Source organism: Nitrospirota bacterium, assembly GCA_030684575.1.
Taxonomy (GTDB): Bacteria; Nitrospirota; Nitrospiria; order Nitrospirales; family Nitrospiraceae; genus Palsa-1315.
This window is the reverse complement of the sequence record JAUXVD010000014.1, coordinates 1-230,686: the sequence shown is the minus strand read 5'-3', so window position 1 is coordinate 230,686 and position 230,686 is coordinate 1. Positions and strand designations below refer to the sequence as shown.

Annotated in this window: 217 protein-coding genes and 2 tRNA genes (1 of these 219 cut by a window edge); 52 read left to right on the top strand and 167 right to left on the bottom strand. The window is 57.5% G+C overall.

Annotated features, from left to right (window positions below; translation table 11 throughout):
• Positions 1-28: the beginning of a type II toxin-antitoxin system HicB family antitoxin gene (locus tag Q8N00_11010; GenBank protein ID MDP2383323.1), read on the bottom strand. It extends 179 nt beyond the left edge of the window; the window shows 28 of its 207 coding nt (coding positions 1-28); it begins with the start codon at positions 26-28; its stop codon lies off the left edge, out of view.
• Between the two features lie 376 nt (positions 29-404).
• Here Q8N00_11010 and Q8N00_11005 point away from each other — a divergent pair, with 376 nt between their 5' ends.
• Positions 405-716 carry a hypothetical protein gene (locus tag Q8N00_11005; protein MDP2383322.1) on the top strand — a complete coding sequence of 104 codons (312 nt, stop codon included), beginning with the start codon at positions 405-407 and terminating at the stop codon, positions 714-716.
• A gap of 142 nt (positions 717-858) precedes the next feature.
• Here Q8N00_11005 and Q8N00_11000 read toward each other — a convergent pair whose 3' ends face one another.
• From Q8N00_11000 to Q8N00_10975, 6 genes are all read right to left on the bottom strand, one after another.
• The gene (locus Q8N00_11000) at positions 859-1,518 is read right to left on the bottom strand and encodes a hypothetical protein (GenBank protein MDP2383321.1); all 660 of its coding nucleotides are present in this window, start codon (positions 1,516-1,518) and stop codon (positions 859-861) included.
• A gap of 75 nt (positions 1,519-1,593) precedes the next feature.
• The gene (locus Q8N00_10995) at positions 1,594-2,490 is read right to left on the bottom strand and encodes a hypothetical protein (GenBank protein MDP2383320.1); all 897 of its coding nucleotides are present in this window, start codon (positions 2,488-2,490) and stop codon (positions 1,594-1,596) included.
• 103 nt (positions 2,491-2,593) lie between these two features.
• Positions 2,594-3,442, bottom strand: a complete 849-nt coding sequence (locus Q8N00_10990; GenBank protein ID MDP2383319.1) for a GIY-YIG nuclease family protein — start codon at positions 3,440-3,442, stop codon at positions 2,594-2,596.
• Between the two features lie 478 nt (positions 3,443-3,920).
• Positions 3,921-4,748: a hypothetical protein gene (locus Q8N00_10985; GenBank protein ID MDP2383318.1), complete on the bottom strand. Its 828-nt coding sequence runs from the start codon at positions 4,746-4,748 to the stop codon at positions 3,921-3,923.
• A 501-nt stretch (positions 4,749-5,249) separates the two neighbouring features.
• Complete coding sequence (locus Q8N00_10980; protein ID MDP2383317.1) at positions 5,250-5,399, bottom strand: hypothetical protein; 150 nt, start codon at positions 5,397-5,399, stop codon at positions 5,250-5,252.
• A gap of 356 nt (positions 5,400-5,755) precedes the next feature.
• Positions 5,756-5,923, bottom strand: a complete 168-nt coding sequence (locus Q8N00_10975; GenBank protein MDP2383316.1) for a hypothetical protein — start codon at positions 5,921-5,923, stop codon at positions 5,756-5,758.
• Positions 5,924-6,180: 257 nt separating this feature from the next.
• Here Q8N00_10975 and Q8N00_10970 point away from each other — a divergent pair, with 257 nt between their 5' ends.
• The 5 genes from Q8N00_10970 to Q8N00_10950 all read left to right on the top strand — a co-directional run bounded on the left by Q8N00_10970 (position 6,181) and on the right by Q8N00_10950 (position 11,596).
• The gene (locus Q8N00_10970) at positions 6,181-6,921 is read left to right on the top strand and encodes an OmpA family protein (GenBank protein ID MDP2383315.1); all 741 of its coding nucleotides are present in this window, start codon (positions 6,181-6,183) and stop codon (positions 6,919-6,921) included.
• A 100-nt stretch (positions 6,922-7,021) separates the two neighbouring features.
• Positions 7,022-9,136 (top strand): marine proteobacterial sortase target protein, encoded by a 2,115-nt coding sequence (locus Q8N00_10965; protein ID MDP2383314.1) that lies wholly within the window; start codon positions 7,022-7,024, stop codon positions 9,134-9,136.
• Complete coding sequence (locus Q8N00_10960; GenBank protein MDP2383313.1) at positions 9,133-9,720, top strand: class GN sortase; 588 nt, start codon at positions 9,133-9,135, stop codon at positions 9,718-9,720. The genes Q8N00_10965 and Q8N00_10960 overlap by 4 nt, the downstream gene beginning before the upstream one ends.
• Before the next feature lie 139 nt (positions 9,721-9,859).
• The gene (locus Q8N00_10955) at positions 9,860-10,213 is read left to right on the top strand and encodes a hypothetical protein (GenBank protein MDP2383312.1); all 354 of its coding nucleotides are present in this window, start codon (positions 9,860-9,862) and stop codon (positions 10,211-10,213) included.
• Between the two features lie 75 nt (positions 10,214-10,288).
• Positions 10,289-11,596 (top strand): hypothetical protein, encoded by a 1,308-nt coding sequence (locus Q8N00_10950; protein MDP2383311.1) that lies wholly within the window; start codon positions 10,289-10,291, stop codon positions 11,594-11,596.
• A 375-nt stretch (positions 11,597-11,971) separates the two neighbouring features.
• On the opposite strand, the gene Q8N00_10945 is transcribed toward Q8N00_10950, so the two are convergent.
• Positions 11,972-12,047 (bottom strand) — tRNA-Thr (locus Q8N00_10945).
• Positions 12,048-12,150: 103 nt separating this feature from the next.
• Complete coding sequence (locus tag Q8N00_10940; GenBank protein ID MDP2383310.1) at positions 12,151-14,016, bottom strand: hypothetical protein; 1,866 nt, start codon at positions 14,014-14,016, stop codon at positions 12,151-12,153.
• Positions 14,017-14,345: 329 nt separating this feature from the next.
• Between Q8N00_10940 and ubiA the strand changes: the two genes are divergently transcribed.
• Entirely contained in the window at positions 14,346-15,248 is a 903-nt protein-coding gene (gene ubiA / locus Q8N00_10935; protein ID MDP2383309.1) for a 4-hydroxybenzoate octaprenyltransferase, read from the top strand.
• Between the two features lie 2 nt (positions 15,249-15,250).
• Here ubiA and Q8N00_10930 read toward each other — a convergent pair whose 3' ends face one another.
• From Q8N00_10930 to ispH, 26 genes are all read right to left on the bottom strand, one after another.
• Entirely contained in the window at positions 15,251-16,267 is a 1,017-nt protein-coding gene (locus Q8N00_10930) for a c-type cytochrome (GenBank protein ID MDP2383308.1), read from the bottom strand.
• The gene (locus tag Q8N00_10925; protein ID MDP2383307.1) at positions 16,264-17,130 is read right to left on the bottom strand and encodes an ethylbenzene dehydrogenase-related protein; all 867 of its coding nucleotides are present in this window, start codon (positions 17,128-17,130) and stop codon (positions 16,264-16,266) included. The genes Q8N00_10930 and Q8N00_10925 overlap by 4 nt, the downstream gene beginning before the upstream one ends.
• Before the next feature lie 128 nt (positions 17,131-17,258).
• Complete coding sequence (locus Q8N00_10920) at positions 17,259-17,978, bottom strand: cytochrome c (protein MDP2383306.1); 720 nt, start codon at positions 17,976-17,978, stop codon at positions 17,259-17,261.
• 10 nt (positions 17,979-17,988) lie between these two features.
• Positions 17,989-18,612, bottom strand: a complete 624-nt coding sequence (locus tag Q8N00_10915; GenBank protein ID MDP2383305.1) for a cytochrome c — start codon at positions 18,610-18,612, stop codon at positions 17,989-17,991.
• Between the two features lie 31 nt (positions 18,613-18,643).
• Entirely contained in the window at positions 18,644-20,422 is a 1,779-nt protein-coding gene (locus tag Q8N00_10910; protein MDP2383304.1) for a cytochrome ubiquinol oxidase subunit I, read from the bottom strand.
• A 25-nt stretch (positions 20,423-20,447) separates the two neighbouring features.
• Positions 20,448-21,455, bottom strand: coding sequence for a hypothetical protein (locus Q8N00_10905; GenBank protein ID MDP2383303.1), 1,008 nt, complete (start codon positions 21,453-21,455; stop codon positions 20,448-20,450).
• 30 nt (positions 21,456-21,485) lie between these two features.
• Positions 21,486-22,598: a cytochrome bc complex cytochrome b subunit gene (locus Q8N00_10900; protein ID MDP2383302.1), complete on the bottom strand. Its 1,113-nt coding sequence runs from the start codon at positions 22,596-22,598 to the stop codon at positions 21,486-21,488.
• The gene (locus Q8N00_10895) at positions 22,599-23,531 is read right to left on the bottom strand and encodes a ubiquinol-cytochrome c reductase iron-sulfur subunit (protein MDP2383301.1); all 933 of its coding nucleotides are present in this window, start codon (positions 23,529-23,531) and stop codon (positions 22,599-22,601) included.
• A gap of 1 nt (position 23,532) precedes the next feature.
• The gene (locus tag Q8N00_10890; GenBank protein MDP2383300.1) at positions 23,533-24,339 is read right to left on the bottom strand and encodes a cytochrome c; all 807 of its coding nucleotides are present in this window, start codon (positions 24,337-24,339) and stop codon (positions 23,533-23,535) included.
• Positions 24,340-24,378: 39 nt separating this feature from the next.
• The gene (locus Q8N00_10885; protein ID MDP2383299.1) at positions 24,379-26,082 is read right to left on the bottom strand and encodes a cytochrome ubiquinol oxidase subunit I; all 1,704 of its coding nucleotides are present in this window, start codon (positions 26,080-26,082) and stop codon (positions 24,379-24,381) included.
• A gap of 38 nt (positions 26,083-26,120) precedes the next feature.
• Positions 26,121-26,699, bottom strand: coding sequence for a c-type cytochrome (locus Q8N00_10880; protein ID MDP2383298.1), 579 nt, complete (start codon positions 26,697-26,699; stop codon positions 26,121-26,123).
• A gap of 202 nt (positions 26,700-26,901) precedes the next feature.
• A complete protein-coding gene (locus Q8N00_10875) occupies positions 26,902-27,261 on the bottom strand; it encodes a hypothetical protein (GenBank protein ID MDP2383297.1) in 360 nt (119 codons plus the stop codon).
• A 432-nt stretch (positions 27,262-27,693) separates the two neighbouring features.
• Positions 27,694-28,086, bottom strand: coding sequence for a hypothetical protein (locus Q8N00_10870; protein MDP2383296.1), 393 nt, complete (start codon positions 28,084-28,086; stop codon positions 27,694-27,696).
• A 55-nt stretch (positions 28,087-28,141) separates the two neighbouring features.
• Positions 28,142-29,158, bottom strand: a complete 1,017-nt coding sequence (gene hpnH / locus Q8N00_10865) for an adenosyl-hopene transferase HpnH (protein MDP2383295.1) — start codon at positions 29,156-29,158, stop codon at positions 28,142-28,144.
• A gap of 115 nt (positions 29,159-29,273) precedes the next feature.
• A tRNA-Cys gene (locus tag Q8N00_10860) sits at positions 29,274-29,349 on the bottom strand.
• 81 nt (positions 29,350-29,430) lie between these two features.
• The gene (gene ispG, locus Q8N00_10855) at positions 29,431-30,612 is read right to left on the bottom strand and encodes a flavodoxin-dependent (E)-4-hydroxy-3-methylbut-2-enyl-diphosphate synthase (GenBank protein ID MDP2383294.1); all 1,182 of its coding nucleotides are present in this window, start codon (positions 30,610-30,612) and stop codon (positions 29,431-29,433) included.
• Between the two features lie 24 nt (positions 30,613-30,636).
• The gene (gene dxs / locus Q8N00_10850) at positions 30,637-32,586 is read right to left on the bottom strand and encodes a 1-deoxy-D-xylulose-5-phosphate synthase (protein MDP2383293.1); all 1,950 of its coding nucleotides are present in this window, start codon (positions 32,584-32,586) and stop codon (positions 30,637-30,639) included.
• A gap of 431 nt (positions 32,587-33,017) precedes the next feature.
• Positions 33,018-34,220 (bottom strand): BamA/TamA family outer membrane protein, encoded by a 1,203-nt coding sequence (locus Q8N00_10845; GenBank protein ID MDP2383292.1) that lies wholly within the window; start codon positions 34,218-34,220, stop codon positions 33,018-33,020.
• Positions 34,221-34,238: 18 nt separating this feature from the next.
• Positions 34,239-34,889 carry an ABC transporter substrate-binding protein gene (locus Q8N00_10840; GenBank protein MDP2383291.1) on the bottom strand — a complete coding sequence of 217 codons (651 nt, stop codon included), beginning with the start codon at positions 34,887-34,889 and terminating at the stop codon, positions 34,239-34,241.
• A 44-nt stretch (positions 34,890-34,933) separates the two neighbouring features.
• On the bottom strand, positions 34,934-35,377 hold the full coding sequence (gene mlaD, locus Q8N00_10835) for an outer membrane lipid asymmetry maintenance protein MlaD (GenBank protein ID MDP2383290.1): 444 nt from the start codon (positions 35,375-35,377) through the stop codon (positions 34,934-34,936).
• 17 nt (positions 35,378-35,394) lie between these two features.
• Positions 35,395-36,150, bottom strand: coding sequence for an ATP-binding cassette domain-containing protein (locus Q8N00_10830; protein ID MDP2383289.1), 756 nt, complete (start codon positions 36,148-36,150; stop codon positions 35,395-35,397).
• A 5-nt stretch (positions 36,151-36,155) separates the two neighbouring features.
• On the bottom strand, positions 36,156-36,926 hold the full coding sequence (locus tag Q8N00_10825) for an MlaE family lipid ABC transporter permease subunit (protein ID MDP2383288.1): 771 nt from the start codon (positions 36,924-36,926) through the stop codon (positions 36,156-36,158).
• 3 nt (positions 36,927-36,929) lie between these two features.
• Positions 36,930-37,703: a hypothetical protein gene (locus Q8N00_10820; protein ID MDP2383287.1), complete on the bottom strand. Its 774-nt coding sequence runs from the start codon at positions 37,701-37,703 to the stop codon at positions 36,930-36,932.
• 53 nt (positions 37,704-37,756) lie between these two features.
• Positions 37,757-39,937: a squalene--hopene cyclase gene (gene shc, locus Q8N00_10815; GenBank protein ID MDP2383286.1), complete on the bottom strand. Its 2,181-nt coding sequence runs from the start codon at positions 39,935-39,937 to the stop codon at positions 37,757-37,759.
• A 195-nt stretch (positions 39,938-40,132) separates the two neighbouring features.
• Entirely contained in the window at positions 40,133-43,819 is a 3,687-nt protein-coding gene (gene smc / locus Q8N00_10810; protein MDP2383285.1) for a chromosome segregation protein SMC, read from the bottom strand.
• Positions 43,820-43,992: 173 nt separating this feature from the next.
• Positions 43,993-44,946: a 4-hydroxy-3-methylbut-2-enyl diphosphate reductase gene (ispH, locus tag Q8N00_10805; protein ID MDP2383284.1), complete on the bottom strand. Its 954-nt coding sequence runs from the start codon at positions 44,944-44,946 to the stop codon at positions 43,993-43,995.
• A 174-nt stretch (positions 44,947-45,120) separates the two neighbouring features.
• On the opposite strand from ispH, the gene Q8N00_10800 reads away from it, so the two are divergent.
• Together Q8N00_10800 and Q8N00_10795 are read left to right on the top strand one after the other, a co-directional pair.
• Positions 45,121-45,819, top strand: a complete 699-nt coding sequence (locus tag Q8N00_10800; protein ID MDP2383283.1) for a response regulator transcription factor — start codon at positions 45,121-45,123, stop codon at positions 45,817-45,819.
• A gap of 6 nt (positions 45,820-45,825) precedes the next feature.
• Positions 45,826-47,661, top strand: a complete 1,836-nt coding sequence (locus tag Q8N00_10795) for an ATP-binding protein (GenBank protein ID MDP2383282.1) — start codon at positions 45,826-45,828, stop codon at positions 47,659-47,661.
• On the opposite strand, the gene Q8N00_10790 is transcribed toward Q8N00_10795, so the two are convergent.
• The 3 genes from Q8N00_10790 to Q8N00_10780 form a co-directional block, all read right to left on the bottom strand.
• Entirely contained in the window at positions 47,658-48,650 is a 993-nt protein-coding gene (locus tag Q8N00_10790) for an inorganic phosphate transporter (protein MDP2383281.1), read from the bottom strand. The two genes, Q8N00_10795 and Q8N00_10790, sit on opposite strands and share 4 nt — an antisense overlap.
• 116 nt (positions 48,651-48,766) lie before the next feature.
• On the bottom strand, positions 48,767-49,387 hold the full coding sequence (locus tag Q8N00_10785) for a DUF47 family protein (protein MDP2383280.1): 621 nt from the start codon (positions 49,385-49,387) through the stop codon (positions 48,767-48,769).
• A 78-nt stretch (positions 49,388-49,465) separates the two neighbouring features.
• Positions 49,466-50,458 carry a beta-ketoacyl-ACP synthase III gene (locus tag Q8N00_10780; GenBank protein ID MDP2383279.1) on the bottom strand — a complete coding sequence of 331 codons (993 nt, stop codon included), beginning with the start codon at positions 50,456-50,458 and terminating at the stop codon, positions 49,466-49,468.
• 194 nt (positions 50,459-50,652) lie between these two features.
• Between Q8N00_10780 and bamD the strand changes: the two genes are divergently transcribed.
• Positions 50,653-51,531, top strand: a complete 879-nt coding sequence (gene bamD, locus Q8N00_10775) for an outer membrane protein assembly factor BamD (protein MDP2383278.1) — start codon at positions 50,653-50,655, stop codon at positions 51,529-51,531.
• Between the two features lie 104 nt (positions 51,532-51,635).
• On the opposite strand, the gene Q8N00_10770 is transcribed toward bamD, so the two are convergent.
• The 6 genes from Q8N00_10770 to Q8N00_10745 all read right to left on the bottom strand — a co-directional run bounded on the left by Q8N00_10770 (position 51,636) and on the right by Q8N00_10745 (position 57,558).
• Positions 51,636-52,838, bottom strand: coding sequence for a geranylgeranyl reductase family protein (locus tag Q8N00_10770; protein MDP2383277.1), 1,203 nt, complete (start codon positions 52,836-52,838; stop codon positions 51,636-51,638).
• 140 nt (positions 52,839-52,978) lie between these two features.
• Entirely contained in the window at positions 52,979-53,725 is a 747-nt protein-coding gene (locus tag Q8N00_10765) for a cytochrome c biogenesis CcdA family protein (GenBank protein MDP2383276.1), read from the bottom strand.
• 206 nt (positions 53,726-53,931) lie between these two features.
• Entirely contained in the window at positions 53,932-54,471 is a 540-nt protein-coding gene (locus Q8N00_10760; protein ID MDP2383275.1) for a TlpA family protein disulfide reductase, read from the bottom strand.
• A complete protein-coding gene (locus Q8N00_10755) occupies positions 54,468-55,115 on the bottom strand; it encodes a TlpA disulfide reductase family protein (protein MDP2383274.1) in 648 nt (215 codons plus the stop codon). Before Q8N00_10755 ends, Q8N00_10760 begins: the two co-directional genes overlap by 4 nt.
• Positions 55,102-56,019, bottom strand: coding sequence for a c-type cytochrome biogenesis protein CcsB (gene ccsB / locus Q8N00_10750; GenBank protein MDP2383273.1), 918 nt, complete (start codon positions 56,017-56,019; stop codon positions 55,102-55,104). The genes Q8N00_10755 and ccsB overlap by 14 nt, the downstream gene beginning before the upstream one ends.
• 96 nt (positions 56,020-56,115) lie before the next feature.
• Complete coding sequence (locus Q8N00_10745) at positions 56,116-57,558, bottom strand: cytochrome c biogenesis protein ResB (GenBank protein ID MDP2383272.1); 1,443 nt, start codon at positions 57,556-57,558, stop codon at positions 56,116-56,118.
• Positions 57,559-57,874: 316 nt separating this feature from the next.
• On the opposite strand from Q8N00_10745, the gene metK reads away from it, so the two are divergent.
• Positions 57,875-59,023, top strand: a complete 1,149-nt coding sequence (gene metK / locus Q8N00_10740) for a methionine adenosyltransferase (GenBank protein ID MDP2383271.1) — start codon at positions 57,875-57,877, stop codon at positions 59,021-59,023.
• Positions 59,024-59,122: 99 nt separating this feature from the next.
• Positions 59,123-60,379 (top strand): adenosylhomocysteinase, encoded by a 1,257-nt coding sequence (gene ahcY / locus Q8N00_10735; protein MDP2383270.1) that lies wholly within the window; start codon positions 59,123-59,125, stop codon positions 60,377-60,379.
• 771 nt (positions 60,380-61,150) lie between these two features.
• Here ahcY and Q8N00_10730 read toward each other — a convergent pair.
• The gene (locus Q8N00_10730) at positions 61,151-61,483 is read right to left on the bottom strand and encodes a hypothetical protein (protein ID MDP2383269.1); all 333 of its coding nucleotides are present in this window, start codon (positions 61,481-61,483) and stop codon (positions 61,151-61,153) included.
• 679 nt (positions 61,484-62,162) lie between these two features.
• Here Q8N00_10730 and Q8N00_10725 point away from each other — a divergent pair.
• From Q8N00_10725 to Q8N00_10715, 3 genes are all read left to right on the top strand, one after another.
• Positions 62,163-63,209, top strand: a complete 1,047-nt coding sequence (locus tag Q8N00_10725; GenBank protein MDP2383268.1) for a hypothetical protein — start codon at positions 62,163-62,165, stop codon at positions 63,207-63,209.
• Positions 63,210-63,841: 632 nt separating this feature from the next.
• Positions 63,842-64,408, top strand: coding sequence for a hypothetical protein (locus Q8N00_10720; protein ID MDP2383267.1), 567 nt, complete (start codon positions 63,842-63,844; stop codon positions 64,406-64,408).
• Between the two features lie 261 nt (positions 64,409-64,669).
• Positions 64,670-65,122, top strand: a complete 453-nt coding sequence (locus Q8N00_10715) for a hypothetical protein (protein ID MDP2383266.1) — start codon at positions 64,670-64,672, stop codon at positions 65,120-65,122.
• 135 nt (positions 65,123-65,257) lie between these two features.
• Here Q8N00_10715 and Q8N00_10710 read toward each other — a convergent pair whose 3' ends face one another.
• From Q8N00_10710 to Q8N00_10700, 3 genes are all read right to left on the bottom strand, one after another.
• Positions 65,258-66,046: a response regulator gene (locus Q8N00_10710; GenBank protein ID MDP2383265.1), complete on the bottom strand. Its 789-nt coding sequence runs from the start codon at positions 66,044-66,046 to the stop codon at positions 65,258-65,260.
• A 171-nt stretch (positions 66,047-66,217) separates the two neighbouring features.
• On the bottom strand, positions 66,218-66,877 hold the full coding sequence (locus tag Q8N00_10705; GenBank protein ID MDP2383264.1) for a response regulator transcription factor: 660 nt from the start codon (positions 66,875-66,877) through the stop codon (positions 66,218-66,220).
• Positions 66,858-70,193, bottom strand: coding sequence for a PAS domain S-box protein (locus Q8N00_10700; GenBank protein MDP2383263.1), 3,336 nt, complete (start codon positions 70,191-70,193; stop codon positions 66,858-66,860). The genes Q8N00_10705 and Q8N00_10700 overlap by 20 nt, the downstream gene beginning before the upstream one ends.
• A 517-nt stretch (positions 70,194-70,710) precedes the next feature.
• Between Q8N00_10700 and Q8N00_10695 the strand changes: the two genes are divergently transcribed.
• Both Q8N00_10695 and Q8N00_10690 read left to right on the top strand, forming a co-directional pair.
• A complete protein-coding gene (locus tag Q8N00_10695; protein ID MDP2383262.1) occupies positions 70,711-71,868 on the top strand; it encodes a hypothetical protein in 1,158 nt (385 codons plus the stop codon).
• A complete protein-coding gene (locus tag Q8N00_10690; protein ID MDP2383261.1) occupies positions 71,865-72,542 on the top strand; it encodes an OmpA family protein in 678 nt (225 codons plus the stop codon). Before Q8N00_10695 ends, Q8N00_10690 begins: the two co-directional genes overlap by 4 nt.
• 180 nt (positions 72,543-72,722) lie before the next feature.
• Here Q8N00_10690 and Q8N00_10685 read toward each other — a convergent pair whose 3' ends face one another.
• Both Q8N00_10685 and Q8N00_10680 read right to left on the bottom strand, forming a co-directional pair.
• Positions 72,723-73,661 (bottom strand): DMT family transporter, encoded by a 939-nt coding sequence (locus tag Q8N00_10685; GenBank protein ID MDP2383260.1) that lies wholly within the window; start codon positions 73,659-73,661, stop codon positions 72,723-72,725.
• Between the two features lie 3 nt (positions 73,662-73,664).
• Complete coding sequence (locus Q8N00_10680; protein MDP2383259.1) at positions 73,665-73,988, bottom strand: PilZ domain-containing protein; 324 nt, start codon at positions 73,986-73,988, stop codon at positions 73,665-73,667.
• A 231-nt stretch (positions 73,989-74,219) separates the two neighbouring features.
• On the opposite strand from Q8N00_10680, the gene Q8N00_10675 reads away from it, so the two are divergent.
• On the top strand, positions 74,220-75,188 hold the full coding sequence (locus Q8N00_10675; GenBank protein ID MDP2383258.1) for a VIT1/CCC1 transporter family protein: 969 nt from the start codon (positions 74,220-74,222) through the stop codon (positions 75,186-75,188).
• Positions 75,189-75,332: 144 nt separating this feature from the next.
• Here the strand turns inward: Q8N00_10675 and Q8N00_10670 are convergent, their stop codons facing one another.
• The 11 genes from Q8N00_10670 to Q8N00_10620 all read right to left on the bottom strand — a co-directional run bounded on the left by Q8N00_10670 (position 75,333) and on the right by Q8N00_10620 (position 93,049).
• The gene (locus tag Q8N00_10670) at positions 75,333-76,967 is read right to left on the bottom strand and encodes a radical SAM protein (protein ID MDP2383257.1); all 1,635 of its coding nucleotides are present in this window, start codon (positions 76,965-76,967) and stop codon (positions 75,333-75,335) included.
• Positions 76,968-77,137: 170 nt separating this feature from the next.
• The gene (gene sucD / locus Q8N00_10665; GenBank protein MDP2383256.1) at positions 77,138-78,010 is read right to left on the bottom strand and encodes a succinate--CoA ligase subunit alpha; all 873 of its coding nucleotides are present in this window, start codon (positions 78,008-78,010) and stop codon (positions 77,138-77,140) included.
• Between the two features lie 159 nt (positions 78,011-78,169).
• Entirely contained in the window at positions 78,170-79,348 is a 1,179-nt protein-coding gene (gene sucC / locus Q8N00_10660) for an ADP-forming succinate--CoA ligase subunit beta (GenBank protein MDP2383255.1), read from the bottom strand.
• A gap of 80 nt (positions 79,349-79,428) precedes the next feature.
• A complete protein-coding gene (locus tag Q8N00_10655) occupies positions 79,429-81,009 on the bottom strand; it encodes an FAD-binding protein (GenBank protein MDP2383254.1) in 1,581 nt (526 codons plus the stop codon).
• Between the two features lie 86 nt (positions 81,010-81,095).
• Positions 81,096-81,806, bottom strand: coding sequence for a 2Fe-2S iron-sulfur cluster-binding protein (locus tag Q8N00_10650; protein ID MDP2383253.1), 711 nt, complete (start codon positions 81,804-81,806; stop codon positions 81,096-81,098).
• Between the two features lie 94 nt (positions 81,807-81,900).
• Positions 81,901-84,132, bottom strand: coding sequence for an NADP-dependent isocitrate dehydrogenase (locus tag Q8N00_10645; GenBank protein MDP2383252.1), 2,232 nt, complete (start codon positions 84,130-84,132; stop codon positions 81,901-81,903).
• A gap of 23 nt (positions 84,133-84,155) precedes the next feature.
• Positions 84,156-86,402 carry an aconitate hydratase gene (locus tag Q8N00_10640; GenBank protein ID MDP2383251.1) on the bottom strand — a complete coding sequence of 749 codons (2,247 nt, stop codon included), beginning with the start codon at positions 86,400-86,402 and terminating at the stop codon, positions 84,156-84,158.
• Positions 86,403-86,488: 86 nt separating this feature from the next.
• Positions 86,489-88,309: a citrate/2-methylcitrate synthase gene (locus Q8N00_10635; protein ID MDP2383250.1), complete on the bottom strand. Its 1,821-nt coding sequence runs from the start codon at positions 88,307-88,309 to the stop codon at positions 86,489-86,491.
• Between the two features lie 43 nt (positions 88,310-88,352).
• Positions 88,353-89,552 carry an ATP citrate lyase citrate-binding domain-containing protein gene (locus tag Q8N00_10630; GenBank protein MDP2383249.1) on the bottom strand — a complete coding sequence of 400 codons (1,200 nt, stop codon included), beginning with the start codon at positions 89,550-89,552 and terminating at the stop codon, positions 88,353-88,355.
• A 386-nt stretch (positions 89,553-89,938) separates the two neighbouring features.
• Positions 89,939-90,844 (bottom strand): N-acetylmuramoyl-L-alanine amidase, encoded by a 906-nt coding sequence (locus Q8N00_10625; protein ID MDP2383248.1) that lies wholly within the window; start codon positions 90,842-90,844, stop codon positions 89,939-89,941.
• Positions 90,845-91,081: 237 nt separating this feature from the next.
• Positions 91,082-93,049, bottom strand: a complete 1,968-nt coding sequence (locus Q8N00_10620; GenBank protein ID MDP2383247.1) for a S8 family serine peptidase — start codon at positions 93,047-93,049, stop codon at positions 91,082-91,084.
• Positions 93,050-93,113: 64 nt separating this feature from the next.
• On the opposite strand from Q8N00_10620, the gene Q8N00_10615 reads away from it, so the two are divergent.
• Positions 93,114-93,617: a hypothetical protein gene (locus tag Q8N00_10615; protein ID MDP2383246.1), complete on the top strand. Its 504-nt coding sequence runs from the start codon at positions 93,114-93,116 to the stop codon at positions 93,615-93,617.
• A 164-nt stretch (positions 93,618-93,781) separates the two neighbouring features.
• Here the strand turns inward: Q8N00_10615 and Q8N00_10610 are convergent, their stop codons facing one another.
• The 30 genes from Q8N00_10610 to Q8N00_10465 all read right to left on the bottom strand — a co-directional run bounded on the left by Q8N00_10610 (position 93,782) and on the right by Q8N00_10465 (position 130,556).
• The gene (locus Q8N00_10610; GenBank protein ID MDP2383245.1) at positions 93,782-95,026 is read right to left on the bottom strand and encodes a DUF4157 domain-containing protein; all 1,245 of its coding nucleotides are present in this window, start codon (positions 95,024-95,026) and stop codon (positions 93,782-93,784) included.
• Between the two features lie 45 nt (positions 95,027-95,071).
• Positions 95,072-96,334 (bottom strand): DUF4157 domain-containing protein, encoded by a 1,263-nt coding sequence (locus Q8N00_10605; protein ID MDP2383244.1) that lies wholly within the window; start codon positions 96,332-96,334, stop codon positions 95,072-95,074.
• A gap of 70 nt (positions 96,335-96,404) precedes the next feature.
• Complete coding sequence (locus Q8N00_10600; GenBank protein ID MDP2383243.1) at positions 96,405-97,364, bottom strand: hypothetical protein; 960 nt, start codon at positions 97,362-97,364, stop codon at positions 96,405-96,407.
• 148 nt (positions 97,365-97,512) lie between these two features.
• Positions 97,513-98,697: a DUF4157 domain-containing protein gene (locus Q8N00_10595; protein ID MDP2383242.1), complete on the bottom strand. Its 1,185-nt coding sequence runs from the start codon at positions 98,695-98,697 to the stop codon at positions 97,513-97,515.
• A gap of 328 nt (positions 98,698-99,025) precedes the next feature.
• Entirely contained in the window at positions 99,026-100,633 is a 1,608-nt protein-coding gene (locus Q8N00_10590; protein ID MDP2383241.1) for a DUF4157 domain-containing protein, read from the bottom strand.
• A gap of 136 nt (positions 100,634-100,769) precedes the next feature.
• The gene (locus tag Q8N00_10585) at positions 100,770-102,815 is read right to left on the bottom strand and encodes an ATP-binding protein (GenBank protein ID MDP2383240.1); all 2,046 of its coding nucleotides are present in this window, start codon (positions 102,813-102,815) and stop codon (positions 100,770-100,772) included.
• A complete protein-coding gene (locus Q8N00_10580; protein ID MDP2383239.1) occupies positions 102,787-104,256 on the bottom strand; it encodes a hypothetical protein in 1,470 nt (489 codons plus the stop codon). Before Q8N00_10580 ends, Q8N00_10585 begins: the two co-directional genes overlap by 29 nt.
• A gap of 7 nt (positions 104,257-104,263) precedes the next feature.
• A complete protein-coding gene (locus tag Q8N00_10575; protein ID MDP2383238.1) occupies positions 104,264-108,094 on the bottom strand; it encodes a hypothetical protein in 3,831 nt (1,276 codons plus the stop codon).
• A gap of 4 nt (positions 108,095-108,098) precedes the next feature.
• Entirely contained in the window at positions 108,099-109,655 is a 1,557-nt protein-coding gene (locus tag Q8N00_10570) for a hypothetical protein (GenBank protein MDP2383237.1), read from the bottom strand.
• A complete protein-coding gene (locus Q8N00_10565) occupies positions 109,648-110,529 on the bottom strand; it encodes a hypothetical protein (GenBank protein MDP2383236.1) in 882 nt (293 codons plus the stop codon). Before Q8N00_10565 ends, Q8N00_10570 begins: the two co-directional genes overlap by 8 nt.
• Positions 110,526-110,876, bottom strand: coding sequence for a hypothetical protein (locus tag Q8N00_10560; protein ID MDP2383235.1), 351 nt, complete (start codon positions 110,874-110,876; stop codon positions 110,526-110,528). Before Q8N00_10560 ends, Q8N00_10565 begins: the two co-directional genes overlap by 4 nt.
• A gap of 9 nt (positions 110,877-110,885) precedes the next feature.
• Entirely contained in the window at positions 110,886-111,191 is a 306-nt protein-coding gene (locus Q8N00_10555; protein MDP2383234.1) for a hypothetical protein, read from the bottom strand.
• A gap of 40 nt (positions 111,192-111,231) precedes the next feature.
• Positions 111,232-113,751, bottom strand: a complete 2,520-nt coding sequence (locus Q8N00_10550; GenBank protein MDP2383233.1) for a phage tail protein — start codon at positions 113,749-113,751, stop codon at positions 111,232-111,234.
• 36 nt (positions 113,752-113,787) lie between these two features.
• Positions 113,788-116,073, bottom strand: a complete 2,286-nt coding sequence (locus tag Q8N00_10545; protein MDP2383232.1) for a putative baseplate assembly protein — start codon at positions 116,071-116,073, stop codon at positions 113,788-113,790.
• Positions 116,074-116,076: 3 nt separating this feature from the next.
• The gene (locus tag Q8N00_10540) at positions 116,077-116,475 is read right to left on the bottom strand and encodes a GPW/gp25 family protein (GenBank protein ID MDP2383231.1); all 399 of its coding nucleotides are present in this window, start codon (positions 116,473-116,475) and stop codon (positions 116,077-116,079) included.
• Positions 116,475-117,980: a hypothetical protein gene (locus Q8N00_10535; protein MDP2383230.1), complete on the bottom strand. Its 1,506-nt coding sequence runs from the start codon at positions 117,978-117,980 to the stop codon at positions 116,475-116,477. Before Q8N00_10535 ends, Q8N00_10540 begins: the two co-directional genes overlap by 1 nt.
• Positions 117,974-118,663: a phage baseplate assembly protein V gene (locus Q8N00_10530; GenBank protein MDP2383229.1), complete on the bottom strand. Its 690-nt coding sequence runs from the start codon at positions 118,661-118,663 to the stop codon at positions 117,974-117,976. The genes Q8N00_10535 and Q8N00_10530 overlap by 7 nt, the downstream gene beginning before the upstream one ends.
• On the bottom strand, positions 118,660-119,748 hold the full coding sequence (locus tag Q8N00_10525; protein MDP2383228.1) for a contractile injection system protein, VgrG/Pvc8 family: 1,089 nt from the start codon (positions 119,746-119,748) through the stop codon (positions 118,660-118,662). The genes Q8N00_10530 and Q8N00_10525 overlap by 4 nt, the downstream gene beginning before the upstream one ends.
• A 70-nt stretch (positions 119,749-119,818) precedes the next feature.
• A complete protein-coding gene (locus Q8N00_10520) occupies positions 119,819-119,977 on the bottom strand; it encodes a hypothetical protein (protein ID MDP2383227.1) in 159 nt (52 codons plus the stop codon).
• Between the two features lie 3 nt (positions 119,978-119,980).
• Complete coding sequence (locus Q8N00_10515; protein MDP2383226.1) at positions 119,981-121,024, bottom strand: hypothetical protein; 1,044 nt, start codon at positions 121,022-121,024, stop codon at positions 119,981-119,983.
• An 18-nt stretch (positions 121,025-121,042) separates the two neighbouring features.
• Positions 121,043-121,522, bottom strand: coding sequence for a phage tail protein (locus tag Q8N00_10510; GenBank protein MDP2383225.1), 480 nt, complete (start codon positions 121,520-121,522; stop codon positions 121,043-121,045).
• 36 nt (positions 121,523-121,558) lie between these two features.
• Positions 121,559-123,130 (bottom strand): phage tail sheath protein, encoded by a 1,572-nt coding sequence (locus Q8N00_10505; protein MDP2383224.1) that lies wholly within the window; start codon positions 123,128-123,130, stop codon positions 121,559-121,561.
• Positions 123,131-123,189: 59 nt separating this feature from the next.
• Complete coding sequence (locus Q8N00_10500) at positions 123,190-123,639, bottom strand: phage tail protein (protein MDP2383223.1); 450 nt, start codon at positions 123,637-123,639, stop codon at positions 123,190-123,192.
• 21 nt (positions 123,640-123,660) lie between these two features.
• Positions 123,661-125,379, bottom strand: a complete 1,719-nt coding sequence (locus Q8N00_10495; protein ID MDP2383222.1) for a phage tail sheath subtilisin-like domain-containing protein — start codon at positions 125,377-125,379, stop codon at positions 123,661-123,663.
• Positions 125,380-125,416: 37 nt separating this feature from the next.
• A complete protein-coding gene (locus tag Q8N00_10490; protein MDP2383221.1) occupies positions 125,417-126,166 on the bottom strand; it encodes a hypothetical protein in 750 nt (249 codons plus the stop codon).
• Positions 126,166-126,747, bottom strand: a complete 582-nt coding sequence (locus Q8N00_10485; GenBank protein ID MDP2383220.1) for a DUF4255 domain-containing protein — start codon at positions 126,745-126,747, stop codon at positions 126,166-126,168. Before Q8N00_10485 ends, Q8N00_10490 begins: the two co-directional genes overlap by 1 nt.
• A complete protein-coding gene (locus tag Q8N00_10480; GenBank protein MDP2383219.1) occupies positions 126,740-127,018 on the bottom strand; it encodes a hypothetical protein in 279 nt (92 codons plus the stop codon). The genes Q8N00_10485 and Q8N00_10480 overlap by 8 nt, the downstream gene beginning before the upstream one ends.
• Positions 127,019-127,340: 322 nt before the next feature.
• Entirely contained in the window at positions 127,341-128,423 is a 1,083-nt protein-coding gene (locus Q8N00_10475; GenBank protein MDP2383218.1) for a sigma-54 dependent transcriptional regulator, read from the bottom strand.
• Positions 128,424-129,118: 695 nt separating this feature from the next.
• Complete coding sequence (mutM, locus tag Q8N00_10470) at positions 129,119-129,979, bottom strand: bifunctional DNA-formamidopyrimidine glycosylase/DNA-(apurinic or apyrimidinic site) lyase (GenBank protein MDP2383217.1); 861 nt, start codon at positions 129,977-129,979, stop codon at positions 129,119-129,121.
• A gap of 121 nt (positions 129,980-130,100) precedes the next feature.
• Complete coding sequence (locus tag Q8N00_10465) at positions 130,101-130,556, bottom strand: dual specificity protein phosphatase (GenBank protein ID MDP2383216.1); 456 nt, start codon at positions 130,554-130,556, stop codon at positions 130,101-130,103.
• A 132-nt stretch (positions 130,557-130,688) separates the two neighbouring features.
• Between Q8N00_10465 and Q8N00_10460 the strand changes: the two genes are divergently transcribed.
• Complete coding sequence (locus tag Q8N00_10460) at positions 130,689-131,048, top strand: hypothetical protein (protein MDP2383215.1); 360 nt, start codon at positions 130,689-130,691, stop codon at positions 131,046-131,048.
• Between the two features lie 38 nt (positions 131,049-131,086).
• Positions 131,087-131,281 carry a hypothetical protein gene (locus Q8N00_10455; GenBank protein ID MDP2383214.1) on the top strand — a complete coding sequence of 65 codons (195 nt, stop codon included), beginning with the start codon at positions 131,087-131,089 and terminating at the stop codon, positions 131,279-131,281.
• Between the two features lie 6 nt (positions 131,282-131,287).
• Here the strand turns inward: Q8N00_10455 and Q8N00_10450 are convergent, their stop codons facing one another.
• A complete protein-coding gene (locus tag Q8N00_10450) occupies positions 131,288-132,499 on the bottom strand; it encodes a small ribosomal subunit Rsm22 family protein (GenBank protein ID MDP2383213.1) in 1,212 nt (403 codons plus the stop codon).
• 32 nt (positions 132,500-132,531) lie between these two features.
• Here Q8N00_10450 and Q8N00_10445 point away from each other — a divergent pair, with 32 nt between their 5' ends.
• Positions 132,532-132,780 carry a hypothetical protein gene (locus Q8N00_10445; protein MDP2383212.1) on the top strand — a complete coding sequence of 83 codons (249 nt, stop codon included), beginning with the start codon at positions 132,532-132,534 and terminating at the stop codon, positions 132,778-132,780.
• A 120-nt stretch (positions 132,781-132,900) separates the two neighbouring features.
• On the opposite strand, the gene Q8N00_10440 is transcribed toward Q8N00_10445, so the two are convergent.
• From Q8N00_10440 to Q8N00_10420, 5 genes are all read right to left on the bottom strand, one after another.
• Positions 132,901-134,106: a transketolase C-terminal domain-containing protein gene (locus Q8N00_10440; protein MDP2383211.1), complete on the bottom strand. Its 1,206-nt coding sequence runs from the start codon at positions 134,104-134,106 to the stop codon at positions 132,901-132,903.
• A gap of 145 nt (positions 134,107-134,251) precedes the next feature.
• Positions 134,252-135,016, bottom strand: coding sequence for a carbon monoxide dehydrogenase beta subunit family protein (locus Q8N00_10435; GenBank protein ID MDP2383210.1), 765 nt, complete (start codon positions 135,014-135,016; stop codon positions 134,252-134,254).
• 12 nt (positions 135,017-135,028) lie between these two features.
• A complete protein-coding gene (locus tag Q8N00_10430; GenBank protein MDP2383209.1) occupies positions 135,029-135,361 on the bottom strand; it encodes a hypothetical protein in 333 nt (110 codons plus the stop codon).
• Between the two features lie 26 nt (positions 135,362-135,387).
• Complete coding sequence (locus Q8N00_10425; GenBank protein ID MDP2383208.1) at positions 135,388-136,101, bottom strand: 2-oxoacid:acceptor oxidoreductase family protein; 714 nt, start codon at positions 136,099-136,101, stop codon at positions 135,388-135,390.
• A 23-nt stretch (positions 136,102-136,124) separates the two neighbouring features.
• Positions 136,125-137,027 (bottom strand): thiamine pyrophosphate-dependent enzyme, encoded by a 903-nt coding sequence (locus Q8N00_10420; GenBank protein MDP2383207.1) that lies wholly within the window; start codon positions 137,025-137,027, stop codon positions 136,125-136,127.
• Positions 137,028-137,439: 412 nt separating this feature from the next.
• On the opposite strand from Q8N00_10420, the gene Q8N00_10415 reads away from it, so the two are divergent.
• From Q8N00_10415 to Q8N00_10390, 6 genes are all read left to right on the top strand, one after another.
• A complete protein-coding gene (locus Q8N00_10415; GenBank protein MDP2383206.1) occupies positions 137,440-137,688 on the top strand; it encodes a methylenetetrahydrofolate reductase C-terminal domain-containing protein in 249 nt (82 codons plus the stop codon).
• Between the two features lie 13 nt (positions 137,689-137,701).
• A complete protein-coding gene (gene queF / locus Q8N00_10410) occupies positions 137,702-138,118 on the top strand; it encodes a preQ(1) synthase (protein ID MDP2383205.1) in 417 nt (138 codons plus the stop codon).
• A gap of 258 nt (positions 138,119-138,376) precedes the next feature.
• On the top strand, positions 138,377-141,865 hold the full coding sequence (locus tag Q8N00_10405) for a PAS domain S-box protein (protein MDP2383204.1): 3,489 nt from the start codon (positions 138,377-138,379) through the stop codon (positions 141,863-141,865).
• Positions 141,855-143,078, top strand: a complete 1,224-nt coding sequence (locus tag Q8N00_10400; protein MDP2383203.1) for an ATP-binding protein — start codon at positions 141,855-141,857, stop codon at positions 143,076-143,078. Before Q8N00_10405 ends, Q8N00_10400 begins: the two co-directional genes overlap by 11 nt.
• Before the next feature lie 135 nt (positions 143,079-143,213).
• Complete coding sequence (locus Q8N00_10395) at positions 143,214-144,026, top strand: symmetrical bis(5'-nucleosyl)-tetraphosphatase (GenBank protein ID MDP2383202.1); 813 nt, start codon at positions 143,214-143,216, stop codon at positions 144,024-144,026.
• Positions 144,023-144,529: a DUF309 domain-containing protein gene (locus tag Q8N00_10390; protein MDP2383201.1), complete on the top strand. Its 507-nt coding sequence runs from the start codon at positions 144,023-144,025 to the stop codon at positions 144,527-144,529. The genes Q8N00_10395 and Q8N00_10390 overlap by 4 nt, the downstream gene beginning before the upstream one ends.
• Positions 144,530-144,795: 266 nt before the next feature.
• On the opposite strand, the gene Q8N00_10385 is transcribed toward Q8N00_10390, so the two are convergent.
• The 4 genes from Q8N00_10385 to folD form a co-directional block, all read right to left on the bottom strand.
• Positions 144,796-145,572: a sterol desaturase family protein gene (locus Q8N00_10385; GenBank protein ID MDP2383200.1), complete on the bottom strand. Its 777-nt coding sequence runs from the start codon at positions 145,570-145,572 to the stop codon at positions 144,796-144,798.
• 120 nt (positions 145,573-145,692) lie between these two features.
• On the bottom strand, positions 145,693-146,481 hold the full coding sequence (gene panB / locus Q8N00_10380; GenBank protein ID MDP2383199.1) for a 3-methyl-2-oxobutanoate hydroxymethyltransferase: 789 nt from the start codon (positions 146,479-146,481) through the stop codon (positions 145,693-145,695).
• The gene (locus tag Q8N00_10375) at positions 146,481-147,371 is read right to left on the bottom strand and encodes a methylenetetrahydrofolate reductase (GenBank protein ID MDP2383198.1); all 891 of its coding nucleotides are present in this window, start codon (positions 147,369-147,371) and stop codon (positions 146,481-146,483) included. The genes panB and Q8N00_10375 overlap by 1 nt, the downstream gene beginning before the upstream one ends.
• Positions 147,372-147,487: 116 nt before the next feature.
• Entirely contained in the window at positions 147,488-148,348 is an 861-nt protein-coding gene (gene folD, locus Q8N00_10370) for a bifunctional methylenetetrahydrofolate dehydrogenase/methenyltetrahydrofolate cyclohydrolase FolD (GenBank protein ID MDP2383197.1), read from the bottom strand.
• Between the two features lie 234 nt (positions 148,349-148,582).
• On the opposite strand from folD, the gene Q8N00_10365 reads away from it, so the two are divergent.
• The 3 genes from Q8N00_10365 to Q8N00_10355 are packed head-to-tail and all read left to right on the top strand — an operon-like array spanning position 148,583 to position 150,648.
• Positions 148,583-149,593 (top strand): hypothetical protein, encoded by a 1,011-nt coding sequence (locus tag Q8N00_10365; protein ID MDP2383196.1) that lies wholly within the window; start codon positions 148,583-148,585, stop codon positions 149,591-149,593.
• Positions 149,590-150,288 (top strand): hypothetical protein, encoded by a 699-nt coding sequence (locus Q8N00_10360; GenBank protein MDP2383195.1) that lies wholly within the window; start codon positions 149,590-149,592, stop codon positions 150,286-150,288. The genes Q8N00_10365 and Q8N00_10360 overlap by 4 nt, the downstream gene beginning before the upstream one ends.
• A 36-nt stretch (positions 150,289-150,324) precedes the next feature.
• Complete coding sequence (locus Q8N00_10355; GenBank protein MDP2383194.1) at positions 150,325-150,648, top strand: PilZ domain-containing protein; 324 nt, start codon at positions 150,325-150,327, stop codon at positions 150,646-150,648.
• A 47-nt stretch (positions 150,649-150,695) separates the two neighbouring features.
• On the opposite strand, the gene Q8N00_10350 is transcribed toward Q8N00_10355, so the two are convergent.
• The 22 genes from Q8N00_10350 to Q8N00_10245 all read right to left on the bottom strand — a co-directional run bounded on the left by Q8N00_10350 (position 150,696) and on the right by Q8N00_10245 (position 169,277).
• Entirely contained in the window at positions 150,696-151,316 is a 621-nt protein-coding gene (locus Q8N00_10350) for a peptidylprolyl isomerase (protein MDP2383193.1), read from the bottom strand.
• 20 nt (positions 151,317-151,336) lie between these two features.
• Positions 151,337-151,804 carry a peptidylprolyl isomerase gene (locus Q8N00_10345; protein MDP2383192.1) on the bottom strand — a complete coding sequence of 156 codons (468 nt, stop codon included), beginning with the start codon at positions 151,802-151,804 and terminating at the stop codon, positions 151,337-151,339.
• A 213-nt stretch (positions 151,805-152,017) separates the two neighbouring features.
• Positions 152,018-152,725 (bottom strand): ribonuclease III, encoded by a 708-nt coding sequence (rnc, locus tag Q8N00_10340; protein ID MDP2383191.1) that lies wholly within the window; start codon positions 152,723-152,725, stop codon positions 152,018-152,020.
• 31 nt (positions 152,726-152,756) lie between these two features.
• Positions 152,757-154,007 (bottom strand): beta-ketoacyl-ACP synthase II, encoded by a 1,251-nt coding sequence (fabF, locus tag Q8N00_10335; GenBank protein ID MDP2383190.1) that lies wholly within the window; start codon positions 154,005-154,007, stop codon positions 152,757-152,759.
• 15 nt (positions 154,008-154,022) lie between these two features.
• Entirely contained in the window at positions 154,023-154,256 is a 234-nt protein-coding gene (acpP, locus tag Q8N00_10330; GenBank protein MDP2383189.1) for an acyl carrier protein, read from the bottom strand.
• Positions 154,257-154,345: 89 nt separating this feature from the next.
• Positions 154,346-155,089, bottom strand: coding sequence for a 3-oxoacyl-[acyl-carrier-protein] reductase (gene fabG, locus Q8N00_10325; protein ID MDP2383188.1), 744 nt, complete (start codon positions 155,087-155,089; stop codon positions 154,346-154,348).
• 21 nt (positions 155,090-155,110) lie between these two features.
• Positions 155,111-156,070 (bottom strand): ACP S-malonyltransferase, encoded by a 960-nt coding sequence (fabD, locus tag Q8N00_10320; GenBank protein MDP2383187.1) that lies wholly within the window; start codon positions 156,068-156,070, stop codon positions 155,111-155,113.
• Between the two features lie 211 nt (positions 156,071-156,281).
• A complete protein-coding gene (locus Q8N00_10315) occupies positions 156,282-157,256 on the bottom strand; it encodes a beta-ketoacyl-ACP synthase III (GenBank protein MDP2383186.1) in 975 nt (324 codons plus the stop codon).
• Positions 157,253-158,278, bottom strand: coding sequence for a phosphate acyltransferase PlsX (gene plsX / locus Q8N00_10310; protein MDP2383185.1), 1,026 nt, complete (start codon positions 158,276-158,278; stop codon positions 157,253-157,255). Before plsX ends, Q8N00_10315 begins: the two co-directional genes overlap by 4 nt.
• Positions 158,279-158,559: 281 nt before the next feature.
• The gene (gene rpmF, locus Q8N00_10305) at positions 158,560-158,745 is read right to left on the bottom strand and encodes a 50S ribosomal protein L32 (GenBank protein MDP2383184.1); all 186 of its coding nucleotides are present in this window, start codon (positions 158,743-158,745) and stop codon (positions 158,560-158,562) included.
• A gap of 37 nt (positions 158,746-158,782) precedes the next feature.
• Positions 158,783-159,373, bottom strand: a complete 591-nt coding sequence (locus Q8N00_10300; protein MDP2383183.1) for a DUF177 domain-containing protein — start codon at positions 159,371-159,373, stop codon at positions 158,783-158,785.
• Between the two features lie 44 nt (positions 159,374-159,417).
• Complete coding sequence (gene rpsR, locus Q8N00_10295) at positions 159,418-159,681, bottom strand: 30S ribosomal protein S18 (protein ID MDP2383182.1); 264 nt, start codon at positions 159,679-159,681, stop codon at positions 159,418-159,420.
• Between the two features lie 17 nt (positions 159,682-159,698).
• Positions 159,699-160,097 carry a single-stranded DNA-binding protein gene (locus Q8N00_10290; protein MDP2383181.1) on the bottom strand — a complete coding sequence of 133 codons (399 nt, stop codon included), beginning with the start codon at positions 160,095-160,097 and terminating at the stop codon, positions 159,699-159,701.
• A complete protein-coding gene (gene rpsF / locus Q8N00_10285) occupies positions 160,084-160,431 on the bottom strand; it encodes a 30S ribosomal protein S6 (protein ID MDP2383180.1) in 348 nt (115 codons plus the stop codon). Before rpsF ends, Q8N00_10290 begins: the two co-directional genes overlap by 14 nt.
• 197 nt (positions 160,432-160,628) lie before the next feature.
• On the bottom strand, positions 160,629-161,225 hold the full coding sequence (gene pth, locus Q8N00_10280) for an aminoacyl-tRNA hydrolase (GenBank protein ID MDP2383179.1): 597 nt from the start codon (positions 161,223-161,225) through the stop codon (positions 160,629-160,631).
• Positions 161,226-161,227: 2 nt separating this feature from the next.
• Positions 161,228-161,998: a 50S ribosomal protein L25 gene (locus tag Q8N00_10275; protein MDP2383178.1), complete on the bottom strand. Its 771-nt coding sequence runs from the start codon at positions 161,996-161,998 to the stop codon at positions 161,228-161,230.
• Positions 161,999-162,049: 51 nt separating this feature from the next.
• The gene (locus tag Q8N00_10270; protein MDP2383177.1) at positions 162,050-162,991 is read right to left on the bottom strand and encodes a ribose-phosphate pyrophosphokinase; all 942 of its coding nucleotides are present in this window, start codon (positions 162,989-162,991) and stop codon (positions 162,050-162,052) included.
• A 184-nt stretch (positions 162,992-163,175) separates the two neighbouring features.
• Entirely contained in the window at positions 163,176-164,105 is a 930-nt protein-coding gene (ispE, locus tag Q8N00_10265; GenBank protein ID MDP2383176.1) for a 4-(cytidine 5'-diphospho)-2-C-methyl-D-erythritol kinase, read from the bottom strand.
• Complete coding sequence (locus Q8N00_10260) at positions 164,092-165,474, bottom strand: sigma-54 dependent transcriptional regulator (GenBank protein ID MDP2383175.1); 1,383 nt, start codon at positions 165,472-165,474, stop codon at positions 164,092-164,094. The genes ispE and Q8N00_10260 overlap by 14 nt, the downstream gene beginning before the upstream one ends.
• On the bottom strand, positions 165,459-167,156 hold the full coding sequence (locus Q8N00_10255; protein ID MDP2383174.1) for an ATP-binding protein: 1,698 nt from the start codon (positions 167,154-167,156) through the stop codon (positions 165,459-165,461). The genes Q8N00_10260 and Q8N00_10255 overlap by 16 nt, the downstream gene beginning before the upstream one ends.
• Before the next feature lie 202 nt (positions 167,157-167,358).
• Positions 167,359-168,576, bottom strand: a complete 1,218-nt coding sequence (locus Q8N00_10250) for a type II secretion system F family protein (GenBank protein MDP2383173.1) — start codon at positions 168,574-168,576, stop codon at positions 167,359-167,361.
• A gap of 158 nt (positions 168,577-168,734) precedes the next feature.
• Entirely contained in the window at positions 168,735-169,277 is a 543-nt protein-coding gene (locus tag Q8N00_10245; GenBank protein MDP2383172.1) for a CDP-alcohol phosphatidyltransferase family protein, read from the bottom strand.
• Between the two features lie 147 nt (positions 169,278-169,424).
• Here Q8N00_10245 and Q8N00_10240 point away from each other — a divergent pair, with 147 nt between their 5' ends.
• Positions 169,425-169,742: a hypothetical protein gene (locus tag Q8N00_10240; protein MDP2383171.1), complete on the top strand. Its 318-nt coding sequence runs from the start codon at positions 169,425-169,427 to the stop codon at positions 169,740-169,742.
• A gap of 7 nt (positions 169,743-169,749) precedes the next feature.
• Here Q8N00_10240 and Q8N00_10235 read toward each other — a convergent pair whose 3' ends face one another.
• The 21 genes from Q8N00_10235 to rsmH all read right to left on the bottom strand — a co-directional run bounded on the left by Q8N00_10235 (position 169,750) and on the right by rsmH (position 191,868).
• The gene (locus Q8N00_10235) at positions 169,750-170,874 is read right to left on the bottom strand and encodes a serine hydrolase (protein MDP2383170.1); all 1,125 of its coding nucleotides are present in this window, start codon (positions 170,872-170,874) and stop codon (positions 169,750-169,752) included.
• 102 nt (positions 170,875-170,976) lie between these two features.
• On the bottom strand, positions 170,977-171,507 hold the full coding sequence (locus Q8N00_10230; GenBank protein ID MDP2383169.1) for a DivIVA domain-containing protein: 531 nt from the start codon (positions 171,505-171,507) through the stop codon (positions 170,977-170,979).
• Position 171,508: 1 nt separating this feature from the next.
• Positions 171,509-171,805, bottom strand: a complete 297-nt coding sequence (locus Q8N00_10225; protein MDP2383168.1) for a YggT family protein — start codon at positions 171,803-171,805, stop codon at positions 171,509-171,511.
• Positions 171,805-172,623, bottom strand: coding sequence for a pyrroline-5-carboxylate reductase (proC, locus tag Q8N00_10220; protein ID MDP2383167.1), 819 nt, complete (start codon positions 172,621-172,623; stop codon positions 171,805-171,807). The genes Q8N00_10225 and proC overlap by 1 nt, the downstream gene beginning before the upstream one ends.
• Entirely contained in the window at positions 172,616-173,326 is a 711-nt protein-coding gene (locus tag Q8N00_10215) for a YggS family pyridoxal phosphate-dependent enzyme (GenBank protein ID MDP2383166.1), read from the bottom strand. The genes proC and Q8N00_10215 overlap by 8 nt, the downstream gene beginning before the upstream one ends.
• A 100-nt stretch (positions 173,327-173,426) precedes the next feature.
• Positions 173,427-174,161, bottom strand: coding sequence for a peptidoglycan editing factor PgeF (gene pgeF / locus Q8N00_10210; GenBank protein MDP2383165.1), 735 nt, complete (start codon positions 174,159-174,161; stop codon positions 173,427-173,429).
• Between the two features lie 44 nt (positions 174,162-174,205).
• Positions 174,206-175,399 (bottom strand): cell division protein FtsZ, encoded by a 1,194-nt coding sequence (gene ftsZ, locus Q8N00_10205; protein ID MDP2383164.1) that lies wholly within the window; start codon positions 175,397-175,399, stop codon positions 174,206-174,208.
• A 57-nt stretch (positions 175,400-175,456) separates the two neighbouring features.
• Entirely contained in the window at positions 175,457-176,701 is a 1,245-nt protein-coding gene (gene ftsA / locus Q8N00_10200) for a cell division protein FtsA (GenBank protein ID MDP2383163.1), read from the bottom strand.
• Entirely contained in the window at positions 176,698-177,555 is an 858-nt protein-coding gene (locus Q8N00_10195; protein MDP2383162.1) for an FtsQ-type POTRA domain-containing protein, read from the bottom strand. Before Q8N00_10195 ends, ftsA begins: the two co-directional genes overlap by 4 nt.
• An 8-nt stretch (positions 177,556-177,563) precedes the next feature.
• A complete protein-coding gene (locus Q8N00_10190; GenBank protein ID MDP2383161.1) occupies positions 177,564-178,574 on the bottom strand; it encodes a D-alanine--D-alanine ligase in 1,011 nt (336 codons plus the stop codon).
• 4 nt (positions 178,575-178,578) lie between these two features.
• Positions 178,579-179,529, bottom strand: coding sequence for a UDP-N-acetylmuramate dehydrogenase (murB, locus tag Q8N00_10185; protein ID MDP2383160.1), 951 nt, complete (start codon positions 179,527-179,529; stop codon positions 178,579-178,581).
• A gap of 4 nt (positions 179,530-179,533) precedes the next feature.
• Positions 179,534-180,925 (bottom strand): UDP-N-acetylmuramate--L-alanine ligase, encoded by a 1,392-nt coding sequence (murC, locus tag Q8N00_10180; protein ID MDP2383159.1) that lies wholly within the window; start codon positions 180,923-180,925, stop codon positions 179,534-179,536.
• 67 nt (positions 180,926-180,992) lie between these two features.
• Positions 180,993-182,111: an undecaprenyldiphospho-muramoylpentapeptide beta-N-acetylglucosaminyltransferase gene (murG, locus tag Q8N00_10175; protein MDP2383158.1), complete on the bottom strand. Its 1,119-nt coding sequence runs from the start codon at positions 182,109-182,111 to the stop codon at positions 180,993-180,995.
• A complete protein-coding gene (gene ftsW / locus Q8N00_10170; GenBank protein ID MDP2383157.1) occupies positions 182,108-183,295 on the bottom strand; it encodes a putative lipid II flippase FtsW in 1,188 nt (395 codons plus the stop codon). The genes murG and ftsW overlap by 4 nt, the downstream gene beginning before the upstream one ends.
• 32 nt (positions 183,296-183,327) lie before the next feature.
• Positions 183,328-184,737, bottom strand: coding sequence for a UDP-N-acetylmuramoyl-L-alanine--D-glutamate ligase (gene murD, locus Q8N00_10165; protein ID MDP2383156.1), 1,410 nt, complete (start codon positions 184,735-184,737; stop codon positions 183,328-183,330).
• 4 nt (positions 184,738-184,741) lie between these two features.
• Positions 184,742-185,818 carry a phospho-N-acetylmuramoyl-pentapeptide-transferase gene (mraY, locus tag Q8N00_10160; protein MDP2383155.1) on the bottom strand — a complete coding sequence of 359 codons (1,077 nt, stop codon included), beginning with the start codon at positions 185,816-185,818 and terminating at the stop codon, positions 184,742-184,744.
• 65 nt (positions 185,819-185,883) lie between these two features.
• Positions 185,884-187,383, bottom strand: coding sequence for a UDP-N-acetylmuramoyl-tripeptide--D-alanyl-D-alanine ligase (gene murF, locus Q8N00_10155; protein MDP2383154.1), 1,500 nt, complete (start codon positions 187,381-187,383; stop codon positions 185,884-185,886).
• Positions 187,380-188,897, bottom strand: coding sequence for a UDP-N-acetylmuramoyl-L-alanyl-D-glutamate--2,6-diaminopimelate ligase (locus Q8N00_10150; protein MDP2383153.1), 1,518 nt, complete (start codon positions 188,895-188,897; stop codon positions 187,380-187,382). The genes murF and Q8N00_10150 overlap by 4 nt, the downstream gene beginning before the upstream one ends.
• Before the next feature lie 6 nt (positions 188,898-188,903).
• Complete coding sequence (locus Q8N00_10145) at positions 188,904-190,622, bottom strand: penicillin-binding protein 2 (GenBank protein ID MDP2383152.1); 1,719 nt, start codon at positions 190,620-190,622, stop codon at positions 188,904-188,906.
• Positions 190,619-190,954, bottom strand: a complete 336-nt coding sequence (ftsL, locus tag Q8N00_10140; GenBank protein ID MDP2383151.1) for a cell division protein FtsL — start codon at positions 190,952-190,954, stop codon at positions 190,619-190,621. Before ftsL ends, Q8N00_10145 begins: the two co-directional genes overlap by 4 nt.
• Positions 190,951-191,868, bottom strand: coding sequence for a 16S rRNA (cytosine(1402)-N(4))-methyltransferase RsmH (gene rsmH, locus Q8N00_10135; GenBank protein ID MDP2383150.1), 918 nt, complete (start codon positions 191,866-191,868; stop codon positions 190,951-190,953). Before rsmH ends, ftsL begins: the two co-directional genes overlap by 4 nt.
• Positions 191,869-192,357: 489 nt before the next feature.
• Between rsmH and Q8N00_10130 the strand changes: the two genes are divergently transcribed.
• Positions 192,358-193,395, top strand: coding sequence for a hypothetical protein (locus tag Q8N00_10130; protein ID MDP2383149.1), 1,038 nt, complete (start codon positions 192,358-192,360; stop codon positions 193,393-193,395).
• Between the two features lie 33 nt (positions 193,396-193,428).
• Here Q8N00_10130 and Q8N00_10125 read toward each other — a convergent pair whose 3' ends face one another.
• The 3 genes from Q8N00_10125 to Q8N00_10115 form a co-directional block, all read right to left on the bottom strand.
• Positions 193,429-194,454 (bottom strand): hypothetical protein, encoded by a 1,026-nt coding sequence (locus Q8N00_10125; protein ID MDP2383148.1) that lies wholly within the window; start codon positions 194,452-194,454, stop codon positions 193,429-193,431.
• A 148-nt stretch (positions 194,455-194,602) separates the two neighbouring features.
• Entirely contained in the window at positions 194,603-195,100 is a 498-nt protein-coding gene (locus tag Q8N00_10120) for a YajQ family cyclic di-GMP-binding protein (protein MDP2383147.1), read from the bottom strand.
• Positions 195,101-195,338: 238 nt separating this feature from the next.
• Positions 195,339-197,348: a carbon starvation CstA family protein gene (locus Q8N00_10115; protein MDP2383146.1), complete on the bottom strand. Its 2,010-nt coding sequence runs from the start codon at positions 197,346-197,348 to the stop codon at positions 195,339-195,341.
• 669 nt (positions 197,349-198,017) lie between these two features.
• Between Q8N00_10115 and Q8N00_10110 the strand changes: the two genes are divergently transcribed.
• Together Q8N00_10110 and Q8N00_10105 are read left to right on the top strand one after the other, a co-directional pair.
• Positions 198,018-198,461, top strand: coding sequence for a hypothetical protein (locus tag Q8N00_10110; protein MDP2383145.1), 444 nt, complete (start codon positions 198,018-198,020; stop codon positions 198,459-198,461).
• Between the two features lie 258 nt (positions 198,462-198,719).
• On the top strand, positions 198,720-199,214 hold the full coding sequence (locus tag Q8N00_10105) for a hypothetical protein (GenBank protein MDP2383144.1): 495 nt from the start codon (positions 198,720-198,722) through the stop codon (positions 199,212-199,214).
• Between the two features lie 93 nt (positions 199,215-199,307).
• Here Q8N00_10105 and Q8N00_10100 read toward each other — a convergent pair whose 3' ends face one another.
• The 6 genes from Q8N00_10100 to Q8N00_10075 all read right to left on the bottom strand — a co-directional run bounded on the left by Q8N00_10100 (position 199,308) and on the right by Q8N00_10075 (position 204,964).
• Positions 199,308-200,327, bottom strand: a complete 1,020-nt coding sequence (locus tag Q8N00_10100) for a lysylphosphatidylglycerol synthase transmembrane domain-containing protein (GenBank protein MDP2383143.1) — start codon at positions 200,325-200,327, stop codon at positions 199,308-199,310.
• 183 nt (positions 200,328-200,510) lie between these two features.
• Positions 200,511-201,938, bottom strand: a complete 1,428-nt coding sequence (locus Q8N00_10095) for a CDP-alcohol phosphatidyltransferase family protein (protein MDP2383142.1) — start codon at positions 201,936-201,938, stop codon at positions 200,511-200,513.
• A gap of 74 nt (positions 201,939-202,012) precedes the next feature.
• A complete protein-coding gene (locus tag Q8N00_10090) occupies positions 202,013-202,732 on the bottom strand; it encodes a phosphocholine cytidylyltransferase family protein (GenBank protein ID MDP2383141.1) in 720 nt (239 codons plus the stop codon).
• A complete protein-coding gene (locus tag Q8N00_10085; protein ID MDP2383140.1) occupies positions 202,729-203,811 on the bottom strand; it encodes an alanine--glyoxylate aminotransferase family protein in 1,083 nt (360 codons plus the stop codon). The genes Q8N00_10090 and Q8N00_10085 overlap by 4 nt, the downstream gene beginning before the upstream one ends.
• An 80-nt stretch (positions 203,812-203,891) precedes the next feature.
• Positions 203,892-204,470, bottom strand: a complete 579-nt coding sequence (locus tag Q8N00_10080) for a thiamine pyrophosphate-dependent enzyme (protein ID MDP2383139.1) — start codon at positions 204,468-204,470, stop codon at positions 203,892-203,894.
• On the bottom strand, positions 204,467-204,964 hold the full coding sequence (locus tag Q8N00_10075) for a thiamine pyrophosphate-binding protein (GenBank protein MDP2383138.1): 498 nt from the start codon (positions 204,962-204,964) through the stop codon (positions 204,467-204,469). Before Q8N00_10075 ends, Q8N00_10080 begins: the two co-directional genes overlap by 4 nt.
• A gap of 120 nt (positions 204,965-205,084) precedes the next feature.
• Here Q8N00_10075 and Q8N00_10070 point away from each other — a divergent pair, with 120 nt between their 5' ends.
• The 9 genes from Q8N00_10070 (at position 205,085) to Q8N00_10030 (ending at position 213,489) form a co-directional block, all read left to right on the top strand.
• On the top strand, positions 205,085-205,618 hold the full coding sequence (locus tag Q8N00_10070) for a hypothetical protein (GenBank protein ID MDP2383137.1): 534 nt from the start codon (positions 205,085-205,087) through the stop codon (positions 205,616-205,618).
• A 70-nt stretch (positions 205,619-205,688) separates the two neighbouring features.
• Positions 205,689-206,192 (top strand): hypothetical protein, encoded by a 504-nt coding sequence (locus Q8N00_10065; protein MDP2383136.1) that lies wholly within the window; start codon positions 205,689-205,691, stop codon positions 206,190-206,192.
• Between the two features lie 322 nt (positions 206,193-206,514).
• The gene (locus tag Q8N00_10060; protein ID MDP2383135.1) at positions 206,515-206,931 is read left to right on the top strand and encodes a PilZ domain-containing protein; all 417 of its coding nucleotides are present in this window, start codon (positions 206,515-206,517) and stop codon (positions 206,929-206,931) included.
• A 29-nt stretch (positions 206,932-206,960) separates the two neighbouring features.
• Positions 206,961-207,356, top strand: a complete 396-nt coding sequence (locus tag Q8N00_10055; GenBank protein ID MDP2383134.1) for a PilZ domain-containing protein — start codon at positions 206,961-206,963, stop codon at positions 207,354-207,356.
• Positions 207,357-207,385: 29 nt separating this feature from the next.
• A complete protein-coding gene (locus Q8N00_10050; protein ID MDP2383133.1) occupies positions 207,386-207,772 on the top strand; it encodes a PilZ domain-containing protein in 387 nt (128 codons plus the stop codon).
• 28 nt (positions 207,773-207,800) lie between these two features.
• Positions 207,801-208,259, top strand: a complete 459-nt coding sequence (locus Q8N00_10045) for a PilZ domain-containing protein (protein MDP2383132.1) — start codon at positions 207,801-207,803, stop codon at positions 208,257-208,259.
• A 124-nt stretch (positions 208,260-208,383) separates the two neighbouring features.
• Positions 208,384-209,031 (top strand): TetR/AcrR family transcriptional regulator, encoded by a 648-nt coding sequence (locus tag Q8N00_10040; GenBank protein MDP2383131.1) that lies wholly within the window; start codon positions 208,384-208,386, stop codon positions 209,029-209,031.
• Positions 209,028-210,215, top strand: a complete 1,188-nt coding sequence (locus Q8N00_10035) for an efflux RND transporter periplasmic adaptor subunit (GenBank protein ID MDP2383130.1) — start codon at positions 209,028-209,030, stop codon at positions 210,213-210,215. Before Q8N00_10040 ends, Q8N00_10035 begins: the two co-directional genes overlap by 4 nt.
• A 79-nt stretch (positions 210,216-210,294) precedes the next feature.
• A complete protein-coding gene (locus Q8N00_10030; GenBank protein ID MDP2383129.1) occupies positions 210,295-213,489 on the top strand; it encodes an efflux RND transporter permease subunit in 3,195 nt (1,064 codons plus the stop codon).
• Positions 213,490-213,606: 117 nt separating this feature from the next.
• Here Q8N00_10030 and Q8N00_10025 read toward each other — a convergent pair whose 3' ends face one another.
• Together Q8N00_10025 and Q8N00_10020 are read right to left on the bottom strand one after the other, a co-directional pair.
• A complete protein-coding gene (locus Q8N00_10025) occupies positions 213,607-213,939 on the bottom strand; it encodes an SCP2 sterol-binding domain-containing protein (GenBank protein MDP2383128.1) in 333 nt (110 codons plus the stop codon).
• 69 nt (positions 213,940-214,008) lie between these two features.
• Positions 214,009-214,449: an S-adenosylmethionine decarboxylase gene (locus Q8N00_10020; GenBank protein ID MDP2383127.1), complete on the bottom strand. Its 441-nt coding sequence runs from the start codon at positions 214,447-214,449 to the stop codon at positions 214,009-214,011.
• 177 nt (positions 214,450-214,626) lie between these two features.
• On the opposite strand from Q8N00_10020, the gene Q8N00_10015 reads away from it, so the two are divergent.
• Entirely contained in the window at positions 214,627-214,806 is a 180-nt protein-coding gene (locus tag Q8N00_10015) for a hypothetical protein (GenBank protein ID MDP2383126.1), read from the top strand.
• Positions 214,807-214,903: 97 nt separating this feature from the next.
• Here the strand turns inward: Q8N00_10015 and Q8N00_10010 are convergent, their stop codons facing one another.
• From Q8N00_10010 to Q8N00_09975, 8 genes are all read right to left on the bottom strand, one after another.
• Positions 214,904-215,227, bottom strand: coding sequence for a PilZ domain-containing protein (locus tag Q8N00_10010; GenBank protein MDP2383125.1), 324 nt, complete (start codon positions 215,225-215,227; stop codon positions 214,904-214,906).
• A 275-nt stretch (positions 215,228-215,502) separates the two neighbouring features.
• On the bottom strand, positions 215,503-215,865 hold the full coding sequence (locus tag Q8N00_10005) for a DUF1499 domain-containing protein (GenBank protein MDP2383124.1): 363 nt from the start codon (positions 215,863-215,865) through the stop codon (positions 215,503-215,505).
• 109 nt (positions 215,866-215,974) lie between these two features.
• A complete protein-coding gene (locus Q8N00_10000) occupies positions 215,975-217,084 on the bottom strand; it encodes a DUF2914 domain-containing protein (protein ID MDP2383123.1) in 1,110 nt (369 codons plus the stop codon).
• A 305-nt stretch (positions 217,085-217,389) separates the two neighbouring features.
• The gene (locus tag Q8N00_09995; GenBank protein ID MDP2383122.1) at positions 217,390-218,451 is read right to left on the bottom strand and encodes a hypothetical protein; all 1,062 of its coding nucleotides are present in this window, start codon (positions 218,449-218,451) and stop codon (positions 217,390-217,392) included.
• Positions 218,452-218,478: 27 nt separating this feature from the next.
• Positions 218,479-219,135, bottom strand: a complete 657-nt coding sequence (locus Q8N00_09990; protein ID MDP2383121.1) for a hypothetical protein — start codon at positions 219,133-219,135, stop codon at positions 218,479-218,481.
• Between the two features lie 255 nt (positions 219,136-219,390).
• Positions 219,391-220,005, bottom strand: coding sequence for a hypothetical protein (locus tag Q8N00_09985; protein MDP2383120.1), 615 nt, complete (start codon positions 220,003-220,005; stop codon positions 219,391-219,393).
• A gap of 39 nt (positions 220,006-220,044) precedes the next feature.
• Complete coding sequence (locus tag Q8N00_09980) at positions 220,045-220,413, bottom strand: hypothetical protein (GenBank protein ID MDP2383119.1); 369 nt, start codon at positions 220,411-220,413, stop codon at positions 220,045-220,047.
• Positions 220,414-220,646: 233 nt separating this feature from the next.
• Positions 220,647-220,955 (bottom strand): hypothetical protein, encoded by a 309-nt coding sequence (locus Q8N00_09975; GenBank protein ID MDP2383118.1) that lies wholly within the window; start codon positions 220,953-220,955, stop codon positions 220,647-220,649.
• A 790-nt stretch (positions 220,956-221,745) separates the two neighbouring features.
• Here Q8N00_09975 and Q8N00_09970 point away from each other — a divergent pair.
• The 7 genes from Q8N00_09970 to Q8N00_09940 all read left to right on the top strand — a co-directional run bounded on the left by Q8N00_09970 (position 221,746) and on the right by Q8N00_09940 (position 228,070).
• Positions 221,746-222,636 (top strand): polyprenyl synthetase family protein, encoded by an 891-nt coding sequence (locus Q8N00_09970; GenBank protein MDP2383117.1) that lies wholly within the window; start codon positions 221,746-221,748, stop codon positions 222,634-222,636.
• A gap of 97 nt (positions 222,637-222,733) precedes the next feature.
• Entirely contained in the window at positions 222,734-223,717 is a 984-nt protein-coding gene (locus Q8N00_09965) for an NAD-dependent epimerase/dehydratase family protein (GenBank protein MDP2383116.1), read from the top strand.
• 138 nt (positions 223,718-223,855) lie between these two features.
• Positions 223,856-224,665 carry a carotenoid biosynthesis protein gene (locus tag Q8N00_09960; protein MDP2383115.1) on the top strand — a complete coding sequence of 270 codons (810 nt, stop codon included), beginning with the start codon at positions 223,856-223,858 and terminating at the stop codon, positions 224,663-224,665.
• A gap of 48 nt (positions 224,666-224,713) precedes the next feature.
• Positions 224,714-225,334 (top strand): c-type cytochrome, encoded by a 621-nt coding sequence (locus Q8N00_09955; protein MDP2383114.1) that lies wholly within the window; start codon positions 224,714-224,716, stop codon positions 225,332-225,334.
• A 33-nt stretch (positions 225,335-225,367) separates the two neighbouring features.
• Positions 225,368-225,703, top strand: coding sequence for a DUF5666 domain-containing protein (locus tag Q8N00_09950; protein ID MDP2383113.1), 336 nt, complete (start codon positions 225,368-225,370; stop codon positions 225,701-225,703).
• A gap of 8 nt (positions 225,704-225,711) precedes the next feature.
• A complete protein-coding gene (locus tag Q8N00_09945; GenBank protein ID MDP2383112.1) occupies positions 225,712-226,173 on the top strand; it encodes a phage holin family protein in 462 nt (153 codons plus the stop codon).
• Positions 226,174-226,249: 76 nt separating this feature from the next.
• On the top strand, positions 226,250-228,070 hold the full coding sequence (locus Q8N00_09940) for an ATP-binding protein (protein ID MDP2383111.1): 1,821 nt from the start codon (positions 226,250-226,252) through the stop codon (positions 228,068-228,070).
• On the opposite strand, the gene Q8N00_09935 is transcribed toward Q8N00_09940, so the two are convergent.
• The 4 genes from Q8N00_09935 to Q8N00_09920 form a co-directional block, all read right to left on the bottom strand.
• Positions 228,067-228,255 (bottom strand): hypothetical protein, encoded by a 189-nt coding sequence (locus Q8N00_09935; GenBank protein ID MDP2383110.1) that lies wholly within the window; start codon positions 228,253-228,255, stop codon positions 228,067-228,069. The two genes, Q8N00_09940 and Q8N00_09935, sit on opposite strands and share 4 nt — an antisense overlap.
• Before the next feature lie 253 nt (positions 228,256-228,508).
• Positions 228,509-229,120, bottom strand: a complete 612-nt coding sequence (locus Q8N00_09930; protein ID MDP2383109.1) for a hypothetical protein — start codon at positions 229,118-229,120, stop codon at positions 228,509-228,511.
• A gap of 31 nt (positions 229,121-229,151) precedes the next feature.
• Positions 229,152-229,952 carry a transposase gene (locus Q8N00_09925; GenBank protein ID MDP2383108.1) on the bottom strand — a complete coding sequence of 267 codons (801 nt, stop codon included), beginning with the start codon at positions 229,950-229,952 and terminating at the stop codon, positions 229,152-229,154.
• Positions 229,953-230,100: 148 nt separating this feature from the next.
• Entirely contained in the window at positions 230,101-230,409 is a 309-nt protein-coding gene (locus tag Q8N00_09920) for a helix-turn-helix domain-containing protein (GenBank protein ID MDP2383107.1), read from the bottom strand.
• Positions 230,410-230,686 lie beyond the last annotated feature (277 nt).

Below are 230,686 nucleotides of genomic sequence, written 5' to 3'. Positions count from 1 at the left end.
CGCGCGTAATGGTAATCGTAAACTTCATGGCGTCTCCTCTTCCTGTTCTCTCTCCCTCAACACAAGAACCCCTACAACAACCGGCATCTATTCATCGCGGCCAGGCTTCTTGCGTCTCGCTTGCCCCGCTCATCGCGCCAGTCCCCCATCATTCGCCAGCGCCACAAGCGGTCGAAGATAAGTCTACTGAAACATTCAAGGTTTATCCACCATTCGATCCGTCATCGCGCTTGAATGAGATCAAACTTAAGGGGTCTGACCCAGTTACCCCCGACGAATCAAGAAAAGACTTTCGACCCCTTTTCGTGTTTAATACGTAGACTGTACGTCACGCTAGCAGGCTCAGCTAGCCGGCCTCGATGAGATGAGGCAGAAAACCACCATCCACATATCAAGGAGGTGTCATGAAGGTGAAGAAAGCAGCGAAGAAAATCGGCAAGAAGGTGGTCCGGAAAGCCTCCAGCGTCAAACGGAACGTCAAAAAGAAGGGCGCTGCCGTGGCATCGAAGACGAGCAGCCTCGCCAAAGCGTCAAGTACGAGGGCACGTAAAGGAGCCGACGTCGTCAAGCGGAAAGCCACGAGCGCTCAGAGCGCCGCAAAGGCCAAAGCGCGCAAGACCGGTAGAGCGATCGGGAAACTGATCGGGAAAATGATCGGAACGACCGAAAACATGATCGACCAAACGGTTGCGGCTGCTAAAAACAAATTCCGTTGAGTGACCTGTGCTCGCTCGACGGCCGCAATCAAAAGCTCCTGATGCCCTTGCTTTGATGGCTATTGAATGGGGAAAGCGAGCAGGAATGGACGCGCGCAGTGAGGGACGCATCCCGACCATCCTGAAAAAGCGCCACCGGCGTTCAGTCTTCCACACCGATCACGAGGAGAACCGTATAGTCTTGCTTCTTGCAGTCCTCGACTGGAGGCATCGCCCCTCCTGGAGCAACGGGAAACGCAAACTTCTGTACCTTTTCCGGCGAACAGGATCCATCACCCGCCGCCGGTCTATAGCGCGCTGAGCGGCAGGCCAGGTGCGTCACATCATAGAGCGTCGCGCCGTTATCGAGCTCCCAGCGGCTATCACCATTCTTGTCGGCGGGATACACGGTCAGCACAGCCGTCACCGCGCGGTTACCCGTGACCAAGTATTTGCGAGGAGGGACCGGGAAGTCCGGCGACTCCATGATCAAGCCATGTTCCTCAAGCCACCAGTCTGCCTCGTCGAATCTCCAGCCAGCTAGGGCGACTCCACCCGCATCCTTCAACCGACCATAGTTGTTCAGATTCACGCCGCGAGGGCCGGGGTCCAGACGCCACAGACCCCACAATTGCGCGCCGCTCCCGGAGGTCGCACCTGGATCACCCAACGCCGCGATGAACTGCGTCGGCATGCGCTGGAACCTCGCCTGACCTCCGCCTGCGACGTGAAGCAGCTGACCCACGGCGACCATCGTCACAACCAACGCCGCCGCAAATCCTAGGCGGCTAATCAGATGCGGTGTTCTCCACGTTGGCTTCAACGATGCACCTCGCGGTGAATGGGTTCACGGAAGGAATTTAAGAGGTCAGACCCCTTTATCTCTGCTTCTTTGCTCTTATCGTGTGTCCGAACCAAACGCCTGGCTAGGGTTTGATCGATGCAGCTGATTATCTTGTAACGAGAACTGTTCACATCGGCCCAATACTGTTACATCGAGAGGACACCGTGCTCGAGGGTTGTGAAGAACAGAGAAATCACCACCGAGTTGTTCAGGGTGATTTGCACAGTCTACTCCTGAGTGCAATACGGCGGAACAGAACGAAGACTCTTCGTCGAGAAAGGTTCGCGTTGAGACTGGGGAGCCGTTAGATTTTGAGACCTCTGGCCGATATGCATAGAAAGAATCTTTCTGCTCAAAGGTCTTCACGTCGATCGAAATAGTAAGCGGGCCAAAGGGGAGAAAAGCTTGGATAAAATACGGTATCGAGTTTCCATAGGGAGCGTGCCGAATCCCTCGAGAGTTAATAGCGAGAACATAGTGGTCTTCAGCGGAGACGATTCCTTTGGCCAATGCAGCAGTATATTTTTTTCGCTTTTCAGAGAGCGCATTCGTGAAACGCAAGAGAATCTGTTCGGTTGGAACATTGGTCGCCTCGCCAAAAACAAGCTGTGGAACTTGGTCAGGCCCATTGCCGGAATCAGGCGCAACTGCCTCAAACCAGACACGCTCACGCCCGAGATAGGAATAGAACTCCGGACCCTCATCTCCGTGACGGTGGAGTTCGAACCCATGCTCAAGTAAGGCAACAGCGAGATACATCTCCCAGAATCTCTGGAGAAAATGGTTGCGTGCATCTTCACGAAAATGGATATCGGCGAGTGGATAATACCGCCCCCAGAGATCTTCGACAAAGCGTTTGTGGTCGGCACCACGAGGATGATCTCGTGTATTCAGATACCCCAGATCGTGACACGGCCCATCCATGAAAAATGGCACGGGTGGTAATGGCATATCCAAGTACCTACGGAGGGTTTAGGTGCAATGCATGACGACTCGCAGGAGCAAGGATTGAGAGAGTAAAGGCGCCTGACACATTTATTCCTTCTAGGTGTGCTTAGGCCTGTTCGTCGAGTTGTTTGAGTGATTTTCCATCCTTGGTTTTCCAGGCGGTAAGTCCGTTGGCATTCCCACCGTGAATAACTACCGCTGCAGCAGATGGACTAGAAAACTCCGCATCCTTGGTCAACACCAAGAAGCCGTCTTTCTCAATGAGCGTACCATCGGCGATGAGTTGTTTGCGCTGGGCTATGACATAGGGATAACTCTCGGCAGATGGGCGTTCCTCTAAAACAGCCGTGGAGCCGTGGAATATGACGAAGCCGTTCGCGGTTCGTTGACCTCGCGCCTCGGCCCCTTTAATCCGACAAAAGAGCACACCCCCTGGTTGAGGTCTCGCAGCGGGTTGAGCAATCGGGGCAAGAATGTCGGAGCCGAGGACGGGAAGAAGCTGTCGAATTCGCGACAGAAAGACTTCCATGTCTTCACGGTCAGATTCAGGAAGCTTCGAGCCCCCAGCCTGATTCTGCTCTAGCGTAAACCTACCGACCTCAGTGGCCTCTGTTAGGAGGCGGCTCTCAAGATATCTCACATGTGCCTTTGTCAGGTTCTCGTCCTTACTCACAAAAACGATTGCCGAGACCCAGAACTCCTTAGTCTTGTGCTGCTTGAGTCGTTCACGAATAATCTCCGCCTCCCCAATATAAGCACGGGCCGCATTGGTAAGAGGGTCGCTGCCAATGAGGATATAGACGCCGGCCTTTTCGAGTTCCTCGCGAGCTAGAAGCTCGTCTAGTTCTGTGCGGGGCGCGGCGACAGCCTTGCCAGTCCAGTTAGAGATTTCGGCAGTGCGCAGGCTCTTCGCATCTCCGCGTGGAAGGAAGAGTTTGATCGTGGCCGAGGTCATGTGTGCACCATATGCATAACTAATAAGTCTGCCGCAGCCCGCCATTACAGCATGGCAGGATCTCGTGGGCGAGTTTACTGCAACCGCCTGCTCTTATCCACATAGGGGAGTCGCCAGACTGTCCTTCACTGCGCGCGTCGAACGAAATCTGGTTCATCTGGTCTATCTCGTCTATCTGGTTTGTCTGGTTGATCGGACAGGGGGAGGTCTGCCTGGTCTATCCTGTCTGTCTCGTTTACCTGGCTGGTCGGACCGAAACCCTCATCAGAAGAACCAGATAGACCAGAAAGACCATCTAACCAGACAGACGAGCCCACGCGCGTTCCGCGAGCAGGAGGACGACCAGGCTGCCCCCCTGCCTGTCTGAGGCCGCGCGTTGCGCGAGCACAGGAGATCAACGGGCCACCCTTCCCATCCGTTTTGTGTGCGCGATCTGCGAGCAAGAAGGGCGGCCTGGTTGCTACCTATCGTCGCCAATTCAGACCGCGGTGATGTAGTTGTTGAGCAGCCGACAACCAGCGAAGATCGTTGCCTCTTCATTCCGAATCCAGCGACTGATGACACCCAGGTAGGTGAGTGTGTCCGCGACCGCCTTGATGTCTCGGATTCCGGTGTCGGATTGGGCCTTGATGGGATTCACGGGCTTCCCGCACTCGATCAGGTAGCACAACAGCCGCCGCTCGGGGCCCTCGCCGATTTCCGCCGCCAGACGCTGCACGAATGGCTCCCACTGACACCGACCCACCGCGACGGCATCGCTCCCATAGTGGAGAAGCAGCTTCGTCAGGTAGGGGTGGTTCCCCGTCCAGGCGGCCAGGTGAGGACTCGTGTCTTTGCCGATCAGTCGTCGCGTCTCCCCATCGAGCAGGACTGACAGGGGAAACAGGCGAAAATTCAGGCCGCCCTCTGTCCCGGAATGGCCCAGCAGCGTCCGTAGTCGGCGGCCACCGGTTACGACGAGGCCGGCTGTTCCCTCCGCCGACAGGCGCGCGAGTAACGGTGCAATCGCCTGGCCGTCGGCATCGTCCAGATTGTCCAGGACCACGATCGATCCGGGCAGCACATCGAACCGGAGTGACGGATATATGCCACAATCCACCTCGACCACTGTGCGGTCCGACAGTCCCTTCAAGGCGGTGCGAACCAGCGAGGTCTTCCCCAGCTTCGGCCCGCCGATCACCGCCAGCGATTCGCCCCTCGCGATGCGCCCACGCAGGTTCCTGACAAGCCCTTGCCGACCAATGAATGCGTCTCCCGTGGCGGGGCAAGGAGTGAACGGCAGGATGGACATGGCCCACTGTACCACGTCTGGTTAATCCCCTACTGCGCGCGTCCACTCGTGCTCGCTGTTCCTTGCTCAGCAAGTAAGGGCGTGAGGAGCTTTTGACTGCGGCCGTCGAGCGAGGCCCTATTCATAACCAGTAACCTTCCCGTATCACCAGGGGAGTCGCCAGACTGTCCTTCACTGCGCGCGTCGAACGAAATCTGGTTCATCTGGTCTATCTCGTCTATCTGGTTTGTCTGGTTGATCGGACAGGGGGAGGTCTGCCTGGTCTATCTTGTCTGTCTCGTTTACTGGCTGGTCGGACCGAAACCCTCATCAGAAGAACCAGATAGACCAGAAAGACCATCTAACCAGACAGACGAACCCACGCGCGTTCCGCGAGCAAGAAGGATGGTCTGGCGGATCCCCCTTCCCCTCTGCTCCGAGCGCAAAAGATCAGCAAGGGTCTTAATCAGGCCAGTTTATCGTGGGAAGTCTGCGAACAAGAAGAATAGTCTGATGGAGGAGTGAATCCGGTTCAACCTATTGATGTTGATCGACCCATTTCTTGGCTTTCCCAAGCGCAATCACATTCGCCTTACTTTCCGTACTGCTGACCTCATGCGACTCACCCTGGAGAGTTTTCATCGGCGCCCGGCCGCCCATTGAAAGCCATGCGAGCGCCTTTGGCATCCATCGGTCATCTCCGAGAGATTGGGAACAGGCTTTAATCTGATGATTTTTGTACGTCACCCACTCAGCCAATTTTCTCTCCCTTTCATCTCATGCGCTCGTCACTTCAAGGATAGCAGATACGGCCCATTCATTCTCTAAAACCTTATCGCCTTTCCACCTCCAAGGGCCTGGCAGAGAGCGGAGCAACTTCACCGGAGGAGCGGGGCCCCATCCCCCTTCTTTCACTCTGCCTCGGATGGAAGGGTTGGGCACGGAGACTTTCGACATAGCGCCAGATGCCAGTCAGTTGGCACACCAGGTGCCGTGGCGCCGCTCTGCTAGTCCGGTCAGGCGCACGGCCAATAGTACAACGATCATGTCGCGTCTCGATCCATCGCATCATGGCGAAGCCGGAGCTGCCCACCCTTCATCAGCCGAGGCGGATCTTCCACCTGGCTGAGTCCGATAGGGTCGCTCCGGGAGGTGAGGACGCGACCGCTCTCTGCCAGGCCCCCTCTTTTCTTGAGGGGCCATCCCCGCATGCAATGAAGGGCTTCCTTTCCCCGCATCGACCGTAACTCTCCCATTCCTTCTCAACCCCTGAATTTCCCTCACTTCTCGTCAGCCATTTCCTCTTTCCAACGTCGGCATTCCGGTTGCTCAAGCATCTGGCCAACGGGCGAGTCGATCGCGGATGAGAAAGGAGGTGGATTCAGCGCGATGCGACATCCCGAAAGACTCAAAGCCCGATAACCATTGACCCATGACCCAGAACCGTTACCCAAGAAGGAGTGCCATCATGCAAAAGCCCTCGTCCGTTTCGTCAGGCAACATCTCCCCCGCCATCGTGGGACCGAGCAGGGACACGAAGGAGGTCTATCTCCTCAGCGGGCTGGTCTTCAGCCTGGCTATCGTCATCGCCGCCTTCTGGTTCTACTCCCAAGACCTGGCCGTCTCATCGGCCACTAGCTCCAACGACCAGCTGACCGACAGTCAGGTCACGACCCTGCTCCAGAACCAGACTCCCCCCAACCCCCTCAGCGAGCCCCTCACCAAGTTGGCCGCCACCGGAACCGGTGACACCGTCCATACGGATCTCTACTTTGAAGTCGGACGGAAGGGCCTGACGGACGAGGCCAAGTCGATCCTCGCGGCGCAGGCCGACATCCTCAAAAAGAACGGGGACTGGGGCCTGCTGATCCAGGGCTATACGGACCAACAGGGGTCGGCCAGCTACAACAAGAAGCTGGGTCTGAAGCGGGCGGAGACGGTGAAAGCGGAACTCGTGAACGCCGGCGTTGCCGAGAACCAGATCAAGACGGTCAGCCTGGGTGAAGAAGGCGTGCTCTGCCTCGATACCAGCGATGTCTGCCGGAATATGAATCGGCGGGTGCATTTGGAGATGCGGAAGATCGGACAGGCACACATGATCGTGCCGACCGTTGCCACGCAGGCCCAGGAGAGCCTCCTCCCCTCCACTGACGAACCCAGCGGAACTGACCCTTCCATCCCCCTCATCGACTACACCTCCGGCAGCTAACCGGAGCAGCCTGTGCCCCTGGCGGAGACGATAGGCTCCGCCAGGGCCGGTTGATCGACGAGTAGCACCACCATTCCTGACGAATCACGAGGCACCAATCATGACCTGGATCGCGAGTGACAAACCCCGCACCATCAACCACCTGCCGACTCTCTGGATCACGCTGTTCTTCACCCTCTTCTCCTGGGCCGGCGGGCTCCCGATCCTGCATGCCTGTGGAGAGGAACCGGCTCCCCTTGAAGGGACCGTCGGCCTGAGCGATGTGACGCAGGGCCGGCTGCTCTTTCGCACCGGTCAAGCCGGGCGCTTTATCCCGGCGCCCACCCTGAAGACCGACGTGCAGATCACCGTGACCGGCGTGATCGCGCGAGCCATCGTCACACAGGAGTTTACGAACCCCGGCAAGGATTGGGCAGAAGGCATCTATGTGTTTCCGCTTCCCGACAGCGCCGCCGTCGATCACCTCCGCATGAAGATCGGCGAACGCATCATCGAAGGCCAGATCAAGGAACGGGGCGAGGCGAAGAAGGTCTATGAGCAGGCCAAACAGGATGGGAAACGGGCGAGCCTGGTGGAGCAGGAACGGCCGAATATGTTTACGACATCCATCGCGAACATCGCGCCGCGCGACCGCATCACGATTGAAATCGAATATCAGGAAACGGTTCGATTCGACCAGGGCACCTTTTCGCTCCGCTTCCCCATGGTCGTTGGACCCCGCTACATCCCCGGCACAGCAGTCCTTGTCGAGAACCAACCGCAGGCCGGTCAGGGCATGGCGCTGGATACGGATCGCGTGCCGGACGCCTCGCGCGTGACGCCGCCGGCCGAACATCTGGACTATGGCTCGATCAACCCCGTCGGTCTCTCGGTGGATCTGGCGCCAGGGTTTCCGCTCGGCAAACTGGAATCGGCATCTCATTCGATTCTTGTCATTCCCGAATCCGACGGACGGCGGCACATCACATTGCGCGAGGATACCGTCCCGACCGACCGGGACTTTCAACTGACCTGGCAACCGGCCCCCGGACAGAGCCCCACCGCAACCCTCTTTACCCAGCAACAGCAAGGAGCCACCTATGCCTTCATGATGGTGATGCCACCGGCCAGGGTGGAAAAAGAAACGGTTGGTCTGCCGCGTGAAACGATCTTCATCATCGACACGTCCGGCTCGATGTCCGGCACCTCGATCGAACAGGCCCGCGCCGCATTGTTGATGGCGCTCCCCCGGCTGACGTCACGCGATACGTTCAATGTGATCGAATTCAACAGCATCGTCCATGCCCTCTTCCCCGCGCCGCAACCGGTGACGACTACGACGATGCGGAAGGCCATGAGGTTCGTCGACCGCCTCGCAGCCAACGGCGGAACGGAAATGCTGCCGGCGCTGACGCAGGCGCTGAAGGCTCCGGCCGACGAGAACCGAATCCAGCAAGTGATCTTTCTCACCGACGGACAGGTGGGCAACGACACCGAGCTCTTCGAGTTGATCCGGCAACGGCTGGGTCCACGCCGACTCTTTACGGTCGGCATCGGCTCGGCACCCAACAGCCACTTCATGCGGAAGGCCTCCGAGTTCGGCAGGGGAACCTTCACCCACATCGGCAATGTGAACGAGGTGAAGGACAAGATGGATGCGCTCTTCCGCAAACTGGAACATCCGGTCCTGACGGAGATTCGTCTAGCAGGCACCGGCCTGGATCACGCCGAACTCTTTCCCTCCCGCATTCCGGACCTCTACGACGGTGAGCCGATCGTGGTGGCGATCAAGACCTCGTCGTTGCCTGACGAGGTGACGATCCAGGGGAAGGAGGGAGCGACGCCCTGGAAGGCAACGCTCACGCTGACACAGAGCCAATCGCGCGACGGATTGTCGGTCTATTGGGCGAGGCAGAAGATCGCCGCGCTGATGGATCACGAACGCTCCGGCCAGGCTGATGCAACCCTGCGCCAGGCGGTGCTCGATGTCGCGCTGCCCCATCATCTTGTGAGCAAGTACAGCAGCTTGATCGCGGTCGATGTCACGCCGGTTCGTCCCCTCGACAAGAGCCTGATCGGCCATGCGATGAAGACCAATCTGCCGGACGGACAGGATTCCCAGGCGATGCTCGGTCTGCCGAAGACCGGGACGAATGGACAGATCCAATTGCTGTTCGGGCTGTTGCTGCTGGCGGCAGCGGGCCTGCTCTGGAAAAGACAGAAAGTGGTCGCATGACCCTGCCGCATATCAAGACCAGGGTGGTGACAGGGCTGGTCCTCACCCTGGTCCTGCTCGGCCTCTGGCAATGTGGAAGCGGCGCCTGGATCTATGTGAAGGCCGAACTGGCCCAAGCCCTGCTCCAACGGGCTTGGGCCGACACGCGGGCAGGCCAAGGACAGATGAAGCCCTGGCCCTGGGCCGATACCTGGCCAGTGGCCAGGCTCACGGTTCCCTCGAAGGATATCGATCTCATTGTGTTGAACGGCGCCTATGGCCGGACATTGGCCTTCGGACCAGGCCATCTGGAATCGAGCGCCGCTCCCGGCTCGATTGGGACCACGATCCTCACCGGACACCGCGATACCCATTTCAGGTTTCTCGAGAGGCTTCAACCAGGCGAGACCATCCGGCTTCAACAGTCCTCAGGTCGGTGGCTGCAATTCACGGTACGGAATCGCCAGGTCGTCGACTCTCGAAGCGCCTGGATTCGTTCCGATGATGATGAACGACAGGTAGTCCTGATAACCTGCTATCCGTTCGATGCCATCGTGCCAGGGGGACCGCTGCGCTATGTGGTATCGGCCATAGAGGAGCCGTGACGCTCCGACGAGACGACGGTGATATCGGTCGATCCATGAAGGATGACCGGAAGGCTGCCGCAGCAAGGACAGGCTCCTCTGCTCAACCCCCGCGACAGGCACATGTGGACATCACTCGTTCTTCTGCTATACTTGCCCCATGTCTTTTCTGTTCACACGGCATATGAAAGTCATCGGGTGGCTCACGCTCCTACTCTGTTTCTGGAGCACGGGAGACCTGGTCGTCGACCTGGTGTTTGAAGAGCCGGACGTGACAGCCGATGCCTCTGTGCCGTCCGAAGAACCTGGCAATGCTGCCGAGCATCTGCTCATGCCCTCGCAGCGAGCGGTCCACTCGGTCGCGGACGTCTTCGTCGCGGCTCCGGCAGTCGCCATTGCGCTTCTCTCTACGAGCTTCACATTGCCGGATCACGCATCGTTACGAGTCTCTTTGTCTGATCATCAACCGCCTCCCACTGGTTCCCTGTCCCCGTTGCTCTCCCTTCGCATCTAGACCCATCCAGCATCTCCAAGTCAGACCGTCGTTCGATCGATCGACGGGTATGTCCTATGTCCACGGAGGTCTGTGATGCAGTACGGCTCTATCTGTTCATGTGCTTCGGCTACATTCGTTCGTCTGATCCTGACGACCTGTCTCGTTCTTGCGCTGAACGACCAGGCTGCCCCCCCATCCGCTCTGGGGGCAACCGGCATCGCCGACAACGAAACCGTCTTGATCGAAGGGGTTCAGATCGATGGACTGGTCCATACGACGCGGGACACCATCATCCGGTTGTTGCCTCGATCCCTTCCTGCCGAGTTCACCAAGGCCGAGGTCGAAGAGTTCGAGCGGCGGGTGCGGAACCTGAGCCTCTTCGATCGCGTCCAGGTGACGCGGGCCGACAAGAAGATGACGGTCGAGGTGCAGGAAAAAATCACCCTGGCGCCGATCCTCAACTTTACGAGCGGCAGCAGCGTGAAGGATCTGAACGCCACCATGGGGCTGGTGGAATACAATCTGTTCGGCACCGGCACACAGCTCGGGGGCCAGTTCAGCTACAGCCAGCGAGGGCCCAACGTCGACCTCTGGCTCTCGCAACATGCCTTCGAACCGGATCGGTGGGCTAAAGAGATCAAAGGAAACTACAACGTGAATGGCATCCGGTTCGCCGACTCAGCCTCCACGTGGAATCGTAATCGCATCGGGAGCGAGTTGGAACTGAAAGGGCCGTACCGATATGGCTCACCCTTGCGATATGAGGTGGTCGTGAAGTTTTACCGCGAACAGATCGACGACGAGAAAGGCGTGCAACGTCCGCCTGACGGCTATTACGTCGGCCTGATTCCTGAACTGACCTGGGACAAGTACCATTGGCACGATCTGGTGCCGAGCGGGTACCGAATCGCGCTGGAACTCCGCCCCGGCTTCTTCTTCGGCGCGAATCAACAGCGCCATGAATTCAAGTTGCGCTACCTCCAGGGCATCCCGCTCGCGCCAACCACTGTGCTGATGATCAACAGCGTGGCGGAAGCGGTCAATAACTCAGGCAACGCGAATCACAGTCTCCTCATCGGGAGTATCACCGGCATACGAGGGCTGTCCGACAATCTCTATCGCAACCGCGCGCAGGCCTATACCAACCTGGAATTCCGGCATGCGATTCAAGTTGCGCCTCGCTGGGCGGTGCAAGGGGTGCTCTTCTCCGACTTTGGCACGTTCCAGTCCTTCACCGAAGATGGAAGACTTCGAGACTGGCGGGGAGCTGTGAACGTGGGGACCGGCCTGCGTCTTGTGCCCACGTTTCTCTCCAATACGATACTGCGAATCGACCTGGCCCATCTGTTTTCGCCGAGCCCGAACTCCCTCGTTCAATTCGGTATCACCCAGTACTTCTAAACCGCGAGCAGGGAGATCAGACAGGGTGATGCGCACGTGCGGGAGAGAGACAACCATCGGAACGAAGGAGTCCAGGCTCGGTCATGGCAGTCGATACCGTGACCCGGCCTGGTTGATGGGAAGGGCCTGGCTGCGGTGCGGCATTCGGCTACACCAAAATAAGTCTGACGCATCCAGACAAGCATGAACGGGCTGAAAAACCCATCATCCCGCAGCCCTTTTGGACTCAAGAGACTTTCAGTGGTTAGTATTGTCGGAAGCCTGTGACTCCCGGCGAACTGAGGTGGAGGTGTTGGAAGCAGGGCGGTCGGTTCGCACACATTCTGCACAGCTGCAGGCTAGCTCTCGCGAGGTTTCTCTCAGCCACTGAGAATATGGAGCCGGCGATCCGGATTGAACGGACGACCTGCTGTTTACGAAACAGCTGCTCTACCAACTGAGCTACGCCGGCCCTCGCGAGAGAACCCACAACTTACACGGGTTTTTTCTCAGCCTCAAGAGGTTTTTCGTTCAACGCCACAGGATTATCAAGAATTCCGACCTTCTCAAGGCCGTTATTTAAACCGGGCCAGAGGCTGCAGCCTGACCATGGCCCCCTGGCCCGGCCCTGGAAGACAGAGGGGCTCCTGCTCCTTGACGTACTGCTCTTGAGATATCTTGAGGACCTGCCCCTTGGTATAGGCGCAGAGCTCACCAGCCAAGATCGTCCCGTCCTTATCGAGATCTGCGGCCCCGCCCAGGCCCTTGAGCCATTGATAGGCAAAAAGCCCATGCTGGCCCGGGTCATAACTATGGGATGCTTGAAGTCCCCGGTTGCCGATCATCCACATAATCTTGTCTTTGACCGCCCCCTCCTGCCCCCACAGAGGAACGGCCAGGGCTGCCGACTCCGCGCCGGACGCCGACTCAAGCGAGAGGTCGAGCATCACGATAGCCTGCTGAATGGGCAACCTCTCCAACGATTCCTGCAGCCGGCGCAGCGAGTAGAGGCGTGTCCCGGTTGTCGCCATACTGTCGAACAACAGCATCGACACGGCGCCGGTAATCGGATCGACCACGCCCCGTCCCGTGACCGAGATATAGACCACGGTGGTGGGGTCGGCCAGTCTCGGCAGCCATTCCTCCAGGGCCTCGGCCAGGTCGCTCTTGAGGGCATGGCCATCGAGCAGCGTACGCATACGCGCGTGAGGAATCCCACCGATCGATCGCAAGTAGATGGCGGTCTGCTCCGCATCCCGCGTCGCATACTTGACCCGGGCGATACCGCTCTCACGAAACTGCCCCACGCCGACGACGATCCCGATAGCCTTCGGTTGCTTGAGCAGACCTGTTTTTGTCGGCAGCTGATCGACGTCGACCGGCAGAGACTGGGCCCCCGGCGCAGAGGCAGGCTTCATCGCCACGAGAAACTTTTTGGCAGAGGGCAGCTGGACCGTTGGAGATCCGGCACGCAACATCAACGTGAGCTCCGCCTGCACAGCAGCTGGAACCTCGCCGACTTTGCCGTCCAACGTCAGGCGTTTGACTTCGCCTGGCTGCAGATCGCCGACGGAGACCAGACCGGGAATCTGCTCGACTAAGGGCGGCGTCGCGGTCATCGACAGTTCCATGGCCCGTGCCATCCCCGGCCCTTCGTTTTTCACTTCGACCTCGATCGCGATGGCTTCACCGGCATGCAGCACCTGATTGCGATTTTCATCGCGAACAATCGCACGGAAAATGATCGTGGCCGGCTCATCGACTTGCTGTGGCGCCGGAACCGCTGCTGACGATTGCGGCGCGACGGGCTGCTTTACCGCAGAGGATACTCCCCCGGTTGCAATCGGAGAGGGGGGCGGAACGGTCGCCACCGGCGCCTTGGCGCCACCAGCCTTTCTAGTTTCGGCAGCGACGATGATCTTCGTCGATGTCCCGAGATGCTTGGCCATCCCGTCTGTGACGAGGCTCACGGCCTCCTGGGCAATCTTCTCAAGTCCCGTCACGTCACAGGAGGAGGCGCTGACTTCGACTTCTCCGCGGCCGATGCTTTGGATTTTCTTGCTATAGAGGAGCGTACCATCTGCCGCCGTATAGGAAAAATCCAACCCCACTGAAACCATCGCCGGATAATTCTTATTGGCCTTTCGCACGATCGCCAGATCGACATGGGCCAGGCCCAACGACGCATCGACATACCCATCCACGATCGCGGGGGATGCGGTCTCTCCCGTCAGGACCTTTTCAAAGACGCGGCCCGTTTTTCGTGTGAGCTGTTCCTGCAAGGGACCGCCCAGCGACAAGGATTGCTGCTGGCCACAAGCATCCTGATAGGTAAGCTGCGACGCAGCGATACTGGGAGCAGAACGAAGTTGGACGGTCAAGGGGAGATAATAGCCGATCGTATCGCCGTTTCGGCTGGAGAAGAGCCCGCAGCTCGTCAACGCCCCAACACAGAACCCTGCAACAACCCATGAGGCTGTGCGAAATAGAAAGGAGGAATGCGCGGAATCAATGACATGCACCATCATTCTTATACAGAAAAGCATCCAACCAGCACAACCAGCGACTGGCTCGCCGAAGCCTGTCCGTAACCTGGCGAGAGTCTTTCAATCTCATCATCTCTCATCAAGGGAGTGGCCAAGGTTGCCCTTGTCTGCGCGCATCGAACGAGCACCGTTTCATCGTGCGCGTTCTGCGAGCAAGAAGGGCACCTGGCCGCTCCCTCCCCCCCTCGTTGACAGCCCCACCACCCTCGGCTAAGTTCTCCCGCATGACCGAATCTTCTTCATCGGCACCGGAATCGTCCGTTGTCACGCCACGGCTCTCCTGGTCGGCCATCACCAGACTCATTCGCCTCCAGAACCAGACCGGGACCTGGCTGCTCATGTTCCCCACGCTCTGGTCGCTGGTCTTGGCGGCTCGCGGCCTGCCTCCGCTCCGGTTACTCGCGATTTTTGTCGCCGGCTCCTTCGTGATGCGCAGTGCCGGCGTGGTGCTGAACGATCTGGCCGATCGGTCCTTCGACCGGCACGTGGCGCGCACGTCGATACGGCCCCTCGCGTCCGGTGAACTAAGCATCGCCCATGCCCTGCTGGTCCTCCTCTTCTTTCTCTCCTTGGCCTGCCTACTGGTGTTACTACTCGACCCGTTCACGATCCTCTTAAGCCCGATTGCCGTCCTTTTAGCCGCCCTCTATCCCTTGGCGAAACGTGTCATTCACGTACCGCAAGCCATGCTGGGGATCGCCTTCGGCTGGGGCACCGTCATGGCCTGGGCCGCCTCGCGAGGAACGATCGAAGGGCCTGCCTGGTGCCTCTTCGCGGCGACGGTCTGCTGGGCGATCGGGTACGACACGATCTACGCCTTACAAGATGTCGTGGACGACCGCCGAATCGGGGTGAAATCCTCGGCGTTGTTGTTCGGTTCGTCCACGTGGATCGCCGTCGGCACGGCCTTCGGCGCGATGCTGCTGCTATTGGGACTCGCAGGCTGGCTGACCCACATCGGCTGGGTCTACTATGCCCTGCTCATGGCGATGGGAATGTGGTGTGGGAGACAAGCCCTGAAGCTCAGAGGGGCCATACCGGCCCCTACTGCCTTCCACATGTTTCAACAACATGTGTGGGTAGGAGCCGCCATTTTGACTGGACTGCTCGCAGGATTTCTACTCTAAGCTCAGCCTGCCGGCTTTTCGATCGGAGCATCCGGCTTCGGCGCACGCAAGGTCCCGAGGTACAGAGTCACGGCTTTGGCATCGGCATCGCTCAACCCGAGTGCCGGCATCCTGGTTTCGGCTTTCATGGCCTGCGGGTTCTTGACCCAGCGATAAATCCAGGTTCCATTCAATCTGAATCCTGCACGGTCGAGCGCCGGCCCCACCTTGCCACCCTCTTCACCGAGACTATGGCAACCGTTGCAGCCATACTTATTGGAATAGAGCCGCTTGCCCAGCTCTATCAATTCGGCAACCTGCTCGGGCTTCGTCGTGAGATCGGGGCGGGCGATATTCAGACCTTTGCCTGGTCGCGTGGAGAAGTTATTCAACGCAGCCTGGGCTGCGTCGAGTTCTTTCTTGGCCTGCACCATGGCAGCCAATTCCTTGGCATAGGAGGATTCGTCGGCATCGACGTCCTTCTTCAATTCTGCGCTCTTCTTTTCCGCCTCATCGCTCGCCTTCTTCTCCGCGGCTTCATAGGCCTGCTTGGTCTGATCGGCCTTGCCTTGCGCCGTTTGGAGCAGCGCCGTTAACTCGTTCTTCCGTTCCTCGACTTTAAACTCCAGCTTCATGCCGTGGAGGCCTCGGACATAACCCACGATGGCCCAGATTTCATCCTCGGAGAGGGTGTACTTGAAGGTCGGCATGGTCGGCACGGCGAAATCGTCGTCGCCGATCTTGTCGCCGCCGGGACTCGTATCTTTCATGTCGCGTGAGACAGTATTGAAAATGTCTTCGTCTTTGAAGGTCCCCATCTCCGACTTGTTCGACAAGTCTTTCGGTTTCGGATCCGGCATCGAAGACCAATTGAAACCCTCGTTCTGGCGGCCGTTCTCTCCGTGACAATGCATGCAGTAGTGGCTGTAGAGTTCCTTGCCCTTCTGCTGCTGCTCGTTGGCACAGCCCCCGACCACCATGGCCCAGACGCCAACCAGTCCCCCCACCATTCCTAATACTTGTAGGCGAGCCGCCTTCATGCTGATTGCCCTTTCTTTAGCTTGCGGATCAGTACGAACTGAAATCCGAGAGCCAAGCCCACGGCGAGGAGCGCATAGTAATAACCGGAGTAATCCGGGGGTGCTTCTGCACGGAAATACCACCAGGAGGAGACCGCCTTCTGCGATCCCTTTTCTTTCAGTTCGCCGCTTGCGTCCTTCTTGCCGTCCCACACGGCGAAGGCGATATTGACGAATCCACCTTGGGCAATTTGCGTATCCTCGTCCGCATGTTCGGTGGAGAGAGGGCGCGTAAAGACGACCTTCCATGTGCCATTGGCATAGGCGCCTTTGGCCTTCACGTCCTGATGCGACTGGACTTTCAGCGTGCCAAAACCCTTGGCATTCATGTCCAGCGCTTTGCCGTCTTTGTTCTTCCAGAACCAGATATTGACCGGGCCGCCCTCTACCTGCGCCATCGGCTGGCCATGCGCAAAGTGAGCTTTCTTGTCGCCCACCATGAATTGAATCGCCGCGGCATCGTCCGGATCTTCCGTCGGGTCCGTATACTCCAAGAGAATGGCGACGTTTGTTCCGTCATGTAAGGCGCGCACGTTCAGGTCTCTGACCGTCGCTTCCAAAATACGATTCGGCCAATGAACTTGCGGCGACATCGGGAATCGAGCCAGCGTGGCGCTGCTCCATACCGCCGCATTCGGGTCATCGACCGGCAGAGCGCCCTTCACCAACGGGGCACTGACCGACACGCTTTGCAAGGTTGATTCAGCCTGAACGGTGGCCGCGGACTTTTCCTCGGCAGAACCAGGCTGCACAGCCAGCAATTCCATGGCGAGCCATGCACCGACAGCAACCGTCGGAACGATGTAGTTCAGTCTCTGTGTCATAAGTTCCGTCCTCTCTCTACTCACGTCTCAGAGGGTGCGGCGGTGGGCCTTCCACTGCGCGCATGCACCGGTCACCTTCTCAACGTGCGCGGTGTGCGAGCACAGAAGGCAGGCACGCCTACTCCCGTCTACTCCCAGGTCCTCGGCGCTTGATGCGCGCCATCGTACTCGCCCATGATAATTTTCCAGATCCATTCGTCAGGAAGCTCGACTTCCCAGCGAGGCATCGCGGATTTCCAGGGCATACCTTCGATCGGGAGGCCGACGCCGCCCTTCTTGATACGCCAGAACAGATAACTTTCTTGAAGCATGGCGATGGTCGTCGGATCGGAGAAGTTGGCAGGGGGAGGATTGAATCCTCTGGCTGCCGGCCCCTTCCCGTCGAAATTGCCTCCATGGCAGGGAGAACAGAACGCGGCATAGAAGCCCTTCCCCTGCTGGATCGTGTCGGGTGTCTTGGGAACGGGATTCGACAAGCCGGTGTATTCCCCTGGCGGAGCCGGGTGAATCGTTCGATTTTCCGATGGCGGCGCGTCGCTGGTTGCGGTGCTGCTATAGGTTTGCCAGCCGACCATCAAGGGAAACAGCAGCAGGACGCCGTACCGCAATACTTGCAGCCCGCCGATATTCTCTCCCGTCAAGAACCGTTGAATCGGGTTCCAGAACGCATCCTTCGACTCTCCGCTCAACGTGGCGAAAATCACAATGCCCGATGTCGTCAACATCAGATACAGAAAGATGAGGCTGGCCGGCAGCGGCGCCGATCCTGGGATATTGGGCACCACAAACTTCAAGATCGCATAGACGATCCCAATCAATATGACCGGCTTGAGCAACGAGCCCCCCATACGTTCCTCCTCAGTGCGCTTGCGCCACGGCCACTGGACCGGATTGAGCGACCTTCACCGGAGCGGCAGGCGCCTGTCCCGGCACTTCGAGTTCAGCAACAGTGACAGAAATTGGTTCTCCGCTCATCTGCTGCAGGAATGCGATGACCGAGAGAATTTCATTCTTCGACAGCCCGATCGGATTCTTGTTGATATAGGGCATCCGTGCCGGATACTCCTTCGGTTGTCCTTCATGACGATAGTCGAGATAAATATAGGCCTGCGGCTGCGTCAAACTTTCAAACAGAAACTCACGGCTCAACTTGGCCCCGATTCCCTTGAGGTCCGGGCATCGGGCGGACTCGCTCGGGCCGATGGTATGGCAGAGCGCGCATTGGCCCTTGCTGAAGAAAATCTTCTGCCCGATGGTCGCCATATCGGTTGGCGTCTTAACCGTGGCAATGTCGAATTTCTCTTCAACCGGCGGCAACGAGGCCATCTGCGGCACCGATAACGCGGTGAGCGTAAAGAGCCCAAGCACGATCGCAACAAATCCGATGACCCGCACGAATTGGGCACGGACCAGGAGGAGGATTAGGGCCCCGCTTCCGACGACCGCCAGCCCGATCAACTGCAATTTAACAACTTCGCTCATAAGACTCCTCTTGCGAAATCGATCGCCTTACTTAACTGTGCGATGCCTTTGCCTTATCGCTCATCGTGGCTACCCAGAAGATGAACGCGACAATCATACAGAACAAGAAGGTGTTCAAGGCCATAATCCCGGCTGCATAACCCAACGCCGGTGAAAATGCATATTGTGAGGAATCGCGAAGCACTCCATACACATGCCAATGAACGCGCGATGACGACCGAGCGTATCCCATTAATGTCATCAGGAGGATGACCATGATTGCATTGAGGACCAGTGCGTACCCGGCCCGCGGAGGCATCTTGCCCCAGACCATTTCCGTCGTGGTCTTCGCGCTCTTCAGCAGCAGCGCAGTTAATGGCGTGATCGTCAACATGACGAAGAGCACGATCATGACCTGTGACGTTGAAAAGTAATTGATCCGAATGATGGCCGGCACAAAGTAGCCCCAGACGCCCAAGACGACGACCGCGATACCGGCAAGGACCAGCAACGCACTCATCAGCGCTTTTGCGGCCTTTGCCCATCCGGCGGTCTCTTCCTTGCCTGCGCGCCAGTACATGATGAAGCTCATGAATGTGACGAGAATCATGAGATTCGAGACTGTCATCTTCGCCGACATGACGCCGAACACGCCAAGCAGCGGATGGTGAGTTCCACCCATCTTTCTCGCTTCTTCCAAACTCGCCACGAGTGAGTGGGGCGTCATCCAGACGCCGAGGCAGAGCAACAGGATAATCAGCATCGACAACATGGACTTCCGGTACTTCAACTCCGAACCTGGAATCCGATAGGTGATTCCCAGCCAGAAATAATAGTTCGACCCGAGAAACAGTACGCCGATGAGCATGGCTTGCAGGATGAACAGCCAGGAGAGAAAGCCGCCCATCAACGTGATGCCCATCTGCTGGTTGTACTGATAGATTTCGCGCATGAGCCAGTAGCCGGCAAAGGGAAGCGGCAAGAGGCCGAACACCCCGATGAAGTTTCCGACGTAGCCCATCCAATCATAGTGATCACGCTCTTCCGAGTTTCTGGCAGACAGATAACGAATCCCGGCGTAGGCGCCGCAGATGTAACCTCCGAGGACCACGTTCGCGATCAACCGGTGAATGTTCACCGGCCACCAGGTTGGATTCCAGGTCGCAGCCCAGGCCCTGGCGATATCGGAGCCTTCCGCGAGCACGACCGGACTGGCCTGGAAGGTCGCCCAGGAGTTCGGCACAATCATGATGAAGAACGCGAAGAAGTTCAGCATGAAGCCCAGGAAAATATGGAACGTCTTCTTGTGGCCATCCTGCATCGCATCCCAGCCATACCAATAGAGATACAGCGTCATGGTCTCAACCAGAAAGAGGAGACAATAGACGATGAATGACGGGAAGAAAATATCCGTCAGATAGTTCATCAACTTGGGATAGAACGAGATCAGCAGGAACAAGAGAATTCCGCCGAAGAGCGCCGTCGTGGCATAGGCGGATGTCAGGAGCTTGGTGAACTCTTTCGCAAGTTTGTCATAGCGCTTTTCGCCCGTCTTCCAGGCCACGACTTCGCAGAGCCAGGCGAAGATCGGGACACCCAAAACGAACCCTGCGAGCAGCAAATGGAGCTGCGCGACAACCCAGACGAGATTGCGGCTGCCGATATAGGGAATGTCGCGATACTCGGTCGCGGCGGCCGGTGCGACATCTGCACCAAAGGCCAGCGCGGGAAGGCTGAGCAGGCCCACGGCCCACAACAGCGCTGAGAACATCCCCCCATGACCGCGACCGGCCTGGAGAAGTCTCTGAATCCATCCACCCTGTTGTTGCATGCCCCTCACCTCATCATCTCCCACGTTACGGTTTCTTGGCGGCAGGCGGAGCCGGTGCGGTTGCCGCCGGCGCTTTCACTGCATCTTTGCCTGCCTTGCCCTTACTCTTGCCTTTTTCCAGTTCGGCTTCCGCCTGCTGTTTTTCCAGCAGCTCAACCTGTGCTGTCAGCTGCGCCACCATCTTCTCATTTTTGTTCAGCGTCTCAAGCGGTTTAACTACAGGGACGGCTTTGACTTCAGGCTTCTTACAACAGTCGTGCGGGTGCGGCGTAAACACCGGGAGGGAAGACCAAAAGAGGAGCGACAAGATCACGGCCCCACCGGTCAAGGCTGTCAACATCAATCCTTGATCGGCCGGCACCCGCATCAGGTCCCAGCGAGTAATCAACCCTTGATAGTTTTCCGACGCATGCTCAGCCGACGCCACCGTGCTGCGGATCATCCGCCCCACGAACGAGACGCCGGTGATCAGCAACAACAGAAGCACCCCTGTAGCCACCCCGCCCCACAGAACCAGCTCTATGCTGATCTTCTCTGCAACGGGAACGCCCTTCAGCGCCTCCATCTCAAACATGGAATGGACGAACGCAATCGAGACATCCGTCGTGGCACTCATTGCCACCCAGAGGATCGGCAGAAAGATGCCTCCGACCAATGCGCATTTCCACCAGAGCGTCAGCCCCAATCCCTCTGGCGGTTCACGCCGCAGGCGTTCGAGAAAAAATGTCCGCCCCACAACTCCGAGCGCCCAGATATCGATCGGGATCGACAGCAAAAACAGCAACGCGATGCCGACACCTTCACCAAAATGGGATTCCAATCCTAGCGTAATCGTCGGAACCGCAAAGACGGTGACCGGGCTCGCCAGCAGCATCAGGAATGCGAGGCCTATTCTCGTTTCAAAATGCACCATCCCCAGCGCGAGAAAGAGCAGGACGAAGGCAAGCTTGATCGGCAAGCCGGTCCAAAAGGCAGGCCAAAGAATACCGAGCCCGAGCTTCGTAGGAGACATTGATTCGCGTTCGTCGCTCATAACAAACAGAGTCCGTTCTGCGAGAGGCCGCTAGTCCAAAAACTCTCGGTTGATAATGGCAGAGATCGTGAAGATCAAGATCGCAGCCATGACCACCACCCATCCGATCAGGGCGATGGGGCGCTTGAAAATATTCCGTTCAGGATCACGGTCGAAGAATGGCAAGGCGGCCAGCAGCGCCATAAACGCGCCGGGCAATACCATCGCGCCAAACAATTGTCCAATCTCTCCGGAGAACATCTTGAGTCGCAGCAACTGGAACAGGAACAGGAAGTACCATTCCGGCTCCGGATGATAATCGCCAGGATCAGGCGTCGCCTCTTCCAACAAGACCACTGGCTCCCAGAAGGCCAAGGCGCAGATACAGGCAAAGACCGCCGCCATGCCGACGATATCTTTCCAAATTTGTCGCGGAAAAAAGTAGTCGGTCTTCGCCTTCAGTTCTTCCGGAGTGCCCCGGAATGGACCAGCCGGTCCGGCCGACCTAAAGAGGAACAAATGCAACCCGGCCAGTCCCATCAGGGCTGCGGGGAGCACCATCACGTGGATGACGAAGAACCGGCTCAGCGTCATTTGGCCGGGAGTCGCGCCCCCCTTGAGGAATCGAGCCATGAAGTCGCCGAGCAGCGGCGTCTTATCCAGAATTTCTACACCGACCGTCGTGGCCCAGTAGGCTCGCTGATCCCACGGCAGCAAATAACCCGTGAAACCGAATCCCATGACGATACCGAAGAGCGCGAGCCCGACTAACCAAACCAGTTCACGTGGCTTCTTATAGGCGCCCCAGAGAAAGACTTGAGAGATATGCGCAAAGACGCAGACCACCATGGCCGTGGAGCCCCAGAAATGGTAGCTCAACAGGAACCAGCCGTAGTCGACATCATGCAGGATGTATTGAGTGCTGGCGTAGGCATGGTCGGCGGTGGGCACGTAGTAGAACATCAACAGCACGCCCGTGACCGCTTGCATGATGAAGATAAATAACAATACCGATCCGAAGACATAAGCCCAGCGAGAACCGCCAGGGACCGGCTCATTGAGCATCTTGGCGGCAAGCAGCTTCAGGCCGACTCGTTCATCGACAAAGTCGATGACTTTTTCAAGGATCGTGGTTGGCGCGCTAGGAAAAGGGGTGTGGCTCATCTAGACAATCCGCGTTTGGGACTTCGTCCCGGCTTTGAATTCCATATCGATAATTTGCACCTCACCGCTCGCGGACACCTGAATGGGCAACGGATCGAGGGGACGCGGGGCAGGGCCATCCAACACCGTACCGGCCGCATCGTAGATGCTCAAATGGCAGGGACACAAGAACACCTGTCCCAGCACTTTATGCTGACGCCATTTAAATCCACACCCAAGATGAGGACACTTACCAGAAAAGGCGACGTAGGGCACGTCCTTCTTATTGGTCCAGATCGTTTTCCCGGCGCCATCCCGGAAGTCCATATCTTTTCCCTGGTATATCTTTTCGAGGACTGCGGGCGTCGCCTTCAAGATCCACACATTTTTCTCGATCTCGGCTTCAGGCAGATAGGCCTCTTTGACCTTGCGCTTGAACTTGAACTGCGTCCCCGCATCGTCCGCCTTGATCTTCCCGATGTTACCGATCTTGAGCCATCCGTTGTCGAACGGGGCATACATCGGCTTCATCAAATACTTCAAGACGGGGAAAGCCAGCGGCAATCCAATAAACAATCCGACCACGTGGGTCAGATTTGCGAAGAAGGTCCGTCGCTTGACGCTCTTCTCCAAATCAGGAAACGGCACCAGAACTTCGCCCGGCGACACGTGAAGATGGTCTTCAATGTGCGGGATCTCCACCTCATGCAATGTGACGTACTCATCACGCTTGAACGGCGGCAACGCACTCACGTCAGACGCAGACGACCGTAGCTGCACCACCCCGTCCGTAACGGTCTGCACCAGGCCCATCGCGACTTGCCGCTCACCTGCACCGTTCAACGACACCACGAGATGGCTGATCTCACGGGTCAGCGGATCCATGATGATCTTCGTCACTTCACCGACTTCTTGATCCGCACAGCGGACTTTGGATTTCAGTTTAGGCTGCATGCTACTTCTTCTTAATCGGCTTTGGCGTATTCACTGCTGTATTCTTGAATGTACCGAGCCAGGCGGCGAGCGCTACGACGTCCTTCTCCTCCATCAGATCCTTGTACTTGTCCGGCATCTTACCCTTCTCGTACTCCTTCTCGAATCCTTCGGCCATGAAGCTCTTGGGATCGAGGATCTTCTGCTTGATCTCGTCGACCGAGAGATAGGTGGCGATGTTATCCAGTTCAGGACCGCGCTTCTTACCGCCTTCGCCATTCAGCTTGTGGCAGTTATAACATTCTTGTAATTGCCACTGCTCCTCACCCAGCTTCATGAAATCTCCGGTTGCCGCACCGGATGCTGTCGGGACTGATCCTGAAGCCCCTGCCGACTGGCCCGTTGCCGCCTGGTCTCCGCCTACTGCCTTGAGACGCACGGTTAAAGCTTTTACTTGCTCATCGAGCGCCTTCGCCCGCGCGATCAACTCTTCGGCTTTCCCCTGTTGAGTCGCCGCATACTTAGGCCCCAAGATCTTGGCGATCTTGCCCTTCTCATCTTCCGGATCGTACTGCGGCCACATCGAGGCGCCGGAGATATACACCGTGCAGAGCACGACATAGAACACCACCAATACGATGACGGACTTCAGTCCGCTCATCGGGGTGAGTGCCGGCGCATCCAGGATCATGAATACGACTGCCCCCAGCATCGCGTAGGCGAAGAACATCATCTGGAAGATGACGGGAAACTCGAACATTCGAGTCGCACCGACCAGTACGCCACCCACCACCAAACCGATCATCAGCTTCTTAATCACATTCCCCATACAGATCCTCTTTCCTTCAGTAAGCGTTCCGCACCCTGGCTACTTACTCCCGGCAGGGACTGGACTGCTCTCAGGTGCATGCCCCTTCGAATCGGAAGGCCGAAGGGTTACGATAATCGCGAAACTGACGACGGCGTAAAAGACGACTGTAATCCCGGTGATCCACCAGGCGGAATAGGACAATGTCGGCGTGAAGGATTCCGCGGTGAAGTCCGGCAACAGATTGTAGGTGTGGTAGTACTTCCGCAACAACGAGCGGACCGCACCCATCAGACCCATCGTCCAAATTGCGCTGAAGGCCAGGAATATCAGCACGAACTGGGAGGCGAAATCGATCTTGCCCCAGACGATCGTGCCCTGACTGATGGCCCGGTTATAAATGACGTAATTGACGACCGTCACGAAGACCAGCGTAAATGCGGCAGAATTCTTCGCAGGCATCAACGCCAGGAAGTTCCAATCTGACGGCAACTCCAACTCCGCCACCAGCTTGGCCCCTGTCGGCACAAAGCCATGGGGCGTCAGCCAGATGGCATCGCCGACGACGACCATCAAGAATCCGACCTTGATCACGGTCCGTGCAGATACCGTCAGCGGGATGAACCGGCCTACGGTGAACGGGGCCAACAACATCGGCAGCAGGAACGCCAGCGAGGTCGGGTCAGGAACCGGATAATCCGTCATCACCTTGGTCATCACGATAGGCAGCAAGACCATCACGACAGGAGCCAGGATCGTCATCCGAACCTTTTCGACCCCCTCGATCCGCTTCATGCTGAGCCAAATATAGTAATTACTGGCCAGGAAGATGAGGCCGATCATCGCGCCCTGCATTTCGAAAAACATCGAGAGCTGGTCGGCCATCATATATGGACAGATCGACGCATCGTAATCGCAGAGCTCGTAGGCCAACAGATAGCCCATGAACGGCAGGAACAACAACGCGCCCACACCGATCAGGTTGCCGACAAACCCCATCCAATCGTAGTAGGCTCGCTCTTCGTCCTTCTTCGCCCCCATGAACATGTAGGCGGCAATCAGCCCGGCGACGAACCCGCCGAACGTCACATTCCCGACGAGGCGATGGAGATTGAGCGGCATCCAGCTATAGTTGAAGATTTTGTCCCACAAACTCGCGGTCGCGAGAAACTCTTGCGGCGAAATCCCCTCGGCCTTCACCGGCGTATTCATAAACGAAGTCGGGCCGTCGATGACGAAGAGCGTGATCGTGCCGATCAGATTCAGAAGCACCCCGAGGGCGATATGCCGGGCCTTCTTCTCACCCTTCCAGGAATCCCAGGTGTAGAAATACATGTACAGCAAGATGGTCTCGCTGATGAAGAGCAAGGGATAGATCACCGCGAACAGCAGATAGAAGTGGTTGATGAGCCACGTCGTAAACTGCGGATAGGTCGCGAGTAGCACGAATATAAAGAGCCCCCCCGTGAGGGCGGTCATGCTGTAGAGAATGACTGTGACCTTCGTCACCTCTTTTGCCAAACGATCGTACCGGGGATCCTGCTTCCGGTACCCCAACCATTCCGAGATCACGACAAAGATCGGGGCACCGAGAATGAATCCCGCAAACAGGATGTGAAGCTGGGCGACGATCCATACCGCGGTCCGATTCCCCGTATAAGGGAACTCCACGGGAGGCGCGCCAGGAGCTTGGGCATACGCCACGCCTCCGAACAACGCCAGAAGCGCGAATGCCGCCATGAGACTGCGCTGCCACGTTTTCATGATGTTTCGCCGCCCCTCCTCACTAGATTGATATCAGCCTACTTACCTGCCGGTGCCGGAGCAGCGGGAGCTGCTACCGGAGCTGCAGCTGGTGCCGCCGCGGGAGCCGCGGCCGGAGCTGCAGGAGCAGCCGACATGCCTGCCGCATCGACCCAAGACTTCTTCTCGTTATCCCAGCCCTTGCCAGCCAACCCGAAGTTCCGTTCATACAAGACGAGCTTCCAGCGATCTTCGTCTGACAGCTTGCTCTTCCAGGCCTTCATCTTCGTATTGGGCACCCCTTCTGAAATTCTCCAGAACCACACGGAATCCGAATAGAGGCTCATCCGATCGCCCTTACGAAAGTCACGCGCACCAGCCTTGACCGGCTTGCCGTCCTTGCCATGGCAGCTCGCGCAATTCACATCGGGATTCGTGTCGCCGATGAAAAGCTTCCGGCCCTCTTCCAGTTTGGCGGCATCAGTCCACCAACCGGCAGGCATATGCTTGTCTGCATACTCGGCAGGCGCTGGAGGCGGCGGAACGACCGGCCCTTCACTCTCTCCACCACCGCACGCCGCCATAAAGAGCCCCGCGCCCAACACCACCGCCAACTGCGCAAATTTCATCTGTTTCATATCTATCCCCTACTCCTTTTTTCGCGACCATATCGGTAACGTTTCACTTTCGCACCAAGACGAAAAAAAACGCTTTCACCGGGAGGATAATCTCCCCTGCAAAAGCGCTGATCCCAACGAGTCCTCTACCGCCACTCGTACCCCCTATCAACATCCATCCACTCATCCAGCGAGACGCATATCCGTCCCATGGACCGCTTCGCTATTTCTTTCGCTTACCCTGAGACGTCCCTCGCTTCTGTTCCCGCTTCCGCCATGCGCGAATCATCTTCAATCCCACGAACCCGCCGGCAGCTGCAGCAACGGCGCCCAATCCTCCGTACACCCACATTGGAACGCGTTCTCTATCGTGTATACAGCCCGTCCCAAAGTTAACCTGGACTTTTCGCTCTGCCTCCAGATCCTTCGGATCAAACGAAATCTTCTGCTCCTGCTGCTCCCCCCTGGCTTCAACCAGCAACGGATCGCCAAGGTTATCGTTATGGAGATGAAACGCCGCCTTGTAGTACCCATCTCCGTCGGTCTTCACGATCTGGCCGTAGGAGATTCTCGTATCCTTCACGAGCACGTCTATATTTGCGCTGCCCCTCCCATCCGTCCCGCATACAAAGCCTTCGACCGTAAATCGGTGATCGGCTTCATGCGTGGCAGAAACAACCGATGGGAGACCGCCTACTATGGCTATGGCCAGGATCCACTCCCGCCACCGAGATTCATTCTGTGCGATCTGTCTACGCCTCATGAGCTCTGGACTGACGCCTTTTTCGGTCGCCGGACTCTTGCGTCCAGCCCACACAGCAGAAAGTCTGATCTGCAATGAGCCAGGCCATTTTGAGGCCGACCCTTTTAACATAGCCCCTAGTTTTTGTCAACGAATTGACCGCCCAATTCAACAAGCCAGCAAGCCCTATTCCCTGCGCCAGGAGCGGACTATTCAAGATATGTCTGTATAGAAGAACGAGCGGGAAAAAGATAGAGCTGGAATAACAGGGGGCTAGAGAATTCCGCGCGCTTGCGCGTCCGCGGCAACACGTTCCACTTCGGATCGTCGTTCAGAATCCTTCTTCGCAATCCAGGTTTCCCAGGACTTCCCCGTGGCCGTATCCTCACCGGTGAAGGCAATGGAGGCGATCTGATCGTAACGGATGCGCCGAGCAGGAGAGCTATCAGAAGGAAACACTTCAAGATAGGAATCGGAACCACTGACCTGGCGATTGAACAAATACCCGCCGAGCGACTCCCCCGACTTCAATACGACGGTCACATCGCCACGATAGTCGAATGCCAGCTCCACGGCTTCCGCCAGCTCAGCAAAAGAAGAAGGCTGAAACACACGGCCCTCCAGCGAGCCAACGACATCATCGCTATGATTCTTGGTATCGGTCATGACGAGGGTCCTGCCGCACCGTACGGGGCACACAAGAGCATGCAATGCGTCGTGTTCATCGCGAGGTAGGGAGCATCGTTAACTTCACAGTCCGGCCAAACCCGGACAACGTACCGAAAGTATCTTCGACTGCCGAGGCTTCATAGCCGCAATGCACCATACAATCGGCGCATTTCTCATTCCGCCCCGTCCCGTAGTGATCCCATTCCGTGCTGTCCATCAGCTCACGGAACGTCTTCGCATAACCTTCCTGAAGCAAGTAGCAGGGCTTCTGCCACCCGAATACGTTGTAGGTCGGATTGCCCCAGGGCGTGCATTCATACTCCCGGCGCCCCATCAAGAAATCGAGGAACAGAGGTGACTGATTAAACTGCCACCCCTTCTTCGGACTCCCCAAAATACGGGAGAATAATTCTCGTGTGCGTTCTCGCTTCAAAAAATGCTGTTGGTCTGGCGCCTTATTGTAGCTGTACCCCGGCGAGATCATCATGCCTTCGACGCCGAGCTCCATCATCGCATCGAAAAATTTGCGCACGCGTTCAGGGTTGGCATCGTCGAAGAGCGTCGTATTGGTGGTCACCCGATGGCCCCGCTTCAACGCCGCCTTGATGGCCTTCACCGCGACGTCATAGACGCCGTCCCGACACACCGCCAGATCGTGCTCATCTTTCAGTCCGTCCATATGGACGCTGAACGTGAGAAACTTCGACGGCTCATACTCATCGAGTTTCCGCTCCATCAGAATCGCATTGGTGCAGAGGTACACGTACCGTTTCTGTGCGACCAGTCCGCGAACAATCGACGCCATCTCAGGATGGATCATCGGCTCTCCCCCTGGAATGCTGACGATCGGGGCTCCGCATTCTTCCGCCGCAGCCCAGCATTGCTCCGGAGTCAGCCGCTTATCCAGCACATGGTCCGGGTACTGAATCTTGCCGCAGCCGGCACAGGCCAAATTACACCGGAATAAAGGCTCCAGCATCAACACAAGCGGATACCGCTTCACCCTGGTAACTTTCTGGGTGAGCACGTACTTCGTGACTGTAAACATCTGGGAAAGTGGAACGGCCATTCCTCTCTCTCCTTCTACTTTATGCTGTCTGTGTAGTGAGCAACTGCGAACCGCAGCTGGACTTGCGAGCAAGAAACGGCATAGATCCTAACACTCTCATCCCCTGTCGTCAATTTGGAGGCGCCGGGCGGGTTCGAACCGCCGAATCGCAGTTTTGCAGACTGCTCCCTTAACCACTTGGGTACGGCGCCCCGCGCGCATTATAGCGGGCCCTCTTCCTCTATCTCAACTTGCCATGTCAGAAATACGGCGCAGGCGTGAAGAATAGATGCTCAACGGTTGGGCAACACAGGGATTTCTTTTCCAAGCGTGGTGGGCTCATCCGACTGTGAACTCATCGATTCCCATCCTTCGTTCGAAGGGACCACGACCGTCCCATTCCCTTCAGCTTCCTTTTCCTTGGCCATCAACTCGACCTCTTGGATCAGCGTGTCCATCAACTCTTCGATGGGCACCTTGCGAACGAGTTTGCCCTTTTTGAAGAGGATCCCCTTGCCTTCACCGCCGGCAATCCCGATATCCGCTTCCTTCCCCTCGCCAATCCCGTTCACGACACAGCCAAGGACCGACACATTCAACGGAGTCGTGATATGACCGAGCTTCTTTTCCAATTCGTTGGCCAGCTTCACCACATCGATCTCAACTCGGCCACAGGTTGGGCAGGCGATGACATTGATCCCTCGGTGGCGAAGTTCGAGCGACTTCAAGATCTCGAACCCTACTTTGACTTCTTCAACCGGATCAGCCGCCAGCGACACGCGCAGCGTGTCGCCGATCCCCTGGGAGAGCAAGTATCCAAGCCCCATGGTCGACTTAACGGCACCGGTCATCAACGTGCCCGCCTCGGTAATCCCGATGTGCAAGGGATAGTCGGACTGGTGGGCAAATAACCAATAGGCATCAATGGCATGGTGCACATCGGATGCCTTCAACGACACTTTCATATTCGTAAAGCCAACATCTTCCAACGCATGGACGGCGTTGAGCGCCGATTCAGCCAAGGCTTCGGGTGATGGCCAGCCATACTTGTCCAACAACGGCCGCTCGAGCGACCCGCCGTTCACGCCGATGCGCAAGGGAATGCCCCGCTCGTTCACCGCCTTAATAACTTCTTCGACTTTCCACCAGGCTCCGATGTTGCCGGGGTTGATCCTGACGCAGTCGACGACCTCGGCAGCTTTCAATGCCAGCCGATGGTCGAAATGGATATCCGCGACCAGCGGTACGGTCATCGCCGCTTTGATCTTGGGCAGTACTGCCGCCGCTTCGTCGTCTGGCACGGCCACACGGATCACTTCACAACCGGCAGCTTCCAGCTGGCGGATCTGCTCGATCGTTGCGACGACATCTCTCGTGTCGGTCGAGCACATCGACTGCACGGACACGGGCGCATCTCCGCCGATCTTGAGCTTGCCAACCGTGATCTGCCTGGTTTTTCGTCTAGTAATATGCATCGTGTTCTTCTTGCCGTTTTCCTCTTAGCTCCCCTGCTCGTCTCCATGCGGCAACCGATCTGCCAATGTAGCGAGCGGGCGTTGCTCTCGCGCAGGAGCCGGCGCCTGACCGATCAACTCCTTCACGCTCTGATAGATACCTTCCGCCGTAAGCCCGTACCGTTCTCGCAAGAAATCCTGTGGTCCTTGCTCGATATACCAATCGGGCAGCCCAATCACCTTCGTTCTCACATCCGTCACGCCGCCGTCCGACAGGGCTTCGAGTACTGCTGAACCGAACCCGCCCATTTTACTGCCTTCTTCAACGGTCACGACATAACGAACTTTTTTCGCGACCCCGACGATCAAGTCCTGATCCAACGGCTTCACAAAACGCCCATTCACGACCGCTGTTGAAATGCCTTCGGCTTCTAGCCGTTTTGCAGCCGTCACCGCATGCAAGACCGACACACCGATCGCGACGATCGCGACATCTGTGCCTTCCTGCAAGAGCTCACCCTTCCCCATTGGCAAGGCCTTCGGTTCCTGATCCATCGTCACGCCCAGGGTCAGCCCTCGAGGATACCGCACTGAGGCAGGCCCATCATGTTCGACGCAGGTTTTCATCATATGCTGCAACTCATTTTCATCCTTCGGCGCCATGACCACCATATTCGGCATGTGGCGCAGGAACGCATAATCGAACGCCCCATGGTGCGTCGTCCCGTCTTCCGCCACTAACCCGCCGCGATCGATGCAAAAAGTCACCGGAAGATTTTGGGTCGCAACGTCGTGCACCACCTGGTCGTACGCCCGCTGCAAGAAGGTGGAATACATGGCCACCACCGGGCGGAGGCCCTGCGTCGCAAGACCAGCCGCAAACGTCACCGCATGTTGTTCGGCAATACCTACATCATAGATCCGGTCCGGAAACTCCTTCTCGAAAATATTCAGGCCGGTCCCTTCACACATCGCAGCCGTAATTGCGACGATGCGCTTATCATGACGGGCCAACTTCACCAATGATTCGATGGCGATTTGCGTATAGGACGGTCGAGCCGCCTTCTTAGCCGGTGCCCCGGTTTCCCGTACAAAAGGCGGACAGGCATGGAACCACACCGGATTATTCACGGCAGGCTCGTAGCCCAATCCTTTTTTCGTGATGACATGGAGCAACACCGGGCCCCTCATCTTCAACACGTTCTCCAAGGTCGGCAGCAGATGCTCAAAGTTATGGCCGTCGATCGGTCCGGCATACCTAAACCCAAGCTCTTCAAAAAGCAGTCCGGGGAGGATCGCACCCTTGGCCAATTCTTCTGCCCGGCGAGCCCACTTCTGCATATCCTGCCCAATATGGGGAATCTTCCCCAACAGTTGCCCCGTTTCCTCGCGCATCTTGGTATAAAACTCTCCGGTAAAGGTCCGGTTCAAATATGAGGAAATGGCGCCGACATTCTTCGAAATGGACATTTGATTGTCGTTCAGAATAACCAGGAAGTCTTTCCCCAACCCTCCAGCATGATGCAGCCCTTCCAGCGTCATCCCGGCGGTCATGGCGCCATCCCCGACGACACAGACGACCTTATGATGCTGCGCTAATTGCTCACGGGCCGCGACCAGCCCAAAAGCGGCGGACACGCCGGTACCAGCATGGCCTGCATTGAACGTATCGTAGACACTCTCCTCGCGCTTGGTGAAACCACTCATTCCCCCGTACTGACGGAGCGTGTGAAACTGTTCCCGGCGCCCGGTGAGGAGCTTATGCGCATAGGCTTGATTGCTGGTATCCCAAACGATTTTATCTTGTGGCGTATCGAGCAGATAGTGTAACGCGACCGTCAGTTCAATCACTCCGAGGTTCGAAGCCAGATGCCCTCCGACATTAGAGACCACGCCGATAATCTGTTCCCGCAGCTCCTGGCACAAAACAGGAAACTGCGCCGGTGAGAGCCGTTTTAGATCAGCCGGGCTGTGAATGGTCTTCAAGATCGACATAGCAGATGCTCCTTTGCATGAATGCATGGGTCTGTAACAACGAGCTGGGTTCAGGTACGTACTGGCGAAGCAACGAAGTAACGTAGCAGCTTATAGGTTAACGGCTCAGATTTTCACATGGAACCCCCATGTTGTCAAGTGGTTAGCCAGATGCCCCCGCACTTCTCCTCTCACTCATGACTCGAATCGATGGGTGAAGACCGTCGAGAGCGAACAGTCTTCCACCCCACCAGTGATGAGGTCCACATGCTCGACGCTTGAGACCGGCCAAAGCAGCTGTGGGTGCAGTTGATCGGTACATCCAAGAGCCACTTCTGTCGCGCCTCAATGATGGACCTTACGCCCCGCTCCATGAGTCGCTGAAGGGTCTTCGTTGAACTCCTCCGCAACGGACACCAGTTCCGACTAGATAGACGCAACGGCCGTCAAGGCTAGTAGGGAAAATCCAATCCCGCATAGATCGCGCCGCCTTCCCGGCTATAGCCGTAGTCGACACGTCCGACGACATTGGGTCGCACGATGCCGCGGAATCCGACACCGGGAGTCATACGATAACTCTTAAAGCTGACGTCCTTATAGTCGTTGAAGACCTGTCCGGTATCCAGGAACGGCGCGACTTCGAAATCCGCGATGACGCCTGCAACTCTCGTCCTCGCCAAATGGATCCGCTCCTCGACGCTGAGCGACACAAGGTGCTTGTCGATGAACCGATCGCCGCCGAACCCCCGGAGGTTGTTTTGTCCACCCAAGGAGCTTTGCTCGAAGAACGGAACCTGTGTCCCGATTGTCGCCTGAAGATCCGCCCGCACGACGAGGATCGCGCGCTTCGACTCGCTCGGGAAGAGCTTCTTAACCTCGACTTCGTAGCGAGAGTAGACGGGATGATCTCCGTTGCGAATATTCTGATTCACTTCGGCGTAAGCCGTTACGGCCATTCCATCGGTCGGCGAGACGAGGTTGTTGCGCGTATCATAATAAAACGTCGCCCGGTGGCCGAGAATGATCGACTCCCCCCGCACACCATCCACCGTCGAAAATCGGTCACCGGTAAAGGGAAGATCGGTGGCCCCCTTCTGCAGACGCACGTCGCGGAAACGCTGCCCGACGGAAATCTGGGTCACTTCGTTGGCATAGACCCCGAATCGCCAATTCGCTCTCCCCTCACGCGCCGTATAGTTCGTCTGTTGCGGTTCAGAGGTCGCTTCTCCTAATCCGAAAAACCGAGAGGTGGCATTTTTGAAAAACGAAGCACCGAAATTCAGGGAGTAGCGCCCCTGGCTGAAGGCTGGATCGGCATAACTGAAGACCAGCTTCCGTTCGATCCGCTCCGTAAATGAACCGGTGAAACGAATCTCACGCCCCCCCGGTTCATACCGGAACAGATTGAGCGCCCCGCGCGTCCCCACGATGGAGTTGCGAACGATCATCGGCGCGACGATATATTTCAGCTCCCCATCGGGATCTGTAATCAAAATCGGCGTGATTAGTCCAACATCGCTCCCATCGTTCTTGCTGGTCGACACGGACGGAACCGGGAAGTATTGAACGTCAGCTCGTGCGTCCTCAGGCAACGAGACGACATTCGCCGCAAGAAACAGGAGGGCAACGGCGATACAGCCGCGCAAGCTTGTCATGGAGTTTCCTGGAGATCTCTACGGGGCTTTGATCTTGTCGGATTTCTTGCGAAGCTGATCCACGAGATCGGCGTAGCCTGAGGAGCGGAGAATCTTTGTGAACTGTCCACGGTAATTACTCACCAAACTTACGCCGTCCACCACCACATCGTACACTCGCCACTCCACACCCTTGTTGAGCAGGCGGTAGTCGAGAGGGATTTCGGTCTTACCTGTGAGGACCTTCGTCCTCACTTCGGCAAAGTCCTTTTCCGTCCGTTCATTGATGTACTGCACTCCCTCACCGGAATAGGTCTCGACCTTGTCCGAATAGGAATTAGTCAAGAGTGTCTGAAACAGCGAGACGAATTCTTGTTTGTCCTTTTCAGACAGCGTATTCCACGGAGCACCGAGCGCCCGCCTCGACATTTCTGGATAGTCGAACCGGTCCCCGACAGCCCGTTCCAACCGCTGCCGTCGCTCTTCCGATTTCCCCGGCTGTTTGAGGTCCTTGTCCTGAATGATTCTCAGCACCTCGTCGATAGTGCCTTTCATGGCCTCCGTCGCGCCACCAGCCACCGCCGGCTGAATGGCAACCGCACCAAGCAGTAGCAGGCAGCCAATTCCGCTCACCACCATCCCCCAACCCGTTTTCAAGTCTTGTGCGACGGTAGATCCCTTGATCTCCATGTAGCCCCCCCTTCTATACACCGGTATTGTCTCCACCCGGATCTTCAGTTCACTTTGCCATGCACGTACTGACTCACTAACTCCTCAAGATCGAGACCCGATTCGGTATCGCGGATCGTATCTCCCGCCTTCAGTGGATCGCCACCCCCCCCAGGGGACAGTGCCAAAAATTTCTCTCCAATGATGCCCCGAGTCTTGATGGACGCAATCGTGTCGGTGTAGAGCTTGACGGTATTATTGACTGCCAGCTTCACCATCGCGCGATCCTCTTTGAGCACAATCCCGCGAACCCGACCGACTTCGACGCCAGCGATTTCGACCGTCGAGCCGGGCTTAAGCCCCGAGGCCGTATTGAACTGCGCGTCGACTTCATAGACGTCGCCGCTGACCAGTTCGAGCTTCCCGAGCTTGACTGCCAGATACCCGAGACACAAGATGCCGACGAGTACGAACATACCGACCACCATCTCTAGTTTGGCTTTTTCCATCCTTAGTACTCCCCCTCTCACCCAACGGGCGATCCCGGCAACGCCACAGTCCCACCGACTGAAATAAACTCATGGATCTCAGGGTCGGTGGTTCGCTGAAACTCGGCAGACTGAGCCATCAATACAATCTTTCCGTCCCGAAGCATCGCCACCCAGTCTGAAATCGCGAAGATTTCAGGAATTTCATGACTGACCATCACTGCCGTAAAACCGAACCGCCGCTGCATGCTTACAATCAAATCGTGAATCGACTTCGCCAGCAGAGGGTCCAACCCTGTCGTCGGCTCATCAAAAAGGATAATCTCCGGCTCCATGACCAACGCCCGCGCCAATCCAGCCCGTTTTCGCATACCCCCGCTCAACTCGGCAGGAAACTTGTGCCCCATCCCCGCCAGCCCGACTTCCCCGAGCTTTTCCTCAACCCGTTTGATCACCGCCGAGCCCTTCATGCGCAATTTTTCGCGCAACGGGAACGCCACGTTCTCGAAGACCGACAGGGAATCGAACAACGCGGCGCCCTGAAAAAGCATCGCAAATCGTTTCCGCACGTCATTCAAGCGTGTGCCGGACAGCCGGGAGATCTCTACATCGTCCACCCATACCTCGCCGCGATCCGGCTGCAGGAGCCCGATCATGTGCTTGAGCAGCACACTCTTTCCCGATCCGCTGCCACCGATGATAGTCGTCAGCTTACCGACGGGGATCGCAAGATCAACGCCTCCTAAGACGCGCTGATCTCCAAATTGCTTTTCGACGCCGATTAGCCTGATCATGGGTGTTAGAGCAAAACCGACGTGAGAAAATAGTCCCACACGAGGATAAGCACCGACGACAAGACCACCGCCTCAGTCGTCGCGCGTCCAAGCCCTTCGGCGCTGTGTCTCGTATAGAATCCTTTATAACAACAGATCCAACTGACGATCAGCCCGAAGCTGATCGACTTGAGAATGCCGCCGTAGATATCTTTCCATTCCACCGCTGATTCAATCGAGTTCCAGTAGGCGCCTTCACTCACACCCAACAGGTCCACGCCGACGAGGGAACCGCCATAGATACCGACCACATCAAAGATCGCCACCAGCAACGGGACTCCGATCACGCCCGCCACCAGTTTCGGTGCGATCAGATATTGCATCGGATTAATCGCCATCGTATCGAGCGCATCGATCTGCTCCGTGATCCGCATGATGCCGATCTCAGCGGTCATGGCTGAACCGGCCCGCGCAGTCACCATCAACGCCGCCAACACTGGTCCCAACTCCCGGATCATGCTCAACGCCACCGCAGAACCCAGCAACCCCTCGGAGCCGAACTTCCGCAAGCTGTAATAGCCTTGCAGCGCCAGCACCATCCCCGTAAACCCTGCCGTCAGCACGACGACAAACACGGATTTATACCCGATGAAGTGGAGCTGTTTCATGATTTGATGAAATCGAAACGGAGGCCGCACCAGCCAGGCACAGGCCGACAGCACAAACAACAACATGCGGCCCATCTCCTGGATACGGAGGATGGCCCGCGCACCCAGCTGTTCAATCACATTCGTCATTAGTTACCCAGGCAAGCGAAGAGATTCGATGTCTGAATTTGCATAATGTTGAAACCATTCGGTCAATCGACCCGCAGCCACTCGACTCTGTTTTCGCAGCCGATTCAGCCCTACGAAGCCGGTGGGGTGGCGGATGAGCGCCCACAAGCCTTTCATCCAGCCAGTGGGCCTGAGAAAGAGGTTGAAGTCAAGAGGGAGATCTTCATCCACGAGATCGGAAACTGTCCGCACGATCGCCATCGGCACACCGCGTTCGCGAGCCACCGATGCCAGCGCGGCACTTTCCATATCGAGCCCCGTCGCGTCAGTCAAATGACGCAGCCGGCGCTTGCCCTCGGCCTGCCATACCACGGTCGGTCCTGACACGATGGGTCCCACTCGCACGACCATCCCGGCATCCTGTGCCACGGCAAGAAGATCTGAGCGCACAGCCTCGTCGCACAATATCGAATCATGCCCTGTCGCCTCCGCTCCGTCATTCAGCACAGACGACACAGCGGTCCCAACGATGAGGTCTCCCACTTCAGCCGGTATAAGGGCGCAGGCAAAACCCGTAGATATGACCAAGGACATCGGCTGCGCCTTCAATACCTTTCCAGCAACCGCGCGGGCCGCAACAGGACCGACGCCGGTTTGAATGAGCCAGTAGGCACGCTGCCCATGGTGCCCAATCTGGCAACGAACTCCGGCAATGGTCGTCACACGATCCGTGATAATTGCACGCTGAACGGCCTGGAGTTCCCAGCGAGTCGCGACAAAGATGGCGATGGGATGCATCGAAGATCCTACAGCAGGCTGTCCCTCGCCAGCGGGAGAGGCTGAAGGAGCGATCACCGGTCGACTCGATGACACCCGGATGCCAAGACCTGCTCACGGACTTCATCGGCCCGCATGTGTCCGCGCGTCCGTAAGTTTCGATACATGGCCAAGGCCCACAGCGGGAAATATTGGCAGTACCAATGGTAGCGGAGATAAAACACCCGGGGGAAACCGGTGCCTGTATGGCGAACCTCTTCCCACGAACCATCCTTCAGTTGATGGCGGAGCAGATACTGGATGCCTCGAGCGACGCTGAAGGCGTCGGTCATCCCGGCCGACATCAGGCCCATGATGGCCCAAGCCGTTTGAGACGGGGTACTGTCTCCCTTCCCGCTCCACGCAGGGTCGTCGTCGTACGAATGACAGGACTCGCCCCAGCCGCCATCGGGATTCTGTTTCGACTCAAGCCAGGCGACCGCACGCTGAATATAGGGCTCCGAAAGATCCACCCCGATCGCTCGCAGGCCTGCCAGAACGGACCAGGTACCATAGATGTAATTGACGCCCCACCGGCCGTACCAACTGCCATCGGCTTCCTGCTCTCGCTTCAGAAACCGGAGCGCCGGCCCCACAGCTGGGTGTCTCTGATCGTAGCCCAGCGCTGCAAGCATCTCGAGACAACGTCCAGTCAGGTCTGACGTACTGGGATCGAGCAAAGCATGGTGATCGGCAAAGGGGATATAGTTGAACACGATGCGATTATTATCCTTGTCGTACGCGCCCCAGCCTCCATCGGACCCTTGCATAGCGAGCACCCAATTCGTTCCCCGTTGAATCGACTCTTGCAGTTCAGAAGCCTGAGCCATTCGAACTTTCGACAACGCCATCAACACGACGGCCGAGTCATCCACATCAGGATAGAGCTCGTTCTCAAACTGGAAGTACCAGCCTCCGGGTTCTGCATTGGGGGCCGAGAACTTCCAATCTCCAACCGTTTTTGTCTGACGGGAAGCCAAGTAGGAAGCCGCCTTTTGGAGAGAGGGGTGGTCCTGCGGCATCCCGGTTTCAATGAACGCATTCATGAGTAATGCCGTGTCCCAGATGGGAGAGTGACAGGGCTGGAGATGGAGAGCCTCGACGCGCTGATCGCCGATCGACACGATGCTGTAGACTTCCAGCGATTCGATTTCCTGAAATGCCTTCCGGACCAAGGGATCGTCGACCTGGTAGCCGAGGCAGCGAAGGGCCACGATCGAGTTCGCCATGGCCGGATAGATTGCCCCCAACCCACCACTGCCCTTGATATGGTCCAACATCCAGGTGGCTGCCTTATGCAAGGCCTTCTCGCGCAACCAACTCAGCGGCATCCGGTCGTAGAGTTTGAGCACCCCGTCCAATTGGACGAAGAAATTATGCGGGGTAAGCCACCGTTGATCCTTATTGAACGGTGGCACGTCGCGATAGCGAATCTCCGCCCTGGGGAAGACGTAGAGTTCGTCGATTCCCTGCTCTTTGGGAATACGGCAGACAGGCTGATTCGCAAACACCACCAACAGAGGAATCAGGACGGCACGCGACCAATAAGAAATCGCATAGATACTGAAGTAGAACCGCTTCGGCAGGAGCATGATCTCCGGCGGCATACTCGGAAGGCCTTCCCAATCGTACTGTTCAAACAGGGCCAAGGTGATTTTCGTGAAGACATTCGCACAGACCACGCCACCCTTGGCATGAATACAGTCACGGGCACGGAGCATGTAGGGCTCGTCGGCTGACATACCGCTCAACTTCAAGGCGAAATAGGCTTTGACCGAGGCGCTGATCTCCGAAGGGCCACCATGAAAAATCGGCCAGCCGCCATCGGGCAATTGCATGGCGCGGAGGTAGCGCACCGCCTTGCGCTCGCGTTCCGGATCGACCCGATCCAAAAATCTCCGCAGCAACAGATATTCGGAGGTCAGAGTCGTATCGGCTTCAAGTTCCGCAACCCAATAGCCTTCGGAGGCATCTTGTTTGGATAAGAACCAGGCTTGGCTGCGCCGAACCGCGTCGTCGATCGCATCCACGGGACTCACGGAATGGCTAGGTGGGCGGCGCATCGCAGGATCGATTGGCGTGGACATCAGGGGCTTGTCCGACACCAGACGTAGCGATGGAGCCTTGGACAATTCGGTCGCCAACCCCAACTTCTCCGGCACGGAGACGAAGAGACTGTCCGATAGACGACCCAGAAACGCTCGAATCAGATTCATTATATTGTTCTGTGGAAAGCTGCGGGTGGATGGGACAATACGAATGACTCGCTTCGTCCCGTATGAGCTCGAACTACGAGCCGTATGCCCGTAATACTACCCGTTGTGGGTATATAACAGACACCCTACCCCGAGTCAAGAAACAGAGAGGCAGAAGTCCTCTGAAGTATGCATGTTTTAGCTACGTTACGCGACTTAGACCGGTTGCAAATTCGCCAGTCTCACCGACACGATTTTTGAAATACCCGGTTCTTCCATCGTGACGCCAAACAAGGAATCTGCAATGGCCATCGTCCGCTTGTTATGCGTGATGACCATGAACTGAGCACTCGCGGAGAGTTCCCGCAAGACGCTGGTAAAGCGCCCGATATTCTCTTCGTCCAGCGGTGCGTCGATTTCGTCGAGGATACAGAACGGCGTCGGCCTGATCAGAAAGCTCGCGAAAAGCAGGGCCATCGCCGTTAAGGTTTTCTCGCCACCCGAGAGCATGGTCATACTCTTCAGGCGTTTCCCAGGCGGTTGCACCACGATGTCGACGCCGGGATCCTGTTGTCCAGAGCTCTCTGTCGTCTCATCCGCCGGGACCTCGACCAATTGCAGCTCAGCACGGCCCCCAGGAAAGAACTTCACGAATACCTCGCTGAATTTCTGCTGGAGCTCGGCAAAGGTGCTGGCAAACATATCCTTCGTGGTGAGGTTGACCCGCTGAATGATTTCCTTGAGCGAGCTGATAGAGGTGGAGAGATCCTGTTCCTGCGTCGTGAGAAATTGATACCGCTGATCCAATTCTTGATGCTCCTGAATCGCGGCCAAATTGATCGGTCCCAGGCGATCGAGCTTCTCGCGAAGTTTCTGCAGTTGCTCCCTCATCGCCATCTCATTCACGGCTGAACGGTCTTCTGAAATCGGCGCCTCGCCTAGTGACAGTTGTTCGGCCGTCATTTCCCCAACCCGCGCATCGAGCAGCGTCGTGAGATCGACCTGGTATGTGCCGGAGAGCGTGGACTCGACCGTCCCCAATTGCATTCGGACTTCTGCTTTCTTGACCTCCACCGCCAAGCGGGACTCACGAAGCGACGACACCGCACGGCGAACGTCCTCCAACCCGGCATCGAGCTGTTGGGCCGCCGCCATATCCTGCGCCTGAGATTCTTGCAATTCGACCAACTGTGTCTTCACCTGGTCAGCCGATTCGCCGAACTCGCGACAACGCGTTTCCTGATGTTCCCGCTCAGCCCGGCTCTGCTCAATCGAAGCCGTCAGCCCTTCGACCTGGCGCGTCACGATCTCAATCCGTGCGATCGCGGCCTGTTGCTCCTGCTCAACCCGGAGAAGGTCGCGGCGATGATGCTCGCGAGTCGTCCTGAGATTCTGCGCAACCAACTGCGCCTCGGTGAATCGCTCCTGAAGCCCCTGCTTGTCCTGATCGATCTGTCCCACCCGTTCACGCGCGCGAGTGAGCTCGCCTTCCTGGCCGGCCTTCTCCGCCATCCACTGCGCGAGCTGTGCTTCGGAGGAACGCATGTCATGCATGAGCCGCTCCACCTCCGCCAAACCGCGCTGGGCATCACTCATTAACGTGTCGATTCGTTGGGAGAGATTCCCCAGCACGTGCTGAAGCCCTGCTTCATCTTTTTGCAACGAGAGCCCGCGCATTTCTGCGTCGCGGAGCGACTCGACGAGTTGTCGGCCCTGCTCACGCAACTCCTGCCCTTGCGCCAGCAATCGCTCCCGCCGCTGCTTGCCCTCGTCAACAGACCCCGTCAGCGATAGGCGCTGGGCATCCAGCTGCAAGACCTCTCGTCGCCGTTGCAGCACACCTCCCGTCGCACTGACCTGTCCACCGGTGATCGTCCCGGCCGCATCCAGGATTTCGCCTGCACGGGTGACGAGAACCGGTCCATCGGGAGCCCCTATGGATAACTGAGACCACAAGGTCGTTGCATCCTGAAGGCTGTCGATAAATACGATCCGGTCGAAAAGATAGTTGCGCGCCGCTTCCCGTTCGCCCTGGACAGGGATTAAATCGACCGCACGGCCCACCACACCAGGCTGACCCTGTACCGCAGGCCACCACTGCTGAGAGGCAGCATCCCGAGCTGTCCAACGAGGATGCTGAGGAATAAACGTACCCCGCCCAAGATCTTTTCCCTTGAGAAACTCAATCGCGTCACAAGCGGCGGCGGGACTATCGACGAACCAGCCTCTGACCCGCTCACTCAAAATCGCTTCCACGGCCCGATCCCATCCAGCCGGCACAGCCAACCATTCGGCAATGGCATCGCGGACTCCGCTACAAGCTTTGAGCGCCGTCGATTCTTCATCGCCACGCCGCCCATAACCCATATCTTCCTGCAGCACACCTTCCAACGCCCGGAGATGGGAATCCACCGCCGCCAACTCTTCCGACTGACGAAGAACCAACTGATCGACCTCGACCAATTCTGCCGATACCCGCTCGCTTTCCTCTTCAACGCCCTGCTTCTGCCGTCGCAGATCGGCCACCAGCTGCTCTGCCTCCTGGCAGGCCTGCTTGAGTGCCTCACGCTTGTCCGTTGTCGTGACATGCTGCAGCTGAAAGTCTTCCCGCTCGCGGGCTAGACGGCCCTCACGATCCGTCGCCTCTTGAATACGAGTAGCCAATTGAACCAATGTCTGCTCGGTATTGGCGACCAATACCGCCAGATTCAGGACGTCCCGGCGCCCTCGCTCTTCCTCTGCCATGGCCGCAGTGCGCTGATGAACCAGCCCTTTCATCTCCTGCTCAAGTGTCGCGAAGGCCTGCTCACGCTCCGCACATTCACGCTCGAGCGCGACCAGCATACCCTCCAGAGCCGTAATTTCCGCCGTGCCCTGCGCTTGCTCCTGGCTGAGGCGCTCGAGCTCCTGCCCGCCCTGGCTCTGCTGCTGCACGTAGAGCTCACCGCGATTACGCTCGACTTCTGCGGCCGTCAAGGCCTGCGCCTGTTGCTGCTCAACTTTCGACAGTTCCTCGCGCCGCTGCCCGATCGCCTCGCTCGCCGTGGCCATCGCGAATTTGACCTGCTCAAGTTCTGCGCTCAAGCGTGCCAAGCCGGCGGCCTGTTCGGACTCGCGATCCCCCAGCTGTTGCAGCTCCTCCTCGACTTCCGCGATCGTCGTTCGAAGCATGCGATACTCATTCGTGAGCAGCTGAATCTCCAGCGATTTGGACTCCTGGTGCAATGCCTGATAGGACCGTGCCTGCCTGGCTTGACGCTCAAGCGAATTCAACTGTTTCTTCACCTCGGCAATAATGTCCCGCACGCGCAAGAGATTCTGCTGTGTCGCATCCAACTTGCGTAACGCTTCGGCCTTCTGCTTTTTATAACGAACGATCCCGGCCGTTTCTTCGATCAACTCGCGCCGATCTTGCGGCGAGGCGTTGAGAATTTGATCGATTTGCCCCTGAGCGATCACCGTGTGCCCCTTGGTTCCGGCCCTGGTATCCAGCAGGATGCTCCGGACATCCTTCAACCGGCAGACGGTCTTATTGATGAGGTATTCACTATCGCCATTGCGGTAGAGGCGGCGGGTGATCATGAGCTCTTGATATTCGGACAGCTGACTGGAAAGCCCGGACAGGGGATCCACATTGATCCGATCAAGGCCACTGATTACGAGCGATACTTCGGCCAGGCCAAGAGGCTTGCGCATCTCGGTCCCGTTAAAAATCACATCTTCCATCTTCTCGCTGCGCAGCGCCTTGGTGCTCTGTTCCCCGAGTACCCAGAGAATCGCATCGACGACATTACTCTTTCCGCTTCCGTTGGGTCCCACAATAGCCGTGACGCCATCGGGAAATTCGATCCGGGCCTCCGCGAACGACTTAAACCCCGCCATTTCAAGGGATTTCAAATACATCGGCGACTCCTTCGGTAGCGTGTATCAAGAAAAATCACAGGGAAAGAATGCCCGGATTTGTAACATAGGCCAACGGAAAAAATCAAAGAAAAACACTGCCGGTGGTAGGACCGGATAGAGGAACCTACAATACTTAGGGAGTGGGGCAATGGGGCTGCGGAACGATTACCCGCCTACGCCTCGACAGATCTGTTGGAAGACTCGATGGTAATCAGTTCCTTAGGGAGGAGAAACTCAACGTCCTCTTCGATCACCGTCAGGTCTTCGACCTCGGCAGGCCCAAAGGTCTTGAGGTAGGTCACGACCTCTTCAACCAGAACCTCCGGAGCCGAGGCGCCGGCCGTAATCCCGATCGCTTTCACATTGGCAAGCCATTCAGGGTTGATGTCGGAGGCGGCGTCGATCAGGTAGGACGCAATCCCGCACCGCTCCCCCAGCTCTCGCAACCGGTTGGAGTTCGAACTATTGGGGGAACCGATGACCAGGATGACATCCACCAACAAGGATAGCTCCTTCACCGCATTCTGCCGATTCTGTGTCGCATAACAGATGTCTTCTTGGTGAGGTCCCTTGATATGCGGGAACCGTTCATGAAGCGCCCCGACGATATCCCGACATTCATCGACACTCAACGTCGTTTGGGTAACGTACGAAAGATCATGCGTTTGATCGACCTGCAGCTTCTTGACATCCTCTACCGACGAAACCAGGTGGAACTTGTCCGGAATCTGCCCGAGCGTCCCGATCACTTCGGGATGGCCGGCATGGCCGATCAGAATGAGATCGTACCCCTGCGTATAGTCGCGATTAACCTCGTTATGCACTTTGATGACCAACGGACAGGTGGCATCGATCACATGCAGTCCCCGCCGGTTCGCTTCATCCCAGACCGACTTGGCAACCCCGTGGGCACTGAAGATCACCACCGAACCTTCCGGCACTTCTCCCAATTCCTCCACAAACACGGCGCCCTTGTCGCGAAGCGAGTTCACGACATGCCTACTATGGACGATTTCGTGCCGCACGTAGATCGGCGCCCCATACTTCTTGAGCGAGAGATCGACAATATCGATCGCCCGATCGACTCCGGCGCAAAACCCTCGTGGATTCGTGAGATAGATCTTCATGACGGCTACCTTTCCTTCATACGTACATGACCACATACGTGCCCATATACTTGCAGACGACTGCCGTCCACCTTACGTCAGCACAGCAGGTTCCGTCAACCCAAATGGGCCCGCGTGCTCTTCGCCGCCGTCTTGACACGATGCCTTCTCCCTCGTAGGCTCACGCGACTCACTATGTCCAACCCAACCAGCAAAAAAGTTCTCATCGTTGAAGACGAGCACGACATTCTCCAACTGGTCAAACTCTATTTGGAGAAAGAGGGCTTTCGAACGGTCGCGGCCAAAACCGGCACCGAAGGTCTTCAGTACGCGAAACAAGAGAAGCCAGACTTGGTCGTCCTCGACTTGATGCTGCCTGAGATCGACGGCCTCGAGGTCTGCAAACGACTGCGGTCGGCTCCGGAAACGGCCATGATCCCCATCATTATGTTGACCGCCAAAGCCGAAGAATCGGACACCATCGTAGGACTGGAACTGGGGGCCGACGACTACGTAACCAAACCCTTCAGCCCGAAGACGCTCGTCGCCCGGATCAAAGCCCTCCTCCGCCGACTCGACCGGAAACCGGGCGAGAGTCCGGCCAGGTACCAATATGGCGATCTGGTGATGGACCTTGCACGACACGAAGTCACCGTGAACAAGACAGAAGTCCCGCTCACGGCCAAAGAATTCGGCCTGCTCGAACATCTCCTGCGCAATCCCGGCAGAGTCCTGACCCGAGACATCCTGCTCAATACCGTCTGGGGCTACGATTACTACGGCACGACACGAACCGTCGACGTCCACATTCGACGGCTCAAGCAGAAACTCCCCTCGCTCAACGAGGCAATTATATCGGTCAAGTCTCTGGGCTATAAACTAAGGGAGCAGTGATGCGTCATGACATTCTCGATCCGCTGGAAAGTCACGATCGGCACGCTCTTGGTCCTCGCCTGTGGACTGCTCATCGCCAGAACCTTGGCGATTCGATCCCTTGAACAAGAAGAAATCGCGCGATCGGGCCAGATACTGGAGACGCGAACCGGCCTCGTCGCCTATGGTCTGCAACCGTTTCTGACACAATCAGGGGCGCTGTCGTCGACTCCTCAATTACAAGCAGCCGTTCTGGATCTCGGCGCACGGGCCTTCGCCCGCGTAACCGTCGTCGCGCTGGATGGCCTGGTGCTGGCCGACAGCGCCGTCTCGGACCGTAACCTCTCGACGGTGGAAAACCATCTCGCACGTCCTGAAATTCAGCAAGCTGTTGCCACAGGACGGGGAACGGATCTGCGCACGAGTCACACCACCGGTGAACGCACCCTGTACCTGGCCGTCAGCATCGGCGGCACAAACCGGACGAGATCCTCCGGCTTCTTACGGCTGGGGTTACCCATGGCCACGTTCGATCATGAGGTGGCCAAGTTACACCGGAACTTGGCCCTTGCCTTTGGCATTGCCTTCTTAATTGCCGTCGCGCTGAGTGTGGGGCTCGCGCGCAGCATCACACAACCCCTGTCCGATATTGCCATCGCCGCGCGGCAACTTGCCCATGGTGACCACAACGTTCGCATCAGGACAGGATCACGGGATGAAGTCGGCCTCCTCGCTGACACGCTCAATCAGATGACGGACCAACTGCGGAGCAAGATCGACGAGCTTTCCGAAGACCGGGCCCAACTCTTGGCCATGCTGACCTCGATGGTCGAGGGCGTCATGGTCCTGGACTGCCGAGGCCACGTCCTCCAAGTCAATCCGGCGCTAGAGCGAATGTTCGAGGTCAGTCGAATGGATGCACGGGGGCGCCATTGCTCTGAGGTCTTCCGCCATCCGCAGCTGAACACACTCGTCTCAACAGTGTTGGCGACACGCACGAATGAGGAAGATGAGATTCTGCTGCACCCGAACGGACGCTGTCTCCATATCGAGGCCTCGGTCACGTCCTGCGATCGCGAGAACGAAGCCTGCGCCGTGCTGGTTTTTCACGACATTACCGAGTTGCGCCGCCTGGAGAATATCCGGAAAGATTTCGTCGCAAACGTGTCCCACGAGCTGAGGACCCCGCTCACGTCGATCAAGGGTTATATCGAGGCCTTACTCGACGGGGCCAAAGACGACCCCGATACCAGCACGAAATTTCTCGAGATTATTCTCAAGCAAAGCGACCGGCTGAACCTGATCCTGGAAGACCTCCTCCAGCTCTCGAAGATCGAGTCGGGACAGATTCTGTTCAAGCGGGAGCCCCTGCAAGTCCAGCGGGTCATTGAACGGACATTGGCCATGATCAAGCCCTTAGCGGACAAGAAAGGGCACCGACTCCTCTCCTTCGTCGCCCAGGATCTACCAGCTGTACTCGGCGATGAAGACCGGTTGATGCAAGTCCTGTCGAACTTGCTCGATAACGCGGTCAAGTATACCCCCGAGAACGGGACCATTACCCTGGCGGCGCACCCGGTTGCTGACGATCTCGAACGGCCCATGATTGTCACTGCCCTGGAGTTGAGCGTGACCGATACCGGACTCGGCATTCCTGAACAGGATCGCCCCCGCGTCTTCGAACGATTCTATCGAGTGGACAAAGCACGCTCGCGCGAGATGGGAGGCACAGGCCTTGGCCTGGCAATCGTGAAACATATCGTCGAGGGGTTGGGAGGGCGGGTATGGGTCGAAGCTAATGCTCTGACCGGCAGCCGGTTTGTCGTCCGGCTACCGATCCCACACATCGATCAGCCGGTTTAGTGAAGCTTGACCATGAGAACATAGATGAGCGAGGCGAGAAGCGCGGCGCCAGGTAGCGTGAACACCCAGGCGTAGAGAATTCTCGTCGTGACGCCCCAACGCACCGCCGAAAGTCGCTTAATCGCGCCGACCCCCATGACCGACGTCGTGATGGTCTGCGTAGTGCTCACCGGCAGACCGATATGCGCGGTCACGAGCAACACCGCCGCCGCACCAGTCTCAGCCGCAAATCCATGCACCGGTTCCAGCTTCACGATCCCCATTCCCAACGTACGGACGATCTGCCAGCCGCCCACCGCCGTCCCCAATCCCATCGCCACCGCGCAGGCGACGATCACCCAACCCGGCACCTCGCCCGAAGGGATCTGCCCGGCAGAGAGCAAGGCCAAGGTAATGATCCCCATGGCCTTCTGCGCATCATTGGCCCCGTGACTGAACGCCATGAAGCAGGCGGAGACGAGCTGCAGCCGTTTGAATAGTCGCGTGGCCACACTTCGTGTCACACGAAAGCAGGCCCAGCTGATGAGTACCATCAACGTAAACCCAATCGCAAAACCAAAAAACGGCGCCAGCACCATGGCTTCCATCACCGGACGAAGCCCGGACCACTTCACCATGGCCCACCCACCATGGGTCACCGCCGCCCCGACCAGTCCGCCGATCAAGGCGTGAGACGAACTCGTCGGCAATCCCAACAGCAGCGTGAAGAGATTCCACAAGATTGCACCGGCCAATGCCGCCGCCACCATTTCTTGAGTGACCATGGTCGGGTTCACAATCCCCGACCCCACCATCTTAGCGACCGCCGTGGACATGAACGCCCCGGCGACATTGAGCACGCCGGCGGCCATAACTGCCACGAGCGGACTCACGACTCGCGTCGAGACGACCGTCGCAATGGCATTGGCACTGTCATGCCACCCGTTCGAAAAATCGAACAGGAGCGCCAGCAACACGACAAGAAGCAACATTCCAGTCAATTCAGGCATGCGCCCTCCGGGCAGGCACGAGGCACAAGGCGATGAACTACAGGCAAGAGGTCCCTATTCATATCTTCACAACCTATGGCCTATAGCCACGAGCCTCACGCCCCTTGCAAGTCATTTCAATGATGTTTGAGCGCGATCCGCTCAAGAATATTCGCGACGTCTTCGCAGCGATCGGTTCCCGCCTCGAAGCTCTCGTAAATCTCTTTCCACTTGAGTACCGCGATCGGATCGGTTTCTTTTTCAAAGAGGGCGGATATCGCATCGCGGGAAACTCGGTCGGCCTCGTTTTCCAGGCTGTTCACCCGCACGCTGCATTCTTTCAGCTCCGGATGCGCAAGCCCCAGGCGATCCACACCACTCCCCACGGCCACGGAAGCCTGATACAAAATATCGGCCAACTTGACCGCCATCGGAGTCGGCTTTGCGACCTTGTATAACACGAAGCGATCGGCGATGGCCTCCGTCACATCCAGGATATCGTCGAGCGCGCTCGCGAGATCATGAATGTCTTCCCGATCGATCGGCGTAATAAAGGTCTTGTTCAATCGAAACGCAATATCGTGCGTAATGCCATCGCCGACATGTTCAACGTCTTTAATCCCCTTGGCTTGTTCGATGGGAGACCGAAAATCTTCCATCATGACCTTGAGAAGGCGGCTTCCCTCAATCATATTATGTGCGGCCTTCTTGAACAGCTCGAAGAACGCTTCTTCTCGAGGGATCAATCCAAATAACATCGCGACGCTCCTCAGTTCAGATACAATCGGCGCTTCTCGCGGCACAGGCAGCGCCGACACGCCAGACATCGACAGCCCTTACCAGCGCACCAACCCGGCCGCCCACGTTACCCCACCCCCAAAACTTCCCAGCAAGACAAGGTCGTGGGGCACAATCTTTCCCGAGCGGACGGCGTAGTCGAGCGCGATCGGCACTGACGCCGACGACGTATTACCATACCGCCCGATCACGGAACAAACCCGTTCCGGCGAAACCCCCAGCCGCTTCGTCAGCTGGCTGATAATTCGACCGTTGGCTTGGTGCAAGACCAGCTGCGCAAGATCGTGAATATCGACACCGCATTCCTTCACAATCTCAAGGATGGCCTGCTCCAATCGTTTGACGGCCAAACGAAAGAGCGGCGCACCCTGCATCCGCAACGTATGACCCTTCGCCTCAACCGTATCCGATGTCGTCGGCAGACGCGATCCCCCTGCGGGAATCGATATCAAACCATGCTGGGCACCGTCCGCATGGAGGCGGATCCCCATGAGCCCACGGCCAGGCTGCCCCGTCTCCGGTTCGCCCTGCAGCACCACCGCACCGGCTCCATCGCCGAATAACAGCACCGTATCGCCGTCAGCGGGGTCCAGGGAACGAGACTTCACCTCGGCGGCGACCACCAAACAGGTCTTGATTTGACCGCTCCGAATCATCGCATCGGCCATCGAGAGGCCATAGAGAAAACCTGAACAGGAAGCCGCCACATCGAATGCCGGTATCGCGGGACAACCCAGCATCCGCTGAACATGACACGCCGTAGAGGGAAAGACCGAGTCGGGAGAGGTTGTCGACAGCACAATTGCCCCTACGTCAGAAGCCGGGAGTCCTGCGGCCTCAAGCGCCTGCCTGGCGGCTTCCACGGCAAGATCAGAAGAGGCTTGGGATGCCGCGGCCCAGCGACGTTCCAGAATCCCTGTCAGGCGAGAAACCGCGTCAGGCTCAATACCCAACGAGGCCCCCACCTCGCGATTCGTTACCACCCGTTCAGGGAGGTACGAGCCCGTCCCAATAATCCTTGTCCGTATCATATATATTTGTCTACTGTGCGGGTCACTGCAAGAATGGCGGGATTGATTATAGGTCTCGGTGCCACGGGGGTCAACTCGCATGCTCGAATCGTTGCATTCAACCTGCGCTCCTGCTACATTTTGACGCAGTGATGATACGCGTATTTTCCAGCTTCTCAGGTGCTCCACGGCTGGCAACGGCTCTCGGCCTTTGCATGGCCGTCTTCTGCGTCATCACGGCCTGCTCCAGTACACCCAAACCCCAAGACACGGCTAAGAAAGCCCTGAGCGGGACCGACGAGCAAATCTTCCTGGGCGATACAATCGAGAAGAACTACGACCCCAACGTCATTATGAAGCGAGGCGAAGCGTTCTTCGAGAAAGAGGAATACACGGAAGCCATCGTAGAATATAACCACTTCCTCGATCTCCATCGCACCCATACCCTCGCCTCCTATGCCGCCTTCCGGATCGGAGAAAGCCAGATGAAGCGGGCCAAGGGGATCGATCGCGACCCGGACCCTGTCCAGAAAGCCATCGAAGCCTTTGAGCGGCTGCGGAAAGACTTTCAAGGCAGCCGGTACGACGGACAAGCGCTCCAGAAGATCCAGGAATGCCACGATCTCCTCGCGCAGATGCATCTCTTCGTAGGGCAATTCTATTATCGACGGGGTTCCTATCTGGCCGCCGCACATCGCTTCGAACAAATCATGAAGCTCTACCCCGACAAGTCGGTCGCACCCGACGCCTTGTATTTCTTGGCGCTCAGCTACCATGACTTGGGCGCAGACGATTGGGCCAGTGAACAACTGACCCTCTTGGCAGAAAAATACCCGGGCAATGTGCACGCAGGCGAGGGCAAGAGCTTGCTCGCGAAAATTGGCAGCGGGAAACCTGCTCCACTTTTGGCAAAACAGACCGAGCCCCCGCCAACCGCGGCTAGTTCGACGGCCGCTTCTCCATCGGAGAGCCAGCTCAGTCTCGCAACCGGACTCCTCCCCTCAGTCCCGACCGGATCCTTCCGCCTGCCTTCCGCCTCAGCCTTGGGGTTAGGTCAATCGTTTGTGACCTGCCGCCTCGGCGCTTGGTGCTAATTCCCCGCAGCATTGAAGTAATCACCGTTCCGCTATCAGCAGACGTCTACCTCTCTTGATTGTCGGGTGTGATCCAGACATGAATGCGGTGAGCGACGATGAGCTCAACGGAACGAAACGGCTTCGAGGAGCAAGTCCTTGAGGGATAGTTTGATCAGGCTCTTCGCCTTGGCATAAAACGTTCGGTAGGTTTCACGCCCGCGGAGGACGTCATAATAGAGCATGACGATATGTTGATAGCGTGGCAGGTGGTGGTGGCAGAAACGCGGATACGAATAGACCATGCTCGCCACGCGAGCCGCCACCAGGAACTCCTCGTAAATCTCCCGCCTGACGGCATCTTCATACTCGGCCAGCGAATATCGCGGATCCTTGACCTGATTCAGAATCGATTCTGCGGCCAACTGCCCAGACCGCACGGCATAATAGATCCCTTCGCCGAATAAGGGATCGACCAGATGCCCGGCATCTCCCACCAGCAAGGCGCGGCCGCGCACTAATCCAACTGACTCTCGATCGGCTTCGCCATACTCACTGAAGACCGGAAGTGGATGACCGGTCGGATGCGGGACCTTCCATGCCGCCAATCCCTGCTCATGTTGTACGAACTGATCGAACACCTTCTTCGGACTCGCGAGCCCTCCGCGAAGATCCCCCACGCCGATGGAAAGCCGTTCCTGCTTCGGGAAAATCCAGGCATATCCTGCGGGCGTCGCACCGATATCGATCAGCGCACGTCCGGTGCCTGGATACTGGGGTGCCGTCCCGATCGGGACTTCACTCTCCAAAGCCGCCATCCGACGGCTCCGGCGGCCCGGGAATAACTGCTGCGCCACCAGGCTATTCGCCCCATCCGCCCCGATCAAAACCTGCGCCGCATATCGGCCACGATCCGTTGTCACTTCAATCCCGTCAGGAAGCTGCCGACAAGACGTCACCAGCTCGTCTTCGTGCACCTCGGTGCCCGCTCGCCTCGCCTTCTCCACAAGGAGATGGTCGAACCGATCACGCATGACCATGTAGGCGATCGGGCTGGAGGAATCGAGAAAGAAAGGGTCCGTGCCGCGGTAAGAAAATTGTATGCCGTAGATCGTCTGCTCAACGACCGACTTGTACTCGTCGTCCAAGATACCGTCTATCCTGGCCGATAAGCCGCCGCCGCAGACCTTGTATCGTGGATGCGTTGCCTTATCGAGCCCGAGGACGGACAGCCCCGCTCGACTCAACTGATAGGCAGCGGTGGCGCCGGCCGGCCCCATACCGACAACCAAGGCATCGTAGACTTTAACGTTGGGCAGCGTTGGCATTGAAAGAAGACCGTCTAACCCCTGCCTGTTGAGGCCTCAGTTCTGCGTACTGCGATTTGGATTGAGATGACCGGGAGTCGACGCGGTACGAGGAGCTCCGCTGACGCAGGATTCCCTACCTTAGCAATCTGGCATTCTGATCACTGCCCGAGGTACCACCCAATCCCCTGCCGTTCTAAAAATCCGGTAATCATCGTGAGGGTATTGGCATAAATCATGACGCCCACGATGATCAGCAAGACCCCACTCACGGTCGAAACTCCCCACAAATAGAGGCGCGCCTGCTTGAAGTAGGTCAGGAACCGATCCACTCCCAGGGCCGTCAGAAATAGCGGCAATCCCAATCCCATCGAATAACTCGTCAACAACAACACCCCGTTCAACAGCGAATCGGTGGTGCTGGCATACAGCAAGATGGTCCCGAGCACCGGCCCGACGCAAGGCGTCCAACCGGCGGCAAATGCGATACCGATCAAAAACGATCCCACATACCCGACCGGTCGACTTCTGAATTGGAAGCGATGTTCCATCTTCAGAAAACTGATATTCAAGATCCCCAATAAGTAGAGACCGAAGATGATGATCAGGATCCCGCCGATCCGTCTGATGTGATCTTGGTAGGTAATCAGGGCCTGCCCGATAAAGCTGGCAGAGGCACCAAAGGACACGAAGACGGTGGTAAATCCGGCGATAAACAACAGGGCATTGACGACGATGGACTTCTTAAACTTCGATCGCACCGTCGAATCGGTGAGTTGTTCGATGGAGAGCCCGGTAATGTAGGAAATGTACGAGGGAACCAGTGGAAGCACGCAGGGCGACACAAACGATAGCAAGCCGGCCGAAAATGCCGCCACCAGAGAAATATTCGTGATCGATTGCGACAAGGTCTGACAGGCTCCTAGCAGACTACAAAAATGTTCTGTGAGTGCGCCAAAAATTTACTGATCTGCCCATTTGAAACAACAGGCGAAATCCACGCAGGATGCTCAAACAGTCCGTTCAGCAAGGCCGCAGCGAGCGAAGAGGCGAGGCGTACCCTTGTGGCACGTTGAGCCTCTGAACGATGCTGACGGACTGTTTGAGCATCCTGCTACGACTTCATCAACATCTGCACCAGCTGATGTGCCTCAGTCGCTCCCCAGTCGCGCGCGCCGAAAATTTGGTGCCGGACAATTCCTTGACGGTCGACCATAAAAGTCATAGGAAGACTCCTGGCCCCATAGGTCAATCCTACACGATAATCGGCATCGTGGAGGATGGGGAACGTCAGGTGGTTCTCTTGCTGAAACGGCCTGGTGACCGACGCGCCTTGCGCATCGGTAGACACCGCGAGAATTTCAAAATCATTCCTTGAAAATGTCCGGTAGAGCTCCTCCATCGCCGGCATCTCTACCCGGCAAGGGCCGCACCAGGTCGCCCAAAAATTCAACAACACCACTTTGCCACGCAGGTCAGACAGCGAAACCATCTGGCCGTTCAAATCTCGAAGACGAAAGTTCGGGGCAGGCTCACCCAGTTTCACGACGTTGCGTTCAGCAACCGGCAGAATATCAGGCGCTGCCGCCCCGCCGATCCCGCCCAGCGTGACCATCAGCATGGCCAGGATTCCAACAATGGCCAGCCTCATCATCCCTTCCTCGCTCCACCGTCCAATGACTGAGTATCAGCGGCTTTGGGAGTCACATTGAGCAACTTGGTCAACACTTGCAGGCTCTCGAGTCTTGTCCAATCCCGCGGCCCGATCACAATCTCTCGAATGACGCCCTGCTGGTCGATGATAAACGTTTCAGGGACACCCATGCGTTTATAGGGCTTATCGGTCTTTCCCCAGGAATCGATCAAGACAGGGAAGGTCAGATTCATGCCCTTGATGAACGGAGGGATGTCTTTGGTCGTCGTCACGCGATCGATGCTGACCGCCAGAACCACCAGGCCGTCCTTCTCGAAGTTCTTGTGGAGCACTTCCATCGAAGGCATTTCTTCACGGCAGGGTTTGCACCAGGTCGCCCAAAAATTCAGAAATACCACCTTGCCTCGAAAGTCCGAGAGCCGCTGGGGCTTGTCGTTCAGATCGGTCAGGGCAAAATCAGGCGCCGCCTTCCCCACCGTCAGCAGCTCATACTGGGCGCTCTGCATCCAGACAATACCGAACACCACCGCGAGAATGGCTGCACCGACCAGCACGATTCCCATGCGCGACGAGCGGGGCTCGCGAGAAACGCCAGGGTTGCTCGTCTCGCCTGTCCCGCTGTGCTCGGGCTTATGCATAGGCATGGAGGCCTGACAGCAAGAAGTTCACGCCCCAGAAACAAAAGACGACCATCAAGAAGCCGAAGATCGCATACACGGCGGCACGGTGCCCCTCCCACCCGCGCGTCATCCTGGCATGGATGTAAGCTCCATAGATCAGCCAGACGATCAGCGACCAGGTCTCTTTCGGATCCCAGCTCCAATACCCGCCCCACGCATAGTTGGCCCACATCGCCCCGAGAATAATGCCGAAGGCCAGCAAGGGGAAGCCCACCGTAATGGCTTTGTAGCCTAACTCATCGATGGTCTCGAGATCCGGAAAGGCGGCGTAGAAGCGGGAAGTGCTCCCCCGTCGTTCCGCCCGCTCCTTAAAGAGGTACATCACGCCCAGGCCCCCGGCCATTGCAAAGGCCGCATAGCTGGTCAACGTGATCGACACATGGATGTAAATCCAATAGCTATTCAGCGCCGGCACGAGAGGTTCTGCCGTCTGGTATCGATAGGGCAACAGCGAAGCCGCACCCATGGCAATAAACCCGATCCCCACCACAAAGGCGCCAATGGCTTTGATCTTGTAGCGCAGCTCCAAGAGCACATAGCCCAGAATAATTGCCCAGGACACATAGGCCATGGCCTCGAACTGATTGGACCAGGGCGCAAAGGTCCCTGAGGTCTGCATCCGTTCGAAGGCCCGCGTGAACAGGGCGCCGGTATTCACGATCCAACCGAACACCGTAATCAACGTGGCGATCTGGCCCAACTGCGTGGCCCAGGCTCCGTCTCGTTCATCGAAGTTATCCGCTGAATGACCGGCAGGAGCCAGGGCCATCGCCGGACGTCGCGCAAATAGATAGGCAATGTAGAGGGTCAGCGCGGCAAGATAGAGCCAAAACGTCATGTCGAATAGGAACAGGGATCGGACCATCATGTCCTCCGCGATCGATTCAGGCCAACGTACCAATCGTCATCATACTCAATACAGCGGCAGTTTGACTACTCAACCAGCCCCTCATCGCTTCACGGCTCATACCGGAGAGGCCGAGAAGGTGCGGAGTTTGTCCGTCAACTTTCGAAACTCCCGCTGAAAGTCGATCTGGCTCTTGTGTGTCGTGCCGCCGACATACACCGTCACCCCCTCCGGAGCCGGAACGATCTTCATCCAGATCCGGCGGTGGAAGATAAAGGACGAGAGGGTAATCCCCACCACAATCATGGTCGAGCCGGTCCAGACGATATTGATCCCGGGATTCTTAGCGATCTGAAGACCGGTAAACTTCTTCGGCTTGTACGCCACCAATTCGAACTGGTATTTCGACTCTTTAATATCGAAGAGGTCCGGGAACTGATAGAACACCCAGGGCGTCGACTGGACCGAGCTCCGCTCATTCACCGCCAATCTGATTGCAGGATTCGCATGTTCCACGGTCTTGGAAAATACCTTCTTCTCCGTCGAGTTGAAGGCAAAGTCCGCCACGAAATCGGTGATCGATAACTTCAGGTCGAGATCGGCAACCGCCTGCTCCTTGTGCCACTCAAGATCGACGGTCTTGAGGACCTTGTCCGTCGCTTTATCCTTAATGTTGACCCGCGCCACTTCGACCTGATCCCAGGAATCCCCGTAACTGGACTGATAGAACCAAATGCCTTTGTAGACGAGGGGATCGTTGACCGAGATGGTCTTGGTGACAGCCGACTTGCCCCCGTCGATGACCGTCAGGGTACTGTTGTAGGACTTCACGGACCCGTTCTCATGATAGTCGATCCAGAATTTATCGACCTTGATGTCGAAGTTCCCCCGCGGGATATGATAGGTCTGCCCTTCGAGACAGACCCCGAATTCCTGAAAGCCGTAATAGGTGCCGATCAGGCCGCCGACGATGATCACGGTCGCACTCAAATGCGCCATATGCGCGCCGACGCGTCCCAGGACCCCCTTCGTCGCATAGATCGTCACTTCCCCCGGGTCATTTTTCGCCAGGACCTTGTAGCCCTTTTCGATAAAATGTTGGGCCAACTGCTGGGACACGACTTCCTTGCTGCTTGCGATCGAGACCTCGGCCTGCTGCTTCATCCCCTTCACAAAGTCCAGCGAGACGCTGACCCGGTCTTGTTTCATCGACCGCCAGACACCGGGGAACCGTTTATAGAAACAGGTGAGCGAGTTGACACAAAGGAGTCCGAGGAGACTGGTAAACCACCAGGTGTGATAGACGTCGATGAACCCCAGCCGGAGAAACCACCGATAGGTATTCTCTCCGTACTCTTGAATATAGGATTCTGGCCGTTCGTTCTGTTGGATGACCGTCCCGATCGTCGCAGTGATGGCAATGAAGAGAAAGAGAAACATCGCCAGCTTGATCGAGGCGAAGAACTCGACGAGTTCGCGGGAGAACTCCTCCCATCCCAGCCTGGGAGCGGGGGATCGGGGACTCTGCTGTTCGGGAATCGCGTCCGACTGACCATTCATCGTATTGATAATCCTTTTCTCATCACGAGGCACAGCCTATCACCGCTCGTTGAATCCGAGGCCTTACACAGACGAACGATCGTGGCCAGTGGAGAGTAGGCCAATCCCAGACGCGCCCTTAGTGGTGGCGTAAAGAAAAGAGGCGAGAAATGCAGGACGCGGTGATCTTACAAGTGCCTGAAAAGGGGTGTCAAGCAAGCGCGCGATGCCGCTCCTGACGTTCCAGGACGTGAAAGAAATAGACAAAGGAGGCGCGCTCATACTAGTATTCCATGGCAATACGTGAGGTTATCGCCAACCGACCATTGAGGAGCCAATGAGAACTAACTACCTGTTCACATCAGAGTCTGTGACAGAAGGACATCCCGATAAGATCGCCGACCAGATCTCCGACGGAATCCTGGATGCGATCATCGCAAAAGATAAGTTTGCCAGAGTCGCCTGCGAGACAATACTGACCACCGGCATTGCCTTCGTGGCCGGTGAAATCTCCACCAAGGCCTATGTCGAGATTCCCGATATCATTCGCGAAGTCATCAAAGACGTCGGCTACTGCGACGCCTCCTGGGGATTCGACTACCACACCTGTTCCGTTCTCACCGCCATTCACCAGCAATCGGGCGACATCTCCATGGGCGTGGATTCCGGCGGCGCCGGCGACCAGGGACTGATGTTCGGCTTTGCCAGCGACGAGACCTCCGAACTCATGCCCATGCCGATCGTCCTCGCCCATCGGCTCACCAAGCGGCTGGCCGAAGTCCGGAAGAAGAACATCCTCCCCTGGGTCCGCCCCGACGGCAAATCCCAAGTGACCGTGGAGTACAAGAACGGCAAACCGGTGCGGATCGACACCATCGTCGTATCGACCCAGCATAGCCCCGACGTGACCAACAAGCAGATCGAGCGCGACATCATGGAGAAAGTCATCCGGCCCATGATGCCGAAAGGGCTCTATGACCCGACTAGCGTGAAACACCACATCAATCCTACCGGCCGCTTCGTGGTCGGCGGTCCGATGGGCGACACAGGGCTGACGGGCCGCAAGATCATCGTCGACACCTACGGCGGTCACGGTAGCCATGGAGGCGGCTGCTTCTCCGGCAAGGATCCCACGAAGGTAGACCGATCGGCCTCATATATGGCCCGCTACATCGCGAAAAACATCGTCGCCGCCGGGCTGGCGAGAAAATGCGAAGTGCAGCTCGCCTATGCCATCGGCGTCGCCGACCCCGTCTCAGTGCTGGTCGACACGATGGACACGGAAAAGGTGGCGGTCGAGAATCTGGACAAGCTTGTGCGGAAGCACTTCCCCTTGACCCCGCGCGGCATCATCGACCATCTCAAGCTCCGCCGACCGATCTTCCGAAAGACGGCATCATACGGGCACTTCGGTCGGAGCGAACCGGAGTTCACCTGGGAAAAGACCGACAAGGCCAAACTCTTGCGCAAAGACGCAGGCCTGTAATTTAGACCGGACCGATGACAGGGGGGGCCGGATTGAAAAATCCGGCCCCCCTTTTTCTGAACACCATTGACGATTGACGCTTTTCAGAAGGAGGCATCTGTGGAATACGACGTGAAGGATATGAAGTTAGCAGACCAGGGTAAACTCAAGATCGAATGGGCCGAAGCCACCATGCCGGTCCTCCGCCTCATCAAGCAACGCTTTCTTCGACAGCAGCCCTTCAAGGGCCTGCGCATGACCGCGTGCCTCCACGTGACGACCGAAACCGCCAATTTAATGAAAACACTCAAGGCCGGGGGAGCCGATGTGCGGCTTTGCGCCTCCAATCCGCTGAGTACGCAGGATGAAGTTGCGGCGGCGCTCGTCAAACATGACGGCATCCCGACATTCGCCATTAAGGGCGAAGACAACCAGACCTACTATAAGCACATCCAATCGGCGATCGCCCACAAGCCGCAAATCACGATGGACGACGGAGCCGATGTCGTCTCGCTCATCCATTCCAAGCGGAAGGATTTGCTCAAGTACGTGATCGGCGGCACGGAAGAGACCACCACCGGCGTCATTCGACTCCGCAGCATGGCCGCGAAGAAAGTGCTGAAGTTCCCCGTCATCTCGGTGAACGACGCCGACACGAAGCACCTGTTCGACAACCGCTACGGGACCGGCCAGAGCACGATCGACGGGATCATCCGCGCCACGAACCGCCTGATCTGCGGCACCACGTTCGTCGTCGCCGGCTACGGCTGGTGCGGGAGAGGGATCGCCATGCGCGCCAAGGGCATGGGCGCCGATGTCGTGGTCACCGAGATCGATCCGGTCAAGGCGATTGAAGCGGTCATGGACGGGTTCCGTGTCATGCCGATGGAGAAGGCTGCGCTGATCGGAGATTTCTTCGTCACGGTCACAGGCAATCTGAAAGTCATTCGCCGCGAGCACTTCGCCGCCATGAAGGAAGGGGCCATCGTCTGCAACTCAGGCCACTTCAACGTCGAGCTGGATATTCCGGCCTTGGAAAAATTGAGCAAGAGAAAACGCCTCATCAGACCTGGCGTCGAACAATTCACGCTGAAGACGGGCCACCGGGTCAGCCTGCTCGGCGAGGGACGGCTCGTGAACCTGGCGACGGCCGAGGGCCATCCTTCCAGCGTCATGGACATGAGCTTCGCCAACCAGGCGCTCGGAGCGGAATACCTGGTGAAGAACTACAAGAAGCTGGAGAAGAAGGTTTATCCTGTTCCGCCGGTGATCGATAAAGAAATCGCCAGGCTCAAACTCGCCGGCATGGGGATGAAAATCGATACGCTGACGAAGGAGCAGATGAAGTATCTGGCCAGTTGGGAGATGGGGACATAGGAACGGAGCAGCGCGCAGTGGTCCCCCTGCTCGCAGAACGCGCACGATAAAACTGTGCTCGTTCGATGCGCGCAATAGGAACCACCTTCGCACCACTCCTACCAGAATAAGGAGAGGGATTAATGAAAAGGCCACCGGAAACGGTGGCCTTTTTGTTTATGGTTAAGAAAGCGGCCCTTTATGCTTCAAAGGCACCAAATCGTGATACCCCCCACTGGTCAGTCACATCCACCGATGCTCGCCATCCATAGTATCTCGCGCACCACTGGTACCTGAGTACGGGCCAAAGAAGGATTGCGGGCTTTATGCTATCCATGCGACCCACGAGCCCGTTTGCTGGAGCTCAATTTTCCAGATGAGGAGAAAGGGAAGTGGCAGAAAACAAGCCGCGCGCGACGGTTAGCGAAGTCTCCCAAACCCAGCAAGGGCCACTACCGCACCACTAAGAACCGTGAGCAGCACTAGAGTGCGGCTTGAGAGAGAGCCTGTTGCGGTAACCAGTTGAGTCCCTGGGTACGCTAGTACGGCGACTCCGAGGATACCCGCCAGCAGAGCTCATGCGATTCGGATAACAGGGGCCATGCGTCAACCTCTCACAAGCATTCATCAATGATTGGATGAATGAGATGATAATACTTAAGATTTTAATGCCGGTCCAGCGATTTAAAACTGGAGTGTAGTCCGCTGATTAAGTGTCCCACCAAGGACTTACCTGAAGACTCTCAGCAAGAGGAATAAGCGGCAAAAAATGAAGTTTCATGATCGCACAGCTCATTGTGGATCATGGTGTTTTGGCACCAAATTGGCACCGCTCCCCCCCTCAAAAAGTTGGAGCCAGAGCAGAAGTTCGCCAGGGGCTCTCACTCCAATTTCAGCGGGTCCGTCTCCGTTGACACGAACGCCGATCAGCAATCCTGTAAACTGGTTGCGGTCAAGTTTTATCTCTTCAGTTTTCCGACCATTTTTCTCCAGCCGGTACACGGTAAGCACTTTGTCCGTTATCGACACTTCCTTGTTGCCTCCTGAAACATTGCCAAACGCAAAACTCGTTTCCGAAGAAGGACGAAGTTTATACGGGAAATTTCCGAACAGGATTTTTAACAAGGAAAATTTATTCTGTTGGACGGTCTCGCTTTCTTTTCAATACAGAAGCGTGTAATGGCGTCGCATTCTTAGCCGATTAATTGACTCCGTCAAACCCGACGTAGGTGGTCTTCGTTATGAAAAGTTTAAGGTCATCAGCCTTATGTTTGTCAATTCTGCTGAGTCTGTTTCGTTCGAGAGCCCATGTTCGCCTGCGACTTTAGACTGCTCATCGGTCAGTCAGAAAGGTCATCCTGGATTTTCAGTGGACCGGTAGGGGGATACGCGAGAGGACCTCCGCAAGTTGGGGATCTCGACTGGTGAGTGACCAAGTCGGGGAATGCAGAGTTCTGAACCAGCGCAGGTACCTGCTTGGAGCGGGATGTCGGTTGGTCTTTCTGCTGTACCTCATTTGATACTCTAGGTGGCTCTTTTTAGATACTTTCCTCTTTTGAAAATCGAGAGTAGTCCTTTCAAATGCTTGTTTATGTTAGCCTGAAAAAACTAGTACTTCCCATTTTAGTCGGCACATTTATTGCTGATTGATTTTGCGATTGGAAAAGATAATAACCATGAGTCGTTGGAAGTTGGCGATTGAAACGAGTCTCTTTCACGCATTTTGAATACCGGGCGTATGCGGGTTCGAGGTTGTGCCTAAATGTAGGGCAGATATGATGCAGATTCTGGGGCGAGGGTTTAAATGGACAAGTGGAGGATAGTTCTCAACTGTCTAGCTTGTATTTCAGTTCTTTTCATTTTCGGTGTTTCCGCCCAGCTCGCCCCCCTATGGGCGCGTGATGATTATGGCGCGCGCGCACGGGAGGAGTCCAGCCGCCTAGCACGGGATAATGCCAGTCGACAGGAAGATCGTGCGCGTGAGTCCGCACGACAGGCCGCGCAGCAGGAGGCTTCACGCCGGGCACGCAACGACGCCGCGCGCCAGTTTGATAGAAAACAGGAAACGCCCAAGGTCGATTTTAATCGCATTCTTAATCCTAGAGAAAATACGTCACGGCGGGATGCGATTCGGTCAGGGGACCGCGTCAACCAGCAGCGGACAGAGGCCAGTCGCGTGGAGGCCATTCACTCGGCGGACCGCGTCAACCAGCAGCGGACAGAGGCCAGTCGGATCGAGGCCAACCGGGCGGCCGATCGTGTTACCCAGCAGCGCCTGAACGCGAATGTCACGTTAGACCGCGTCACCCAACAGCAGCTCGAGGTCAACAGGGCGGAGACGAACCGGGCCGTCGCCCTGGCCGTCCAGCGTTTTTTGCAGGCCACTGGGGCAGCACCCACGGGCCTGGGCGAGACGATGATTAAAGAAGGTCAGAGATCTGGCTTGAACGTGGACCTTGCAGCACAGCAACACAAGGAGAAGACGGCTTTCCGATTAGGTTCAGGCAAAAATGTTGAATCTGCGCATATGGTAAACAGTTCATCTGTCAGCGAACTGTCAAATTATGTCCGTGATCACGCATTAACTGTTCTTCTACCGCGTGCGCAACATAGGGCCTTTGACGACTACTGGAAGAAATGGGCTCGTGCCAGAATCAAAAAAGCACACCCTGGCGAGGATGTGACCATCACAGTAGCTGAATGGGAATTAGTTCTAATCGACGCAGCGGATTCGGTACCCGCGCTCAAGGGACGTACTGCGGGTGCCATGAGCTTTATGATCCGCACTGAGCTCTACCAGACACTTGGATTAGAACCAAATCAACGCATCAGGTTGCCATATGCAGAATGATATTGGGAATGTGATCATCCTAGCCAATATTTTTCCGCAGAGGATCGCTCGAAAAGCTGAAGCCTTGTTGGTTAGTTCCCAACCAAAATAATTCGATTGGCTACTGACCGGCCTGAAGGTTTATCCTGGTCGTTAGTGTTCAATTCTACAGGGATTGGAAAGAAAAAGGTGTCAGACACCCAGCTCCTGCCGAAGTCTGACGACTCGCCGATGGCGACGGGCGAGCTCCCTCTTGGTTCCCACGCTCCGTTTTGCTCCGAGCCATAAGCTATCTGGCATGCGCTCTTCCCAGACAAGAAAATTTGGACATTCGAAATTTCCTGTTGCCATAGGGGGGGCTGGCGGAACGGAGGTCACCGGAGGCGCGGGGACCCGCCGAGGATCGGCCAGGCTCAGAAATGAACAAATTCCGTGTGCCGTTGCGATGAGGAATCTGGTTGGACGAGCAGCTCTAGAATGTTGATCAGCTCGGGATGTCACGGCTCGCAATCTTCTACCCCTCAGCTCTTGCAGCCTACTTGCGTACTCCTGTGTTGACCTCGCTCAAAACGATAGGGTCTAACGCCTTCCTTCCACCCCTCATATGCAGGCTTCTTTTTACTTCAGAGGTACTTGGGCGTATTCTATCAGTCATGAAACGGTGGGTTCTGCTTCTCATCGCTGTGCCCCTTGGGTTGGGAGGGGTGGTGTATCTCGTCGGATTGAATTCTTCGATTCATGTCACCGACATGTGGAGTAGCGACCAGCCAGCGAAAAGCACGCAGCGTTATGCCGAAAAGATCCCGGAGGGGGATGCAGTCCCTAGAGAGGTACTGAGGCTGCGGCACCAGCATCAACTGAGAGCCCTCACCGAACAGGAAGAGGGAATAAAAATAGAAGATGTGCCGAATGGTGTATATGGGTTCTCCCTGTGCAACGTCGTCACGTTACGCGCAACGCGAGGCGATACGTTCGCGCTGGAGATTCAGAAGCACAATGGGATCATTTTCTATGTTGGGTATGCCGCGGACGAGGAGATAGACCGTTATCTGACTCGTGAAAAAAACTTTCATATCCTTACGTCTCCTCACCCAAGGAAAGGGGCGTCGTCCCTGTTCGAGATCCCTGTCGAGTTTGTCTCGAAATGCGAGGAGCGCTCCAAGGGAGATGGGCATCTTTTTGATTTATTTGTCACTGCGATCCCCGAGTTGCAAACCTAAATAGGAATTGAGGCTCTTCGTGCACAGAAGAAGCCGGAGACCTTCTGAGTTTCCTCATGCAGTAGGTAGCAGGGCCTGGTGGAAACCGAGTCACCGGAGGAGTGGAGCCACATCGAGGCTTGGCCAGGGATGTATGTACGGAGCGCCCCCACCTGCGTTCCCATACAGATACGCACTTGACTGAATAGTCCTCTTTGCTTATCGTTGCTCGGGCATCTCTCACGTCTATGCTCCACACGAGTTAATCGCGGAGATTTCACGATGAGTGACCAGGGAAACCAAATCGAGCAGGATTATCTGAACTACAAGGTGCTCCTCGATTTATGGTCGAAGGAAAATCCGATCAAGACGACCAAGCTGCAGATGCTGCTGGCGGTGAACGGTCTGCTGGCCTCTGCGGTCAACATCAGCGGCGGCGTGAGCGGGTCGAAGTGGTATGTCTACTTGGCGGCGGCGGTCTTCTGTCTGATCTGGATGTTCTCGATCGGGAGAACGGTCTTGTTCCAAGACATCTGGCAGCATAAGCTGCAAGAACTCCAATCGCGATACCCCAACGACTCCAGATTTTCGATCCTGCAGACCACGCCCTATCGGGAACGTGTCTCACCTATTTCAAGAGCCTTTGGCGCAGTTCCGTCGAAGTGGTATCTGCTCTTCTCACCCTTTGTGTTCGCCATCGTGTGGCTCACAGTCCTGGTCATCTCATTGCGTTAAGCCGAGGTTTTGACGGTCCGATCTGGTCCGAGCTCTCGGCGATACGCTCCGAATCCCACGCCCGTCTCCATCCAGTAGAACTCGTAAAGTTTCTTGATACTCTTGTGATGAGGATTCGTTGTGTGGGGTGAACGTCTATACGGGAGGGTCGGTCGTCCTGATATCCGAGTGAGACATCTCGCCAACCTGCCGGGCGACTGCCTCCAGAAGCTGTTGCAGCTCAAACGGCTTGTTCAGTGTTTCGTGGGCACCCAACATCTTGGCGACGGCACAGTAATCCAAATATTTGCTTCCGCCGGATATCGCGATGATTCGGACCTTCGGGAAGTTCCGATGCAGCTCCCCGATCATCTCCAGACCATCCATGTCTGACATCAGGATATCGGTGATCACCACATCAATGGGCTGTGCACAGACCTGCCGCAGCCCTTCATTCCCGGTCAATGCCTCCCAGACCTGGTAGCCTGCCCCTTCGAGCGTCTTGCGAAGGAGTTGCAGGATCGGCACCTCATCATCGACAACAAGGACTGAAGCTATTGGGCAGCCACTTAGAGCGGCAAAGTCAGGCGATGGTGACAGCTGGCGAAGAGCCTGGTCCAGATCTGCCGGCATGAACGGCTTCTGAAGTACCACGCTGGCGCCCAACTCACGGGCGGCACGATGCTGCTCGCCTGTTTCATCCCCTGTTAACCCGATGACAACCGCTTCAGAATCGGCGTCCCGCAGCTTCCGGAGCAGATCAATCCCAGCAGCTTCTGAAAGGTCGAGGCTCAGCATGGTAATGTCGGGATGCGTTGACTCGAAGAGCATCCAGCCCGTCTGCTCCTCGGTTGCGAGGGTGACCGTATGCCCCAACAGGCGTAATGCGGCATCGAGCTGCTCAAGGAGTCTCCCTTCTTCCGCAATCAGAAGAATCGTCGCCATCAGCTTATGACGACTCTCTGGTTAATGTCGCCACACATGGCGCTTGCTGCCAATACCACAAATCAGATCTCCACTTCCCAGCACTATGGACCAGAAGTGGGAAACGGGGTATCGGCGGAAGGCGATGGGAGCGTAGGTTTTTCGGCGGTACTCAGCTACCGCCGAATGGAGCTAGTTGGGATGCTGCTTGATGAACATGGCGGCGGCTTGCGTGCGGCTGGTGACTTGAAGCTTCTCAAAGATATTGGACAGATAACTTTTGATCGTCTTGTCGCTCAGACCGAGAGTGACGGCAATTTCCTTGTTGGTCTTTCCATCGGCCACCAAGGGCAAGATCCGTTGCTCTTGGGGAGACAACATGACATTTTGGCTATTGGCGTCCATCGTCGAAAGGGATCGCATACGAACGAGGACAGACTCCGTCACGGCGGGATCGAGAATGGACTGCCCGCCGGCTATGGCGTGAATGGCCTGAACCAAGGCTGTCCCCCCGATCGTTTTCAAGAGATACCCTTTCGCACCGGCAAACGTAGTCGACAATACCGCATGCTCATCCGCAAACGACGTGAGAAAGACGACATGTGTGCCGGGACATGTCCCCATAATCTCCCGGCACGCATCAATGCCACTGCCGTCAGGCAAGCGGAGATCTAACAGCACGATGTCGGGTCGAAGACGGATCGCCTCGGTGACGGCGGACGCGACGGTATTCGCCTCACCCACCACTTGAACCGTCCCGGCTCTTCGGAACAACGTCTCCAGGCCCATACGAACCACCTCGTGGTCGTCCACGAGGAGCAACCGAACCGGCTTAACTGCTTGCGCGAGCATGCTGATCCTCCAGCGAGAGTTCGACGAGAATCTGAACCCCCGATCCAGGTTTTGAGATGATCTGAAAGTTCGCGCCAAGCTTGTGCGCTCGCGCAGTCATATTCTGTAACCCGTGCCCCTGTCCGAGAGCGTCCGTGAAATTGAACCCGACCCCCTCGTCGGTGACCTCAAGGCAGATGCGCCCATTTTTCATCTGCAGGGAGACATGACCGCTTCGGCTCTTTGAATGGCGAAGGCTGTTGCTCATCGCCTCTTGCACGATGTGAAGAATATGAAACGCGCCCAACGGAGTCAACCGCCTGGCGGCTTCCACCGCGAGATCGAGAGAAAAATGAATCCCCTGCACGCTCTCCATGGTCACGGCCAGCTCGGTCAGCTTCGCACAGAACTGCTGCCCGCTGATTTCGTCATGCTTGTCCCATACGATATACATCCGCACGTCTGAAATGACTCTGTTTAAGCAGACGACTGCATGCTCCAGCTTCTTGTCGGCCGTCTGACGATCTTCTTGAACGAGATAGCGACATTCCTCAAGGCTCATCCCAATCGCATAGATGGTTTGAATGATGTTGTCGTGGAGGTCCTGGGAAAGCTGCTCCCGCTCTTCCAGCACTTTGCGAAGCTGTTCCTCGCTCTTTCGCAATGCCTCTTCCGCCTGTTTTCGATCGGTGATGTCTTGAGTCGTACCGATCGAGCGAGTTGGGCGGCCACCCGGCGAGTAAAACGTCTCGCATTGCTCGTGAATGAACTTGACCCGCCCGTCGGACATGAGCAGCCGGTGCTCGATATTATAACAAGTCCTATCGGCGACCGATTCAGTATAGGACTCGTTGACAAATTGGCGGTCATCAGGGTGCACCAGCTCAAGGAATGCCGCATAGGAAGCTCCAAAATGCGAGGAATCGATCTCGAAGATACGGTAAATTTCATCGGACCACGTGAGTATATTCTCGACCAAGTCCAGATCCCAGCTTCCAATATGCGCGATGCGCTGCGCTGCATTTAGTCGAGCTTCGTTCTGCTGAAGTGCTTCCTCCGCCTGCTTGCGATCAGTGATGTCCTCCGAGATGCCCAATAGATATTGTGGCGTGCCATCGGTGCCGCAGATTGGAATCTTCTTCGTGTGGAGAAACCGCAATCCATTTCCTCTGGTCTGAATGGGCTCTTCCGGAATATCCAGCAGACAACCGCTGCGCAGGACTTCCCGATCCTTGGTTATGAAAAAGTCGGCTTCCTCTTTTGGAAAGATGTCGTAGTCGTTCTTGCCCAAGAGTTCATCCCGGCGATATCCCAACAACTCCTCCCCTGCCTTATTGAAGCGAAAAAAACGAAGATCCTTCGCCTCCTTCACGAAAATCATGCTGGGGAGATTTTCAAGCACGGAGTCGATAAAGATCTTCGAGCGGCGCAAGTCCTCCTCGATCAATTTTTGATCCGTGATATCGGTCAGAATACAGTGCGCCCTCACAAAGTTCCCCTTCAGGTCGCGCTGGACACGGCCGTTCAGGATGACGGCGATTTCCTTCCCGTCCTTTCTCCTGAGCCTGAGATGCTTGGTCTCGCCGCCGTTCCGTATGAAGCGACTGAGTTCATCAGGAAAGAACTGCCGCGTGTCAGAGGGCCAAAAGTCGTCGAACGGCTTGCCCAGAAGCTCATCAGGGGAGTATCCGAGTAATGTGCACAGTCCCTTGTTGGCATCGAGGTACCTCCCCTCGATGTCCAGCGATTGATACGCGATCGGCACCTCCTCGAACAGGCTCCGGAAGCGCGCTTCGCTTTCCCGCAATGCCTCCTCCGCCCGCTTGCGCTCGGTGATATCCAACATGATGCCTCGCAGAATCGCCGGGCCCTGCTCGTCGGTCTCTACCGTCACAATGTCCTGGAGCCACACGGTTCGTCCATCGGCGGCAATCATCCGATATTCGAACGAGTATTTGCGTGTGTCCCGCAAAGATGCGAGGCAATACTCAATGACCCCGTCTCGATCGTCCGGGTGTATGTGGGTTTGCCAAAAGTCCGGCTCGTCGAGCCACCGCTGCACGGGATAGCCGAGCACCAATTCGGCCTGGTGGTTGACGAACGAAAACCGCCAAGTCCGCGCGTTGCACTCCCATACGATCCCCGGGATCGCTTCGATCAAGTCGCGCTGCCATGCTCGGGCGTGGCAAAGGGCGTCGTTCGCCACCACGAGTTCTTTCGTTCGCTGAGCCACCCGCTGTTCCAACTCATCGTTCGCCGGCCACAGCGCCTGTTCCATCTGTTTGCGCTCAGTAATGTCGCGACCCGCCACGAGGCGGACATCCCGCCCCTTATACCGGTAGGGTTTGACGACGACTTCTCCATAGAATATTGAGCCGTCTTTACGCCGTCCCACGGATTCGTAGGGACCTTGCCCTCCCTGCCTCATATTGGCGATGACCATCTCGCGGGATTCATCGGCTACAAGGTCCAGCACATGTTTGCCAATGAGTTCTCCCGGGCCATACCCGAACATCCGTTCCAAACCTGAACTCGCTTCGATCATGATCCCTTGATCGTGGATGGCGATGCCATCGAACGTGGCGTCAGTGAGGAGCCGGTAACGCTCCTCGCTCTCGCGCAACGCCTCTTCGATCCGTTTGCGCTCGGTGATGTCGCGAGCGGTCGCATACAACATCGGCGGCTCCTGTTTCGGAGCCGGGCTCACCCATGTCAGCCATCGATAAGACCCATCATGGCATCGATATCGATTTTCGAAGTTGATGGCCGGTTCCCCGCGCGAAAGCTTCTCCAGGACGTCTTTCGTACGCGGACGGTCATCGGGATGAATAAACTCCATAAAGGGTTTCGAGCACAGTTCTTCCCGGCTGAACCCCAGCGCTCGCTCCCATGCCGGATTAAGCCGTTTGAAATAGCCGTCGGCTCCTGCGATACAGAGAAGGTCCATGGATAGGTCAAAAAACTTGTCCCGTTCTTGATTCGATTCACGAGACTCTCGTTTAGCATGGGCGGCACGCTCGCCCGCCCAGCCGGCCATCAACCCAAGCGCGAGGCTCGCGACCACAATCGGCCACCATCTAATCACAACTTCCCACCCGACCTTCCCAACCAGAGTGAAGTTCATGATATTCAACGCACTCCCGAGCAGTCCGGCAACAAGGCCAACACGAGCCCCCAGCAGCCATCCGGCCACTGCCACCGGTATCACGGTGAATGCGGCCACGACGTCGCCCGCTATCTGGTACAGGGACGCAAATGCCAGCTCATAGGCCGCCGCCGCTCCGAGGACAATGGCGAGGGACATCCCTCGACGCTGGTTGATCGATCGCTGTGTCATGGAAAGAAGAGCATGCCTAGCCATGGCCGGTAGCCTCGCAAAAAAAAGGAGACGTCTGTCTCGAAAAGATGAGGAGAAACAATGAGCAAGCCGGACGCAGCTTTCCCATAGCGGATAAGATCATTCCTCTGCGCAGGCTCGGAGCATTGCGGATCGCAAGCTCCTGAATAGAGAGTGGGAGTACGTTAATACAGGTATTTTGTCAAGGTGCCCACGACCTCCATCTATGACAAACAGCCTGCCGGCCTTTCTGTTCTCAGAGGGGACAAATGTGCCGACAGCACCGGCATTCTTTGCCCGGCAAGCGATATTCAGATTCCACGCAGCAGACAAATCGTGGGACTTCTGAATGATTCTGGTTCTGTGATGGGCGGCACGAAAATTGAGAAGGCTATGTCTGACGTTGAAGCACAAAGGCGCCCATCGTGCATGAACTGAGGATGCAATGATCGATACGTCCAGTCTGTGGGAATTCTTGAGCCGTGATGCTTCCTTCTTCGGAGGACCCCAAAGCCCGATGTTGAGCTGGCTTGGGTCGTTCGGGATCGTGCTCTTCTTCCTCTGGCAGGTCATGCGGCTACGCAGGGAAATATCCGGCGCCCAGCGTCCGTTTGATCGACTACGGCCGATGCTGACCACCCTGGCGAATGAGCGTGGAGACTTGGATCGTGAGCGCTTCACGAGTCGTGCGCTGGTGGGACTTACGGCCCCAGCCGGGCAACCCACATCAGCGCCCAAACGGATTGACTGCGACGATCTGAGCACCCTCGAAACGGCCATGCAGCAAGAGCCCATGTTTCGGCAACCCTGGGGTCAATTCCGCAAGACCCTGATCCTGGAGCATGTCCCCTGGTTCGTGGAACCGCGCATTTTCAGCACCCGCCGCGCGGAAGATATCTTCACGCAGGACACGCTACTGAGCCATCGCGTCAATCTGGCCTTCTACAGCCAACTGCCGTCTCTGGTGACGGGGATCGGCTTGCTGCTGACATTCCTCGCCTTATTTATCGGTCTCAGCAAACTTCACGCGGAGGGACAGGAGATCGTCGGCATTCAAGGGCTCATCAATGGATTGGCCGGAAAATTCCTCACGTCTATCGTCGGACTCATCGCCGCCAATCTATTCACGCTCATCGAAAAACCGATGGTTTTCCGTCTGATGAACGAACACCATTCGTTCCTGGGCCTCATCGACAAACTCTTTCCCCGAAAAACCATGGAGCAGATGCTCGAACAACTCACGCCGGCGCATCAAGTGCAGGGAAAAGGCCTGCAGGCTGCCGGTGGAGAACCGAGGGAACGGATGGGAGGAATGGGCACAGACAGCCTGACGGCTCCTCTTGCCGAGCTCACATCGGCGGTTCGATCCTTCACAAAATTGAAACAGGATGAGCAGGCAACCGGACGCCGCATGACGACCGAGCTCCCGCGCGTGATCCGTGAAGAATTCACCGCGCCGATGAACAAGCTGAACGATTCTATCCATGAACTCACGACGCTGCTCAAGACGATGCACAACCAGCAGACGCAGGCGACCGCGAGGCTCGACGATCTCATGAACCACCTGACGGACCGGCTCAATCAGCAGCGAACCGCGTCTGGCAGCGGGCGCTCTGAGAGCAGCCGGTTCTGGCCGAAGCGATCGCTCGTATCCACGCAAGGGCCTGCCGAATGACCCGCGCAACCCCACAGGGAGCCGGCGTCTCCCACACCACCATCGGCATCACCGATCTCATGACCTCACTCGCGGTCGTGTTCATCTTGCTCTTCGCCGCGCAGATCACCAAAACTTCCTCTGCCGCGCAGTCTGAGCTGCAAGAAAATAAACAGGATGTGCAGACCGCTCTCCGTGACCATATTCAGCAATTGGGGCTCTCGCTCGATGCGGACCCCCGCGACCCACTCGCGCTCCTGATCGTAGTCCCGGAAAACCGGCTGACGTTTGAGTTCGGAAAGAGCACGTTGTCCTCGACCTCGGATCAGTTTCTCGCGGATGCCCTCCCCTTCTACGTGGGGGCCTTATGCGGTCCGCTGCACGACAAAATCGACTCGCTCGCCATCGAAGGCCATACCGATGATCACGGCAGCGATGCTTTTAATTTGAAATTGAGCCAGGAGCGTTCGCTGGCAGTCATGGTGAAGGGGATGGAGATCGTGCAGGCTAACGTGCCATCAGCCTATCAATGTTTTCAAGAAATCACGTCGGCGACCGGCCGTGGCAGACAAGATCTGATCTATGATGCGCCGGCGATCGTCAATCGAGAGAAAAGCCGCCGGGTGATTTTCAAGATTCGACTCCGCTCGGCCGAACAGCTGCACCAGCTAGAGCCTTCAACCAAACATCTATAATCGCCACCACACCAACGATCCCCTAGTTCTAGTTATCCATTCCGAGATAGTACAGCAGGCATCAGGTAGCCGACAGGGATAGGATCTCTATAGGCTGGAGAGGGAGGGAACCACGCATCAAGGTGGGACAACCTCAGCCGTCGCACCCGCCACCCCGGCGCGGAAGAACGGCGGAGCTGGCTAGCTGGGCTTCAATTGCAGTTGATCGGCTCTGCGAACCACTTCAGCGCCGAGAAGAATAATCGGACCACCCACCATGGTGACGAACTGGATCGGCTCCCCCAAGTAGAAGTGGGCAAAGATAATCCCACCCACAGGGGTGATGTTCTGGTATACCGCGACCGTGGCGGGACAGATGCGTTGGAGCGCCCGATAGCGCAGGAGAAAGACGGAGGCCGTCGCGACTCCAATGTAGAGCACGGAGGAAACAATCGGCATCGAGAAATCGTCGAGCGTTGTCCGTGACCAGACCGAGGCTACCAGCAAGAGCGCACAGGCGCTGCTGCCAAACATGACCGTATTGGCGGTCATGGCCCCGTACCGCTTTACGATATTGGCGCTCCAAACCAGGTGCGCGGCCATCATGATGGTGAACAGGAGGATCAGCAGGTCGCCGAATCCAAAATCTGTTTGAAAATGTGCCAGCTTCTCTGACATGGCTATCCCACCCCCCAACAGAGAAATCGCAATGCCGATCATCTTGAGGGAGTTGCTCTGGCTCTTTCCCATCAGCACGCTGAGAAGTGCTGTGAGTGGTGCGAGCAGACTGTAGATCACAATATAATGGGTGACGCTGGTGAGCCGAAGGCCCCAGGCCGCGATCACATACGAACCCACACCGAGCCCTCCCAACAGGGTCAGCCTGAGCAGATCCTCGGCTGTCAGGGCGCTCAGCCCTCTGCGGTCCTGGGCAAAGGTCACCGCAAGCAGAAAGATGAATCCGCTCATCACTCTGATGAACGCCATCCCGAGTGGATCAACCGCGCTGTGCAGGAAGACAGCCTTCGTCACGGACGGCACGGTGCTGAGCAGCAGGATTGCGCTGAGGAGATAGAAGTATGGCTCGGCGGCATGCGGTTCCCCTGACGAACCGCTCGACTTTTCGGAAGGCGTGGCCATGAATTAGAACCCGGTGAGATTGAGTAGATTCAATTGTTCGATGAATTGCGAAAGGTGGCCCTGATGCTCAGGAGAAATCCTCGTGATGCGTGCGCCGAATTGAGGGGCCGCTGCATGGGTAATCTCGACCGTGCAGTGGATCGAGGCTGCCTTGGTCAGCTGGAACTCAAGTTCAAGCCTATCTCCAATTGCGCCAGCAAGGTCCGTGCGAATTTGAAATCCCTTTTCCGTAAGGTCGAGCACTTCGCACGGAACAACCTCAGCCCCTCGACTGATCTGGCCATTCCGTTCGATCGCGACTCTGAAGAATTCCCGCTTCTGCGTCATATCGTCAGCACCCTTTCATACGTCCGGCTCATAATCTATCCGTGCACGACCGAGTAGAACGAAGAAGAACGAGTTCTTCCGAAGTATAGCAGGCCCTCGATAGCCCACAGAACATCGGATCTAAGCCACCGCCTGGCGGCTGGAGTTTGTGGGCGAGAACCCGCTGGGTCTCTGTTATAATCCTCCCGACCAGCAGCCGATCTTTCAACGAATTCAAGCCGTTGGAATGGCATGATGCCGACCCCTCATCGATACGACCCCACGCTCGCACGACTGCTCATCCTTGATGAGCTCTTCGACCTTTCGCTCTACAAAGCACTGCGGGATATTTCGGCAGATGTGGATGCCAAAAATACACTGGGTGAATTAGTGCTGATCGAAACAAGGCACCTGGCCTTCTGGCAGAAATTCTTCGACATGCAGTTGGAACGTCTCAACCTGGGGCGTCGGCTGAAGCTGTGGTGCTTTATATGGCTCTGCCGCCTGTTCGGCTCCACCGCGGTCCATCTCGTCTTGGAAGCCATCGAAGTCTACGGGGTCAGAAAGTATCTCGCCCTCTGGAACTCCTACCAAGGCCAACCCCTGGGCGAAGCCCTCAAAGGGATTCTGCAAGACGAGTTCAAACATGAGGATGTGCTCGTCACGAAACTGACCGAGCGAAAAATCAATCCCGAAAAGATCCGAAATATCTTCCTGGGCCTCAATGACGGCTTAGTGGAAATCCTCGGTGCAGTCAGCGGATTTTTCGGCGCCTTTGGTGACGCCGCGACCGTCTTGATCGCCGCCTCGACCACGGCGGTGGCCGGTGCATTGTCGATGGCAGCCGGGGCGTTTCTGGCGCTGAATTCAGAAAAAGAAGTGCGCGCCATGGAGGCGGCGAAGAAGAGATTCCTTGGAGAGGAGACCGGCTCAGCAGAGATGCAAGAACAGCCGTTAACGTCAGCGTTATTTGTCGGTAGCGCCTATGTCATCGGCGCATTGGTGCCGGTGCTCCCGGTGCTCTTTGGTGCAAAGGACGCACTGGTGTCCGTCCTGACGGCTGGCACCATGGTCATCCTCGTGTCTTCAGTTCTTGCGTTCTTGTCAGGGATGGAGATGAAACGCCGGATCCTGCTGAACCTCGTGATCATCACTCTCGCGGTGAGCGTGAGCTATGCAATTGGGTTGGCGGCGAAACAGATCTGGGGGATTGCGGTGTAGCAGGAGAACGGACTTGCAGGATGCTCAACACGTTCGTCCAGCAAGGCCGCAGGAGAAGCAAGAACCGGAGGCGTACCCTCAGGGGTACGTTGAGGATTCTTGCGAACCGAGAACGATGCTGGCGGACGGGTTCAGCATCCTGCCTTAGCGACTGTGGACCATGGGTAACTCGCGCGACCCTTCCGCTTCCTGCTGAATGCGTAACCGTTCCAGCCGCGATTCTTCCATCACATGCTGAAGCACTTCGTCCGTCATCTGCGTCATCTGTGCCGCCGCATCCTTCATCTCGCCATGCTCGACCGCCCGCGAAAGCACCTCCGCCTTCGTGGCGCCCTTCTTCTGGCCCAGGAACGGCTTGATGATCAGGTAGCCCACGTCACGCGCCGGCATGAAACGCAAAAATCGTCGTAGCAACCGGAACGTTTGCAGCGGATAGTGCAGGAGCTTATAGATAAACAGCCGCTTGAGCCCCTGACGGCGAACCTCGTTGATCACTTCGCCTGGCAAGCAGGTTGGATCGATCTCCGAGCACTTGAAATACTTGTACCAATCGGTGGTTTCGCTGACCAAGCCGCGCTTCACATATTCCTGCCACAGCGGAGTTCCGCGATAGACACAGAGCCGATTGAAGCCGAAGGTGTCGAGCGGCAGCTTAGAAGCCAGATCGAACGTGGCGTTCATATCTTCGACCGTTTCATCGGGGTTACCCACGGTGAAAAATCCATGTACGATCTCGATGCCGGCCTGCTTGGCATTCCTGACTGCAGTGGCCACTTCCTCCAACGTCTGTTCTTTCTTCAGACGGTCGAGGATCTTCTGGCTCCCGCTTTCAATCCCGAACATCACCGTCCGGCAATGGGCCTTGGCCATGGCGGGGAACAAATGCTGCGCGACGGAGTCCACCCGCCCTTCGATGCCCCACTGAATCGTGAGCTTCTCGTCCATCACACCCTGGCAAATCGCCTCGATGCGCTTGGGCTGCAGAAGAAAATGGTCGTCGACGAAATAGACCGACCCATAGCCACATTCTTCGAGGTACTTGAGTTCGCGCACCACATGCGCGGCTGTCCTCGCACGCCATTTACCTTCGTTGAAAATTGGAATATCGCAGAATACGCAGGGCCATGGGCAGCCACGTGACGTCTGCATCGTGGTGAACCGCTCCATCGACAGCACCGCCGGCACATCGAGCGGCATCGATTCCACAAAATCGAGCGGAAGGCCTTCGCGGTCAGGGAAAGGCCATTGATCGAGATGGCGCTCCATCGGTCGTCCTGGGTTCTGCACCACCTGGCCATCCTTGGCCCAGGTCAACCCGGCGACCGAAGCGGGATCGTCGAACTTTTCAAGGAGGTCGAGGAGCAATTGCTCGCCGTCTCCTCGACAGACAAAGTCCACTTCAGGGCACTGCAATTTGACCAATGCGGCATTCAAGCTCGCAAAGACGCCACCGAATGCCAGCTTGACCTTCTGGTTGGTGGCACGAATCTGACGGGCTAAAATCTTCGCGTAGGGATAGCTGGTGGTACTGAGGAAACTGAGGCCGACCAGATCGGGCTGCTGCCGGTTGATCTCTTCGAGGATGACCTCGTTCGGCGTATCGGGATTCGCCTGATCGAACATCACACATTCGTGGCCGGCCTGTTTGAGCACCGACGAAAGCGACATGATGCCGATGGGCGGAAAACCCATGACTCTGATACGACCGTTTTTTGCTCTGGTTTTTGCCGGGAGGGCGTAGAACTGGGGATCGCGCACATGGATCAGAAATACACGCATGCGATCAGCGTAACACGAATAGCGGGACAGAAGAAGGGAAATAACGAGGCTCCGATGAATTGAGAGCAAAGAGCAGGTGAGGGATCAACATGCGAAGTGGGGATGCGGTGATCATTCACCCATCCCCACATTCACTGAATGTCTTACAGACGACGAGAAGAGGTATCGGCTTACCGCCCGAGCGCCAACTTGATCGCATGGCCGATTTCAGCCGGGTTCTTTACCACCCGGACGCCGGCCGCTTCGAGTGTCTTCATCTTTTCAGCTGCCGTACCCTTGCCGCCGGACACGATGGCGCCGGCATGGCCCATACGGCGGCCTGGAGGCGCCGTGATTCCGGCAATGAAGCTCACGACCGGCTTCTTCACATTCTTCTTGATGAACTCAGCGGCTTTCTCTTCTGCATCGCCACCGATTTCACCGATCATGACGATCCCTTGAGTCTCGGGATCTTTCTCGAACAGGGCCAATACATCGACGAAGCCTGTCCCATTCACCGGGTCTCCGCCGATGCCGACGCAGGTCGTTTCACCAAGTCCAAGCGTCGAGAGTTGATGGACCGCTTCATAGGTGAGGGTCCCGCTGCGGGAGACGACACCGACGATCCCCTTCTTATGGATGAAGCCGGGCATGATACCGATCTTCGCTTCATCGACCGTTATCACGCCTGGGCAGTTCGGTCCGATTAAACGAACATCGCGGCCATACAGCGCGCGCTTCACTTTGACCATGTCGTTCACCGGGATGCCTTCGGTAATACAGATGATCAACTTCACGCCGGCATCGGCCGCTTCCAGAATCGCATCGGCGCAAAACGGCGGAGGCACGAAGATCAGCGAGGTGTCGCACTGGGATTTCTTCACGGCATCGCGCACCGTATTGAATACGGGAATGCCCTCGACCTCTTGCCCGGCCTTGCCCGGCGTCACGCCCGCAACGACCTGCGTCCCGTAGGCCTTGCACTGCGTCGCATGGAACGAGCCTTCCTTGCCCGTGATCCCCTGCACCACCACCCGCGTATGCTTATTAACGAGAATGCTCACGATATCCTCATTTCTTTCTTTTTCCACTTCCCCCTAGACCGGGAAACGGTTTTTAGGAGGCGCAGGATTGAGCCCCCACTGCGCGCGTCCAACGAGGCCCTTCTGAGGGCGCGCGTTGCGCGAGCACAGGGGATCAACCCTGTGCCTCCACTCTTCCTCTTACGCCGCTTTACCCGTCAACTTCACAATTTTTTGCGCCGCTTCCCACAGATCGTCGGCCACTTCCAACTTGAGACCGGACTCGGCCAGCAACTTACGGCCTTCTTCCGCGTTCGTGCCTTGGAGCCGGACGACTAATGGCACCGTAATCTTCACTTCTTTCGCCGCTTCGATCACTCCGTTAGCGATCCGTTCGCAACGAACGATTCCGCCGAAAATGTTGATGAAGATGCCCTTGACGTTCGGATCCTTGAGCAGGATCCGGAATCCAGCCGCCACGGTTTCCTTGGTCGCGCCACCGCCGACATCGAGAAAGTTCGCAGGCTCGCTGCCTGCCAGCTTGATCACGTCCATCGTGGCCATGGCCAAACCCGCGCCATTCACCATGCAACCGATGTTGCCGTCCAGCTTCACGTAGTTCAGATTATTTTCTCCCGCTTCAACTTCAAGCGGATCTTCTTCATGGAGGTCGCGCATCTGCTGCACATCGGCATGCCGGAATAACGCACTATCGTCGAACGACACCTTGCCGTCCAGCGCAATGAGTTTCTTGTCGCTGGTGATGACCAACGGATTGATCTCCACCATCGCCGCATTCTTCTCCATGAACATGCGATAGAGATTCCCGAGCATTTGCACGAAGGGATTCACCACGGCTGGCTCCATGGCAGGAAGCCCGAGCGCAAACGCGATGTTTCGCCCGTTGTAGCCTTGAAACCCGACGGCCGGGTCGATCGCTTCGCGGATAATCTTCTCCGGCGTATGGGCGGCGACCTCTTCGATCTCCATCCCGCCTTCTGTACTCGCGATAAACACAGGCCATCCACTATCCCGATCGACGACGATGCTCACATACAATTCCTTGGCAATCGCCGCGCCCTCTTCGATCAGCAATCGCCGCACTTCCCGCCCCTTGGGACCGGTTTGGTGGGTGACGAGCGTCTTACCGATGAGTTCCTTGACCAGGCCTGGAACAGCCGCCTTATCCTTGGTAATCTTCACGCCGCCGGCTTTACCGCGTCCGCCTGCATGGATTTGTGCCTTGACGACAAACACCGGGGTATTGAGCTCTGCCACCCATGCGGCGCCCGCTTCGGGCGAGGTGATCTCTTTCCCGCGCGGAACCGTGATCCCGAATTGCCCGAACAATTGCTTAGCCTGGAACTCATGAACGTCCATATCGCTCCCTTCAGTCGTAGGCGAGGGGCACGGGGCGAGACTTCCTCTCACCCTTTGCCTCTGGCCTCAAGCCGCTAGCCTTATTCTTTTCTTGTGTATGCCGGCAGGATCATGGGCGAGACGACTCCGCTCGCATTGCCATGCTTTTTCGCTTCGGCGCGGAATGCTTTCAGATGCTCGACCGTCAATTTCCCCTGTGGCACGGCAGCCGCACGCGCCGCGGCCGTCAATCCCGACCGTTTACCAAAGACCATCAGGTCGAGCAGGGAATTTCCCATCAATCGATTGCGCCCATGCAATCCACCGGACGCTTCTCCCGCCACAAAGAGATTCTTCACGTCGGTCTCTGAATTCGTGTCGATCTTCACCCCACCGTTCTGATAATGCAACGTGGGATAGATCAGCACGGGATCTTTGCTGATGTCGATACCGAATCGCTCGAACTGCAGCATCATCGCAGGGAAATGCTTCTCCATCGTACCGGGGCCGCTTGCGGCATCGAGCAGCGGGGTGTCGAGCCAGACACCGACTCGCCCGGACATGGTTCGAATGCCCCGTCCCTCTTCGCATTCCCGAATAATCGACGCCGAGACGACATCACGGGTATCCAGTTCGTTGACGAACCGTTCGCCCTTCGCATTGACCAACTGTCCACCTTCTGACCGGATGCCTTCTGTCACCAAGGCCCCGATGAGCTGTTCGGGATAGACGGCGCCTGAAGGGTGATACTGGAACGTATCCACATGCATGAGTTTCGCGCCAAGCCGATAGGATAAGCAGAGTCCGTCACCTGTCGCACCGTAATGATTGCTGGTCGGGAACCCCTGAATATGGAGCCGGCCGATCCCGCCCGTCGCCAGAATGACAGACTTGGCTGCGACGACGACGTGGCGCTGGTTGTCGAGGTCTTTGAAAATGGCGCCGGTGCAATGACCATTGGCATCACTCGTCAGCTCGACCGCAGCGCAGAACTCGAGTAGCTGAATCTTCTGATTCAGGACCTCGTCCTTGAGCACCCGCATAATTTCAAGGCCGGTGTAGTCGGAGCAGGTCAGGAGGCGAGGCTTTGAGCTCCCGCCGCCTTTTTTGACATGGAGATTCCCGTCTCCGTCACGATCGAACAACACACCCAGGCTCAAGAGCCATTTCGCAATCGACGGACCTTCTTCGACCATCACCTTGAGCAGCTGATGGTCGTTCTGCATGTGGCCGCCCTTCAGCGTATCCACGAAATGCGTGACGGGCGAATCTTCAGGTGCCACCGAAATCTGCATACCCCCTTGGGCCATGACGCTGTTGGAGTCGCCGAGACGAAGCTTCGTCGCCAGCATGACCTTGGCACCGGCTCCATGGGCATGAAGCGCTGCAGCACAACCAGCCCCACCACCGCCCACCACCAACACATCGGTCGTGTAGTGAGGCGTCAAATCGAATCCGTCGGCAATAGAACTATCGCCCTCCAGCAAGGTCGCCAGCTCGATCGCCGTCTTGTCCCCCACATTGGGACCGAAACGGATCGGCCGAAACGCACTTGCCCGAAAATCCGGATGATACTGATGAATCAGTTGGTCGCGATCGACCGGTGAGAGCTTCGGAAAGGTCTGCTTGCGTCGAGCATCCCGCGTCTGGTGTACGATCTGTTGAAGAGCATGAATGTCCATGAATGTGCTTTCAGCGTTCAGCGATCAGCGTTCAGCTTTTGCCTCATCTCCAGAAGCTGAGAGCTGACGGCTGATGACTTGTTAGGCTACTTGACCGTCGCGCAGTGATCGGCCAGTTCTTTCTCAGTCATCTTGAGAATCTTGGCCCATTCATCCGTAAAACGACCGTCCTGAATTTCCTTGATCCGCGTATCCAGGCCCACAGGTTTCTCGGTGAAATGAGCCCCCTGCGCCCGACTCACATACAGGGCCACCAGATTGGGAGCGATGTCCGCGATACAGACCGGCGTGCACATGCCGCACATCACGCAATCCATGAACATCTCGGAGACGCTTTTGAAATCGCCGAAGACCGCTTTCCAGACTCCCTCCCGCACGTCGATCTTCTGTGGGCAGGCTTCAGTGCAGGCGTTGCAGTTCCGGCAGAGCGGCGCTTCGGGATAGAGATTGAAGAGGTCTTGTTTCGGATCTTTGAGGGCCTGAATGTCGTAGGTCGCCTTGCGGGCGGGAAACGGCGGCATCATCGTGATCGACATGCCGTCTTGCACCGCCATTTGGCAGGCCAGGCAGGTGCGCACTTTCGGATCGTCCTTGGTCCGATAGTAGGCTGCACAGGCGCCGCAGAAGCCGCCGAGACAGCCGGCCCCTCGGACGACTTCCTGCCCGGAGTACCAGAGGGCCTTGATGATCGTGATCCCCTCCGGCACTTCGTACTTCTTGCCGGCGATTTCGACCGTGACCATCTTGTGCCGGATGACTTCCGGCTGATCGATAACGTTGCTGTCTTCTTGTACCATGCTCTCCAACATCTGCTATCAGCTCTCAGCCATCAGCGTTCAGCCTTCGGATTCCCGTCGACTGATCGCTGACAGCTGACCGCTGACGGCTTTTCTATGCAATCGCATCCACGATAGCATTCAACGTCGCACTCGGGCGCATCGCCTTTGTCGCCTTCGCGTCGTTAGGATGATAGTACCCACCGACATCGACCGGCTTGCCTTGTGCCGCGAGCAACTCACCGGAAATCTTGGCTTCGTTGTCCGCCATTTCCTTCGCAATCTTCACGAAACGCGCTTGCAGATTCTTGTCCTGCGTCTGTTGGGCCAAGGCCTGTGCCCAATACAACGCGAGATAGAAATGGCTGCCGCGGTTGTCAATCTCGCCGACCTTGCGGGCCGGAGATTTGTTGCTCTCCAGGAACTTGGCGTTGGCTTGATCCAGCGTGTCCGCCAACATTTTCGCGGCTGGATTGTTCGCCACTTTAGCCAAATGCTCTAATGACGCGGCCAGCGCCAAGAATTCACCGAGCGAATCCCAGCGCAAATACCCCTCTTCCTGAAACTGCTGTACATGCTTCGGCGCGGATCCGCCGGCGCCGGTTTCGAACAGGCCGCCGCCGTTGAGCAGCGGAACGATCGACAACATTTTGGCGCTGGTTCCGATTTCGAGAATCGGGAACAGGTCCGTCAGATAGTCTCGCAAAACGTTCCCCGTCACGGAAATCGTGTCCTTGCCTTCTCTGATCCGCTCCAACGACAGGCGCGTCGCATCGGCCGGCGTCATGATCCGGATGTCGAGTCCTTTGGTATCGTGATCCTTCAAGTAGGTTTCGACCTTCGCAATCAATTGCGCGTCATGCGCCCGGTCCTTGTTCAACCAGAAGATCGCCGGAGCTCCGGTGGCCTTCGCACGAGTCACCGCCAGCTTGACCCAATCGCGAATCGGCGCATCCTTCACCTGGCACATGCGCCAGATATCGCCCTCTTCCACTTTATGTTCCAGCAACGTCTTTCCTGAGGCATCGACCACGCGGATCGTCCCGTTGCCCGATACCTTGAATGTCTTATCGTGCGAACCGTATTCTTCGGCCGCCTGTGCCATAAGACCGACGTTGGGTACACTGCCCATCGTCTTCGGGTCGAGGGCTCCATGCTTCTTACAGGACTCGATCACTTCATGATAGACCGGCGCATAGCTGGCATCCGGGATCACACATTTGGCATCCGCCGCCTTCCCGTCCGGGCCCCACATCTTACCGCTATCGCGAATGACCGGCGGCATAGAGGCGTCGATGATGATGTCGCTGGGCACATGCAGGTTGGTGATGCCCTTGTCGGAATTCACCATCGCCATGGGAGGCCGCTTCTGGTAGACCGCTTGGATGTCGGCTTCGATCGCTTTGCGCTGATCGTCCGGCAAGGCCTTGATCTTGGCATAGAGGTCGCCGAGACCATTGTCTGGATCCACCCCCAGCTTCTTGAGCGTCTCGCCGTGCTTTTCGAATACGTCTTTGTAGAATACCGTCACCGCATGGCCGAAGATCTTGGGGTCCGAGATCTTCATCATGGTGGCCTTCATGTGGAGCGAAAACAAGACGCCCCGCTTCTTGGCGTCTTCGATCTGTTCCTCGAGGAACTGACGCAATGCCTTGACGCTCATGAACGTGGCATCGATGACTTCTCCGGCCTGCAACGCCACCTTCGGCTTGAGTACGGTCGTCTTGCCATCCTGTCCGACGAACTCAATCTTCACGTCCGTTGCGGCTGCCACCGTCATCGACTTTTCGTTGGAACGGAAATCCCCGCCCTTCATATGGGACACGTGGGTCTTTGAATCCGCGCTCCAGGATCCCATCTTATGCGGATGCTTCCTGGTATGGGCCTTCACGGAAAGCGGCGCACGGCGATCGGAATTGCCTTCGCGCAACACCGGGTTGACGGCACTGCCCTTCACTTTGTCGTAGCGCGCCTTGACGTCTTTCTCTTTGTCGTCTTTCGGAACTTCCGGATACTCGGGCAGTTTATACCCCTGGCCCTGCAACTCCTTGATGGTCTCTTGTAACTGGGGAAGCGAGGCGCTGATGTTCGGCAGCTTGATGATATTGGCCTCCGGGGTCTTGGCCAACGCTCCCAACTCCGCCAGGTCGTCCGACTGCTTCTGCTCAGGCGTCAAATAATCTGGAAACAAGGCAATGATACGCCCGGCCAAAGAGATGTCCCGCAGCTCGACCGACACGCCGGCTGCCTTGCTGAAGGCATTGATGATCGGCAAGAACGAATAGGTCGCCAACATCGGCGCTTCGTCCGTCTTCGTGTAAATGATCTTAGATGCCTTGGTCGTCATGATTATTCCTCTGTTGCTCGTTGTCAGTTCAGCGCGTTTAACGCGGAACCAGTTTTGAACCACGCAATCTGCTGATCGGTAATGCTGTGGTTCGCCTGGATGGTGAGCGAAGTGCCATCCGTCTTATGTATCGTCACCTGCACCGGTTTGCCGGGAGCCAGGCTGCTAAGCCCCGTCACGCTGATGCGGTCCTGTTGCTCAATCTTCTCGTAATCCTTCGGGTCAGCGAAGGTCAACGCCAAGATCCCCTGTTTCTTCAAATTCGTCTCATGAATGCGCGCGAAGCTCTTGGTAATCACGACGCGCACATTGAGGAAGCGCGGCGACATAGCCGCATGTTCCCGGCTACTGCCCTCGCCGTAATTCTCGTCGCCGACCACGATCGAGCCGATGCCTTTCGCCTTATATCGTCGAGCGATCTGCGCCATGGTCAAGCCGGTCTCCCCGGTCAACACATCCGTGCCTTTGCCAGGCTCTGGGAAGAACGCATTGTTGGCGCCCAGGAACATGTTGTCGCTGATTTTATCGAGATGGCCGCGGAACTTGAGCCACGGTCCGGCCGGAGAAATGTGATCGGTCGTGGTCTTTCCCTTCGTCTTGATCAACAGGGGGAGCTTCTCGAAATCTTTGCCGTCCCAACGCGGAAACGGCTGCAATAGTTGGAGTCGCTCGCTGGTCGGAGGAACGTCGACGGTCAAACCGTCGCCGTTTGCGGCCGGTGCCACAAAGCCCTCTTCAGTTTTCGCAAAGCCCTTGGCTGGAAGTTCTTCGCCTTGCGGCGGCTCGAACTTGAACGCCTTCCCATCCGCTCCCTTGAGCGTCTGATTGACCGGATCAAAGTTTAAGTCGCCAGAAATGGCATAGGCGGTCACAATTTCAGGGCTCGCGAGGAACGACAGGGTCTCACTGATGCCGTCGTTGCGGCCGGGGAAATTCCGATTGAAGGAACTGACAATTGAATCCGCTTTCCCCTTCACGCCGTCGGCCCGCTTCCATTGCCCGATACAGGGCCCACAAGAGTTGGACAAGACCGTGCCGCCCAATTGCTCAAATGTATCCAAAAACCCGTCGCGCTTCATCGTGTGATAAATGCGCTCGGAGCCAGGCGACACGAGGAACGAGGCCTTGGCCTTGAGCCCCGCCTTCAATCCTTGCCGGGCGATGTGGGCTGAACGGCTAATGTCTTCATAGGATGAATTGGTGCAGCTTCCGATGAGCGCCGCCTTGAGTTCAACCGGGTAGCCCTTCTCCTTGGCTTCCGCCGCCATCTTCGAAATAGGCCGCGCGAGATCCGGCGTATGGGGTCCGACGACATGGGGCTCGAGCGTCGACAGATCGACTTCGACGATCTGATCGTAGTATTTCTCAGGCGTCTGATAGACTTCTGGATCCGCCACCAACAAGGCCTTGTTCGCCATCGCAAGATTGGCCAGATCGGCACGATCGGTGATGTTCAGGTAGGCGACCATTTTCTGATCGAAGGGGAACACCGAAGTCGTGGCGCCCAGTTCTGCGCCCATATTACAGATCGTGCCTTTACCGGTTGCGCTGATGGTTTCTGCACCGGGGCCGAAGTACTCGACGATCTTGTTCGTGCCGCCCTTCACCGTGAGCAGGCCGCAAAGATACAGGATCACGTCCTTGGCTGAGGTCCAGCCGCTCAACTTGCCGGTCAGACGGATGCCGATCAGTTTCGGATGGAGGACTTCCCATGGCAAACCGGCCATGACTTCACCGGCGTCCGCACCGCCGACACCGATCGCCAACCCGCCGAGCCCGCCGCCGTTAGGCGTGTGGGAGTCGGTACCGATAATCAAGCTTCCGGGAAATGCATAGTTCTCCAGCACCACCTGGTGAATGATCCCGGCGCCAGGCTTCCAAAAACCAATGCCGTATTTCTTCGCAGCCGAAGCGAGGAAATTATAGACTTCCTTGTTCTCGTCCACCGCACGAAGCAGGTCCTTCTCTGAGCCCATTTCGGCACGAATCAAGTGGTCGCAATGAATGGTGCTCGGCACCGCCGCCTGCTTCTTGTTGGCCTGCATGAACTGCAAAATAGCCATCTGGGCCGTTGCGTCTTGCATCGCCACGCGATCGGGTCGCAAGGCCAACATCGCCTTGCCGCGCTCCCACGTCTGCGTATCGAAATTGTCCGCGTGCGCAACCAGCACCTTCTCCGACAGGGTCAGGCCACGACCGAACTTCTTCCGGGCCTTGGCGAACACGTCCGGCATCTTCGTATAGAGGTTTTTCGCAAGATCCATCGACATGATTTATCTCCTTACTTACGGGCCAGAGACACGAGGCTAGAGGCGGGAGGGAGTCAGCCCCTTGCCGCACGCCTCGCACCACTTGCCTACTTTAATGGCGGCACTTCTCGGCGCTTGGGAGCCGCGTAATTGACCAAATAATCGAACAGCCGGATCAAGCGGCTGTCCTGACGCTTCTGATCCACCCAATGCCCGATCAACCCGATCGTGCGCGAAAGGATGAAGAAACCGTTCAAGCTGTCGACCGGGAAGCCGATATCCACGAGCACCGCCGCCATCGTGCCGTCCACGTTGAGGATCAGGTTGTCCTTCTTCACCGAGGTGATCTTCTCCACTTCGAGCGCAAAATCCAGGCAGGGGGTCTTCATGTTCAAACTCTTGACGTACCCGACCAGTTCCTTCACCCGCTTGTCCGGATTCCGCAGACTCTTGACGCGATGGCCGATCCCCGGCACAGGACCATGGTTCTTCTTCATATAGACCAGGAACTCATCCACCGTCATCTTGTTGTCGACGGCATGCTTGAAATAGCGTCCGGCATCGGTCACGGCGCCACCGAAACGGGGCCCGATCATGATCAGTCCTGCTGCGACCGACTGGGACAGGCCTATCCCGGCGCAGGCTGCGATAATCGTCCCCAAGGCCCCGCTGACGCAGGGACCATGATCAGCCGACAGCATCATGATGCGCTTGATGATTTCAGCTTCTTGCTTGGAGATCAAACGCTTATCCCACAGCAGTCCCACGACGTGGGGGATTTCGTAGCCTTTATTGATGAGCTCGGAGGCCGGATACCCGTCATAGCAGGGTTCGTCGCCGCGGTCATCACTGATCGTAGTACGAATCAGCGGGGCCACCATGACTTCATCGGCCTTCATGGCCGCTTCAATCGTCTTCGGCAACTTCGGCAATGACGCAGGCTCGACCGGCTCTTTCACCTGACCGGACTTCAACATCTCCTGATAGGCTTCCTTGATCGCCGGGCCCAAGGCCCCGAATGTCGCCGGGACAATCGCACCGGAATTTTTCAGGGCATCGGATTTGGCACGGGCCGACCCTTCGCCCTTCAAACCTTCTTTCGCGCCGGCGTGACCGAACTTCATCCCCTTCGGGAGACTTTCCTGGCAGAATCCTGAGACCACGGCCATCAACTTGACGCGACGCTTCTTGGCACCGTACCACTCGGCGGCCCGCTCTTCGAGATCGCCACCCATTTCGCCGACGATGATGACCGCCTTCGTCTGGGGATCGTTCTCGAACATTTCGAGATAACTCACATAGTCGGTTCCCGGATAGGCATCGCCGCCGATGCCGATGGCTGTCGTGATACCGTCGGCAAACTGCGAGCAGATCCAGATAATTTCGTTGGACAGACCGCCCGACTTGGTGATGACACCAAAAGAGCCTTCACGGTAGAGCTTCGACAGCACCAGGTTGTCGAACGCGCCGCCGATCACGCCGAGGCGGCAGGAACCGGCCGATACAATACCGATCGACGAAGGGCCATTGAACACCTTCCCGAGCTTGGTCGCATGACGGCCCAGGATCTTGGCATCCTTTTCAGGCACACCCTCGGTGATCATGGAGACCACCTTGATGTGTGAGTCGTCCAAGGCTTCCATCCCGCCCTTCAGCGCACGATCCGCACCGATGTACACAAGACTGGTGTTGATCTGGGAATGGTTCTTGGTGGCTTCCGCGACAGTCTTATAGATGGGGACGGCCACCAGGCCGCTGCCGTAGGGAATCTCGTGCGTCTTGCCGGCATCAGGCGGATAGACGAAGGCCAGGACGTTCAGCGAACGTTTGATCAGGTAGCAAAACTCGGCCATTCGGCGCGCGGCGTTGACGCCTGCAACCCCGCCCTGAATGACCACATAGGTATCTTTATTTGCCAGGATGCTCATCGGGATCTCCCCTTATATATTCAGTTGGCCATGGACGGCATGGCTATTTCGTCTGGAGCGCCTTGTCAACGATGTCGGTGAGCGGCGTATGGCGGTCGAAGACGTTGATGTCGAACCCTTCGTCCTTGAGCGCGCGCATCGCGTCGAGACCTTCCTTCTCTCGCGGGCCTCCGCGACGCACCCAGATCTTCACGCCCTTGAGCTTCCCCTCGGACTTCGCCTTGCGGAATCCGTTGATGATGCCGCCGAATGTCTTCACCACGTCGGTGAAATTGGCAATTGCCCCGCCGACGATGATGTTCTTGATCCCGGGCAATGAGCAAACCTTGTCGGTCAACACTTCAACCGCCCAATCTGGTGGATCACCCGAATACTCAGCGTAGTTTGCAAGCTTACCGCCACGAGCCACCACCGCGTCAGAATAGTAGACGCTCGCGCCGCCGCCTGCCGGGAGCATCGCCGTATCTCCGCCTGGAATCTCGATAAATTTGACCGACCCCTTGATCTTAGAGTCGACCGCCATGACTTCCATTTCGTGCTTGGAATAGGCACGGCCAAATTCTGCGGCAAAGGCGAAGTTCCAATCTGGGTGCCGGAACTTAGCATCGCCGTCGAGAAGCGTGACCGCATCCAAGGCGATCAATTCACTATCTTGTTCGCGCAACACAACGGGGTTCACTTCCAAATACTGCGCATCTTCACTGTCGAAACAGGCAAACATTTTACCGGCAAAATCGGCCATCTTTTTCACGAGCGGACCGGTAAAGCCCGCATCCTTCGCCACCTTCTCAAGCGCCGCCGCCGTGGGCTGCTGCCCGACTTCCAAGGCTAACTGCTTCACGCGATCCCAATTCGACTCGACTTCGATACCGCCGCAATTCGCGACCAGAATGTCCGTCCCTTCACGGGTAGACTTCACCGCACAATAATATTCTTCTTTGTGCGGAATCATTTCAGACACGATCACTTGCGAGACGGTGATGCTGCCGACGTGGCGGCCGAGCATCTCCTTCGCGGCCGCTTCCGCCGCCTTGAAATCCAGATCGACCTTCACCAATCCAAGCTTGAACCGGGAGCCGAGCGCTTCATGCGCCTTGACCACCAACTTGGATTTCTTCAGCCATTCATTGGCTTGACCGAGCTTTGTCAATTCGTCAACCGAAGTGACGACGACATAGTTGGGGACCGTGATACCCCACTTCTTCATCAGCCCCATCCCGGGACCTTCGAGCACCTTTGCCATGACGTCACTCCTTCAGAATGGTGAGAAACAATTGTAAAGGAGGAGGATTCTAACGAAATCAGCTGGATGACTCAATACACCAGAGGAACTAAGCAACTTTGTTCAAAAGGCCTAGCAAAGATATCGGATGAGAGGTGCGCCCGCCTAACCATATGAAAAGTAAGCGCACAGTCGCGAAAACACTGCCTTCACATTAAGTTGACTGTACGACAAGCTTCTTCAAGAGAATCATAAGATTTTGAGCCACGTCATAATAAATACCTCCTTGAAAGCAAAACAGCAGCGTGATTGTCGCTGACATGTATCTTCCGTGCAAGAACGCCGCGACTCCCTTTCATGGAAAAACTCGATCACACTGCTCTTCTGGGAGCCAGCGTCATGAAACCTCAGACCTCTGACAGGAACTTATTGTGCACCCATCCTTCAATATCTCCATTCTCCACTAATTCCACCTTGCTCCAGCGGTCACGTTTCTCCAGGAGCGCCACAGTAGCTCCTCTCTTTAGGGGTTCGGCAACGAACGGAAATTCCACGCCAGGACCACTTCGAATATTCAGTGCGGAGGCCGTCACTTCATAGCGCTCCCGTTCCTCTGCTATACGACCCAGCACCGCGGCGCGGACATGGCCCAACGGAAAGGCCGGGCCGGGATCCCGCTTTCGGTCGGAAGCGATATCTTCATGCCCCACCACGCCCTTCAGGTCATAGTGCCGAACAAGAAGCTGTGCGAGTGCTAACGCCCGCTGGATCTGAATCTCCGTGTAGGCATGCCACCAGCGTGGCTCCTCATCGAACTTGTGCTTGGCATAGAGGACTTCATCTTCCGCATACAGCGCACCGAACCACGCCTGATACTTGTCTCCGACCTTCTTCAGTGGACCCGCATTGTCCATCTCTATCCCGATAGAACAACTATTCAGACCACTCAACCCGTCCCAATAACTGATTCCGGCGTGCCACGTCTTGATGTTGAACGGCGCAAGCTGGCAGATCGACCCATCTCTGGCCAGAACGAGGTGCGCCGACGCCTTCGCCTCCGGATTCGTCAGCCAGTCGATCGAGCTCTGAGCGCTCTTGCCGGCCGTATAATGGAACACGAGGTAGCGCGGAGAAATGTCGCCACCTTTGTTTGGAGTCTCGACGAAGGACACATCCGCTCCCACAAGCCGATTATTTTCGATGGCAAGGCCCGGCATCTCTACGCGAGCAGCCGCTCGTGTTCTGGCTGCTCGCGACGTAGTTTGTTTTTTTCTCGAAACGCTACGTCTTCTCAAAGGTCTTGTGCGTGCCATGACAAACTCCTTCTATCCATGAGAGAGCTGATGTTCTCTCATGCCATACTGAAAAGTTATTACGAGGCACTGCCAGCAACGATCCAACAGATTAACGAGGCATCCCACTCGATATTGCCTGTAGGTGACTCCTCTCTCCCACATCACAGGATCAACCCTGGTGAGCATCGTCCATGCTCCAGGCCCTACTCCCCGCCCGAAGCAATCGCTTACAACAAACCGATCGGACTCCAAGAGCTACAGGCTGAGCAAGACCGAGAACTGAAGAATCCGTCCCTCATCAGCTCGCGCCTTATCCGCCACAGTCAGCCGCCATCTACCTTGAGGTTTCTTCCCGGCAAGAGCCGCTAAGGCCGGGGTATTTGCGATGTCATAGGTCGTCTTGAGGTTGTCCGACCCGCCCCCTTGGCGATTATGCAACAGAATCGCGCCGACACGAGTGGATGAAGGCGGCGCGAGCTTGATGACGAGATCACCGACATAGGTATGCTCGATGTCGATACTGACTGTCACCGCCGACATCACCGCCGTCTCCCCGATCGTGACCGAAATAGTCGAGGTTTTAAGATCGCGAATCGGCACGAGCCTGGTAGCCGTATGCATCGATGTCGGAATCGCGACTACTGGTGCAGCCAGTTCAACCGCTCGCTTCGCGTTCACCTTGCCGTAGCCGTAAAATGGGCTATGGCCCTGCGCATTATAATTCCCCCCGGCTGCATCGATAGGATCGCAAGACCGCTTGAGGATGTCTTTGACCTCGTCCCACCGCAGCGAAGGGTTTCTTGAGAGGACCAAGGCTGCCACCCCGGCAACGCCCGGGCAGGCGCTCGAGGTCCCGCCGAAATCATTCACATAATTCCCCACCGCATCGCCACGGCTGACCTGCCCGGGGTTATAGCCGGCTGTGCCTGAGCGATCCGTCGTCCAAATTCCAGGAACAGGAAGCACCGTGTCATTACTCGGGAAAGTGCACCACACCGCATTACCGAAATCGCTGTACGCACTCCTTTTGTTTTTGGCATGACAGGCGGCAACGGCAATCACTTTTTCATAGCTCGCATATCCATCATTATCGACACTTTCATTCCCGTTTCCTGCCGCAAAGGTAATGACACAGCCTTTCCCATTCCGGCCATTGGCAATCGCCCAATCAATGGCCACACGGGTTGAGTCCGGGAGTGGCACCATTTGCCGGTGAGCAGGATCGTTGGGATCCCACCAATCTCCGTCCTCTGGCCCCCAGCTGCATGAAATGACATCGGCTCCGTGGGACGCCGCCCAGACGAACGCGTCAGCCTCAGCTTGAGATCCAAGCGGCGATGCGTAGCGAATCGGCATCAACTGAGCATCGGGAGCGACCCCGGAGGCGCCGTGGTGACCATTGGCGCAGGCCACACCGGAGCAGGCCGTCCCATGGTTGTCCCGACTCCCGGGACGGGGGTCATCGGTCCTGCGAGTCACGTCTCTCGGCGCTACGATCTTTCCCGAGCCGGCCAACTCTTCGTGATCGATATCGCACCCGTCGTCAATGACGGCGATCCTGATTCCCTCGCCTCGACTGAGGGCCCACGCCGCCTCGACATTGGCATGCGCGTCGTAGACCGTCCCTCCGATCGTAGTTTTCTTGAGATGCCATTGCTGAGGGAATACCTGCCGCCAACCCGTTTTCCTGACCAACTCCGGGTGACAGAGATCCACATGCTTATGACGAAGCAACCGGTCTGTGATGTCGAACACCGTTCGCCCCGTCCCCTCTACCGCCTGAACGAAAAAGCCGTTGCGGACATACTCAATAGGCCGTTTCATCTCAAGCCGGTACTCTTTGAGCGTTCTCCGGCAGGCCGACTCTGCCATGTCGGCATCGAACTGGACGAACACGTTCTCCGTGTAGAGCACCGGCCTCTTTGAGCGGGGGTCTATCAATACACGCCCGGCAAATTGTACATCTCGTTGATTGTTGAGCAACGTACGCACAACACCTTTTGCACGAGCCGTTCGACAGTTCGTACCATATCGAAACACCTCAACCCCCGCATCGTGAAAGCGCGCCACCTGCTCTAACTCCGCCAGCACTTCTCGTCCCTTCTTGCTTTCAAGTGACGCATCGAGGGATCTCCGGCTCCGCGTTCGTACGGCAACATAGGCTTCTCCCAGCTCCAGCTTATACTGCTGCCCCTGACTGCCCCCATAGCGATATGCCAACATCGTCGCCCCTCCCTTCCTAAAATCCGGCATGGAAAATGACCGGCCTCACGCCTAGAATAGTCCGATGGAACTGCCCACTCCTCTCACATCCTTCCCCGACATCCTCCTGGTTATGACGGAACGCGCGTCACTGCGGTATGCCAAACAACCATTGCTCTATGCCGTCCATGGGCCCTTACCGGCCTACTTGAAAGCAGCGACCGAACTCGTCCTTGAGGACAACTCGGTGACGATATGCCGGGGAACTCCCCCTTCATCAACAGACCTTCCTGCCTCCCTCACCATCACGCCAGTGTATCGACTCGATCCCCACGGGCCCCTTGCCGTTCCGACCGGACATATCTACATCCGCTTCACGCCGGGCATCGACATCGAGGAACGCCGTAACAGTTTGGCCGACTGTGGCTATGCAATCTTGCAGGTTCCAAATTACGCGCCTCACACGGCATGGATCCGGTCGACCGACGGCAATATTGCAACCAGCCTACAGAATATCGAGCGCCTCCACGATCTACCAGATCTGGTCCAGGCTGAGCCCCAACTGCTGATGCAGCAGAAGACCAGGTAATCACCCGCACCGATATGTTCGTCTCAGCCAAGCGCCTGGTGAAGCCCGACTGATATGGGACACTTGAACCTGGCAGCATTCACTGTGGGCCAGAACATAGCCGAACCTGAGCCGACTGCGGTCATAACCCTACCGCATGGCCGCACGACCTCCGCCCTGCCATATCATGGGGTTGGGCAGGCTGGCCCGGCCCCTGTTCCACCAAAAAGATCGCCGACGAAACTCGCGTAACATTCCGCATGCCGGAAGTTAGCAACGTGATCCACGTTGGCCCACAAAATATGAGCCACCTCGTGAATCAACATGATCGTGCGTTCGCCAGGATCTCGCCCCCAAAACGCAGCACAGAGGAAAATGGCATTGACGCCAGGGCATGCGCTCGCTTCACCGACTGCACAACTTGTTCGGCACCCCCCATACCTGACCGTTCCACCGATACAGCGATAGGCAATCGCGTGATTGGCCATATAGTTCGCAATACGCTCGTATCGCGCACTGAGCGAGCTCATCTCTGCATCCAACGCCTCCTCTTGCGTGTTATGCACACGCCCAGTCAACCGGTTTTGAAACCCGCCCCGTCTGGCCGGTGACTGTCCGAAACGTGCCAGGTAGGCCTGCGTCGTCCGTCCACCTGGTCCACGAGTCCCCAGGTGTGCCACCGCCACTTCCGTCGTCAGTGACGAAGCCGTTAAATAGGCTTTCGAAGCCGCCATCGCTTCCAGCCATTCAAGTTGACCGATGGGGTTCGCCGTCGCTCCGTCAGTGCCTGCGACACAATTCGTCGACCCTGGATCGACCGTTCGTTGAAGCCGCGCAGATCCGCGCAAGCCGACGCCGGCCTGCTGCACCACATGGGTCAATTCATGCCCCAATAACCGTCTCCCCTCTGTCGCATCAGGCGCATACTGCCCATCTCGAAAGACGATGTGCGTTCCAACCGTGTAGGCCAGCGACTGAACATCAGTCGCCGACCGGCTAGCCTGCGCATCGGCATGGACCCGCACATGCCCCAAACCACGGCCAAACCGCGGCTCGAAAAATGATCGCGCTCCTGCATCCAACGCATAGCCCGGAGAATCCAGCACCGCTGACACCGAAGCCGGCACCGCTTCACCCAATACAATGCTAGGCTTTCTGGCAATCGAGACCTCCACCTCTTCCTCACAGGCCGCGCATTGCCGTTGCACCGTCGGCGCCGGCATCCGCATCACCTGCTCGGCGACCTGCTCAGCTTCGACTTCAGCGGGATCGTTCGGTTGACTGATGGCCAACTTAGGCTGCAAGAAAATCGGGAGACCGGCAGATGTGCGGAGTCGTTTCGGAATGGTGCAGGAGCAATCCGGCGAAGCAGATTCGACAGCCTGGCGGTGAGGCTTTCGCTTATTGAGAGTGGCAACGGTGGTCAACATCGAAACACCTCAGTTCGTGAGAACGGAAGGAATTCTTGACCCTCCTCACTCCTCGGCCTTGGGCGTATGCAGGCCAAGCCACGTCCACGTGAATGCTCCCATATAATCCCCGCATGAGGGGTCACAGTCGGGAAGCTCCGCGCTTAACGCTCGACCCGGCTTATACCCGTGCCATCCCAATACGGCCCAACTGATTGCACCAGCCTCATGCGTCTTTCCGAGCACACTCTTCCAAACCTTGGCTTTCTTCCATACGGAAATGTAGGTCTTCATCGCCTCTTCCGAATAATGGTCCTCGGCATACCGATCCATGCCGAGGACCTTGCTCCAGTCGTAACACAACCGCATGGCCGTCCCATACAACACATAGTTGACCGTGTCGGGATAATGACAGTGGCCTGAAACGGCGACAGAAGAGCCGCAGGCCTCGGTCGCACACCCTTTGTAGTACCCAATCCAGTCTTTGTACCCATCGCTATTGAGTTCCTGGATGTCCCACGCCAACCCAGCAGTCGGAAGAGAAATGAGCGTCAGACATGCAGCGCCGCGAGTAGGAGCGCTGGCAGCTGCAAATTTCGACCGAACATCACCCACCGTCTTGGCTAACGCCTTTGAAATTTCCGGCCCACAGGTCCCTCGAGGAATTTGGCCGGCAGCCTGTTCTTCATCTAGTCGTCCGTCCTCCCATACTTCTTTTCTTGCGAGCCGCCAGGAATCTGCGCCCACCTGCTGCACCACATGCGTGAGCTCATGCCCCAACAACCGTTTTCCATCCGGTGAATGGGGCGCATAGCGACCGGCATCGAACACCACGTGGGAACCGACCGTATAGGCCAACGCATTCACAGCCTGCGCCGACTGCTGGGCCGCCCGATCCGTATGGACACGGACATGACTGAGATCCTGCCCGAAGCGCGGCTCAAAGAAGGCGCGAGTCGATGCCGCCAGCGGCTGCCCCGGCGAGCGGATCACTGAGCCGACTGATGCCGGCGCATCACCGCCGATTGCACCCTGTGCCTTCCGCGACACGCTTACCGGCTTTTCCTGTTCGCAAGCCGGACATGGCTGCCCCCCGGACGCATAAGCCGCACATTGCCGTTGGACCACCGGCTCTGGCATCCGCATCACCTGATCAGCTACCCGGTCAGCCTCTACTTCAGCCGGATCACTCGGCTGACTGATCGCTAGCTTGGGGTGCAGAAAGAGGGGAAGGCTCGAACCTTTTGCCTGCTGCTTCGCGTGGGCAAGAGAACGAGCAGATGAGAGACCTGGTTGAAACCGTTTATTATGAATGCCGCCTACATACATGCGAATCTGATTCCCTGCCTCTCACATAATCGCTTCCCGCTTGTCAGCATGGCTCGGCCCGCTTCAGAGTTCATTCCAGGCGGTCTCCTTCGATCTCACGCGGCAGTGATCGGATCGGTGGACTTCCGGGATTGAAGTAGCTCCATAAGCGAATCGCATCAAGCTGGAGCATAAATCGCACATCCTGGCGCTCAGGAAACAAATCCGGCAGAGGCGGGCTCTGTGCGCCTATCCACATGCTTTCACCGGTGCCGGCATTCCGCTCGAATAGCGGATAGGGAGAGACCCCCTGACGAAACCCGCCCGACAGCATCAGACCATCATCGAACAGTCCGAGATTCACCTGGAGCGACGACAGACCAATAGGAGAAGTTGCTGTCGTATCAAGGTCACCTGACGTATCGAAGGACAAGGTGGAAACGCGCGTGTCGAATACTCCTTCATTGAACAAATCCATCAGCGCCGATGCGTCAAGGCCCAAATCGAATTCAAATCGGGTTTGTTCATCGTCCATGATTCGGTAGGTAAAGGTCTTCACGGGAAACTGGGGAATAATCCCCGGCAGCATGGCCAAGTTGAAGTCATCAAAATGACGCCTCATCGCCGGATTGGCCAGAGCCATTCCCCACAGAAACGCGTAGTTGGTCCCGACAAACAAGGGAACCCCGATACTGAGTTCCGTCGGCTGACTCAAAAAATCATCGGCCAGACGTGATGTGAGCGCGGAAAAGGCCGGATTATTTTCCCCTAAATTTTCAGCAACGGTGCCTAGACCATCCGCCAGTGGGTCTGGCTCTTCCTCACTTGATTGGCGCTGAATAACTCCCTGGGCCACTGGAGAAGCGCCGGGGGAGGGCAACAGCCCTCTCCCCGCACCCTGTCGCTGCACTCTCGGCTCCGGCATCCGCATGACTTGCTCGGCCACCTGGTCGGCTTCCTCTTCATATAAATCGCCCGGCTTACTGATGGCCAGCTTGGGTTGGAGAAAAAGCGGGAGTCCGAAGCCGGGCATGGAAGACCCAGGTGCCATTGCCCGATGCACCTTCGGCAGTTGAGCCATCCGCCGAGATGTAGCATCCGACACCTTGGCTGTGGAGACAACTGTTAGCATGGCGCCTTCCGGAGAAATATTTACGCTCTGTCTAGGCCAACGGACTATGGGATGTCATCCCCATCACTCATGGCTTCTTCTTTGGTGCAGGCAACGTCTCACCGCAATCTTTAATGATCTCGGCGGAATCGTGCAACCCGATCTGCCGCAAACTATGCTCCGAGACGATGGCGCGCGCGAACTCGCAGTTGTTCTTGAAACTGGGCGACCGTATAGCGGGAACCGGCGTATGCCAATCGTCGTGGTCCCGAATCAAGGACTTCTTGGCCAGGCACGCAAACACCGTAAACAGACCATCGAACTCAAATCCGACGATCTGTTTTAGATGTTTTTTTACTGCTGATTCATTTGCGAATATTTTCTTTTTGGTCGCCAACTGATTGATCGCATCCCGGTATTTGCCGAGAGACAGATCAAAGGCCAGGTTGAAATCGTTGCAATGCTCCTGTTCGCCCTCCTGGATCTTCTGTGCGCCGCCGGTTGAGATGACCCAACGCAAGGGATATTTTCCTGGAGGACAGTCGCCTTCATCCCCCAGCACCGTGGCCTCACCCTCGTCGAACACACCGGCTTGCGTAAAGATCGAGGAGATCTTCGGCAGCGTAGCGGTCGTGGGCTGCACTTGAACCCCCTTGCCCTTCCGAACCAGGTCCAAAACCGGGAAGGTCGCGGCCGAGACCGTCAGAGCGGTTAAGCCGAATTCCGCCGTGGTGCCGCCGTTCTTCAGAAAATCGGCTCGACTGAACCCGGTGGGGGCACAGTTGGATGTAACCGGAGTCGAGCCGGCGGCGCTCGCCTCGTCCGCCTTGTCTGCCCGTGGCGCGTCTTGAGGTTGCGGCGCAGGCGGATCAGGGTCAAGCGGGTGTTCCTGACGAGCCAGCTGAGGCTGCTGCTGCAACACATGCGTCAGTTCATGCGCGAGCAGACGCTGACCGTCCGGCGTACCAGGAGCGTAGCGTCCATCACCGAAGACCACGTGGGAACCGACCGTATAAGCCAGGGCATTCACGTCTTTCGTAGATCGCTGGGCCACCCCATCTGTATGGACGCGGACCTGACTGAGATCCTGCCCAAAGCGCGGCTCAAAAAAATCGCGAGCGGACAAACCCAGCGGGTGGCCTGGCGAACGGAGGACCGAGTGGACCGACGATGGGGCCTCGCCAGCTGTGACATCCTGCGCCTTCCGCGACACCGTCACTGCTTCCTCTTCCTCGCAGGCCGCGCATTGCCGTTGGACGGATGGCTCAGACATGCGCATCACCTGCTCAGCGACGCGGTCAGCTTCTTCTTCCGCCGGATCACTCGGCAGGCTAATCGCCAACTTAGGCTGAAGAAAGAACGGAAGACGGGGAAAAGAGCCTCTCGTACCTCGTATGGATTTAGAGAAAGGAATGAGCTTAGAGACAGCCGCCGTCACAGCCGTTCTCGATTTTTCCCGATCAGTTTCAGCACAGCATTTTGCAGACATTGCGGGCTTCTTCGAAAGGGGACGTAAATCCTCGGATTTTCTATTCTCTTACAGCCTTCTAACTTGGCGGCTGCCCCAAACTCGCGCCGGTCAGTTCTTGCCGCATCGCATCTCAGTCTGGGGCGATGGTGTGCGGGACTAGAGCCCGACCTCTAGGGACGACTCCTGCCAGAGTGAGATTGAGTCTGCCGCGCATCATGGCGTCGAAGCAGATCTCATAGAGGTCACCATCAGGCTGATGGAGGCCGATTTCACGACCAACCGCTTGGTTGTACAAATCTTGATCTAAACTATTGTGTTCGATTATGCCCAAAGAAACCTGAGAAAACACTTCGTGTAGAACCTCGTAGAATGTCCCCAGAGCCCAGGTATCGACCTCTGGAACACCTCGCGTCAGGCAAGCGGCAATATAACAATGACCCCATGCGTCATACATCGCTTCGGCCCATTCACCTCGATCGCGGCCCTCATTCACATTCCAGCGCTCCGTTTCCTCGTCATATTCGATCCGGGCAAGAACGTCATCGGCAAAGCGACTCGCATGCCCCAACGCTTCCGCCGTACAGAAGCCACCAACCAGCACGGACGCACCGGGAGACACGAGTTCTGGTAAGCGTCGCTGACCTGCTGGCGTGGGAGTGGGAGGGGGAGTGGGAGTGGGAGTGGGAACTGGATTTGACTCACGATCTTGGCGCGTCACCCCACCATGCACTTCCCTCAACTGAATATCCTCCACACGTCGCGTCTCAGCGCACCGCAGAAGCGTGAACGCGATGACGACATTACCGGTTGCAACTCTTGTCGCACGGTGAATGTCCTGCAACACCTGCCTTGTCAATTCCCTCACCCGTCCACCATCATCACTTCTAAATACCATGGCGCGACCAATCAGACGCTCCGTAGACCTGTAGAAGTTGGCGAAATCAGGGTCATAGAGTACCTGTACCGTCCGCTCTGCATCTGCCACCAGCGGTGTCGCACACTCTCGCTGAAGAATCAGACTCGCAGGAGTCCGTGTAATTTGCGCAACAAGATTGCCGTCTCTCTCTCCCGCTCTCTCCAGCGAAGATGCTTTGAGAAAGACATGACCTTTCCGAGGAAGACGATTCTGCTGCACCACATGGGTCAACTCATGCGCCAGCAACCTCCTCCCCTGATCGCTTTGTGGAGCATACTGGCCGCTGTTGAATACCACGTTGCTGCCTACCGTATAGGCAAGCGCATTGACGGACCGGGCCGAGTCTGCAGCCTGCGCGTTGGCATGTATACGCACTGCGCTGAAGTCACGCCCAAAACGGGACTCGAAGAAGTTACGGTTGTCGCTATCAAGCGGCCGGCCACCCTGGCGCATCGTTGCAGCGACAAGATCGGCGCCAAATGTTTCGGTGAATGAATCCTTTCCCTTGCGTCGCCACTCGTGACCTTCATGCCCCGTGTACTGCCGTTGAATGACTACAGGAATGCCCCGTACAGGATCAACGCCCGATCGCAGGAATGCCGGCGCCGGCATCTGCATGACTTGCTCGGCAACCCGATCGGCCTCTACTTCTGCCGGATCGTTCGGCTGGCTGATGGCGAGCTTGGGTTGGAAAAATAGCGGAAAACCGACGGCGGACGTATTCACCGCGAGATCTTCCGCGTACGATGCGGGCGGCGATACCACCCGCTGCTTGGGTGTAGCCTCCGGTACGTGCGCTGTCGCCACGGCTGCTGTCAGCATGATCCTCCCTGTCGTCTACGCCAGGAACGCCATTGAAACAATCGTTCTTGTCACCCCGACACACAACCCGAACATCGCCGTAGTTCGTTTCAAATCACACTCGCCAAAAGGATGAATACCCTGTGTGGAGGACGTCCTACGTCGCCCTCAATAAATCTGCAGGCACTTGTCGTCCCAGCTTTCGATACTCGGCGACGAGGCCCACCAACAGATCCGCATAGTTGATGGGCCGCTGCACTTCTTGCGCGAGTACCGCTGCGGTCAGCACCACATTTCGAATGTGCCCCCCTGCCAGATCTGCCGTGGCCGCCAATCGATTGAGCTCCTGCGTGGTGAGCCGATGTCCGGTCCCCAAATGTGCCAACCACAAATCCCGCCGCTCTTCCGGCCCCGGCGCAGGGAACTCGATGATCATGTCGAGCCGCCGGGAAAAGGCGCCGTCGAAACGGCTACGGCTATTGCTCGTCAGCAAGACGATCCCGTCGTAGGACTCGATCCGTTGCAACACATAGTTCGTTTGCGCATTGGCGAAACGGTCGTTGGAATCTTTCACCTCGGTGCGTTTACCAAAGAGCGAATCGGCCTCGTCGAACAACAACACCACGTCCGACCGCTCGGCTTGGGCAAAGAGTTGCGCAAGATTCTTCTCGGTCTCGCCGATATACTTGCTCGTCACCGACGCCAGATCGACACGGTACAACGGCAATCCCAACAGGGTCGCCAACCAGCCCGCAGCCAAGGTCTTCCCGGTTCCGGACGGACCGACAAACAGCGCACGGACGCCAGGACGATACCGCGTTGTCACGGCCACCCCCAACGGGGAGGCCAATCCCTCACGCACCCGACAGCGAACCGCCAGCACGTCGAGCTCCCGCCGCAGGGACGCCTGAACCACTAACGCTTCATGAGGAATCGGATCGCGCAATGGCTGTGCCAAGGTATCCAAGCCCGTTCCCACCCCGGTCACCGAGACGGACACCACATCGGCCACATCAGGCGAAACTCGCCCTTCCAACGAAGCCTGACGACGCGCCATCGCGCCCAGCATCTGTATACGCGCACTGCTATGACGATGAGACTGTGCTAACGCGCCCGCCGAAGCACCCTCACCGATTGCGTGATGCCATAAGCCTTCACGTTCCTGCGCCGTCGGAATGGGCACCGTCCAACAAGGCACCGCCCGACCAGCACGCTCGACGTTGCCTTCCGATCCCGTCACCGCCAAGACCGGACCTGCATAACCTGGGATGTCCGGCAGTCCCTTCCGTTCCCCCGGAGCCACCTCCACTACGAACACCGGAATCAGCCCCCGCAGCAGCAGCCAAGGCCCGAGCCCGGATATTTTCTCCGTCTCGATAAACACCGGACGGCAATGCATGGCGGCGGCCATGACCGCCGCAGCGGATTTTGCCTCAGCCAGGAATCCACTCCGGATCAGCAAGCTCTGATGCGTCGCCGCCGTCACACTCCGGGCATACCGCACCGCCGACTCGTGAACCGAGGGAGGCAATGACACCACCGATTCGACGCCAATCCCAATCGTCATCCCAGCCCACAACCCGTCATGACCACGCAACGCCAAGCCAACCGTCTGGGACACGGATACCGCCCGCTCCGGTAACGGTCCGTCTTCTCCACCTAACAGAAGGAGGCCGCTCCGGATCGCCGATCCAGTCAGCAACACATCAAGGACACGTCCTCCCGGCTCGACAAGATCGGCATAGGCGGCCGCCAGCAACCCCAAGGTCGGACGAGCGCCACCGACGGGAGCTTGCAGAAACGCCAGGGCGCGTCCCACCATCAGATCCTCATCGACCGCCGCAGCCAACACCACAGTCAGCACTTCCACGACAGTACAGGACAAGGCCGCCGCCAAGTGCACCACCGCGCGATCCTCTCGGGCCGGTGCTTGCAAAGCCGCCATCACAGCCTGCAGCCATCTGCTCTTCTCGGAGGGCACCTGTTTGAGAAAATCCGCCACATACAGCCATTCCGAACTCTCTCGATTCAAAGCCGGATTGGTCGCAGCTAACGCCGCCACGGCAGAGAGTGCGAACGTCCGCAAGCGCAGCGTCGGCAGAGGATCGGTGCTCCGCTCGTGCTCTTCATAAGCCGGAGCGCCAGGAGATGGCTCCTTCGCCATACTCGGTTCTTCAATGCCCAGCGATTCTACCGGTCCCATGCGGTCTCCCTTCAGGGTCATAGTGGAATCGGATCACCTGTCCCAACCAGGGCACCCATCCCGGATCGATATCGAGCCCCGCTCGACGGATACGCAGATCGATATCACTCAATGGCATCCATACTTCTACATGGGTCTGGCTACAGGACACCCATCCCGGGCGATGAACTAGATTGGCCAAGCCCAGGTGAGCCTGGAGCCGACACCAGCTCCGCATGGCCTGTCGCCATTTGGCCACAATGGCTTCGACTTCCTTCGCGACACACTCACTGTGCTCTTGCTGGACCTGCTCTGAGTTACCTCTCTCACTGGCAGACAGCCACAGATAGACAGGATCGTCCTCCGGAATCGACAGCCGCTCCGCAATCGAACGCAACACTCGCCACGGCACATGAGAGTCAATCCATTCCGGATGGTCCTGAATCGCACGGCTCAGTCCCGTTCGCGCCAGCAGCGGAATCAAGAACAAGAACCCAGCATAGGGCGTGTACAGAGCCACATCAGCCTGCTGACGGGGCACCTCTCGAACCGTCAGTTCAACGACCGGAGCAACGAGTCCAGCATCCCCCTGGAATCGTTCCAGGAAATGACCGTCCGGATGGTGCCGTGCGATAGGGGTATCGATCGACGCAGCGATGGTCCGCAAGAAGGCCTTCGCCTCGTTACGCGCTCCCGAGATCCTTGCGCCATCAGGTCTCCAGCTCTGAACAGCCAACGCCACCAACCAAAGGGATCGTGCATCCGATGGCCCCCATCGCGCGATCCATTGAAACAGCACAGGGTGCCATGCACGGGGAATGGCCAAGAAGGCGGTCGCAATGCTTGGAACCGGTGTCGAGTCCGCCCCATAATCCGAGTCTCGCCATCCGCATCGTTGCAGCAACACAACCCCATCCTGCTCTCGTACTGCCTGCAAGATCACATCGAGACTGTGCGTGACAATGAGCTGCTGAAACGCCTGCCCTAATGTCTGAGAACCGATGCCGAGATTGAGCAGATCTCCAAGGAGCAGACGTCCGGCTTGCAGGGTCGTCAACTCGGGTTGCCATTCCGGCACAGCAAGTCGCCAATACCACGCTCGCCGAACCGTACCGGCATCGCCCTGCGATAAATGTCGAATGAGAGTGACGACGGCATCGAGCCAATCGTGAAAGTAGACGGCTGGCGCATCCGACGCACGAGGATCGTCGCCATGGACCGCATGACGTGCGAGGTCAGCTACTTGCGCGTCAAGTTGACGCGCAACCCTCGCCGCGCTTTTGTCCGAACGAAGGACTCCCAATGAGATAGATCGAATCAGCACCAGTCGTTCATCGACTGTTCCGCGTAACGATGCGGTGCGCAAGGCATCTTCGAGGAGCAATGCTCCCCGGCGAATCAGCGATTCCGAACCTCCCCGAAGCCGCGCGGTCCTGATGCGGCGGGCGGCATCAACCGGCATGAGCACCTCACCGAGCACGAACGGTTGCGACGGCCACCTGAGTAAAATGCGCCACAGCCTGCGCTGATAGCGTGACCGCCGGGAGAGCCGTCTGTATGACATGCGCGACGGCTTGCCGAGCGCCGACATCTTCGACCAGCCCCTGTGCCACAATCTGCGTCCCGGCATACAACGACACATGCATGCCGACTCGTACTGCCCCCGGACTAATCACTAACGGAATCCTGCTCCCGGGCTTCACGGTCGTCGGTTTCTCCACATGCCCCGCAATAATTTGATTCACCGGCGCGTGGCTGGCCAGCAAGAGACACATTCGAACCAGATCGTGCATCAGTCCAACCGCCTGCGTATTTCTGGCATCGATCCGCCCATAGAGCCAATCGACCAACGTTTGCATAGATCGCCGTGCCAAGGGTTCAACCTCAGCCCATCGGGGCAATGTCGACAGATTGCGCAAGTTCGCGGGGCCATCGAACTGACTGAGCCGTTCCGCCCATTCCAACCGCAAGACGGGACGCACTTCACCAAATTGAGCATAGAGGCAGGCCGCCACATTCGACATGTCGGCCAGTTCTCGTGAGGCCTGGGTTGTCAGCTCGGCCTTTCCATGACGCCCTTCGAGCACATCCCCCAACGACAGCAGTTCATGTGCATGGCTGAGCATTTGAGTCCAACTGGTATTCGCGAGCTGACTCGCATCGAATCCTGAAAGATCGAGACGCCGCTCCATCACCACCGATCGTTGAGCCGCGTAGACCCCGTTGACCATGAGCCCCAGCCGATCGGCGATACCCGAGGACACCGCAGTGGGTGAGCGCTCAGCGAGATCGACTGCGCCACGCCCCTGCAAACTGGCCTTCGCCTCCACAATCGTCCGCTGGAGCACATCCACGCGATCCAGCTTCTCCAATAATCCAGGGAACCGTGGGAACCACTTGACCGGCGCATGGCGAAACAAAGCCACCATCGTGCGCAACTCTTGCGGCACGTCTTCATGCCCAGCCAAACAATTCGGCACGGGAGACTCCGCCAACCCGGGATCGAGCGACCGCATCGGCACATCCGTGAACATTGTCGCTTGACGAGGACGGACGAAGGCATACCACGAGACCTCCTCGCGAAGGATTCGGTCTCGCCGGTCATTGATCCCGTTCACACGCGCCGATTCTTCAGCCAATAGGGCGCGCGCCACACCGACATCATGCCGCGCCTCGGCCAGCTCCTGGCCCACCACATGCAGCCGTTGATCGAGTCGGAACGCCAGACCTTGCAACGCCGTCAGCGCGGCTTGGCATTGGCCAATCGCCTGACGGTAGCCGGCGATCCGGCCTTCGACGATCCGCAACGTGGCCACGGTATAATCGACGGCGCGAACGCCCGCGGAGAAAAAGGCGCCTTCATCCCCGTCCGTCGGATCGGGATCGTGCGCCCCTTGCAGAATCTGCGCGGCGAGGTTGCCGTCGCGAATCTCTTTGACCGTCTTCTCGACCGGCACACGTTGCCCATTTCTCGTTTCCAAGAACCCGGGGACCCGGACATCTTCAAGGTTCAAATCGATGTGAGCCAAACTGGACACCAGATCGAACTTCGACGCCACGCTGAAGTTCTTAGCTTCAGGAGCCGGCGGTTCCTTCAACCGTTCAGCCACGGATACCGTTCGGAAGTCGAGCGGCTTCCCGACAATCGGAGCCTGATTCACTACATCTTGGATATTGGCTACTTTCTCGGTCAGCGCCGATTTCACAAAGGTGCCGCTGGACTCCGCCTTCACCACCTCGGCCACCGACGGCGTCTGCGCCAACTCTATCGCCCCCACCCCACCAATCAAGCCGGGGAATTGAAGACCACGATCCAATGTGATCCCTGCCCCTGCCGACAGGCCCGAACGGACAGTCCCTCCGGACAGGGCTGCAGATAAGCCGGATCCGCTTCGGACGACGCTTGCCGCCTTCAGGCTCATCGCTGTCCGAATCCCGGCCGGCGTGGCACGGAGCGCACCGGCCGTTTTCGTATCGATCGCGCGCGAAGGCCCCGTTCCGGCTGTCGGAACCGTACCGCCGCTTTGCTTGAGAAAGTTCGCCAAGTCCTCACGTGTCGCCAACGCGCTCTCACCTTGGGCAATCGACGCGAGAGCCGGTGACGTCACGAGGCGGCTGGCCGCATCGCTCCCCAACATGATTTGCCGCATGCGATAGATATTGGTCTGGACCTGCAAGAACCCGAAATCGACCGTATCGTTGGCACGACGAATTTTCTCTTCAAGAAATTCGACGAACGGCGACAACCCACGCTTTGGCAATTCGGCTACTTCCGCATCGCTTAATGGCGTAGACGTATCCAGCGCGGTTCGTAATGTTTCAAACGCCGTGACGAGATAGGTCGGCAGTCCGGTTGCCGTGCGCGTCACAGTCGTTCCATAGGCGTCTTCCGGCGCTGCCAAGGGCCCCTCGGTTCCAAGCAACGAATCCACAGCCACCACTTCTTCCTCTAGGGCCTCCGGATCCGGATCCACATACACGAGGGGCGTTCCCACGATCGACCGATTGAGCGCGCTGGCCATCTCCCGCAGATCGGCACGCCGACGCAGCCATTTCCCGCGTACCTCGACAAACTGGGCGATGGTCGACTGAAACTCCGGATCGACTTGCGCCATCAGCAATAGGTCCGGCTCGAACGATGACTGGGGAACTGGGACCAATACGCGCACCCGTTCCGGGCGAGTCATATCCAACGGTGCCAGCGACGCACAGGCCGTCATCATGACGTCTAACTGCTCAATCGGAATCGGGGCAAGGTCCACCATGAAACCTTCGGGGAAGAACCGATTCGTCCACGACCGGCCGATCGCTCCCGCATTTCCCGCAGTCAATGCATCTTTCGGTAAGAGTCCGGCTGGCGGAAGAAATCGGCAAGCCTGCGCGATTGCGTCAATCGACATCGATTCCGCCTGCATCTCGGCGACCTGTTCGGCAAACTGCTGTAACCGAGCCTGCCAGACAAACGGGGTGCCAGACTGTGCCAGTAAGCCCTGATGCCACGGGCGCTTGCCTCCCATCCGCACCACTGCGGCACTGTCCAAAAACGACACCGCCCCGCCTTGCCCGCCAATCATCGCCACAGGCAAACCCACCAGGCTCCAGGGGGAATCTACAGAAGAATTACGTTGTTCCCAGTCGAAGAGGGCATAGGCCAGCCGATTTCGCCATTGGGCATCAACCGCCGGACGTGACAACCATGAGTCTTGCCACAGGACACAACACAAGCGGCAGCCATCCACGACTTGCCAATCTTCGAACGCAAAACTTTGAGGGTCCTGCTCGCAAGGATCTGTCGGATCCGCATCGGCCACTTGCTCAACGACAATGGGCTGGAGCACCAATATGCCCACAACCGGCTCTCCGGACGCCAAGAGACTGCCAAGCCTCTCGCCAACCGGCGCATCGCCGCTGGTCAAGCCTGGGACGATCACGGGAATATCCGCAACGCGAATCCGTTGCGGCCTGGCCACAACCACGTCCTCACCGGTAGAGGTCACCCCATAGCCTGGCAAGAGAACCACAATCTCTCCACCTTCACTCCGCTCCAGCACGACGTCCAAGCCCTGAACCGTCCCGCTCGAGAGCATCGCCCCGGTTGCCGCCAGATGTCCGACCCGGCCGGTTTGTTCCACGGTCAGAATCGTGTCGCTGAGGCTTCTCCCCGTATAGAGGTTCGCACGCCGGTTCCAGAGGGGAGCGACGGTCCGATCGAGTGGCGGACTGATCCCCAGTACCGACTCGCCAGGGAATGGCCGCTGAATCGGGCGAACAGGTTGTCGGGATCCTAGAGGCTCAGACATACCATCACCCCTTTCTTCGCGAACGTGCTCGACCATCAGTTTTTTTGGCCGACGTATCGTTCGCCGGCTTGACTACTGGAGCGATGGGTTTAGCTTCAGACCTTGCGGATCGCCCTCCCCCAGCCGGTGCTGTCATCGCCTCCTCCCTGACTCCGAGACTCCGAAGGCGCTCCACGACTCCTGTCAAAGAGACCGCGTTACCGGCACGTTCGGCGCTGATCGAAAGATTGCGGCGGCGGACATACCAAAGTAATCCGGTCCCGGCATCAGCCGCCAGTTTGACCGCCTCTCGCCATGCCGCATCTTGTGTATTGCCCACAGACACAGGCGGCAGTATCAGCCGCGGCAACCGCAGACCCTGCAACAACTCGAGCGGCGACCGCTTGGCCACCAAACCAGGCGCCGCCAATTTGAAGGGCCGACGAATCGACGTCAAACGCGCCTTCAACTCATCCAACTTGGTGCGATCCACCGGAACCAGGATCAGCACCGACGTCGAGTCCTGTTCCTTCTCACCGAGCGTCAAGTCGATCGGCGGCATCGTGAGACTTTCATCCAGCAACACCGGCACTTCATCGTCCGGAATGACCGATAGCTCCACTTCGATTTCAGGCGGAAAGTAGATTTGCGAAAAATCGGCGACATCGATGGCTGCTAACGGGAGATGCCCCACGGGGGGCAATGCCAGGAAATGATCCGCCGCCGCGAAACGCTGTCCACGCGTACCACGATCCCGCAACACATCTTGCAGCTGCGTTTCATACTGCTGCACCTGCGCATACCGCAGTGCTTTGGTCCCCACCCCCAGGCCCAACACTTCGCCTTGCCAGACGGCTAACTCCCGCCGCACAAGAAACGGATCGAGCCATTGGACGATATTCCGATCGACCGCAACCATGGCCAGTGGCAAAACGCCGGACGGCAACCCGCGCGTGGCCCGTTCAATAAATATGTGATGCGCCACGCGCGCGCGCCGGCGATTCCACTCGCTGTGATCCCCTTCGTCGGGAAACGGAATCAATGTCGCCGCCGTCGCCTCAATGATCTCGCCATCCTCCACGGAACGGGGCCCCGTGATGGAGGTGGGATAGGAAGCAATGGGGTTCGCGGTAAATTCGACCGGCCTCAGGGCCAGAACAAAGAGCCCGGACCGGCTTCTCGCCGGATCAAGCGGGCGAAGACTCAACCCCAGCGCGGCATTGAGCCGTTCTGTTGAAGGAATGTCTGCAAGGTCCAACGTCAGCCGCACCGGAACCGATACGATTTCACCGCTGGGCGTCACACCGAGCCCCGGCTCAATCTGGATCGAGGTCGCAGTCCCGCCCACTTCCACCATCAGCCCATTGACGACACCAGCCCCCATGGACCGGCCCAAATCGGCCTGTCTGGTTAAGAAATAGTTTTGGTCACGCGTCAGATCCCGCGCAGTAAGAAACCGCCCGTCGAAGTACTTGGGACGCCGTCGGCGCGTATCCACAAAGAGGGTGTTCGATGCGAGCAACCGCGCCCGCTCGTCTGAGTCGATGACTTCTCGCCGCGATCCTTTGCCTACGTCAAACATGTCGCTCCTCCCCCGCCCACCGTCCAGGATTAAACACAATCGGGCGGATGTTATTATCCACGCTCACCACGGCCCCATCGGCCCGCGCCGGTCTGGCGGCGGCAGAGGCCTGCGTGGCCGGCAGCACTAAACGGGCCAACAACAACGCCGCCGTATCGTGCCCTGCCGCATGCTCCACCAGGGGCGCCAATTGTCCGTCGAGTTCCTGCCATTGCGTCCCCTCCCTCCATGCGTCGAACACCGTCTGGCGAATCCTGTCCGCTCGTATCGCCGGATCGGCAATCCCCGAGACGTCCGGCCATTGATTGGCCGGCAATGGGGGATCGGCTTCCTTCCGAATAACGAGTGTCACAACATAGCCGTCTCGAATCCGCGACGGCACGACCGGATCCAGCGCCTCATAGGGCCCCGAGGCAAATGCCGGAGTTTTTCCCCGCTCACAGGCCACAAACGACAGAAACACATCCACCACCACGCCGTTGAACGGGCCGCCATGAAACCCCTGAGCCAGATCGTCACTGGCTTGCGCTTCGTACCATCGATTCAACCGGAGACAGGCCGTTCGAGGCAATTCGATCAATCGTCCCAAACGATCGATCGCCAAACCCGGCTCAACCGTCACACGCTCCGGTCGTCCTTCCGGCACAGACGGATCATCGCCAGGCAACAAGACCGGCTCCCATGCCACACGCAGCCCCGCGACCGTACCGCTGCCATAGAGGGACGCCAGGGCCCGTGCCAACCGTCCACGATGATAGGTTTGCTCGTCGAGAAAATCCTCCGCATCGAGCAATACCCCGGTGGCATACCACAGACGGTCCTGGGACTCGCCTTGAGATTGCGCCTTCGCCAGGGGATCCAGTTCGAGACTCATTGCCTTCCTCCTCTTCGTGGACGTTTCGAACCCTTCGCCCCGGTGGTCCCGCGCACCGACCGTACCGGAGGTGGATCAATCGGACGAACCGGAGTGATCGGGGTCACCGGACCCACGGGCCTGATGGGCAGCACAGGATCGATCGGGACGAATGGACCGACCGGTCCGACGGGGGGTGTAATCGGCACTCGCACCACGGTGACCACCTGAACATCCGGCACACTCTGATTGCCCTGCGCATCGACGACCACCAACTGAAACCGATGCGTTCCCACAGATAAACCGGGGTCCACATCAATAAAGGGTTGATCGGTCGTGATCGGTCGACCGGGGACAAACGTCGCCACAGATGACTCCTATTCCACCAATGTCCAGATGAATCTCGCCACTTGTCCCGGAGCGGGATCGGATGATCGTTGCCCGCTCAACCGGAATGGCCGACCGAAGGGCACCGTTCTCGGTGCATCCAGGACTGCCGTAGGATTGTCTTCGTCACGTACGATGATCTCCACCCGGTCCGGCGCCGAGCGGTTGCCGGAGTCGTCGACGACCTCCAACTGAAAGATGTGTCGCCCGATGGACAACGGTCGGTTCGGCGTCACATCGACCGCAATCGCATTTTCCGCCGTCTCAAGGGGTACGCCCGCCTCAAAAATTGCCATGATCTATTCCTTTCATGTGAATGAACCGCTGTCGTTCTAGTTATGCCAACCATTCCCATACGTATCGAGCGAGCCGACGGCCCTCTGCCGCCTGCGATCCTCGCGCATCCAATTCAAACGAACGGCCGAACCCGACGGTCCGATCGATACCGGCATCGGCCACCGGTGCCTGTGCCCTCGGCGTCGGCACAACCGCCGCTAACGTTTCCATTCGCGGATCGAGGCTTGAACTATGCACCAAAACATCGCGCCGCCCCAATCGAGACCGCCCGACGCGCACGGGACGAATCGGCTGGGCCGGACCGAGGTACGTATCGACACCGACCAATGAAGCTGCGCCGACCAGGAACGGCTCCGACGCAGTCACAACCCGTACCGCCACATGCGCGGGAGACTCTAAACTCACCACTCGCTTAATCAGCCCCAAGTCTTGTGGCTCGACCTCTTGATGCACCATCACCGTCACGCGAAACGCCACGCGATCGAGAAACGCCTCCACCGCCCGTTCTTCTCTCGCGCTCACATTCAATTCGTCGGAAAAAAGCGCCAGAAACTCCCGGCGCTCCTCCTGTCCGAGAAACAATGAATCGCCCACCAGCGAATTCCCGCTGACGACCAATCCGCCCAAAAGCGGGTCCTCTTCGTCCGCGAAATCACCGCCTAAAATCGTCCCCATGGTTCGACGAAGGCGGTAATCTTCCAGCACCACGATTTCTCCACTCGTCACAGCCCCACCAGTCGCCACATCGAGGGCCATCGTGAGGCCATCGAGCGTTCCGCGTTTGCGATATAACTCCGGGGCCAATGCAATATGTTGCCGGCGGCGATCTGGTGGATAGGCCGGATCGAACGTGACTCCGATCCAGCTGCCCAACCATTCCAGGGCCTCGTTCGGCGTCGTCCGCGGGTCCGTCAACAGATAGGCCGATGCAATACGATCTTCGATAGGCGTCAGCACCCCTTCCATGTTGTCGAGGAATCGCTCAAGAAAATCAGACGGCGTCGCCGGCACCCCAACCTGAAGTACGGCCTCCGCATCGTCTCCAAACCGCGTTTCACGATAGAGTTCCGGCAAATACCGGTCGCGATAGGAAAACCTGGACGCATAGGCACGCACCGCGGCCACTTCAGGCGTCGCCCTGCCATTCCCGCTGAGCGCGAGGCGAACCCACAGATACCGCCCTTTCAACTGAGACACGGCTCGATTGGCGCGCTGAATCAGCACGGTGAACAGGCCCGCTCGATCCCTCACCAAAGGGCAATTGAGCAGGCCTGGATAAAACGGCACCTCAGACGCACTGGAGACCCAGGCTCCTTGCGGAACCCGCCCCTGTCGCCCTGTCGTCCCCCCAAAACAATGGGGATGCCAATCTTCTTCGGAGGTGGGAGGCATAGCCTCGTCACTCGCAGCCACGGTAACCACCACCGCGCAATCGGCTGGAATTTCCGCTTCCACATAGAGCCGATGCCAGAGGGTCTGCGAAGACCCACTGTCCATCAACGAGGCATTGCCAGCCTCTCCGAGCGTCGCAAAGGACGGGAGCGAGATGGGATATACGCCTGCCGCCCCATCGACAGTCGGATAGTGCGGCGGATCGCTGAGCCCATGCAGGAACGGTCCTCCACTGTGATCGGTCAAGGGGTAGAGATCCCCGACTGGCTCGGCCACGAAACCGGACATGTCCGTGGTCGCTTCTGCCCGCAGGGAATAAACTAAGGCTTCATCGGGCAACCCGATCACCAGCACCGCAAGGCGATCGAGTCCGACCCAGGCTACGCTGTAGGGACGGCCGGCACCTTGCAACGTGATCGCGGCACCAAGCCATCCGGTGGGATCCATCAATCGAACGCGCGCCTCTCCCCCTGAGACCCAAGTCAACACCGCCACCACACCGTCGGCGCGGCACGCCAAGGCCACCGGCTGTTCGTCAGGCGCAAATACGTCTGACGCTGCGTCGAGCAGATGCGGAGGATGCGGATTTTCCGCACAGGGCCTCACCGTATCCGGTGCATAGGGAGCGGAGGGACGGTCCGGAAACGGCAAACCCTTGACGCGGCCGATTCGGCGTCGAATACGGTCTAAGACCCACACACCTCCTGAAGGATCCGCCGCCAGCCGCCACGCGGCTCCATCGGCCGACTCCACCGACTGCGGCGCCCAGCGCGCACGCGTGTCGTGCAAGAGAATGCGATGGCCCAATGCCACATACAACACATCGTCATAGCCCATCGCGATGTCAGAAGGAACTTGTCCGGTTGGAATCGGAACGATCGGCAACCGTCCCGCCCCTGCCCCAACTGCGACCACAGCTTGTGCCGCGGCATCCCACGAGGCACACATCCCGAATCGGTCCATCGCCTCAGGAATAGATTCCAGGTGAGACAAGGCTTGCGCCTCAACGACAGCGGCCTCCGCATCGCCGACGACGGCAATTGTCCGTCGTCCGGCTAGCCGAAGCCGCCGACGCACCGGGTCATAACCAAGCGCCGGTGGATTCCCCGCGATCCGCCATTGTGCCGCATCGGCCAGCAACCACTGTTTCAGCCCATTGGCATCCATGCGAAAAGTCTCACTTCTCTCCCAAATTGCGACAGGTCAACACATGTCAGGAACGACCGGCACAGCAATACCCGTCTGATCGGCAAACGGGTTCGGCACCCCCCGCAGATCATCCGGAGCCTCATCGCCCACCACCACAACCACGCTCAATAATTCCGGCAACTGCCAGGCCTGTAGGGGCATCTGCACCGTACCCTCTGCCGACGCACGCGGGAACTTGCTCCACTCGGATCCCTGTCGCTGAAATAGATTGATCGGCGCCACACCACTCACCCCCGGCACACGAGCCACCACCACTTCCAACTCACGATCGCGTACCGGGCGACCTAACGGCCACCCTCCGCCATCGACGCCACCGGGAGCCAACGGCCAGAGGTACCGCCGAAGCGCGTCGCGCACCTCGGCGACGACGCTTTCTCGCGATAACCCGCCTGAGCCGATGCTGCTTTCGTTCCCGTCACCGCTGCCGAATCCGTCCTTCACCGTAATCGCCACACTCACTCCCAACGGCACATATTCGCACCCGATCACATAGAGCTCTGTGCCGAGTGGGCGTCGCGGATTGAGCATGCCATGCACCGCTTCGAGAAAGGGCCGGTCGGGCCTCGGATTCGGCAGACTCGTGTCGTCTTTGAACGGGATCACCATCACCGACACCACACCGGGCACATCAAATCTTCGCTGATGTGGCTTGAAGCGCGGCAGCACCTCCACTCGCCCCATTCGCACGCCAGGCGTCCGCGCCGCGAGTTCCTGATAGTCACCTTCCGTCACGGCACGATCGCGATGCCGGAACAATGCGGGAATACGCCGCTCGGCCTCGGCCAACGTTTCCGCATCGGCCCCGCCCTCGGTCTGCAAGGTCTGGGCAATCTTCAGTTTCGTCGTCACGATAGCTCCACGAAGGTCGCGCGCCGTGACGGTCGTAAGACTGCCCGGCGGAACATTCCCAGCTACGCCGCCACCCGCACGCATGACTGCCACACGAATCCGCATGCCGGTTTCAGGAATGCGGCCTCGCATGCCATCACCGAATCGGATCGTGCCGGCTTCCCGGTCGAGCTGATATACCGCTGCGTCTCGCCCTGCCAAGGCCAGATCGTCGATCCGCTGCCACGGCTGAAACCCTCGCCCGCTTTCCTCAACATGAATGACCAGCGACTCCGCTTCGACCGATTGCCCCGGCAACTGCCATTCCTGATCGGCCGCTCCGGTGCTGTGGGCAATGACTCGGTTGGTGAGTGTTTTACGTTGATCGATCTCCACGGCGTTGATGCCGACCCAGCTCAACGACAGCTGTTGCAGCGACTTTAACGTCGGACGAACCCGAATCCATGCGACCACACGCGAAGCCAGATCGGCTTGATCCAACCGGGGCGGAACATCGCCGACCCCGGCCTTGAGATTGGTACGCACATCGTTGCTCGGCACGCGTATCCGCGAGGCTGCCGGCAGCGCCACACGAACCACCCCGTGCCGCGTCAGGCCTGCCGTGGTGTCGGCCACCACATCGAGGGTGAGATAGTCTGGTTCGCCTCGCTCATCGACCGTCCCGATCTCCCACACATGCGGAATTCGCGCGCGAGGACCGATGTCTTCGAACAAGGCCGGAACCGCGATCGACGGCATCACACCGATGGAAAGCAGTTGCTGGCCACCGCTCGCATTGCGTCCTAACGTGGTTCTCACCTGTTCGACCAGCGGCAACTGCAAGTCCTGCGCAGAGGCTTTTGGAGCAAGGACGGCTAACCACAGCGACCGATCCACCGTCTGCGTCATGAGGTCGAATCCGCTCAGATCGGGAGCGCCATCCACAAAGATCGGAGTCGTCACATAGGGCGTCGGCAAGGACGTGAGCCGGTAGACCGATTGAAGGCCGGGAACCACCGCCGCGAACGCATCCCGTTCTTCACCGTTCAACGTCCGTTTGTAGAACGCCTCCGCCGACACCGGCAGGACCGTGAGTTCTGTTCTCGTCTCGAACGTCACAGGCTTCTCTATCGTCGCCCGCGCTTGAATCGCCACGGCCTGCGTCATAGTCTCGTCGTCGATCTGCACGCTGACCAGCCCCTGAGCCGGAACGGCCGACCGCATCGATACGCCGAGCAATCGCAGAAACGCCAAGCGTTGACGCTCGGGAATCAAGTTAGCCCGATAAAGCAGCGTATCGGTCAACCAGGCGAACAGCTCGATGAGGGTTCGCCCAGGATCGCCAGGCCGCGGATGCGTCCATTCCGGCGTATGCGCGGGAATACGCGCCAGCAGTTCTTCCACCAGATCGTGATAACTACGATCGTCGAGCGCAGGAGGGCGAATCGGCATGGGTTAACCTCCAACCTCGACGGTGAGTCCCAGTTGCTGCGAGACACCCGTCCGTTTCAATCGATAGCCGATGACCACCCGCACATGTGTCGGTTCATTCTGCACCTCGCCCACGTCCACACGATCCAGCACAATACGGTCCTCCCAGCGTCCCAAGGACGTCGACACGGTATCGCGTATCCGTCGACGCGTCGTCAGCGTATTGGGCTCATGCAAAAACTCGCTCAATCCCGCGCCAAAATCGGGGCGCATCAATTGTTCGCCAGGCCTCGTTTGCACAATCACCCGGATGGCCTGTCTGACGCTGTCGCCCAACGATGGAAACGACAGGCGCCCGTCTGCATCCGGTTGCGGCAAAAGCGGCCAGCCCAAAGACGGTCGTGGTAGCGTCGCCTGTGCCATTATTTCCTCCCCGGAATCGGTATGCAGATCTTGATGTACAGCAACCACTGAAACACAATGTTGAACAACTGCAAGAAGATGTTCAGCACGATAAACGCGCAGATGGTGATCAAGGGGATACTGAAGCTACAGAGCCACTGGATGCCCAATTTTGGATTCGTGCTTCCGCCTTTCCCATCAGCAAGTTTTTTGGCATCGCCCTGCAACAAATTGAAGAGTCCTTCGGGCAAGGCAAAGGCGACGTTCGGCTTCATCTTCTTGAGAAAATCCTTGGTGACGTCCGGCAAAGCAATTTGCACGGGAGGCGCCCCATTGTTGTCGTACCAGGGTGCAATCGTGAAGGGTTCGCTATAGTCGCTCCACACCGTCTCGGGAGGACAGCCATCGCCGTGTTGCACGCGAACAAACGCGCGCACGCGATACCGGCGTCCCTCCTCACCAAAGCGCCCTTGTCCTCCCGCAACCTGAGCGAGACGCGTTTGCATCGTCCCGAGCACCAACTTCGCTAACATCGAAGCCTGCGACTCGGTCATCTTCGGCCACTCGCTTGGCATGGTCTGTGACGGCGCCGGGCCGGAAAGATCCCGCTCCAGCAAGACTGTCGATGCAGCTTTCAGAAAATCCCCCGCCTGGATCGTTCCCTTCGTCCTAGTCAATACAATGCTGTTGAGCCCCGAGAAAATGGCCTGGGCCGCCGGCGTCTCTCCGAAGACATCGAACTCGATGGCGAGCTGCTTCAGGAGCAACATGAAATCTCCCAACGCCGAATCGTCAGGATCCAATGCCCTCAAGGGAAGCCCGGCGAAGGGAAAGGGTCGCGCCCCACCGACGGTCAGGTATCGGTGAAGGTGCCCCACGAGATCCTGGTCGGTGAAGGGAGGGAATGTCGGCGACTCCGTCATCTCTGAACTGGTCACCGGAATCACGCCGTACAGCAGCGTTCGCCCAGTCGCACGACAGATATCCGGTGGCGCCACGAACAACGGCGCCTGCTGCTCACGGAGGGTGGCGGCAAGACCGGATTGAATCGCTAACAGCCGATTGATCTCACGATGCCCGGACAACAACTCCGGACGACGGAAAGTCGGCTCCGGGTCACGCGACTCGCCTTCTGCAGTGGAAAACGGTACCCACCCTCGAAAGTGCCGATCCTCCTGCATCCAGGCTTCCCGCACTTCTCCACCCGCGCCGTTCGTCGACATGCGCCGGACGACCAAACCGGCCCCGGCAATCTTTGTGGGATCCAGCCGAGGCCGTCCAAAGGTCAGGCATGACGTATCCAACAGGGCGAGATGAAAGGTGCGGTGAATCGGTTGAAATAGTTTCAACACGCCGTTGGCATCGCGAGTCCTGGCCACGGATGCCATTACGTCCGCCAATCCCTGCTCACGCGACAATCGAGCCAAGACGGCAGGCAGAAAATCTTGTTCCGTCCGCTCCAAGATCACCGGACCGGCCGCGGATGCCGCGCCGACGCCTTGAATACTAATCTCGTGCGTTACCATACGTTGCCCGCTCCCGGCGTATACATGGCAGAGACCACCGTATTGGTGATCAGCGTATCGCACTGAACGACACCGGAGAATTTGGACATCCCAGCATTGACCGTCACCATGCCCGCAGTGACTTCCACCTGGCTAGCCTGCACCGACACCGTCGCCGCAGCTTGAATACTGACACCACTCGTATCCATCGTGATCGTATTCCCGGCAGCCTCCAGCTTGATCTTTCCGCCCGCCTCGTCTGTCAACGTGCCCGTGACTCCTGCGGGAGTGTGGAAGACGATCTTTTCATGGCCGTTCCGCTCTTCGACGATGGAGATCTTCGTGCCGGCTTTCCCTGTAATGGTCCACCGATCGACACGGTCACCCGGCAAGGAATCCGGCGCCTCATCGTGGCCGTTCCATAATCCTCCCACCACCATGGGAAATCGCGGGTCGCCGTTCAGAAATATCACCAACACTTCGTCCCCGACATCGGGCAGAAAGAATGCGCCCCGGTTGGCCCCTGCAAAGGGCACGGCCACTCGCGCCCACAGAGGCCCATCCTGATCATCAAGCCCATCGCAGTTGAGTAGACGAATCTGCACCCGCGTCAGCCGGTCTGGATCTTCGACCGAGACCACTTCTGCCAGATAGCTGGAGGTCCAGGCTACGACCGGCGCATCGAATCGGTTCCCGACCGTCATGCCTGCCCTCCCCAATAGGCACATTCGGCTTCGAACTGCGTGCGATATCCCACTTCCATATCGAAACGATGGCTGGCCCTCGTCACATAATAGGTATTGCTGAACCGCGGCCCCATCCCGCTGATGGTCACCTGCGTACCCACACGAATTTCCGGGTTACCCTCTGCCATGCCTTCCAGACAGACAAACCGTCGAGCCCGTTGGTCGAACGCACTGTCCACAACGGCTTGCGCTTCGTCCTGCGTTCGCACCGCCACATGTCCAATGTGCTGCGCCCGATCGATCGCCGCCTGCGCCAACATCTCTGTCCCGGTGGTCCCAGTCCCCGGCCCAGGATTCGCTCCGGTACTCTCTGCCGTCAGTCGAGAGCCTTGCACGACGTCCCACCCTGCGACGGTTGCCTTGGTCACTTGATGCGCCAGATCAACCAGCACACGAGCGCTACGGAGCTGGCCATACAAACGCAACTCAACGGTCCCTCGCTGAACATCCCGACGCGGAGACAAATGCAGTTCGTCTCCAACCACCTGCACGTCCCCGTCGTAACGCTCCATTACCCGGCGCAAAAATGCCAAATCACTCTCGTTAAACTGCACCCAGGTTCCGACCCTATCGGTCAAACCCGTCACCACCGGTTGAAGCCCGAGCCGATCGGCCACTGTCTGCCCCAAGTCAGCAAGCGACATATCGTCATACGTCTTTGTGCGCCGAGCCATACGTGCCTGCTGAGCGGCATCCTCTGCCAAGATCACCAACTCTGGAGGGCCCTCTTCCCGAAACTCCGCTTCCAGCCCCATGATCGTGCCTCGAAATATCTCGGTCGGCGACGACATTGGCCCTGCATGGACGGAAATCGATTTTCCCAGCGTCACAATGGCCCCATCCTCAAATCCAAACGACGCACCGCCGCCCGGATCGCTCGCCACGTTGCTGAGCCGCAATTGCAATGTGGAAAGCCCGCCCTCTTGCTCGGTCATATCCATCCCGATCAACAGCTCGGACACTTTGGCATATGACTGCTGGTCGATCTGGACCGTCGGTCTCGCGCTATAGACCGCTGTGTGGCTGATTGGACGTTCACCCATAGGACGGCCCCCTCATCGTCATCTCTTCCCTGACGGATCGGACTCACAAGCAGAACGTGGCCGTACGTTGCTAGTCGGCATGTATTCTCGCGGCACGGGACGCCAGTCGTCGCAATTCCATGGCAACATCCACACGAGGTTGCCGGGGCGTCGCCGCCGAAAGTTGTCCCTCCGAAGCCGGCGATTCCGACTGCACATCCGCAATGACTTCATCGATCACGACCGCCATATGCTACCTCTCATCAAATCGTATCTTGGACGCTAAGCTGGCATTCACCCCGACATCGGCGCTCAAACTGGCAGATCCGTCCAACTTAGCTCGGCCTCCCACCCCGAATTGCGCGCCCTGATCGGTTGCCAGCCCCACGGAATCACTCTGTGGAAACAATGGTCGAGGATTCAGCACAGGGCGCAACGATCCGCCAGACGGCGTCATGCGCAGCCCCGCAAAGGCGCCCTGGCTTGCCGATACTCCGGCAGAGGCAGATCCTCCGATAGACACTCCAACACCGGCCCCTATGCCCCCTGAGATTCCGATACCGCCACTCACGCCAATGCCCACACCGGCGCCGCCACCAGTACCGATGCCTCCGCTGAGGCCCAGGCCAATCCCCATCCCACCCGATGCAAAGGCCACAGGCCCACCGAGTGAAATCGAGGCATTGAGCGAAATCGGTCCACTCGTAAACCGTAACGTCTCCAAGCCGTTCGCAGCGCCCAATCCCCGGCCAACGTCTCCAACACCGGCCATAGCCGAGATCCCCGTCACACCAGCACTGGCTGAAAGCGACAACACAGCCCCATCCCCACTGCCTGCTCCCGCTCCAGAGCCCGCTCCATCCTCGGCAAACACCACATCCTGCCGGGCCATGCCCATATTGACCTTGGCGCGTAGCGGAACACCGGACGGCGCAAAATAATCGATCGTCTCCTGGTACGACTGCACCATCCCTTGAAACACGAAAGTCCCCCACTCGAATCGCACGATGGCGGGTATTCGCTGTTCGTCCGGTTCCATGAGCGAGGCAATCCGTTGTGTCGCTACCCGCACATCCGTCCCTGCATCCGTCGTATCGAACGTCAGCTCCATCGTCAGAGTGGACGAACTTCCGGTCACATACTGTTTGGTATCCCCCGACTCGCCGCTGGTGCCCAAGGTATTGGCAATCGAGAGTTGCAGCGAGGTGGGATTGAAATGTACCGTGATCGCCTGCCCCTGCTGAGGCCCGCTTTGAGGCGTAAAGACGGCTTTCTGAACTCGTTGTGCGTCACTCATCGTGGCACGACCTTCCAGTTACGATACGAACTCCAGCCCTTCGTGGACGACATGTAGTTCTTCGATCCCCACTTCCGACGCCTTTGCGTTCAAGTCGGCGGTCTTGAACTTCACGGGCATCGCATGACGAAGTACCCACGTCACCGCCGGCTCCCCGGCATGATCCAGCATAACGATGGCCAGCGAGAGTCGATGGGCATAGGCGCCTCCCTGCGTGACCATGGCAAACCACTGCCAGAGATGTTGACTGCGGAGCATGCCGCGCCGGAGTACCACCGTGGCAAAACTTACCGGCCCGACGCGCTGCGCCGCGCCATAATTTCTTCCTCCTTCCTTGATGACGACCGGCTCCATCGTCGCTTCCAATCCCGTACATTCGGCGAACCCTCCATCGAGCGACGACAGGACAGCGGTGTTGCCGCCACCGAGTGGCTCCTCCGAAAATGAAATATGGAAACGAAATGGACTGAGCGGGTCCTGAATGGAAATCGTCGCCATGCTACTTACCCATTGCCCTTCATCGCCAACACCCCGTCATGCGGTCCCGCGGTCGGAAGAGAGAACAGACACTTGACCGCCCTCGTGCATCCCCAGCACGACCGTAATCCGTTCAATCGGCACAGCCGCTTGAAACTGCACCGTCACGATCACTCGCCCAGCATCCAGATCGTTCTGGCTCATCGTGCTGCGATCGCAGCGCACGTGGTATGCCTCGTCTGGAGTGGCACCGCGCAACGCTCCGTCGTGATATAGTCCGGCCAGCAACCGTTGCAACTGTTCACGGATCCTGCCCCACAGGGCTTCTCCGGACGACTCGAACACCAGATCTTCTCCGGCAAGGCGAGCCGCTCGGACGATGGCCGTGACCAACCGATTCACGCAGGCAGGCCGATACCCTTCGTCGAGACTGGTCGTCACGTCGGACAACAAGAAAAATCCCCGTGGGGTCTGTCCGAGAATCGATACGCGCTCCGCCATCGATCGCTGACGCGTCCCACGTTCCCCCGCATGGCGGGCGGGGCGATCGAATTGCTCCGGCCCCCATCCAGGCCATACCCTCGACACTTCGACGAGCGCCAACCCCGCTGCACTGTGAAAACTGCCCCGCATGAGGGCGTTTCGAGCGAGCACTCCGGCTAAGACTCCATCCGGACTTTCCAATCGCTCAGGAAGGGCATTGGATCCCAGGGTCTGGACCCACGGGAAGGCCAATTGAACGAACGCGCTGGCCACTCCAGGTCGATTGGATTCCACTAACCCGGCATCAAGGATGCCGTCGACCTGATCGCTTAACCATTCATGGCAATCCCGTTCGAGTGGTGTTCCCGCTTTCGGCAACGGCAAAGCCAACACGAGCTGCACCTCCCGCTTCCATCTGGCAATCATTCCCCCTAATAGATTCACGGCCGTGGCCCATTCACGCGCCGCAGCCTCATCGCACCGGGGTGCGCTCGTCCATCGCACCAGTTCCCCTGCGACCGGATCGGCCGGTTCAGTGCCACATTCGACAAACTGCTCCGGCAGCCTGGGCAATTCGGGAGCCGTAACCTGGTCCGAATCGACGGCAAAGACCTCGGCCAAGTCCGGCAGACAGAGGTACGATACTTCAGGCAATCCGAAGAGATGCCCCACCCCTTTCCAACTCGTGCGTGCCAACGGAGTGCAGCTCACCTGACCAGCTGTCCACCCCGGAATCACGTCGTTCAGACGCAAGAGACGGGCAGACCTTGTCAGGCCTCCCTCCCAAGGATTACCCACCCGGACCACGTAGCATTTGCGGCCTCCTTGGGCAAAAAACGAACGAACGGACGCACCGAGATACGTGACCCCGCTCGACTCGCCTGTACGACGGTCCCACCGAAACAATCGGTCGAAGAGTTCCCAGGAGTCGATAGGAACCGGTACGTCCTCCAAGGCCTCAGCATCGAACCCCGGTCGCCCAAGCTGCGCGGACGTCCACCCGTATTCGCTCATCCAGTCACGAATAAAACGCGGCAGCGCAGATCCGTCTCGCCGGGCGACAAAGCCGATAAAACAGGCAATGTCCGCCCGATTCGGATCAACGGCAACCACGGGAGTCTGTTCTTCAAACTGAATGCCGTTCATCTTGCCCCATCCCACTCGGCCACCAGGGAAGCCTCGCAACGAGGCGGTTCAGCAGTCAGTTAGGCGACTTGCTCGAACTCCAAACCCTCAACCGACAACACCAACTCTTCCATGGCCACATCCCCACCGCCCTTTGCCGCCATCGTCGGTCCGGAATACTTCATCGGGAACACACGCGAAAGCGACCAAGCCATCACCGGCTTCCGTGCTTCATCCAACATAGTCACCACGACCGTTCGTTTCGCAGAGGGTCCGTTCTGCCGGACATCGTTGACCCAAGACCACAGATCGGTAGAGTTGACGATCCCCCGTTTCAAGGTCACATCGGACACCTTGTGCATCCCCGGAACCTTCCGGACATGGTTCTCGCGCTCGTTGCCGTTTCTGTATTCGGCCACCGTAATATCGGTGCTCAACCCGGACACGTCTGAAAATCCGCCGAACGCTTCTTGTCCGTCGATGTTCACGATAAAATTAAATGCCCCATAGGGGGTCGTACGTGCTGCCATGATTGGTCCTCCTCGTCCCGGTTAGTTCCGCTCGTCGGCGGTCTTTTGTCCAATGCGGAAGATGACGAACTCCGCCGGCTTCAACACGGCGACGCCGATCAAACAAATCAAACGGCCATTATCTATATCGTTCTGCGTCATCGTGCTGCGATCGCAACGCACAAAAAAAGCTTCTTTTGCAGACGCGCCCAATAAGGCGCCGTTCACCCACTCGTTGTAGAGAAATGCCGTGACCGTTTCGCGCACATTAGCCCACAGCCGCTCGCCGTTCGGCTCGAATACCGCCCACTGCGTACCACGGTCGATGGAGGACTCGGCATAATTCATATAGCGTCGCACGTTGACGTACTTCCATTCCGGATCGGAGCTCACCGTCCGAGCTCCCCATACCCGATAGCCGCGCCCGCTGAGATACCGCAGGCAATTGACACCCAACGGATTGAGCACTTCCTGTTCTGCAAAATTCACATCGCGTTCGAAGCGAAGGGCGCCGCGCACGACCTCGTTCGCCGGAGCCTTGTGCACACCCCGTTCGACATCGTTGCGTGCATACACGCCACAGACAAACCCGGACGGCGGTAACGCCAGTTCATGCGGCACGCTGGCATCGCCCACACGGGCCAACGGATTATTGATCACCACCCAGGGATAATAGAGCGCGGCATACTTCGAATCGACGCGGCCCCTGATCTCCCGAGCCTCCGACACCGCCTTGCCGTTCGGCGTGTCCAAGACGGCAATGCGATAGGCACGTGAACGCTCCGCATGACTGATTAACGTTCCCACAATCCCCTGCGCATCGGCATAGGCCGACGACCCTGGTGCGGCCACGATCGAAAGATCCTCGATCTTCTCGAATTCTTTGAGCCCCGCTTCGTAGGCAGCTTGACTGGGAGCGGTGCCGTCGCCGCCGTTGGTCAATGCCTGTGACCACACATCGGCGCCGGCAAAGAGCCCGGCACGCAAGTCGAAACCACTAACCGCAGCGCCGATCTCGATAGCAATCCATTGCTCCAACGCATCGCTCCGGCGGGAGGGCGTCGCCGACAGGACGTTCCCGATCCACCGCGGGTGTGTACGGTCGAACCCAAGTTCATCAAAACCGGTGGTATGGCCGTCTCCATCCGTCGCCACAACCGACATACTAAGAAAATCCGCCGTTCCGTTAGGAGCGGCCGTGTCGGCAAGCCCACTCAAATCCAACGTTCCAGCAGCCCCATCCACCCATGCACCGTTCTGTTTGATATGAAACACGACCCCACCGCCTGAGCCGGATCGAACCATCGCGCCTGCCGGCGCGGCATTCATCGTACGTTTGGTGGCTGGTGCGGTTTGCAGCCGGATCGCGACCCTCCCATTTCCCGCCTGCCCGGGAAACCGGGTCACACACCGTGCACGGCGAGTCGCATCGGCATTGGCCACAATGTCGGAAGAACTGGCCAAGCCGTCCCCGCCACCAGGAGCGATATAGACCCTCGCGACATAAAGTCGCGAGCCGCCGTTGTCGAAATAGGCTCTGACCGAATGGGCGAGAAAGTTGATGCCGTATTCCAGGTTGTCCAATCCGCCGTAGACACGCTCGAAATCGCCAAAGCTGGTGAGCAATTCCGGAGTGCCGCCCACGGGTCCCTTACGGGCCGGCCCGACAAATCCCGTCGTGCTGGTGCCGACCCCTTCAATGGACTTGGCTCGAAAACTCGTCTCTTCGACATAGACTCCTGGGGCGAGATATTCTGGCACGATGCTCCTCCTTTCCCGTTCACGACTACGCGCCCTGTTAGGGGATCGCGACAGTCAGTTTCCGCACAACCGTTCGTCCTGATGCCAACTTCATCATCGTCTGTCCGTTCGGAAGCGTCGTTCGACTCGCTTCAAGAAAGTCGGGGTCCGGCACCGGCCCGCCTGCAGGGTCGAAGACCGTCTCGATCTGGACATCGACTTCCGTGCCCATCACCGGCCCGGGAGCAGACTCCCAAGTCGTGACGGGAATTCCCGGCACGGCGACCATCGCTTCCCCCCGCGCATCGGATAGCCCGCGCGCGAGGACCTGCCCATCGCTTGCACGTAACACACGAATCAAGGCGCCACCCAACCCCTGATCACTCCCCTGTCTCACGACTGTCGCCCGGATGACGGCCCACGCAGAGGAGGTAGGGGACGATGGAGTCGGGTATAGCCGACTTTCAATCGGTTGAAAGAGAGAGTTCCCTTCACCGGCATTGGAGGGATTGGGGTCTCTCGGCAAACGTATGGTCTGTCGGCGGGGCAGAAAGGTTGACCCAAGGTCCTGTATCGCCACGACGACGTTCATGCTCCCGACGGCTGGAACAGCAGGAGGGCTCAACAAGATCTCCTCGTGCGCTTCCAAGCCTGGCACTCCCATCAAAATATAGAGCCCCCGCCGATTGCGAACCCAACTGGTCCCCGCACCGCCGACAGAAAGCGGTGAGAGAATTTGCTGCCCCGTTACGCCGTCTACGACGCGAAGTGCGGCAAGGGCCCGCCTGGTGAGACTCTCGACCATCATCAAGACGCCTCCGGTCCGGTCAACACCATGTTCCGTGCAACCACGGGCAAGCCGACCGGAATAGGATCCGGATCGATCCGGACCACTCTCGCTATGTACGACAGACTGAGCCGATAGGAGGGCTCAAGCGCATCCCAAATTCGCATCAAATCTTCGTGACTCAGCTCTGCAGGAATGACATGGACGATATCGCTCGATTCCCAACCGCCTTCGGGAGAGAGTGTCGAGCGGTCGAGGACCGGACGTTGATGAAGCTGGCGCATGGCCCAGGCCAAGATCGTCTGCTCGGCCAGCGCATTGTCGGCCCACACCGTCAGCAGCATATGCAAATCGACTGAAAGCGGCGTGTCGTTCTCGACCAAATCGTTCGTACGTCGGACGTTGCGCACATGTTCGTTCATCGTAATACGATAGAGATAGAGCGAGAGCGTGGTCCCCCGCTCCTCCGTACGTCCCATCTCCGAGCTTGCAAACAACTTGAAATCACAAGGATGCACGGCTCGAAGCTCATCGGGATACGTATTACGCAAATAGGTCGCGAGGGAAGTTCCGACTGAATGGATAGCCAGTACATTAGCCATGCAGATACCGCTTCACGTCCTCCAAACGATCTTTGTTCAATCCATAGAGGCGCATGCCGGTCCCGCCCGTTCTGACGGAGACCCACCCGCGATGCGTCAACTCATGCAAGCCCTGGCGTACAACCTCGGTATGCGCGGTGCGAATGAGAGGATCACCCCAGCAGCGCACAATACCCTCCAAGGTGTCTTTCGCATCCGGATGTTCCACAAGATGCCGCAGGATGGTTCTCACGGCTTGCTCCACATCACCGGATGTGCCCTGTTCCGCCACGCGGTACCCTACCTCTTCTGAATGTACGTCCGAAGACAGCAAGCCTCGTGCCTTTCTAAGTATTTGCCAAGGTGCTGATAATTTGAGGTTTAAGATAAACTACGTAACGGCGAGCGCGGTGGGTTCACCGCATGACACTTGGCCCATACTCATCACTGGCTCACAACAGGATAGCCGATGAGTCACTGCGGCTTATCCGCCGCAGTGATGCGGGAGGTCTTGCCGCAGTACGTTTGAAGTAAGCAGCCCTCGCTGAAGTGAGCCCATGAGGACTTCACTCTCGGGTATTTGATGGAATATGAAGGGAACAGTAACGTAGGCGTTATGCGAACCGGCTTCGTTGTAATTGATGCTTGGTGAGGAGACGTTGGAACGTTCTGCGTTCCTTGCCCGCGGCTTTGGCGGCGTGGGTGATGTTGCCGTGATGCAGCGTGAGCAAACTAATGAGGTAGGTTCGTTCGAACTGCTGCATGGCCGCCGTCTTGGCTTGACTCAAGGTGCCGGGAACCATCTCTGTAGCGATGGAACCGGCCAATTCCACATGCTGCGCCTCGATACCGGCTTCCCCGCTATGAAGCACGGCACGCTGCAGCACACCTTCCAGTTCACGAATGTTGCCTGGCCACGTATGCGCGAGTAACTTGCGAATCGCGGACTCCGACACGGATACAGAGGTACGCCCCTGTGTCCGCCCATACTGCACCGCAAAATGCCTCGCCAGCAGCGGTAGGTCCCCTACCCGCTCTCGTAACGGCGGAATGGTGACTGACAACACATGCAGCCGATAAAATAAATCCTCGCGGAACCGCTTCTGCTGGACCAACGCCAGCAGATCGGCATTAGACGACGCCACCACCCGCACATCGGCATAGGCAGACTTGGCGCAACCGACTGGACGATATTCCCCTTGTTGAAGGAATCTGAGCAGTTTGGCTTGAGCGGGAAAACTCAGCGCATCGATTTCATCGAGGAATAACGTTCCCCCATGCGCTTCTGCCACCAACCCATTTTCAGCCGAAGTCGCATCCGTGTAGGCCCCTTTACTATGACCGAATAACTCATTTTCGATCAAGGTATCCGGCAATGCCCCGCAGTTCACCGGCACAAAGGGATACCCTTTCCTTACCCCGTGGTAGTGAATAGCTCTGGCAAAGAGTTCTTTTCCGGTCCCGGTTTCGCCCGTGATCAGTACGGTCGCTCCCGTTCCTGCACATAGTCTAATTCTCTCCAACGTGCGGAGGAACACCTCACTCTCACCGACTAATGTGTCAAAGTGTATCCGCAGGGGCACATCCCCACTTTCAGCCTTGCGCATGAGCTTCACCGTCAAATCCAAACGAGGATAGGAATCTGAAGACCGTATCTCTTCCATTCGGCCAATGATCATGTTCGTCAACCTCTTCATGAAAGACTGCTGGGACCCATTCCCTCTCGGATTTTCTGATTGAGCAAAGCACCGGCAGGGCAGTCCACCCATGCCTCATCTCTGCGACCGGTGTAATCCAACAACTTGCTTCCTCCGCCCTCACTACCTGAGCCTGGAGATGATCGAAGTTATACGAAACTCGATCTATGGCCCTAGCCTCCGCCCCTGCCCAGATGCCTATCACGGCACCCTGCCGAGTAACTCCTGGGCAATTTCTATTCTTGAAGCGATCTACAGTGACATCGACAGGAATGTGAAAAATATACACGCCCGAAACATCCTTATTTAAATAATTCCTAGCGCTAGGGAGAGCGAGGCTACAAAAATCTCATGGCAAGATCTAGCCAATACATCACACTAATACATGTCACCCTCTCCCCAGAGCCTCATCGAAAGGCAACCCTTACTAACACTCTGTCGCGTCACTCTCTCCACATATTCACAACAAATACTCTCACCTGTCAGCTGAGACGGGGCATGCACCTCTCATACCAAATCCTACTTACTAAGACCGCTCTTTATAAGTAGAAAATAAGGGTTCTTAGGTTGAGTTTTTCAACGGTGGCCTGCTCTGTGGTTACGCTGTATGCGGGAGGATACAGCGCTGTATCCAATTTGAATCGCCAGGAATATGCAGCACTTTGGATTGAGCTGATAGCTGAGAACGGCGCTCTTCAGCTTGCTGCGGCACGAGACCTGAGGGGAGACTTGAGCGTCTGGCAAGCGAGGCACACAAAGGAACTGCGCTCACTTTGCAGACGGACAATTGTCTGTCCGCAGTGGTTGGGACAGGGTTGACCTTCTTTGCCATAGACGAGGTGACGACGCTTGTATTGGCCTTCCGTGCCATCCGGCGCGAAGAAATCTTTGACGCTCGATCCGCCATAAGAAATCGCTTCGCGCAGCACCGATTGCATTGTCTCATGGAGCGTGACGATCGTCGCCTCGCGCAGCCGATTCACCTCACGGTTCGGATGGAGCCTGGCGCGGAAGAGAATTTCATTTGCATAGATATTCCCGATCCCCGCGATGACTTGCTGATGCATTAACAGCGGCTTGAGCCTGCCACGTCTGGCTTCCATCAGACGAATGAACTCATCGCGCGATACCACGAGAGGGTCCACGCCAAACCGGCGGACGCGATAGGCATCGAGTCCCGCCTGATCCAGTAAGGACATCCGCCCGAATCGTCGGGGATTCCAATAGCGTAGCTCCGACTCACGCCCCTCCGTGAACGACATGCGAACATGTACATGCTGCGGATGCTTCGTTTGCGTCGCGTGAAAAAGCAAGAGGCCGGTCATACCAAGCTCTGCGACGATGTATCGTAGTTCGCCCTCTTTCCTGAAGCCCAGCGCCACACTTTTGCCATATCGCTCTACATCTTCCAGCCACGCGCCGCGATACCACGAGAGCGTGGACAACCCTTCTCGAACAATATCTTCACGGCCCACCTGGCACTCGCGGAGTTGTGCACCAAGTAAACGATCCCGTATCTGACGGGCAACGGCCTCTGCTTCTGGCAATTCCGGCATCGAAAGAAATCCTATTCAAGTGACGCGCCCATTCTAACCTTGGGGATTAGGCCATGAGCCGCAAGTGAAAGGCAATGTGGAAGAAGAACGGCTGCGGGAAAGATCGTGCTCGGTACCGGAGCTAGGAGTCAGAGCTTCGACGTGACCCGAGGCCTGGCTTGTTCATCATGCGAGTTTGGCGAAGGAGACGAACCTGAATGATGGCTTTCTCAAGATTGGGAAGGGGCATGGCGCCAGGCCGACGAGTCGTGACCAACTTCAAAACCTCCGCATAGGTCATCCCCTGGACACAGCAGAGATAGGCCATGACTACCGATACAGACCGGCTCATCCCGGCACGGCAACAGACCATCACCCGATTGTCAGAAGCATGCTGTTCGACCCAGCTCACGGCCCGGTCCAATAGAAGGGGCTCGGCTTCAGCATATTCTGAAAACGGAATCCTGCCAGACGAGAGCCATGTGGGAGGTTGTGTGGTGAATTCAGCCGCAACCAGAAGCACTGCACTGACCTGTGCCGGCGGCTCGCTCGCGTCGTTGATATTTCCAACCAGGAGTGTCTCGGTAATAAAGTGCATCGTCTTCTCAGTATAGGCAGCGCTGTGATCAGGTCAAGAAAAAATCCCTGATAGATCCCGTTGCGCTCGCTTCTCTGTGAACGTTATACTAGCCACACAATATCGCGCACTTCTGCGCAAGGAGCCTGCTGAATGCCCAACCTCACCGTCAAAGAAGTTGAATCCAGACTCGAGACCGTTCAATGCGCGATCTGTAAGGAGTCACGCTTCGGAGTCGATCAACGCTTTATGCAGGCGGATGGGGAATGGCGAGGCGTCTGCAAGAAGTGCTACTACAGCTTTCCGATCTATACAGATATGGAGTTCTACCAGCGCACGCAACCGGATATCCCCTACCGGCTCAAGGAGATGTCCTGTCCCGCCTGCCAACACCGGGGCGTAACCCTCAATTTCCGCATTACCATGTCCGTCCGGGAATCCATCTACTTTCTAACCTGCACCAACTGCCAGAACGCCTTCCCGGAACAGTCCTCTCTGGAAGCCTTTGAATAGATCGACTTTTCACCGTCAGCATCGTGTATACTCTAGGCATGTCTGACACACCAAAAGATCCAGCAAAAGTTCCTGAAACTCCTGCCCCTGAGCCCGTGGCTCGGGTGAGAAAAGAAATCCCGCTCATTGCCATTCAAGACGACAGTGCCATGATGGCCGAGGAAATGGCTGAGATGTTCGACGAAGACAGGGTGAGTCACCAGCACGGGAACTCAGAGCCTGAAGCCGATTAGCCAAGCTTAGGCCGATCGTATTAACTTCACCCTTCCATCTACCGGTATCCGTCCCAAAGCTCCCCCCTCTTTCCGCTGTATCCCTTCGAGCCGAATAATCGCCCCTCGATGACAAGCTTCCAATTCTGCATTGGTCTCGGACGAGGCGCGGTCGAGTCGCCCAACCTCCGACCGGCCCAGTTCATTGCAAAGCCATGCCCGCGTATCGCCTTTCAATTTTCGCAGTTCGCTCACGACCCGGAAAGTCTGCGGACTACGCGGCACAATGGTGCGACCGTCAGTGCGCAGCAATAGATAAGAAAACTTCAATGCGTCTTTAATAAACCCCACCTCCCGATCGATCTCGGCAATCGCAGGAGGCGTCTGCCAGGGTCGCTCCTCATGGCACCAATCGTCTGGACGGTCTAATGCAGGACAGGCCCCCTCATGCAGGCAGGGGCTATATACCGTACAGACGCCCTGTTTGAGCAGATGATTACGTACGAGATGCAGCGCACGAGCCGTTTGCCGTAACGCCGGTTCAACGATCATGATTGTGCCATGCGGTGCGAGAAATGGCAGAAGCTGCGCAACAACCGTGGCACGTTCGGCATGGGGATCGACCGATACCGGGAACATTTCGTTCAGACAATTCGCCATGATAATCAGGTCATACGAACCGCCACGCACAATCTGCTTGCCCAGATCGCCTTTGAGGGGATGCTCGAGATTGCCCACCACACATCGCAGACCTTCGCTGGATATCCCGACCTCCCGGCAATAGGCGTCCCACAATCTCTTCGTATCCTGCAGTGGCGCGAGAGAACCATCTGTCGCCAGGACCGACACAGACTTCGCATGCTCAGGGCTGCGGTGCCACAACCAGTCCAAGAGAGCGACGGAACCAGTTCCTGGACCACAGCCGAGATCAAGCACCGCCATCGGACGATCCTGAGCTTCCCGTTCGCTGCCGTTTGGCAGCTCATCTAACAAGACTTGAACTTTTGAAAGGTTCACGGGAAGAAAATACGACGCATAGGCAGCTGCATGGCCAGCATCATCCAAGTACCTCGGCGGCAATGCTGCGCGTTCGGTGGTAAAGAGACGCGAAAGGTTGACGACCGCTTGCGCTAAGGCGTTACCTTGGAGACTTTGCTCGGACGACACTCGTGCCAGAGCTCTGAGAATTTCAGGTGACAGGCTGCATGATTTCTTGTCGTTGAAGGGTTGCATGGGCATAGTGTAAGCTGATGTTGATTAGGAGGACAACCATGACAGATGCAATTTTATTAGCCTACAAAGATGTAGAGAATTCGATGGAGCGATTCACCCTGCTCCTCCAAGGTCACGTGGAAACGATGGGAGCAACTCCATCTCATAACCCAGACCAGGTCTTCCGCTTATCGCAAGGCTCAAAGGCCATGAGAGATAGCGCCATGATCTATCTCTCCTATGCCAAGTATGTCGCCTATGGCATGCCGGAGACTGAAGATCTGGTGCAAGATGAACTACAGGGGTAGCCTTCAACCCTCAGCAATTAACTTTCGGCTCTTCATTGCTGCTGGCTGAACATTTCGCACAAACAAAAGAGCCCGTCAGGCATGAAAACCTGACGGGCTCTTTCTTTTTCTTTCGAGTCCTTAGATGCTGCGCATAAAATGTGCGACGTCATCCTGATTGACGGTTCCACCCATGATCGAAGACTGAGCGACGTTGGTCGACTTCTTTCCAGTCAGACCGGACTCGACTTCGTCCACGATCAACTCCACCGGCATCGACTGACCGCCATAGACTCTTGGCCCGCCGATGATCTTGGCGTTGGAGAAGCCGTAAATTGCAGTGGCCACTTCTTTCGCCAGCCATCCTGGATAGTTGAACTCCGGGACAACAATGAGCTTCGCTTTTCCACAGAGTTCCCGCAACTCTTTCGTCGGGAACGGACGGAGCGACCGGATCTTGATCAAGCCGATCTTAATACCCTTTTCTGCGCAAATACGAACCGCTTCACGCGACTGAGCTGCGGCACTGCCTGAAGCAATGATTACCGCCTCGGCACCTTCGACATTTTCTGCCGTGAGCAAACCGCCCATGTACTGATTGATGTATTTGCGGGACCGTTCGACTGCCGCCCAGACTTCCTGCTGCCAAACCGCATGGATGTTATAGGCCATAAAGTTTGACTTCTGCACCGGGGCATCGCGTGACAAACGGGCGGGAGGATTCTCCGCATCGAGCACTGGCACCGCACCGCGCCAGGCCTCGCGAGGAGGCAGCTTCATGCTGCGGTCTTGCATTCGAACATACCCGCGGGCATGCGTGACAAAGAATCCGTCACAGCAGACACCGACGGGAAGCGTCACATCGTTTTTCTCGCTGATCGTGAAACCCGCCAGCGTAAAATCGTACATGTCTTGTTGATTCTCGGCATGGAACACGATCATGCCGCAATTCAACAAGTACGCGACTTCGATATTGTCAGGCTGAATGGCCAATGGAGCATTGACGACGCGACAAGTAAACATGGCGACGACCGGCAACCGATGCCCGGGCCATGATGCAATGCCTTCCAGTCCTCGCAACGTACCAGGACCAGCGGTCGCCGTATAACAACGAACGCCGGCGCGTGATCCACCGGCAATAGCCGCCATCACACCGACTTCTTCTTCACCACGGTAATACTCTTTGACATACCCCTCGCCATACAACACGCCGACAAGCTGCATCGTTTCGCTCTGTGGAGTGATGGGGTAGGCGATGGCCAAATCCACATTGGATCGCCGAATGGCTTCTTTCGCCGCTTCGCTGCCCGTAATGAACTCTTTCGTTCGCGGGGCCTCGAGGAACATATATTCCGGCGTCACCACCCTCTGCCGCTTGGCTTCGGCATGGGGATCTTTCCTGGCGACCGGCTGGGCTGGCGCTTCTGCTGCTTTAACTGTTTCGCTCATTGTCACACCTCTCGGCTATATCGCCTGTACTATTCGACCTTACTTAGCCTTCACGCTTCATCTGCTCGGCGGAATGGCCGAAAGCGGCCGCACCGGCAACGCCCACCGCCACAGGGGCAAATGTGAGGGGATTCGTGTGAGTCTTTCCACCATGAACTCTCGATTGCGTACCAGTAAACCGTACGTTTTCGCCGTTCTCAGGCAGTTTGATACCCATTTCCTCACGCACCCGCTTGAAGAGCTGAGCCGTTTTCTTCAACTTGATGATATCCGAATCCCGAATCGTCAACATGGCATCTTCGTGGCCCTGCTCCGCACAGATCGCCATCGTCAGGCAGTTCGTTCCCGCACGGATCATTTTCAAGGTCAAGTTGGCATAATGGCAATGCACGCCGATAAAGACACAGGCCTCGATCTTGTTGCCCCAAATCGTGAGGTTCGGATGGTTCGGATTAATGACCTCTTCCGGGTCGATTTTAGGATACTTTGGCCGATAGTCCGGCATGGGGATGATCATGACGTTGGGAATCTGAGCGGCAATCTCCAGTACGGCCTTCGCCTTTTCGATGGCATGCTCGTTCCACGCCCAAAGAACCAGCGGTCCCGGGAAAATCGTAGCATTGGGGCTCGTCAGCATTTTACGGGCCATCTCTTCAATGACCTTGTCTTCATTGGGCTCCAGCAATCCGTAATACAGCCCCTCCCCTGGGTCTGGCAGCGCGACCCCTAACTGAGCCGCCGACGGCGGATGGAATCCTGCCGGACCCGGAACAATGATGCGTTCTCTTGTATCAGGCGTCGTTGCCACTCCCGTACCTCCCTAATTACCTATAACAACCATCGGATTGGACAGGGCCACAACAGTCGACTTCTCTTCATAGCGAATGTTGTCGGTGACAGCGGCCAGCGGCAATTGGTCGATCATGATCATCTTGATCGCATTGTTTTTTGCCATATTGTCACAGACCCACACGCACTGCGCGCAACCCTTGCAGCGGTCCACGGCCACATAGGCAGAGCCGTATTTAAAGCCCTTGTCCTTGCCCATGTCTTCACTGTACTGAATGGTGTTCGCTTCAGGACAATATTGCGTGCAGAGCTTGCAGCTCTTCGCGGCACAAATTTCAACATTGATGTCGGCGACCAGATACATGATGACTCCTTCGTACTACATCCAGATTAGGCGCTGACCGTCGCACTGACTTCCGACCGCTTAACCGTCGACGCAGCCCAACCGTGATCGACTGCATAGTTCCAACCGGCCTGAATCACTGCCACGTTCTTGTCGATCAATTCCTGCTTCTTTTTGAATTTCCGCTCGACCACGCTATCCAAGGCCGCGGTGCCGCCGGAAACGACAAATCCTTTACCGAGGAACCGATCCTTTACCGACTGCTCCAAGGCTTCAACCGAGGTCAACCCCGTGATCGCGCCGATACAACCCATCAACGCCATATTCGTACAGAGGTCCATCCCTGCGACTTCGAGAGATAACTTGGTGGCAGGGAAGTAATAGAGCTTCGCGCGGCGCTCTTCCAACTCACGCTGCTGATCGCGATGAAGGGACATCGGGCCGTCGTTGTTGATCAACGCAATCCCGTCTTCCTTCAATCCGAAGTAAAACGGCATCGTGTACGACTTGCCGTGAGTAATAACCTGGGGATGGAAAATAATGATGATATGCGGGAACGTGATTTCCCCGATCTCATAGATCGGTTCATCCGACACACGGACATAACTCTCGACCGGCGCCATCCGCTTTTCCGAGCCATAAAACGGGACGATCGTGCTTTCGCCGCCGGCATGAATCACGGCGGTACTCAGAATGTGCGACCCTGTCACGACACCTTGACCACCGACTCCCGCCATCCGAATGTTGAAGCGCTTTGCCATGTCCGAGCCTCCCTCCTGATCGCTTAAGCCTTGTTTGGAATTGCGGCAGCAGGAGCAGCCGGCTTCGGAAGATAATCTTTGTAGCCATATCGCTCGGTCAAATACTGCTTGGCCTCTTCGCTCACGTACTCCGTGAACTGATACCGATCGTTCTCAACGGTCTTCGCGTCTTCCATCACTTTGTCGGTCGGAATCGCGTACTCGATGTTACAAGAGGTATAGGCCTGGATGTAGGTCGAGCCCACTTCGCGGGCAATCAACACGGCTTTCTTGATGACGCTCTCTACGCGGCGTGGATTGTTCGGAACCACGGTCGCCACATAGGCGCAGCCAGCAACCTTGGCCATCTGCAACATATCCATTTTCTCAAACTTCTTCCCCAACGGGGCCATCTTCAGCACGGCGCCACGGTTGGTCATACCGCTCTCCTGACCACCGGTGTTGCCATACACTTCGTTGTCCAACATGATCGTGGTGAAGCGTTCCTTGCGGAACCAGGAGTGGAGGACCTGCTGGAAACCGATATCCGCCGTACCGCCGTCTCCTGCAATGACGACCACATCCTTTGGCTTGTCGCCGAACCGAAGCCGGAGGCCACGAGAGAGTCCGCTCGCCACACCGTTCTGGTCGCCGTAGTTACCGTACACAAAGGGGATCGCAGCCTGGGAAATGGCCAACCGACCGCAGCCAGCCGTTCCAACTGTAATGGTGTCTTCTGGGTTGGGAAACGCAATGATGGCCAGCCTGATGAACAGGGTCATCGCGCAGCCGGCGCACATGGGATGCTCTTCGAGAATTTCCTTAAAGCTTCCCATTTGGGAAACGGAAATTTTCTTGCCGAACGGTCCATGCTCAACCATGTCCCGATATTCCTTGGGCATGAACTTTTCAAACCCGCCTGAAAACTTCACATAGTCAAGACTCATTGGAAGACCTCCCTTTATCGTTGCAATGGGAACCCATTGCCGGTCGAGAAAACACAATTATCGGCAACATGCACAGGAACTCGAGGTTGGGAAACTTGACTGCCATGCTCTTCCACGACTACAGCGAGTACGCATGGTAGCAAAGCCCAAAAAAGACTGTCAATGAGAAACGTCGACAACCCCTCGAATCACATGCGCACCATAAAATACTATAACTTCCTGATATTCAACGCAACTTCTCAGAAGGCCCACCTTGCCAGAAAGAAGGCCTAGCACACCACAAGCCGGTAGGCCATTCGCCCTAACAAGTGGCAATTTCATAATGTTTTCTCACATCTCACCGGAGCGGAAGCCCTCCGGATCCCGAGAGAGAGATTGCCGATTCCGTAAAATCTGTCTAGACTAGACTCGTATGTCAACACGCGTAATCATTCCCGGCGAAGACGACGGCGCGCAGCAGACCGGTGGGGTCCATAAACGCCCCCCGATTCCTGACAATTCGCTCAAAGCCGAATGTCCAAAATTCATGAGCCACGGCCCCTGTGGAGGCGTTCGCAAAGGGGGATTCTGTGAGGTCTACCCCGAAATGGCCTGCCCCTGGGTAACCCTCTACATTCAGCTGGAAAAAATTGGCCAAGTAGAATGGATGAAACAAGTCTAACAAGGCGTGACCCGTGAAACGTAAGATAACAAAACGACCATCAAAAACCACAGCACTCGGCTACAACGAGAACCATGCGAAGAGCGGAATTTCCGCGCCACTGCCGGACATTGAAACATTCCCGAGCCAATACAAGGGCTACGAAATCACCATCACCATTCCTGAATATACCGCGATCTGCCCGAAGACCGGCCTTCCTGACTTCGGGACCATCACGCTACACTACATGCCGGGCAAAGAATGCCTGGAACTGAAGTCGTTAAAAATGTACCTCCACGCCTACAGAAATCTCGGGATTTTCTACGAGAACGCGGTCAATCGTATCCTCCACGATATCGTAACCGCCTCCAAGCCAGTCTGGGCCAAGGTCACCGGTGAATTTACAGCGCGCGGTGGACTATCGAGTAAAATTGAAGCAACCTATCCCTAAGAATCCTGCCTTATCCACAACCGCCATCCTCTCAATTAATATAGCGATTACACCAGCTTCGACGCGTCCGTGATCGGTTCAGCCAAGCAACATGCGGCTCAGACTCCGGGATATACGGCTGCTCCTATCGACTGGCGATGGGAGCTCCTCCTATGAGCTCAAACTCTGTCGAGCGATGAGGGTCAAGCCTCTCTGCTTCTCGTCCGATAAATAAGAGAACGAGCCGACTCTCTATTTCTGTCCCCAGCAGAGGACTGCATGAACTCGCAGGAGTTGCTTTCTTCAAAGCGAGAGCCCCCATCCTTCAAACACCGACTTGGGCTGCTTGTCGGTACCGCAATCATCGCCACCGGAGGGTTTACCCTCGCGGTGTACGATACCGTCACGACGGTGCAGATTCACGGACCACTCTACGCCCAAATCGTTCAAAGCAAGGACCTGACGACGGATGCACTCCCTCCTCCGCTCTACATCGTAGACTCCTATCTTGTGACATTGGAACTACTGAGCGCCCCGCCCTCAAAACGAGAAGCACTCGTTGGGCGATTCAAACAGCTCGAGCAAGCATTTATCGTCAAGCAAACTGAATGGCGCGACCGCCTGCCCCCAGGACTGTTACGGGACAACCTCACCGAGTCTGGCCGACGCGCAACAGAGTTCTACGAACAATGGAACCGCGAATTTCTGCCAGCCATTGAACGCGGGGATACCCGCATCATGGCCAATCTCGTGCACGGCCCCCTCACCAGCCGTTTTCAACAGCATCGACAAGAAATTCTCGAACTCATCGAACTCGCTGACAGGGAGCGTCGTCAAGTCGAAGGGGAAGCCAGCTCCGTGCTCAAAAATCGGACGTACCTCCTCGGAGTACTGGGCCTGAGCCTACTCGGCACAATTTTCCTGGTGGGTTGGCTGATCAATCGCCAGATCAGCGCACCACTCATGCGCAGCCTCCAAGACAGCGAAGAGCAAACTCGTTCAATCGTGAATAGTGCATTGGATGCCATCATCGTCATGGACGAACAGGGTCGAATAACCGACTGGAATCCTCAGGCCGAACAGATCCTCGGATGGACCAGACTCGATGTGATCGGGCGGAAGCTCTCGGACACCATCGTCCCCTCGCAATATCGCGAAGCCCACAGCCGGGGATTGCAACATTACCTGGCAACAGGTGAAGGCCCGGCGCTGGGAAAACGATTGGAGCTTATCGCGTTACGCGCCGATGGAACGGAGTTTCCCATCGAACTGACCATTACACCGCTCAAACTGACATCGGGGACGACCTTCAGCGGCTTTATCAGGGATATTTCCGAGAGAAAACAGTGGGAGGAACAGCTGCGCATCGTGGTGGAATCCGCACCAAGTGGAATGGTCATGGTCGACCAGAACGGCATCATGCGCATGGTGAACGCCGAAATGGAAAAGATCTTCGGGTATCCGCGGGCCGAGCTCCTAGGCCAACCGATTGAGCGCCTGATCCCGAAGACCGTCCAACATCAACAGGTCAAAGACCGAATCGCATTTATAGATCAGCCCAGGTCGAGAGCAATGGGCATGGAACCTGACCTGAAGGGACAACGCAAGGATGGCTCAGAATTCCCTACCGAAGTGGGATTGAGGTCAGTGCAGACCGCTGCCGGACTCGTCATTATTGCCACTATTACGGATATTACGGAACGAAAACATGTGGAGACCGAGCTACGCCAGGCAAAGGAAAGCGCCGAATCGGCCAGCGTGGCCAAGTCGCAGTTCCTCGCCAACATGAGCCACGAAATCAGGACGCCCATGAACGGGGTCCTCGGCATGGCGGAACTGTTGCTCAATACCCCCCTGACCGACAAACAGCGGCACCTGGCCGAGAGCGTCCATCGCTCCGGCACCGCCCTCCTGGGCGTCATCAACGAGATTTTGGATTTCTCGAAAATCGAAGCCGGCAAGCTGGAGCTGGAGCGCCTCGAGTTCGGGCTCCGAGAAACAGTGGAAGAGGCCATCGATCTGTTTGCTGAATCGGCCGGGCGGAAAGGGGTGACCTTGACCTGCTTTCTCCCCGAAGAGATCCCGGCCCGTGCCATCGGCGATCCGGGACGCCTCCGGCAGGTGCTCCTGAACCTGGTGGGCAACGCCATGAAGTTCACCCCACACGGCACCGTGACGGTCTGGTTCCACCTCCTGGCGCAGGACGCCCAGACGCTGACGTTGAAATGCGCCGTCACCGATACCGGCATCGGCATCCCCCCCTCGGCGCAGGCGGGTCTTTTCACCGCATTTTCCCAAGCCGACGGGTCTACCACCAGACAGTTCGGCGGCACGGGACTCGGGTTGGCCATCGTGAAACAACTCGTGCAGCTCATGGGCGGCGAGGTGGGCCTCACCAGTGCGCCGGGCCAGGGCTCGACGTTTTGGTTCACGGCGCGCCTGGGCTGTGCCGCACCACAGGACCAGGCCCAGGTGGAGCATCCTCAATTCCTAACCGGCCTCCGGGTGCTCATCGTGGATGACCATCCGACGAATCTCTTTGTGCTGAACGCACCGCTCACCGCCTGGGGGGCCGAGGTGGTCCCTGCAGACAGTGGCGCCGCCGCCCTGGACGTCTTACGTCAGTACGCGAACCATCGGACGCCGTTCGACCTGGCCCTGCTCGACATCTGCATGCCCGGCATGGATGGCCTGATGCTCGCCCGCGCGATTAAGGCCGATCCCGCGCTCCGCACCGTCGGCCTCCTGGCCCTCAACTCCGGCGAGCACCAGGCCCCCGGCTGGCAGACTGAGCCGCTGGGCTTTCTCGCATGGCTGCAGAAACCGGTGCGCCAATCGACGTTGCGGGATTGCTTGCGCCGGCATCTCCAGGGTGCGACCGCTGCCCCGTTCACGGCCGTGCCCACCGCCCGCACGCCACGGGAAACCGGCCGCCGCATACTCCTGGTCGAAGACAATCCCGTCAACCGCGAGGTCGCGACCGGGATGCTGGACCTCCTCGGCTACCGGGTCGACAGCGCCAAAGACGGCCGTCAGGCCCTTGAACGCTCCGAGACTGTCTCCTACGACCTCATTCTCATGGACTGCCAGATGCCCGTCATGGATGGCTTCACGGCCACAGCCGGCATTCGTGAGCGGGAACGGCAGACGCAGGCAACCCACATCCCCATCATTGCCCTCACGGCCAACGCCATGGAAGGAGACCGGGAACGCTGCCTGACGATCGGCATGGACGACTATCTCAGTAAACCCTTCACCCAACATCAACTGAAGGACCTCTTGGATCGGTGGATCAACCAGCCCAACGGGTCGGAGCCATCAGGAATGCCCCTCGTGGCTTCAACCACGGCCTCGCCCAATCCTTCAACGCCGTTCGTTCAGCCGGAGCAAGTCGAGTCAGCAGGCCTGGTCGATCGCTCAGCCTGGGAACCCATCCGCAGGCTGAAACGACCGGGACATCCTGACCCGCTCGGAAAGCTGCTGTCCACCTACATGGAAGATTCACGGACTCTCGTCGAGCACTTACGCCAGGCCATCGACTGCAACGATTCGGCCAGGCTCCATGCCCTGGCGCACCGCCTCAAATCCAGCAGCGCCACGCTAGGCGCCTTGTCCATGGCGGCCCATTGCAAGGAACTGGAAGCTTTGGGCCGCGATCATCGAACCGAGGAGGCACCAGAGCACCTTCGTCAATTGGAACGGGATTTCACGGCCGTCTGCTCCGTCTTTCAAGCCGCACTCAACAAGGAAACACCCCGTGACGCCTGATCAACAGAGCGCCCCCCTCGCCTTGATCGTGGACGATGATGCAGTGACGCGGCTGCTGGCACGCGCCGCGCTGGAAAGCATAGGGTGGAGCGTCGAAGAGGCCGAGAATGGGCTGGACGCCGTGGCGGCCGTTGGGCGGCTCCATCCCGATATTGTATTGCTCGATGTCATGATGCCGGAAATGAACGGATACGCGGCCTGTACGGCGATCCGAAAGCTTCCAGGAGGAGAGCACACTCCCGTGCTCATCATGACCGGTCTAGACGATTACCATTCCATCACACAGGCCTACGATGCCGGGGCGACCGACTTCATCACCAAACCGCTGAACGGACTCCTGTTAGCACATCGCGCCCGATACATCGTACGATCGAGCCGCGTCCTGCAGGAGTTGCGGACCAGCCAAGCGAGCCTGGCCCGGGCTCGCGATGCGGCTCTCGAAGGCACACGGCTCAAATCGGAATTTCTTGCCACGGTCAGCCACGAGATCAGGACACCCATGAACGGGGTCCTCGGCATGGCAGACTGGCTTCTGGACACCCAACTGACGCCTGAACAACGTGACTGTGCGGGCACCATTCGCACCTCGGGTGAATCATTACTCTTGCTCATTGATGACCTTCTCGATTTCTCGAAGCTCGACTCCGGCAAGCTGCAATTGGAGGAAATCGATTTCGACATGAGCCATTTGCTCGAAGACGTCGTCGGTCTGTTCAGGAAGCGAGCGGCGTGCAACGGGGTGAAACTGGCCTGTCTCATCCAGGCGCAGATACCGACCGGACTGCGCGGAGATTCCGGTCGATTACGCCAAGTTCTGCGCAATTTGCTAGATAATGCCGTCAAGTTTACCGAGCGCGGTGAGATCACGGTCCGTGCGGACGTGGATGAGCAACCGGATGGGCAGGACCCGATCGATGCCGCCAGGCCTTCTGCATCAGGGCCGATCATTGGAAAGAGTAGTCACATCGTCAGAATACGGTTCTCCGTCGCCGATACGGGAATCGGCATCACGCCGGAGGCATGGACGAGTATTTTTGAACCCTTCACCCAAGCCGACGGATCGACCACAAAAAAATACGGCGGCGCGGGATTGGGGCTGGCGATCTGTCAGCAGCTCGTCGTCCTCATGGGTGGAGCCATCAGCATGGACAGCGAACCAGGCCGTGGCAGCACCTTTCAATTTACCGTCCCCCTGGAATACACGACGGAATAGATCGTTCTCTCGCCCACATCTGACATGGCAGACCCATCACACTGACTATACTGCTGCGTCAACGCACGACCCTCTTCATCTTGTTTTCCCACGGCATGCAGGGTAGGCTCAGCCGGTCACGGGAGCCCTCCATTCATGGCTATTTACGCAATCGGCGACATTCAAGGTTGCCTCGACCCATTCAGACGGCTCCTCGACCGGATTGCGTTCGACCCTCGGACGGATCGATTGTGGCTGGCCGGAGACCTCGTCAATCGAGGCCCTGAATCGCTCGCCCTCCTCCGATTCGTGCATGGGCTCGGCGAGACCGCCCAGATCGTGCTGGGCAATCACGATCTCTTCTTGCTCGCAGTCGCCGAAGGCATTGCCACGTTACGACACAAGGATACGATTCACGACATCTTGCAGGCGAAAGACCGTGATGAACTAATCGCCTGGCTCCGCCGCCAACCGCTCCATCATCGAGAGGAATCGTTCCTGATGGTGCATGCGGGGCTCCTCCCGCAATGGACCATCGATGAGGCCGTCGGCTTGGCGCGTGAGGTTGAGTCCGTGCTGGCAGGCCCGAACTATCGTCTGTTCCTCCAGAGCCTGTTTCATGGACCGGCGCCACAATGGGATCCATCGCTGACAGGCCTGGAGAGGCTGGTGAGTATCGCGCGAGTCTTCACGAGACTCCGCACCTGCACTCCCACCGGTGAGATGTCTGGGTTCTCCGGTCCACCTGAACAGACACCCACAGGCTATTTCCCTTGGTTCAGAATTCCAAATCGGAAACAGACCGAGACCACGGTGATCTGCGGACATTGGGCGGCGTTGGGATTGCACATCGAGTCCAACCTATTGGCCATCGACAGTGGCTGCGTATGGGGGAAAGAACTGACGGCGGTGCGGCTGCACGATCGCCACATCTTCCAGGTCACGGGCATCCAACGAGCGGAATCGTGATTGAGCCTCAGCCTCCTGATCCGACTTGGCTCCGTTACTCAACGAAGCCGTTTCCATCCTATCGATTCCTTCCGGGAAAAAATCCGCACCCGCGGCGCAATCCTCTCGGCCATTCCTACTGTCAGCCTGATCCGAAGCTCCTCGCCTTTCCACGAGAACATTGGCAGCAGTCAGAGGATTACCTCCAGGGCATCGACCTCTATAACTACGCCTACTGGTGGGAATGCCACGAAGTGTTTGAAGCGCTGTGGCATGCCGCGGGCCACGGCACCGAGCAAGGAAATTTCTTCCAAGCCCTCATCCACCTCGCCGCTGCGAACCTCAAACGATTCCTCGGCCATGAACAAGCTGCACGAAATCTTACGCGGAGCGGGCTCGTCCGATTGCAACACCTGCCTCAGCACTATATGGGAATCGATGTCATCGCATTAGCTGAACAGTACGGGACTCTTTCAGCACCCTTCGTGAGTGCGACGCCCTATCAAATCCGCCTTTCGCCGTGACGCATGCAGTGCGGAAAATGCGGAAGTCGCTTGTGGATTCTCAACCGGTCTGGCAGCACACTTGAGGATGTATTGTGAATTGTTTCGACCGAGAACGACGTTGTGGGCGCTTCAGCAACCTGCTAGTGGTAACCGATTCTGCATCAGTGAAATACGTGCCTGGCTCGACTTCTTTTGTATAACGCCTTACCGTTTAGAGCTCGACTGGAAGATCGCCAGGTATTTCACGTGAGCTATTTGGGAAGCCCTCTCTAGGCACGCGGCGATCAGACACCTATCGCCAGACGGACAAGCGGTACTTTCTCACCGATCCCAAATGATAGTGGTTCCTTCACCGACTCAGGATTGACATAGGTCCCGAACAGGCGATCCCAGATGCTGAAGGTGACACCAAAGTTGGCGTTGGACAGGGTAAGGTTGTCACTATGATGCACATGATGGAACCTCGGCGTGACAAATACCCACTCCAACCAATTCGATCGCCAGGACACGTTCATATGCATCCAATCATTCAACAGAATGTGAGAGGTTGTCACGGCCAGGAAGATCCACCAAGGGGCCATGCCTAGCACTGAATAGGCAAAGATCCAGGGTAGACCTTGGAGCACAAGCTGAAGGAGCGATGCTCGGTAGCCGGCTAGCCAATACATGGAGGTCGGAGAATGGTGCCATTTGTGGATAGGCCAAATCGGGCCAAGATGCCAGAACCGATGCATCCAATAGGCACCGAAGTCACCGACAACGTAATACAAGAGAACGACCACCATCGTCGGTAGGGTGAGGATCAGCTCCGGGATCGTGGGTCTGACCGCAATAAAACTTCTCAAATAGCTTGCGGCTGGAGTCATGAGGTACACAAGCACTGCGGACCCAATGATGTCCAGGAAGAGTATCGAACGAGTGGGAACGTTTCGTGCTGGAACAACGCTCTCGAGCAAGGTCACACCGAAAAGCCTCACGACAAACAGCAGCGGGAAAAACAAGTTAGTCTCGAGCAGGAACTGTCGAAACTCCAGACTGAGGAGCCATTCAATCCATTCCATGCAGCGCCTCTCCGTGTCGCTGTACTGTACCCAAGCGGCAGAGAATTGTCTTGCGGTTGATGCGGTATTGAACGGTGAGACAATAAGGACGATCACGCCGGAATCGGAGAGGCTCAATGGCTAGTGGTAACTTTCCTTCTCGCTTGGGAACTTCCCTCCCTCCACCTCTTCCTTGTAACGGCGAAGTGCTTGAAGTGCATCGGTCTTGAGATGGGCATAGGGTTTGACGAACTTCGGCACGAAGTCGTCGAACAGTCCAAGGAGATCGTAGAGCACCAGGACTTGACCGTCGCAGTGCGGGCCGGCCCCGATCCCAATCGTCGGAATGGTCAATTGCTCGGTCAATGTCCTGGCCAACTCGGCGGGAATCGCTTCAAGTACGATCGCAAAGGCGCCGGCTGCTTCAAGCGCCTGGGCATCGCGCAATAAGAGACGCGCCTGGTCCGACTCTTTTCCCTGCACTTTGTACCCGCCATACTGATGAACCGATTGGGGCGTCATGCCGAGATGGCCCATGACCGGGATGCCGATACTGGCGATCGCGGCCACGCGATCGACGACCGCGGCGCCACCCTCCAGCTTGACGGCCTGAGCCCCAACCTGCAGGAACCGTCCCGCATTGCGCAGCGCGTCTTCCTGACTGGCTTGATAGGACATGAAGGGCATATCGCCGATGACCAGCGCCCGCTGGGCCGCCCCGGCGACGAGCTTCGTATGGTAGAGTATCTCCTCCATCGTCACTGAGAGCGTATTGGCCTGCCCCTGCACGACTACACCCAATGAATCTCCGACCAGGATCACGTCAATACCGGCCTGCTCGACAATGCGGGTGAACAGCGCGTCGTAGGCCGTCACGACGGCGAGCTTTTTCTTGTCGCGCTTCTGCCGTTGAAACTCGGGGATCGTCATCAACCCACTTCTGCTCTGGTGATGATATCGGACAACCGGTGTGTGGCTTTGATCGCCATAATATGCACCCCGTCGCAGTAGGGCCGCACCGCCTTGATCGTCCGCACTGCGATGTCCACGCCGACATCCTCCGCCCGCTCGGGACCGGCGGCCCTGAGTTCGTCGATCATCTCCTGCGGGACCGACACGCCGGGAATATTCGCGTTCATGAACTCCGCCATCTTGGCGTTCCGAAGCACGAGAATACCAGCCAGCACCTTGGCCTTAAACGGACGCACCGCCTTCATGAAGGACGCAAACTGCTCAGGATGGTAGATTGCCTGCGTCTGAAAGAACTGCGCGCCGGCCTTTACTTTCAGTTCGAACTTGGCGAGCATGGGGCCCAGCGGATCTGCTTCCGGCGTGACAGCCGCACCGATTGAAAAGGCCGTGGAGCCATCCAGCTTATTGCCGGCCATATCCCGCCCATTGTTCAGCCCCTGCACCAGCTGCATGACCTGAACCGAGTCGAGATCGTACACGGGCTTCGCGTCCTTGTGGTCTCCGACGGTCGGGTAGTCCCCGGTGAGACAGAGAATATTACGGATGCCGAGCATGGACGCGCCCATGAGATCCGACTGCATGGCAATCCGATTCCGATCCCGGCAGGTCATCTGCATGACCGGATCGTGGCCAAGTTCGTAGAGGAGGCGACAAACGGAAAGAGACCCGGCCCGCACGACGGCGGCCGTGTTGTCCGTCACGTTCACCCCATGCACACGCCCGACCAGAGCCTTGGCGTTCTCTAGCACCGAGGAGATGTTCGTACCTTTGGGGGGATTGTACTCAATCGTAACAGCGAACTGCCCCCCATCGAGCACATCCTTCAACCGGCGCGGCTCTCGACTCATACGTTCTTCCCTCACCCTATTCCGCTATGAGGCGGCTGAGTTGCTCCGTCGTACGCATGTCCAACGAGGGCTTTCTGAAGCCGCGCGTTGCGCGAGCACAGGAGCACCCAGCCACCTCACATCATTCCCGCCATACGTTTGGCCGACTCCACCGTATTCTCCAGCAACATCGCAATCGTCATCGGCCCGACGCCACCGGGCACAGGACTAATCCAGCCGGCCTTCTGACTGACCGATTCAAAGTCGACATCGCCGCAGAGCTTCCCGTCTGTCCACCGATTGGTGCCCACGTCGATTACGACCGCTCCTTCTCGCACCATGTCGGCCGTCACAAACTTGGCCTTCCCGATCGCCACGAGCAACAACTCCGCCTCACGACAGACCGCGGCCAGATCCTTCGTCTTGGAATGACAAATCGTCACGGTAGCATTGCGCTGCAAGAGCATAAGGGCCAACGGCTTGCCGACAATATTGCTGCGGCCCAACACCACCGCACGTTTCCCCTCAATACCCACACCGATAGACTCGATCATCTTGATGACACCCTTGGGCGTGCAGGCCTCAAACACCGGACTTCCTTCAACCAGCCTGCCGAAATTGTAGGGATGGAACCCGTCGGCATCTTTATTCGGCGATACGGCCTCGAGGACCACCCGGCTCTCGATATGTTTCGGTAACGGGAGCTGCACCAGAATGCCGTGGATCTTTGGATCGGCATTTGCCTTTTCGATCAACGCCAGCAACTCGGCCTGCGTCGTGCTGGCAGGCAACTTGTGGTCGTCAATATAGATGCCTGCCTCTTCGCAGGCCTTCTGTTTGCTCTTCACATACTGATGTGACGCGGGATCGTCACCTACCAAAATCGTGGCCAACCCTGGCCTCATCCCGATCTTCGCGAGGACCGCCGCCGATTCCGTTGCCAACCTCGCCCGTACTTGCAATGCCAATGCTTTGCCGTCGATCAATCGTGCTGCCACGGATGCCTCCTCGTTGAGAAACTGTCAAGAAAATCAAGGCACCATAGCAGGGCATTTTTGATCAAGTCAACGACGTGCTTCGCTTGGCACGAGGCCCTAGCCATAAACGTAAAGACGTGAGATCTCTTGCGCCTTTCGCCCTCATTTCTTGACAGACCCTGAGCCTGGCGGCTACGATACGAAAGTCACCCTCGGCCAATCGACATCTACCCTGTGAAGAGAACCTCCTCCCTCATGTCCCTTCTCACACGCGCCACCTACCATCCGATCTCCTGGTGTATCTGGCTTCTATTCGTCGTAGTCGTCAGCCCCCTTAACGCCCAGATCACCGTCACGGAACTGCAATCGCCCTACAGCTTCGTCAACGACCCCCTCGGGAAGGGCTATTTCATTTCCAGCGTGAACGGGGAGCCTGAAGCTGCTGATAACAACGGATTCATCACCAAACTCGATCCCAACGGCAAACTTCTCAATCTGAAATTTATTCAAGGCGGAAAGGGAGAGGTCACCCTCCATGCCCCCAAAGGCATGGCCCTGGTGGAACATGTGCTCTACGTGGCCGATCTCGATACCCTGCGGGGCTTTGATACGACCACCGGGAAGCCCGTCCTGGCACTCATCGTCCGAGGGCCTGCCGCCTCGTCCACGCTGCCACAAGCCTCCTTGAGCGACGTGACCTTCGACGGCAAGGGCCACCTCTATTGCTCCGACCAGAAAGCCAACAGAATCTACCGCGTCGACCTCGCGTCCCAGACGATCTCCGTATTGGTCACAGACCCAGCCCTGGCCGGTCCCTCAGGCTTAGCCATCCATCCAAAATCCGGCCAAATCATCGCCGTGAGTTGGGATAAGGGGAAAATTTCCGAGGTCTCTCCCGATGGCGTCGTGACGGAACTCTTCTCCAACGGATTCTTTTCCAGCCGGTTCCAGAATCTCCGTGGCGTGGATTTCGACCGGTGGGGCAACATGTATGTCTCTGATTTCACCACGGGGAAAGTCTGGCGCATGAGCTGGGACAAGCGGTTTCAAGTCATCGCCGAATTCTTACCCTCACCGGGAGATCTGAGTATCGACCGCGCCAATAACCTCATCCTTGTGCCGTACCAATATGCAGACGCCGCCGAAATGAACGGGCTCGAAACCCCCAGCGATGGAAAACCCAAACAGGAAAAACGGACGTTGGCGGACTATGGGTTTATCCCTCCGCCGCCGAAGCCGGCACCGGAAGGACCCGTAAGAAAATGAGTCAATGCGTCTATTGCTCGCAACGAAAAGGCAAGCGACCCTGTCCCGCCCTCGGCGGTCAAATCTGCAGCCAATGTTGCGGTGAACACCGAATCGTACGGGTCGCATGCCCCGCCGACTGCGCCTACCTCGAAACCGGGAGCGACTATCAGCACAAGCGGCTGGCCGTCCAATTCATGCCGGTCCGGCGAGACTTCTATCGCGAGCTGGGGGAACTAGGCGGCGAGAAGGCCGTAGCCCTCTTCAATCTCGTCGAAGTGGTAATCTTTGGGTACTTTCAGGGACGCCGAGATGGGCAAGATGCGGAGATCGTGGCGGCGCTACAGGGCTTGCGACGAACGCTCAGCCCCCTCCATGTGCCTGCCGCACCGTCGCCCGTATTCACGGAGCATCTGAAGAAGGAGTACGACGCGTTCAAGAAGCAGAACCCTCAGCAGATTGCCGACATGTCAGACGCACCGGAAATACTCGACCGTGCGATCGCCTTCGTGTCGCAGTTTTCGGGGACGGACTTCCAATCGCAACGGTTCCTCGGCGGGCTCATCGGTTATGTGCGGGCCTACCATCCTGATATTGCGCAACACCTGACGAAGCAGCGTGAGCCTGGCCACATCATCTTGCCAGGACAGCAGTTTATGCCGCCCCCGGCCCCTGAGCAACATACCCACGACCCAGGCTGCCAACACCACCACTAACTCATCACCACTCGCAAAGACGGCAGGCGACGTACCATGAGCCAAGAGAAAGAACAAAAAATCAGGAAAACACGCAGGGTGGAGCTGCGTTGCACGATCGGATTTTCTTCAGGGGAGCTCGAAGGGGACGCCACGGTCACGAACATCTCGACGACCGGCTGCCGAGCCGAGTCTGACATCAATATGGCCGAAGGGCTCGACGTCCACGTCCTCCTTCACCTTCCAGACCAATCCCCGCCGGTAAAGATCGAGCGGGCCTCAGTACGTTGGGTCTCAGACAACGCGTTCGGCCTCAATTTCATCCTCTTCTTCCCGTCCGAACAAGCCCGCCTTCGCGCACTCCTCGAGGACATCCCATAGCCACCTCTTCGCCCCACAGACAGAAGCCTGTCTGATCCAGCCTATCGCTATTCGACAATCGTCACCGTCATCTCGATCCGCTCGTTCGGCAGATCGTGATCGTTTTTTGGCAAACTCACGATCCTGTCAGCGATACCAAGGCCCTTGGTCACCTCGCCGAATGCCGTGTATTTGCCGTCGAGGAAATGAGAAGGCTCGACCACAATGAAAAATTGCGACCCGGCCGTATCGGGCTCCGTCGCTCGTGCCATCGACACAATACCGCGCTTATGAAGGATATCGCTGAACTCCGCCTTGAGGAGGATGGGATTTCCCTTCTCATCCTTCGGCCCACCGGCTCCGTACGTCTCCTTGCGCAACGAGTTCTTGGTGTTGGGATCACCGCCCTGGATCATGAACCCCGGAATGACCCGGTGAAAAATCGTCCCATCGTAAAATCCTGACTTGGCCAGCTTGATAAAGTTTGCAACATGGTTCGGCGCCACATCGGGAAAGAACTTGAAGTGAATCTCCCCGAATTTGGTCTTGATGATGGCTCTCGGACCAGGGGCAGGAGGAGGCACAACCGGTTTCACCTCCGCCTTTCCTCCACAGCCGGTGAGCAGGCCGATCGCCAATACCAGTCCACAGAGCATGACGCTCCTCATGGTGACCGCATCACGCATCATGGTTTCTCTCCCCCGCATTGCTACTCGACCACTGTAATCGTCATGTCCACACGCTCATTCGGAAGGTCACGATTGTTCCTTGGTGTGCTGACAATTTTATCCGCCACATCCATTCCCCTCACGACTTCACCAAACACCGTGTACTGCCCATCGAGAAAATTCGAATCCTTCACGACGATATAGAACTGTGAACCGGCGCTATTGGGATCGCTCGTGCGCGCCATGGAGAGAATCCCCCGTCTGTGAGGAATCTCGTTAAATTCCGCTTTCAGCCGATGGCCCGGTCCCCCCTGACCATAGGTCTCCGGCTTGTTCAGATCTTTCGTGTTGGGATCGCCGCCCTGGATCATGAACCCGGGAATCACCCGATGAAAGATGGTCCCGTTGTAGAATCCTGATTTTGCCAACGAGACAAAGTTTTTGACATGTTCGGGGGCCTTGTCTGGGAAAAATGCGATCTCGATCTCGCCAAACCTCGTGGCAATAATCGCTCGTGTTCCTTTCGCCCCTTCTACTTTCCCCGCTTTCACTGCCGGAGCCTTATCCGCCGCAGAGACTACGCCCATTCCCCACAACAGACTTACGCCTACCACCAGCATCATCGCCATCCGTCCTACCATCACTCGTCGCTGCATCATCTACCTCCCTGAAATGAGAACTGGTCTCGTGGTGAACCCCATACCCTAACCCTGCCGCCAGCATTAGCGCCCTACCTGTTCGAGGGCCTGCTTCGCCGCCTGTTGCTCTGCTTCTTTCTTGCTTCGTCCTGATCCCATGCCCACAACCTCGCCCTGGATGGACAATTCTACCTCAAATAACTTCTGATGATCGGGGCCTGATTCTCGAACGGTCGCGTAACGGGGCAAGGTGTCATGCCTCTTTTGGCACCATTCCTGAAACTGCGTCTTGTAGTCGCCGGCTCCCGGTTGTTCCTGCTGCGCAGCGACATTCACAAGTTCCCCTGCGAAAATATGGCGCGTCACCGTGCGGCTAGCATCGAACCCTCCGTCAAGATGCACGGCGGCCAGCACCGCCTCCAGCGCATCGGCCAATAACGAGTCTTTCTCGCGGCCCTTCGAACGGTCTTCCCCGCGGCCCAGCTTCAAATGCTCCCCCAGGCTCAACCGTCGAGCCACAGCCGCAAGCGAGGCCTCACTCACCAACTGTGCCTTTAACTTCGAGAGAGCCCCTTCTGAAGACTGCGGCAATGATGACGCGAGATATTCACTCATCACCAGCGACAACACGGCGTCACCCAGAAATTCGAGCCGCTCGTTATGTTGAGGCGAAACCGATTTCTGTTCGTTGACGAGAGAAGAATGGGTCAAGGCTTCCTCAAGCAAAGCCATGGCCTTGAATCGATAGCCTAAGGAGGATTGGAGCGAGTCGATGGAAGAAACCGACGTCATAGTGGCGAGTAGATCCCCTCGCACAGATCTGTTAGGCGTCCGGCTTTTTAAAGAGCAGACAGGCGTTAACCCCGCCGAATCCAAACGAATTCGACAGCGCGACTGTCACGGCAGCCGGTCTGGCCTTGTGAGGGATATAGTCCAGATCGCATGCAGGATCGGGATGATCCAAGTTGATCGTCGGAGGCAGGATCCCGTGGTGAAGCGCCAGCACGCTGAATACTGCCTCAATGCCACCAGCGGCCCCGAGTAAATGGCCGGTCATCGACTTGGTCGAACTCACCGGAATCTGATAGGCCCGTTCACCGAATACCTGCTTGATGGCCTTGGTCTCGATGGCATCCGCCATCGTCGACGTCCCATGCGCGTTGATATACCCGACCTGGTCCTTGCCGATACCGGCATCCTTGAGCGCCAGCTCCATACAGCGAACTGCGCCTTCTCCCTCTTCGGACGGAGCGGTAATATGGTAGGCGTCGCTGTTCATGGCATAACCGATGAGTTCGGCATAGATCCGAACTCCGCGACGGCGTGCATGCTCCAGTTCCTCCAAGACCACGACCCCAGCGCCTTCGCCGAGCACGAACCCATCGCGATCTTTGTCGAACGGCCGGCTCGCTTTCGTCGGGGCATCGTTGCGAAACGACAAGGCTTTCGACGCCGCAAACCCTGCGACCCCCAACGGGGTAATGGCGGCTTCGGCCCCGCCGGCAATCATGACATCGGCATCACCGGCCTGAATCAGTCGAAATGCGTCGCCGATACAATGGTTGCCCGTCGCACAAGCCGTCACGGCACAAGAGTTCGGCCCCTTGGCACCCAGTCTGATCGCCACCTGTCCAGAAGCCAGGTTAATGATGGTCATCGGAATGAAAAATGGCGAGACTCGCCCGGGGCCTTTTTCCTGCAAGATCTTGTGGTAATGCTCGATCGATCCCAGCCCCCCGATGCCCGATCCGATATAGACGCCGACTCGCGTGGCCTCTTCTGGCGCCACGGTGAACGAAGCATCATCCACCGCCAGCTGGGCAGCACCCACGGCATAATGGATGAACGCATCCATTTTTTTGATTTCTTTCTTCTCGATGAACTGCGCGGGATCGAAATCCTTTACTTCCCCGGCAATCTGGGCATCGTACGCGGCGGGATCGAATTTGGTGATCCGGCCTATGCCGGATTCACCGGCACAAATCGCCTTCCAGGTTTTGTCAACACCGGTCCCCAGAGGCGTGATCAGCCCCAAACCGGTGACGACGATTCGCCTAGTCGAACGAACAGTCATAACATCCTCTGTCCCTTAGGCCTTTTCCTTGATGTAGTCCAAGGCTTTCCCGACCGTCAGGATCTTTTCTGCGTCTTCGTCGGGGATCTCGATCCCGAATTCTTCTTCAAGCGCCATCACCAGCTCGACGGTATCGAGCGAGTCGGCACCGAGGTCTTCCACGAAGCTGGCCTCAAGCGTCACCTCGTCCTCCTCCACTCCAAGCTGCTCGCCGATAATTTTCTTGACCCGTTCTTCTACAGTACCCATTGATTTTCCTGCCTCCTTCCCCATCGTAGATCCTCCTTCTTGCTGCGAATCTGTCGCCGCAGCATCTTACAACACTCTGACCACCGTCGTCAGGGCATCAACATTCCCCCGTTCACATGCAACACATGCCCCGTGATATAGGCGGCCTCGTCCGATACGAGAAACCGTACCGCCGCCGCAATATCGGCCGGTGTACCCAATCGTCCCAACGGGATTTGCTTTTGGAGGGTGTCTTTCACCTCGGTCGATAATCCCTGCGTCATAGCGGTGTCGATAAAGCCCGGCGCAACAGCGTTGACCGTCACCGCGCGGCTCGCATATTCCCGCGCGACCGTCTTCGTCAACCCGATCACCGCCGCCTTCGATGCCGCGTAATTGGCCTGGCCCACATTCCCCATCACGCCGACGATCGACGCAATGTTGACGATACGACCATACCGCTGCTTGGTCATCGGGAGCAAGACCGCCTTGATACAATTGAACGTCCCGGTCAAATTAACTTGCAGCACCAGGTTCCAGTCTTCTTCCTTCATCCTCAACAACAAGCCGTCACGCGTGATCCCGGCATTATTGACCAGAATGTCGACCTTCCCCCATTCCTTGATGACCTGATCGACCATGGCTTTGGTGTCGGTGCCGTCCGCCACGTTGACTTTGACGTTCAGCGCCTTGCGCCCCAACTGCTCCACCGCCGCCACCGTATCTTTCGACCGGCTCGGGTCGAGGTCGGCCACCACAATATCGGCCCCGGCTTGCGCCAACGCTTCTGCGATCGCCCGGCCGATTCCTTGCGCCGCGCCTGTAACAATCGCAACTTTACCTTGAAGTGACATCCGCTCGCTCCTCACCTTCCTTTATGCACTGAACGCCGTACGGGTCGCCTCGAACGACTTCGGATCGTTGACGTTCAGGATCACCGCGTCCGGCACAATTCGTTTAATCAAACCGCTCAACACCGTTCCAGGCCCAACCTCGACGAACGTCGTCACACCCATCGCGGCCATCGCCTTCACCGAATCTTCCCAGAGCACTGATGACGGAAGTTGTCGTACCAATGAGGCCTGAATATCACCGGCTTTGGTGATCGGCCTGGCTTCCGCATTATTGATCAATGGCATCTTCAGATCGGACCATCTGATTGCCGCTAGCTCTCCAGCGAGCCGGTCAGCCGCTCCCTGCATCAGCGGCGTATGCACCGGCACACTGACGGGAAGGGGTATCGCCTTCTTACAGCCCTTGGCCTTTGCCAATTCAATCGCCCGTTCCACCGCGGCCTTTTCACCGGCAATGACCACCTGACCCGGCGAATTGAAATTCGCCGCAGCCACGACGCCGGCAACGGAAGCTTCCCGACAGACCTCTCTCACCACGTCTGCGGCGAGACCGAGCAATGCAGCGACGAGCCCTGTCCCTGGCGGCACGGCTTCGGCCATATACCGACCTCGCTTCTGCACGATCCCCACCGCTTCACGATAGGTCATTCCCCCGGCGGCGACAAGAGCCGAGTATTCACCCAAGCTATGTCCGGCCACTGCGATCGGCGCGAGATCCAACGACTTACACACATGAAATGCCGCCATGCTGCTCACGAATAACGCTGGCTGAGTATATTCCGTGAGATTCAATCGTTCGGATGGCCCCTCAAAACATAATGCGGCAATATCGTATCCCAGGACCGATGAAGCCTCATCGTAGAGACTCCTGATGTCCGGATAGGCCTCGGCCAACGCCTTCCCCATCCCGACAGACTGGGACCCCTGCCCCGGGAACACCAACCCGATACTGGATGCTCTTCTTGATTGGAGATTCGTCATACTACTGGCGTGATCGCACGGGGTTACCGGTTACGTTCATCATGACCATCATCGACGTTGGAGCAAGCGCCCAGCACCCTCTCCGTGAGCTAGATATCGTCGAATTCCCCTTGAATGTCAACGGGAAAAGTTCTCCGGATCCGTCAGTGCATCCCTCTCCGCGATCGTCGATTCCTCTGAACTAAGCGCTGATGGCTGATCACATCTTCTGCTACCATCGAACGAGTGCCGATGCCCAGGTGAGCCCAGCCCCGAAGGCCCCTAACATCACAAGACTTCCCTCTTTGATTCGCCCCTGGCGCACCGCTTCATCTAAGGCGATGGGAATCGAAGCGGCCGAGGTATTTCCATACCGATCGAGGTTCAGCATCACTTTTTCAGGCGGGAGCCCGAGACGGCTGGCCACGGCCTTCAGAATTCGTATATTGGCCTGATGCGGAACGTAGAGGTCGAGGTCTTCCACTTGGAGATTATTCGCGGCCAAGGTCTCACGCGCGACTTCCTCCAAGGTTCGAACCGCCACCTTAAACGTCTCGTTCCCCTTCATCTTGATGTACTGCATCCGTTCCGCCACGACCGTTTCAGACGGCGGTAGGCGTGACCCGCCACCCGGCACGGCAATCAAATCGCAAAGATTGCCATCGGAACGAAGATGCGTGGAGAGAATCCCACAGTCGTTCTCACTGGCGCTGATGACGGCCGCTCCAGCCCCATCGCCGAACAGGATACAGGTATTGCGATCGGTCCAGTCGGTAATGGCCGACATCACTTCCGACCCGATGATCAACACATGGCGCATGCCGGACTTCACATAGGCATCCGCCACCGATAACGCATAGACGAAGCCGCAACAAGCGGCCGACAGATCGCAGGCCGCCGCACGCGTAGCCCCAAGCCGATGTTGAATCAGACAGGCGGTTGCAGGAAGGGGATAGTCACCCGTGCAGGTGGCCAACAGGATCATATCGAGATCGGCCGCACGCACTCCCGCGGCGGCCAACGCCCGCTCCGCCGCTTTCACAGCCAGATCAGAGCAGGCCTCATCGGGACCGGCCACGTGCCGCTCGCGAATGCCCGTCCGTTCGACAATCCAGTCGTCTGAAGTGGCCACCATCCGTTCGAGATCGACATTGGTCAGCACCTTGGCCGGCACGTACGATCCGGTCCCTGCAATGCGGGCCCTCATGCCGGCGTTTCCTCAATGGGCTTGGGTTGCATGAGGCTCTCTTCAATATCGCGCTGAATCAGCGCATCGACACGACTCTCGGCCAATCCCTTTGCCAGACGGATGGCATTCTTGATCGCCTTAGCGGACGAACGGCCATGGCAAATCACCGTAATGCCGTTAACACCCAGAAGCGGCGCCCCGCCGAATTCGGCATAGTCGATTTTCTTCTTCAAATTCAACAGCGGCTTGGCAATGAGCGGATAGGCTAAGCGGCCGAAAAAGGATCCGGATATTTCCTTGAGCAGCAATTTCTTGATCGTATCGGCCACGCCCTCTGAAATCTTCAACGCGACGTTCCCGATAAACCCATCACAGACCACCACGTCAGCGCTCCCACTATAGACATCACGGCCCTCGACATTACCGATGAAATTGAGCGGACTGGCCTTGAGGAGCTTGAACGCTTCCTTCGTCACTTCGTTCCCCTTGCTGTCCTCTTCCCCGATGCTCAACAACCCGACGCGTGGATTAGGCTTTTTGAACAGATGCTTGCCGTATTCATTCCCCATGATGGCGAATTGCGCCAAATGCTGGGCACTACAGTCCACATTGGCCCCGACATCTAACATAATAGCCATGCCAGTCAGCGTGGGCAGGCAGGTTGCGATCGCCGGACGTTCGACGCCCTTCGTCAGCCCGAGTACAAAGAACGAGGCGACCATGCTGGCGCCGGTATTCCCGGGACTGACCACCGCACTGGCCTCGCCGCTCTTGACCAACTCGGTCGCGATCCAGATGGAGGAGTTCCGTTTCTTACGGGCTACGGTTGCAGGCGATTCGTGCATCTCTACGACTTGCGACGCATGACGAATAGACAGACGTGAATCCGTACAGCCCAGACGGCGACATTCGGCAGTGAGAATGGCCTCGTCGCCGACGAGCAGAATCTCGACATCACATTCTTGGGCCGCCTGGAGAGCTCCCTCAATAACCGGGGCCGGTCCATGGTCGCCGCCCATGGCATCAAGCGCAATCTTCATAGAAGCCAAGTACTCATAGTACGATGATGTGTCAGGGGGTCACGGAAGACAAGCAGCCGTCACCACGCTATATGCGGCAGGAGTTTAGAGCAGTGAACTGGTTGACGCAACAGGCAAACGGACAACATTCTGATGGAGTCCATATAGCCCCAGTGCCCTGCAGGCACGAACCAACAACCGACCGCCAGCCTGTCGAGCAGGCCGGTCAATATGACGTCTAGGAAATCCGTAGCGAGGACGATGTTCCACGTACTCCGTTGCGTACGTGGAACGAGAGTCTACTAGGATTCTTCGACTTGGATGACTGCCTTACCCTTGTAGGTTCCGCAATTCAAGCAGGTGTAATGCGGGAGCTTGATCTCATGGCACTGCGGACAGACGGACATGCCCGGCGGGGTCATCCGCAACTTTTGGGTGCGCCGCGTGTCGCGTCGTTCCCGTGAATGTTTATGTTTCGGATTTGGCATGGCAACTCCTTCTCACTCTCGATAGCAGGCGGTCACGCTAGGATGCTGACGATCCGCCGGTCTTGCGTTTCGTGCCCTGAACCACCCGAAAGGTCGGGATCGGTGGCTCCGCGGCACATTGACAGGGCCCCTCATTCAAACTTTTCCCACATCGTGCACAAAGCCCCAAACAGTCGTCGCTGCAGATTGGCTGCATCGGCGCGGCCAGGATGACATGTTCGCGCAACATGGGAGCCAATTCTAAAAAATTGCCTTGATATTGATACTGGTCATCCAGGTCTTCCTCTTCTTCAGCCACCACAACCTCTTCGCGGGCCTTCCGAGGATCGACTCGCTTCGGGTGGCGCGGCGGAGACTTCGGCTCAGGGATGAAAGCCGCCCTCACCGAAAAAGCCAAAGGATCCTCGTACTGCGTCAAACACCTCACACATTCGCGGAGGATCGTACCTTCAAGCACACCGGTCACCGCAACGAGCCCCTCGACGTTGGTTAGATCCAAACTCACCGCGAGCGGACCACGAGCGATGGCATCATCCTCGGTCAGGCCGAGTTCTTCAGCCGTGACCTCGCCGACGAGCGAAAGCCCGTCTGCTGTAATGCTAGCCAGCGGCGGCGTTAATAGATTCATCGTGGCCCCTACCTGCATGCCCGTCCCCAACGTCAATCGTTACGTTATCGCTCTTCCGCAAAACTGATCAGCGCGATATGCCGAGCCCGCTTGACGGCAGCCGTCAATTCGCGTTGGTGCCTCATACAATTACCGGAAATACGCCGCGGAACGATCCGCCCACGCTCCGTAAGGAAATTTCTCAATAGCCCGACGTCCTTGAAATCGATCGCGCCTTTTTCAATGCAAAACCGACAAGGCCGGCGACGCTGAAAAAACCGTCCGCCGCCACCGCCTCCGTCCCGATCTCCGCCCTGTTCACGCTCCATAACCGTCTCCCTTTTTGTTAGACGTGCTCGTCGGGTTCATAGCCGGCATCATCATGCGCTGGTGGCTCAACCCCGCCGCCGCCATCCTGGCGTTTCGGCATAAACGTCACCGTTTGGGCCACGACCTCGTGCTTGCTGCGCTTTTGGCCGTCTTCCGTTTCCCATCGGCGTTGCTGGAGTCGCCCGTCAACGATGACACCACTCCCCTTACTGAGATACTGCCCGCAATGTTCCGCCTGTTTGCCAAAGACCACAATGTCGACAAAGCAGACTTCCTCTTTTAATTCTTCGCCCTGCTTGTACCGCCGACTGACCGCAAGCCCCAAGCTGGCCACCGGCGTCCCGTTCGGCGTATACCGCAGCTCGGGATTCCGCGTGAGATTCCCGATCAAAATGACTTTATTAAACCCGGCCACCGGCGAACTCCTCCGATGACGTTTCAAGCGGCCGTGGTGGCACGAGTTCTTTTTTGAGATGGACGGTCAAGAACTTGAGGATGGGGTCTTCCAGCCGGTAGGACCGTTCCAATTCACCGACCGTGATGTTGGGCGCCCTGAAGTAAAAATAGGCGTAGGTGCCCTTGCGCTCACGCTTCACTTCGTACGCGAGTTTCTTCTTGCCCCAGTTTTCTGACTTGATAAACTGCGCACCGGTCTTCTCTGCCACCGCCTTCATCTTCTCAATGAGGGCAGCGGTCTCTTCGTCGGTAAGAGACGTACGAATAATAAACAGAGACTCGTAGAGCTCCATGCAGCAATCCTCCTGGACAAAGGCCCCCGAACCAGTCGGGAGCAAGGTGTAGGTACGCTGGATTCAGCCAGCGCGAAGGGGTGAAGCTACCATAGCCTTGAAGAAACTGTCAAATGAAAGGGGAGGCCCTGCGTGAGCTTTCACGCTGGCCCAACCGCACGTCGACTCCTAGATTTCTTCAGTACTGCCGGCAGAAATCAGCTTAATGGCGCGCCTTCATCTCCTGCCGGCTTCTCGCGGATATTGAACTGATTCATGGCCACGGCTGTCCCCCTGTGGATCAAACATTCCAATGCATCGACGACGCGATCGAGACAGGGATTCAACACCTCGAGTTCTTCTCTCGTGAACGCCTGCAGCACATAATCCGCCGAATCCTGACGCGGTACCGGACGGCCGATTCCGATTTTTATTCGTATAAACTGAGTCGTGCCGAGCGTCTCGATGACCGACCTGATGCCGTTATGTCCTCCGTGACCGCCCTCTTGCTTGATGCGGAGACGCCCCATCTCAAGGTCAAGGTCGTCGTGGAGAAGGATCAGATCTACAGCAGTTAATGAATACTCGCGGAGGAGGCCTTTGAGCGGAGGACCGGTGATGTTCATCCAGTCGAGCGTGCCGGCAAGTTCAAGGAGTTCCGACCCGAGTCGCCCGGATCCTCGCTGCGCGATCCCGCGCCTAGCGAGACGGATGGACCATCGAGCGGCGGCCCGCTCGATGGCCAACATTCCGATATTGTGACGAGTCTGAGCATAGGCCGCACCAGGGTTGCCCAGCCCAACGATGAGATGCACTGTTACTTCTTCTTTTCGGCTTCTTTCTTCTCAGCTTTTGGTGCCGCAGCACCCTTCTTATCGCCGCCCTTGGCATCAGCCGCCGCCCCGGCCTTCCCTGCTTCGCCGCCCTCAGCACCTTCAACCTTGCCTTTGCCTGCCACTTCAGGCTCTTTCCCGCCCTCAACTCCGACTACGCCGCTCGCAAGGAGCGACTCCAGCTTGGCTTCCGTCATCGGCGCCGCCACACTCACAACCATATGCTCAGGATCGTCAAGAAATTTGATCCCTTCGAGCTCAGCGACATCTTTCAAGTGGAGGCCTTGGGAAATATTCAGCCCCGACGCATCAACTTCGATAAAATCTGGCAACGCAGCCGGCAAACACTCGATGTGCAACTCACGCATGTTGTGGTGAAGAACACCGCCTTCCTTCACACCAGCAGGCACTCCGCCGGTCAAATGGAGAGGCACTTTCACACGAATCGGCTTGTTCATCGAGATTTCAAACAAATCCGCATGCAACACATTTCCTTCGACCGGATCGACCTGGAAATCGCGCAAGAGTGCGGTCCGTTTCGGAGCCGACTTCGCACCAGTCAGCGTCAGCGACACGAGTGCGGTCCCTCCTGCCTGTGCCTTCAAAATTTTGACCAAGCTATCAGGCTCAATCGTCAAGAGCAGACATTCGCCCTGCCCGTATAGCACGCCTGGGATCTTGCCCTCTCGCCGAAGCTGGCGCGCCGCACCTTTTCCTGTTTTCTCTCTCACGGTGACTGCTAGTTCGAATTTCATGATACGCCTTCGCCCCCTTCTCGCTGGTCTTCAGATGTCTCAGTCTCGTAATTAGGCAAACAATGAACTCACCGACTCATCTTCATGGATACGCCTGATCGCCTCACCGAGCAGTGGTGCGACCGACAATTGATGCAACTTCGGGCAGATCTGCTCTTTGCCCCGTAACGGAATCGAATTAGTCACGATCACCTGCCTCAAGCAGGATTGTTGAATCCGGTCCAACGCCGGCCCGGTGAGGACCGCATGGGTACAAGCCGTCCATACTTCACGCGCCCCTTTATCGAGACAGGCTTGAGCCCCCTTGACGATGGTGCCCGCCGTGTCGATCATGTCATCCAGCAAGAGCGCGCTCCTGCCCGCCACGTCACCGATGATGTTCATGATCTGCGTCTGGTTGGGTCCCTCTCGCCGCTTATCGATGATCGCCAAGTTTGCTTGAAGCCGCTTGGCAAACGCGCGAGCCCGCTCGACACCGCCGGCATCGGGGGACACAACGACCAGATCGTCTACTTTTTGTTTCGTAATGTAATCCAATAATACGGGAAGCGCGTAGAGATGGTCCACTGGTATGTTGAAGAATCCCTGAATCTGCCCCGCATGCAGGTCCATCGTGAGAACACGGTCTGTGCCGGCGGTGGTGATAAGGTCGGCCACGAGTTTTGCTGAAATCGGCACACGTGGCTGATCCTTACGATCTTGACGGGCATAGCCGAAATACGGAATGACTGCTGTGATCCTATCCGCAGAGGACCGTTTGAGCGCATCAATAATAATCAACAGCTCCATCAGGGAGTCGTTGACCGGCTGACAGCTGGATTGCACGACGAACACATCTGCGCCGCGAACGTTCTCCTCGATCCTGACGCGAATCTCGCCGTCACTGAATGACGCCACCGTGGCCTCGCCAAGTTTTGTCCCAAGGTAGGCACAAATCTCATGGGCCAGGGCCGGATTTGCATTACCAGAGAATATCTTTAGCTCTCTGCTCATCGATTCCCTAGAAAATCCTTTGAATACGATTACGAAGGGTCTGATTTCGTGCGTGGTTCATCTCGACCGCGGGCGTAGGTTGGCGTAGTAAATGCCCGCCCACCGCTGTTCGCTGCGCGCTGTTGAGGGAGCCAACTAAGGGGTCAGAATGTAACGGAATGTACGGAGGCTTGTCAACCAAGGCCTATCGCGAGAGTTCTTCTTGCACGAGAAGCGCGCCGGAACAGGTAGGGACAACGAATACCGTCATCAACGGGTCACTGGCCAACTTAGACTGGGCCAGGCGCGCGACCGTCTCATTGGTGAAGACCCCGAACACCGTTGCCCCGCTTCCGGATAGCAGCGCAATTTCAGCTCCTTGAGTCTGCAAAACCTGCTTGATCTCCCGGAGCCGCCCATGGGCGGCAAAAACCGGCGCCTCGAAATCATTCTCTGCCGCGGCAATGAGTTGAGCCCAACTCACCCGCGATTGCCGGTCGAGTTCGCACTGCGCTGGTGACAGCGGCCTCACACCCGTCCTACTTGCAGCTAGCTCTTGATACGCCCACTTGGTATTGACCCCAAACCCTGGATTCGCAAGCACAATCCAGCGCGGCTCCTCAACAACGACGGGCCGAACGGTTTCTCCCCGACCTGCCACGAATGATGAAGGAGCGAACAGAAAGAACGGGACATCGCTCCCCAGCGATTGCCCGACATCGGCCATCTCCAGCGAAGACCATCCAAGCCGTAACAAACGGTTCAGTCCTAAGATGGTCGCTGCGGCATCGCTGCTCCCTCCACCCAGGCCCGCCCCCATCGGAATGCGTTTTCGAAGTTCAATCTCGAGACCGATCGACGACTGGGCTCTCTCCACCACCGCAGCGGCTGCGCGAAACACGAGGTTACTTTGGTCAGCAGCCAACTGACCGGCATCACAGCTCAGGTAGATGCCCTGCCGTCCGGGACAGAGCCTGATCTGCACCTCATCTTCCAGCGCGACCGTCTGCATAATCGACCAGAGATTGTGGAACCCGTCTGGACGGCGGTCGAGGATACGGAGAATGAGATTGATTTTGGCCGGAGCACACACGGTGATCTCGGAGGGATTCAACTGCGAATTAATCACGGCCACCCTTGATCGCATACTTCTCTAGCCGATAACGAAACGACCGCGTGTTGAGCTTCAGTAACCTGGCAGCCTTTTTCTTGACCCACTGGGCCCGTTCCAGCGCCTGCAGCAATAAAGCCTTTTCAATGCCGTTGATCAACCCTTCCAAATCCACGCCATCTTCCGGCAGATCCGTAGGCACCCCCTGCTGCTGAGGAGTCACCACACGGTGGAGCCAACCGCGAATATCTTCATCCGATACAGGCGCACCGGCGGAAAAGGCGACAACCCGTTCGAGCAAGTTTTCAAGCTCGCGCACGTTGCCGCGCCACTCATGGCCCAATAACACATGCATCGCCTCCGGCGTCAAGACAGGAGCTGGCTTTCCGCTTTCCTGAGAAAACTTTTCCAGGAAATGCTTCACGAGTAACGGAATATCCCCGGTACGAAGCCGCAATGGCGGGAGCCGGATCGGGATGACATCTAAGCGGTAATATAAGTCTTCACGAAACGACCCGTCGGCCACAGCCTTTTCAAGGTCTTTATTGGTTGCGGCCACGATGCGCACATCAACCTTCACGTCCTGGGTCCCGCCCACCCGCCGGAACTCTCGCTCCTGAATCACACGCAACAACTTCACTTGAATCGTAGGGGTGGTGTCGCCGATTTCGTCCAGAAAGATGGTGCCGCCATTGGCGATTTCAAACAACCCGGCTTTATTGGCCATCGCCCCGGTAAAGGACCCTTTCATGTGCCCGAACAGTTCGCTTTCGAGCAACGTCTCCGGCACAGCGCTGCAATTCACCGCCACAAACGGCATCGGACTCCGGGCACTGTTATAGTGGATCGCGCGCGCCACCAACTCTTTGCCTGTTCCGCTTTCCCCGCAAATCAGCACATTGCTCTTGGCGTCTGCGACCTTGCGCACCACATCGAACACCTTCTGCATGCTCTCACTCTGGCCGACGATCTGCGCAAACGACGATTGGCTCGCCATTTCGCGCTTCAAGAGAATATTTTCCGTCGAGAGTCGCCGCTTCTCCAGAGCATTGCGGATGATCAGCTGCACTTCATCGACCTGGAACGGCTTGGTCAGGTAGTCATACGCGCCCTGCTTCATCGCATCGACCGCCGAGTCCGCAGTCGCGAATGCCGTAAGGACCAGAACGACGGTTTCGGGAGACGAGGACTTCACCGCCTTGAGGACCGCCATGCCGTCGGCTTTCGGCATGCGAAGGTCGGTGATCACGAGATCGAAAATTTCCCTATTCACATGACTGATAGCCTCTTCGCCGTCCGAAGCTTCGGTCACGGCATACCCGGCTCGTGTGAGCATGATGCTCAGGACCTCGCGGAGACTTCGCTCATCATCAACAACTAGGATCTTTTCCACGGCGTTCGTCCCTCATGCCACAACCGCATCCCGGCATCTCCAGAACGCGGCATACAGACCACAAACCGTGAGCCCTGACGCTCCTGACTTTCGACCTTGATCCAGCCCCCGTGCAAATCGACGATACGATGCACGGCTGCGAGACCCAGTCCAGACCCTTCTTTCTTCGTCGTGAAAAACGGAAGGAATATTTTATCCAGATTCTGCTTCGGAATGCCTTCGCCGGTGTCCTGAAAAGCAATTTCGATGACATCCCCCTTGCGGCCGCCGGCATCGACGTGACGACAGCCTGTCGAAATCGTCAACTGTCCTCCCTCCGGCATCGCCTCAAAGGCGTTCGTCGCCATATTCCAGAAGACTTGCCGGAACTGATCTTGATCGACCAGGGCCGTGAGCATCCCCGTTGCCAGGGATGTCACAATTTTGATATGTGAACGAGTTCGCGCTTCATGTTGAACGAGATCAAGCGTCTCGGCAAGTACTTTATTGAGATCGTGCTCGGCAAGATTCAGTGCCGGAGGACGGGCATACTGGAGAAATTCCGTGATGATATTGTCGAGCCTGGTGGCCTCTCGAATCGCAATGTCCATCAGCCGGCGATTGGTTTGATCTTCCGTCGCATCTTTCCGAAGCATTTGCATGGCGCCTGCCAACGCGCCAAGCGGATTCCGAATTTCATGAGCCATTCCAGCAGACATTTCACCCAAACTTGCCAGCCAATCCTTACGCCGCATCTCCTCTTCGAGATCCCGAATCTGCGTCAGATCCTTAAACACACCAACGAGGCCTGTCTGCTTCCCCTGCTCATGCAACGGAGAAAGGGTCATACCAAGGATCAGGCGATTGCCGTCAGCACGCTTACATTCGACCTCAAATCGCGTCGTCGACGACAGGGAATCGCCAAGCAGCTCGTCTGATTCCTGAGCAGGATGCCAATTAAAGATTTCGCGCCAAGGACGCCCGACCACCTGGGCGATCGTATACCTAGTCGCTTCCTGTGCCGCCGGATTGAATGAGGTGATGCACCCCGTAGCATCTGCCGTAAATACGCCGCTGCTGATACTATGGACAATATTCTCGTGAAAGACCTGGAGCCGGGTCAACCCCTGTTCCTTCTCGCGTAACGATTGGTCCGCCTGCTGAAGCTGATCTGCTAAGGTTCCGCCAAGAATTCCGACGACCAGCAGCGCAAGCGCATAGACGCCGAATGTTTGAAACGTTTCAGGCGCCGTCAGCCGGCTCGGCGGTAGCCACCCCCACCCTTCAGCAAGACCGTACAGTTGAATGTTGGTTAAGAGCCCGAACAGAATGATACCGAAACAGGCGGCAAGAAGCCCCACGCGTCGGCGAGGGACGAGACTGGCCACCGCTACCGTCATGACATACAACACCGCGAAGGGACTCTCGCCCCCCCCTGTCCTCGCAACCAACACCGTTTCAAGAAGGAAGTCGATCCCAACCTGAGCCCAAAGGAATATCGTGAGCGCGACTGATGAGGTTAGCCTACGGAGCAGGAAAGCGGAAGGAATCGTCAGAACGTACGCGAGAACGATCAGGGCATAAAACGTTTCAACCCGCCCGCCCTTCACAACTTGGAAAGCGAGAGACAGGCCGAGCGTCAGACTCACGAGAGCGAGCCGAATCCCCATGAGCCAATACAGTCTTATGCGCAACTCACTCATGAGTGAAAAGCCTCTGGACAAGAAGAAGAATCGGCGGGATATGAAGAAAGATGTGCTTCGCTCATTCTCTTCGAATTAGGAGGCCAACAGCCGCCTCATCGCACATTCGGTGAGGCGGCGAGAAGTTTAGCCCTAAGAGCTCAGCGCCTTCATACTGGGAGACAGGCCTCAACTCCGCGAGAGGGACGGCGACCGCCAGTCTCTATCCGATGGCAGACGCCATCTTGAAGATCGGGAGGTACATCGCAATGACGATAAACCCAATCACAACCCCCAAGAACACCATCATCGCCGGCTCAAGTAATGCCGTCAACGAGGACACCGCCTGATCGACTTCCTCTTCGTAGAAGTCTGCAATTTTCCCCAACATCGCATCCAGCGCGCCGGTTGATTCACCGACGGCGATCATATGCGTCACCATCTTCGGGAAAACCCCGCTGGCGGCTAAGGGGTCTGAAATGGTCTTTCCGCCGCTGATACTGACACGCGCGTTTAACAAGGTTTCTTCAACAACCTTATTGCCCGAGGTCTTTGCACAAATGGTCAACCCGTCGAGAATGGGAACCCCACTGGTCAGCAATGTCCCAAGCGTGCGGGTGAACTTCGCGACAGAAGCTTTTCTGATTAAATCTCCAACGACTGGCAACTTGAGCAACAACGTATCGATGACCTTCCTCCCTTGAACGGTCGCATAATACTTCTTCACACCCATGATGGTCCCCACAATACCCCCGAGGATGACGTACCAGTACGCGATAAAGAAATTACTGGCGTCGATGACCACTTGGGTTGGGCCAGGCAACGCTACTTTCCCGCCTGACAACTCCAGAAACATCTTTGCAAAGATCGGGATGACAAATATCATGAGCACCGCGATCACAATAACCGCAACCCCCATGATCGCGGAAGGATAGATCATGGCAGATTTGATCTGCCCTTTGAGTTTCATCGCTTTCTCGATGTACACGGCAAGACGCGTCAAAATTGTATCGAGCAACCCCCCCACCTCACCCGCATGGACGAGGTTGACATACAGATCGTCGAACACTTTGGGGTGACGCCGCAAGGCATCCGAAAAGGTCGAGCCGGCTTCCACCTGAGTCTTCACTTCTCCGATCGTCTCTCGTAGCACTTTATTCTCGGACTGGGTCGAGAGAATTTCGAGACATTGCACCAACGGCAGACCTGCATTAATCATCGTGCCAAATTGCCGCGTAAACACGACCAAATCTTTATCGGTGAGGCCAGAGCCAAGACTCAAGTTGAATCCGCCTGAGCCTCCCTTCTTTTCATCAAGACTAGTGACGACGACGCTTTGTTTGCGGAGTTGATCCACCGCCTCATCTCGGGTCTTCGCGCTCAGCTCGCCCTTCTTGACGGCACCTGATCTGGTTCGTCCGACATATGCAAAGGTAGCCATACGCAACACTCACCCTTCGATGTGGCCATGACCATGGCCGGTTGTAAACTGAGAGGAATACCTACCAGGCGAGTCTACTAACCACCCCCAAACCTGTCAAACGAATGCACAATCTCTGCGCGGGCAAAGAGGCAGGCAGGCTCAAGCCCTACAAAATACTAGCTGCTCAGCGCACTCGTATGCCGGTAGCCTCGGTAGAGATAATGCAACCCTGACAGGAGTGTAAAGGAGACCATGACAAACAAGAGGGATAGCATGACCATGGGAGGAACTTTGATGTGACGCGAACTCAGAAATATCACCGTCACAATATAGGAGAGCTGGAGCAGCGTGGTGCCCTTGCCCAGGAACGTGGGCGCAATATCCACGTGGGATTCCGTGAAATGCGCCACCGCCGTCCCGAGCATCAGGATCAAGTCTCGGCTGACCACAAGAATGGTGACCCACGACGGAATCAAATGAATCATCGAGAGTGTGATGAACCCGGAGGTAAGGAGCAGCTTATCGGCCAGAGGATCCAGCACGGCTCCAAGCCGGGTATGCTGATTCATCACGCGAGCGATGGCCCCATCAAGCGCATCGGTCAGCCCTGCCACGATAAGCACGATGAGAGCTTGATCGAATCTGCCGTAGACAAGCAACCCGATGTAGCAGGGAATCAGGAGAATGCGAAGGATGGTCAAGCTGTTGGGAATATTCATCGCGTCCAAAGCAACACACGTCGACCGATCGCAACGGCACGAAATGATAGGGGGGCATCAAGAGGTTGTCAACGGCTTGCAGTCGGCACAGCCCCTCCTTATAATCAGGGCCCTAGACCGTTCCAAGTGGGTATCATGGAGGTGGTGATGAGTTCGCTTCCGCTACTTTTCAAAAAAGAAGGTCTCGTTGAAAAGCACCAGGTCGAAGGAGTCGACCCGAGCGATCGGTACTTCAATCGCGCAGTCCTCGTCAATCGAACCACCTCAGGCTACGCCGCCAAGACCATGTACGAAGCCCTGACTGTCGAGGGGCACTCGCACCCAACTATTCCCGCTGCGGTACAAGAGCTCATCAACGCCATGCAGGGATTCGGCTTCAGCAGATTGAGAACGCGCGCGAATTTTAAAGGCACGAAATATCTCGCCGAAAAAGAAACCTGGGTTGAGTACCAGGACCCCGCGTAGTCGCTTCCTATCCTCGATCGACATACTCCCGATAGACCAGGTCGTGAATGAGCGGGCGGAAGACTTTTATCTTCTCGTTCTTCCGAGTCGGATGTACCCGGTTGGATAACAGCACCACTTCTAATTCGCACAGGGGATCAATCCACAGTGACGTCCCTGTATAGCCGAGATGTCCGAACGACCGTTCGGAGAAGCAGGCCCCCGATGAAGACGGCGCCGACGGAGTATCCCATCCCAACGCCCAACTTGATCCAGACACAGATTCTTGGCGCGTCGTAAACTGCCTGACAAACTTCTCCTCCAGAATCGATTCTCGTCCATGATAGCCGCGAAGCCAGGCTCCGGACACAGCCAGCACCGACTCAGCAGTCCCGAATAACCCTGCATGGCCCGCAACACCACCCATCGATGCGGCATTTTCGTCATGGACCTCCCCACGTAAAAGACGATGCCGCCAAACATCCTGTTCGGTCGGAGCAATCCTTGAGACCTCCGGTAGGGATTGCCCATGCCCTGCCACTGGGTGAAAGAGCAGCGGGTCAGCCCCTGTCGGCCGAGTGATCGCTTCTTCGCACCATCGGTCCAATGCCATGTCACTCAGACGCTCCACCAGAAATCCCAGCAGCATGAATCCGAGGTCGCTGTAGACGCTGCGCGCTCCTCGTATGTAGATCAATGGCTCATCACGAATCAGACTCAGCACCGCATCCCTGATGGACTGACTTCCGCCAGAATACTCTGAAGTCATACCTCGTGCTTCGAGCCGTTCGTAGATCGGGCGCCAACCTGGCAGGCCTGAGCGATGGGTCAAGAGATCTCGGACTGTCGCCTCCCCGATCGGCGTCCCTTCAAGCTCTACCAGTATCTGCTGTAGGGAGTCTTCAAGAGACACCTTAGCGCGCTGAATCAGGAGCACGATGGAGGTGACCGTTGCTAACGGCTTCGTCAGCGAGGCTAGGTCATAGAGAGTGGAGGGTTGCACGAGAAGACCTGGGGGCTCTGACGACAATCGTCCAGCCACCACAACACATTGCAGTTCGCCCTGCAGGCGTACCGCCAACTGGGCACCGGGAAAAACACCGTCATTAACGGCCGTTTGTAATGCCGCTTCAATAACGCGATGGGTAGCCATAGGCACAACAACCTGTCACGGGTAGGGACATGGCTGCTGGAGAGGGGCGAGAAGCCAGCCGGGGAACGGACCAGTGAACGAGAACTGATCAGGCCGAACGAGTCACAACGCCGGGCTCGACTCTCCTTCGAGCTTCTCTTCCGCTGCGGTCGCAGCATCATGCAGCGCTTCCTGCTCTTCCACTTCCAACATCCGCTCGAACATCCTCAACGATGCACGCAGCCGTTCAACCATGAGCAGCCGCTGTTTCTGAAGCGCTAAGAGGTCACGTTGCGTATCGGTCAGCTCGACTCTGGCCTGACGGATCAACTCACCGGCTTTCAGTTCGGCTTCTTTGATGACAAGGTCCGCCTCTCGCTGAGCATTCCGTTTCACATCTTCTGCCAGTGACTGCGCCGACAACAGGGTACTCGACAATGTCGATTCCGTCCGCTTCATCTCGACAAGCTGCTGCTCCAGAAACAGAATCTTTTCTCGCTGGACGGCCTGGTCCCGATTCAACGATTCGACCGTCTGCGCCAACTCCTCGAGAAAGCGATTGACCTCTTCCTTGTCGTAGCCGCGGAAGCTGACCCTGAATACCATTTGCTGGATATCGAGCGGTGTAATTCTCATGGCATCCCCCATGGTCATATCAGTTCATCCTCATAGCTAATTCCTTGAGTGATTGCACCACCGCGATCTGTAAAAATATAATGATCAGAATCACGATGAGCGGCGACAAATCCATCCCCATACGCCACCCGATCCATCGACGAATCGGCGCCAGGACCGGTTCGGTCGCGCGATCGAGAAATTGCACGATGGGATTCCAGGGGTCCGGATTGACCCACGAGATCAGGGCACGCGCAATGATCACCCACATATAGAGCCACAACACATAGTCGAGGATGGTCGCAACCGCCGTCAATACATTACCTGCAACAAACATCAGTGTCCCAACTCCTTCGAGCGTATCGTTGCCGCTTCGACGGCCGACATCAACGTCGCACGAAATCTCCCCTGTTCAAGCTGATGCAGCCCGGCAATGGTCGTGCCTCCTGGAGAAGCCACCCGATCTTTCAGCTGAGCGGGATGCATCCCAGACTCCAAGACCAACCGAGCCGCACCGAGCACCGTCTGGGCAGCGAGGAGCTCGGCAACCTGCCGCGGAAGCCCCATCTTGACGCCCCCGTCCGCCAACGATTCGATGGCAAGAAACACATAGGCTGGCCCACTGCCGCTCAGTCCGGTCACGGCATCCATCAACCGCTCCTCGACCAGCACCACTCGTCCGACTGCTTCGAATACCGTTCGGGCCATTCGGTTGTCATCTTCAGATACCGCGCTGCCCAGGGCAAGGGCGGTCATACCCTCCCGAACCAATGCCGGCGTATTCGGCATTGCACGAACGACCCGCATCGCTCCGGCCATCTGTTCCGCAATAGCTTGAATCGTCACCCCTGCCACAATAGAAATCACTAACGCATGGGCCAAGGCCTGACCAAGGTCACTGAGCACAGCCTGAAGCATCTGGGGCTTCACCGCCAAGACGACCACATCGGCCCAGGCGACGGCCTCACCATTGGCAGAACCAACCCGAATGCCGAATTGACGCTTCAAGTGATCACGGCGTTCGGCAACGGGGTCCGTCGCCCATATCGACTCGGCAGAGCACACCTGTCCGGAAAGCAGCCCGCCGATCATGGCCTCTGCCATCTGACCGCCCCCGATAAAGGCAATCTTGTTCGTGATCGTTGGACTAGCCACGCCGTGCTCCAAATATAGCCGTGCCGACCCGCACCATTGTGGCCCCTTCTTCGACTGCCACGAAATAGTCGCTCGACATACCCATCGAAAGTTCCTTCAATGAGACGGTGCTGATCGATTGCTGCGAGAGGCGCTCGGCCAACTCACGCAAACGACGGAAAGAGAGACGAGACTGCTCAGGATCGCTGGCGGGAGGGGGAATCGCCATGAGCCCCTTCACCTCCACATGAGGCAAGGCTCCCAATCTCGGCAGCAGTCCCTCAAGCTCACCAGGACGAAAGCCGGTCTTTGTCGCCTCCCCCTCAAGATTGACCTCCAGCAACACCGCTTGCCTCACTCCGACTTCTTGGGCCCGTTTTTCTATCTCTTCTGCCAGTTCAAGACTGTCGACCGAATGTATCAGGTCGAAGATCCCGACGACTGATCGAACCTTTCGCCGCTGCAGGTGGCCGATGAAATGCCACTGAATCGGCGAGACCCGTAAACCTTCGATTTTCGGAAGTGCCTCTTGGAGGCGGTTCTCCCCGAGTATCGTCAGCCCTGATGCAATCCCCTCGCGAAGCTGATCGAGCCCCACTGACTTTGTCGCGGCAACGAGACGCACGCTGCCTTGGGGCCGCCCAGCTTGCCGAGTCGCAATCCTGATCTGCTCGAGCACGAATCGGATATGCTCACTGATTGAACCACCGACCGGTACATCCATCTCATTTGATCGCCATAGCTAACGCCCTGCCGCTCGAACGTTCGGATGTATTGTACCCAAACCACCGAACAAATGTCAGCGCGACGCGCCAGACCATCTGTTACCGGCTGGAAGCAAGGGTGATCCCGCTAACCATCGTTCCGTTCACACGACCTTCCCGTCGATAGGAATAGAAGAGCTCATCGTGACAGATCGTGCAGAGATTCACCGATGAGACAGCACGTGACGCGACACCATCTCCTTCTACTTGTCGACGGATCAGGGCCTTGAGATCCAAACGCGCGTTATGTCCCCGATAGCCCCGCACAACCGATTCCCAATCCGGCAACCCCGCTTGGAGCTGGTCGAGCACAGGGCCATCCACTTCATAGCAACAAGGACCGGCCGAGGGTCCAATGCTGACTCGTAAATCCGACCGCGTCGATCCGAATCTGGCCACCATGAGCGAAAGCGTCTTCGGCACAATCCCGGCGACAGCCCCCCGCCAGCCGGCATGAATCGCGGCCACGACATGCCGACGGGGATCATGCACGAGGACCGGGACACAATCCGCCGTACGCACCGCCACCGTGACGCCAGGCTGGTCGGTCACCAGCGCGTCCCACCCGCCAGGGAACTGGTCCGACTCAATCAGTGGCCGATCCACCACCAGCGCGTCAGTCCCATGCACTTGCTTGACGGACAGCAGCCAGCCACGCCCCTGGGCCCCGGACTGGCGAGCCGGCACTCCGACCTCTAGCGCTAACGAATCCGCATGACGGCGTGTGCCGAAAAAATGCCGGACGCCGTCCCGTGCGGATGCGAAGGCAGGAACCGTGATGACCGCTGCACTCATAGCCCTACTCCGATGAGACGATTCACGGTCACGGACCTGTCGACTTAGTCGACCTGTTTGCGTAAAAACGTAGGCACATCCCATTCATCATCCGCCACGACCGCGACTCGCTCCATCGATTCTCTCGAATCGCTCGGCCGTCGCAAGAAACTTGGGCGATCGAGATCCTTGAGCGGCCGGTCTGCATACGATCCGCCCATCGAGGCGCCCATTCCCGTCGCGACCTGTTGCCCATTCCGTGGACTCCGCGCCGCAGCCGAAGGAATCGGAGCAGCCTGCTCCTCCCGTTCAAATCCCGTCGCAATCACCGTCACGACCAAATCGTCACCCATGTCGGGATTGATGACCTGTCCGACAATGATATTGGCTTCCGGATCGGCTGTCTGCTGGACAATCGTGGCCGCTTCCTCGATCTCGTGCAGGGACATATTGGGTCCGCCTGTGATATTCAACAACACGCCGCGCGCACCCTCCACACTACCTTCTTCCAGCAACGGACTGCAGATCGCCTTCTGCGCCGCTTCAATCGCCCGATTCGTCCCGCGTGCCACACCCATGCCCATTACCGCACGCCCCGTATGCGACATAATCGTGCGGACGTCGGCAAAGTCCACGTTCACATGGCCGGTGGTCGTAATCACATCCGCAATCCCTTGAATCGCCTGCCGGAGGACGTCATCGGCGACCTTGAAGGCTTCGAGCAACGGTGTGGATTTATCCACGATGCCGAGCAATCGCTGGTTGGGAATCACAAGCAAGGTATCCACGTGGCGGCGGAGATCACGAATGCCTTCATCCGCATGACTCATCCGGCGATGACCTTCGTAGGTAAAGGGCTTGGTGACAACCCCGACCGTCAAGATGCCGAGTTCACGCGCAATACTTGCCACGATCGGCGCGGCGCCGGTTCCTGTGCCACCACCCATGCCCGCCGTGACGAACACCATGTCGGCACCCTCAAGACATTCCCGAATCTGATCTTTACTTTCCAGCGCGGAATCTTTCCCGACTTCCGGCTTCGCTCCAGCGCCGAGTCCCCTGGTCCGCTCAGGCCCCAGTTGCACCTTATACGAGGCCCGCGACCGATCCAACGCCTGCAGATCGGTATTGGCTGCAATGAAATCGACCCGCGCCAGTCCGGACGTGATCATCGTGTTAATGGCATTGCACCCGGCGCCACCCACACCGATCACTTTGATCCGAACCGGGGATACGACATCCTCTTCAAATGAAAACATCAGGACACCTCCCTTAATAATAACATCCGCGTGACGGACATCCGCCTCGCGTCACAGTTAAAAGAACTCGAACATCCAAGTTTTCATCCGATCGAACGCTTTGCTCAACGGCCGCCCCCCGCGCAGACCGACCGTAGCCCTCTCCTCGGCATGGTGCCGGGCATGGAGCAACAGACCGACTCCTGTGGCATGTATGGGATTGCTGACGATATCGCGAAGCCCTCCGACCCCGCTAGGCGCACCACGGCGAGCCGGAAGATTCAAGACCTGCTCTACCGCATCGGGCATCCCTTCCAACAACGACGTCCCCCCGGTAATGACCACCCCTGCGCCCAACATCCCCTCATAACCGGCACGCGCGATTTCCCGGCGGACCAGCTCGAATATTTCTGCAACCCTCGGCTCAAGAATCTCCGCGACATCACGGCGCGAAAACGTCCTGGCGGGACGGTCCCCGACCGACGGCACCTCCACCGTTTCATGGCCCTGCACCAATCCTGTGAGCGCAATCCCATGTTGCAATTTGATCTTCTCAGCCTCGACCTGCGTCGTCAGCAAACCGATTGCGAGATCCTTCGTCAAATTCTGCCCGCCGATCGGCAACACTGCAGAATGCCTGATGCTCCCGTCGAGAAAAATCGCGAGGTCGGTCGTCCCTCCCCCGAGATCGATCATGACGACCCCCAGATCCCGCTCTTCCACGCTCAACACTGCCTCACTGGAAGCCAACGGTTGCAGCACGATATCGACGACATCGAGTCCCGCGCGATTCACACACTTAATAATGTTCTGCGCGGACGTCACGGCCCCGGTAATCACATGGACATTCACCTCGAGGCGGCTTCCGGACAGCCCCAACGGCTCCCTGATACCCTCTTGCCCGTCTACCGTGAACTCGCGTGGCAACACATGCAGAATCCGCCGGTCGTGAGGAATCACCGCCAGCGTACGGGCGCTCTCGATAGCCCGCTGGATATCCTCCCGCGTGACCTCCGCCTTCTTGAGGGGCACCACACCCTTGCAATTCTCCGCAGAAATATGGCTGCCGGCAATGCCGGTATAGACGGAGTTAATCTGGACCGCCGCCATCAGCTCCGCTTCCTCGACCGCCTTTTTAATCGATTCGACGGTACTCTCAATATCGACCACGACACCTTTACGGAGACCTCGAGAAGGACTGGACCCGACCCCGATGATGTTCAGCGTCCCTTCATCGGTGATTTCCGAAACGATGGCGCAGATCTTCGTGGTCCCGATATCCAACCCCACAAGAATCTGATCACGCTTCGGCACAGTCCTCACCCCCTTTCACGCACGATCACACGGTTGTCATAACGCAAATCGATCTCGCTGCCCTCACGCTTCCGCCCATCGAGCGATACCGTCTTCATTGAAGGCTTCACTTTCTGGAACCGTTCCCACTGATCGACTAAGGCATCGGCGCCGAACTGAAATCGCATCCCGTTGGCCGAGGCCACCACATTCGTTGGATTCGCGAGATCCACCTCAATTCGCCCCTCGATAGAATTGCCGATAAGCTTGGCCAGCACGACCCCGGACTGCACCGCATTGCGGACGCGAGCATCGCCACGCAGAAGCGACTTCGGCTCCAATCCGACCAATAACGGCAACGTAAGCTCATCCTGCCTGCCCAGCTTAGACAGGAGGTGCCCGCTCTCATCGCTCAGCCAATGGTCGACGCCCGTGCGAATAATCGCGGCCGGCGTGCGCTCCACTACCGTCACATGCAGCAGATGCGGAGGCCTGCGTTCGACGATCGCATCCTTGATCCAGGCATGCGTCCGGACGCGCTCGGCAAGAAATCTGGTGCTGACATGCTGAAGCCCCATGCCGGGCTTCAAGGCAAGCAACTCCACCACTTCCGGCTTCGTCACATGGTGAATCCCTTCTACCTCGACCTCGCGGATTTCCAGCCAGCGCTGAAGCACCGGCCCCATCTCTCGTGTCGCGAGGGTCAGCCCCCAGGCCATGGCCGCAAGGCCGATGATCCATGTTCCTATGCGCAAGGCTCGTCGTCCCCGCAAGAAGAGACTTTCTCGACGCGCCTGTTGCCGTTGCTCAGCAACCTCGCTGGCACGCGCCCCCTTCCACTGATTGAGCCGAGGGCCGATCGCGCGCACGGCTCGCTTTTTCATGGACAACTTCATGGCTTGCGCCTGCCCCCAGACGACAGATCAACGCGGACTGTTCGAGCCAATGCGGACGCCAGGATCCGTTCGGTCAACTCGTCATAACCGATCTTGGATCGCCCCGCCGCCATCGGCAACAAGCTCGTTTCCGTCATCCCCGGCGCCGTATTGATCTCCAGCACAAACGGACGTCCCTTCGGAGTAATACGAAAATCCACTCGGGCCGCTCCTTCGCAGCCCAGCACCTCATAGGTGCGCAACGCCAGCGCGCGAATCTGCTTGGTCACCGCCGCCGTTAATGGTGCGGGACAGAGGTACTGCGTTTTCCCCTTTTCATACTTCGCGGCGAAATCGTAGAACCCACCCGGCGCCACAATCTCCACCGCAGGGAGGATCAATGGCGAAAGGGCCTGTCTCCCGATAATCGAGACCGTGACCTCATGCCCCGGAATGTAGGCCTCGACCATCGCATCCGTATCGTAGCGATGGGCCAAGGCCAAGGCGTCACGCCATTGCGCCGGCTTCCGCACGATGGTGACACCGATCGTGGAGCCTTGCGACGCAGGCTTGACCACGACGGGCCAGCGCAACTTCGCCGTCCGCAACAGGGTGGCGCTCGACACCTTCGTCCCGCGCTTGACAACGGTACCACCAGGCACAGGAATGCCCGCCACGGCCAAGAGTGTTTTCGTCGTCACTTTATGCATGCCAACCGCACTGGCCTGGATACCGGACCCGGTGTACGGAATACCCACGGTTTCCAGAAATCCTTGAATCGCGCCATCCTCCCCGCCTGGGCCATGCAAAGCGAGAAAAGCCACTGCAATCTTCTGATCGCGCAAATCCTGGAAGAGCGTCGGACCGACATCGATGGCCACGGCGTCATATCCACGGCGCACCAGGGACCGATGCACCGCAGTGCCCGTCCTGAGCGATACCTCGCGCTCGGCCGATTGCCCACCCATCAGCACTCCGATGCGGGCATGTGTGAGAAGAGGGAGTCCCGTCAGTCGAGGCTGGCTCATACCGCTACGTTGCTCCTACGATTTTGAGTTCAAGCTCTAACCGCACACCCGCCCGACGGCGTATGGTGCTGCGGACCTTTTTGATCAGGGCAATCACGTCTGCCGCGCGCGCCTGTCCACGATTCACCATAAAGTTGGCATGTTTCAACGACACTTCTGCATCGCCGACTCGCGCCCCTTTGAGGCCGGTCGCCTCGATCAATCGGCCGGCAGAATCGTTCGGAGGGTTTTTGAAGACACAGCCCGCGCTCGGCATCGCCAGCGGCTGCGTGTCTCGCCGGTAATGGAGATAGTCTTTCACCACTTTCTCAATCTCCGAACGGGCCCCCTGCTTCAACTGCAGCCAGACCCCGACCACGATGCCGCGAGGCAGCAGGGCCCGACGATACTCGAACGTCACCTGGGCTGCCTCTACATCCACAATCTGGCCTTTCATGTTCACCATCCGAACGGCCTTGACCGAATTCTTCATCTCTCCGAGCTTCGTCCCGGCATTCATCACCACACAGCCGGCCACAGTCCCAGGAATTCCCGCCGCCCATTCCAGGCCCGCGAGGGAATGGCGGATGGCGTAGGCGATCAACGTCGGCATCCCGACGCCTCCATCGGAATACAGAACTGCCCCCGATTCTTCTTTGATCGTCCGCAATCGCACCAGGCTGACCACGATGCCTCGGATGCCTCCATCCCGAATGAGCAAATTCGTCCCGCCCACGACAAACACAGGAACCTTATGCGCGCGCGCTTGCCGAACCACCAGACAGACATCTTCAAGATCAGCCGGCTCCACCACGACATCCGCAGGCCCTCCGATTTTGAAGGAGGTGTACTCTCGCAACGAGGCCTGGAAGGACACAGTTCCCCGAACACCTGCCACCGCGGCCCGCACATCTGCCTGCGTAAATCGCGTAGGGACGCTCGTTGTTGTCGTGACATGCTGACGGCCTCGCTTCATGACATCATGCTGTGGGGGCCAAACGGGCCAAGAGACCAAGCCCCGTCTTCCAAATATCCCCCGCCCCGAGCGTAATGACGAGGTCCCCGGATTTCAGATGGGGCAATACCTGATCAACCAGCGTATCTTTCTGTTCCACAAAGGTCACAGAGGGATGGCCGGCGGCACGCACGATCTCCGCCAGCTTCGCTCCCGACACCCCAGGAATCGACTGCTCGCCTGCCGCATAAATATCCGTCAAAAACAGCACGTCCGATTGCTCGAACGCTTTGGAAAAATCCTCCAGCAAATCTCGCGTCCTGGTATAGCGATGCGGCTGGAACAGCACCACCAACCGCCGGTCTCCCCAGCCTTGCTTCGCTGCAGCCAGAGTGGCCTTGATTTCGGTCGGATGATGCCCGTAGTCGTCTACGACCATGATCCCATTGGCTTCCCCTCGCAGATGGAATCGACGCTCCACACCGGTATAGGCTGCCAGCGCTTTTCGGATCAGATCCACCGGCACATCCAACTCGACCCCGATCGCGATCGCCACGAGTGCGTTGGAGACATTGTGCCGGCCTGGGACTGCCAGGCGGAACGGGCCAAGATTCCGTCCACGGAACTGCGCCCGAAACTCCGCGCCCCATTGGTTCAAGCTGATCTCTGTCGCAAAAAAGTCCGGTGTCACCCCTCCTGGTTCACTCAGCCCATAGGTCTGATACCGTTTCACGATGTTCGGAAAGAGCGCCCTGAGCCGATCGTCGTCGGCACACAATACCGCCAATCCATAGAACGGAACCTTATTGATGAACTCGAGGAAACTTTCGTTGATCTTTTCCATGCTGCCGTAGTGATCGAGATGCTCCCGGTCGAGATTCGTCACGGCAGCGATGGTCGGAGACAGACGAAGGAACGACCCGTCGCTCTCGTCCGCTTCCGCCACGAGGAGATCGCCGCGACCCAGCCGCGCATGACTCCCCAGCGCATTCACTTTGCCCCCGATGACCATCGTGGGATCCAACCCCCCCTGCGCCAGCACATTGGCCACCATCGACGTCGTCGTGGTTTTTCCGTGGGCGCCGGCAATGGCAACCCCGAACTTCAGCCGCATCAGCTCCGCCAGCATCTCGGCCCGAGGAATCACGGGAATCTGCTTGGCCTTGGCCGCCACGACCTCGGGATTCTGTGCCGATACGGCGGAGGAGATCACGACGACCTGTGCCTCTCCGACGTTCGATTCCTGATGGCCGACAAAAATACGTCCACCGAGTTCTTCCAATCTGCGCGTCGTATCGGAGGCCTGCAAATCCGAACCCGTGACTTTGTACCCCAACGTCAGCAGCACCTCGGCAATGCCGCTCATCCCCGAGCCCCCGATTCCGACTAAATGAATCTGTTGTGTTTTACGAAACATTGGCGCGCGCCTTACTCCACCAACCGGTGGATACGGAGGTTGTTCCTGCCGACGTTGCCCTGCACCATTAAACTCCTGCCGCTCCACCAGACCGGTTGACATCATGATGGCCCTCCATGAGTGCATAGCATTCGCGGACGATGACCTCGGCCGCATCGATGTTCCTCATCGCCATACTTGCCGTTCCCATGACCCGTACTCGTTCAGGATCTCCAAGAATCGTCACCATCGTGCGAGCCAGCAAGGCGCCTGTGAGCGTAGCTTGCGGGAGGACCACTGCAGCCCCAGCGGCTTCCATCACCTTGGCATTCCGCATCTGGTGGTCGTAAATGGCGGTCGGCAGCGGAATGAGAATGGCTGGCTTGCCACAAGTCGTGAGCTCCGCCACCGTCATCGCGCCGGCTCGCGCGACGACGAGATCCGCCTGCCGCAATGCCGCAGGCATGTCATAGAGAAATGGCGTCACCTCCGCGACGATACCGGCACGGCGGTAGGCCTCAGCCACTCGTGCCTGGTCGGACTCGCCGGTCTGATGGGTCACCGTGAGGGTAGGCAGCTGTGTCATGAGTTCGGGCAACCCTTCTATCACCGCAGTATTCATCGCCTTTGCCCCCTGGCTCCCGCCGAAAATCAGCACATGAAAGGGTCCCGATCTCTCCTGGCTCTGCTGAACTCCCTCCAGAAAGGCCTGACGAATCGGGGTCCCCACCACACGCACCTTCGAACGAGCAAACGAGCCAGCCGCCGACTCGAACGCGAGAAAGACCCGTTGCGCGAACGGCCCGACTGCCCTGTTTGCCATCCCAGGATTCGCATTCGGTTCAAGAATCACGCGTGGCACCCCGAGCATTGCCGCAGCAAGCAACGCCATGGGACTCGTATAGCCACCGATTCCAATCACCAGATCAGCCCCTCTCGCGCACAATATTCTCACGCACTGCCACAAACTTTTCGGCAACGCACACAAACCCGTCATCGCCCCGAACAGCCCCTTGCCCATGACCGGCTTGGCACTGATCAAAGCCAGATCGAATCCCTCGTGAGCCAGCACTTTCGATTCGAGTCCCCGCGTCGTCCCGACAAACAATACTTTGGTCGTGGGGTCGCGCCGGAGAAACTCCCTTGCCAACGCCACGGCCGGATACAAATGGCCACCGGTTCCTCCTGCTGCAATGACGATCGTCATTCGTGGTCCGACCCACCGCGAGACCCTCCGGCATGTCGATCCCGTGAAATACTGAGCAGCACGCCGACGCCGATCAGACTGACGACGAGCGACGAGCCCCCGTAACTGACGAACGGCAACGTCAGTCCCTTCGTCGGCAGAAGCCCGGTCACCACCGCCGCATTCACTAAGGCCTGGCCCCCGATCAACAGCGTGATCCCCATCCCTAAATAGCGACCAAATGGCAGCCGTGCTCGCGTGGCGATCTGAAACCCCCGCCAGACAAACAGCGCAAAAAGGAGAATGACGGTGACGGTCCCGATGAGCCCCAGTTCTTCTCCGACCAGCGCCAGCACAAAGTCCGTATGGGCTTCCGGCAGAAAGTAGAGCTTCTGCTTGCCCTCTCCCAACCCCACACCGAATGGGCCACCGCTGCCAAAGGCCAAGAACGATTGCGTAATCTGGAATCCGGCGTCCCCCGCATCCTTCCAGGGAGCCAAAAAGGTCATGAGCCGCTGGCGGCGATAACTGGAACCCAGGACCAGCACCAAGACGACCGGAATCGCACAGAGGCCGAGCGTCAACAGATGGGCGACGCGCGCGCCCGCGAGAAAACACATTCCGACCGTCACCAATCCAAGCACGACGACCGTTCCAAGGTCCGGCTCCAGCAATACCAGTCCGCTCAGAAGTCCGAGCACGATCAAGGCCGGCAACAGCCCCTCGCGAAACGACGTAATCTTGTCCCCCTTTTTGGTCAGATACGCCGCGATATAAATAACCGTGACGAGTTTGACCATTTCCGCCGGCTGCATCGAAATCGGCCCTAACCGCAACCAACGCCGCGCCCCTTTGGCCGCCACACCCAACCCCGGTACCAGCACCATGACGAGCAGCAGCAGCATGCCGAACAACATGGGAATGGAGAGCTTCTTCCACAGCGGGTAATCGATCCGCGACGTGAGGTGCATCAATAGCAAGCCGAACGCGAGCCAGGCGACCTGCCGCTTCAGAAAAAATCCCGGATCCTGAAAACGATTGCCCGCCACGATGGCGCTCGCGCTGAACACCATGACCAGCCCCACCAGCGCCAAGGTCATCGTGACCGCAAGCAGGGTGTAGTCCGCCGACACCCGCTTCGTACCCGATCGTTGACTGGTCTGGGACCATGGCAGGGCCAGAGTCCCCGCTGATCGATGCGCCATTGCTCAGAACCGCCCCTCCCTCGCCTGGCACGTCACGCCGGTAAGGCATGAACCAATGCCTTGAATTGACGCCCACGGTCTTGATAGTCGGCAAACATGTCGAAGCTGGCGCAGGCCGGAGATAACAAGACGACGTCTCCCTGCGAGGCCCCCTGTGCCGCACAATCCACAGCTTCGCGTAGCGTGGCCGCCTCGGTCATCGTAGCGACGCCTTCCCAGGCCCTCCGCATCAGTGGCGCCGCTTCTCCGATCAGCATCACGCGCTTCACCCGTCGACCGACCGCCTGGGCCAATCGAGAAAAGTCCCCGCCCTTATCCCGCCCCCCGGCAATGAGCCAGATCGGCTGATCGATACTCTCCAATGCTTTGAGTGTGGCATCGACATTCGTGCCCTTCGAATCGTTCACAAATCTGACGCCTCGGCGCTCGCGCACAATTTCAAGCGCATGTTCGAGGCCGGGAAACGTCATGAGGACGCGACGAATCGTATCGAGCGGGCAGCCGCACAGCACCGCATAGGTTGCCGCCGCCATCACGTTCTCCACGTTGTGGTTACCGATGATGCGAATTTCGCTTCGGCGACAGATCTCCTGCCGCACACCGGTCACCGTCGTCACAATCAGGTCGCCGTCGAGAAACGTACCCCCATCCAGATCGGCACCGAGCGCCGAGGCCTTCGTAAACCCCAACCGCTTTGCCCGGACTTGCTGTCGTAATGATGCCACACGGTCATCGTCGAGGTTGAACAGGGCAAAATCCGACGCGGTTTGATTCTCGAAGATGCGTCGTTTCGCCGCGACATATTCGTCCAGCGACTCATATCGATCCTGATGATCGACCGTCACGTTGAGCAGGGCGGCGATCCAGGGATGGAATCGATCGACCGTTTCCAGCTGAAAACTGGAAACCTCTACGACGAGGTAGTCGAACGGACTCGGCGTTCCTCCCTGGCTGGCACGAAGATCTTCTACCGCCGCTTCGCTCAAGGCAGTGCCTAAATTGCCACCGACAAACGCGCGTTTGCCACTCTCGGCGAGAAACTTACCGATCAACGTCACGGTCGTGCTCTTGCCGTTGGTTCCGGTAATCGCCAGAATCGGGCTCCGGAAGAACTGCGAGGCCAACTCCAATTCGCTGATCACCTTGACCCCGCGCCGACGCACCGTCTCAAGCGAAGCGAGCCGATAGGGCACACCGGGACTGATCACCACCAGGTCCGCCTCGTCGAGCGAGGATTCGTACCGCGCCCCGACCGTCACCCCAACGTGATCGCGGTCGATACTCCCCAGAATCGCCGTCAGCTCCTCCGGCTCCTTGCGATCGGCCACCGTCACGCGCGCGCCCGCCACCTGCAGCAGGCGGCAAGCCGCCACGCCGCTTCTAGCAAGTCCCATGACCGTGACACGTGTGCCCGCAAGTTCCACTGCTGTTACTCCCGCCATGCCATCACCGGAGTTTCAAGGTGCTCAGACTCAATAAGGCCAACAGGATGGCGATGATCCACAAGCGCACCACGACCTTAGGCTCCTCCCACCCTTTCATCTCAAAGTGATGATGGATGGGCGCCATGAGAAAAATACGTTTCCCGCGCGACTTGAACGAGATGACCTGAAAAATGACCGAGACCGCTTCAATGACAAATACTCCGCCGACCATCAACAGCAGCAACTCGTGCTTGCTGATCACGGCAACGGTGCCCAGCGCCGCGCCCAGCGGAAGCGACCCGACATCTCCCATAAACACGGTGGCTGGATAGGTATTGAACCAGAGAAATCCCAGACTCGCCCCCAGGATCGAAGCGGTAAATACCGCCAGTTCGCCCGCCCCTTCGATGTGCTGAATAAGCAGATAGTCCGACATCAGTCGGTGGCCGGCGACATAGGCCACAATCGTATAGGCCAGCGCCGCAATCATGACCGGCCCGATCGCGAGCCCATCGAGACCGTCGGTCAGATTGACGGCATTGGAACTCCCGACGATGACTAACACGGCAAAGCCGATATAGAGCCACCCGAGATCCGGCACGACATTCTTGAAAAATGGGATGCTGAGCTTGGTGGTATAGCCGGGCAGGAAATAGAGGACCAACGCAATCCCCAAGGCCACCGCCACTTGCGCCGTGAACTTCTGGCCTGCCGACAACCCCTTCGATTGGGACTTGATGAACTTGAGATAGTCATCGGCAAATCCGATCGCCCCGAACCCCAGCGTGGCCGCGAGCACCAGCCAGACATAGGGCTTCGCGATATCCGCCCACAGGAGCGTCGAGAGGACCACGGCGAAGAGGATGAGGATCCCGCCCATCGTGGGCGTCCCGCTCTTTGCCAAGTGACTCTTGGGACCGTCGTTGCGGATCTGCTGGCCGAGCTTAATTTCCTGTAACTTCCTGATCACCCAGGGAGCCAGCACAAAGGCGATCAAGAACGCGGTCACGGCCGCATAGATGATCCTGAAGCTCAGATAGCGAAACACGTTCAGGAACGAATAGTCCGTATGAAGCGGATACAGCCAGTTATAGAGCATGCCGTCTTTACCTTCAGAATGATCCGTCTGCGAACTGACTCTTACCTGAAATGGGCGCCGACTTCTTAGGACGCCTGCTTGATAACCGCCCTCATCCCCGTCAATACCTGCACCACCTGCTCCATTTTCATGCCGCGGGAGGCCTTCACTAACACCACATCGCCCTGCCGCACGATCTTCTTGAGACGGTCAGCGGCAGCCCCCGCATCGGCCAACTCTTCGATCTGCGAATCGGCCATCCCGCCTTGCCTGGCCCCATCCGCGATCTTCCGACCCAAGGGGCCACAGGCGATCAACCGCGACAGCCCCTGTGCGGCGAGAAACTGTCCCACCTCACGATGCATCTGGCCTGTCTCGGATCCGAGTTCGAGCATGTCTCCCAGCACAGCAATCCGTTCACGCGCCGGGCTCCACTGTGCCAGCAATTGAAGGGCGGCTTTCATCGACGCAGGGTTGGCATTGTAGCAATCGTTGATGATATGGACGCCATGATGGGTCACCACCTGCGACCGCATCGCGGCAGGACGGAATCGACCGAGCCCTTGAACGATCATCGTACCGGACAGATTCAACGCTGCACCCACCGCGGCGGCGGCAAGCCCATTGGTCACGTTGTGTGTTCCATGCACCTTGATTCGCGCAGTCACGGGACGGCTCTTTCCAGGGAGGTGCAAGCGAAAGGTCGTGCCTTGACGCACATCGGACGTGACCCCGCTCGCCCGGACATCGGCCATCTCTGAAAATCCGAACGACATGACGCGGCATTGCGCCCGTGACGCGAGGTAGTCGAAGTAGGGGTCGTCGGCGTTCAAAATCGCCGTACCATCGGACGGAAGCTGGTCCAACAGCTCCGCTTTGGCCTGCGCCGATCCTTCCATGCTGCCGAAAAACTCAAGGTGATCGGGACCGATATTGGTGATCAATCCGATCGTGGGCCTGACGATTTCGCAGAGCCTGGTCGTCTGCCCCTGCTGATCCACTCCCATCTCAATCACGGCCGCTTGATGGCGAGCCGTCAGTCGAAACAGGGTAAAGGGCACGCCGATCCGATTATTGAAGTTCCCCTCGGTCTTCAACACCGGCCACCGCTGCGCCAAGACCGCCGCCACCATCTCTTTCGTCGTCGTCTTGCCGTTACTTCCGGTCACCGCCACGACGGGAATATTGAACCGGCTGCGATGATGCGTCGCCAACTGCTGGTAGGCAAACAGCGGATCGCGCACACCGAAGAGAAACGGCGCAGGCCGTCCCTCGATCCGCCGCACCGCGGCAGAACTTGGCGGAAGGCGATACTCATCATGCACGATCGCTCCTGCTGCGCCTTGCGCAAGGACCGCCGGCACAAAATCATGGCCGTCGAATTGCTCGCCTCTGAGCGCGACAAAGAGATCGCCGCGGCGAATGGATCGCGAATCCGTCGTAATCTGTCTGATCGGGCGCTTCCCCGATGACGAGTCCTGCCCCGCAAGGACTTTCACGCTGATGACTTCTCGTAACTCCTCGACCGTAAAGAGTCCCATTAAATCCTCATCCTGTGCGCCCTCAACCGTGGCCTGGATTTTCACGCGCAATCCTGCAATTGCTGGATCGCCTCGCGAGCCACTTCACGATCGTCAAAATGAAACTTCTTGGTGCCGATGATTTGATAGTCTTCGTGCCCCTTACCGGCAATGAGTACCATATCGCCACGATGCGCTTCACGAATGGCTGCACCGATCGCCTCACGGCGGTCTGGCACCAAGCGATATTGCACGTGGCTACGATGCACGAGCGCCTCACGCACGCCGACCTCGACTTCGCGGAGGATCGCCATCGGATCTTCGGTTCGAGGGTTATCGGAGGTCAGCACCACCACATCGCTGTATTCCACGGCGGCACGCCCCATCTTAGGCCGCTTCCCCCGATCCCGATCACCTCCACAGCCGAAGACCGTAATGATTCGATCGGTCTTCAAGGCCTGCGCGGCCGTGAGTAGCCGAACGAGCGCATCGTCCGTATGGGCATAATCGACGACGACGGTAAAGTCTTGCCCGGAAGAGACCCGCTCAAATCGCCCAGGAACGTTGGCGATATGCGCCGTCGCCTCGCGAATCTGATCGATCGTGGCCCCGTCGTGCAACGCCACGCCGATCGCCGCCAGCAAGTTGTAGACGTTGTGCTCTCCGACCAACCGGCTTTCGACTATGAACGTGCCGCTCGGAGTAGCCGCAGTGAAGGTCGTCCCGGCAAGCGAGAGACGCACTCCTTCCGCCTTGAGATCTGCCTGGTTCTGAATGGCATAACCCCAGACCGGCACGGGACAGGCCGCCTGGATCGCCTTTCCGCGGGGATCGTCCAGATTGACGATCGCGCGTTTCCCGACTTTCTGTCCCCCGGCTAATCCTGTGAACAGCCGCAACTTCGCCTCATAATACTCGTCCATCGTGTGATGAAAATCGAGGTGATCCTGTGTGAGGTTCGTAAAGACCGCCACGTCATACTCACAGCCAGAAGTCCGGTCCAGCGCAAGGGCATGGGACGACACTTCCATGACTGCGGCATTGAGCTCAGCCTCGACCATCTTCGCCAACAACTGCTGTAGGTCAAGCGCGCCGGGCGTCGTGTGAGGAGCAGGGAATATCTCCTGCCCGATCTGATACCCCACTGTGCCGATCAACCCCACCCGTCGACCGATCCCCTCCAGGAGCGATTTGCAAATATAGGTGGTCGTCGTCTTTCCATTTGTACCGGTCACGCCAATCATCTTCAGACGAGCGGAGGGATCACCATAATACCGGCTGCCGAGAAGACCGAGCGCCTTGCGCGAATCAGCCACCCGCACGAGCGGCACCGACCCTGTCGCCACGGCCGCCTGCGCAATCACCGCACCCGCTCCGGCCTTGATCGCCTGCTCGACAAAATCGTGTCCATCAACACGCTCACCCTTGACGGCAACAAAAATGCTCCCATCAGTCACGGCCCGCGAATCGTCCGCGATCCCATGCACCAAACGATTCACATCGCCTCGCTGCTCCTGAATCTCAACCTGCCCATGGAGGGCGGCGAGCAACTGCGTGACCGTGAGGGGATCTCGCGCCATAACCTCTTAGTTTTCCCTTACCGCCAATGCGATCTTCACCGTGTCCTCCCTGGACACGCCGAGATAATTGAGCACCTGCTCGCCTACCCGCCGAAATACGGGCGCGGCGACGGTCCCGCCCCAGGCCTCGCCTTGAGGCTCATCGATGATCACAATCATTGCCAACCGAGGAGACTCCGCCGGCACATAGCCGACAAACGATCCGACAAACTGCGTAGAGGAATAGGCGCCGGTTCGCGGATCGATTTTTTGCGCGGTCCCAGTTTTTCCGGCCACGCGAAATCCTGGAATGGCCGCCTTCGCCCCCGTCCCATTCGTCACCACACCTTCCATCATGGCCGTCATCATCCAGGCCGTATCCGGCGAGACGACGCGCCGCTTCACTTGCGGAAGGACCTCCTTCAGCACATGCCCTTTCGCATCGCGAATCTCAGACACCACATAGGGCTTCATCATCACACCCCCATTGGCAAGGGTCGACAAAGCCGAGACCATCTGGAGCGCCGTCACCCCGACTTCCTGTCCCATCGAAATTGACGCCACCGATCGACGGCCCCAATCTTTGGGCGCCTTCAAGAGTCCACTCACTTCACCAGGGAGATCGATTTCCGTCCGTTGACCGAAGCCGAACCCCTGAAGATAGCGGTAGAGCCGCTGATCGCCGAGGGCCATTCCAGCTTTAGCCGCACCAATGTTGCTGGACTTTTGAATCACTTCAGAAAACGTGATCCATCCCAGCTTTTCATGGTCATGAATCGTCGTGTTCGCGATCACCATATGACCGTTTTCACCGAACACCATCGTGCCGGGAGTCATCACCTTTTCCTCAAGCGCCGCGGCCGCCACGACGACTTTCATCGTCGATCCAGGCTCGTACGTATCCGTCAACGCACGATTGCGCCACCGATCGGGCGTCAACTTGGCGACGACGTTTGGGTCGAACCGTGGGCTGACCGCCATTGCGAGAATCGCGCCGGTCTGCGGCTCCATGACAATGATCGTCCCGGACTTCGCACGGGCATGAAAGACCGCTTCTTCGAGTTCTTTCTCGGCGATGTACTGGATCACTTCGTCGATGGTCAGCGTCAGGGCATGTCCCGGTGTCGGCACTTGCTCCGTCACGCCCTTCGGAAACACCGTGCGCCCCAAGGCATCGCGCTGCAGGACGGTCACGCGCTTTTCCCCATGCAGGTGCGAATCGTACCGGCGCTCAAGCCCCTCGAGTCCTTGCCCATCCATCCCGGAAAAACCGAGGACATGAGCCAGCAACGGACCCTTGGGATAGAACCGTCGCCCCTCCATCACCACACCGATCCCCGCTAACGACATCTGCTCTAGCCGACGACCCTGCTCCGGATCGAGTTTTCTCGCCAGCCAGACAAAGCTCTTATCCTGACGAAGCTTCTTCTCCAACTCACCGGTTCGAATATGGAGCACCGGAGAAAGATGGCGGGCGACGGTCGCCGGGCTTTCCAACGACGTAGGGACGCCGAACACGGACGGTACCTCCACATTCATCGCCAGCACTTTGCCGTGCCGATCCGATACCGTGCCGCGCGCGCCTTCGAATGACACCGTCTTTTGATGTTGCCGATCGGCTTTGGCCGTGAGTTCTGCCGCCTGAAGCACTTGGAGCGTGACCAATCGAAACACAATGATGCTGAACCCGCAGAAAAACAGCAGCAGCATCACATAGCGACGCCCGCGAGAAGGACCGGCAGTCACTCGTTCACCCCCCCAGCGGCCATATGCCGCGCCAAACGAACCGGCTCTATCGAAGGACGCGCCAGGCCCGGAGCGCTTCCAGGCTGATGCACCATCAGGACTTGTCCCTGCTGCGGTGGAACCAACCCCAACTTCTCCGTCGCCAGCTTCGCGATTCGCTCCGGAGCCGCCAGCGAAGACACTTTTACCTGCAACTGATCCCGCTCCCGCTCCAACAATATTTTCTGACTCTTCGATCGTTCGATCTGATAACCCAACCGAACGACATCGACCCGTTCCCACACAAACACGAAGACCAACATCACACCGGCAATAATCGTGAGCGTCTTCATGGCTGACCCTCCCTGGAGACCCGTTGGGCGGCCCGCAGCTTGGCACTGCGCGACCGAGGATTTCTGTCTGATTCTTTTTGGGACGCAACCTGCGGTCTCTTCGTGAGCACTTCCAGCGAAGGATCGTCCTTGCCGGAAAGAGCCCGAAACGTATGCTTCACTATTCGATCTTCGAGCGAATGAAATGAAATCACGCAAAGACGGCCTCCAGGAGACAAGACGTCCACCGCGTCGCGTAACGCCGGCTCGAGACAGTCGAGCTCCTGATTGACGGCGATACGAATGGCCTGAAACGTACGGGTCGCGCAATGGAGACGGCCATGCCGATAACTCGCAGGAACAGCGCCCTCGATCGCAGAAACCAACTCCTTTGTCGTCGCCAAGGGACGACGTTCACGCGCACTGACAATGGCGCGCGCAATGCGCCGAGAAAACCGCTCTTCGCCGAATTGAAAAATCACATCGGCCATCTCTGCTTCCGACCATTGATTGATCAGGTCAGCGGCCGTTCCGCTTTTCGATTGATCCATACGCATATCTAATGGGCCATCCCCTTGAAAACTAAACCCTCGAGTCGCTTCGTCCAACTGCGGAGACGACACGCCAAGATCGAACAAAATTCCATCGACCCGGCCAATGCCACTGGCAGCAAGATGCTGTTTCAGTTCCACAAAGTGCCCATGGATGAGGTGTACACGGTCGCCGAATCGAGCGAGCCGTTCCCGGCTAGCTGCAATGGCGATCGCATCGCGATCAAGACCGATAAGTCTGGAGCTAGAACTGCTTGATTCAAGAAGCTTTTCAGCATGCCCACTGTACCCCACTGTACAGTCAAGATAGACTCGGCTATCCTCTCGAATGAGCCAAAACAGGACCTCTTCTGACATGACCGGGAGATGTCGAAAAACCTCCATAAATCAACGCTCACCAGACTCACCCACTTTCTCCCACTAATGCCGGAGTATACACCCACTCGAAGACTTGTCAACAAAAGATTCAGGTACTTATGAAACTTTTATGGTCCAGGCTTCTTCAGGATTTTTTGCACGGAAAACCGGGGGGAATCCCCCTTATTTCTTGACCATCCTAGGAGAGAGAACGGTCTCTGCTTTGTCCTAAATTCACGGAAACAGGATGTACGGAGGGAAAGGAGGTTGGCTCCTCGTGACATCCAAACATCCCTGCCACACCACAATCACCCACCAACCACTTCAATGAGGAAGAACTGGAAGGAAAAACGGCTCACCATGGCCCAGCACTGTCGCTCATGGCCGACGAGATGAGCCCACCTCCTCTCAGGAGTGCGACCAGGTAAGATCTATCCATTGGCGTCATGCGATAACCATGCACGCAAAGTTGGCTGTTTCATTGACAAGGGTTCGAGTCGGGTTGAGAATAGTTTTATGCGTTCACTCACGACAGCCAATCCCCTCCTCGTGACGATCTTCACAGCAGGCATCGCTCTCACGCTCAGCGCCATCGCTGCCGACACAGCCTCAGCGGCCTCTCCAGTCTATTGGTGCCCGGATCGCAAAGCCGATCAACAATATTCTGCGACCAATGAACCAGGGTGTGTCCCGCTGGTTGAGAAGAAAGAGGCCCAGACGGTAGAGCAAGAAGGGGAAGCGGCCACGAGCGAGAAAGCGCCGCGCGACTTCAAGGTCGAGAATCTACAGCGCGACGTATCGGCATTTCTGCGTGAATATCGTCAGTTTCTCAGCTGTTGCAAGACCGATCCCGACGAACTCCAGCGGATCGCAGATCTTGGAGAAGAAGTCTCGGAGCTCCTGGAGTCCACACAGAAGCAGCTCTCGAATTATTCGATGGCCTCAAGAGGCATCATGCTTCGGGATATGATCACGCCCGTGACGACGGCCAGAGCCGATCTCCGAACTCTCCGGAGCAGACTTGGGAAAATTGGGGATGCATCGAACAGGCGGGAGCAGGTCGATTTTGAAGAAAGCGGACGGGAAACCCGCACCATGCGCGAGCTGGAAGAGTCGATCGACAGAGATATTCGCGCCCCCAAACTCCCGGGAAGCGCCAAGACCGGAATGGATATCGGCGTGGCGCCGGCCGCAGGACCGAACATCGGGAAAGCCCCCAGAACAGGCGCACCGACAGAAAGCGGACGGACCGGTCAGGATATCGGAGCTTCCCCCAAGAGCAGCACAGACATCGGCGCAAGCGGCCCGACCGGCTTTGCAATCGGCGCCACCGGGCGGGCAGGCCCCTCGATCGGAGAATCGACGCTCAATAGCGATACCTCGTCGACGGTGAACTCATCGCTCCAACGTTCGACCATCGGCTCAAACATTTCCGACTCGTCCATCGGCTCAAGCCTCGGGTCTTCGAGCGTCGGCTCAAGCCTCCAGGACAGCTCAGTCGGGTCTTCTTTTGGGGGCTCCGCTGTCGGATCCAGTCTGCAAAACCAAAAATAGACCGCCCGCTACGACAAGCTGACACCATCCGTTTCAGGATGAAGGCGCGGTAACCACCGGCGGCATCGGCTCCCATGTCTCGCCTGCATCCTGACTGCGATACAATCCGCTCCCATTCGTTCCAAGATAAAACAGCTTCGGGTCAGTGGCGCTCTGCGCGAGGGACCGCACATTCAGCGTCGTCAGCCCCTTGTTCAACGTCGTCCAGGTGTTCCCTCCGTCTTCACTCCGGTGAATGCCTTCCCTGCCACCCAGATACAGCACACCTTTTTTCGTCCGATCCAAGACCATCGAAAACACCATCTGATCGTGCAGCGATTGGGCGATGCGCACCCACGATGCCGCCGCATCCGTCGACTTATAAAGCCCTTCGAGCGTCGCGGCATAAACCGTGTCCGGCTCATAGGGGTCGACGAGCGTTGCCGTCACATTCAACGCGCGCGACGATTTGATGATGGCGGGAGACACGAGGCCGTTGTTCGCCTTCTCCCAATGCCCCGCGTGATCAAGCGATTTATACACACCACCGCTCGTGCCGGCATAGAGCATCTCAGGCCTCGTGGGGTCCAAGCCGAGCGTCACCACCATCAGCACTTCCTTCATGCCCTCCATGCGCTTCGTCCAACTGTCGCCGGCGTTCTTGGTTTCAAACACGCCCATCGTCGTCGCGGCAAAGAGATGATTATTGTCAGCCGGATCGAAAACGAACTGATTGACTACGGAAGACACCGTCACATCGTCCAGGCCTGATCGTTGCGAAACCCAGCGCTGCCCGCCATCGTAGCTCTTGTACACCGCATCACCCTTCGTGCCGGCATAGACCGTAGCCGGATAGACGGGATCGAGCGCCATCGAAATGACGCGGGAATGGCTCATGCCCTGCGACAGATTCGTCCAGGTCCTGCCCCCATCGCGCGTCTTGTAAATGTAGTCGTTCGTCGCAACGTAGATGATATCGGGATTCTTCGGATGGAGCTGAATCACCACAATCGCATCGCTGCGATTGCAGCCAGAGAGGGCTACAACGAAAAGAAGCAGAAGGGCAAGGACGTGTGTCATGTGTTGAACGGCTCAGAATCTATCCAGGATGCTCAAACAGGTCATCCAGCAAGGCCGCAGGGAGATCAAGTGCCGAGGCGTGCTGCCTGCACGTTGAGGCGCTCGATCGACCGAGAACGCAGCTGGTGACCTGTTTCAGCATCCTGTGTCAGCGGTAGTTGGTGAACTGTAAATCAATCTCAAAATCCTGCCCCTTGAGGAACGCCATGGCAGCCTGGAGATCGTCCTTGCTCTTGCTCAGCACACGCACCTGCTCGCCCTGGATCTGCGCCTGCACTTTCAGCTTGGACTCCTTGATGGCCTTCGTCACCTCTTTCGCCTTGTCCGCCGCGATCCCGCTTTGAATCTTCGCCACCTGGCGCACCGTTCCACCCAGCGCCGCTTCGATGGTCCCATAGTCAAACGCTTTCAGCGAAACCCCGCGCTTCACGCACTTAGCCTTGATGATGTCGATCACCGCATTGAGCTTATATTCATCGTCGGAGACCAAGGAGAGTTCCTTTTCCTTCTCCTTCAACGTAATTTCCGTTTTCGAGTCCTTGAAGTCGAAGCGCTGTTTGACTTCCTTCGACGCCTGATCGACGACGTTCTTCATCTCTTGCATATCCACTTCCGACACCACATCGAACGAAAATTGCTCAGCCACGATCCCCTCCTCGTCTAACTTCAATCATTTTATTTCCCACAAGAAACTTTCCTCGACAGCCTAAGGGATGGCCTGCCTAATCTCCCACTGCGCACGTCCAACGAGTCCCCTCCCACTCTCTACACCTCACCAAAAGGGAGCGGCCGAGGCTGCCTTTTACTGCGCGCGTCGAACGAGCACCTTCTGAGCGTGCGCGTTCCGCGAGCAAGAAGGGCACCTGGCTGCTCCCGCCCGCCCATTAACAGCAACCCCCACCGGGCAACTGCATCCGTCTTTCTTCATCATCATGGCGAATCGTCGTCTGCAGTCTTCCCGGCGAGCCCCCGCCTGCCATCACCACCACCTCACTGCTGGTGAAGGGCCGCTTCAAGACCACATAGCCATACCACTGTACGATACTATCGCCCAAGACGATCACCGCGAGCAAGGCCACCACCGCCACCAACCCCGCATCCAGATACAAGGCAAAAGCCTGCCCGCTATCGGCAAGGGACGAGGCCTTGGCCACAAACATCCCGAACATCTCATAGGACCCCATCAAGGTGACGGTCCCGACGAACAACATCGGCAACGCCGTGATCCAGAGATATTGCGCCTTCTTCATCTTGATAAGTACCGTCGTCCCGATACAGAGGGCCAGAGTGCCCAGCAACTGATTCGCTGCGCCGAACATCGGCCAGAGCGTCGAGATACTGCCGGTGCCGATCAGATAGGCCCAGGCCCCCACGATCAACCCGCTGCTCATCGCCACACCGGGCCACCAATTCATCCGCCGCAAGGGGGCATAGAAACGCCCGCCCATTTCCTGAATGAGATAACGCCCCACCCGCGTGCCGGTATCGATCGTCGTCAGAATGAACAGGGCCTCGAACACCAGGGCAAACTGATACCAGTAGGCCATCAAGCCGGACATCCCGGGGAGCGCAGAAAAGATGGAGGCCATGCCGACTGCCAGCGACACGGCCCCGCCAGGCCGGCCCGCCACATCTGCCTCGACAAGCTGCGAGAGCTCCTGAATCCTCGAGACCGGAAAGCCCATCGCAGCCAGCGCCTCAGGCTGAAGCATCGTATTGATCGCCAGATAATCGCCAGGGATCAAAACCGAGGCGGCGATAAGCGCCATCACACCGACAAAACTTTCCAGCAACATCGCCCCGTAGCCGACCGTGGCCTGGGATTCCTGCTCGATCATCTTCGGCGTCGTCCCGGACGAGACCAGCGAGTGAAAGCCCGACACGGCTCCGCAGGCAATGGTGATGAAAAGAAAGGGGAAGAGCTGGCCGGGAATAATCGGTCCACCTCCGCTGGCGAATATCGTCACGCGCGGCATCTCGATCGTCGGCGCCATGAGCACCACTCCCACTCCCAGCAAGGCCACTACGCCAAGCTTCATGAAGGTAGAGAGATAGCCGCGCGGCACCAGCAACATCCAGCCCGGCAGAACAGAAGCGAGAAACCCATAGCCGGCCAGCACCAGCACAAGAGTCGTGCGCTCGAACTCGAACCAACCAGCGAGCGAAGACTGAGCCACCACCCGCCCGAAAATTACGGCCGCGACCAAGAGCACCACGCCGATCAGGGAGACTTCCGCCACCTGACCGGGCCGGAACTTTTGAAGATAGAAGCCCATGATGAAGCCGATGGGAATCGTCATCGCAATCGTGAAGGTGCCCCAGGCATTCAGATAGAGGGCATTCACGACGGCAAAGCCGAGCCCTGCCAGCGCCACCACCACAATGAAGAGCACCGCCACCGCCGTGGCCGTCCCAGTGACAAGACCCAGTTCATCGTGCGCAATTTCAGGCAGTGAGCGGCCATTCCGTCGCATCGACGCCACCAGGATGATGAAGTCCTGGACCGCTCCGCCCAATACCGCGCCGATCACGAGCCAGAGAAAGCCGGGTAAAAATCCGAACTGCGCCGCCAAGACCGGCCCAAGCAACGGCCCCGCTCCGGCAATCGCCGCAAAGTGATGGCCGAATAAGACATATTTGTTAGTGGGATGAAAATTGACGCCGTCGTTCAACCGCACCGCCGGAGTGACCCGCTGATCGTTCAACTCAACGACCCGCTGCGAAATCCAACGGCCATAGAAGCGAAAGGCCAGCACATAGATACAGGCCGCCGCCACGACCAGCCAGAGCCCATTTACTTTTTCATGGGGATTGACGAGACCCGCCACAAAGGCAAGCGCAACGGCACCGAGAATGGCAAGAAATCCCCAAAGTACTAGTCTTAACGCTGACATGCGCGGCATCCTAGCACAAAAGGAAGAGGCAGGAGCGACCAGGCTGCCCTTCGTGCTCGCGGAACGCGCGGCCTCAGAAGGATAGGAATGGAGCCGCCGGACCATCCTTCTTGCTCGCAGAACGCGCACGATCAGAATGTGCTCGTCCGATGCGCGCAGTGAAGGACAGTCTGGCGATTCCCTTGGGAGAGAGGATATGTGGATGTTGCTGAAAAGGCCGCAAGAGACCCTCGTTGGACGCACGCAGTGAGAGATCACCAGGCCGCCCCCTTTAGAGGAGTATTAGGGCTGTCCACTCTGGGCTCTGGCACATCTGAGTCTATGATTGAGACTAAATAACCAGTGACATACCCCTTCGCAACATACGAACATTAGCGCCCTGATTCGACCTGCGGTTTTGCTGGCCCCTTCTGGCTGGCAGCAGCATACTAGCAGAGCTTGCAACATCTGGATTATTCATGTCTTTTGCTCGTCATCAGGTTTATGAAACCGCCTGCAAGTACTACTTATCCTTATCTGGTGACCACTGACACCAGCATTTACCCCCCGTTTTATCGATATCTTACAAGCTCATAATTGACACACAATCAGCAGGCTCAGGTGTTTTATGTATCTAAACGTGTGTGTGTTATTATCAAGCCTCGCTAAGAAACATTGGAGAATCATTCCATGCATGGCGATAACTTCCACTCAGAACTGCTGGTTCTTTTGAAGAACGCACATGCCGATATTGAGAGTACAAAGCAGATGGGATGGCGTGACTTCTATAATATACTCATTGCAATCGGTGCCATCACTGGTCTTTACCGGGCGGTTTATATCGAATTGAACATTCAATGGATGCACCATCTCTTCTTTCTTGTACCTTCAGCACTCATGGTTCTAGGATTCTGGTTGATTTGGGCATCTCAAGAAACTTTGCAGCAACAACGAAACCTGGTTACGGCCTACTGCTCTCATCTGGATAAAGACATTCAAAATGCCCTGGATAGCCCGTTAGGCAAATCCGCCAATCGAAGCTTGTACCCTCAGCTTTACACAGCAGTTATTGCGGTCACGGCTGTATTCGGAACTCTCGTCATGATCGGTCTGAGATTCTCACAACCGTGTTGACTGTGCTGAGCTCCAACAACTGGTGCCAAGCTGGTCCCCGATAGCCCCCATCTAGCACAACTAACACCCAGATTGAGTCATGCCTCATCCTCTCTAGTTGATCGCGGATCAGCGGAACAATAGCTCGTTGAGGCGATCGGATACCTACCTTCTGGGCTTCAAACATGACATTAGAATGTTTCACCGATAGTTTTTGACTTCACCATGTGTAAGGTCATACATTTGCGCCAATTTTAAGAACACAATACTGGAGAGGGAATGCTTTCATTTCTCAACAACATCATCATTTGTTTTTTTGTTATTTTTCAGATGTTCAGCTTCACACTTTTGTCTCTTGCAGCAAACCTTGACGCTCCGGTCATTGAAAAACCAACCATTCGGAGCGAGATAACGCGCGGGCGTCAATCTATTCGGCCATGCGAGAGAAACTCAGCACTCCTCACCCAAATGCAGTCTTACAAAGACTGCATAGATGAGGTTCTCTCCACAGCAGCTAGAAATGGCAGTTCGACGTCCCCCTTCCAGCTCGGCATTCACTTTGAGGCCTTCATCAATATGGCCATCGCCTATAACAGCCTGGTGACAGTCGGAAGCGCCACCAAGTTGCAACATGCATTAACAAATCTACAGTTTCATCAGTTTCAAGACCTTCATAAACAGGTTGGGATTTCGACGGAGGATCTTTGTGAGGTCACAAAAAGAAATTGTCCAAATCTTAAGGAGCTGCTGGATACTTGGAATGGTCAATCGTGAGACTCCGACCTTTCCGCGCCCTCCTTTTGGGTGACTTCGGCAAAGGCGTGGTGCCAAACGAACGCCAAAATACCATGGGGAGGGAAGAAGGTGTCAGGAGCCTTTCCCTGAATCTTGAGTGAGCTCTTCCTGCATGGCCACTTCCCGCCCGCCGACGAAGGTTAGGCAGAGCAGGCCCAGTCCGATCCAGACAAGTTCGCGGAATCGCCGGAGCAAGGCGAAGGTGATCCCGGTGACGTCGCTGTAGCCGAAGGCCTTGAGGAGCAATACATTCCCGCCGTCTTGGGCGCCGAGGCTGCCTGGAATGAAGAAGGTGCCGCCTTTGATGAAGACGGAGAGGGCACCGATGGAGATGGCGGAGAGGGCCATGGCGGGACCGCCGAGAAGATAGAGGATGACGTACACCTCCAAGGCCTCGGACAGCCAGCCCAATAAGAAGAGCCCGGTAGAGGCATAAAAGGCCGGACGGTTGTCCCGGTAAAAACTCAAAATCGTTCGATCCAGCGACCGTAGCTGTTCTTCGCGCGCTTCCAGATAGGCAATCTTCAGCCCGATCTTTCGCAGAAACCCTAGGAGCCAGGTAAAGAGCCCCTGCCGCTGCACGAATACGAAGGCCGCGGTCCCGAAGGCCAGCAGACCGACGCTCAAAAGCGCGGCTGCCACGGTCTGACCGGATGAATCGTTCCCGCCCAATAGCCACACCCCCAACGCGATACCGAGCAGGATGAACAGCACTTCGGCGATCGTCATCGTCGTTTTGGCAATGATGACCGAGGCGAGCCCCTCCACCATCGGCACGTTGTGTTTCTTGAGCAAATAGGCCTTGAGTGGCTCGCCGCCGACGTAGGCGGTCGGCGTGGTCATGTTCACCACTTCACCGGCTGTCCTGATCGCAAGCACCCGCCAGAACGGAATGTCCTTCGCCGAGGGACCCAGCGTGACTTTCCAGCCGTAGGCTTCGATCACATACATAATCACGGAGGGAATCAGGAGGACGAGGAGCGCGACCGGCCCCAATTGCGCTGCCGCGTCGTAAATCTGTCCGGGACCGATATGCCAGACGATGAGAATGAGGACAAGGAGACCGACGATGAGTAGCAAAAGTCTAAGCACTCTAGGCTAGCGATCCATGATGAAGGAAGAAAGCAGACCGATCATAGAGGAACGTACCTTTATCTCCACACCTTCAACAAGGGAGTGGCCGGGCTGCCCTTTACTGCGCGCATCGGACGAGCACCGTTTCATCGTGCGCGTTCTGCGAGCAAGAAGGGCACATGGCCGCTCCCTGCCACCTCCTTAAGCACGGGTGGTCGCGGACGGTCTGATGACCCAGAGCATCAAGAGGGAGAACACCATGGATCCGATCGCGGCCATCCAGAGAAACCAATCGAGCTTGCCCAGCAGAGCAAAGAGCAGCACGATCACGGAGAAATCACGGCTGGCGACGTTTTTGAGCATGAAGTCCGACCAGGCAGCCTGCACCGATGTCTTCCAGGCACTCGCGGCTTTGATCTTCTGTGCGCGAGTGACCAGCCAGAATGAAAGTCCATTCCCCACGACCGCTGCTGATCCCAATGCCAAGGGAACCCATGCGCCTTCGCGTCCCGCCATCTGCAGATACGAACCTACCGCGATCCCGGCAAAGATCGCCATGTGCACGACATTGTCCATCGCAATATCGAGCCAGGCGCCGAAGGGCGATTCGGTAAAGGTCAATCGCGCGACTTCTCCATCGCAGCAATCGATGATTGCGGCCAATTGAAACAGCAGCGCGGCAATAATGCCAGCGCTGTACGTTCCGACGCCAAAGCCAACGGCGGCGACCAATCCCACCAGCGCCGCCAACATCGTAATCGGATTCGGCGAAAGGCCCAGGGCGAGGAAAAGACGGGTGAACCAGCGGGAAACCTTCCGATTGAAGAACCGGTCGACGAACCCCTCAAACTCGCCCTTGAGAGAATTGAACAGCTGCGTCTCGGCCGCCTTCACATCGGCGGCATCACGCACGTCCTGATACCAATGAGCACGGTTCGTCTCCGTGGACAGCACCCGTACATGTCCATCTACCGCAGCCCGTTCGAGCCATCGGCGAATCGGCACCCTGCCGGTTTCCACACCGGTGCGGCTGGCACTGCTCATGAAACTGGCCGGAAGTACCACCAGATCCGTGGCCACCAGCCTTGCGTCGTCCTGTCTGGAGGACATCGAGAGAAGCCGGCCGTCCTGCGCCTTCACGCGCAGACCAGGCCGCTGCGGCTGTCGATCTCGTGCACGATCGGCTCGTGCCACGAGGATCGCCTGGCCCTCCTGCACTTCCTGGCGCAAACTTTCGATCAAGGGGCTCGCAAAGACCCCCTGCACCGAGGAGAGAAGGCAGAAGCCATGAACTTCGGCTGCAAGGGCTTCCCAGGTGCGAGGATCGTCCAGAGGAAATTCACGAATCGGCATCCAGCGCACAGGGATCGTGACGCGCGGCCCTTTCCCCAATGCCTGCTTGAGCTGATCTTCTTCCGGCCCGACCAGAACCATGAGCTGCCTGATGCCGGCTCGCTGCAGCGTCAGGACCGTCCGGTGGAAGAGGCCGATCCCCACCACGCTGGTGAGCGGACCCACTTCATCGGCATAGAGACCGGCCGATTCGCCAAAGAGGTTCACCGAGGGCAAGAGAATCGCCGTGCTCAATCCCTGCACGTCAGCCCGTCTTTGGATGAGGCTCTCACTCATAACTTCGTATCTCGTCGTTCGTATCTCGCAAGACCGGTCAGCGATTCATGATGGACGCTTCACGAACGACGCACCTATAACTTCGGCAACACATCCCGTTCTGCTTTCTCCACATCTTCGAGGAAGTCGATTTCGGTCCAGGGGAGCCCCCCTATTTTTTCATGCCCGACTTTGACGTCGGCAAAGAACCCCACGAGCGCATCCTCATATTCCATCTGCCAGGCCTCGCGATCCACATAGGTCCTGAGGGAAGCCACCACATGGGTCGCATCGGCATGACGGACCTTGAGGAACCCCACGCCTTCCCCTGCATAATCGTAATGCGACGGCATCTGCTTGGTCAGCGCAATCACGCGCCCGCCTTCCACCACCACCATACATTCTTCTCCGGTCTGCTTGACGGTTTCGTCCATAAGCAACGCGTTCGGGTAGGGGGACTGCACCAGGCGGCGCAAAATCTCCTGATGGAACAGGACATCCGCATCCATGACGATCGCATCGTCGTCCAGGGCCGTCCGCGCGATCCAGAGCGACGAAATACTGCCTCGGTGAAACGCCTCGTTGACGAGAAAATTCACTCGCACATCACAAGAGTTCGCCGCCACCGCCGCGCGAATCATCTCCTGTTTGTACCCCACGACGATGTCGGCGCATTGAATGCCGACGCTCCGGAGGGACGTGAGGTAACGATGCAGGAGAGTCTGCCCGCCGATCTCGATGAGGCACTTCGGGCGATGTTGTGTGACCTGCCACAAACGCTTCCCGACCCCGGCTGCGAGGATGATCGCTTTCATGCTTTGCCGGAGATCCGTTCAAAGGCGTCGAGGAATCCGACGATCTGTGCCTCCGTCAGGACACCCATATTGGCCACGCGGAAGATCTGGCTCTCAAACTGGCCTTGGCCCGCGTAAATCACGTAGCCCTCTTTTTTGAGTTGATCGTGCAACGACTGATAGGTGATGCCCTCAGGAAGATAATAGGCCGTGATCGTGTTGGACTGTTTGTCGGGAGTCAGGAGCGGCTTCACGCCCAGCTTCGTCATGCGATTCCGAATGAGCGTCGCGATCTTCTTGTATCGCTGAATCCGCTTGGCCACGCCTTCTTCCATCAGTTCGTTCAACGCCTCGTCGAATGCGTAATAGATCTGCACGGCCGGCGTGAAGGGAGTCGTCCCGACGCCCTGGTTATCGACATATTGCGTGAGACTGAGATAGATCGACCGTCTGGGGTAGCCACGCATTCTCTCCAGAAATCCCTTGCGGACGAGCACGAAGCCCAGGCCGGGGAACCCCTGGATACATTTGCCGGAGGTGCCTGCCACCATATAGATGTGGGGCCCGGCAATATCCAACGGCTCACCTGCCAAGGCGCTGACCGCGTCCAGAATGAAGACCCGGTTCTGGCTGTCGACGACTTCCGCGACTTCCTTGACCGGGTTGATGAGACCGGTGGTCGTCTCATGATGGACCATCGCCACCGCCTGCACCTCAGGATGTTGCCGGAGCGCCAGCCGCAGCCGCTCTGGATCCGGTTTCGTCGTCCAGTCGTATTTGAGTTCTGATATGCCCAGGCGATTGAGCCCGACCATCTGGGAAATGCGCTCGCCGTACACGCCGTTGTTGAGCACCAGCATGCGTTTGCCTTGCGGGAGCGACGACATGACGGCAGACTCGACCGCCGCCGTTCCCGAGCCGGTCAGCACCACGGCGGCATAATCCGCCTCCGCCCCCGGCACAAAGAGTTTCAGCAGCTTGGCCTGAATCCCGTGCAGAAGTTCGGTGAACTCAGATTCCCGATGGCAGATATCCGGCCGCAACAGCGCCTGCCGTACCCGCTCGCTCACGTTGACAGGCCCTGGATTCAGGAGAATCATATGTCCCTTCAGCGTTCAGTCATCAGCGTTCAGCCATCAGCTCATTCAGACGCTGACCGCTGACCGTTGAAGGCTGATCGCTATTGTATTGCGTTCATGAACCGCTTTGTTATGTCCGGCGGGTCCAGCATCACCCGCCCGGCATCTTCCACCATCTCGTTGACTTTCACCAGCAACATGCTCGGCCCGTCTTTCTTCAGCATGTCGTTGAACTCGTAGACCAGGTCTTCCCGTTCCCACACCCGTTCGACGTTCACGTAGCCGGCCGCCTTCGCCACCTTCTCCAGCTGAACGACGTTGGAAATCGTCGGCTGATTGCCGGTTGTGCCGTAGACTTCATTATCGAATACCACATGGATGAAATTCTTCGGCTTGAGCGCGCCGATCGTGGCCAACGTGCCCATGCCCATCAGCACATTGCCGTCACCGTCGAAAATGATTACCTGTTTCTTCGGCTTGGCCAGCGCCACACCCAGCCCGATCGCCGCCGCCGATCCCATGGACCCGATCATATAAAAATGGGTCGGACGATCGGCAATTTTCTGGGCCTCGCGCGAGGGAAATCCGTTACAAATAATCACCGGCTGATCAGTCAGCAGCTCCATCAAGGCCGCCATGGCCATCGCCCGACTCTGCATCGTTCCTTGCTCCGGCCTCATGGGTGTAACCCTTTCACGACCCCTTTGGTGATCAAGAGCGCGACGGGAATGCGCTGCTTCATAAAGGTCTCCGCCAACCATCTCAGGTCCTCGACTGCCGTTTTTTCCGTCAGGGTGCGATGGGGAATCTTCATGGTATCGAGGAACGGCTCCATCACCTCGCCCATGACCAGATGCTCCGGCGCATCCTTCCCGCCTTGACCACGCCAGGACACAATCAGAATGCAGGGCTGCTGATAAATATAGTTCAGAGAGATCAGCGTATTCAGTGAGGTCCCGAGCCCGGAGTTCTGCATGAGCACCGCGGGAATCTTGCCGGCCATATAGGCTCCGGCTGCCATCGCCACCGCCTCGTCTTCCCTCACGGCCGGGGTATAGAGGCGCCGCCCCATCAACTCGGCAATAATGCCGCCCAGGATGGAATCAGGGACCCCCGTAAAGAAATCCACCCCGATATCCTGGAGTGCTTGGACAAATGCATCGCTTTCAATCATGTATCGCTTCCTCGCCGCTACGCACATGGAAAAACGCGCGCATTATAAGCTATGCCTCGGGGCATTCTCAACAAAACGGAGGGAGTTGCGCCATAGGATCGGCCATGGTAGCGTTCTGCTATGATCACACGGCAACGAAATCACAGAGGCGGGCTCCTCGTTCTATGGGGACTGCTACTCTCCCTTGGCAGCCCTCTGCTCGCTCATGCCGTGCCGATGGTGAACGATCCAAACGGATCCCAGGGCATCACCTGGGGAGTGGCACTTACCGCAAGACCGGACTTCGAAATCACCCAGCCTGGCCCGCATGTCAACGAATTCCAATTGAAGAACAGCACGCCGTCGTATGCTGGAGTCCCGGTCGACAGCGTCCGCTTCTTGGCGGTCGATGACCAATTTGCCCGGGTGACCATTCGTTATCAAGGCGACGATCGGCATAAACAGATCCTCACCTACCTCGAACAGCAGTTCGGTTCCCTTGAGCGCATCCCCGGGCAGATGATGCGAGGCCTCAATCAGCAATATACATGGCGCGGAGCCGACACAGAGATCAACCTGACCTATCATGCGAACACGGAGCGGGGCTATCTCTTCATCGACAGCCGCACCCTCGCGCCGCGATTCAACGACCGTATCACCGATTCAGCGGAGTAACAGGATGCTGAAACAGTCCGCCAGCGCACAAGCCATATCTCGTGACAGACAAAGGGTGAGTACGGCCTGTTTGAGCATCCTGATCCAAGCTGTATCTGTGCTCACCCTGTCCGGCACTCTCGCCTTTGCCGTACCGATGCTGAACGATCCGAACGGCTTCGAGGGCATCCCTTGGGGTGCGACCTTCTCGGAAACCGACACCTTTGCCAAAATCGAAGATGCCGGTCGCACGCAAACCTATGAGCTGAAAACCGGAGCCCCTTCGCTCGGCCCAGCGAAGGTCGACTCCATGCGATTCATGACTGTGGACGGGAAATTTGCCCGCGTCACCGTCCGTTACCAAGGCAAAGCGACCCACGATCAGATCCTGACCTATCTCCAATCCCGCTATGGCTCACTCGACCGCACACCGGGGCAATTTACCGGCGGCTCCGTCAAGTTTTATAGCTGGACTGGATTCGAGAGCGACATCAATCTTCGATACGAGATCGCCACAGATCGCGGGATCATCTTCTTCGAAAGCCAGGAACTCCGTCTCAAAATCACCGAAGGCAACTCCGCCACCGTATTTTAACCGCTCCCCACTCCGACTATCTCACTCAATACTGTTACGGGATGATCTCAAAGGCCGTCCGTCAAGGCCTTAGCCGACGAACGCACCGGAGGCGTAGCCCTTAGACTACGTTGAGGATGCGCTCACGACGAGAACAACGCTGGCGGGCTGTTCAGCATCCTGCAAGAAAACCCGCGCCAATTAAGCTGCCCCCCCCCATTCACCCCCCTTCTGGTGGGCTCCAATCCCCCCTCTCTAGGGATGGTGGAAATTCCTGGATACAGTATTCTTACATTGTCGCGGAGAACAAAGGCACCGCGGCGGAACCACTGAGGAGGCCCCGATGAAGCTGAATTACCCTGCAGTTCGAACCAGTCACCAGAACGCCTATTCGCCCTTGGATCGGCGCTATGCCGAGCGAGTTCCGATCGGGCATCGAGTCAGCTACTCCGGGACAGAAGGTGCGCGAAACGTTACTGGTGAAGGAATCCTGAAGGACCTCTCCAAGACCGGCTGCAAAATCCTGGGCTCGACCATGAGCTCGCTGGGAAGCAACCTCACCCTGCACCTCTACCTGGAGGATGGACTGGCCCCTCTGTGCCTCACCAGCGTCACCATCTCCTGGATTGAACGAGCCTCCTTTTCCGTCAGATTCCCCAACCTCTCTGCAGAGGAACGGAAGCGCATACAAGAAGTGGTCTGGAAACATGTCCGACTGTCATCTTTGGATAATCGACGAACGGCATTTCGCATCATCTAGGCCTCAAACGTATTGTCATGGAGGAAACCATGCGCACCGCCTCACCCATCACTGCAGTCGCTGAATGTCCTAATCAATCGGATCGCCGGCACAGAAGCCGCACCCCGACAATCTTCACCTTACTCTACTCCGGCATGGCCTCCAGCCAGATGCTGATCGCCGATGGCGTCGTGACCAACCTCTCGGCGAAGGGGATCGGCATTCGCGGGAATCGCTCGGTCGCACTCGGCATGGAACTGTCGCTGTTTGTCGACCTTCCCGGATTGGAGGAGCCGCTCTGTATAGGCCAGAGCCTGGTATCCTGGGTCGAGGGACGCCACTTTGGGGTGAAGCTGGGGGACATGAAGTCGGAGGACATGCATCATCTTCAATTGTTCTTGTGGGATCACAGCACCCCATCATCAAACAGCAACGGAAGCAACTGAGACCAATGTGGGAACAAGGAGGTGCCCTCATGAAACGAGCACTGGTCGCATCTGGAAACAGACTTCAATCAGTGGCACAGGCTGTCAATCGAAGACAATCCCTCCGGACGCAGGTTGAGTTTGGGCTGATGTACTCAGCCCAGGACAGATCTGGCGAGGTCATTATGGGCGACGGGATGGTCACGGACCTTTCGCACCAGGGATTAAGTATTCGGGGCAACGCCACCGTCACACTGGGAATGGAACTGACGATTTTTCTCTACCTGCCCGACGGACAGGACCCGCTCTTCGTGATGGAATCAAGGGTGGCTTGGACTTCGGGCCGCCGGTTCGGAGTCGAGGTCCTCAACATGGGCCTGCGGGAAGGCAACCGGCTCCGTCATTTCTTGCGGTCGAATCTCACGCATTCCGATTAGGCAGACTGCCTGCCCTGTGGAGAACTCCATGACCGAACGACAACGGTCTGGCAAACGTGCGACAATCCGTCCTCCGGTTCTACCCACGGACCGCAGAGCCGCCCAGCGAGTGCCGGTTCAGCTCATCGTTCGCCTTTCAGCAACCGATCACTTCCAGCATGTCAGCCATGGCGTAGCCCTTGATCTGTCTGAACGCGGGTGCAAAATCTCCAGTACGGAGGCGCTGCCCATCGGAAGTTTCTGGGATCTCTACCTGACCATCCCTGAGACGGCCCGTCCAATTCTCATTTCTGAAGTTCGGATCGTCCGGTCCGCACAACTCGAATACGGACTCGAGCTTCTACGCATCACCGCTCGAGAACGGACCAGGCTCCGCCATTTTATCTGGAAACACATGAACCGCTCCACGCTCAGCGACGGCCCCCCCTTGTTTGCTCTCGTTGACCGTCCAGGTCCTCAACGGCCACACCTCACCTCCCTCCCTTAGCAGGCTGTCCAGCAAGGCCGGGCAGGCAATATCTCGCCACCGACTGGATCGTTTCTTGTCAGCCTTCCTCGCGACATGGTATCGTTCGGCAGTGAGTAATGACTCACTCACTTCCTGGAGATCTATGCGCCAACCTGCTCGAGCCCTACGCCCTTCCAGCAGAGAACGACAGGCCGGACTGATCGCCGCGGCTGCGTCGCTCTTTGCCGCCAAAGGGTTTAACGGCACCACGACAAAGGAAATCGCCAAGGCCGCGGGCGTCAGCGAGGCTCTGGTCTTCAAGTACTTCCCGACGAAGCGGGCGCTCTACGCCGCGATTCTGGCAGAAAAAGTCACCGTCAACGAACTACTCGACGCGGTAGAGGAGGCGACCAAAAAACGAGACGATCATCGCGTGTTTACGATGATCGCGAGCTTTCGCATTCGCCCCGGGGTCGATTCGACGCTCTTACGGCTCCTCTTGTTCAGCGCGCTGGAAGGCCATGAACTCTCCGACATGTTCTTCGGCAAGCACCACAAGGTCTTCTATGACCACCTCGCCGCGTACATTCGCACACGCATCGACGATGGCGCGTTTCGGCCGCTCGATCCCCTGTTGACGGCCCGCGCATTCATCGGCATGGTCGTCCACCACCGTCTGCTCCATGAGATATTCGGAGTCCCGATGCATCAATCCCATGAAGACACCGTCGCCACCTATGTCGATCTCTTTCTCACCGGGCTCATCAAGAAACCGGCCCTCCGCACAACGCCGGGGAGGCGTTCGCGATGAATCCCCTGAAACAACATCCGATTGTGACCCTCGGGGTCATTATCTTTTTTGCGCTCACGGCCCTCGTCGTGTTTCGTCTCAGCAGCGGCGCCAAAACTGACGTCCGCAAGGCCCGGACCATCACCGTCGCCACCGTGGCGCCGCTGAAGCAGGACCTCGACATTCGGCTCACCTATACCGCCGACATCACCCCCAATCAGGCGGTGAATCTGTTCTCGCGGGTCGACGGCTACATCAGCAAGATCTATGTCGACAAGGGCGACCTCGTGAAAGCCAATCAGCTCCTGGTCGAGATCGACCACACGGACTATCAACATGCCGTCAATCAGGCCAAGGCCAACCTGGCAGCCGCCAAAGCGCGAGTCGCCCAGCAGGACGCGAGCGTCCGCAACACCACCCTCACGCTCAACCGGATGCAGGCGCTCATCAAAGATCAATTCGTCTCGCAACAGGATTTGGATAACGCCCAGGTCGCGTACGACGGGGCAGCCGCATCTCTCGACTCGCTTCGCGCGCAGGTCCAGCAGATGGATGTCGCGCTGGCGCAGACCGAGACGAACCTGGCCTACTCCTACATCCGTGCTCCCTTCGCCGGCTATGTGGCTGAACGCAACCTCGATCTCGGCGCCTACGTCAGCGGAGCGACCGCTGGCACCTCCACCACCTCGCGGGGCATCCTGACCCTCCATGAGATCCAGACGGTCCGTATTTTAATCGAAGTGGTCGAGAAGGACGTACCGCTCATTCATGTGGGTCAAAAAGCGGAAGTCCGGGCAGAGGCCTATCCAGATCGCGTCTTCGAAGGCACGGTCACCAGAGTCGTACAGGCGTTGAACCGGGCCACCCGGACGATGACGGTCGAGGTGGATCTCCCGAATAAGAATCATGTCTTAAAAGGCGGCATGTTCGCCCGCGTCGAGGTCCTGGTCGGCAGCCATACAAACGCGTTACAGATCCCCATCGACGCCGTCAGCCGCTTGGAGGATGCTCAATATGTCTACATTGTGCTCAACGGCAAGGCCCAGCGTGTCCCGGTAGAAATCGGCGTCCGCGAGGAAAACCGGGTAGAAGTCACCAAGGGCCTGGATGGGTCGGAGCAGGTGATCGTCTCCGGGAAAGACCTCGTGCACGATGGAACGCCGGTGCAGACACAGCCGAGCCCAGTGAAGGGTGATGGGCAATGAGTGATCAGTCTCATGCACCGCTCATTTCCTCATTTCTTCACGCATCACGCATGACTCATCACGCATCACTTCTTCCACTATGTGGCTAACCCTCCTCGCACTGCGCAATCGCATCGGCATCCTGATGCTGTCCCTGGCCATGGTGCTGCTGGGGGCCACCTCCCTGCAGCGACTACCGGTCGATCTCTTCCCTCAGATTCAGGTGCCCGTCGCCTTCGTCGGCGTGATCTATAAAGGCGCTCCACCGCTCGACATCGAACAGAGCGTGGTCTATCCCATCGAGAAGGCTGTCAGTTCTGCGTCGAACGTCGAGCATGTCGAGTCTTTTGCGAAACAGGGTATGGGCGCGGTGCAGATCTGGTTCAACTGGGGCGCAGACATCAACGTCGGCCAGATGGAGGTGATGCAACGTATCACTCAAATTCTCAATAGCCTCCCGCCCGGTATTCTGCAACCCTTCATCGTCAAGTTCGACGTCTCCAATATCCCCGTCTCCTACGTCACGGTCTCCAGCGACGATCTCGACGAACGGGCACTGTACGACCTGGCCTACAATACGATCGCCCCGCAAATCGAACAGATTGCGGATGTCGCTGCTGCCACGGTGGAGGGCGGGAAGATCCGCCAGATCAACATCAACCTCGACCCGGCCCTCTTAAACGCCAGGAGCCTCTCGATCCTCGACGTCGTCAAGTCCGTGAAAGCCGCCAACCTGATTCTCCCCTCGGGCGACATCAAAGCCGGCAATCTGGACTACAACGTCTTCACCAACAATCAGTTCCGCACGGTCGACCCGATCCAAGACGTCATCGTGAAGGTCAACCCGCAGGGCAGCCCCGTGCGCGTGCGGGATGTCGGGACCGTGACCGACTCGTCGGATATTCAGACCAACATCGTCCGGACGGACGGAACCAGAGCTGTCTACTTGCGCGTCAATAAACAGCCCATCGCCAACACCGTGCAGGTGGTGGATGCGCTGCGCAAGGCCCTCCCGAAAATGGTCGGGATTCCCTCCAGCGTGAAGCTCGGTATTTCCTTCGACCAATCGGTCTATATTCGCCAATCGATCAGCAACCTCACCGAACAGGCGTTGCACGGATCGCTACTGGCTGCAGCCGTCATCTTGATTTTCCTCCGCAATCTCACGAGCACCCTGATCATTTCCGTCGCGATCCCCCTGTCGATCATGGTGACCTTCATCGTGCTCTACTTCTCCGGACAAACGCTGAATGTGTTCACGCTGGGTGGCCTGGCTCTCGGGATCGGCCGGCTCGTCGACGACTCCATTGTGGAGCTTGAAAACATTCAGCGCCACCTCAACCAGACGCCGCGACGCTGGAACGCGATCCTGGAGGCGGCCCGCGAGGTGGCGATGCCCATTTTGGCCTCGACCATCACCACCGTCGTCGTCTTCCTTCCGATCTTCTTCGTCGTCGGAATTGCCCGCTTGCTCTTGATCCCCCTGACCATCACGATCGCGATCTCGCTGTTCACGTCCTTCTTCGTCTCCCGCACGGTCACCCCGGCGCTCTGCTATAAATTCCTCAAGGCGGAACAGGAATCTCACAAGTCGATGCCGTCGTGGTTCGTACGCCTGATGGATTGGAGTCGCGACCGGTACGAGTCCCTCGACAAGGGCTACGAGGGATCGCTCCGCTGGGTCCTGGCCCATCGCAAGCTCTTCATCGGCGGCGTCCTGCTCTTCTTCGCTGCCTCGCTCGCGCTGGTGCCCAAGATCGGCACGGAGTTTTTGCCGGTGTCGGACGAAAGCCAGTTCCGCATCGTGCTCCGGGCACCGGTCGGGCAACGGGTGGAGAAGACTGAACAGCAAGTGGCCGAGGTCGAACGGGTGCTGCGGGCGCAAATCCCCGCCGAGGAGTTGGAGACCATGGTCTCCAGCACCGGCGTCTTAGCCCAGGGCCGGTCTTCCCTCTTCAATCCGAACACCGGCCCCCATACGTCGGTCATCTCCGTCTATCTCGTGTCGCCGGATAAGAGGACGCGCAACCAAGTCCAAATCATGAACGACGTGAGGCCCAAGGTCCTCAAACTCTTCCCGGGCGTCGCGATGTTTTTCGATCCGGGCGGGCTCGTCAAACGGGTCACCAGTTTCGGATCGCAGAAGTCCGTCGACGTGGAGATCTACGGGTACGATTTCGAGAAGGCCCGCGTGGTGATCAGGGAAGTCGAAACGCTGATGCACCAGATACCGGGGCTGGCCGACATCGAAGTCAGCCGGGAGGAGAACTACCCGGAGGTCAACGTGGTGGTGGATCGCGAGAAGGCCGCCCTCCTCGGCATCAGCGAAACGGACGTGGCCAATGCCGTGCTCTTCTCACTCAACGGCAACGGCCAAACCGATCCCATCATCTACACCGATCCGCAAAACGGAAACGAATACTACATCAGCGCCTGGCTCGCGGAGGAACACCGGAAAGATCTCACCGACATCGAAAACATCATTCTGACCACCAAGACCGGAGAGCCGGTTTTGCTCAAAAACGTGGCCTCGCTCAAGCTCAATGCCGGCCCGGTGAAGATCGAGCGCAAATATTTTCAGCGGGTCGTCCATCTGACGGCCAACCCCGTGAACCGGGACCTTGGCGCCATTGCAACCGATCTGGAGGCAGGCCTGGCCAAAATCCAGCTCCCGACCGGCTTCAGCATCAAGTTGGCCGGCCAGATCCAACAACAGAAAGAAACCTTCCAGGGACTGCTCTTTGCCACGATCCTGGCCCTCGTCCTCGTTTATATGGTGATGGCGGCTCAGTTCAAATCGCTGATCGATCCCTTCGTCATCATGTTTTCGGTCCCGATGGGTTTCCCTGGCGTGATCCTGATCCTCTTCCTGACCGACACGACCCTCTCCACCACGTCGATGATGGGCATCATCATGATGCTGGGCATCGTCGTCTCAAACGGCGTCCTGCTGGTGGATTACACGAACGTCCTGCGTCGCAGAGGACGGGAGCTGCACGATGCGGCGATCACGGCGGCGCGGACCAGGCTCCGGCCTATTCTGATGACCTCCCTGGCCACGGTCGTCGGACTGCTTCCTATGGCCATCGGCTGGGGAACCGGCGGGGAAACGAACGCGCCCCTGGCGCGCACGGTCGTCGGAGGTCTCAGTGTCTCGACGATCCTCACGCTCTTTCTCGTCCCGACGATCTATGTGATTCTCGAAGAACGCTTCCCCCGCCATACAGACGAGGCCGCAGAGCAGGATGCCGATTGGATGCCCGCAGAACCGGGACAAGCACCCACCGGTCCGTAGCAGGCTGCAGGCAAGTCAAACCCGGAGGCGTACCCCATCCTGATACGTAGAGGACTTTGTCGAACCGAGAACGACGTTGGAGGGATTTTTCAGCATCCAGGCAGAGAAGCCGGCAGGTTATCCGAGAGAGGGAAACAGCGCTTTCAGTTGCATCGCCAAGCCGATGTCTCCGCTGATTTTGAGTCGGCCCGACATGGCGACGGCCGGTCCGCTCAGCTGGCCCTTCAAAATCTTGATGCAATCCTCCCCGCTCATCGAGAGCGCCACGTGTGGATCTTCGTGCATCCCGTCGGACACCTGGCAGACCCCATCCCGGATCGTGAGAATGTACTGGCCACCCTGGGCGCCGCTCAAGTCGAATTGGTAGACCGCATCAAGATCCTCGGCCGCATCTGCGTCGAGCTTGCCAGGAAGTAGCGTGAAAAATTCTTTGATGGTGGTGGGCTTCATGATTCGTGGAACGGAAGAGGCTCAGGTATCGACCGCGGGAGCCGCGCTCGCGCGGCTCCCACTCCCGAGCTAGTAACGGAGCGTAACCGTCGCGGTACTGCGACGCGCGCCGAAGAAATCTTTGGAGAAGGTCTCGACGACCGCAGGGTCATAACCCTTGCAGCTGAATATATCGAGATAGGCGTTGTTCGTATCGTTGGCAAAATGGCCGCTGATCAGCGAGGTCGAGATCAGCTGCACCATGGAATAGCCGGCGACCCGACCTGAGCCGAAATCGACAACCTGGCACTCGCCAAAACGCTTCATGCCGATGAGCTCGCACAGCTCCACGACATAGCGGCGAATATGGTCGGCGTTGCGGATGAGATCGGGATTGCAGTCTTGGAGGTCGACGGAGGTACACAGTCCCCACGCTTTTCCATTGCCCACCATCTCTTGGGGGGCAATGGAAGAAGCTGCCAGGGACTCAGTTGGTAAGATTGCGGACTCGGAACCTGCCGAGCTACTCATAGGGGTGACACCTTTCTGTTAGGAGGGTGGAGAACCGGTGACGATGAGTCGTCATTTCGGACTATACCACGAAATATTTCTCATCAGTACAGATGACAAAACTTTTTTTCACCGCGCTGCGATTGGAGCCCTTCGATCGGTTGACAAGGTTCTCGGCGGTCGGAGAGAATGCCGCCCATGACGACACCCCTCAACCAATCCCTGACGGAACTCCCGGATCGCCTCTGCACCTGGTGCCAAGTGCCGATGAAGAAGCGTCTGGTCGGTGGACAGCAGTTCGTCCACTACACCTGCCCGAAATGCGTCTTCCAGCACACGACCAGGCTTGGCCCGAAACCACTCAGCCCCGCACATTAGCCACTGCTAGATTCTCTTTCGGTCTATGGGACGGGAATCTAAAGCGCGGGCCTGGTCTCTGTTGAGCTCAGCCTGCCAAGCCTTGGGGCAAGAACGATTACCGGCGGGATAAATTGCTCTGCACGTGCTCGTCCAGGATATGGGCCAATCGCTCCCTGTCCTCCGGACTAATCGAGGTAATCGTCGCGCCGAACTTTGGGGAACGCACATGGACGACTTGCAAGCCGCACGTCAGCATTCTCCCCTGCTCGAGTTCGATGACAAGTTGGAGCGCATCGCCGCTCTTCACGAATAAGCGGCTTTCAATCTTGACCCCTGTCTCGCTGACGTCCAGGACCTTACAGGGCGCGGAGAGAGCCCCTCGCTGTAGGCGGCCGCTCCGGCTCACTTCCACCCGTGACCCTTTTCGTTTAAACCCCATAGCCCTGGCCTCCTGCTTGCCACAGCATAACAAGGGGCTATCGAACGCCAAAGGGAAATACCGAATGGTGCTAGCAGGTTGTTGACAAACTGCCAAGCCACTGCAGAAATGCGCCTGCCAGAACAGTTGCAGATGCTGCCAGAGGTCGTCGCAGGCTGTTCAGAAAGGCCGTCCAGCAAGGCCGCAGCAAGCGGAGAGGCGAAGCGTACTCTCCGCAGTATGTTGAGCCTCTGCGCACTGCGAGAACGCCGCTGGCGGCCTTTATCAACAGCCTGCTAGATCGTTTCCCCCACGAGGGTACGGATCTGCCCCATACGCGTGCGGTTGGCACCCAGGTCGCTGTAGCCGGTCCTGGATGCAGAGCGAAAATGGAGGGTCTTCGTCTCGTCGTCGAAGAGAAACTCGACATCATCGACGAATCGAAGTAACAGGCTGGTGAATTCGTAGTGCAGGTAGCCCTCGTCTTCTTCGACGAGCTTGGTGCGTGGCAAGGACCGAATGACTTCCTTCAAGCCTTCCTTCGCCTCAGCCCGAGACTTGTGGTAGCGAATGGGCGCGATGGCATGGCCCGCATCTTGAGCTTGAGTCGAGACACAATTGGGGCTGGAGGGACAGGCCGCTAAAATGCGAACGTTCATACGACTCCTGGTAATGGTTCACTCGATTAAACGATACGGTCGCCTTTCCAGGCCAACACCCCCGTGCCCTCTCGCTTGCCAAGAAGCTGAAGCCCACTAAGAGACTTCATTAGTACAAGACCGTCCTCAGCGCTGGCTGCACATCACCCTGCTCAATAACCGTGACGGATACCCGCCCAACGATGCGCCCATCTTCCGTCTCCACATCCACTCGCCAATCACCCGGGTCAAGCCGCTGTTTGAACGTATAGGCCCGATAGCCACCTTCCCGCCCGCCGTTGATCTTGATGGGAATCCTGTCGGCGTGGGTAAAGGGTTTATGGCTATTCTGCCGGAAATACCAATGGTGATAGACGGTCGTATCCAGGGCCACCGGGGCAAACACAGCGGTGAAGCAATAGATCGGTTCGTTAGCCGGGAACGTGTTATCCGACCGTTTCCAGACCTGGTACCACTGTTTCTCAAACGACAGTTCGAACTGCTCGCCGCTCTTCCTCACCTCATGATAGATCCCGCCGAACTTCATCGAGAGCGGCACAGGGGGAATCCAATTGAGGAAGTAACACCCGACCAGCAACCCGATCAATGCAAAGGCCGGCGCCGCGACTCCGACGGCCTCCCGCTTCGAGCGGTCCGGGTTATTGCGATAAATCAAATGCACCACACGAAATGTCACGACCGCGCTCAGGCCGGCTCCGATCAGGAAAATGACGGCATTCATGAGACCGGTCATGACCGGGAGAAAGAACGTGAAAAAGGCGAAGCAGACCAGCGCATAGAGGCTCACGAGAAGGCGCAGGCTGGAAAGTCGATCGCGCAAAAATTCGTTCGCGACGAGAAATACCACCAGCAGGACAAAAAATATCGCGCTGCTCGTCAACGTCGCGCTACGGAAATAGAAGATCGCATAGGCGCTGAACAGCCCGCCCAGGAGAAACTGCACCGCCATCGGATAGTAAGGTCTCACACGCAGCACCCACCGCGCGAAGGGTGACAAGGTCGACAACTGCCCCAGGTCCGGCACCGGCTCGATCCCCAACCTCCCGGTCAGCACGATGAGCAGGCCCAATACGAGCAGATAGATCAGCAACAACAGATTGTCTTGCAAGCGATCGATGCGGGTAAGCGTCAGCGTGTCATAGCCCACTCCGGAAAAGAAAAACACCGGAGGCATGAAGGGCTTGGCCAAAATGGACTTGAGTGTGGAAGCGGAGAGCATAATTCTTACGTTTCAGGATCTGCGTACGATTCTCAAATAAAGTGGAAGAAGCGGACGGCTCAAAACGATCGCCTTTTTCACCCGCCCAACCCTGGCGCGCCGAGACACGCCTAGTCCCAAGCAAGGCCGCAGGGCAGAAATAACCGGAGGCGTACACTTTGAACCTTCTATAGGCTCGCGCAGGATGCTCAAACAGGCCGTCCAGCAAGGCCGCAGCCAAAGAGAGCACCGGAGGCGTAGCCTTGGGCTACGTTGAGGATGCTCTCGAGGCGAGAACGACGCTGGCGGACTGTTTCAGCATCCTCCTAGATGAAGGGGGGGAGCGGCGCATACACCACCCCATGCCCAATCAACCGCTCCAACCAGGGGGCCATCAGATCTTCGCCCAGCGGAGCCCGGTTCAAGCGAGCCTCGATGTGGAACCCCGTTTCATTGCCGACGATCCCGATAATGGCGGAGGCCTCCTCTCCACTTGGAAGCAGTTCTTGGGTTTGAAACTCACAGAGGGTGCTATAGAGGCGGCCATCGGGGGCGATCGCGGATCGGACTTCCGGCAAGTCGTCCATCGGACAATGCACCGAGCATCGATAGACGGAGCGGGCAGGCGGATCAATCGATTGAAAATCGACCAGCGCGTCCTCTGAAAAACCCGTCAGATAGGCCCGGACGCTGGCTGGTTCCGATGCAGCGGTGCCAGCCAATTTACTGGCCGGCACCAGGAACTCGTAGGCGTCTGAAGTGTTAAATTCGAGCTGGCAGGGCCCGAAGGCATCGGGCCATGAACAGAAAAACGGCACGGAGGGATCGACTGGACGCAATACCAGTTGGCCCTTCTCAACCGATGTCTCGACGGGAAGCTCCAGAAGTGTAATCGCTTCGAGGAACGCCGTGCGCCGTTCCTCCAGCCACTGTGCCCGCTCGGCATCGCCGCGCGTCTCCCCAGGAGTGATGACCTCGTTCGTCTGGAGCCGGACGCGGATAAACGAATGGGCATGGCGAAATCCCAACCAGAGCATGCTGCGGGGATCATGTAGCCGCAGCGGGTCGCGAATGCGCCAGGGATGGCTGATCGAGCAATAGGTACCGACGTCCTGATACCGCTGGTAGACGGTGTGATAGGCCCCGGCCAGGAGAAAGAAGTCGCCGCGCCACCCCTCGCGAACATGGATCAGCGTCTCATCTTCCGTGGGCCAGGCGTCCAGCTGATCGAAATCCTCAGGCGCCTCAACCGTCCATTCTTCGATATAACAGATGACGTCTCTGGCCGGGACTGCCGGCTTCAACCCCAACGCAGCCAGCCGTTCGCCCACAGCGAGTACCTGTCCAAAGGTCAGCGGGGTCGTCGTTTCCCAACGACGTTCACGCACGATGGAGCACCTCTTCCCCCATACCCATCAACGTGTCGACCGCAAGGCCTTCTGCTCGATCGTCGTATCGGCCAGGTACCGATCGATCCCGTCCTTCAGGGTCGCCGACATTAGAGCTCGCACATCCTCTTCGCTGAACCAGACCACCGTATCGCGCTGCGCCCCTTCCACCAATCTGGTGGTCGAACTTTTGTCGCCAAGATTTGTTGCGGTAATGACCATCTTGCTACTCGTATTGACCGCCGTGGAGAAAACCCGGCTCTTCGCGTTGACGGAGAAGTCGAGCAATTGCCCGCTGATGACAATGTCGGCATCGTTCAGATTCGTCACGGCCCCGCTGGGCACGACCCGCACCGTCCAGGCCCGATCCTTCCATCCGCGCGCCTTCAGACGATCGGCAAGAGCCTGGGCTACCACATTTCCAGGCCGCTCTCCCGCCACATTAAAGTAGGTCACACCGCCCCATAAGTGAGTCCGCAGACCGAGCTGGTCCTTCTCCGGACGCCGATCCTCGAACGATTCGATCACGATCTTGACCGGCTCCGGCTCCATGTACTGCGCCGCCGCTTGTTTCTGCTGCAGGTCCAGATAGAACGTCTTCCCGCTCCCAGCACAACCGGTTCCCATCAAGAGACTTGCCGCACATAGAATACCGATACCCCGTCGTCCACTTGTCTGTATCACGATTGATCCTCCTTGCGATTGGCCGCCGTTTCGTTGAAGCGGTCCCAGTCTACCCAAGTTACGGGCCATAGACAAATACCGGCTCGGACAGCATGCGGGAAAGTCCCGCCAGTACGAAGACCCTATCTCGTGAAGCGGAAAAATTTCCGGTTTTCGAGTACGCTTCACGAACGACGGACAAACGATGAGGACGGGCTTGCTGAGCATCCTGCTGAACGGTTCTCTTGAGAGGCCCCCCTACATACCGTCGATATTCTAGCGGGTCACGATCGGCAGGATGGCCCGAAAGGTCTCGCGGCTGAATTCCGGCACGTTGCCCGACTGAGCCCTGGGATCAGTAAACGGCAGGAAACGGACAATCTTCAAGAATGATCGTTCAGCCAGCACGGCGGCAATCTGTGCCTTGCGATCGTGAGTGATCGGCAACGTATAACCCTCGCCACGTTTCCATTCCCACAAGGTCGGCGCCAGGGACAGTTCCAGTCCCTGCCCGGCAAGCTGATGAAACCGGTCCACGATCCTGGCCTTATGCTGCTTGATCCCCTCCCCCTCCAACAGCAGAGCACAGACGACATGATGCCCCCACCAAAAGAGCGTTCGAAAGGCAAAGACCTTCGAATCGTGAAAGTGTTTCGGGAAATCCAGATATTGGTAGGGAAAGGACTCGAGATGCTCTCCCTTTACAAATTGGCAGGTGGCGTGATTGAAGCCCGGCGGGGTCACGAGCGCAACTGACGAAACCTCTTCTTTCAAGACGGCATGGGTGACTGAGAGCGAATGACGCATCTTTTCCATGATTTGCGCCTTGGCGAGAAAAAAGTGCTGATCGGCCAGTAAGGCTGTCTCTTCGTCTGTGAATTGGGATGGCATAATCATCAACAGGCAAGCGATCGGCTCGACCCGGGCCGGCTACTTCTGATGGGTTTCAAACTGGGAGACCGTCAAATTGTACTGCGCTCGACATTCCGCACAGCGGACCCACAGCGCATCCTCAAACACATCCATCTCCCGGACCGATAACGCAGCCACATGGGTACCCATGCAGATCTTGAGCGCCGGAATTCCGTCCGGCTGTGCAGGATCGATGACAGGCGACGTGGAATCTCCTGTCGCATCCTGCCTGGTCACCGCATCGGTGGTCACCCGATGCACCATGCGACAGGAACTACAAGTCAGCACGACAATGCGCTCCGACTCAACACGCTTGACCTTCAGACAGAGCGGATGTACCGACCAACATTGTTGGAGAAAGGCCCCGCTACGAATAATCTCTGCCATAGACCGTCCTCGCTCCAAAGCAGCCTGCTAGGAAGCTGCCGATAAATCAATTCACCACGACAGAACCTTATCAGACTATCCCTGCGGCATAACAGACAACCCCTCTTGCCGGATGCTCAAAAAGGCCGTCCAGCAAGGCCGCAGGCGAATCGAAACCGGAGGCGTACCCTCAGTGGTACGTTGAGGATTTCGATGAGACGAGAACGAAGCTGGCAGTCTGTTTCAGCATCCGGCTACAGGGCCCAAAGAATGAGCATCACCACCACGCCCAACAGATAGGGCAACACACAGGAATAGAGGAGTGCCGACCGCGCACGCCCCGGCGTGTCGTTATGCGACAGCTGTTCCTTGTAGACAAATTCACGGGAGAGAATCAGTACGGTCAGCGTCAACGCCAATGTCCGGCTAGTCCGCGGCCAGGTATATTCGCCACTGATGATGAAGTTCGCGGTAAAAAATCCACTGAAGAGGAGAACGAGCGGCGCAAGAACGAACCGGACCGATTCAGAAAAAAAGACATGCCAGCCCGGACGGGTTTCCACCGGGCTTGATTGTGAGCTGGGGGTCACGACCCGACGGCCGCTGGAGCCTCTTCCTTCGGCGAAGGCGTAGGAAGGGTGCTGCCCTCTTGGGCGGCGCGGCAAGTCTTGCATACGCGGGGACGGGCTTTCAGGAACGAAACTTTGCCGCTGGCTAGACAACTGTAATGAACAAACTCATCGCACAAGGCACAACGAGACCATCCGCCGGAAAAAAACGTCTTGTTGCGGTAGAGCCCTTCCTTGCAGACCTTGCAGTTGCGGGGTTCAATCCCCAACAGCATCGGCTCCCAGTCTCCGCCACCTTTTCTGATACTCATGTCGCGGAGTATAGCGAAGGCGAACGGCGAGAGGCAAGGGGCGCAGAGACTCGTGGTAGGTCTTAGTTTCTAGCCCCTTACGTCAGCGACTAGGATTGACTCCACTACGAATGTCCTTCTCGCTTGACCACACATTGGTATACCGAGACATGCCATGAGCCCGTGCGATGGACTCTTAATTCCCTATACCTCTTTTTAAGGGAGTGGCCGAGACTGCCCTGTACTGCGCGCATCGAACAATATATATGCTCCCTCCAAATATATGCTCCCTCCAAGCTCGCTCGTTATCTCTCAAGGATGGGAACTGATTGATCTTCCACTGCGCGCGTCCAACGAGGACCTTCCTAGGCCGCGCGTTGCGCGAGCACAGAAGATCATCAGCTTCCATCCCCTCCGCTGTTTGACAGCCTCCGACCTGTTTGGTACTCTCCGCGCCGGTTCAGGACAGTCATCACAACTCGCACCTTATCCCCATGAACATTAAGGACTATCTCGAACAGAAGCGGATCGACGTCGATCGATTCCTCGATCAGGTGAGCCCTCCTGCCACGACGCCACCGACCACATTGCACGAGAGCATGCGGTACAGCCTCATGGCAGGCGGCAAACGGATCCGCCCGATCCTGACGATTACAGCGGCCGAAGCACTCGGAACCACCCCACCCGGATTGATGGCCGTGGCCTGCTCGCTGGAGTTTATCCACACCTATTCGCTGATCCACGACGATCTGCCCGCGATGGACAACGACGACTTCCGTCGCGGAAAGCCGACGAATCACAAGGTCTATGGCGATGCGATGGCGATCCTGGCAGGCGATGCGTTGCTCACGATGGCGTTCGATCTCTGCAGCCGTCCAGACCTCATGAAGGGCTGCGATCCTGTGCGGCAAGTCCGCTTGATTCAGGAACTGGCCTACGGCTCAGGCAATCTCGGCATGGTTGGCGGCCAGGTCTTCGACATCCAGGCAGAGAACAAAGACATCGACCTCGCAACATTGCAAAACATTCACAAGCACAAAACCGGCATGTTGATGCGTGCCGCCGTACGCATGGGCGCCATTGCCGCAGGCGCGACGGAAGCCCAACTGGCCAATCTGACCGGTTATGCGGAAGACATCGGCCTCGCGTTTCAGATTGCCGACGATGTGCTCAATGTGACCGGCACTCGTGAGGAACTCGGCAAGAACCCGAATACCGACGCGGAACGGGGCAAGAAGACCTATCCAACATTCTACGGCGTGGACGGCGCCAAAAAACTGGCCGACGAGTGCGTCGACCGGGCGATCGCACGGCTGTCGTCATTCGGCCCTGCAGCCGACCCGCTCCGCGAAATCGCGCGCTACATAACTTCCAGAAAAAACTAACGTGGCGTGTGATCAGTGATGGGTGATGAGGCAAGATGAAACTGGCTCCTTACTTCCAACTCATCACGCATCACCCATCACGCATCACTTCTTCGCAATGAAAGTTCTCGTCACAGGCGCGACCGGGTTTATCGGAGGTGCCGTCGCACGTGCGCTGGTCCAACGCGGGATCGACGTCCGCGTTCTGGCTCGTGCCGAATCTGACCTCCGGAACCTTCAAGGGTTAACCATCGAGCAGGTCGAGGGCGATCTGCGCGATCAGACCTCGCTGCGCAAGGCCCTCACCGGCTGCCAGCAGCTCTACCATGTGGCGGCGCACTATGCGCTCTGGGCCAAAGATCCCTCGATTTTCTATGACGTGAACGTCACCGGCACAAAGAATCTGCTGGAAGCGGCTCGCGACGTCGGCACCGAGCGGATCGTGTACTGCAGCACCATCGGCGCCATTGGCCTCCCCCCCGGCGGAGGGCTCGGCACGGAAGAGACGCCCGTCTCGCTCGAACAGATGGCCGGCCATTACAAACGGTCGAAGTACCTGGCCGAGCAGGAGGTCTTGACGCTTGTGCAAGCGGGACTGCCGGTCGTCATCGTGAACCCCAGCGCCCCGGTCGGGGCCGGTGACATAAAGCCGACTCCGACAGGGCAGGTCATCGTGGACTTCATGAAGGGCCGGATGCCCGCCTATATCGAAACCGGGATGAACATCGTGGACGTCGATGATGTGGCAGAAGGCCATTTACTGGCGATGGAGAAGGGTCGGATCGGTGAGCGCTATATTCTGGGCAACAAGAACTTGATGTTGTGGGAGGTATTCGAGATCTTGAGTCGCCTGACCGGCGTGAAGGCGCCCACGATCAAGCTCCCTCGGCTAGCGATCCTGCCGCTGGCCTACCTGAACCAATGGCTGTCGAACATCACGGGCCAGCAACCGCGTATTCCACTCGAAGGGGTAAAAATGGCCAAATACAAGATGCACTACGACTGCAGCAAGGCCATCCGGGAACTCGGCATCCCGCAGACACCGCCGGAGGTTGCACTGGAAAAAGCCGTGAGATGGTTCCGCGACCACAAGTACGCGTGATCGGATGCTGAAAAAGGCCCCCAACTTCGTTCTCGGCTCGACAAGATCCTCAACGTACCCCTTGGGGTACGCCTCCGGTCTTGTCAGCGCCTGCGGCCTTGCTGGATGGCCTGTTTGAGCATCCGTTAATTCTTCAACATGGAATACATCCTTCTTCTACTCAAGACCGTTGTATTTCGGCCCTACGTCTTTATCTTCCTCGCGGCCTTTCTCTTCGCTGCGATCAAGCTGATCGGCTGGCCGCGGACCTGGCGGTTCTGGCTAATCAGCTGGGCCACGGCCTTCGTCTGCGAGTATTCCTCCACCCGCAACGGCATTCCCTTCGGCTGGTACCACTACAATGGTTCGACCCTGGGGCAGGAGCTCTACTTCTCCAACATTCCCTTCATGGACTCGATCTCCTTCAGCTTTCTCCTCTACGCCGCCTACTGCGTCGCACTCTGTCTCCTCCTCCCCATCGAGCAATCCTCACCAGCCGCGCAACCCTTACTAAAGTCGCTGCGCTTCGACCTCGCAGCCAGGACCAAATGGTCCGTACTGATCTTGACCGCCGGCCTGTTTTCCTTCATCGACATGGTGATCGATCCGGTAGCGCTCCGTGGCGATCGCTGGTTCCTCGGCAAGATCTATTATTATCCCGATCCCGGCTGGCATTTCGGCGTACCGGCCGCCAACTATGTCGGGTGGGCCGTCGTCGGACTCATCTCCCTCGCCATCTATTTCCCCCTTGAGCGCCGACTCCCCCACCTGATCCTGCCTGCATCCATTACCCCTCAACTCTTGCTGGGCGTCGGCCTGTACTATGGGGTCCTGGTCTTTAACCTCGGCGTGACCTTCTGGATCGGCGAACCGTTCATGGGGATGAGTGGACTGCTGATGCATCTGCCCATCCTCATGCTGCTGATCCTTCGCCTCGCACGATCACGGAGCGCCTCCCCGACAGCATGACCCGGTGGCAATCGGACGAAAGACTTTGTATAGTAAACGACTGTTGCTATGAGAACGAAGCTGATCATCCTTGTCATCGTCCTGGGCCTCGCAGTTGTCGGCACCTTCGGCTGGCTCGGCTATCAATTGTTCACGACCGGCTTTAGTGCCAAAACGGAGCCCCATGCGATCGAGGTGTTCCTGGCGCGGCAAATCCGTCATCTCGCGATCCCGATCGAACAACGGAACAACCCCAACCCGGTCCCGTTCAGCCCGGACCTCTTGAAGGAAGGGTTGGCCCATTTCGCCGACCATTGTGCAGGCTGCCATGCCAACGACGGGAGCGGCCAGACACCCATCGGCAAGAATGTGTATCCCAAAGCGCCGGACCTCCGATTAGCCGACACCCAATCGATGTCGGACGGCGAACTCTTCTGGGTCATCCACAACGGCATTCGTTTTACCGCGATGCCGGCCTGGGGAGAAGGCGACCCGAGTAAAGATATGGACAGTTGGAAGCTGGTACACTTCATCCGCCATCTCCCGCAACTGACCCCGGAAGAACTCGATCAGATGAAGGGCCTGAATCCCAAGACAAAACACGAACTGGAAGAAGAAGCCTCCTTCGACCAATTCCTCCAGGGAGACGACCGTGCCGCACGACAACCGGAAAGTGGACATCACCACTGAGAGCTATCTTCCAGGACAAAGGACTGAGCCATCATGATGTACCGTAGTATTCTTGTCTGTCTGTTCAGCTTCATGGCCACCACGGCCTTCGCCCATGGCACCGGCCAACATGTCCTCGGCACCGTCACGGCCATCGACGCGACCCATGTCGAGGTCAAAACCCCCAAGGGGAAAACCGTGGATGTGCAGGTGAACAAACAGACCAGGTTTAAGGAAAAGGGCAATCTGAAAAGCACGAACGTACCCGTCGTCGGCGATCGGGTCGTCATCGAGGCCACGAAGGACAACAAAGTGTTGCGGGCCATCGAAATCAATTTCTCCTCAGCCACACGTGTACCGGCTCCCGTACAGCCGGTCCAGGTCCAGTAGGGTAAACGATGCAGCAGCTTCGCATCACACGCGAGCTCAATAACTATTACTTGAACGGTGGGATTCGCGCAGCGGTGAGTCGCATCCTGATTACCGGCATCGCGGTATTCCTGGCCGTGATGATCGTGCCGGGCCTTGAGATGGACTCGCTCCCTGTCGGGATCGCCGCGATGCTTGTGCTCACGTTTCTGAACATCTTGATCCGGCCCATCCTCTTTGTGCTGACCCTGCCCTTGATCGTCCTCTCGCTGGGGCTCTTTCTCATCGTGGTCAACGCGCTTCTGCTGGAACTCACCGCCTATCTGGTGAAAGGATTTACCGTTGCGGGGTTTTGGCCGGCGGTCGGCGGCGCGGTGGTGATCAGCCTGGTCACCACGATCCTGAATGCCACGACCTCCGGGTCACGCCCGCCTGAGCCGCAGCAAACATTCCAGCAACGTCCGCCGAAGATCATTAACCCAGAAGAATAACGGGGCCTATTCCTTTTCATTGAATTGCGTGTCGCGCGTTGTTACAATGCGCCCGCTTGACTACCCTAACTCACGAATGACACCCACAGCTCCACACAACAGCAAATCCATTCCTGAGACGCATCTTCAGCGAACCCTGACGTCCGTGCTCAACGACCTGCCGGTCGACGCCGCGCTCGCCGCCGTGTTCCACCGGGACCAAGGCCCGCTGGTCGGCCATGCCACACGAGGTTTTACCCCTCGCGATACACAGGCAATCCTCCGGACGCTCTCAGCTCCCGCGATCGCCGCCGCCTCTCCCTCAAGCGATCAGGAAGACGGGCGCACGATTCGCCTCCGCTTGATCACCCCGGGCGCGAAATCGATGCTCGCAGTGCCCCTGCGGCATAAGAACCGGACCTACGGCTTTCTGGTGATTGGACGGAAAGAGAGCGCCACCTTCGCGAAAAAAGAAAAAGCCTTGATGGAGCAGGCCAGCGACGAGGTCACCAAAGCGCTGGAACGCGAAGGCCTGTTCGACATGAATGTCGTGCTCAGCCGCCCCTATGTCGCGCATGAGCCGGTCCCTCCGCCACCGTCTCCCGCAGAAATGTTTGCGGCTCCGGTCTCGCAGCTGACCCCGGAACTCCAAGACAAGATTATTGCCGTCTTGACGGAAGCGAACCAATACGTCGCCTACGATCGCATCTGGGCCTGCCACTACGATCCCCTGGCGGGCAATGTCGAAGTCCTGGGCATGGCCGGCGATCTGAAGAGCGAACAGAAGGACGGGAAGAAAGATCTGAAACCGGGCCACCGCCTCACGCTCGACAGCTCAGCCTCCGGGTGGGCGGTCCGCCATCGGAAGCCGCGCGTCGATCACGATCTTGCATCCACGCAGGGGCGGTTCCTCGATCACAAATATCTGTTCAAGGACCGACTGCTCTCCTCACTCGTCGTGCCATTCTTCGTCCGGGGACAAGTGGGTGGCACCATCACGCTGGCCTCGAAAGAAGCCGGGCGCTACCAGCAGACGGATGCCCGTACACTTGAACCCTCGATCGTCAAAATCGCGGACATTCTCCAGGCTCCGGCACCGGCGCCGATCAGCGTGGCCCCAGCCGCAGGCGCTGAAGGCGCACCAGGAGTGGCCGTTGTCCCTGGTCCCTCGGAACCCATCATCAGAAAGCAAGAGCGGCAGGCTGCCATCGGTGAATTCAGCATGTTCCTGGCCACAGAAGTGCGGGAACCGCTCGCTTCGATACGCGCCCAGTTAGAGGAAGTCACGGGTGAAGGCATCCTCGACTTCGACCCGCAGACGCGCGTCGAAAATGCGATGCGCGATTTGATCCGTGTCGAAGCCATCCTGAACGAAATTTTGGACTTTGCGAAACCGCTCGAGCTAAATCGACGACTCCTCCGCATCCCCGAAGTCATCGAAAGCGCGCTCACGGTAGTGGCAACCGACCTCGAAGTCACCAGAATTCAGGTCACCAAGGACTATGCGACGATGATCGCGCCGGTCCGCGGCGACGAATCCAAACTCCAGCAAGTCTTTCTCAGTATTTTCAAGAATGCCGGTGAGGCGATGAGCCCAGGCGGCCATCTCCACATTCAGGTCACCCAGCATCGCGCCGGACGCGGCGTGGAAGATCAGATCCTCATCAAGAACGACGGGGCTCCGATTCCTGCTGAAATCGTCGACAAAGTCTTTGAGCCGTTCTTTACCACGAAGCGGGCCGGCACCGGCCTGGGCCTCGCCACGGTCAAGAAGATCGTCGAAGAACATGGCGGCTCGATCGCCATCGGCAGCGCGCCAGGCGAAGGCACCACCGTCACCATCCGTCTCCCAGGTCTCAGCCGTGGACCGTCCTACAGAGGACGCGGACGCAGACCGCCCGCACGCCGCCCGGCTTAAATCGAAGGACGCTGAAAAATCCCCGCCAGCTTCGTTCTCGCCTCGAACGCATCCTCAACGTAGCCCAAGGCTACGCCTCCGGTGCGTTCATCGGCTGCGGCCTTGCTGGACGGGCTTTTTGAGCGTCCTGCGGAAATACTCGCCTGTTGTACCACTCGTCCGAACCATCGAATCCTAACCCGCATCGCTCCATATCAGAAACCAACCCCACCAGTTCCAATGCTTATGTACGTTTCTTTGAGTAGCTCCGGAAAGCGAAGACCTCACTCGGACTCGGCATGAGCGATCGCTTACGGACTGCAAAGCGTAGACATGTGACACATGAGCCAGGTCGGCCCTTTCCCGACAGGATGGCTCAGGACAACGATGAGCTAATTGGCGAGGGGAGAGCCAGCACCCCGAATCCGATTGAGCATTTGTTGGGGGGCCATTCAGAAATCACTGGTATTTACGCTCTTCTTTTCTCACTTCGATTTCGAGCGCTTCATCTGTGAAGAACACGTTAATTACTGAACCAGATGACTCAATGGCAAGGCGTGTGCGACTATCCTTCCAAATGTACCCGGAGCCTGTGTCCTCCTCAGAAGGCTTCCCGTACTTTGCGAGGTAAGGGTACGTAATGCCTTCCCAGCCGATCTTTTTCACGCTCGCTTCGTCGTAGTGCAAACCGATTTGATAGACGATATTGTGAGTCGCGCGGGCATCAGCCGAGGTGACACCGTCAGGGATCTTGCCTACACCAGATGAGATACGAAAAAACCGTTTCCGGATTGTTTTGTTCTCCCGGGACACCGCTTCGCCTTGATCTGGTTTGCCGTACTTCTTGAGCAGTGCCGCAACAGGATCTTGATCCTCCTTAATTTTGAATAATTGGCCAATTTGCTCCGGTGTCATACCGACTTCCAAACCGGTGATGCCGCGCGGTACGGAAATCACGGCAGATTTACTTGACGACGCTGAGTGTGTCGCCGTTAGCGGTTTTTCTTGCTCCCTCGTACAGCTAAGCAAGGAAAAAACCAAAGAGGTCGTTAGCAAAAGCGTGAGGGGCATGTGATTCATTTCTCGCATATCGGTTGTCCGCCTAACGTTTGACATGAGCGGCGGCTGGAAGCGGGCGAAGCCCGCTGGAAGACGTCCGCTCGATGGAAGGGTTAGGCGTTGCCGCTTCGATGAAGCTCATGAGGCTCTTCATGTCTCGCACCATGTATTCGTGCGATCCGGTTCTGTTGCTCTGGGAGTCGTACATGGCCCTGACCGAGTAGCGAACGGGACGTAAGACAGGTTTTCTTCCATTGAGGAGAAGTTCGCACAACGACAAATGCAGGCGCAAGAGGAACGTTGACAGCCGCCACATCTCCCCAACTTTGCCTTTGCCAAACAATGCTTGAACCTTTTCGTGATCGTGAGCCTGACGATGCGCGAGATATTGATGGCGAACCGGCATGATCGCGCGATCGTAGATTTTACGGTACTCAGCCACCTTCCTTCTTAGACGTTCGACGTCACGCTTGGTGGGGTAGTAGGCTCTTTGAAGATACTCCGGCAGCCACGCCGGATCCTTTGCAGCTCCATCGCGTTTTCGAGTTGCGAGCGCCTCCTTCTGGAAGAGAGCTAGTTCGAGCTCCATTGCGTTGAGGAGCGCTGCAACGTTATACGGCGACTTTAGGTCGAAGATTCGACCGAGCGCTATGTAGGCTGCTGATTGGAATGCGGCCTTGCAGGCAATCCAGAAGGTTCGTGTTCGGTTTAGCCTACTCAGAAGCTTTTTCGACTTGGAGGCAGCGTGTTGAATTGCCATCTCTGCATATACGTAGTTCGCGATGACATTCGACTCATGTTCCAGGTTCTTTAGCTGACGTTCGAAGGAATGATCGGGCTTCATGCAGCGCCTAACAATGTTTCAGCGGATCCGTGTAAGAGCTGGATCTGCCAATTTTTACCCGCATAACACGCCATCAGTTCTCCTGAAACATACGCGGCAAACCCTGCCATTTCAGTTCAGCTGCAGTTCTTCTGCGGGCCGTACCACTTCACGCAACGAGTTCTTTCAGAACTTCAGGATGGCGCTCGGCGACCTTGAAAAGGGTTTTTGCCGCCCCGGATGGTTCGCGACGGCCTTGTTCCCAGTCTTGGAGGGTACGTACAGAAACTCCAAGCAATGCGGCAAAGGCGGTTTGAGAAAGCCCGGACGCCAACCGAGCGTGGGCAACTTTTGAAATTTCAGGGCGATGGACGCGAGCACGGACACCGGTCTTCATTTCACGCACCGACGAGAGTAGTTCGGCGCCAATGTCCACTTTAGGCTGACGACCGGTAGGTTTCTGTTTTGCTTTACGCATTTTCGATCTCCTCTTTACCGGCATCTGGATTTGTGGCGATGAAGGTAATGCAGTTTGTTCGATCTTCATCGTTCCAGCAGTTGCTGTCGAGGGGGCAAACGTAGGGGTTTCGAAAACCGTGAACATGCGCACACTATACGGCAATGCCGTACTCGCGTCAATTGTGGCAGGAAACATTCCAGAAGAACCAGACAGACGAGCCCGTGAGCGTTGCGCGAGCACAGAGGACGACTAGGCTGCCCATCCGTCCTTCTTTTCCCCCACCTAACCCTAGGGG

Bases quoted from the DNA above. Each gene is read 5' to 3' on its own strand.
- Q8N00_11005 (MDP2383322.1), top strand. From the start codon at position 405: ATGAAGGTGAAGAAAGCAGCGAAGAAAATCGGCAAGAAGGTGGTCCGG.
- Q8N00_10995 (MDP2383320.1), bottom strand. From the start codon at position 2,490: ATGCCATTACCACCCGTGCCATTTTTCATGGATGGGCCGTGTCACGAT.
- Q8N00_10990 (MDP2383319.1), bottom strand. From the start codon at position 3,442: ATGACCTCGGCCACGATCAAACTCTTCCTTCCACGCGGAGATGCGAAG.
- Q8N00_10980 (MDP2383317.1), bottom strand. From the start codon at position 5,399: ATGCCAAAGGCGCTCGCATGGCTTTCAATGGGCGGCCGGGCGCCGATG.
- Q8N00_10975 (MDP2383316.1), bottom strand. From the start codon at position 5,923: ATGCGGGGATGGCCCCTCAAGAAAAGAGGGGGCCTGGCAGAGAGCGGT.
- Q8N00_10970 (MDP2383315.1), top strand. From the start codon at position 6,181: ATGCAAAAGCCCTCGTCCGTTTCGTCAGGCAACATCTCCCCCGCCATC.
- Q8N00_10965 (MDP2383314.1), top strand. From the start codon at position 7,022: ATGACCTGGATCGCGAGTGACAAACCCCGCACCATCAACCACCTGCCG.
- Q8N00_10960 (MDP2383313.1), top strand. From the start codon at position 9,133: ATGACCCTGCCGCATATCAAGACCAGGGTGGTGACAGGGCTGGTCCTC.
- Q8N00_10955 (MDP2383312.1), top strand. From the start codon at position 9,860: ATGTCTTTTCTGTTCACACGGCATATGAAAGTCATCGGGTGGCTCACG.
- Q8N00_10950 (MDP2383311.1), top strand. From the start codon at position 10,289: ATGCAGTACGGCTCTATCTGTTCATGTGCTTCGGCTACATTCGTTCGT.
- ubiA (MDP2383309.1), top strand. From the start codon at position 14,346: ATGACCGAATCTTCTTCATCGGCACCGGAATCGTCCGTTGTCACGCCA.
- Q8N00_10930 (MDP2383308.1), bottom strand. From the start codon at position 16,267: ATGAAGGCGGCTCGCCTACAAGTATTAGGAATGGTGGGGGGACTGGTT.
- Q8N00_10925 (MDP2383307.1), bottom strand. From the start codon at position 17,130: ATGACACAGAGACTGAACTACATCGTTCCGACGGTTGCTGTCGGTGCA.
- Q8N00_10920 (MDP2383306.1), bottom strand. From the start codon at position 17,978: ATGGGGGGCTCGTTGCTCAAGCCGGTCATATTGATTGGGATCGTCTAT.
- Q8N00_10915 (MDP2383305.1), bottom strand. From the start codon at position 18,612: ATGAGCGAAGTTGTTAAATTGCAGTTGATCGGGCTGGCGGTCGTCGGA.
- Q8N00_10910 (MDP2383304.1), bottom strand. From the start codon at position 20,422: ATGCAACAACAGGGTGGATGGATTCAGAGACTTCTCCAGGCCGGTCGC.
- Q8N00_10905 (MDP2383303.1), bottom strand. From the start codon at position 21,455: ATGAGCGACGAACGCGAATCAATGTCTCCTACGAAGCTCGGGCTCGGT.
- Q8N00_10900 (MDP2383302.1), bottom strand. From the start codon at position 22,598: ATGAGCCACACCCCTTTTCCTAGCGCGCCAACCACGATCCTTGAAAAA.
- Q8N00_10895 (MDP2383301.1), bottom strand. From the start codon at position 23,531: ATGCAGCCTAAACTGAAATCCAAAGTCCGCTGTGCGGATCAAGAAGTC.
- Q8N00_10890 (MDP2383300.1), bottom strand. From the start codon at position 24,339: ATGGGGAATGTGATTAAGAAGCTGATGATCGGTTTGGTGGTGGGTGGC.
- Q8N00_10885 (MDP2383299.1), bottom strand. From the start codon at position 26,082: ATGAAAACGTGGCAGCGCAGTCTCATGGCGGCATTCGCGCTTCTGGCG.
- Q8N00_10880 (MDP2383298.1), bottom strand. From the start codon at position 26,699: ATGAAACAGATGAAATTTGCGCAGTTGGCGGTGGTGTTGGGCGCGGGG.
- Q8N00_10870 (MDP2383296.1), bottom strand. From the start codon at position 28,086: ATGACCGATACCAAGAATCATAGCGATGATGTCGTTGGCTCGCTGGAG.
- hpnH (MDP2383295.1), bottom strand. From the start codon at position 29,158: ATGGCCGTTCCACTTTCCCAGATGTTTACAGTCACGAAGTACGTGCTC.
- ispG (MDP2383294.1), bottom strand. From the start codon at position 30,612: ATGCATATTACTAGACGAAAAACCAGGCAGATCACGGTTGGCAAGCTC.
- dxs (MDP2383293.1), bottom strand. From the start codon at position 32,586: ATGTCGATCTTGAAGACCATTCACAGCCCGGCTGATCTAAAACGGCTC.
- Q8N00_10845 (MDP2383292.1), bottom strand. From the start codon at position 34,220: ATGACAAGCTTGCGCGGCTGTATCGCCGTTGCCCTCCTGTTTCTTGCG.
- Q8N00_10840 (MDP2383291.1), bottom strand. From the start codon at position 34,889: ATGGAGATCAAGGGATCTACCGTCGCACAAGACTTGAAAACGGGTTGG.
- mlaD (MDP2383290.1), bottom strand. From the start codon at position 35,377: ATGGAAAAAGCCAAACTAGAGATGGTGGTCGGTATGTTCGTACTCGTC.
- Q8N00_10830 (MDP2383289.1), bottom strand. From the start codon at position 36,150: ATGATCAGGCTAATCGGCGTCGAAAAGCAATTTGGAGATCAGCGCGTC.
- Q8N00_10825 (MDP2383288.1), bottom strand. From the start codon at position 36,926: ATGACGAATGTGATTGAACAGCTGGGTGCGCGGGCCATCCTCCGTATC.
- Q8N00_10820 (MDP2383287.1), bottom strand. From the start codon at position 37,703: ATGCATCCCATCGCCATCTTTGTCGCGACTCGCTGGGAACTCCAGGCC.
- shc (MDP2383286.1), bottom strand. From the start codon at position 39,937: ATGAATCTGATTCGAGCGTTTCTGGGTCGTCTATCGGACAGTCTCTTC.
- smc (MDP2383285.1), bottom strand. From the start codon at position 43,819: ATGTATTTGAAATCCCTTGAAATGGCGGGGTTTAAGTCGTTCGCGGAG.
- ispH (MDP2383284.1), bottom strand. From the start codon at position 44,946: ATGAAGATCTATCTCACGAATCCACGAGGGTTTTGCGCCGGAGTCGAT.
- Q8N00_10800 (MDP2383283.1), top strand. From the start codon at position 45,121: ATGTCCAACCCAACCAGCAAAAAAGTTCTCATCGTTGAAGACGAGCAC.
- Q8N00_10795 (MDP2383282.1), top strand. From the start codon at position 45,826: ATGACATTCTCGATCCGCTGGAAAGTCACGATCGGCACGCTCTTGGTC.
- Q8N00_10790 (MDP2383281.1), bottom strand. From the start codon at position 48,650: ATGCCTGAATTGACTGGAATGTTGCTTCTTGTCGTGTTGCTGGCGCTC.
- Q8N00_10785 (MDP2383280.1), bottom strand. From the start codon at position 49,387: ATGTTATTTGGATTGATCCCTCGAGAAGAAGCGTTCTTCGAGCTGTTC.
- Q8N00_10780 (MDP2383279.1), bottom strand. From the start codon at position 50,458: ATGATACGGACAAGGATTATTGGGACGGGCTCGTACCTCCCTGAACGG.
- bamD (MDP2383278.1), top strand. From the start codon at position 50,653: ATGGCCGTCTTCTGCGTCATCACGGCCTGCTCCAGTACACCCAAACCC.
- Q8N00_10770 (MDP2383277.1), bottom strand. From the start codon at position 52,838: ATGCCAACGCTGCCCAACGTTAAAGTCTACGATGCCTTGGTTGTCGGT.
- Q8N00_10760 (MDP2383275.1), bottom strand. From the start codon at position 54,471: ATGATGAGGCTGGCCATTGTTGGAATCCTGGCCATGCTGATGGTCACG.
- Q8N00_10755 (MDP2383274.1), bottom strand. From the start codon at position 55,115: ATGCCTATGCATAAGCCCGAGCACAGCGGGACAGGCGAGACGAGCAAC.
- ccsB (MDP2383273.1), bottom strand. From the start codon at position 56,019: ATGATGGTCCGATCCCTGTTCCTATTCGACATGACGTTTTGGCTCTAT.
- Q8N00_10745 (MDP2383272.1), bottom strand. From the start codon at position 57,558: ATGAATGGTCAGTCGGACGCGATTCCCGAACAGCAGAGTCCCCGATCC.
- metK (MDP2383271.1), top strand. From the start codon at position 57,875: ATGAGAACTAACTACCTGTTCACATCAGAGTCTGTGACAGAAGGACAT.
- Q8N00_10725 (MDP2383268.1), top strand. From the start codon at position 62,163: ATGGACAAGTGGAGGATAGTTCTCAACTGTCTAGCTTGTATTTCAGTT.
- Q8N00_10720 (MDP2383267.1), top strand. From the start codon at position 63,842: ATGAAACGGTGGGTTCTGCTTCTCATCGCTGTGCCCCTTGGGTTGGGA.
- Q8N00_10715 (MDP2383266.1), top strand. From the start codon at position 64,670: ATGAGTGACCAGGGAAACCAAATCGAGCAGGATTATCTGAACTACAAG.
- Q8N00_10710 (MDP2383265.1), bottom strand. From the start codon at position 66,046: ATGGCGACGATTCTTCTGATTGCGGAAGAAGGGAGACTCCTTGAGCAG.
- Q8N00_10705 (MDP2383264.1), bottom strand. From the start codon at position 66,877: ATGCTCGCGCAAGCAGTTAAGCCGGTTCGGTTGCTCCTCGTGGACGAC.
- Q8N00_10700 (MDP2383263.1), bottom strand. From the start codon at position 70,193: ATGACACAGCGATCGATCAACCAGCGTCGAGGGATGTCCCTCGCCATT.
- Q8N00_10695 (MDP2383262.1), top strand. From the start codon at position 70,711: ATGTTGAGCTGGCTTGGGTCGTTCGGGATCGTGCTCTTCTTCCTCTGG.
- Q8N00_10690 (MDP2383261.1), top strand. From the start codon at position 71,865: ATGACCCGCGCAACCCCACAGGGAGCCGGCGTCTCCCACACCACCATC.
- Q8N00_10685 (MDP2383260.1), bottom strand. From the start codon at position 73,661: ATGGCCACGCCTTCCGAAAAGTCGAGCGGTTCGTCAGGGGAACCGCAT.
- Q8N00_10680 (MDP2383259.1), bottom strand. From the start codon at position 73,988: ATGACGCAGAAGCGGGAATTCTTCAGAGTCGCGATCGAACGGAATGGC.
- Q8N00_10675 (MDP2383258.1), top strand. From the start codon at position 74,220: ATGATGCCGACCCCTCATCGATACGACCCCACGCTCGCACGACTGCTC.
- Q8N00_10670 (MDP2383257.1), bottom strand. From the start codon at position 76,967: ATGCGTGTATTTCTGATCCATGTGCGCGATCCCCAGTTCTACGCCCTC.
- sucC (MDP2383255.1), bottom strand. From the start codon at position 79,348: ATGGACGTTCATGAGTTCCAGGCTAAGCAATTGTTCGGGCAATTCGGG.
- Q8N00_10655 (MDP2383254.1), bottom strand. From the start codon at position 81,009: ATGGACATTCATGCTCTTCAACAGATCGTACACCAGACGCGGGATGCT.
- Q8N00_10650 (MDP2383253.1), bottom strand. From the start codon at position 81,806: ATGGTACAAGAAGACAGCAACGTTATCGATCAGCCGGAAGTCATCCGG.
- Q8N00_10645 (MDP2383252.1), bottom strand. From the start codon at position 84,132: ATGACGACCAAGGCATCTAAGATCATTTACACGAAGACGGACGAAGCG.
- Q8N00_10640 (MDP2383251.1), bottom strand. From the start codon at position 86,402: ATGTCGATGGATCTTGCGAAAAACCTCTATACGAAGATGCCGGACGTG.
- Q8N00_10635 (MDP2383250.1), bottom strand. From the start codon at position 88,309: ATGAGCATCCTGGCAAATAAAGATACCTATGTGGTCATTCAGGGCGGG.
- Q8N00_10630 (MDP2383249.1), bottom strand. From the start codon at position 89,552: ATGGCAAAGGTGCTCGAAGGTCCCGGGATGGGGCTGATGAAGAAGTGG.
- Q8N00_10625 (MDP2383248.1), bottom strand. From the start codon at position 90,844: ATGGCACGCACAAGACCTTTGAGAAGACGTAGCGTTTCGAGAAAAAAA.
- Q8N00_10620 (MDP2383247.1), bottom strand. From the start codon at position 93,049: ATGTTGGCATATCGCTATGGGGGCAGTCAGGGGCAGCAGTATAAGCTG.
- Q8N00_10615 (MDP2383246.1), top strand. From the start codon at position 93,114: ATGGAACTGCCCACTCCTCTCACATCCTTCCCCGACATCCTCCTGGTT.
- Q8N00_10610 (MDP2383245.1), bottom strand. From the start codon at position 95,026: ATGTTGACCACCGTTGCCACTCTCAATAAGCGAAAGCCTCACCGCCAG.
- Q8N00_10605 (MDP2383244.1), bottom strand. From the start codon at position 96,334: ATGTATGTAGGCGGCATTCATAATAAACGGTTTCAACCAGGTCTCTCA.
- Q8N00_10600 (MDP2383243.1), bottom strand. From the start codon at position 97,364: ATGGCACCTGGGTCTTCCATGCCCGGCTTCGGACTCCCGCTTTTTCTC.
- Q8N00_10595 (MDP2383242.1), bottom strand. From the start codon at position 98,697: ATGTCTGAGCCATCCGTCCAACGGCAATGCGCGGCCTGCGAGGAAGAG.
- Q8N00_10590 (MDP2383241.1), bottom strand. From the start codon at position 100,633: ATGCTGACAGCAGCCGTGGCGACAGCGCACGTACCGGAGGCTACACCC.
- Q8N00_10585 (MDP2383240.1), bottom strand. From the start codon at position 102,815: ATGGGACCGGTAGAATCGCTGGGCATTGAAGAACCGAGTATGGCGAAG.
- Q8N00_10580 (MDP2383239.1), bottom strand. From the start codon at position 104,256: ATGCCGGTTGATGCCGCCCGCCGCATCAGGACCGCGCGGCTTCGGGGA.
- Q8N00_10575 (MDP2383238.1), bottom strand. From the start codon at position 108,094: ATGTCTGAGCCTCTAGGATCCCGACAACCTGTTCGCCCGATTCAGCGG.
- Q8N00_10570 (MDP2383237.1), bottom strand. From the start codon at position 109,655: ATGTTTGACGTAGGCAAAGGATCGCGGCGAGAAGTCATCGACTCAGAC.
- Q8N00_10565 (MDP2383236.1), bottom strand. From the start codon at position 110,529: ATGAGTCTCGAACTGGATCCCCTGGCGAAGGCGCAATCTCAAGGCGAG.
- Q8N00_10555 (MDP2383234.1), bottom strand. From the start codon at position 111,191: ATGGCAATTTTTGAGGCGGGCGTACCCCTTGAGACGGCGGAAAATGCG.
- Q8N00_10550 (MDP2383233.1), bottom strand. From the start codon at position 113,751: ATGGATGCCAATGGGCTGAAACAGTGGTTGCTGGCCGATGCGGCACAA.
- Q8N00_10545 (MDP2383232.1), bottom strand. From the start codon at position 116,073: ATGCCGATTCGCCCTCCTGCGCTCGACGATCGTAGTTATCACGATCTG.
- Q8N00_10540 (MDP2383231.1), bottom strand. From the start codon at position 116,475: ATGGCACAGGCGACGCTACCACGACCGTCTTTGGGCTGGCCGCTTTTG.
- Q8N00_10535 (MDP2383230.1), bottom strand. From the start codon at position 117,980: ATGGTAACGCACGAGATTAGTATTCAAGGCGTCGGCGCGGCATCCGCG.
- Q8N00_10530 (MDP2383229.1), bottom strand. From the start codon at position 118,663: ATGACGGTCGGGAACCGATTCGATGCGCCGGTCGTAGCCTGGACCTCC.
- Q8N00_10525 (MDP2383228.1), bottom strand. From the start codon at position 119,748: ATGGGTGAACGTCCAATCAGCCACACAGCGGTCTATAGCGCGAGACCG.
- Q8N00_10520 (MDP2383227.1), bottom strand. From the start codon at position 119,977: ATGGCGGTCGTGATCGATGAAGTCATTGCGGATGTGCAGTCGGAATCG.
- Q8N00_10515 (MDP2383226.1), bottom strand. From the start codon at position 121,024: ATGAGTGACGCACAACGAGTTCAGAAAGCCGTCTTTACGCCTCAAAGC.
- Q8N00_10510 (MDP2383225.1), bottom strand. From the start codon at position 121,522: ATGGCGACGATTTCCATTCAGGACCCGCTCAGTCCATTTCGTTTCCAT.
- Q8N00_10505 (MDP2383224.1), bottom strand. From the start codon at position 123,130: ATGAACGGCATTCAGTTTGAAGAACAGACTCCCGTGGTTGCCGTTGAT.
- Q8N00_10500 (MDP2383223.1), bottom strand. From the start codon at position 123,639: ATGGCAGCACGTACGACCCCCTATGGGGCATTTAATTTTATCGTGAAC.
- Q8N00_10490 (MDP2383221.1), bottom strand. From the start codon at position 126,166: ATGATGGTCGAGAGTCTCACCAGGCGGGCCCTTGCCGCACTTCGCGTC.
- Q8N00_10485 (MDP2383220.1), bottom strand. From the start codon at position 126,747: ATGGCTAATGTACTGGCTATCCATTCAGTCGGAACTTCCCTCGCGACC.
- Q8N00_10475 (MDP2383218.1), bottom strand. From the start codon at position 128,423: ATGAAGAGGTTGACGAACATGATCATTGGCCGAATGGAAGAGATACGG.
- mutM (MDP2383217.1), bottom strand. From the start codon at position 129,979: ATGCCGGAATTGCCAGAAGCAGAGGCCGTTGCCCGTCAGATACGGGAT.
- Q8N00_10465 (MDP2383216.1), bottom strand. From the start codon at position 130,556: ATGCACTTTATTACCGAGACACTCCTGGTTGGAAATATCAACGACGCG.
- Q8N00_10460 (MDP2383215.1), top strand. From the start codon at position 130,689: ATGCCCAACCTCACCGTCAAAGAAGTTGAATCCAGACTCGAGACCGTT.
- Q8N00_10455 (MDP2383214.1), top strand. From the start codon at position 131,087: ATGTCTGACACACCAAAAGATCCAGCAAAAGTTCCTGAAACTCCTGCC.
- Q8N00_10450 (MDP2383213.1), bottom strand. From the start codon at position 132,499: ATGCCCATGCAACCCTTCAACGACAAGAAATCATGCAGCCTGTCACCT.
- Q8N00_10445 (MDP2383212.1), top strand. From the start codon at position 132,532: ATGACAGATGCAATTTTATTAGCCTACAAAGATGTAGAGAATTCGATG.
- Q8N00_10440 (MDP2383211.1), bottom strand. From the start codon at position 134,106: ATGTTCCTCGAGGCCCCGCGAACGAAAGAGTTCATTACGGGCAGCGAA.
- Q8N00_10430 (MDP2383209.1), bottom strand. From the start codon at position 135,361: ATGTATCTGGTCGCCGACATCAATGTTGAAATTTGTGCCGCGAAGAGC.
- Q8N00_10425 (MDP2383208.1), bottom strand. From the start codon at position 136,101: ATGGCAAAGCGCTTCAACATTCGGATGGCGGGAGTCGGTGGTCAAGGT.
- Q8N00_10420 (MDP2383207.1), bottom strand. From the start codon at position 137,027: ATGAGTCTTGACTATGTGAAGTTTTCAGGCGGGTTTGAAAAGTTCATG.
- Q8N00_10415 (MDP2383206.1), top strand. From the start codon at position 137,440: ATGTCAACACGCGTAATCATTCCCGGCGAAGACGACGGCGCGCAGCAG.
- Q8N00_10405 (MDP2383204.1), top strand. From the start codon at position 138,377: ATGAACTCGCAGGAGTTGCTTTCTTCAAAGCGAGAGCCCCCATCCTTC.
- Q8N00_10395 (MDP2383202.1), top strand. From the start codon at position 143,214: ATGGCTATTTACGCAATCGGCGACATTCAAGGTTGCCTCGACCCATTC.
- Q8N00_10385 (MDP2383200.1), bottom strand. From the start codon at position 145,572: ATGGAATGGATTGAATGGCTCCTCAGTCTGGAGTTTCGACAGTTCCTG.
- panB (MDP2383199.1), bottom strand. From the start codon at position 146,481: ATGACGATCCCCGAGTTTCAACGGCAGAAGCGCGACAAGAAAAAGCTC.
- Q8N00_10375 (MDP2383198.1), bottom strand. From the start codon at position 147,371: ATGAGTCGAGAGCCGCGCCGGTTGAAGGATGTGCTCGATGGGGGGCAG.
- Q8N00_10365 (MDP2383196.1), top strand. From the start codon at position 148,583: ATGTCCCTTCTCACACGCGCCACCTACCATCCGATCTCCTGGTGTATC.
- Q8N00_10360 (MDP2383195.1), top strand. From the start codon at position 149,590: ATGAGTCAATGCGTCTATTGCTCGCAACGAAAAGGCAAGCGACCCTGT.
- Q8N00_10355 (MDP2383194.1), top strand. From the start codon at position 150,325: ATGAGCCAAGAGAAAGAACAAAAAATCAGGAAAACACGCAGGGTGGAG.
- Q8N00_10350 (MDP2383193.1), bottom strand. From the start codon at position 151,316: ATGATGCGTGATGCGGTCACCATGAGGAGCGTCATGCTCTGTGGACTG.
- rnc (MDP2383191.1), bottom strand. From the start codon at position 152,725: ATGACGTCGGTTTCTTCCATCGACTCGCTCCAATCCTCCTTAGGCTAT.
- fabF (MDP2383190.1), bottom strand. From the start codon at position 154,007: ATGACTGTTCGTTCGACTAGGCGAATCGTCGTCACCGGTTTGGGGCTG.
- acpP (MDP2383189.1), bottom strand. From the start codon at position 154,256: ATGGGTACTGTAGAAGAACGGGTCAAGAAAATTATCGGCGAGCAGCTT.
- fabG (MDP2383188.1), bottom strand. From the start codon at position 155,089: ATGTCACTTCAAGGTAAAGTTGCGATTGTTACAGGCGCGGCGCAAGGA.
- fabD (MDP2383187.1), bottom strand. From the start codon at position 156,070: ATGACGAATCTCCAATCAAGAAGAGCATCCAGTATCGGGTTGGTGTTC.
- Q8N00_10315 (MDP2383186.1), bottom strand. From the start codon at position 157,256: ATGAGGGCCCGCATTGCAGGGACCGGATCGTACGTGCCGGCCAAGGTG.
- plsX (MDP2383185.1), bottom strand. From the start codon at position 158,278: ATGAAGATTGCGCTTGATGCCATGGGCGGCGACCATGGACCGGCCCCG.
- rpmF (MDP2383184.1), bottom strand. From the start codon at position 158,745: ATGCCAAATCCGAAACATAAACATTCACGGGAACGACGCGACACGCGG.
- Q8N00_10300 (MDP2383183.1), bottom strand. From the start codon at position 159,373: ATGAATCTATTAACGCCGCCGCTGGCTAGCATTACAGCAGACGGGCTT.
- rpsR (MDP2383182.1), bottom strand. From the start codon at position 159,681: ATGGAGCGTGAACAGGGCGGAGATCGGGACGGAGGCGGTGGCGGCGGA.
- rpsF (MDP2383180.1), bottom strand. From the start codon at position 160,431: ATGGAGCTCTACGAGTCTCTGTTTATTATTCGTACGTCTCTTACCGAC.
- Q8N00_10275 (MDP2383178.1), bottom strand. From the start codon at position 161,998: ATGAAATTCGAACTAGCAGTCACCGTGAGAGAGAAAACAGGAAAAGGT.
- Q8N00_10270 (MDP2383177.1), bottom strand. From the start codon at position 162,991: ATGAGCAGAGAGCTAAAGATATTCTCTGGTAATGCAAATCCGGCCCTG.
- Q8N00_10255 (MDP2383174.1), bottom strand. From the start codon at position 167,156: ATGAGTGAGTTGCGCATAAGACTGTATTGGCTCATGGGGATTCGGCTC.
- Q8N00_10250 (MDP2383173.1), bottom strand. From the start codon at position 168,576: ATGGCTACCTTTGCATATGTCGGACGAACCAGATCAGGTGCCGTCAAG.
- Q8N00_10245 (MDP2383172.1), bottom strand. From the start codon at position 169,277: ATGAATATTCCCAACAGCTTGACCATCCTTCGCATTCTCCTGATTCCC.
- Q8N00_10240 (MDP2383171.1), top strand. From the start codon at position 169,425: ATGAGTTCGCTTCCGCTACTTTTCAAAAAAGAAGGTCTCGTTGAAAAG.
- Q8N00_10235 (MDP2383170.1), bottom strand. From the start codon at position 170,874: ATGGCTACCCATCGCGTTATTGAAGCGGCATTACAAACGGCCGTTAAT.
- Q8N00_10230 (MDP2383169.1), bottom strand. From the start codon at position 171,507: ATGACCATGGGGGATGCCATGAGAATTACACCGCTCGATATCCAGCAA.
- Q8N00_10225 (MDP2383168.1), bottom strand. From the start codon at position 171,805: ATGTTTGTTGCAGGTAATGTATTGACGGCGGTTGCGACCATCCTCGAC.
- Q8N00_10215 (MDP2383166.1), bottom strand. From the start codon at position 173,326: ATGGATGTACCGGTCGGTGGTTCAATCAGTGAGCATATCCGATTCGTG.
- pgeF (MDP2383165.1), bottom strand. From the start codon at position 174,161: ATGAGTGCAGCGGTCATCACGGTTCCTGCCTTCGCATCCGCACGGGAC.
- ftsZ (MDP2383164.1), bottom strand. From the start codon at position 175,399: ATGTTTTCATTTGAAGAGGATGTCGTATCCCCGGTTCGGATCAAAGTG.
- Q8N00_10195 (MDP2383162.1), bottom strand. From the start codon at position 177,555: ATGAAAAAGCGAGCCGTGCGCGCGATCGGCCCTCGGCTCAATCAGTGG.
- Q8N00_10190 (MDP2383161.1), bottom strand. From the start codon at position 178,574: ATGAGCCAGCCTCGACTGACGGGACTCCCTCTTCTCACACATGCCCGC.
- murB (MDP2383160.1), bottom strand. From the start codon at position 179,529: ATGAAGCGAGGCCGTCAGCATGTCACGACAACAACGAGCGTCCCTACG.
- murC (MDP2383159.1), bottom strand. From the start codon at position 180,925: ATGTTTCGTAAAACACAACAGATTCATTTAGTCGGAATCGGGGGCTCG.
- murG (MDP2383158.1), bottom strand. From the start codon at position 182,111: ATGACGATCGTCATTGCAGCAGGAGGAACCGGTGGCCATTTGTATCCG.
- ftsW (MDP2383157.1), bottom strand. From the start codon at position 183,295: ATGGCGCATCGATCAGCGGGGACTCTGGCCCTGCCATGGTCCCAGACC.
- murD (MDP2383156.1), bottom strand. From the start codon at position 184,737: ATGGCGGGAGTAACAGCAGTGGAACTTGCGGGCACACGTGTCACGGTC.
- mraY (MDP2383155.1), bottom strand. From the start codon at position 185,818: ATGCTCTATAACTGGCTGTATCCGCTTCATACGGACTATTCGTTCCTG.
- Q8N00_10150 (MDP2383153.1), bottom strand. From the start codon at position 188,897: ATGGCGCGAGATCCCCTCACGGTCACGCAGTTGCTCGCCGCCCTCCAT.
- ftsL (MDP2383151.1), bottom strand. From the start codon at position 190,954: ATGAAGACGCTCACGATTATTGCCGGTGTGATGTTGGTCTTCGTGTTT.
- rsmH (MDP2383150.1), bottom strand. From the start codon at position 191,868: ATGGAGGTTTTTCGACATCTCCCGGTCATGTCAGAAGAGGTCCTGTTT.
- Q8N00_10130 (MDP2383149.1), top strand. From the start codon at position 192,358: ATGCGTTCACTCACGACAGCCAATCCCCTCCTCGTGACGATCTTCACA.
- Q8N00_10125 (MDP2383148.1), bottom strand. From the start codon at position 194,454: ATGACACACGTCCTTGCCCTTCTGCTTCTTTTCGTTGTAGCCCTCTCT.
- Q8N00_10115 (MDP2383146.1), bottom strand. From the start codon at position 197,348: ATGTCAGCGTTAAGACTAGTACTTTGGGGATTTCTTGCCATTCTCGGT.
- Q8N00_10110 (MDP2383145.1), top strand. From the start codon at position 198,018: ATGCATGGCGATAACTTCCACTCAGAACTGCTGGTTCTTTTGAAGAAC.
- Q8N00_10105 (MDP2383144.1), top strand. From the start codon at position 198,720: ATGCTTTCATTTCTCAACAACATCATCATTTGTTTTTTTGTTATTTTT.
- Q8N00_10095 (MDP2383142.1), bottom strand. From the start codon at position 201,938: ATGAGTGAGAGCCTCATCCAAAGACGGGCTGACGTGCAGGGATTGAGC.
- Q8N00_10090 (MDP2383141.1), bottom strand. From the start codon at position 202,732: ATGAAAGCGATCATCCTCGCAGCCGGGGTCGGGAAGCGTTTGTGGCAG.
- Q8N00_10085 (MDP2383140.1), bottom strand. From the start codon at position 203,811: ATGATTCTCCTGAATCCAGGGCCTGTCAACGTGAGCGAGCGGGTACGG.
- Q8N00_10080 (MDP2383139.1), bottom strand. From the start codon at position 204,470: ATGAGGCCGGAGCAAGGAACGATGCAGAGTCGGGCGATGGCCATGGCG.
- Q8N00_10075 (MDP2383138.1), bottom strand. From the start codon at position 204,964: ATGATTGAAAGCGATGCATTTGTCCAAGCACTCCAGGATATCGGGGTG.
- Q8N00_10070 (MDP2383137.1), top strand. From the start codon at position 205,085: ATGATCACACGGCAACGAAATCACAGAGGCGGGCTCCTCGTTCTATGG.
- Q8N00_10060 (MDP2383135.1), top strand. From the start codon at position 206,515: ATGAAGCTGAATTACCCTGCAGTTCGAACCAGTCACCAGAACGCCTAT.
- Q8N00_10055 (MDP2383134.1), top strand. From the start codon at position 206,961: ATGCGCACCGCCTCACCCATCACTGCAGTCGCTGAATGTCCTAATCAA.
- Q8N00_10050 (MDP2383133.1), top strand. From the start codon at position 207,386: ATGAAACGAGCACTGGTCGCATCTGGAAACAGACTTCAATCAGTGGCA.
- Q8N00_10045 (MDP2383132.1), top strand. From the start codon at position 207,801: ATGACCGAACGACAACGGTCTGGCAAACGTGCGACAATCCGTCCTCCG.
- Q8N00_10040 (MDP2383131.1), top strand. From the start codon at position 208,384: ATGCGCCAACCTGCTCGAGCCCTACGCCCTTCCAGCAGAGAACGACAG.
- Q8N00_10035 (MDP2383130.1), top strand. From the start codon at position 209,028: ATGAATCCCCTGAAACAACATCCGATTGTGACCCTCGGGGTCATTATC.
- Q8N00_10030 (MDP2383129.1), top strand. From the start codon at position 210,295: ATGTGGCTAACCCTCCTCGCACTGCGCAATCGCATCGGCATCCTGATG.
- Q8N00_10025 (MDP2383128.1), bottom strand. From the start codon at position 213,939: ATGAAGCCCACCACCATCAAAGAATTTTTCACGCTACTTCCTGGCAAG.
- Q8N00_10020 (MDP2383127.1), bottom strand. From the start codon at position 214,449: ATGAGTAGCTCGGCAGGTTCCGAGTCCGCAATCTTACCAACTGAGTCC.
- Q8N00_10015 (MDP2383126.1), top strand. From the start codon at position 214,627: ATGACGACACCCCTCAACCAATCCCTGACGGAACTCCCGGATCGCCTC.
- Q8N00_10010 (MDP2383125.1), bottom strand. From the start codon at position 215,227: ATGGGGTTTAAACGAAAAGGGTCACGGGTGGAAGTGAGCCGGAGCGGC.
- Q8N00_10005 (MDP2383124.1), bottom strand. From the start codon at position 215,865: ATGAACGTTCGCATTTTAGCGGCCTGTCCCTCCAGCCCCAATTGTGTC.
- Q8N00_10000 (MDP2383123.1), bottom strand. From the start codon at position 217,084: ATGCTCTCCGCTTCCACACTCAAGTCCATTTTGGCCAAGCCCTTCATG.
- Q8N00_09985 (MDP2383120.1), bottom strand. From the start codon at position 220,005: ATGCCATCCCAATTCACAGACGAAGAGACAGCCTTACTGGCCGATCAG.
- Q8N00_09980 (MDP2383119.1), bottom strand. From the start codon at position 220,413: ATGGCAGAGATTATTCGTAGCGGGGCCTTTCTCCAACAATGTTGGTCG.
- Q8N00_09970 (MDP2383117.1), top strand. From the start codon at position 221,746: ATGAACATTAAGGACTATCTCGAACAGAAGCGGATCGACGTCGATCGA.
- Q8N00_09965 (MDP2383116.1), top strand. From the start codon at position 222,734: ATGAAAGTTCTCGTCACAGGCGCGACCGGGTTTATCGGAGGTGCCGTC.
- Q8N00_09960 (MDP2383115.1), top strand. From the start codon at position 223,856: ATGGAATACATCCTTCTTCTACTCAAGACCGTTGTATTTCGGCCCTAC.
- Q8N00_09955 (MDP2383114.1), top strand. From the start codon at position 224,714: ATGAGAACGAAGCTGATCATCCTTGTCATCGTCCTGGGCCTCGCAGTT.
- Q8N00_09950 (MDP2383113.1), top strand. From the start codon at position 225,368: ATGATGTACCGTAGTATTCTTGTCTGTCTGTTCAGCTTCATGGCCACC.
- Q8N00_09945 (MDP2383112.1), top strand. From the start codon at position 225,712: ATGCAGCAGCTTCGCATCACACGCGAGCTCAATAACTATTACTTGAAC.
- Q8N00_09940 (MDP2383111.1), top strand. From the start codon at position 226,250: ATGACACCCACAGCTCCACACAACAGCAAATCCATTCCTGAGACGCAT.
- Q8N00_09935 (MDP2383110.1), bottom strand. From the start codon at position 228,255: ATGCGGGTTAGGATTCGATGGTTCGGACGAGTGGTACAACAGGCGAGT.
- Q8N00_09930 (MDP2383109.1), bottom strand. From the start codon at position 229,120: ATGCCCCTCACGCTTTTGCTAACGACCTCTTTGGTTTTTTCCTTGCTT.
- Q8N00_09925 (MDP2383108.1), bottom strand. From the start codon at position 229,952: ATGAAGCCCGATCATTCCTTCGAACGTCAGCTAAAGAACCTGGAACAT.
- Q8N00_09920 (MDP2383107.1), bottom strand. From the start codon at position 230,409: ATGCGTAAAGCAAAACAGAAACCTACCGGTCGTCAGCCTAAAGTGGAC.